The sequence below is a fragment of the Halobacillus aidingensis genome (genome assembly GCF_900104185.1).
GTDB classification, from domain to species: Bacteria; Bacillota; Bacilli; order Bacillales; family Halobacillaceae; genus Halobacillus; species Halobacillus aidingensis.
In genome coordinates, this window is record NZ_FNIZ01000008.1 from 1 (window position 1) to 176,908 (window position 176,908).

The following is a 176,908-nucleotide window of genomic DNA, read 5'->3' on the forward strand; positions in this document are numbered from 1 at the left end:
TGAACCTGTGTACGGAACATGTATTTGGGGCTTTGTGTAATATCAAATCCTTTCAATATATTCATTAATAAGGGTTTTTAGAATGTGTGTTATTCATTTTATTTCACTTCTTATCTTATTAATGTGGGTGAGGTGTGGGTGATTTTGTGGGTGTGTATTCCCCGCCATCGATCTGTATAGCGGAAGTACAGTGCCTGCAAACCATAAGGATTGTTGTATTGTTATTCGTTAAGTCATGAACTCTCTTTTGTTTCAACAAACTACCGCAACACTTTAAATCATTAAAGATATTCGTCATCAATAAACACCTTCCTTATGTAATGCTTAAGTTATATAATAATGAATGAATCACATTATTGGAGGTACAACATGGCACTCCGAAAAGGGAGATGCCGTTTACCAGACCTATTAAATATGAACCAAGCAGAGTTCGCATCTAAAATGGGTGTACAAGAATCAACTGTCTCACGCTGGATTAGGAATGAGCGAGAAATGAGCTTCAATAAAGCAGTTGAAGCATCTCGTCTCCTTAATTGTCACGCTGAGGATTTGTATGATTGGATTAAGGTCGATTAAGTAAACGGTTCTGGTGGTTGGTTCGCCACCATCTCCTGGGGGCGACTTGCCTGTTGGGCAAGAAGTGCTATGTCTATTATCGTAAAATATTCTAAAAATTTCAAAGGTAAGATTTTCCTTGATAGTAATTCTTCTCCAAACCTGATTAAAAAAACAGACATCTCGTTTTAAGATGTCTGTTTTTTGTATTGGTAGAAGCTTTTTAAATGCCTGACTTCTTGGTCAATTCTCTGTTCGTGAAGAGTATTAATGATTTCTCCAATCCCAATAAAGAATACTCCCATAAGAGTTCCTCCCGCAAAATAGCCTAAGAACAATGATATTGAGAAATAGGTTTCTTCAAGAATAGGGTCGCTTATTCTAGCTAAGGAAATACCTGCTATTAGACCTAAAATAATACAAATTACACCGGACAACTTAAGATATCCTGCAACTTTGTTACTTTCATACTCATACTTGAATTCATCCGGATCATGCTTAGTGATTGTAATTAACCTTTTATCTTTTGAAGACCTCACCTTATACACCCCTCAAGTTTGTCTTTACTTATTACTTACGAACAAGTATATCGAAAGTTCCAAATTTTTGTAAGAGGTAAATCACATCGTTAGACTTAGCCTGCAGCATTGCGCTTATCTTTTTTCATATACTTGCTTATGAATGTAGATACGGTGTCACTTTGATAAACCCTTAATGGGTCCCACTCCAAACCTTTATATTTAGTTTCGCTAACTATCCAAAGGAAAGGAAAGTAATCACTGTGCTCTTTCCAAGCCTGACTATAGAAGTATGAGGTGTATTTCTCTTTTTTAGCGTCCATAACCTTCTTCGTGTAATGGTTTCTTTGAATTTCTACGAAGAAGGGAGCTCCGTTCCAGATCATAAATATGTCAGGCTCGATTGACCCCTTGCTCCCGGTTTTCCACTCCACCTCAAATTTTGAGGGTGTAGCGTATTTACATAGTTGCACATAAAAGTCTGCAATAGCTAAAAAGTGAGGAACCTTAGTTGAATTTGGACGGATGTTGCTTTTCTGAGGATAGTAAGAATATGGCCTGGTTGACCTGTGCACCTTCACCTTATCGTCCCGTTCTAACCTTTTCATTACACGGTTACAAGCATTTACGGTTCCTGTTAATTCCTTAAAGAACATGCTAATAAGATGGTTGCGATCCAGCACACGAAATTTTTCAAGAGCTTCCAATATATCTTTATCACGCTTATTCATCGTCTCCACACTCCAAAAAAGGAAGTTCCATAAACGCTTCTCTCGACTCTCTTTCCAAATCCTCATTGACTTCTTTTGCATTCACCGTTTTTTTATAGGGTTCAAGTAACTTTCTTGCCACTTTTAACTCAAGTAAAGGAGCTTGGAGTGTTTGTGTGGTATCCCCTCTAAAAATAAATCGGCCCTTTTCGCTGTTGGAAATCGTGGATGCATCATGAGGAGTACCACGACCCAAAGTTATATCGGAATTGATTTTGTCAGAATGCCTGAACGCATACCTAACGGTTAGGTTATTTTTAAGCTGCCCTTCTAATACTTTCGCATCTGGACGCTGCATGGACAGAATGAGGTAGACCCCAAGCGCTCGACCGATACACGATATCTCCTCAACAATACTCATCATGTCTTTTTCTTTTTTCAAGAGAGCAACCTCGTCAATAGCGAGTAGGATGTACTTTTCAAAAGTGACACCTTCAAGCTTGTTATACTCATCAATATGCTCCACTTCCCAAGCATCCAAGAGATCCCCTCGTCTCTCCATTTCTCCCTTCAACCAGGTTAAACATTTAAGCAAATCGGACTTCTTAGTCATAACAGCTTTGACCCCCTCTACATTACGAAAGAGGTGGAATTCGCTGCGTTTCATATCTCCTAAGTAAAGGTCCACACGGGTGCGCATATGGAGAAGGATAGACGTGATAATCGCACGAACTGTCACACTCTTCCCACTCCCCGTCTCTCCAGCGATAAGCAGGTGCGGATTAGTAACCATATCGTAGACATGCACTTTACCAAGAGCATCTTTACCCGCAAGTATAGGGAAGGACGCGTTGGATAAATAAGGTCCAATGTCTTTCCACTCGAAGTCGAAAGTCTGATCGATATCATTAACAAATACTCTGAGAACGTAAACCAATCCATCCCCTTCCAAGGTGTACTTTTGCCCGAACACCTGACGGAAAACATACTCCTTTTTCATCAATTCTTCTGGGTTCAACCCCTGTGGCAATTTAAATACATATTCAATTGCCTCTTTACGTTCACGATAATCCACAATATAAGGGTAACTTTTGAAGGTCTTACTGCCTTTTTTCCTCTTGTAAGAGATATCACCTATACGGAAAGCATTTTTTAATCGATTCTTTTTGATGTACTCACTGAACATTTCAACCCTCCTACACTCCGAACTTTTTAAACGTTTCCCAGAACACCCACAAGATACCTCCATAAGCTGTCACTTGGATAATAATTTTATTTGCCGCATTCACTAATTCCGCCTCTACATGTCTGCCTGATTTCTCTAAACGGTTTTCCACCGCACACACACCGACTACAGTTGCACCTAAAACACCAATTGTCAGGATCATAAAATAATCTCCCCTTTTTTGAATTTGGGTGTATAGAAATTTGGAAATAGGGCACCCGTGCTTTCACCCCTTCTCTCCGTTTCGGGATCCGCACTAAACAAATGTGTTGATTCTAGAGCTATCAACCTTCTTTGCTTGTATTAATCATGTAGCACTACTGGATTAGATACATGAAAGGCTGGTTAGGTAGATCTTTAATTTCTACCTGATTAGGATTTTGGTTCCGTAACTAATAGCTACATGACCAGAAAAAGAAAATCTAATCATGTAACACCTTATGAAGATGATCGCTAAATGTTTCGTCTATAACGTTAATTTTTTTCGTCTATTTTGTTAGTTAAGATTTAAAGGGATATGCATTCTGTTGACGAATACACATAGTAAGTTGGTTTAAGAAGGAGTGGATTTATGAAACCTAAGATAGGTGAATTGAGGAAAAGCAAAGGGCTGACTCAAAAATATGTAGCACAGCAAGTGGAGATTAGTTACCAGCGCTTGAGTGAAATTGAACGGGGAGTTATTTATCCCAGGGTGGATTTACTTAAGAAAATCGGTGATGCGATCGGAGAGAACTGGTGTGATCTATATGAAGACAAATAAAAAAGACCCACCCTTCGGAGAAAAGGTGGGTCCTGCTCTGTAAGAACATTGTTCGTGGATTTGATTAATTTAAAACAGAGCACTTGTATAGTAACATTTATTCTTCAGGAATTTCCACTCCTGCAGCTTCCAACGTTTCATGAAGACGCTGGATCTCCTCTTCATTTTTCTTAATCAACTCCAAGAAATTATTGCGGAGACGATTCACCACAATTGACGTTTCTTCACGAGTAATTTCTGCCCCTGGACGTTTACCGTCAAAATAACCATTCTCTGTAGCTTCTTCCCAGTTTTCTTTCGCCCATTCGCTTACCTTATTAATGTCTCTTACCACTTCAGTTTCCTCCTCTTCTTTATTTGCCACAGCTGCATAGCGTTTCAGAGCGTCTTTCAAAGTCTTTTGGGTGTTTGGTCCATACAATCCATCCACTGTTAAATGATGCGCTTTCTGGAAACCTTTAAGTGCTTTTTCAGTTTCTGAACCAAATAATCCATCAACATTTAAAGAATATCCTAGTTCCTTCAAAGATTGTTGTAGCTCCTTAACAGACTCACCTTTATTTCCAATCTCAAGCCAACCTTTAGATAATGGATCCAGACTTAAACCTTTGTATTTCACATTAAAATACTCACAAATCCCTTGTGCATGTTCAATTGCAACTTCCATTTGAAAGTCTTCATTCAGCATAAGGAGGGCCTCTTTCCGATCATCCATAAACCCATTCTCTGTGAGGATAGCTGGCATATTTGTTTCCCGCAGAACATGGAAGTTGTCTTCTTTAAACCCACGCCAATCCTGATTGGTTCCCTGTCTCAAATACTTCCCTACTGCCCGTGCCAACTTACCGGAATCGTATTTCATATTACCCAAGTACACATGTACACTAATGCCGTCAGCGCTGGAATAATCAAAATCGAAGCTCATAGCGTTAAAATGAACAGAAACATAGATATCAGCCTTGTGTTGATTGGCAGCATTCGTCCTATAGCTCAATGGGGTATCTGTATCTGTAGGTGCGACTAGGAGAACTCTAAATCCATGAGCTAATAAAATATCCGCGAGGAACCCAACCACCTTTCGGTTGAATTCATTCTCGCGGATTTCTCTTCCTAACTCAGGAATATAAGGCGTGCGTTTACCTGGGGTTTGCATTCCATGTCCGTCATCTAAAGCCACCAACTTACCATTCCATGGCCCTTTTGGTTTTAATAGCTTAGCCATATTATTACGCTCCCCTATCATGTTTTTGAGAATTGTCTTTAAATGCTTCGATAGCTTTACGAAGTGGCGTCGGCACCGGCATGCCCATTTTCCCTAGATTTTCAGTAATGCTAATGAATTCATTCACCAAGTAATAAAGAATAGTGGCAGCCATTACGCTAACTTGGAACTCCCCGATAGCTAAAGGCTCCCCGATCTGTTCCAGGTAAACTTTATCAATAACGTGGGCAATCGCCACCATTCCAAATATCAAAATCTTTTTCGGAATCCCCCAAAAGCCAACGCGCGCATTCAGCTTTCCTTCATATCCAGCTGCAATAACACCTGTCACATAGTCAAAAGTCACAAAAAAGATGAGCGCCCCCAGAAGCACAGACCACTCACCGAATAGATATGAAAAGACTAACGACAGACCTAATGTTAGACTCTTAGCTGAATTGATGATCATCTCCATTATTGACCCCCTAGTGTAAATGTTTTGTAAAATAAACAAAAAGCAGTGGCAAGAATTAATTACCTACTGCATAATCAGATTAGCTCACCCCCATAACAAACTTTCTCGTATGTGTGAGCTCTTTGATGGAGTGGCCAGGTCGAGTTGGTCACTTCTTTTTTTCCATAAAAAATACGCCTTACTTGGCGTTTTTCTTTCCTTTCAACTCATCAAGTTCTTTTTTGTAACTAACTGCCAGAGCATAGTTTGCTGCACTTTCTTGAGAAAGCTTTGCTATTTTCTGCGTTAAATGTTGAACCATAAGTTCAGCGTTTACCGGATTGTTCTGTTTACTCATCATCCACCCTCCTTACTTACAAAATCTTCTCTCACAGTGCGAATGAGAAGACGAACATAGTACCTCTGCACCTCTTCTTCTAATGGCAAATCTCCGCTCTCAAATGGCTCATCTTCTGCATCTAGAGGTAAGTTCAAGTTATAAAACATAATCCTGGGGCAGCCTTCTGTTTGACATTTAACACGATATCCTTTCCAAAATCCGAATTCGTCTTTCCCTACAACGTCATTAGAAATATCAGTGGTGGTCTCATTCCCACACTTAGAACACAACGAAGTCATGATATTCCCTTCAATACTAGTCAACGGCATCCCGATACCCAATAGATCACCCCCTTATTCAACACGTATAAGTACCTCTCCAATACTTGTGATCATTGGTTGTGTCTGTGTTTTGGATATAAAACCAAAAACCTTTAGAGTTTAAAGCAGTATAATGTTCAGTAGCACCATAGGAACCATCAACATCAAAACTCACACCGGATGGAGTGTAGTCTTTTTCAATGTTGAAGTTTACAGCATTTCCGCCAATGTTCTTTCCGGTTGAGCTATAAGGGTTGTATCCATATGCCCCACACATCCCCGTTTCACTAACAGTTCGGTAGAATTGCCCATCATTTGCATCGAAGTATATCTTTGCAGAGGTGCTGGAACCGCCAAAATACACATCGTCTCCAAGCTGAATGTAGTCAGCAGATAATTGCATTCCAGCTGCAATGGGACCAACGCCTCCATTTATCCGGGCTAAATTATTAAAAAAAATGGACTTCATGCTGCTACCGAAGTATTCGCCTAAATAGAGATTGTCTCCTATATTTGCGTCTGTAGCGACATCTATGGTTGACCCCGATGTAATGCTCGCCCCAATTAACTCACCTGTAAACGTTCCATCTACTGACGATAGCGTTCCAGTGATGGTCGCATTTTGAATGTCAGCATCAATAGCAATCATGCTTTCTGTTGTGAGGCTTATTATTATCGCATCGTTAGCTGTCAAGGTACCTGTTAAAATGGCGTTTTCGGCTATGATTTCATTCGTGATTAAAGTTCCATCTAAAACAGTTACCCCATCTTTATCACTGGTCACTGCATCAATAAGATCTTGTGCATCAGATATATCCGTTTTTGCACCTTCCAGATCAAGTAAAGCTGCGTCTATGCGGTCATTTGCGTCGCTGATTTCTTGTTGAGCTGCATCCAAAGCTGATTGAGCTGCTGTTTCCGCTTTTTCCTGGGCCCCTTCAGGCGTTTCTTTTTTATCCCAATTCCCACGGTCTCTTTCAACAACCTTTTCCACATTACGGACACGGCTTGCTGTTTCGAAACTATTACGGAAGTTTCCGAGAGTGACCTCGTCCAGATTGCTGTCATTTAAGTTCTGCTTGTAAATGATGATTGATGCTTCTATTTCGATGTTCGGCTGAACTTCTCGATCGAATCCATAAACTGTGTCCCCCAGGCGTGTTCTTAGATGTTCATATCCTTTTTTGTTCTGAAAGAGAACAACCTGAAAATCGTAAGTCCTCACCGCGTCCTTTTTAGTTTGGAGATCCTGCCAAGTATTGAATAGGAGTATGCCGGGATCCTCTTCCTGACCACTATACTCTCCGAAACGATGTCGTCGCCCCTGATCATACCCCCATTCTTGAAGAGCATCGGGATCACCCACCCAAGTTTGCCCCAAGGGTTTATCTACAGGGTCACCATTCGCCACAGACCATTCTACATCTGCAAAAGTAATACGTGGGCCGTCGTTTTCTTGTGAAGCTCCATAACCGTACAAAGCTGTTTTCACGCCTGTTGAATCCACAACACGACTAGTACTCATGGTGTTCCGACCATGCTCAAAAGTCTGACCGTTGTCAAATCCTCTGCGCTTCAATACATCAATGTATCGTTTTGTTATGTTGGGGCCGTCTGCATCTACCCTCAAACGTCTTTCTCCCCCAAACAGTTTGATTAGCTCATAAACAGCATTTTTTACGCTGGTGCTTCCTATATTTACACTCTGGGTTCCGAAATCATCCACTTCTCCTACGGACACCCTTGTACCTGAAAGAACTGCTTTAAGAGCCGTTTCCAAGGTGACGTTATCTGCCTTGTATCCTCCAATCCACTCATCAATTAGCTCGTAGTCTCCGCCCTCAGCAAAGACTTCCTTTTCAGGTCCTTCCGTACCGTTACGGTCACGCGGTTCGCGGATGATGAACTCAACTAAATGACCATCCCTGTCTACAATGACAGCGCGGCCTTCGTTCTGTATCCATGAAACCTCCGGGTTCCCAGCAGGGACTGTGAATTCTAAAGAGACCTCACCATTTAATTCTTCCGTGTACCAACTATTGTAGTGAGGGATCTTCGCGGATTCTGCTCTTCCTTTTTCGCTCAGGTAGTGGTGACCAATTACACCGCCCGCTGAATGGACGTAATTCGCAGTACCTTTTCGCCCAAGAGGTGGAGGATGTCCTTTTGGGCCCAGGACTAAACGGAGTTGTTCATCTTTATCGTAAATCCAAATTAGGGTAGACGTCCGAAATGGAATTTTATCTTGTGGTCCATAATGTTGACCCATAAATTGACCTCCTGACTCAATGTAGTTAGGCAATCGATATCACCACCAATAAAAAAGAGCCCTATCCAGGACTCTAAAAGTACTTTTTATACAATTGCCTTCTGCGCTCACCAGACAGCTGCGCATATAAGTATGTCGTCTTGATGTTGCTATGCCCTAAAAAAGATTGGATGACTTCCATAGGAGCATCGTTATTCAATAAGTGTGTGGCATAAGAGTGACGAAGTTTATGCGGATACACGTTTTCGATACCGGCACGCCTCGCAATACGTTTGATAACCCAGCGCAACTGAGGGATTGACATCTTCCGTGGTTGACCGCCTTCTGACTTATATCTCCTCTCAGTAACAAACAAGCTAGTGTTCATATCATCCCTCGAGTTCAGATACTTTTTCAGCCAGATGCCACATTTAATGGAGAAGTACACCTCTCGCTCTTTGTCTCCTTTACCGATGACTACTATGGACCGGTCTTCCCAGTTGATAGCGTTCCGGTTAAGCTTTGCAATCTCACCGATACGACAACCGGTTGTAAAGAAGGCTTCAATGATTGCGTGCTCCAGTGGAGTCTCACACGCTTCACGCAAGTTTTCAATTTCTTCTTCCCTCATCGCTTTCGGGATCCTTGGTCCTTGCTTTGGTTCCCGCAACTTAGCAGCAGGGTTTCCGACAATCAGCCCCTCGTTAACTGCCCACTTAAAAAGAGCTTTAAAATACTTCATGCGGTTTGCGATCGACGAGGGCTTCAAACGCTTTGCATCCTTGGCGAGGTATGCTTTTATCATTTTGAAGTCCACTTCTTCCAGCTCAAGATCTCCCGCATGTTCAATAAATAATCTGGATTGCAGCTTGTAAGACTTTAACGTATAAGGCGAATACCCCTCGAGTTGCCTGTCCAATTCGTATTGTTCCCACGCTTCTGAAAGTTTCATGGTTTCCCTCTCCTTTAAGTTATATAACTTGTATAACTATAATATAAATAAAAGAAGAGAGGTTGTCAATATAAGTTATATAACTTATACTGAGAAACGAGGTGATTAACCATGGCAGTTGATAAAAATAAGAACGAGCAAATCCTTGTAACCTTCCCTAAAGAAATGGTTAAGGCAATCGAAGACCATTGGCACGAAAATAGGCTAAAGAACAGAAGTGAGGCTATCCGAGACTTAGTGAACAAAGGTCTGAAAAACTCTAATTAAATACACCTGAAAAAGGAGCCTTCCTAATTGGAAGAGCTCCTTCTTTTTATTTCAAGTCTTCAAACTCCGTTTCAAAATCTAAATATCGAATAAGTTTCATTAGCATAAGAGCTTCTCCATTTTCAGAAGTTAGCTCAGACTCTATTTGATCGTAGCTGGTACTTCCCGGAGACTCATTATTCCTTTGTTCCAACAAATCAAACACTTGCTTGTTGTTTCTTTGAAGTATAGTAAGTAGGTGATTTTTATCCAAAGTTCTCGGGGTCCCTGTTCCTTCTCTAACGAGTCTTTCATTCATTCGATCACCCTCCAATTTTAATTTTTCATACTCAAGTGACGACATCCGTTAGTGCTACATTTCCATCAACCCATTAATCCAGATATTTGCACCTGAATTAACTACATCGTTTGCATCCGCTTTACAATGTCCTCGTTTTATTAATATTTCATTTGCTGCTTGCATAGGGGATTTATATCTAATGTTAGGGCGTGAAAAGTAGAATCTCATATTTGAATCTGGTGTTGTGATCAAATTCCCTGCATCGTCATAAAACTTCACTTTAAACGAATTAGTCAATGGAACAGATAATTTCGGAGTGTAGTAACCGTCCCGACCTGTAATGGAAATGCTATACACATCATTACCTGTTATGTTCGCATGAGCAACTGTCAATTCTCCTGTTACATTATCAAAGCTAAAAGAGAAGTCATCGATGTTAGAGCCAATATATTTGAAAGATGAAGAGGTTGAGTCATAGTAAATATGACCCGACATGTTCTTTAGTAATGTAACAATAACTTGAGTGTCCGTGTAACTAACTGAATAATCAGCGTTCTCACGGTTGTTTGTCGGACTGATAACTTGCGGAATATCAGACGCACTAACTGGTGGATGGTCAATAACAACCTGTGATTTATCTGAACTTAGATAACCTGTCACAGATGACGAAAAATACGATGGCAAGGTCAAGTTCCCATTACCATCTATTGCAACGTTCAAAGGGAAATGCAAGTGTATATACGAGTTTGTCGTGCCTACACTTGCCCCGCAAATAAGCCCGTCATTTGCGTATGTTTCATCTGGTGTGGCTATCAAAGTACCCACTTTTAAAGCGTTGGGAGTATGGTGAACATTAATTGAACCATTATATAAACTTATAGCATCCATATTTACAGGAGCATGACCTATATCATCAATATAACCCCATCCCGTACCTGTGTTTCTTATTACACCTGCGAATGTTTGAACGGACTTCCCAACTTGCCCTTTTACTCTCTCTTGGATGCGGCTATCTACTTCCCCGGTCACATCTACATTTATAATCTTATTGCTTTTACTACCATAACCCATCAAGCATACCTCCCAATAATGTAAGAGGTTGAACCACTCACACTCACTTCATTAGAAGGTGTCCCTCCTACGGTAGCTTGAAAAGAATCATCAGCAGGGACAGTGATGTCAATATTATTCACTGTGAATACCCCGTCTGCGGTGTCACGGTTGTAAATTTCAATAGCTTGGATATTTTCCGCGAAGCTTACAACTCCACTCGCAGCATCCACTTCTGTTTTCTGTTCTTGAAGTTTACTCCCCGTTAGTTGAGTATCTAAGGTTTGATTCAGGCGATCGTTTGTTGCTGTGATCAGTGTCTTCAAATCGTTCAATTGAGACTGCATTTGAACCGCCTGGATGGGTAGTGGATTTGCTTCTCCTGTTTCAGGATAAGTTCCATCAGTCTTCTTCCACGAACCCGTAAATCCAGGCTTTTCTCCAGGTAATGGATTGGACTCTCTAGGTAAACGTCCTTGTTCAGCCATTGTTACCCACTCCTTCAATAATTCTTATTGGTATGAAACCTTCGCCAGGGAAACTCAACACGCGGCCATCTTCATAGGTCACTTTGAATTCTCCTTGGAAATAACCCAGTTCATTAAAAAAAGTATCCTCAATGGGATACATCACTTTACCATTCTCGGGATCTATGACTTGAGCATACCCTTCGATACCGTTACTCATATAAAATCGAACCGTTTTTCCGGTTAAATTCTCTTCTTTTCCCTTTCGACTTAACACAGCCACGATGCCTTCACCTGTATCCCCTTTTTTAATCACCAGCGTTCTCATTGATTGGTTCCGCCCTTTCATAAGAGGTCTGCCCTGCCAAGCCCATCTGGACTGTCTCCACACGGACACGCCCTACTTTCACCGTTCGTTCATCCCTTATAATTTCAGCTTTTGTCATGATTACACCCTCTTACTTATAGGTATTGGTATAACTGACTGAAGCATTTACGGATCCATTACTTGCAACCACTAGTTGATTGTATCCAGGCGCCAAAGGAAACATCTGCGTCCTGACATCTGCCAACGTAAGCTGCGGCTCTCCGTTTTTCGCAATCAAACCTGTCCTAGTATCGATTGTGATTTTATCTCCAGCTTCAGCCATAATCGGTACTTCAGATTCGCCCTGCGGCTGGTTGATCTTATATAATTTGATGTCTTTAATTTTCATATCTGTTGATGAAGTCAGTGGCCAAATGCGCATGGCTACTTGAACATCTGTAATTGGTGCCATATATTGACCCGCATTATCAGTATAACGAAGAGTGGAGTACACCCAGTTATGGACCCCATTCTCAATCTTAGCAAAGTACCAACGCCATATATCGCCTTCACGGACAATCCGGATAACCCCGTCGAAGTCGTTCCATCCATATGGATATTTCGCAAAGGCATAAACCTTGTGGCCAGTATTGTAATCTCCAACTTGACCAAAACCAAAGTTCTGATCCTGACCTTCCCAGGCATCCCCAAAACCGACTTTGCCCATGGTGTTTCCATTTGCATCACGAAGATACACATCCATGAGACCTGTTTCAAAATTAATGTTAGGGCTTTGAATAAGAATATCCGCCCGGAAATCTTGAAGAGATTGCCCAATCCCTTTGATTAGCGAAGGACCTTGCCATTTATGAGGAAGAATTTCTTCTCCAACCAATTCTGCGTAAAAACCATCGCTATCGGCGCCCATTTCCCCACTGATATATCCATTATCAACTTCTTGGGCAGTAGTCCATGAACTGGTACTTGTCATAGTGTCATGAAAGACCAGTTCTTCTTTCTGGAAAGCCGTTTCTGTTCTTGCTTTGTTCCGCCCAAGGATGATGGACGGGGACCCACCAGCTTGATTTTCTAGAGATAAATTAGTGATTTCGAGTCTTGTAATGGATTGAATTACATCGATCTCGAAAACAGGATAGGCTTCTGCAGTACCTTCATTAAACAACGTAGTATGAGAACCAAGGCTTTGCGGAGGAACATCCGCTCCATAACCATTAGGGTCTAGACAGAGAAACTGAATTGTACCACTTCTCTTGTCCACAAAACGCGTCAAATCTTCAATTGTATTTGTTACAACCGCATAATAGTAACGTCCCGGTTCATCATCAAATTGAAGCACCGCTTTTTCCTCAGTAAACAGCCAATCGGCCAATTCGTCCTTTATTTGCAATGCATGGGCATCATCTAATACTTTAAACCCTACAGGCTGCTGAATTAAAAGGGGTCCTCTCCGTGTAGATTGGAGGAATGACCCATCCGTACCCGGAATATCAATTGTCGTTCTATTAATGGGAGCAAAAGGCGGTTTGGATCTCCCCTCCAATAAGTGAATCCATGGTTTCCTTGTTGAATTAAAGGTTAGGTTCAAATCTGTTCCCCCCTCGCTCTCATTCGTCCTCTTGTGTGATTATCATCAATTTCTTTATAAAACTTATATGTCCCTTTCGCGAGCTGAAGTCCATCAAGTTCACTAATGAATGTAGCTTCTAAGTTAACTTCAATCGGCTGATTATTGTTCCCTTGTAACCTTCGTTCAATTTGTGCAGCAGATCCAGGAGTACTAATGCCTTCCGCATAAGCCGGCGTGCTGTTTAGAGATCGAAGGATTCTTTTGGATTCTTCGTGAGTAAAGACTTGAGAACCTACCGGAAGGTCAGCTATCCCAAAATTAAGCATTGACCACTTATTTCCGAGTTTGGCTAACTCGAATCCTTCTTCACCAACTAACGCTGGACCGCCTGGATGATAATTCGTTCCATCAGCATAAGATAATCCTTTATGCATCTTTTCGTAAATATTTACATACTTGGATACTGGCGTAGATAACTTAGAATCAAGCGTGGCCCAGTAATTTGCAGGTCTTTCTTTTAAATAGATGTCTTTGTTAATATCCTCTCTAGCACGTTGGTTTATTTGATCTAGTTCACCTTTAGCAGATTGCAGTTTACTAATTTGCTCGTTTAGCTCTGCATTTCTTTCTTGATGAATAGTTGTATTTATTTGTCCTTTCCTTAACAAATCATCATTTTGCGACTTTTGAGTTTCTAATTTAGATATTTCATTATCTAATTGTGTTAACCCTTGCCCCTTTTTCGCATTTAAACCAACTTGTTTTAGAATAATTTCCTCATACTTAAAGACGATGTTTTCAGCTTCCTTCAGTTTCTCTCGAGTTGTCTTTAAGTCTTCTTGGTTTACCATTAATTCTTTACCATACTTGTCCCTTAATCTGTCGTGAGTATCAAGTTGGTTTAACAATTCTTCTTTCTTATCAATTTCAATTAGCAGCTGGTCTTCTAGTCTTTTCTTTTGAAGACCGGTGGAACTTTCAATTTCTTTCTCCAAGTCTTTAATTAACTGCCTTTGCCCTTTTAATTCTCCCTCCGTTTCTAACCGTGCATTTGCATTTTTTTGAATATCCTTTTGAGTGTCTTCCTGATCCTTCATAAGCCGCGCCTTATCTTCTTCAAGGCCTTTCATAGTTTCTAAGGTATCTACAAGTTCCTTCCTTGTTTCCTCCTTAAGGATTCTTCTTTGCTCATCGTTGTACTCCTTAACTGCATTGGTGTTTTCTGACCATGCATTTCCTTGGTTACTAATAACCTTTTCTGTTTCAGGAGCTATTTCAATAATGTCATTATTTAAACCAATGAACTCGGACATCTCTTCGTTCGTCAACCCGCTTTTTTCTAGCAGCTTACCTTGTTCATCTTTCAATTTTTCAATGATAGTAGGTGCATTTGTTTCTGCAAGTTCTGATTGAATATCCATAAAACGAAGCATCTCTGAATTTGATAATTCGTTCTTTGTTTTCAACTCATTAAAACGATTAATTAATTCATCCGTTTGCTTTATTTCTTTCTGCATGGCTTCAATTTTTTCGACATTAGCAGAACTATAATCATCAGAAGCTTTCACAGCTTCATAAATTGCTATACCGAGACCACCAAACCCTGCTATTGCTAAACCTACCGGTCCACCCTTACTAACTATCCGCATCAAAGCGCCGCCGGCTCCCTTAGTTCCGCTCTTTCCACCTAAAGCAGTAGTGAGAAAACCTAATCCTTTAGTTAACCCTCCAACCGCTCCACTGGCAGTACCTATCATGTACGCGGCGGGTCCGACAGCAGCTGCAATTCCTGCCCAAGTAATGATGTTTTTCTGGGTTTTTTCATCAAGATCTCCGAACCATCGAGCTAAATCGGTAAGCTTTTCTACACCATCTGTAAGCACAGGAAGCAAATGAGTAGAAAACTGTATGGACAATTCTTCAAAGGCTGACTTTAAAGCCGCAACATTTCCTGCTGCATTGTCCTGCATCGTGTCTGCCATTTCATTCAAGGCATTATCTGAATCTGCCACACTATACTTAAGATCTTTGTATTCTTTATCCAGACCATCTAATAAGCCTTGGAAAGACTTCAGGTGCTCTTTACCGGCAATCATGGAAATGTATTGAGCCTTTTGCTCGTCGGTCATGTTTTTGGTTCGATCTCTAACAAGTTCTAGAGTCTCTTCCAAGCCAATAAAATTACCTTCTGTGTCAAAGGCTGAAATGCCTAACTCTTCCATCGCTTCACCGGCTTGTCCAGCCCCACTTGTGAGGTTAACTAAGATGGCATTCATCGCTCGCCCTGCTTCACTACCTTTAAGACCCCTGTTTGCTAATAATCCGAGTGACGCAATGGACTCAGACAAAGGCACATTGAACTGAGCAAAGTTACCACCTGCAATAAGGAAGGCATCCATAAGCTGATCCATGCTTGTATTCGATGTACGAGAAGCTTCTGCAACCATATCAAGGTATTGAGGTAAATCACTTACTTCAAGCTGCAAAGCAGACAATGAATCCGTAACTAAATCACTCGCGCGGCCCAAGTCAATGTTTGCCGCTTCAGATAAGCGAAGGATAGGTTCTAATCCACCAAGCATTTCTTGGGTATCCCAACCGGCTAAAGCCATATAGTTTAGACCGTCCGCCGCTTCACTTGCTGATTTAGTCGTGCTTGCACCCATCTCCCGCGCTTTTTCTTCCAGCAATGCCAGGTCATCACCAGTTGCTCCAGAAGTAGCCTGAACTTGTGACATTGACTTTTCAAAGTCCATTCCTGTTCTAACCATCAACGCTCCGAATCCTAAGATTGGAGTGGACACGCCCATGGTCCAATTCCGACCGAAATCTCGAGCTCCTCGTCCGAACTGTTGCATCTTATCCCCGGCCGTATCCAATTGCGTACCTATGCGCTTCCATGGATTCACTTGGCGCTCTAACTGTTCATTCACTCTCTTAAGTTGAGTCTCAGTTTTATTCAAAGAGCTTACTGCATTGTTATATTGTGCAGATAAGTTCTTGGTTTGTTGAGCATCTTCACCCTTCACCCGCTTTGATTCTTCATATCTACGACGAAGCTCACTAACTCGGGCCTCTTGGGTCTTGTACTTTCTAGAAAGGATGTCAGATTGCCTGGATAAACCTTCAGTGCTTCGCTGGTACTCCTTACTAGTAGACTTTAAAACATTCATCTCCGAGCGAAGACCTTTTAAGTCAGATCGTACAGAGGTGAGGTTGAAGTTTTTATCATCCAAGCTTAGTTTTGTTTGTAAATTACCGAGTTCTTTTGTAGCCATACTCCTGCCTCCTTACCATACATCCGCTAAATAAACGTCTTCGCTTGGAGACGCTGTTTCATCCTGAAAAAGACTATAAAAAAAGTGGACGTCCATCTCATCGATCTGAGACATCGTCCACTTTGGTGCATAAGGTTCTTTGGGGAACATTAGCTGCTTATATAGGTCCTTAATGTTTTGATATTCTTTCTGTTGGGCTTCTTGAAGGGAAGAGAGCGTTTCTTCTAACGTTCTTCCCTCGTCACGTTTCCCTGATCATCATCCGTTCCTTCAGATGATTTAAAACCGTACACCGCTTCAAATGTTTTCTTGACCATTTGCTCATACGGAATCCCCCAGTAAAGCTCCTCGAGGGTGAATTGTTCCCTAAAAACAATTTTCTGAATGACAGTAGCAATCTCATCGAATTGTTCAGGAGTAGGGTTGTCCAGATCAAGACTTTCATCCGCTTCAAACTCTAACCATTTACGTTTAGCTAACATTGGCACGAAGGGAGCTGTGAATATTTTTTTCTTCCCATCAATCAGCAATTCAATTTGCAACTATAACCCTCCTTAGACTTGCGCTACCCAGTCTTTATTAATAACTGAATCGAACCATTCGTCAAAAATAGCCGTGTCTGTAATAGATTCATCTTCACTCCATGCACGGATTTTCTCTTCTCCGTCATCCAAACGAGGAATAGCTTCACCTGCAAGGTTTCGCGTTTGATACGTTGGCGTTTCTTCTTTAGTGTTCATGTTTTCCTCTGCAGGTGCGAATTGAATGCGATAAATCCAGAAGTAGTCGTATCCACCGCGAGCATTTTCAGCCCGGCCGCCTACAGCTACATAAGGAGCTTTATCACTCGCATTGTCTGAAATCGTTCCATTCGAGTTAACTGTTTTTCCAAGCAGATCCGCTTCTACTTCTTTTTCCAAATAAGCTGTATTCAAAGTGACCGCTGTTGGACCTTTGTTGGAATCAGAAAATAGAACCTTGTCATCAGCACGTAAGTTGGCACGGTTAACGGCCGGCTGCAAGTTGAACGCAATCGCAGGCCCTAATGGTTTTGGTGTATCGTATGTTGTGGATTCATCACTTTCAGTCTGGATCACCGCGTAATGCAAATCTTTTAGACCTTTTAAAGCCATAATTCAACACTCCTCAATTTTGTGTAGTTTTCGCTTGATAATTGAATCTCATAATTTTTCTGTAAAGCTGCAGATCTTCCACATAATCTTCGTTTTCAAAGACCTTCATAAACCCAGCATTTTTCATCAATTCTCGCGCATTGTCCGCAAGGGTTTCTGGGTTTCCTTTGGTGAATACATCTATTTGGATGGTGTATTCAGTTTCAATTTCTACATCATCAGCGTGAGCATAAGGAACTTCCCAGTATGAAAATACGATGTAGGGGCTTTCTCCACCTAAATATCGCAATTTAGCAATCGGAACATTTAAAGGCGACAATGTGGACTTAACCAAATTATTCATAATTTCATCACCTTCTTCAGCTCCGTCTCATACGCATCTAAAATACCAGGCCTACTCAACTCCATAGCAATGGAAGCAAAAGGACGTGGTGGAATGAAGCGTTTAGCTCGCACGTTGTAATATCCCATTTCATGAAAGTACAAATAAAACCCGGGAGCCGCTACGCCCCCGGGGGTTCCTACATATATAGAATCATCTTTCACTTTAGACATGACAATGGACTCTCTTGCTTCCCCTGATCTTTCAACTAACCCATGGGAGTACACTTCTTCTTTCATGCGGTCGCGCAACACTTCCGCTGCTTTACGAAGGGCCTTGTTTTTCACCCTTTTGACATTGACCTCGAGTTTTTCCAACTCAGAAATCAATTCGTCAATCCCTTCAAATTGCACTTCCATGTTCATCATCCTTACGCATACAAACTAACTCAATTTTTTCTCCTTTTTCGTATGTGCGTTTAATGACATACTCAACGTCTTCGCCTTTTTCTTCATAAAGCAATTTCGTTTCGTTGTCATAATCAACCAAACGCACCTCGAACATTTTGCTGAGAGAGAAACCATTTAATCGAGCTTGGTAAAACTCATTACTGTGTACACTTTTCCGGTTTGCAAAGACTTCCCTGATATCTCCCGGTGTCTGGACAGGGTACCCATCTTCATCATACTCACCTTGAGTAGTATTAGGTACTAACTTAACGATTTCACTCCACCTGGCCATTGTAATCACCCGCCAACGCTAAATGACTCTTTAGCATTTCATAAGACTTCGTGAATCGTTCTGCTTCATCGTTGTCATAACCGAAGTTAGCTTTGCAATAAACGATGATGGCTCTTTCAATAAGAGGATCAGTTTGATTTTCTTGATCAACAATGCTTTTGTCTACTCCAGATTGAACCAAATCAGCCTTTGCCGCTGCAATAAGACCTGTTACTTCAATGTCGAAGGCTGTATTTTTCAATCTTAGAGCCGTTTTAACCTTACTCTCCAGCATCTAGATCACTTTGCGCTTTTTGAGCTTCTTCTTTCCCCTTCACTTTTTCACCATTGGACAATTCATAGTACCCACCGCCGCTGTGCTTCGGAAATTCATTCTCTTCATTACCTTCTTCACCCTTATCCTCTGGAGGGTGTTTACTTTCTTCGAGATAACCTTTCTCCTGAAGGTAAGAAATACGATCAGGAGATTCTGTTTCATATGTGGATCCAACTTCATGCTTCTCTTTCGTGTCTTTATCGATAAAGGTACTAGCCACAACAGCTTTTAATTTTTCACTCATTAGAATTCCTCCTTTTTATTTACTCTTAAACCGTAGGTGCTTTTTGCAATAGTAGAACGTTTTGAGCATCAGCAAGTTTACCGTCAGCGATTAGGGTAGTCTTATGAACATACTCATCTGTATCTTCATCGAAGTACTTCTTGTAACGGTATTGCATGTTTGAGTTCAAGAGGTAGTCCTTCAAGTTAGCAAAAAAGGCAAAAGTAGCATCATCAGCTGCACCTGTGAATGTTGGCAAGTACTCTTCTACCGCAATAACTTCATAACCCAAGAATCGACGTTGCGGGCGACCGTCCACTCCATAGTTAACTCGAGCGACTGGCTGTCCGTTAGAATCCGTCATACCTAGAATGTACTTGTCAAAGTCAACCTTTGTCATAACGAGAGCAACCTTACCTTCAGCAGAGAGTGGAAGTTTAGAAACGTGTTCTGCCCACTTTTCATAAGACTTCAGATCCGCTTCCGCTACTGAAGAGGTATTTGTTACTCGAGTATCATTAACGATACCAAGAGGTTGCTTTGTACCAGTACCCGCTACAATACCTTCTTCCAATGCCACAATCATAGCTTCATAGACATTATCTACAATCGTTGTTTCAAAGATATCCATAGAAACTGTATCTGCTTCTAGGGTAACGGCCACGCGACATTGTAGCTTGTGGTAAGCAAACGTGACTTCTCCGGTTGTTTTCTTTTGTTTAGCAGAAGTCATACCCTCGTCTGTCCAAGTTGCTACTGGCTTAACGTTAGAAGTCGGGACCGTCACACCGCCTTTGACATTGGACTGCGTAACGCGAGAAAAGATCATGCCATAAGCTCTCATCTTTTCAACGATACGATTGATGACCGTTTGCGGAATTACTGTCCCTACATCCCCAGTAGCTGTTGTCGCTCGTTTTTCTAGGACTTCAGACTTTTCACCACGAAGAACAAAGTTCATGAAGGCTTCACGGTATTCTTCAGAAGCTGTTCCTCTTTCTTCGCGTTTTTCTGGTTTTTGACTGCCGCCGTTGAAAGTTTCAATGGTACGATACTCTCCGCTTCCACCTTCAATTTCTTGCACACCAGCCATCAAACGTTCACGCTGTTCAATCTTCTCTTCTTCTTCTTTCAATTCACGAAGTTCTGTTTCCAGCTTATCCAAATCTACATCTTCTTCTTTTTCAAGAGAAGTACGGATTTCAGCCTTACGATCCTTAATCTCTTTCAGACGCTCTTGCTTTTTACCGTTGAAAAACTGAAGATCACCCAGTTTCAAAAAGTTAAGGCGTTGTACGGCTTTGAACAATTCTTTTGATTTCGTCATTTTGCATTCCCCTTTACAAATAAGTTTCTAAAATTAATTTCTTGCGTTTTTCTATAGCTGCTGATTTCTCCATCCGCTCTTTAACCGGATCGTGCCCCCTGGCACTTACTTCCGAATCAGGGTAAGCAGGAAAGGCCACAGCACTAACCTCAAACAATCTTGCTTCAGAAATGGTCCTCACAATGTTATCTTCATCGGATTCATCCCACTCTTGTTTCTTCATTCTGAAACCAAAGCTCACGCCATCTACATCCCCACGTTTAATGGATTCATAAGTGTCTTTTCCAAGTGTTGTATTCGGAAGATCCAATTCAAAACGAAGACCTACATTGTCTTCCGTCAAACGAAGTGTCTTGTTTTTAGTTCGACCAAGCACTTGGGAAACGTCATGAGACCATAAAAAACGCTGATCATCATTTTTAAGGGAGTCAGCGAAAGCACCTTTTTTAAATTGTTCTCTAAAGCGACGGAAAAAGCCTAACACTTCGGATTTCTTTTCCCATTTAACAGCATAACCGGAGACGGTTTTTGTTCCATCATCCTTCTCCCTGACTTCCACCGCTTCCGTTGTTAGCTCCCTTTGCTCCACCTTTTCTTCGTCCACTCTTCTCACCCCCTTTAGATTTAGCATCAACTTCTTCAGTGTCCAAACGCATGATCAACTTGTCTCCTCCATCAACCGGAGGCAAGTTCAATACTCGTCTCCATTCATTAGGAGTCATAGCAGCACGATCGACAAGCTGAACGAGATTCAACTTCGTCTCCATAGATGCATATTGAAGATTGGATGATTCAAAAATGATTTTGTTTCCATGTGATCGCTCTGTACGGGAAAATATCTTCCTGGTGTATTCCCCTGCCAACTGCATGGCCACAGGTTCAATGGATGATTCATAAAAGGCATTCCATTGATCTTCTGTGTATTTACTCTGGACAATATCTTCATTGGTATTGAAAAAATTATAGATACGCCTTGTTTGCTCAATCATTTGTTTAGAATCCGGGACAAAGTTATGCGGTGTAACTTGTTCTGCGTTATATCTTCCATCTGCACCCGCAGCTCCCCCGGTACCTTCAATGTCCAAGTAATTCTTGGTGAAGTCATCCACTGCTTTTTTAACGTCTTCAGGCTTTAATACTTGATCAAATTTAAGTATCCACTTAACAACCGCGCTATTTTTGATCGCCTGCTTAATACCTTGATCGATTGTGTTCACGACTTCCATCAGTTCACCAAGAGCATCCCCCGGATTGTCACCGAAAAGGTCATGATTGTTGAAATCTTGGCGAAGATGAATGATATCTACATATGGTGCAATTAGTTGTTTTCCGTTTCTGAAATAGAATCTAAGATATATATCTCCTAATGGACCTTCCAACATTTCTACAGACGTTGCAGGTACTGGGTACACTTCTATAGGATCAAAAGTTTCTTCATCACGTTTAATCAGAGCAAATGCGTTATTGTTCAGCTCTAATTGAACAGCCATTTTCTCCTGAAAGACTTGTCCAGTCATTAAGGGGTTGGGTTCCTCGAGCAAGAATCTTATATTTCTGTTAGGGTTTGTTTGAAACCCTTGGTCATTGTCTCTGATATGTTTTGCTAGTAACTTCCCTATTGCCTTTGCTTTCGGTCGGATACATGCTCTGACGATGTCACTTTTGTATAGGTCGCCGTTCCAGTCATAAAACCCTTCTCCAACATCGGTAATCATTTTGTATGTGGATTTTGTTTGGGGATTGGTTAGCTTTTTACCAAACATCCATTCCATTAATCCCAGTTTACTCACCCCCTTAAATCATGATCGCGGTGAATTATTTTAACTTTTTGTATACGTCAGCGATTCGATCCAAACGTTCCAATCTTTGATTCTGATTTTTAATTCGTTTTGCTTCGTTTATCTCTTTCTTCAAGACTTTCTTCATACTCCGCTTCATAATCGCCTGCCTCCTTATATCATGTTCAGATAGTCATTCATTTTGTCTTGCAGAACAACATAAGAGTCAAGCATGGCTGCTGTTCCATCAATACGCTTTCGTTGGTTCTTTCCTTTAGAAGGTTGAATGTTGTCATTTTTGTCCACTTCAACAGAAGTGTTAGATAAACACCATTTTGTAATAGGGTTGTTCCCATAATTCAGGCGCTTACTCTCAAGATCCGCTCCCATAGTCTTCATTGGTCCAGATAATGTCTTTTTACCTTGAATGACCGGTACAAGAGCACTCTTTCCGAAGTACCCCTGCATTTCTTCAACCCAGTATTGAGCTGACCAGCTATCATACCCAATCCATGGAATATAAATGTCATATTCGTCACGCATTTCCAGGAACCACTCTGTTACAAACTTGTGGTGAACTTTGTTTCCTGGAGTTGTTCGAAGCAAACCTCTTTGTTCCCATATGTCATATGGAACTTTATCCTCCGCTGCCCTCTTCTCCAGTAGATCTTCAGGCAGCCAATACATGGCCTTCGTATAAATCTTTGGATCATCCGGTAACATGAAAGTCAGACATGCAGCTGTCAGGTCGGTTGTACTTGCTAAGTCAGCCCCACCGATCCCATAGCTTGGTTTCAATTCAGTCACATCAAATGTTTCTGTATTATCCAACTGTTCGAATGTAAGCCAAGCTTCGCTCGCCGTTTCGCGTATATTAAAATCCTTTGTCAGTAAGTTTTTCACCAACAAAGGATTTGCTTTAGCTTTATTTACTTTTCGTTCCAGTTCATCTTTGCTTTTGATTGTCCCTAATCCAGGATTAGCCTTCTGCCATTGGATAGGATCCGTCCACTCTTTACGATCGTCGAGCTCATACACAATTGGAAGGACGTTTTCGTCTTTATATCCTTCTGGATCATCATATCCGTTTATAATCAACTCAAGTTCTTCGTATTTCAAATCGAATATGCCGTCCCGGACGGTCCCCGCAGTCGTAGTAATGATGGACAATGGCTGTTTCCTTGCACTCATACCATCAACAATAACGTCATACAGGTTTTTATCTTCAATGGCATGTAATTCATCGATCAAAGAACAGTGGATATTCAAACCGTCCAATGTGTTCGAGTCGCTGGACAACGGCCGGAAGGATCCGTCATTGAAATCAGATAGCAATTCAGCAACCAATGACTTGATTCGCTTTCGAAGCACCGGTGATTTCTTTACCATCCGCTTCGATTCCAACCAGATGATTTTAGACTGATCTTTCTTGGTGGCAGCACTGACAACCTCGGGGCCACCTTCACCATCCGCAACCATCATATATAACGCTATTGCAGATCCCCAGGCAGATTTACCATTCTTCCTGGCTACGACGAATATAAGTTCCCGATATTTTCTGGTTTCTTCAATTTTATGAACAAAACCGAACAACGCAGCAGTCATAGCCTTTTGCCATAGTTCTAATATAAAAGGCTCTCCAGCTTTTTCACCTTTAGAGTGTTTACAAAAGTTTTCAACAAACTCTATAGCATGATTCGCACGTTTCGAGTTGTATTCATAAACTGAATCTTGATCATGAATATCCTCTACCAACTTCTGATAAACTCGTTTGATTTTATTACCTACAACCACTTCACCAGAGTTGATCTTGTTCCAGTATTCAATGATTGGATTATAGGATAATGGATACTGTTTCATCGTTTAGCCACAAATGAATCAAATCCATCTGAATCCTTTGGATCAGGATCATCTTTCGGCAACAGACTGAACAATTTATCGTAAGCAGCCGTGTACCTATTGATCATGGCATTGTAAGATTTCTGGGCGGGGTTTTCCACCAGCATCTTCTGGGAGCCTTGAGTGAAGTTGTAAGTAGGACCCTTCGCCTTGATCGTGTCTTCTAATATCTGAAGAGTAATCGTCATAAAGGCAATTCGCTCGATTAACCTTTGTGCGATTTTCCGCTTATCTTCAGGAAGTTCTGCGAAGTTACTGTTAATTTTTTCTATTTCTTCTTGGATAAGTTCATCTTGTAATTTTTGGGATTTTTTTCTCGCCATCCGCTGGACCCCCCCTCATGTGGAATGACCTGTGTGTTACGCGAAGCTGCCCCAACGGTCCTGTAACCATACCCCTCCCCTCGGTTAAGAGGGGGGAGTCAGGTCTTCAGCTCTGTTCGTTAGTACAACAGAAGAGCGACGCGCTTCATTCCAATTAAATACAATTAATTAAAAATAAAATTATAAAATGATTCGCAATAAATTATGAATAAGTTTGTTAGCAACGGAGCGGAAGTTGTTAAGATGAATTGATTAATATGATTCAAGAATAAAAGAAACAGAGCATGATGAATGTATGACTCAATCCACCATGCTCTGTGTCCCTTATCCCCTGCACCCTACCATCATCCCTACTCCCTCACCAGTTCCCCATCCCCATTGAATGCCAGGCCTTCCCTTACTGTATCCTCACCTGATCCATGGTGCTCCCTGTTGTGACAGGTCTGGCAAAGGTACTCAAGGTTCTCATGGTTCAGTGTAATGTTTGGGTCATGTATGTTACCCGGTGTGATGTACTCCTTGTGGTGTACTATATCACCAGGAGCTCCACACCTCTCACACATGCCATACACCTGCTTGATGTATGATGCCCTACACTTCTGCCATGCTGTACTCTTATAGAACCTCCTAGCGTACGGCTTCACCTTGCGCCATACTCTTCTCTCAGGCTGGCCATGATCGCCTGTAGGTTATCAGTGTAGAGCCTTAGCTTCCGTTCCTCTTTATCGCTTAGCTTACTCTTAGATCTAAGCTTATTCACTTGGGTACGTATCTCCCTGGCCTGACTGTTGGTATAGAATGAATCGTACTCTTGTCCGCAAGCAGGACAACGGAAGAACGTCCGCTCCACATCATCATTGATGTAGGATGATATCAGGTTGGGAATATTAAACTCTTTCTTGCACCCATCATCACATGTTACTTTCATGGGTTTCGCCCCCTCTATATATAGGTGGCAAAGGTATGACAAAAATAACTGTTTCTGAATTGTTCATGTTTCTTTATCGTTAAGCATCTACAATTGGGAAATGTATGCCGTTTACTACAAACGACCCTATTGAATAGTAATAACCTCCATTACCTGCATTTGCTGTCATTTCGGCCAAAGCAATCGGGTTTTGGTTGTGGAACAATGTCACTTTAACTTCATTTACAATAGTATCCTCGTCTGGAACATTGTGTTTCTCCCCAACTTCTACGTCTGTAATTACCGCATCCAATTCGACATTACTAAAAGTCCCTCCTGCATAAGCGCAACAATCGTTTTCACTCATTTCAAGCGTAAGAACTGTTCCATCATTTAATACAAGTTTATCTTTATTCCACTCCACAATCCGCTTGTAAAGTAAATACTTATTCAATTGCTTTGAATCTCCATAGTTCATAGTAGTTCCTCCTCTAACCATCACTTACACAAAACAAACTGGACTCTGTCTGTTCCACCATCTTCTTTTCCGCTCGTTGGATGTATGTCTGTACAGTGGACTTATGAACGCCCAGCATCTCAGCTATACGCTCGTATGATATTTGCTCCACTTTGTTCATGAGATAGATATCCTTCTCTTTCTTGTTAAGCGCGGATAGTGCATCCTCCAGCCGCTCCCGATCAAACTGATTCAACTCAGGTGATGGTTCATGGTCATTCAGTGGCCGCCCCAGTACAGACATAGACTCTTCATCCATGAACACTAACCTACGATATACTTCCCTCCGGTCTATCCCTCGCCTGGAGTATGGCTGCCTTCCCCTCTCTATCCATTCAATGATGTACTGAAGATCGCTGATCATGTGATTGTATTGGTCAAGATCTTCTTCGTCTTTAGGTGTCTGTTTGGATTCATTCAACTGATCACGCAGCTTCTTGGTTTGACGAAGCGTTTGCTTGTATTCGTACAGTAGCTCAATCATCACGATCAGCTCCCCCTCTATTACCCCTGTCTACTTCCATCTGCAATTTCCTGTCTGACCTGATATTTCAAGGCATTAATTTCTTCTTTCAGTGTATCCTTGGCATTATTCCATCGCTGCCAGTTTCCGTAGTCCTTAGCTTCCTGTTTTCTCCACTGAAAGACTGCCTTCTCCGCTTCTTCTTTCTTATACTTATCTGCCGCAAAGAACGCTTCAGTGTACACTTGCTTCCGTGTGGCATATGTCATCTTACTGATCTCTGCAAACTCAGCCGCTAACTTTCCTACAAACACTAACTGCTTTGACTTTAGTTCTATAAGCTTCACCCGCATTTCAGGGTGACATCTTTCAATCCTTTGCTGGTATCTAAGCACCTCGTCCAGATATGCCTGTAGGTAATCCGCTTCTGGACGAGTGTTTGAATTCATATCATCCATTTATCCGCTCATTGTAGGCAATGAGTTCTTCATCTGACATTCGTTCAAATGCTTCTGGAAGCCATCCTTTCTGCCAAGCTAATAGTGCAATCAGTTCATTCCGTTCATGGTCTGTCATTGGTACCCCTCCTAAATGAGTTTTCTTCCTGACGTTGCGTATCCATGGTTATTCATGTACTTCTTGAATGTTTTACCATGGCTCATACCAGCCGCTTTTTTTATTTCATCCGGATCTACTCCACTATCGAAACAGAAGCGGATGTCTGAAAAAGTCATGTCCTTCCCCTTAGCCATTACGCGCTCAACTTTATTGAGTTCAAGCTGGCTCCCTAGACTTAGAAGCTCCTGACCAATTGGACACGCCTTGCATGTACGCGTCAATGCTGTGGAATCTTTCCCCTTCTTCTTCTCGCAATTCTTGCAATGGTTCTTCTCTAGATGAGTTATTCTCTTCAAAACTTTTTGATTAAGCAACATTTCCACTCCTTTAAAAACTCTTCATCTGCTTCCTCCAGTGGATCACCACGGTCATACTTGCATATGCCTTTTATCCGGTAGCGGTATGGATATGGTAGTCCACACCGCTCTTTCCATAGTTCTTTCATTTGTTCGACATGCTGCTCTTTTCTTATGAACCGTTCTATTTGATAAAGAGATAGTTGCTTCTTAGTTTCATTGTTTATGACCCTCATCCTTTGCTCCGCTTCTTCTTCGCGCTATGCCGTAAGCGGATTGTTCTTGTACTCTGGATTCTCATACATGTTGCCGATAACTTCCATGTATTTAGCATTAGAGTAGAATGAAGGATAAGAGATTGCAGGACTTGCTGGTGTATTTCTGAATGCCCATCCTCCGTATTCAAAGGTTACAGTCCATGTTGAATACATTTCCGCTCCATCCTCTGCTGTGATAGGAATATCATCAACTCGTTTAACAATGTCACCCTGGTAGATTTCATTTCCGTGTTTGTCTTCATATCCGGTGTACTGCCCCATTGATCCCAACTCGCAATCAACAGGAGAGGATTCCGTATAAAGCATAGCTTGGTCGCCTATGTTTTTCTCCTGTTTGTATTCTTCCGTCCAGTCGATCTTGAACCATCCGTGACCGTAAAACCATTTACCGTGCTCCATACTGAAACCTTTAAATTTTGGTTGTTTCATCATCTCCACTCCTCTGCTTTAAAACCACTTATTACTGTCGCATGTCACATCCACTTCAGAAGCTCTTGCAATAGCCAACTTTCTGACCAGCTCATGATATTCCAGTCCATCGGTGTCTTTGATTCCTAATTGATGCAGCTGATCGATCACATGTTTTCGTTTGTATTCAATCTCTGCCACCTTCACGTCTTGGCCCCTTCCTATTATCGAGCAGGTTTACTGCCTTTCCTTGTGGTTCATCCACGATTTGTAGAGGACTGAAAAACCTTAGAGTCGATTGAAGCATGTAATGTTGTTCTTCTGTCAGAGCAACCGGATACAATTCGCCGTTCTTTACGTACATCAAAACCGCTTGGTCCTTCATGCGTTCACCTCTTTTCGCACCAGAGAAGAATCAACCATCCCATTGAGACGAAACATACAAGCGATCAAGTCAGTCACGCTTTGCCACATCCCGTTCTTCTTTGACTTGTTCAGCAATGGCCACCGCTACCGCTGCCACATGAATCAATTCCGTGTACAGATCATCCGCATCCGAGTTCTTGTAGGAGACGCTCCCTTTTTGCATAGCTTGGGCAACCTCTCCATGTTCTTCCGCGAGAATAGTGAGCCAGTATGGATATGAATGCCTCTGAAGGCCCCACTTCGCATCCTGACGTTCCCGCTCCGCTTCTACATCACTGATCACTGCCGGCATGTATCTCCTTAACATGAAGCGGGATCCTCTTGGCCAATCCATTCTTGAATGTCTTCCACCGATGCTCTGCGAATGTAAAACGGTTGTCCCTCAACGAAGATGATGTCAGATACGTCATCGTCCATGGCTTTAATATACTCGATCACATCCGCTTCAGGAGAATCCCCTTTCGTCACCCTTAACGTTCTTGGTGAACATTCATCCTTTTCCAAATATCCCTTTTCCACTAGGTTGCTCAGGTGTCTATGAACAGTGGAGCTTGAGGATAAGCCAGCATAAATGCCGACCTCCCTGACCGTTGGTGATATACCCCGCTCTTCTATTGATTTTTTCACGTACAGAAGAATACGTTTTTGTTTTACAGTAAGATCTTCCATCTGTATCCGCTCCTCACTTATCTAAAAAGATAATGTAATCGTATTTATGTGGTTTGCTTTCATAAGTCCGAACAACAATCATTTCCTCACCTTCAGAGTCCCGCTCCACCGTTTCTCTTACGTAAATTTTCATGAGCCTTCCGCTCCTCCAATTCCATAAAGTCTTCAAAGGCTTTGTCTGTAGGCTCATCGATCAGTGCTTCAAAGAAGCAATCATATTTGTCGTAGTAGTAATAAGGTCCAAAGTGGTCAGCTGCTTCCGTGCGCAAGTCTTCGGCCGTTTCATGGTGAGCATGTACGAATGCATGACACTCATGGCAAAGCGGTGCCCCGTTCCTTGGATTGTTTCGTCCACTCCCGGAGCGGAACTTTCTGTGATGGATCTGGGTATGGGGATTCATGCATATCTGGCAGTAATCCCCGTAGATCCGCTTCACTTCTTTTCTTTGCTTAGTGGTAAACTCTGACCTCTTAGCCTTAGAAGGTAAGCGGTCAGCCAGAAGTTGTTGTTCTTTGCTGTATGGATGAATCATGATGGCATAACTCTTTGTGTATATGCTGCAAGTGCTTCGTGAGTTTTCTCAGCCTCTCTATAACGTTGCTGGAATCGTTCGTTGTTGTTGGTGAGGATTTGATTTTGGTTCATAAGCATCTGTTTTTCACGTTGCAAGTCCTCAACCTTAAGCTTGGTCACTTGGTGAGCTTCTCTTTCCTCATTCAATTGTTTCTCAATGAGAATCACTGTTTGCTTTGGAGAGTAGTCTTGGTCTTGCAAAGCATCAAACTGTTCTTCGAGCTCTTTGTATTTAAGTTGGAGTGATTCGTACTCTTGGGTGATCTGTTGGAGTTTTAAGGAATTCAGTTTTACCTTTTCCTGCTCTTCTTCCAGATCCGCTTCTTTTCTCTCAAAGTCTTTATAAAGCGTTGAGTATTTCTTCCGTTCATCCCTTAAATCTCCCTTCAGATCATCATTTACTGAATTGAGCCGCTGCACTTCCCCGTTAGCTTCCTTCAGTTCTTTCTCCAAGTCAGAATCCTGATTTTCTTTCACTGATTCTTTTTCTTGTACTTCTTCTTTGATCTGATCTTGCATAGAGTGAGATTGTGCCTTTTCCCTCTGTGCTTTGCTTGTTTTCTTTTTTGCGATCTTTTTCATTTCATCAAGGGATTTTCCGATGAATCCCCAGTTGTCTTTCTTTTTGCTCAACTCAGGCTGATGGATCCCCCATTGTTTCGCAATGGCAGCGTCCGTCAGCTCTTTTTCTTTTAGTTCGATGTAGTTTAATGGATTAATGGCCATCTTCTTCTTTCTCTCAGCTTCATCCATCTGGTATGTTTTCACGCCGTTATCATAAGATTTATTCATTACTTCACTCTCCTCTATAAAGTCCTAGGCTGAAGGGACGTGTGTTTCGTTATATCTCCTGTCTAAATCCACGAATTTCCCGTACTCTTTGATAAACGCTAATTCCACTGTCCCGGTCGGTCCGTTCCGCTGCTTCTTCAAGATAATTTCAATGATGTTTTGGTTCTCTGAATCGTCATTGTAATAATCATCTCGGTATAGGAAACCAACCACATCAGCGTCCTGCTCGATGTTTCCAGACTCTCTAAGGTCGGACATCATTGGCCGCTTATCTTGCCGGGACTCTACACCTCGAGACAATTGAGAAAGAAGGATGATCGGTATATTCAACTCTCGAGCAAGGAGCTTCAATTCACGAGTGATTGAGCCAACCTCTAAGTCTCTTCTGTCGTACGAGTCAACAACACTCATTAGCTGCAAGTAATCAATAACCACCATGTGGTTTTCTCTGTTCAATTCTTTAACTGAACGCCTGATGATTGCCCTCATTTCCGCTACAGTTGTTGCTTTCTCATGGATGTCCACGTCCCAGTTAGTCATTTCACCGATGGCATTGATTCCTTTGTTGTAATCCGACTCTGAGAAAGACATTGTTCGCCATTTCTGAGCGTCGATGTTCCCCTGAGCGCTGATCATTCTTTGGAGGAGTTGCTTTGCTCCCATTTCTAAACTGAATACATCAACAGAACCGCCATTCTTGCAATGGCCTGATGCCATGTTTAAAGCGAATGCTGTTTTCCCCATGGAAGGACGAGCAGCTACTATGAACAAGTCTCCTCTTTGAGGGCCGCCCCCGGTCATTTTGTCAAAGTCATGAAAGCCTACTGGAAATCCGTGCGCAGATTGATCAGGCGGAGACACCATGTCGTTCGCGATTTCAGCAAGGTGATCATACGTTGTTTTCTCCTCGACCTGTACTCCAACTCCCCTAAGATCCGTAAGAGACTTGATAAGTTTATCGAGTGCATCATCCCCGTGCTGTTCTGAATAGGTGAGGGACAGTTCTCTTTTTCTCCTGTTTCGGTAGGCGTCGTATATTAATTGTTGAAAGTGCATGACCGGTTCTGTACTTGGAACTGCGTCCGCCAACTGAATAAGGTAATTGATTCCCCCGCACTTTTTCATGTCTTCACCAAGCTCCGTAGAAACTGTGACGGTGTTCACTTCTTCGCTCCGACTCGACACTGTTTTCATAGCCTCATAGATTTTTTGATGAGGTGCCTTGTGAAAGTGATCCGGTTCAAGAGTTAATTTGCCGATGATTGAACCTTCCAGAAGGACTGAACCTAATACTGCCTGCTCCGCTTCGTTGTTACTTATCATTGACTTTCGCCTCCATCAGCTTATTTAATTCAGCCAGGAAGCGGTCCTTAGTTTCTTGAGGAACTTCTGCTGCTTCACGTTCCCATTGCTCCATCTTTTTCAGGCTTTCGTTTTCCTTGGGTGCATAGGCTGATATTTCCGCAATTGAAGGTGGGAACTTGTTGGAGACTGTATGTTCTTCGACCTTCTTCATCACACGCTTGAAATCCATATCGCGCATCATTCTCGTCCAAGTGTCTAACTTCTCCTGAGCATCCTCGGTGTTATCAGGCATGAAGCGGGGATAAGCATTTTGCAAAACTTTAAATACTTTCAGCACTTGTGCCTTATCCACTAACGTCCAGCTCCTCCCAGTTAACTTTCCGCTTCTCTTGTTTTGGTTTAATACCAGGATCCAGGTTATCCAACTGTCCTTTGGTTGTGATCCCCTGTTTTCTCCAAAGTACTAATTTGCGATATGTGAATTTCCACGTCTTACCGTTTCCTCTCACAGCATCCTTGATGGCCTCTAAAATCATCTCCTCTGGATCTTCAAATCCAAAGTTATCTAAGACATCATTCAAATCATCAAGAAGGGTCGCTGTCAGTCCGCCAGGAGTTACGAGGTGATTATCAATCAACGATTGAATGATTTGATTTACCCCGCGTGCGGGTTCCTCCTCTTTTAATTCTTCTTGTTCTTCTTCTTCTTCTTTTTCTTGCCCCCTTATCGTTGACGTATCGTGGTACGTATCGTACAACTCCTTTATTGGAGCGTTTTTCACGTTATCTCCCACAAAATGGATAAGGGTTTGATCTTTTACTTCACCCAATTCTTTCCTAACGCAATCTAACATGGGCTTCCCGCCACGATTGAGGTTATATTTGCCCCAATTCCTAATAGCAATTTCTCGTGTTTCGGGGTTGTATCGGATTAATTTGTGATAATTTTCAAAACGATCGAATAAGCTATTAACAGATTCAATTGAGTGTCCAAGCTCAAACGCAGCTTTCTTTTTAGTGATTTGATAGATTCCTGTTTGAGTAGTGTTTGGATTGGTTAATAAATAAAGGTAAAATAGTTTATCTTCAGGGGTCATTTCTTCTGTAACTTTCGCGTCGTCCCAAAACTCTGTGTACACTTGCCTAAATTTTGCCATCTAGTAACCCTCCTGGATGTGTGATATAATGCATTCAGGTATTTAGGAAGGGGCTGATGTTCCAGCATCAACCCGCTTCAATTTAATAGTTTTAGAAACGGAAGCCTCTATTCGTTGTCGGGTCTTCCGTTTTTTCTTGCCAAAAATAGTAACGATTCAGCAAATGACTCTGCTTCTTCGTGGTTTAGATATACCTGTGTAACGCTGATATCTTCCAGGTACTCTACAGTGTCACTTGATTTCTCCTCGTTCAGATCTAACTCTCTAACCGTCAATGCCACAGTATCCATCTCGGGTGTACTTTCTACTTCAAGCACCGCCCGGGATTCTTCAAAACGTAGCTCTAATTTCATATTCTGCATTTCTATTTACCTCCCTCAATAAGTTCCAATTTCATTTGCTCCATGGTGGGCAGAATCCCTTTTGTTTTCAGTAATTCGTAAATAAAGAGACGCCCTTTTTGTGTCCATTTCGACTGCACTCTTGCAGCTGGAGTACCGTCAGTTTTGTTGAAGGTGTGCGTTTCGGATTTGGTGTACCCATTGCCTTTGTGCTTGGAATAAAGGAGCCACTGGCCGTTCTTCTTATATTGAACACCGTGCTTCTTCAAAAGCTGATTAAACCCTTGAGCCGACATTCCGTAATCTTCTGCGATCTGCGAAGTGATCATTAGGTCAGTAGATTTCAGCACCTCATCAACGTACTCGACTTTCGGTCTGTTTGAAGCAATTTCATTTTGATATGCCCGGTTTTCAAGTTGAAGCATTTCTTTCTCTTCGACCTCTTTCACTAGTTGTAGAAGTGCTTCTTTATAATTTCCAGGCAATTGCTGAGCACTTTGCTTCTGAAGTTCTTTCTGCATCTCTTCAAATCGAGTGACATACTCAGCAGTAAATAACACGCCTTTCTCGCCAGTCATCTTATTGGCTACCATATCGCATCCTTTTTTCGTTAAAAGGAAACACGGTCGCTGCTCTTTCTTGGCATCTTGATAATAAGAAGGAATAAAGAAATCTGACGGGTGCAATTCTGCACTGGTTAAAATTCCTACGTACTGCCGGATGGATCTCATCAACATATTGTGTTCTTTGCCAATCATTTCTGCTACGTCGCGACTATGAGCAAGTGGTTGTCCATCTTTCTTAATCAATGTGAGTTGTTTCACTGTTGATCACTCCTCAAGAAGTGGTTGAAAGGGCGATATGGGCCGCCCGCTCCCTTTTACGAAATGATGTGAATCCGGTTTGCCTGAGCCTCAAGTGAAGACTCTAAGTAATCAGCAATGTTCTCCATTGCTTCAAGTTCCCAAGCTCCACCATCCGCTTCAAACAGCGCACATTTAGGCCCCTGTCTCATACGGAATACAAAATCACTCTCGGGTTGTTCAACCTCTACAAATGTTCTGCGCGGCGCTAACTCCACTGGATTAGGGACTTTAACGTTTCCAACCGTTGCAACTCCAGTACGGGCAGTTACGGCTTGAGAAATCCCATCATCCCCTACTTCTTGGACGCCTTCTTCTTTGATACTGCCTACGACTTTCAACATGATGTCTCGGTCTTCATTCTTAACGAAGCATGATTGAAGCTTAATGTTGAAGGCCTCTGTATCATAGAATTGATCAAATCTGAATTCAGGGATCATAGCATCGGCCACAATCACATGGTCACGCTCTTCATCTACGTTTGTTTGGGAGAAGACTTTAACACGGGTCGGGCTTTCCACATGAATCATAAGAGGAATCGATCCATCAAATTCAGATTGTATATAATCAACCAGTCCAGACAAACTCCTTACACCAATAGTTGAAGGTGTTGGTTTCTTTAGTAGTTGAAGCGGTTGTGTTGAATATTGTTGTTCATTTACAGTGAGCACATCTGGAGTTCCAAGCTTCACAAGATACTGAGCAAATTCTTTTAACAAAATTGCCACTCCTTACTTTTCTGTAGATTTTTTAAATTCGTAAATTTTCTCTCCGTCATCCTGTTTGACACTATCCTCTTCAAAATACGTTTGTCCACGGATGCCGGAACGCAACTCTTTGCCTACAACTTGTCCGTTACCATCCGCTCCAATCATAAGGCTGGTAGGAACACTGTCAGCCGGAGCAAGCTTCGATTTCACGTTGAGAGTCATATTCGCAAGTTCTCGCTGTTCGTTAGGAACATACTCCAGTTCAATTGTGATTTTCCGCTTCGCTTTCGCTTTAGTATTACGATCGAACATGTTATCAACCACACGCTGATGCTCAACATCAAACTGCTCCTGAAGTGCTCCGTCAGCTATTTCGCTCAATTTCATTTGGTATTCACTCATATGTAACACCTCCTCTCTGATGCCAGCGCATCGTTGAGACCAGGAACGGAAGGAGGGGGAAGGTTGTCCATTGAATAAAACGGATGAAACCCGCTCCCGGTCTCAACGACAGGCTGACCTGCCGCCCTCTATACCTTGCTCTGCGACTAACATGCATGGTAAAGTAGGAGTAACTCGTTTAATGCTTCATTTACCTAGTCATCTGGACCGCCATCCAGGTGGCTTTTTTCATGGACTCATTGTTTTGTAGAGTTCATTTTGAATTTGTTCCAGTTGCTCTTTTTGCGCCGCTCCAGCTTTTAGTTTCAGACCATCGCAAAATTTCATGAGCTTGTTGATTTTGTCTCGTTGTTCTTTTGTATCCTCCGAGGTTACATACTTTTTCAAGATAACCTTGTCATCATCCACGAAGATTTCCACTGGATCTCTCTCTCTAATCCCTAATGTTCTTCGCAATTCAATTGGTACGACCACTCGACCTAACTCATCCACTTTTCTTACAATGCCTGTTGATTTCACTTAAATGACCTCCTCATTGAATTTTCTTGCGGCTGATACTTCCCGGTAAAACTCCAGTACGTCAGAGTGTTTCTTTTCAAACGCTTCAAGTCTCTTGCCAGCAATAGCAGGGATGCTGAACACTTTCTCCATATCAGTCATTAGAATCGCAAGGCGTAGATCTTTATCGCCATCTTCAGCTTTTGAATCAACGATCTCTTCAAAGCGCTTTTTCATTTCCTTCATGCTTGTTTCTTTATTCATTCGATCACTCCATTTGATGTTTTTATAAAGCCCATACCATAATCAGATATGCCACAATAGTTAAGACTGGGTATATGAGATCAAGAGAGTCTCTTATTTTCATGTCGCTCCCCTTTGTTCTTTCAGCCACTCAATCAAGAAAACTTTTGTTTGCTCAGCTGGGAACATCCACTTTGAACCGATTTTGTGTTTTGGGAAACGACTGTCATAAAAGAACTCTTTTAAAATTGTATTCCAGGATAAACAAGTGCGTCGCATGAGTTCCTTTCTGTCCCAGAAGACTAGTTCATTATCGATTTCATCTAACTTCTCTTGAATCTTTTCGAGATATATTTGCCTGATTTCCGCTTCATCAACTTGAACTTGAATCATCAGACTCACTCTCCTTAATCAGCAATTCTTGTAATATCTCTCGGAATAGCCTCGTCTTTAATTCCTTTTTTTCATCTTCTGAACAACTATCTGTTGCTTTCATGTTGTGACCCTCCCCCGAAAAATCGCCTATATGTTGACTGGTTACTCAAAAAAAATAGTCCAATCCACTTCCATAACCTCAGATAATTGTTTAGCTAATGAAACAGACGGCTTCTTTTTGTTGTTTTCAATTGAATTGTAATATTGTCTGGTGATCCCCGTTTTCCTTGCGATTTCTTCTTGTGTGTATTTAAGTTCTTTCCTTTTCTTCTCGATCTCACCCATCTTGATCCTCCCTCCACTTGTCGCCTGTCTGTTGACTCAATATTAAATCAACAAATAGGCGACTGTCAACAAAATTTTTACAACAATCCCAACGATTTCAGGTATATTTGTCAACAATTTGTTGACAATGACAATAAAGAACCTTATTATAAGTACTAGTCAGGAGTGATTAAAATGTTTGGAGAAAAATTAAAAAAATTAAGGAAATTAGAGGGCTGGACCCAAGAATATGTAGCTAAAAAATTAGGTGTATCTAAACAAACTTATAGTCATTACGAAAGAGAAAATAGGACACCAAGTTTAAAGACAATACAAAAATTAGCTAAAATTTATGATGTTGATATGGATGAAATTTTTGGATTAAAAGAGGATGAATCAGTAAAGGAAAACCAATCCGTATATGAGGTTCCTCAGCTAGCGAAGATTCCTATAGTTGGACAAATTTCATGTGGTAATGGAGAACTTGCATATGAAGAAATTGAAGGTTACGAAGAAACACCACAGTCTTGGCTGAATGGTGGAGAGTATTTTTATTTAAGGACCAAGGGAGATAGCATGAGCGGCGCTCGGATCAATGAGGGCGACCTAGTATTGATCAGACAGCAACCAGATGTAGAGGATGGAGAAATTGCAGCAGTACTACTTGATGATGAGGCTGTTCTTAAACGTGTTTATAAAAGAGAAAATACTTATATACTTCAATCTGAAAACCCTGCATATCCACCCAGGTTTATATCAAAAGACTTAAAAATTTTAGGTAAATTAAAGAAGATAGTTATCAATGTATAGGAGGTAATTTAAATGCCTATAAACTACAGAAAGCATGGGAATGGTAATTGGGAATATAGAATTAAGTATGTCGATCCGTTCACTGGAAAAAGAAGAGAAAAATCAAAAAGAGGATTTAATTCAAAATCAGAAGCTCGTTTCGCGGCACAAGAAATGGAACATAAACTACTTACAAATTATGAAATGACTAATCACAACCTACTTTTAAAAGATTTCTTGGATGAATGGCTAAGTGAATACAAAAAAGATTCTGTTAGAAAAAATACTTTTGAATTACACAAAAGAAATATCAAAAAACACATAATTCCGTATTTCCAAAACCTAAAGCTGAAAGAACTAAAACCGATTATTTATCAAAAGTTTCTCAATCATTTATATGATCAAGGTTACAGTAAAAGAACTAGGGAGATTGTTCATGGAACTTTATTCGGAGCAATGGATAAAGCGTACCACTTGGAAAAGATAGAAAGAAACCCTTGTCAAGGTGCAGTAATTAAAGGCGAAAACAAAAGAAAAGATATAAAATTCATCGAATCTGCTGACATACCTACATTTTTGGAACAAGCATATAAGTATGGTTACATGCACTGGATATTCTTTAAAGTAATGATTGAAACCGGTATGAGAAAAGGTGAAGCTGCAGCCTTGCAATGGAAAGATGTTGATTTAAAAGAAAAGACGATAAGCATCAATAAAACTTTGGATTTTCAGGCCGAATCCAAAGAACAATTGTTTGGAGATACAAAAACATACAACTCCAAAAGAGTAATTACAATTCGCCAGTCACTCGCAAACGACCTCACATTTCATTTGCGACAACAAAACCAAAACAAGACTGCCCTTAACCAATTATACCATCATGATCTAGATTTAGTACTCTGTAGAAAAGATGGAAACTTCATTCCGAAATCAACCTTATTCAATTCATTCTCTAGAATCCTAAAAAGATCAAACTTGCCTCAATTGCCAGTTCACTCTCTTAGGCATACTCACGCTGTGTTGCTTTTAGAAGCTGGAAATGACATGAAGTACATTCAGGAAAGACTGGGTCATGGCAGCATGCAAATAACATCAGATGTATACTCACATATTTCCAAGCGTATTGAAAAAGAAAGCATCGATCGCTTTGATGATCATATGAATAAGATCTCCACCTGATTTTTGTGGGTGAAATGGGGGTGGAAAATTGCGTTTATAATTTCAACTCATCCACCCACACTAATAAAAACCCCTGAGGCTTAGGGCCCCAAGGGTTTGGTAAATTAGTAAGTCTGCAAATATTGTTCGCGTTCCCACGGGTGAACCTGTGTACGGAACATATCCCATTCAATTTCTTTCGCTTCGATGAAATGTTCAAATAGGTGTTCGCCGAGAGCTTCTACCATGATTGGATCTTGATGCAGCTCTTCCAATGCATCATACAAAGTAGCAGGTAGGTCTTTAACTCCGTGTGCTTCACGCTCTTTCTTATCCATCACGTAAATGTTCCGATCGACAGGAGCAGGTGCTTCCAGTTTATTTTCCACACCATCAAGTCCAGCAGCAAGAAGGACTGCCATCGCCATGTATGGGTTCGCTGATGGATCCACACTCCGAACTTCGATTCTTGTGCTCAAACCACGGGATGTTGGAACACGTACGAGCGGACTACGGTTCTGACCGGACCATGCTACATAACATGGAGCCTCATACCCTGGTACAAGACGCTTGTAAGAGTTGACAGTAGGGTTTGTCACGGCTGTGAAGTTCGTTGCATGCTTGATGATGCCTGCTGTAAACTGGTAAGCCACTTCTGACAGTTGTTCCTTCCCTTTCTCATCAAAGAAAGCATTACCCTTTTCGTTGAAAAGAGACATGTTCGCGTGCATACCAGATCCATTCACGCCAAACAACGGCTTAGGCATGAACGTTGCATGCAAGCCATGTTGACGTGCTATGGTTTTGACGACAAGTTTGAATGTTTGAATATCATCACAGTGCTTGACGGCATCCGCATATTTAAAGTCGATTTCGTGCTGACCTGGAGCGACTTCATGGTGAGAGGCTTCAATTTCAAAGCCCATTTCCTCAAGCTCAAGGACGATGTCACGACGGCAGTTTTCACCAAGATCGGTCGGTGCCAAGTCGAAATAGCCGCCTTTATCATTCAATTCCATCGTCGGTTCGCCTTTTTCATCTAATTTGAATAGGAAAAATTCAGGTTCTGTACCAATGTTGAAAGCAGAAAATCCGAGTTTCTCCATTTTTTTGATGTTACGCTTTAAGTTATAGCGTGGGCATCCTTCAAAAGGAGTTTGGTCTGGGTTGTAGATGTCACAGATGAATCGTGCGACCTTCCCTTTTTCTGAAGTCCAAGGGAAAACGACGAAGGTATCCAGGTCTGGAACCAAATACATGTCCGACTCCTCGATACGAACGAATCCTTCAATGGAGGACCCGTCAAACATCATCATGCCATCAATAGCTTTATCCAACTGGCTTAGTGGAATTTCCACGTTTTTGATCGTACCAAGCATATCCGTGAACTGAAGACGGATAAACTTGACGTTTTCCTCATCGATTTTTTTGTAGATTTCTTCTTTTGTTAAACCCATTGAATTTCTCCTCTCAACACAAAATTAATGGAAGAACCTTGACATTTCTCCCTGTCTGATTGCTAATTTACCTTGTCTTCCCGCTGTGAATAGTTCTCGTTGCAGCATACGACGTAGTTCTTTTTCGGTAAGTTCATTATGAACTTCCTTCACTTGATCCTCGTCATATACTTCATTATCTGGCTGATCGTTCAGCTTCAGAACTTTCTTGATTCCGGCCATGTTCACACCTTGATCGATCAAGTCTTTGATTTCAAGCAGCCGATCAACATCATTAAATGAGAACATGCGACGGTTCCCTTCTGAACGGGCCGGCTGAACCAGCTCGTGCTGTTCGTAGTACCGGATCTGCCGTGCAGTAAGGTCTGTCAATGATTGAACAATCCCCATCGGGAATAACGGCATAGAACGACGAATTTCATCACTCATCGATGTGCCACCTCCCCATAAGAATGATACTTTAATTATACGTCACGCAAGGGATATGTCAACATATGTGAGGAATGTTCACACAATTTGGGGCTATTTTTTGAAAGGGTTATCATTCCCTCCGCTTCAAAGTTTAACCATACCCTCTTCGATCAACTGCTCTACCGCTTGTACGACAGCGATCTTTACATGCGCGTAGGTCAATCCACCTTGAACGAATGCCGTATATGGGGGACGAATAGGACCATCGGCCGTCAATTCAAGACTCGCGCCTTGAATGAAAGTACCCGCAGCCATAATCACTTCATCCTCGTATCCAGGCATGGCGCTGGGTTCTGGTTTGAAATGAGAATTTACAGGAGATGCCTGCTGAATGGATTGACAGAACCTGATCATTTGTTCAGCCGTATTGAAATTTACGGATTGAATCAAATCCGTCCGCTTCACATCATAAGCCGGAGATGTGTCGAAGCCCCATTCACTTAAATATTTAGAAGTGAAAATAGCTCCTTTCAAAGCTTCTCCTACAACATGTGGTGCGAGGAAAATCCCTTGATACATCTCTTGCAGGCTGTTTAAACTCGGCCCTGTTTCTTTCCCTAACCCAGGAGCCGTCAGTCGATAGCTGCATTTTTCAATCAGGTGTTCATGTCCCGCAATATAACCCCCGACTCTGGCAATCCCGCCTCCCGGGTTTTTTATTAATGAGCCAGCAATCATGTCAGCACCTACTTCAAGCGGTTCTTTCATTTCTACGAATTCACCATAACAATTGTCAACAAAAATTATCACATCGTCTTTTGTGTCACGAACGAACTGAATGATGGATTGTAACTCGCCAATAGTAAATGAAGGACGATCCTCGTATCCTTTGGACCTTTGGATGGCTACGACCTTCGTTTTTTCATGTATAGCTGCTCGGATTCTATCATGAGAAAAAGCCCCACTTCCTTCTAAAGGAACGGTTTGATAGCTGATACCAAAATCACTTAAAGAACCTGTATCCTTATTGTCTTCAGAACCAATGACATCTCTTAGGGTGTCATAAGGATCTCCAGATATGTAAAGCAGTTCATCCCCCGGGCGCAGGACACCGAATAAGGCGGTCGTGATCGCATGCGTTCCGGAGATGAGCTGAGGTCTGACAAGGGCATCTTCCGCTTTGAATATTTCTGCATACAATGCCTCTAGTGTGTCTCGCCCAAAGTCATCATAGCCATAACCTGTCGTCGGATTAAAGTGAGAATCGCTGACCCTCAGTTTATGGAATGCCTTTAATACCTTTTCTTGATTGTACTCGACAATCTCATCAACCATCTCGTGTTGGTTCTTGATCTCTTTTTCTACATGGTGTTTCAATTCTTGAATGTTCATGATGAGTCCTCTTCCTATCTTGCATAATTTCGTTGAATCAACGTTTTGTTCAAATTTATAATATTTGATGTTTCAATGGGTGCTCAGGATGGATGAAACCATGAAGAGCATAGCCTTCTTTTTCCTCATAAAAATGGATGCTCGTGATCATACTGTAGGCCTTGAATTGCTGCAATCGTTTCCCTTCAGAAGCTGGCACGAAAACGTCATACTCATACCACTCATCCTTTAAAACCTCTTCGATTTTATGAAGAATACGTTTACGGTCAATCGGATCATGAACGCTCACTGTCAACGATGGGAAGGAGTGTGGAATGAAATCCTCCTGCAGTAGATCTTTTTTATTGTAAACGGTCAGGATCGGCAGTTGACCAGCTCCAAGTTCGTCCAACAATCTCAATACTGTCTTTTCCTGCTGCATGTGATCAGGGTGTGAAGCATCCACCATATGAACGATAAAGTCCGCTTCTGTTACTTCCTCTAACGTCGATCGGAAAGCCGCGATGAGCGTCGTTGGCAAGTCCTGAATAAATCCTACCGTATCAGAAAGGAGAGCCAAAAAACCAGAAGGAAGGCTCATTTGCCTTGTCAATGGATCGAGTGTAGCAAACAATAAATCCTCTTCAAAGGACTGGCTGTCGGTCACTCTATTGAAGAACGTTGATTTACCAGCATTCGTATAACCGACGATTGCGACTTGAAAGGCACGGTTTTCTTTTCTCCGTTTTCGATACTGCTCCCGTTGTTTTACGACCGTATCCAACCGCTTCTTGATATCATCAATTCTACGTTGGATATGACGACGGTCGGTTTCCAGTTTGGTTTCACCAGGACCACGGGTACCAATCCCTCCACCTAACCGGGATAACGCTGTCCCTTGTCCGGATAGCCGTGGAAGTAAATATTGCAGTTGAGCAAGTTCCACCTGCAATTTCCCTTCCTTTGTACGCGCCCGTCCTGCGAAAATGTCCAGGATCAGCTGACTTCTGTCAATGACACGCACGCCGACCCTGTCCGCTATATTTCTAAGCTGGCCAGGTGATAACTCATCATTGAATATCACGAGTTCAGCTTCAGATTCCTCTGCTGCTTCTTTTATTTCTTCCAGTTTGCCCTCACCTAAATATGTAGCCGGGTGAACCCGGTCACGCTTCTGAGTAATAATTTTGCACACTTCTCCATCAGCGGTTTCCGTCAGTGATTGAAGTTCTTCCAAAGAGGACTGAAACCGTTCTTCTTGTTCGAATGGATCTTTTCGCGCAACTAACACGACCAATTCTTTTGACATCTGTCTCTTCACCTACTCTTCCGTCTACCTGTATCTTTCTCATCATAACAGAAAAATGTTTCCTATGAATGTACGACCGTTTAGATCAAGTCTGTTTCTTGTAAAGGAACATCAAAATCTTCCGCCTGAAGGGTCATCAGTGTTTTTTTCTTCGGATTCGGGGTGCTGATCACTCTCCAAGCATGTTTTCGAATCGCTTCTTCAATGAGGTTCCTTACATAGCGGGCATTTGAAAAGTTCTCTTCACGTCTGGTGTACACGTGGGCCAGATGCTGAAAAAGTTTTCGCTCCGCTTCTTTTGTTAAACAATATTCCCTTTCTTCAATCATTCCAAAAGCAATTTGCGTAAGTTCTTTCGCAGAATAATCCTTGAAAGAAAGCTGGATGGGGAACCGGGAAGCAAGGCCTGGATTTAAGGTCAGAAAATCCTCCATCTCATCCGGATATCCAGCAAGGATGATAATGCATTCATTATGATGATCTTCCATGCATTTAACCAATGTATCAATCGCTTCTTTTCCGAAATCTTTTTCTCCACCTCTTGCTAATGAATAAGCTTCATCAATAAAAAGGACGCCCCCCAATGCTTTATGGATCAGGTCCTTCGTCTTTTGAGCCGTATGACCGATATACTCTCCTACAAGATCACTCCGATCGGCTTCGATGAATTGGCCCTTATCAAGCACCCCGACATCGCGGAATAAAGCAGCAACCATCCGCGCGATGGTCGTTTTTCCCGTGCCGGGGTTTCCATGAAAAACCATGTGCAGAACTTGCGCATTCGACTTCAATCCTGCTTCTTCTCTTTTCTTAGAAACGAGCACCTGTGCATAGATTTCTTTTACCCTGGTCTTTAAATCCTCCATCCCAATGATGGAATTGAAAAATTCCTCGATTTTCAGAAAAGGGGCGCCTGTCTGCTTGAGGGCGGCTGCTTTCCGTTCAGGAATCGCTTTTTCTTTAGAATCATTCAACACAATATTGATTGTGCTGTTTGGTCTCACCGTTTTAGCCTGGGGTTGCACATCGATCCCTCCTCATTCTTCTTCATCATACGCATAGGTGGGGTTACCTGTGACAAACGCCCAAGGATGATTATGCAAATCATTTCCTCCATCCATGAAAGAAGCGGATGCCTTTAAAGGCACCCGCTTCTTTGCTTCCATTTACACTATTCTTTATCCAATGAAACATTTTTTACAGGAGCAAATGTTGAAATTGCATGTTTGAAGATCAATTGTTGCTTTCCTTCCGTCTCCAACAAGACAGTAAAATTGTCGAAGGCTTTGACGATGCCTCTCAATTGAAAGCCATTGAGTAGAAAGACAGTCACCTGCATGCGTTCTTTCCTTAATTGATTCAAATAATTGTCTTGGATATTAACCGATTGGGCCATGGATCTTCCTCCTCTTTTCTATCTGTAATAATACGATTCTACGCATTAGTCTATCTTTCCTGCTAAATCGCCTAAAATTGTTTCAAATTTCTCCTCATAGTTCGAAGGAGATACTTCATACCAGTTGATATCCATTTTGTTCTTGAAGTACGTGTACTGACGTTTGGCATAGCGCCTGGAATTACGTTTCAGCAATTCAATGGCTTCCCCCAGGGTACATGAACCTTCGAAGTAAGGAATCAATTCCTTATACCCAATCGCCTGCATTGATTGAGAGTCCTTCAATCCTTGTTCATAGAGATTTTGAACTTCTTCTAACAAACCCTGTTCAATCATTTGATCGACCCTGCGATTGATACGATCGTACAGTAATTCCCGGTCCATCTCCAGCCCGATTAACAGTGGGTTAAAAGGAGATTCTTTCTGCTGCTGATGATGGCGCTCACTCATCACCTGGCCTGTCGTTTCATAAACCTCAAGGGCTCTCAGTACACGTCTTTCATTATTCGGATGAATTTTTTCTGCTTGTTCGGGGTCAATTTCAACAAGGCGTTTGTACATATAATCTCTGCCATTTTCCTTCCATTCTTTTTCAAGCTTCTCCATGATGGAAGGATCCTTTTTTTGTTCTGAAAAATGGAAGTTAAAAAGTGTTGCTTGTATGTATAAGCCTGTCCCCCCTACCAAAACCGGAAGCTTCCCCCGCTCATGAATTTCCCAGATTAACGTTTGCACATTCTCCTGGAACTCAGCAACTGAAAAGTGCTCCGCAGGATCTTTAAAGTCAATCATATGATGCGGGATGCCTTGCATCTCCCCTTTGGTCACCTTCGCTGTTCCGATATCCATCGTCCGGTAAATCTGCATAGAGTCTCCACTAATCACTTCTCCATTAAAACACTGAGCGATTCGGATCCCCAGATTCGATTTTCCGACTGCTGTAGGACCGACCACTGAGATCACCAATGGTTTCACACTCCCACCTCCTTCACACGTCTCTATTATACATGAATGGCTCTACAATCATACCTCAGCTCATAAACTAACGCAATCCGTTACCAATACTAACGAGTTCCGTTACAAATATTCAAAATATTCGTTAGTCGCACTATCGCATTTCGTTAGTCTGTGTTATAGTATAGAAAAGGAGGCGTCTTAAAGTGGTTCATGAAAGAATTCGTTCACTTAGAAAAGAAAGACGTTTAACACAATCGATGTTAGCTGAAAAAGTCGGTGTGTCCCCACAAGTCGTGTCGAATTGGGAACGGAGTTACACTTCACCAGATCTTGAAGATCTCACGAAGATCGCTCACGCTCTCCATACCACCGCAGATTATCTCCTCGGGTTAAGTGATGAACAAGAGGATGAAATGCGCGAGATTAAGCAGCTCCTGGAAACGAAGGGATACACAAAACCTGTTTTTTTTGACAAGAAAGCATGGTTTGGAATTCAGCCGGAGGATATTAAACAAATCGATAACTATTTTCGTTTTCTTCTCCAGCAGAAGAACATCTCCTAATCCCCTACTCTGTCATTCGTACTTATATATAAGTTGATTATAAAAACATTATGTAAACAAAATAGCAAACAAAAAAGAGAGACTCCCGCTTCGGAGTCTCTCTTTTAATTACATCACACGTTTGAACATTTTTTCCATCTCATACTCTGAAAAGAAAACGATGATTGGACGTCCATGAGGACAAGTAAAAGGATCGGTCGACTTTCTCAAATCTTCTAAAAGATGAAACATATCGGTTTGGTTCAAATAATGGTTCGCTTTGATCGATCGCTTACACGACATGAGTATCGCCGCTTCTTCTCTTAGTTTAAGAATATCAATCCGATCTTCTTCCATCAGCTGCTGAATCATTTCATCAATAACTTCCTCTTCAAATCCTTTCGGGAACCACTGGGGGTGACTGCGCACGATATAGGTCGTGTCTCCAAATGGTTCAAAAAACAATCCCACTTTTTCCAGTTCGCCTTTGTACTCTTCCATCCTTAACGATTCAGCCTTCGAAAATTCAAAAGTCATCGGTACAAGGAGTTCCTGTACTTCATGGTCCACTTCCGAGAGTTTGTCTCTGAAGAATTCGTATTTGATCCTTTCTTGAGCCGCATGCTGATCGACGATATACATACCTTCCTCATTTTGAGCAAGGATGTATGTTCCATGCAGCTGACCAATCGGATGCATGGTCGGGACTCTTTTCTGTTCACGAGGAGGTCCTTCTTTTTCGACTTTATCTTCGGACTGTACGCTCTCTATTGAAGCAGAGGTATCTGTGTCGAATGTCGGGTTCATCTCTTTGATTAACTCTTCCTGTTTTTTTTGGAAACCGTCGTCTTGGAGTAGTCCTTGCTCACTTTTCACTAAATGGTCCACCGTGGATTCCCGCTCGCGATGAGCATCCTCCTCCCTCGTATGGTAGAGGTTAAAGGATTCCTGTGTCGTTTTTTCTTTTGCAGGCTTAGATGCCGGCTGTGACACATCAGGAATGAGTGTTTGTTTGCGAAAGGCCTGCCGAACGGTCTCTTCTAATAAATCATACAATTCCTTTTCTTTACTAAAACGCACTTCCATTTTAGATGGATGAACATTGACGTCGACTAGGATTGGATCCATGTCTATATTTAAAACGACAATCGGACTTTTTCCGATCGGCAACAGGGTATGATAGCCTTGCAAAACAGCTTTATTTAAAGGAATGCTCCGAATGAAACGACCGTTGATAATCGTTGACATATAATTTCTTGATGCACGGTAAACTTCGGGTTTCGCAATATATCCATCCACCTTAAAGTCCGCGGTTTCCATCTCTATCGGGATCATTTTTTTAGCGACATTCATTCCATAAATGTTCGCTATGACTTGGAGGAGATCTCCACGTCCATTCGTCTTAAAGATCTGCTTTTCATTATGAGTACAAAGGAACTGCACTTCCGGATGGGCTAAGGCCGTACGATTTAAAACATCCGTCACATGACCTAGCTCGGTATGAATGGTTTTCATATATTTCAACCGGGCCGGCGTATTGAAAAACAATTCCTCAACCGTAATGTCTGTTCCTTTTCTCGCATCACTTTTTCCTCTGGAGACGAGATGTCCTCCTTCAAGATTCATTTTCGTCCCAGCACTGTTTCCAGTAGAGGTTTGGATACTCAAGCGGCTCACTGCAGCGATACTTGCTAATGCCTCTCCCCGAAAACCGAGGGACCGGACATGGAAAAGGTCATTTTCATCAAGAATTTTACTCGTTGCATGGCGATGAAAAGCAATTTCACAGTCCTCTTCATCCATTCCCGCACCATCATCGGTAATCCGGATGCGCTGCAATCCGGCTTCCATTAAATCAATCTTCACCCATGTGGCACCTGCATCAATACTGTTCTCTACCAGTTCTTTGACGACAGAGGCTGGGCGTTCAACAACTTCTCCGGCCGCTATTTTGTTGGCTAGGTGGTCTGGCATCAGTCGGATCCGCGCCATCTCTGTTCCTCCTTTACGATTTCAAACGTTTTTGCAATTGGTACAATTCATTCATAGCGTCCATCGGAGTCATTTCCATTAGATCTAATGACTGTAGACGCTTTTCTATATGAGAAGCCTGCGGTTCCATTGTCCGCTTTTTCTCCGGCTTCGATTCTTCAACAAACAAACTTAGCTGCTCCTCTTCTTCTGGGGAGGTTGAGGCTTCATTTTTGACGGGCCCATTTTCAAGCTGATCCAGAAGGGCGGTTGCTCTGTTGATCAGCGGATCAGGCAAGTGTGCAAGCTTCGCTACATGAATACCGTAACTTTCATCCGCAGGTCCATCTTTAATCTGGTGAAGAAAGACAACATTGCCTTCATACTCTTCCGCTCGGACATGAACATTTTTTAAACGCTCAAGCTGTTCATCCAATGAGGTCAATTCATGATAATGGGTAGAGAATAGCGTTTTCGCTTTAATCTCCCCATGAATATATTCCACAATAGCCTGAGCCAGAGCCATGCCATCATACGTACTTGTCCCTCTTCCTATCTCATCAAGAAGGATCAAGCTGTTTTCCGTCGCATGCGTCAATGCATGGTTTGCTTCCAGCATTTCGACCATGAATGTACTATGACCAGAAACAAGATCATCGGCCGCACCAATTCTTGTAAATATCTGATCAAAGACTGGTAAACTCGCAGACTGGCACGGTACAAAAGAGCCCATTTGACCAAGAATTGCCGTCAATGCAAGCTGACGCATGTACGTACTTTTACCGGACATGTTTGGTCCTGTAATCAGTAACACATCAGTCTCTTCATTCATGTAAATATCATTCGGTACAAACGTTCCTTCCTGCATCACTTTCTCTACAACAGGGTGACGACCTTGACGGATGTCCACCACACGTTGCTCCCGATATTCCGGTCGTACATATTGATAGGATTCTGCTACTTGAGCAAAACCTTGGAGAACATCAATGCGGCTGATTTGGTCTGCCAGCTGTTGAAGTCTTTTGACGTACGCCTTCACCTTTTCACGGACTTCGAGAAACAGTTCATACTCAAGCTCCACACTTTTCTCCTGGGCTTCGAGGATCATCGTTTCTCTTTCTTTCAGCTCTGGAGTAATGAAACGTTCGGCATTTGTAAGGGTCTGCTTCCTCTCATACCTTCCTTCAGGTAGATGCCTCAAGTTCGCTTTTGTCACTTCGATATAATAGCCGAACACACGATTATAGCCGACTTTCAAGGATTTGATTCCTGTTTCCGTTCGTTCCCTTTGTTCAAGCTCTGCAATCCACTGCTTTCCATTCTTGGAAGCATATCTATAGTCATCCAACTGTTCGTGGAAGCCGTCCCGAATCAAGCCCCCCTCTTTTACAGAGATCGGAGGGTCATCGGCGATGCTTTCTTGAAGAAGTTCTTTTAAATCATGAAGCGGATCAACATTGTCATATAGCTTTCCTATGGAAGGATGGTCGAATTTTGAAAGCGTCATTAAGATATCCGGAATATGACTTAATGAATTTCTCAACTGGATCATATCCCTGGCATTCACATTGCCAAAGGCAACTCTTCCAGCTAAACGTTCCAAGTCGTAAACATTCGATAGCTCATCTCTCAAGGTCTCTCTCTCAAAAAACTGATCAAGAAATCCTTCGACCTGGTCATGCCTCATCGCAATAGCATCCGCTGATAACAACGGACGCTCCATCCACTTTTTAAGCATACGCGCGCCCATGGAAGTGATGGTTTTATCGATGACAGAAAGAAGGCTTCCCGCTTTTCCTTTCTTTCTAAGAGTTTCCAACAATTCTAAGTTTCTTTTGGAATACATATCGAGGGTCATAAATTGCTTCAATTCAATCACTTTCACAGGCTGCAGATGATCGAGTGACCTTTTTTGCGTATGCTGGATATAATTGAGAAGCCTCCCGAAGCCGACTAAAAGCTTATCCTGATGAACCTCCTCAACAAGAGGTTGAAATTCAGGAGCAATCTCCGTCACGTCCTGATGAGAAACCGTGTAATCCAAACGATCGATCAACATCTGTTTATACTCGACATCAAAATCATTGGATACCACCACTTCTTTGACCGGCCGGCTGTACAATTCACTCATAGCCGCGTCAAAACCTCCCGGAATAAGAGCTACACTGTTTTCTCCGGTCGTGAGATCATTGTAACTGACAACGTATGAGCCATCTTCAAATGCACTCAGTGAAGCCAAGTAGTTGTTTTCCTTTTCATCGAGCATGCTGCCTTCCATGACCGTACCTGGAGTGATCAGTTGGACAACTTCCCGTTTCACAACCCCTTTCGTCGTTTTCGGATCCTCGACCTGCTCACAAATAGCAACCTTGTACCCTTTTTCAATCAACTGCTTTATGTAATTGTCTGCGGAGTGATAAGGGACACCGCACATGGGGATTCTTCCGTTTGAACCTCCGTCCCTGCTCGTCAATGTAATTTCAAGTTCCTGGGATGCTTTCGTTGCATCCTCAAAGAACAATTCATAAAAATCGCCTAACCGGAAAAACAGAAAGGCATCTTTTTGGTCTGCTTTAATTTTTAAATACTGCTGCATCATGGGTGTGTATTGTGCCATAAGGTTAAACCTCCAAAACGTGCATAAGATTCTCCACCCATTATAGCATACGAGGCAAATAATCTTACACGGAAGAGCATGACATTATTAAAGTATACGTCAGGATGCTTGAAGACTCAGTTTCGAGATGTTTCTTGAGTGGATGGGGATCCGGGGAATAACTCGCTTTCCGCGGGAGCGCGGTGAGCCTGAAAGGGAGCTATTATATAATTATCATAAAATATTTGAAAGCAAAAAAAGAAATCCTCGCTGTAGCAGCAAGGATTTCATCATTAATCGTGACTATCGTGATCTCTGTCTGAAGAAGATGGAAGGAAGTCCGTTTCGATGGCTGAAAAATCATCGGAAGACAAATCATAATCGTAATCATCATCATGGCCGCAACCATGAGGATCCACTTTCACACACAATTTTGTTTCACCTATGACATCTACAACAAACTCTCTCTCTACTTCCACAACGATCTTTTGCCCATTTCCTGAGATGTTCGCTTCTAAACAGTTCGGTTGCTGTACGACCTTAGCGATTACCTCAAAGTCATCATGTACACAATTATCATCTTTCACTGCCAACTTGACGTGATCACAATAACTGACACGCTCTGTAACGACTTCTGTTTTTGTATTGTCGTTATACGAATACCAGACGTTTACATCGTAACTGCCAGAGATTTCAACGTGATCTCCTTTCTTTTTGGCATTGTAGATGTGATTGATGACCCAACAACCTAGGATACTTGTCGGACGGTGCGAAGGGCTGATGGTGTGTGTGGATTCTGTAAACTTTTTACCTTTAGCGATTACAGCTTTTGTAATGATCTCTCTGTAATCTCGTTCAAAAAAAGACATAGGGTTTCACTCCTCCTTATTCTACCACCCATCCTATGTTTGGTTGGGCGAATGGTGACTAACGGGAAAATGGCCTAAGGACGTGTTTAATTCATTCTATGCAATAGCCTATAAAATTGTACAAAAAAAACCGCCAGAGAGGGAAAACCCTCTGACGGAAGTGTATGCATCAATGGCTGCAACCATGACTTGATTTATTTGAACCTGTTTCTCCTTGCAGGATATCCCCGCCCGTAGAACGGATAACCTCATTTGTAACTTCACGTGAAATCGTGTTCGAAACCATTTGAAGGATATCATTAATAATGGTTTGTGAATCTTTGAATTCTGCAACGACCGGAATCTCATCGAGCTCATCTTGAAGACGATCGATTTCTTTTTCAATCTTCTGAAGAGCTTCCGTTTTCCCGTAAGCTTGAAAGTTAACCGCCTGCTTTTGCAAAGCTTTGATTTTCTTAATATGAGATTGAACCTTTTGATTGTCATTTAATTTCGCTTCCAATTGCTTGAAACGATCGATTTCTTCAATATCAGCCATCATTTTAGCCAATTTTTTTGCTTCTTCTACAACTTGTTGTCTCGTATACTGTGCCATTTATTTCACCTCTGCGTTGATTTCTACTAACTCTCCATCAAGGGACCAAGTTTTCGCTTTGGTCACTCTTACTGGTACAATTTGCCCGATTGTAGACTCAGGTGCACGGAAGTTGACCAACTTGTTCCGCTTCGTGTACCCGGCTAGCACATCCGGATTATTCTTACTTTCTCCTTCTACAAGGACATCTACAATTTCACCTTCGTATGCTTTCATGGCGTCTGCAGATTGCTGGTTGACGATTTTATTCAACCGCTGCAAACGGTCCTTCTTCTCTTCCATTGAAACGTTATCTTTCATCTTAGCTGCGGGTGTATTTTCTCTTGGAGAATAGATAAACGTATAGGCAGCTTCAAAGCCGACTTCTTCCACAAGGGATAACGTATCCTGAAACTGTTCTTCGGTTTCGTTCGGAAACCCGACGATGATATCCGTCGTAAGGGTTGCATCTGGCATTGCTACACGAATTTTGCGAACAAGTTCAAGGTACTCTTCCCTCGAGTATTTACGGCCCATGATCTTCAAAATATCGCTATTTCCTGACTGGACCGGTAGATGGATATGGTCAAGCATATTACCACCTTTAGCAAGCACTTCAATTAAACGATCGTCAAAGTCTCTTGGGTGGGAAGTTGTAAAGCGAACCCGTGGAATATCAATACTCCGCAGTTCATCCATTAAGTCACCGAGCCCATAGGCCATATCCAAGTCTTTTCCATACGCATTGACGTTTTGGCCAAGGAGGGTAATTTCTTTATACCCTTGAGCCGCCAAATGCCTTACTTCCTGAATGATGTCTTGCGGTAAACGGCTTCTTTCTTTTCCTCTTGTATATGGAACAATACAATAAGTGCAGAATTTGTCACAGCCATACATAATGTTTACCCAAGCCTTGATTTTTCCTTTTCGTGATCTTGGAAGGTTTTCAATAATGTCCCCTTCTTTCGACCACACATCAATTACCATTTCTTTCCCGAACATCGCTTCTTTTACCAGCTGCGGGATTCTATGAATATTATGTGTACCGAAAATAAGATCGATAAATGGGTGTTTTTTCAGAATCCGGTTTACGACAGACTCTTCCTGTGACATACATCCACAGATTCCGATAATCAAATTCGGATTTTCCATTTTCAAAGGCTTCAAGTGTCCGATTTCACCGAACACCTTATTTTCTGCATTTTCACGGATGGCACAGGTATTCAATAGAATGATGTCCGCTTCTTTTGTATCCTTTGTGGGTTCATAACCCATTTCTTCAAAAATCCCTGCCATGACTTCAGTATCATGTTCGTTCATCTGGCATCCGTATGTACGGATCAAATATTTTTTACCCTTGCCTGCTTGATCCATATCTTCAGGAATTTCAAAATCATAATGTACATCTGTTTCTTTCCGCTTCCGGCGTTGTGCATCCCTCATGTTCGGAGGTTGGTATGTCGTTTCAAAATATTTAACAAAATCTTCACTAGTTTTTTGTTTCAGTCGATTTAAGTTATCTTGTTCTGCTTTAGCATCAGCCGTGGAAGACTGACGAATTTGTGACATTTCCTTACGTTGCTGTTCGTTCATAATGATCTCCTTTCAAGCCGAACCTTCTAACTGTACCATTATATCAAGTTTTACATGATAAATTAAGCGTAAACATGAATTCCACCTTTTTTCATCCATTTTCCAAGTAGTTATTCAACAATATGGCAGGATTGTGGAAGACTCGATTTCGAGACTTTTCGGGGTTCGTTTGCCATGTTGAGCGTCAGGGGTGGCTGGGAAGCTACTCGCTTTCCTGTGGGGGAGTGGCAAGCTTCCTCGAACTTCGTCCTGCGGGATCTCGCCTATCTCCTTTCTCCCCCGGGAGTCTCCCAGCTTCCCAACCACCCCATTCCATGAAGGGGAGAAACGAACCCATTTACTGTGGGAGGGCGCCTTCCACTATCCTGTTATTATAAGCATAAAGCGCTCTATAACAAGCTTTTCGCATGCAGAATAGTGTGCTTAGGAGTTCATTCCCATCCAATAACCATGTGCATAAAAGCAGCTAATTCCGAAAGTGGTTTCGAGATACTTAAATGGCAAAGGGGTGGAGGGGAATGAGGTGACTCCTGCGGGAAAAAAGTGCTTGGTGAGACCCCACAGGACGCAGTCCGAGGAGGCTCACCGCGCTCCCGCGGAAAGGGAGCCATTCCCCGCAGCCCCCATCCTCTCAACAAAAGTCTCGAAACTGAGTCTTCCAGAAAAGGGAGCGTTTGTTTAATAGGGGAAGTGCTGTTTTTATCAATTAAAAGAAGCCAGCTATGGGATTTCATAGCTGGCTTCTTCACTATTACAAGATCCCTAATTTCTTACCGACTTTTTCGAAGGCATCGAGAGCTTCTTGTAGTTCTTCTTTTGAATGTTCTGCTGTAACGATTGTTCGGACGCGTCCCTTTCCGCGCTGGACTGTCGGGAAGACGATTCCTTGTGCGAATACTCCTTCTTCGAACAGTTCATCGGAGAATTTGTGTGTCAAGGCATCATCCCCAACCATGACAGGAGTTACCGGTGTTTCACTGATTCCCGTGTCAAATCCAAGAGCGTTCAGACCATCTTTGAAGAATTTTGTATTGTCCCAAAGTTTTTCGATCAGTTCTGGCTCTTCTAACAATACATCAATCGCTGCATCATTCGCAGCCGTTACTGCTGGCGGGTGGGATGTACTGAACAAGAACGGACGTCCTTTATGAATTAAGTAATCTCGAAGGGTCTTTGTACTTGCCACATACCCTCCAAGTACTCCAATCGCTTTACTAAGTGTTCCCACTTGAATGTGGACGCGGCCATCCAGGTTGAAATGGTTGACTGTTCCACGTCCGTTGTCACCAAGAACCCCACTCGCATGAGCATCATCCACCATAACGAGAGCATCATACTTTTCAGCGAGTTCTACGATTTCCGGTAGAGGAGCAATATTTCCATCCATGGAGAAAACGCCATCAGTAACGATTAATCTTGTACGATAATCGCCACTTTCTTTCAACGCTGATTCTAATGACTCCATGTCGACGTGCTTATAAATTTTACGATCCGCTTTTGTTAAACGAATCCCGTCGATGATTGAGGCGTGATTCAACTCATCAGAGATGACTACATCTTCTTTACCTAGAATAGAAGATAAGACACCCTGGTTCGTTGTGAAGCCGGATTGGAATACTAACGCAGCTTCTGTATGTTTGAATTTCGCTAACTTTTCTTCAAAATCTTCATGCATTTTCAATGTACCTGCAATCGTACGAACAGAACCTGTTCCGACGCCATATTCTTCATTAGCTTTTTCCGCTGCTTCTTTCATCTTCGGGTGTGAGGTAAGCCCTAGATAATTATTGGAAGAAAGTTGAATCACTTCTTTTCCTTTGATTGTCACTTTGGAACCTTGTGCAGATTCCAGAGGGATCAACGTACGGAACGTCCCTTCTTCCTGCATCTCGTTTAGTTCTTTTTGCAAGTATTCGAAGCCTTTCATAAAACATCCTCCTTACAATTATGGGTGTAAAACTACTTTTCCACATTGGCCCTGATTCATCAAGTCAAAGCCCTTCTCAAATTCTTCAAGCTTTAAATGGTGAGTAATCAGTGGAGTGACATCCACCTGTTGAGATTGAAGAAGCCTGGAAACCTGCTGCCACGTTTCGTACATTTTTCTTCCAGTAATCCCTTGAACCTCTACGCCTTTGAATACGATGTCATTCGTCACATCGAGGCTTACCCTCTTCGTAGGTAAACTTAGAATGGAAACACGGCCGCCATTGGTAATCATTTTAAATCCTTGGTCCATTGCTACAGGATGTCCACTCATTTCACAAACGACGTCTACCCCATGGCCATCTGTTAACTCTTTAGCTTTTTCAACAGGATCGATTTCTCCAGAATGAATCACGGTTGTAGCTCCCATTTTCTCAGCAAGTTCAAGACGATATGGATTCAAATCAAAAGCAAGTACTTGAGATGCCCCAGCTGCCTTGGCTACGCCTACAGCCATCAAACCAATAGGTCCACAACCGATGATGGCTACTGTTTTCCCTGCTACATCGCCATTTAGAACCGTATGTACAGCATTCCCCATCGGCTCTTGAATAGAAGCGATGTCTGTTGGCATTTCATCAGGGTTCCTCCATAGGTTATCTGCTGGAAGCGCTACATATTCTGCAAAACACCCCTGCGTATCCACACCAATAATTTTAGTATTTTCACAAATATGGAATTTACCCGTCAAGCATTGCGGACAGTGTCCACAAATAAGGTGAGTCTCTGCACTCACATAATCTCCTGCTTGGAAATTATGAACCTTACTTCCTACTTCCACAATCTCTCCTGAAAATTCATGACCGAAAACGTAAGGTGGTTTGACGCGGCTTTCAGACCACTCATCCCAATTATATATATGGACATCCGTCCCACAAATCGATGTCGCTTTCACACGAATCAATACTTCATCATCACGGATTTCCGGAATCGCAACTTCTTGCATTTGCGCTCCTGGAGCTCGGTGATGCTTAACGATCGCTTTCATCGTTCCATTCACAGTGAACACTCCCAACCTCTATAAATCATTATTAAACCTCTTATACAAACAATATTAACATGGATTGAGGAAAACGCAAACTCATCTGTCCACTGTGAAAATACAATCGCTCATATCATTCCACGTTCTATTAACCTCTATTAAATATCCATTTCCACTGCATACAAGCTCCCTATTCTTTCAGACCTGAATGGAGAGATGTTTGATGAATAGACCGGCTCAGTCGGCGCGGAATAGCACACTCTCAAACCACCACTGCATCTTAATATGGTAATAAACACCCGTTAGCTTAAAGATGAGCCTCACATAAGCTGCTATATTGTTGAATATCTTTCTTTTGAAAAACCATTTATACTAAAAAACGATCTCTATTAAAAAAGGGCGCACTCGATTGTGAGTACACCCTTTTCTTTCCATTCTATTTTTCTTTCATCCATAAAGACAAGGTATTCGCTAGCAAACATCGTAAGTACGCGAAACTTATAAAAACGCTTGTTTTTTTACGCTCATCGAGGTTCGACGATCAACTTAATCGCTGTTCGTTCCTCCTCGTCGATCATGATATCTGTAAATGCCGGAATGCAAATCAAGTCCATGCCACTCGGGGCAACAAACCCTCTTGCGATGGCAACGGCTTTAACTGCCTGATTCAATGCTCCGGCTCCGATCGCTTGAATTTCGGCCGTTCCGCGCTCTCGTACTACGTTGGCCAAGGCTCCTGCTACTGAATTAGGTACGGATTTGGCTGATACTTTTAAGACTTCCATTACTAGCTCCTCCTTCAATCACTATAGTTGTTCCATAACTACTATATTCTTGGAGATGTAGGATATTACCTTTTCATTATGAATGAATTTGTCGCAAAATTCAAATAATCAATGAAAGAATGGATGGTCATCGTTAATTAAAATACGCTGGACTTTTGTAGATTTTCCTGTCTTATCATCTACATCCACCAAGAAAGCACTCAGTTGTGCTCTTCCCTTTTTTGGCACTTCAAAACGTACAGGTAAGTTTGTAAGAAAACGCTTTAAAACCGCTTCACGTTCCATTCCCAGAATTCCGTCATAAGGCCCTGTCATACCTACGTCAGAAATATAGCCCGTTCCTCCTGGCAGGATTCTTTCATCTGCTGTCTGTATATGGGTGTGTGTCCCTACATTCACACTCACTCTGCCATCTACATACCAGCCCATTGCCTGCTTTTCACTTGTTGCTTCTGCATGAAAATCCAGAAAGATGATAGACGTGCGTTTTTTTGCTTCTTCTATCAGCTCATCGATTTTTCTGAATGGATCATCATTTGGAGACAAGAACGTACGCCCTTGCAAGTTAATAACGGCGACCTCACCCTTAGGGGTTTTGACAAAAGTAATCCCCTTACCAGGCGTGCCTTCAGGATAATTGGCAGGGCGGACAAGGTATTCCGCATCATCGATAAATTCAAAAATCTCCTTTTTATCCCACGCATGGTTGCCAAGTGTTACGGCCTGGGCACCTTTTTCAAGGAAGCGACGGTAAATTTTTTCGGTAATGCCTTTCCCTGACGCTGCATTTTCCCCGTTCACAATCGTCACAGCAGGCTGATATTTCTGCTTCAGTTTCGGTAAGTATTCGTCAACCATTTCCCGTCCTGGTGAACCCACGACATCACCTATAAATAAAATTCTCATAAAACAAAACCCTTCCTTCCGCAATTGTTTCTTTATTGTACCCGTAAAAACAGAAATGAAGCGACCAAGAAGGCCGCTTCATTCATTTTATTTCGCATACTCCACAGAACGTGTTTCACGAATAACGGTAACTTTAATATGACCTGGATAATCGAGTTCTCCCTCGATGCGATTTCGAATATCTCGTGCTAATCTTGTTGCTTCAAGATCATCAATTTCATCAGGACGAACCATGATACGAACTTCGCGTCCAGCTTGAATCGCGAATGACTTCTCTACGCCATCATAAGACTCTGAAATCTCTTCCAGCTTTTCAAGACGTTTGATGTAATTCTCTAAGGTTTCACTTCTGGCTCCAGGACGTGCCGCAGATAGAGCATCGGCAGCAGCAACAAGTACAGAAATGATTGAAGTCGGCTCTTCATCACCATGGTGCGATGCCACAGCATTGATGACCGTTTCATTCTCTTTGTACTTCATAGCCAGTTCTTTACCGATTTCCACGTGGCTTCCTTCTACTTCATGGTCAATGGCTTTACCAATATCATGAAGCAGTCCTGCACGACGGGCCAGGGTTTCATCTTCTCCAAGTTCAGCAGCTAACAAACCGGAAAGGTATGCGACTTCCATTGAGTGTTTCAAGACGTTTTGCCCGTAACTAGTACGGTACTTCAGACGTCCTAAAATCTTAATCAGATCTGGGTGGAGACCATGAACACCTACTTCAAAAGTCGTCTGTTCACCAACTTCTCTGATGTAATCATCAACTTCTCGTCTGGACTTGTCCACCATCTCTTCAATACGAGCTGGGTGAATTCGTCCATCCTGCACTAACTTCTCAAGGGCCATTCTTGCTGTTTCTCGTCGAATTGGATCAAAGCCTGAAAGGATGACAGCCTCAGGAGTATCGTCAATGATTAAGTCAATGCCTGTCAGTGTCTCTAATGTACGAATGTTCCGGCCTTCACGTCCGATGATGCGGCCTTTCATTTCGTCATTAGGAAGGTTGACAACAGAAACGGTCGTTTCAGCCACATGATCGGCTGCACAACGCTGAAGGGCAAGAGAAAGAATGCTTTTCGCTTTCTTATCCGCTTCTTCCTTCGCGCGGTTTTCCGCTTCTTTGATCATAAGGGCTGACTCATGCGATACCTCTTGTTCGACGCGTTCTAAAATCATCTGCTTCGCCTGGTCTGATGTTAAGCTTGAAATGCGTTCAAGCTCTGTTTGTTGTTCTTGAAGCATAGCTTTCACTTTGCTTTCCATTTCTTCAATTTGTTGTTGTCTCTCGGCAAGAGTCCCTTCTTTCTTTTCGAGTGAAAGATCACGTTGGTCAAGCGTTCCACTCTTACGATCAAGATTCTCTTCTTTCTGAGTTAAACGATTTTCAGTTTTCTGCAGTTCCATGCGGCGCTCGCGGATCTCGTTCTCCGCTTCCTGGCGAAATTTCTGGTTCTCTTCTTTTGCTTCAAGAAGAGCTTCCTTCTTGGCTGATTCAGCATTGCGATGACCTTCTTCCACAATCTGTTTCGCAAGGTCCTCAGCACTGGAAATTTTCGCTTCCGCAATCGATTTCCGAATAAGATAACCAACAACAGAACCGATGATAAGGGCAAGCAAAATGAAGATGAGCGAGGATATTATATCCATAATTTCACCTCCTCTTGCTATGAACTTGGTCCGTTTGTCGGCAATTACAAACGTTTCATTTTCAGTTTCATTTGTTTAAGATAAGGGTATAAAGATGAAAATGATACACATTCATTTTATGCTTGACTATACGGAATGTCAAGGAAACGCCCTATGTATCTGCTAACATATTCAAATATTTAAAAATGTCAGTCTATTAATTTTACATTTCGAGACCGGAGCGCTTTTAAAAAAGCCCTGAATAACCCTAAAAATAGTTCTTGATATTGACTTCGAAAAATCAAACATATTAAAAAATCGAGGATGAAACAATTGTTTCATCCTCGATTTTTATACTAAAACGATTAAACGTCCAACGTTTCCTGACTTTCTTTATTATCGGCATCTGCAGTTTCTGGATCTGCTTCCATGCCATAATGGTCTCGAATCAATTTTTTCACTTCTTCGTAGACCTCTACATTTTCTTTCAGGAATTGTTTCGCATTCTCACGGCCCTGGCCAAGTCTATCATCCTTATATGAATACCAGGAACCACTCTTCTGGATGAGATCGAGGTCTGTTCCGATATCAAGCAGTTCCCCTTCTCGAGAAATTCCTTCTCCGTACATAATATCTACTTCCGCCTGTCTGAAAGGAGGGGCCACTTTGTTTTTGACTACTTTCAAGCGGGTTTTATTTCCGACCATTTCGTTTCCTTGTTTCAAAGTCTCCGCACGACGTACTTCCAAACGAACAGAAGAATAGAATTTCAGCGCACGGCCACCAGGGGTTGTTTCAGGGTTACCGAACATAACTCCTACTTTTTCACGAATCTGGTTAATGAAGATGGCCGTCGTTTTCGATTTATTTATGGCTCCAGAAAGCTTACGAAGCGCCTGGGACATTAAACGGGCTTGCAAACCAACGTGTGCATCACCCATTTCCCCTTCAATCTCAGCTTTCGGTACAAGTGCTGCTACAGAGTCGATGACAACCATATCAACGGCCCCACTACGGACAAGAGCCTCCGCGATTTCTAAAGCCTGCTCTCCTGTATCCGGTTGAGATAGTAGAAGTTCTTCAATGTCTACACCCAATGCTCTTGCATAGACAGGATCAAGGGCATGCTCTGCATCGATGAAAGCTGCCTGACCGCCTTTTCTTTGAGCTTCTGCAATAGCGTGAAGCGCAACAGTCGTTTTACCTGAAGATTCTGGTCCATAAATTTCTACAATTCTTCCACGCGGGTAGCCGCCGACTCCAAGGGCCACGTCAAGAGCGAGTGATCCACTCGGAACCGTGTTCACTTTCTGCTCAGCGCTTTCCCCCAGCTTCATAATGGAGCCTTTTCCGAATTGCTTTTCTATTTGACGTAATGCCATATCTAATGCTTGTTTACGATCGCTCATTATATACCGCCTTTCAATATTTCTATCCCTATCATAACTTGTTTTTGATCGTTTGCCAACTAAAAAGCGAATAAATGTTCCCGTTTTTTAAAAGAATAAAAGGTGCAATTTTTTTATTTCCTCTACGTGAAATTATCAAAATTGCACCTTTTCAGCAATGAAAATTAATTTTTTAATCTATGGAAAATCATTTCGTACGCCTTTTTCACAGCTCTCACTCTCACCTGTTCCCGTCCTCCATCGAAATGAAATTTATGAACTTCAGGTTTTCTCTCCCCTATTTGAAGACCGATAAAGACGGTACCTGGTTCATGTCCTTCGCTGGCATCCGGACCTGCCACACCTGTGAAACTGACAACAACATCGACGTCTAAGTTCGCTTGTGCATTTAAAGCCATCATTTCCGCACATTCATGGCTGATGGTTCCGTATTTCTTTATTAGAAATTTGGGTACTTGAAGAATTCTCTCTTTCATCTCAGGAGTATAAACGGTATATCCGCCTTGACAGACGGATGAAGCACCGGGCAGTGCAATCAGACGCTCAAGAAACCTCCCACCGGTAAAGCTTTCTGCTGAGCCGATTTTGAGACTCTTTTCTTTAAGAAGATCTCGTACTTTCTCTTCAATGGTAATCGCATCACTGCCGTAATAATACTTTCCGACATGGGTTAGGATTTCAGTTTTGAGCGAGAGAATTTTTTCCTTCGCCTGTTCTGTGGATTCCCCTGTGGCTGTCAACCTTAAACCCACTTCCCCTTCAGAAGCGAGCGGGGCAATGGTTGGATTGGTTTGAGATTTAATCAAAGACTGCAGTTTTGTTTCCAAATCCGATTCACCGATCCCGATGAAACGCATCATTTCTGAAACGATTTGGGATTCAATGTGGTAATTATTCTGTAAATACGGAATGATATACTCATCCATAATATACTTCATTTCTCTAGGGACCCCTGGAAGGAAGACCCACAGGGTATCCTCATGCTTTACCAGTTGACCAGGCGCCATCCCTTCTAAATTTTGAAAAACGGAGGCATTCTCAAAAACACGCGCCTGTTTACGGTTGTTCTCTGACATAAACTTTTGGTTTCTTTGATAATAGCTCTTGATCTTTTCCATGGAATCTTCATGTTCGACCAATTCCTGATCAAAAACGAGCTGAGCGGCATCCAGTGTCAAGTCATCTTCTGTAGGACCGAGACCACCTGTGACAATAACAAGATCAGCCCTCGACTCGGCCAATGCAAAAGAATCTGTCACTCTTTTCAAGTTATCTCCGACAACGGTGTGGTGATAAACCGAATGTCCGAGGGTAGCAAGCCGACTTGAGATCCACTGAGCATTTGTATTCGCAATTTGACCTAATAGTAATTCCGTACCGACACCTATAATTTCTGCTCTCATTTAGAATCCCTCATTACATGCCAATTTTTTTTGAAGTAATCATAACCAGAGTACACGGTAATCAATAACGCCAAATATAGCGCAATCATTCCCAGAGGGAAACCGATGAAAGCGAATGGCCAATTATGCAAGAGCAGAAGAGAAATGGCGATGATTTGGATCCATGTCTTCAGTTTCCCCATTTGGCTTGCAGCAAGGACACTTCCTTCTCCAGCGGCCACTAATCGAAGTCCCGTCACAGCGAATTCTCGGCTGATGATCAATATGACGATCCATGCTGGTGCAAGACCGATCTCGACTAGTAAGATGAGGGCTGCACTGACTAAAAGCTTATCAGCCAAAGGATCGAGAAACTTCCCTAAGTTGGTGACAAGGTTATATTTCCTTGCAATATACCCGTCGATCCAGTCAGTTGTAGAGGCTATAATAAACAGTAAAGCACCTGCTAAGTGGGCGACAGGTAATTCGCGTTCTTCCATTTGAAAAGTCCCCCAATCAAATGGAACACTCATAAGGATGATGAAAATCGGAATAAGAAAAATTCTGGATAATGTAATTTTATTTGGTAAGTTCATAAGCTCACTCTCCTAACATTCATTTCAATACATGAAAGGCTGCCCGTCCACGAAGAGTGGCTTTGCACTCTTCCAATGAAACGCTTTGGCAGCCTAGTCATGATTATATTCAGTTTCTTAGTTGAATTGCAACAATAACTTTTGTGTGGATACTTCTGGGTTAGGATAAGGAACTTTCTTCCCATCAATCGTAACGGTTGTCCCCGGTGCATTCCCAGTCTTAATATACAATTCAGCTTTGTCTCCTAAATCAAAGGAGATAGGCGAATCCTCCGCGGTATATTCCTTCGCTGTCACAAGGTCTTCACCACTCTTAGGAGCTTGCACTTCCATGTAGGCTCTCCCTGTCAACTCGATGGTAACGGAACGTTCAGTTGTTCCACTGACATCATAGGTGTGCTCTGGAAAAGAACCTGTCCCTTCCTGAACCAGTTGAATGGCTACTTCTTCTTCATCCTCCGCAGGGGTTTCTTCTTCCTCTGGATCTGGTTCTTCTTCTGAAGCTGGTTCTTCAGATTCACTTCCATCTTCATTACCTTCCGCTTCTTGCTGATCTTCGGAAGTTTCACTTTGAGAATCCTCAGGGACACTGATTTCATTGTTGGAACCATTGTCTGTTGCTGTACTGCCATCCTCTGCCCCGCTCATATTCTGCCATACGAGCCAAATAACAAATATTAAGCCAATGATCAATCCAACGGTTAAGATCGTCGGCAGCACCCGGGAAGATGGGCCGCTTTTCTGTGTCGCTTCCTTCTTTGTCCTCTGGACACGGCTGTATTGTACCGTACTTTCCTCATCAAAAGTCGGAAGCTCCCCTTTATGTTCTTCCATGACTACTTCAGGGTCTAATCCGACAGCAGAGGCATATTCCCTGATAAACGCTCGGGTGTAGAATTTTCCAGGCAGCACTTGAAACTCATTCTTTTCAATCGCCTGAAGATAGCGTTTTTGTATTTTTGTTGTCTCTTGCAACGATTCTAAAGAAAGCCCCTTTGATTCCCGGGCTTCCCTCAGTCTTTCTCCAATCTCCATGTTAACACCATCCAATTTCTAAAAATCGAACATGGAAAAACCTTCATTCATTGACATTTCTTGTTTTTCCACAGGTTCATAAGTAATTTCTTCATCTTCGTTATTCCGAAGTTCAATAATATAATCAAAGTCATCCATTGTATATTCCGTTTCCTGAACGAAAATGTCTGGGTGTTCAATAACTTTCGTAGCAGGAAGTCTCATGATTTCACGTACAAGCTGCCAGTGCTTTTCATTCGCTCGTTTAGCAGACACAATCCCATCTATGATGTAAAGATTGTCTTCATTATATTCTTCATCGATCAGCTGGTTTCGTACCGTCTGCTTTAAAAGTGTACTGGATACAAATAGCCATCTCTTGTTTGCACATACACTCGCTGCTACGACAGACTCTGTTTTTCCTACTCGTGGCATCCCGCGAATCCCAATCAATTTATGCCCATCCTTCATGAAGAGCTCAGCCATAAAATCAACTAGTAATCCCAAGTCCTCCCGATTGAAACGGAAAGTTTTACGATCATCCACATCACTATGTATATATCGTCCATGCCTTACTGCCAAACGATCTCTTAATTTAGGACGGCGCAGTTTAGTCACTTTTATTGTATCCATTGTATTTAAAATCGATCTCAACCGAGTGATTTGTTCTTCATCTTTACATAAAAGCAGCATTCCACGGTGTGAATTTTCCACACCATTGATGGTGACGATGTTAATCGCCATCATCCCGAGCAGTGAGGAGATGTCCCCAAGCAATCCTGGGCGGTTATATTGGATTTCATATTCTAAGTACCATTCTTTTTTTTCCATAATACAACTCCTCTGAAAAATTGTCGTTATTTGTCAAAGTCGAGTGATTTATGGAATTTTTCACTCTCTATCTATCATAAAGGATTTTATCTAAATAGGAAAGGTTCGATCCTACATAAACATACAAAAATTGAAAAAGCTTGGTTTTATCAGAAAAAAATCCGCACAGACGTCTGTGCGGATTGATGACGAGGTTAAGATTGTGTTCCTTCGTTTTGAACCATCTTCACCATCATATTGGCAATGGCGTGTTGTTCTTTTTCATCTGCTACATTCCAAAGATCACGCAAGACAGCTTCCTGCTCGTTCTTCGCATCAACAGAGTTTGCTAAATAACCACCAATTTCATAAGCAAGCTCAGAAACCGCTTGTTCTTGCATACCTTGACCTTTCGCCTGATGTAAGCGATCACCCAAGAAATCTTTCCAAGAATCGAAATTATCGAGAACAGACATGATGTAACCTCCTCTGAATTTTTTCATGCTTAGTATGAGAAGGAAAGGCCGATTTTATGCAACAGAATTAAGACCAACCACCATCGACTTGGATCACTTGTCCCGTTATATAGCTTGATTTGTCACTCAACAAAAAGTCGGCCATGTGTGCGACTTCCTCAGGCGTCCCAGACCGTCCAAGAGGAATATCGTCCTCAAGGAAGTCCAGTTCTTCCTGAACCAGATGGGCGTTCATCTTTGTCGCAATTAAGCCTGGGGCAATACAGTTGACTCTTATTCCACTTGGAGCGACTTCTTTCGCAAGCCCTTTGACAAAGCTGTTTTGTGCGCCTTTCACAGAGCTGTACACAACCTCCATACTCGCACCTTCAAGTCCGAAAATAGAACTGATAACAAGAATATTGCCTCTTTTCTTTCGGATCATATAGGGAAGCACCTTCTGGGTGATCATCCACAAAGATTTGACGTGAACCAAATACAGTTCGTCTACCTCATTCTCTTTCATATCCTGGAATAAACCGCTATACATATGCCCGCCAGCAAAGATCACAGCATCCCATTCTTCATTGATTTGACCTAAAAATGAATGGATGCCATCCAACGTGGAAAGATCAGCTTGATATACTCCAGCCCATTGAGAATCAGGGATCTTTTTACTCATTTCTTGAATGATTTGCTCACTTTGATTGTAATGCAGGCCAACGGAAAACCCTTGATCGACAACACGTTGAACGATTGCCTGACCAATTCCTCCGCTGGCCCCAATGATCAAGCACTTTTTATGCATTGGCTTGTGGTTTGACTTGGAAGACGGTGATCGCGTCTTCTTTCAACCAGTGTTGCAAGTATTCTTCCGCATCATCCGCGGTCAAGGATTCAATGATTGGCAGCACTTCAAATAAGTCTGTACCGAGCGTGTGGTAATGGGTGAATTGATTGGCGATAAACTCCAAGGAGTTCATCGCTCTCATAAATTGACCGATTTTCTTCCTCTTCATCCTTGTGAAGTCTTCATCAGATATACGTTGCTCTTTTAACTCATGCAACATCTCCTTAATACGAGATGCCATTTCATCAGGCTTTCTAGAGTCTCCGCCAAGAATAGTGAACCCAAACTGACGATCGAGTTCCGTTTCAAATTGGAAGCTGTCATCGATGAGATCGTTTTTGTAAAGCTCCTCATAGAAAACGCCGCTTCTTGAGAAATAATAATCAAGAATCATCCCTGATAGAAGTTCTCCACGAACCAATTCTTCGCCTGTTAAGCCATCGACGTTTTCCTTGACCCCGACCATCGCTTTCGCTGTTGTCACAGGCATCGTGATTGAATGTTCTTTTTTAGCAGCAGAAGCTGGTTCTTCAGGATAGGAACGGTTGATTTCCGGCGCATCAGGAAATTCTTTCTTCACTTGATTGTCCCTGATCATTGTCATCATGGACTCAGGTTCGATATTTCCAGCAACGAATAAGACCATGTTCGAAGGGTGATAAAACGTCTCGTAACAGGTGTAGAGGTCATCTTTCGTGATTTTCTGTATGCTGTCTACGGTCCCAGCGATGTCCACCTTCACAGGATGGTCGTGGTATAAACTTTGGATCGTTCCAAAAAAGGAACGCCAATCAGGCTGATCATCGTACATGCGGATTTCCTGAGCGATGATTCCCTTTTCTTTTTCCACAGACTCCTCTGAGAAATAAGGGTCCTGTACGAAATCAAGCAGTGTCTGTACATTTTTATCAATTTGACTAGTTGCAGAAAATAGATAAGCCGTTTTCGTAAAGGATGTAAAGGCATTCGCTGATGCGCCGAGTCTCGTGAAATCCTGGAACACATCACGATCTTCTTTTTCAAACAGTTTGTGTTCAAGAAAGTGTGCAATCCCTTCTGGTACCGTCACTTTCTCACTTTTCCCGATCGGTGTGAACGTTTGATCAATCGATCCATAATTCGTTGTAAAGATACCAAATGTCTTGGCCATTTCAGGCTTTGAAAGTAAAAACACTTTCAACCCATTATCCAATGTTTCCTGATAAACCGTTTCGTTCAGCTGAGTATAAACCAGTTCTTCCATTAAGATTCCCCTCCTTCTTTACTCGTCAAAAAGTAAATCGTGTCCAATTCAATCTTTTTGGCCATTTGGACGACTTGTTCTTTCGTAACTTTTCGGATATTATCGATTAACTCATTCGCAGGCATTTCAGCACCTGATAACATTTGATGATAAAGAACTTCGATCATCCCGTTCGCATTGTCCATCGTTTCTTGAAGTTGATGAATGACCTGTTCTTTCGTCTCTTCAACTTGATCCTCTGTGAAATCCCCATTCTTCATTGCGTCCATCTGCTCCAATATGATCGATTTCGCTTGATCAAAATCTTTAGGATCTACGCCACTGAAAACAAGCAGAAGGCCTTTATGACTCTCAAACCTTGAAGCAGCATAATAAGCTAAGCTGTGTTTCTCACGTACGTTCATAAACAGCTTGGAACTTGGGAACCCTCCGAATATGCCGTTGAAGATCTGCAAGGCATAGTAATCATCGTCACCGAACTTCGTATAAGTCCTGTAGCCAAGGTGAAGTTTGCCTTGGTTCACTTCTTCCCTTTCGATAACTTCCCTTGCTTCCTTAACTTCTTTCGTGACAGATACTTGGTCGTCATCGGCATTAGTACTTCCTTTTCTAGAGAAATACTGATCTGTAAGCTTTTCAATCGCTTTTTGATCCATATCACCAATTACATACACATCAAGCATGTCTTTTGCGATCATTTCTTTATAATAAGCGTAGAGCTTTTCAGATGTAATCGTTTCGAGGTCTTCTAAGTATCCATGCACATGCAAAGCGTATGGTTCGTCTTTGCACATATGATCCATGAGCCTCATATTGGCATAACTCATTTTGTCATCTTTGATGCTGGTGATTTTTTGCTCAAGGGTCTGTTTTTCACGATCGACGATTGAGGAATCAAATCCTTCCCCTTCCGTCTTCGGATCAAACAAGACTTCATTAAACAACTGGACCGCTTCCTCGAGAATCGGTTCCTGATCATTCAAGTACGCTTCATTGACGACTTCCATACGGAAGCTGATGACATGGTTCTCCCCCTTTTTAGAGCCGTCGCTTGAAAGAGCGGTTCCGTAAAGGTTTTCAAACGCAGATTGTAGTGATCGCACATTCGGGTGATTGTTCGTCGCTTTTTGCAGGACATGTGGTAAAAGCGCACGTTCAGTGATTCCTTCTCTTTTCAAAGGGGCTTTGAATTTTGCAACAATTGTAATGGTTTTGTATTTTTTGCTTGGTAAAATATGTAGACGATACCCTTCTTTTTCGAGTAGCGTTTCTTCAGTTATTTTCATATTCATCCTCCTTGTCAGTCTCTTCTATTATAGACCTACATGTCCATATTCATCCATTCTAACTAAGTCTTATGCTAAGGTATATGTGTGAAAAAGTAAAAAAATTAAGTCCGGCACTTGCGTACCGGACTTGAAAGCCTTTATCGATTTCCTTTTACATAAGCTTCTCCCAATGACTTTGGTGCTTCCGCTCTTCCGATAAACCCTGCCAGAGCAAGGATCGTCAGTACATAAGGAGCGATGAGCATAAAGACAGAAGGGACATTTTCCAAAAGGGCAATATCTGATGAAACAATACTTAAACTCTGAGCAAATCCGAAGAAAATAGCTGCGCCGAGCGCTCCAAGCGGGTGCCATTTCCCGAAGATGACCGCAGCCAGCGCAATAAACCCTTGCCCCACGATTGTACCATGAGAAAAGTTATGGGTTACTGTCAAGGCGTACACAGCGCCACCAAGACCACCGAAGGCACCAGAAAGCATAACTCCGATGTATCTCATTTTGTAGACATTGATTCCGTTTGTATCTGCAGCCATAGGATGTTCACCTACAGAGCGAAGACGAAGTCCAAATGGTGTTTTAAAAATAATGAACCAAACAAGGAATGCCATGGCAATAGCTAAGTAAGAAGTCCAGTACCACCCGGTGAAAAACATGTCCCCTAGAATAGGGATTTTATTAAGTAGAGGAACATTTGAAGAATAGATCGGACTTTCAATGAAATCCGTCTGTCCTTTGTCATACCATTGCTTGGTAAGGAATAACCCAATTCCTAAAGCCAGGAAGTTTATAGCCACCCCACTCACGACTTGATCCGCCCGGAAAGTAATCGAGGCAACGGCGTGGACAAGTGCAAAAATAGCGGATACGATCATCGCAATGATTAGGGATACGACAGGAGTCGCTGCGCCGAAAACACTATGGAAAGTCAAGTTGGAAACGATCGCTACGAAAGCTCCCATAATCATTAAGCCTTCGAGACCAATGTTGATGACCCCGGATCGTTCACTGAACACTCCCCCTAAAGCGGTAAAAATAAGAGGGGTTGCGAATACGACAGATGCACCGAGAATACGGCTGATCAGTTCAATAATCTCCATTTATTTCCCCTCCTTTTTAAACCAAAGAATGACCCAGCGGATCATGTAGCTTGAAGCTACGAAGAATATGATTAAAGCAATAATGATTTCTACAAGCTCTGTCGGGACACCTGCAGCTGTCGGCATATTCAATGCGCCGATTTTCAGGACGCCGAAGAGGAAGGCGGCGAGAATAACACCAAATGCTGTATTCGCACCAAGTAAGGCGACAGCGATCCCGTCGAAACCGATGTTTGTAAAACCTGCTTTAATGGACATGAAGCCGAACGTACCGAGTCCTTCCATAGCCCCGGCAAGTCCTGCGAATGCACCGGAAATGACCATAGCAAGCACAATATTTTTACTTACGTTCATACCTGCATATTTTGATGCATGCTGGTTGAAACCTACAGATCTTAACTCAAACCCGGTCGTTGTCCGGTTGATAATGAACCACATGACAAACGCCATAAGGATGGCGACAATAAAACCATAGTGGATCCTCGAGTAAAATGTCATTTCTGCAAGCCAGTTGGATTGTAACGATGCTGTTTCTGCTACTTTCTCTGTTCTGTCAGCCCCGTCACTCAATAGATTACGAACGATGGAGTTACTCAAATACAAAGCAATGTAGTTCATCATGATGGTGACAATAACTTCATGAACACCCAGTTTCGCTTTTAGAAGACCGGGGATAAAGCCCCAGAAAGCTCCAGCAACAGCTGCAGCCAAAATCGCCAGCGGCAAGTGGACAATCATTGGAAGGTCGAAAGAAATCCCAATCCAGACCGAAGCGATCCATCCCATGAACACCTGACCTTCAACACCAATGTTCAACAGACCTGATCTTAAAGCAAATGCGACCGCAAGCCCTGAGAGGATGTAAGGCGTCACTTGCCTGATCGTCTCTCCGAAAAAGTAAGCATCTCCAAAGGCTCCATTCCATAGTGCAGCAAAACCTGCAATCGGATTATAACCGAAGATCAGCATGATGATGGCACCAGAAATCAGGCCGAGCAAAACAGAAATAATCGGTACCAATATATTGAATAGGCGATTCGAAAACATTATTGCTCACCTGCTTTCTCTGTTGAATTACCAGCCATGAGCAACCCGAGCTTCTGCTCATTCGTTTCTTCTGGCTGGACATCAGCAATGATCTGTCCATCAAACATGACGGCAATCCGATCACTCAAGTTCATGATTTCATCTAGTTCAAATGATAGAAGAAGAACGGCGCGACCTTTGTCTCTCTCTTCAATTAATTTTTTATGGATGAATTCAATAGCTCCTACATCCAGGCCACGTGTGGGTTGTGCTGCAATAATCAAGTCCGGGGACCTGTCCACTTCACGACCGATGATCGCTTTTTGCTGGTTCCCGCCTGAAAGCGCTCTTGCCAGCGTATATACATCCGGCGTGCGGACATCATACTCGGCAATCAAATCTTTTGCTTTTTGATAAATGTTCTTAAAATTCATGACGCCCTTTTTCGAATAAGGTTTCTGGTGATAACTTTGCAGTACCATATTTTCACCAATGGGAAAATCGAGTACAAGACCGAATTTATGACGATCCTGCGGGATATGAGAAACTCCTGATTGCGTTACTTTACGAGGTGTTAAATTTGTAATTTCCTTATCATGTAGGCGGATGGTACCGGATTCACTTCTTCTTAAGCCTGTAATCGCTTCAATCAATTCGGATTGGCCATTGCCATCAACCCCAGCAATTCCGACAATCTCTCCTGCACGGACTTCCAAGTTTAATCCTTTGACCATTTCTACACCGCGGACATCTTTCACGCGTAAATCCTTGATAGAAAGGTAAGCTTCTTTTGGATCTGCCTTAGTTTTCTCAGTCGAAAAGCTGACATCACGACCTACCATCAAAGAAGCAAGCTCTGTTGGGTTGGTTTCAGAGACATTAACCGTCCCGATTCCCTGCCCTTTTCGTATAACGGTGCACCGATCACAGACCTCCATAATTTCCTTCAACTTATGGGTGATCAGGATGATTGATTTCCCTTCTTTCACAAGGCTATGCATAATATCAATCAACTCTTTGATTTCCTGAGGAGTAAGAACCGCTGTAGGTTCGTCAAAAATTAAAATTTCCGCTCCTCTATAAAGCGTTTTCAATATCTCGACACGCTGTTGCATCCCTACGGATATATCACGGATCTTCGCTTTTGGATCGACATTTAGACCGTATCTCTCCGAAAGTTCTCTCACTTGTTCTTCCGCATGTTTTAAGTTCACCGTTCCTGCTTTCTTCGGTTCGCTACCTAGAACAATATTTTCAGTGACTGTAAACGTGTCCACGAGCATAAAGTGCTGGTGAACCATCCCGATTCCTTGTGCGTTCGCTACGTTGGGATCTGTGATGTTGACTTTCTCTCCACGAACTCTGATTTCTCCTCTTTCCGGCTGATAGAGGCCGAACAGGACGTTCATCAGTGTAGATTTACCCGCTCCATTTTCCCCAAGAAGAGCATGGATTTCACCTTTTTTCACTTGCAAATTAATATTGTCATTCGCTACAATACCCGGGAATTCTTTTCTAATGTTCAACATTTCAATTACATAGTCCATTCGTCTCTCTCCCCTCCCCCGTTCACCTTAAAAAATCACCAAAGGAAAAGGGCCGGAACAATCTTTTCATTTGATGATTTTCTTTTACAGAAGAAAAGGCCGGCTCTCACCAGCCCTTTCTGACAGTTGTTACATGGAATCTAAGAATGTTTGTAAATCTTCACGTGTGCTTGGCACTTCCACTTCGCCGTTGACGATTTTCTCTTTCCACTCTTCAACAGCAGAAACGATTTCTTCTGTCATCGCTTCCTCGTTTGTGCGAGCAATGCTGATCGCATCATCAGCAAGTCCAAACTCAAGGACTTCCCCACCAGGAAACTCTCCGTCCATCGCTTGGTTTGCTACTTCTTGAACAGCTATGTCTACACGTTTAACCATGGAAGTAAGTGTGACGTTGGAGTCACCGATCTGACCTTCTTCGTGTTGGTCACGGTCGACACCAATGACCCATACCTCTTCATCAGGATTACTGTTCTTGATGTCTTTCGCCTGAGCAAATACACCGTTACCTGTACCACCAGAAGCATGGTAAATGACATCGATATCTTTGGAATACATGTTGGATGCAATCGCTTGTCCCTTTTGAGAATCGTTGAAGCTTTCTGCATACTCTACTTCTACTTCGATTTCAGGGTTCACAGATTTAACACCAGCGACGAATCCTGCTTCGAACTTGTTGATCAAGCTTCCATCAACACCACCGATGAAACCGATTTTATCCGTGTTCGTCTTGTTTGCAGCAGCTACACCTGCAAGGAAAGAACCTTGGTGCTCTTTAAACATGATGCTTACTACGTTATCTCCTTCTTGAACGGCGTCAACAAGGGCGAAGTTCGTATCCGGATATTGCTCAGCAACTTCTGCGATGGCCGGTTGAAGAAGGTACCCGATCCCATAAATCAAATTATAGTCCTGACGTACAAGACGGTTCAGGTTTGTTGCGTAATCAGCATCACTCTCAGATTGAGCGTAATCGATTCCCTCACCTTTGCTCATGCCATTTTCTTCACCAAAAGCCTGTAAGCCTTCCCATGCGGATTGGTTGAATGACTTATCATCAACCCCGCCCACATCGGTAACCATAGCTACAGAGAAATCGCTGTTTTCTTCTCCGGAAGATTCCTCACTGCCAGAATCATCACTGCTGCTTCCACTCGTTTCTTCCTCTCCTCCAGAAGAACCACAAGCAGCTAAAAACACACCAAAAGTTAATAAAAATACTAGAACCATAAGAAAACGACTTTTAAACAAAAAAATTACCCCCTAATTTTTTAGTATGACGTTAATCAAAATCCAGCAGATTTCAAGTATCTATAACCAGCCTCACCTCCCTAAAATGAATCTGACACATTTTTGTAAGCCCTTACACTCTTTTTCTTAAGACATGGAAGCTGAACTTGTCAGCCCGGAAGTAATTGGAGGAAAGCAGCATCGGAACATCATCCTGGGAGTAATGCATTTGTCTCAAAAGTAAGAGAGCTTGGTCAGGTTCACAATTCAAAATCGGAGAAATTCTTTCATGAAATCCGATCGGTTCAATATGAGTTACTGCATAGCCAATCGTTTTCCCTGTATATCGTTCTAAAACATTAAATAAAGAATCCGCTTCTCTAATCTGATCGATCGGGAGTAAGCCTTCTGGGATTTTATCTGTACAATAAACCACTGGCTGGTCGTCGGCTGTTCGTACACGTTCGACCTTTGCAATGCTATGTACCTCCAGTGGAGAGAATCGTTTTCGATCTTCTTCTGTAGGTTCGATAAGCTCCGCAGATAGATACTGAGACCCAGGGGTCATTCCTGATTTCGCAATCATCCCTGTGACACTGTCTAATTCCTCGATCCCTGATGTGAACAAGGGTTTTGGATTAACAAAAGTACCCACCCCATGCCTTCGGGTAACCACACCTTCTTCTTCTAAAATTCTCAACGCTTCCCTCAGCGTCGCTCTTGAAACCCCAAGGGATTTGGAAAGCTGGAATTCGGATGGTAGTTTTTGCTTTTCTAAAAAGATACCGTTTTCAATATCGCGTTTAATCTGCTCGATCACCTGTAAATAAAGATGTCGAGTATCTTGTCTGATGGACATCACTTTCACCCCAAGTCTATTGAACTATCTGTCTAGAGATCTGACCTCTGACGTTCGACACATCACATTTTGACAATAATATAACACTATTCGATAAATAAATAAATAGAATTAGGACATTTTTATGAATTTTGACTCATTTCCATGGAAACGTTTGATAGATTTCGATAAGCACTCCATCCATGCAAAATTTCTAAATTTATTTCAGAAAAGCTCCCGTTTGCGGAAGACTCAGTTTCGAGACTTTTGATGAAGTGGATGGGGCTGCGGGGAATAGCTCGCTTTCCGCGGGAGCGCGGTGAGCCTCCTCGGACTGTGTCCTGTGGGGTCTCACCAAGCACTTTTTTCCCGCAGGAGTCTCGCCATTCCCCTCCGCCCACTTGCCGGAAGAGATTCTCGAAACTACCTTCCAGTAATAGGAGCATTTATGGTTAAGAACCCAATATCGACGCGGGTTAAGGAGGATTTTACAACAGAACTAGGCAGGGTACTTTAAGAGCGATTTCGAGAACCTCATATGGTAAAGGGGCGGAGGGAAACGGTGAGCCTCCTGCGGGAAGTGCGTGGTAGATGAGACCCCGCAGAGCGTTAGCTCGAGGAGGCTCATCACTCGCCCACGGAAAGCGAACCTTTTCCCGGAGCCCGTCAACTCCCACAAAAATTCTCGAAATCAAGTCTTCCACAATCCTGCCATTTTGTTTAATAAGTAAATATGAAAGCTTAATCATGCCCAATCAGAAAAAAGGATCCACCTGGTTAGGTTGGATCCTTTTTGGATTTATGAAGTATGTTGTTCTTCAGCTTGCTGTGAAACAAGGACAGCACGTGGTTTACTACCTTCATAAGGCCCGACGATGCCATTGTCTTCCATGGCATCGATCAAGCGGGCTGCTCTCGTATACCCTACGCGAAAACGTCTTTGAATCATAGAAACACTGGCACTTTGCATTTCGATGACCATTTGGACTGCTTCAGGATAAAGGTCATCATCCACTTCCTGCTTCACTTCGCTTTCCTCTTCAGGAATCATCTCTTCTTGGTACTGCGCTTTTTGCTGCTCCACACAGAAGTTGACAATCCTTTCCACTTCCTCATCGGATAAGAAAGCGCCTTGCACCCTTGTCGGCTTGTTGGATCCGACTGGCGTAAACAGCATGTCCCCTCTTCCAAGGAGCTTTTCTGCTCCTCCAGAGTCCAAGATCGTTCTCGAATCGGTCTGAGAAGATACACTGAAAGCAATTCTTGAAGGAATGTTTGCCTTGATCACACCTGTAATGACATCCACAGAAGGACGCTGGGTGGCGATAATTAAGTGGATGCCGGCTGCGCGGGCCATTTGCGCAAGACGGGTAATGGCATCTTCCACTTCGTTTGAAGCAACCATCATTAAGTCTGCAAGTTCATCTACAAGGACAACGATGTAAGGAAGCTGAGGCTGCTCGTCTTCATTTTCCTGATTATGTTTTTTAATATATTCATTGTAGCTTTCGATATTTCTTGTTCCTGTATCTGAAAAGAGGTCATATCTTCGTTCCATTTCGGATACTACTTTCTTCAATGCACGTGAAGCTTTCTTAGGATCTGTAACAACCGGAGCTAAAAGATGTGGAATTCCATTATAGACATTCAATTCAACCTTTTTCGGATCGATCATCATCATTTTCACTTCATGGGGCTTTGCTCTCATCAAAATACTCGTAATGATCCCGTTAATACAAACACTTTTACCACTTCCGGTAGCACCTGCGACAAGCAAGTGAGGCATTTTATTCAATTCTGACATGACTGCCTCACCTGAGATGTCTCTTCCTAAGGCAAAGCTTAACTTGGCTTCCGGTTTTGATTTGCCCGTTTCTAATACTTCACGTAAAGAAACCATAGAGACTTCTTGGTTTGGTACTTCGATTCCGACCGCTGATTTGCCTGGTATCGGGGCTTCAATCCGGATATCTTTTGCCGCTAAGGCTAAGGCAAGATCATCATTCAAGTTTACGATTTTGCTGACCTTCACCCCTACGTCAGGGTACACTTCATACTTCGTTACCGACGGACCAACATGGACTTTAGTCACTTTCGCTTTCACACCAAAACTTTGGAAAGTCTTTTCAAGCTTCCTAACGGTTGCCTGAATGTGAGAACGCCCCTGACTTTGCGGGGTTGATGTAGGTTCATCCAACAATTCCAGGCTCGGTAACTGGTAATCCATATTTTCAAGTTCAGCTGTCGGCATCGACTTTTCAATATTTACCTCGTCGACATCCTGCTGTTCTTCCGTGCCACCTTCTGCCGGCTTATTCGTGTTCCCAGCAGCATAAGCGGTATCTGTAAAGTCTTGTATGATCGGCTCTTGGTCCTGCTCTTCTTCCTGATCATTAGACGTATCATTCAATTCATAAACCACTGTATCTTCTTCCTGCTCTTCCAATGCCTGCTTTTTCTTCTCTGCTTTTTGCTCTTTCTGATCCTTCATCTTTTGCACTTGCTCTGTGCTCATCTCTTTCACTTTACGCCCAAGCTTAGCAAAGAGCTCACCTATTGATTTCTCACTGACGAAGATGACACCGATAATAAATAGGAAAAAAGATAAAATAGCTGCTCCAGCTTTTGCAAAAAGGTAATAGCTGATGGAAAGAAGGATGGCACCCGTTAAACCTCCGCCAATGCTGTAAAACGGAAGTTCTCCTCTCATCATTCCTGTGATTCTGTCCCAAGTCATTGCAAAAATAGAACCTTCGCCAGTCCCGAGCTCAGCAGAAAGTGTTTCAAGGTGTGTGAACAAGAGTAAAGCCGTAACTATGGTGTACACGCCCAACAGACGTTTATGTAAAAAAGTAGGCCATTTTCTTTTTACCATCAAATACACCCCAACAATTAAAAAGAACAGGGAGGCGATAAAGTACCAAACACCAAATAAGAACTGCCAGAACCTCTCCAAACCTCCTGGAACCGCTCCATCACTAATAGCAGAAGCCCCGCTCCCAATGACAGCAATGAAGAGGAAGAACAGCCCTAAAAGTTCAAATTTCAAATGGCTTTTCATATTCGATTGCTTTTTCTTCTTTTTTCTTTTCCTAGCCATGGTCTTTCCTCCCCTATATGTAAAACTTAACGAGAAAAATGCCGATGGTTCCTTCAATATTCATGAAGAAATACAGCACCGGCATCCAGTCACTCATTTATTCTATTATACCATAGCCATCTACAATGTTACGAGTCCAACCATTGTCCTGGTTGAAGATCTGGATCCATGTAATGGGATGGGTCTGTCGATAGGACTTGCATGATCTGTTTTTTACCATCTTCTGATTTGCGACACATTAACGGACAATTGTTATGCTCATGATACACGACAGACATTTCTTCTTCCATTGGAAAAATGTCATGTTCACTTAAAGGAGTGTATAGTATGGTCATTGAACCACCTGCTGATCAGAACCTTTTGTCTGCTCAATAAGTTCATTCAATTTAGACATCGCTTCTTTTACTCCGCCTACAGCATCAATAAGACCATGATCCACCGCCTGCTGACCGACCACATTTGTACCAATATCACGAGTCAAATTCCCCTTATCAAACATGAGCTCCTTGAATTTTTCTTCTGCAACATTGGAATGCCTCGTTACAAAGCTGATGACACGGTCCTGCATTTTATCCATGTACTCAAACGTTTGAGGGACACCGATGACAAGACCGGTCATTCGGATCGGGTGAATCGTCATCGTCGCGGTTTCGACGATAAACGAATAGTCTGCAGAGACAGCGATCGGAACGCCGATGGAATGTCCCCCTCCTAACACGATGGATACGGTTGGTTTGGATAGGGAAGAAATCATTTCAGAGATGGCAAGACCAGCTTCCACATCTCCTCCAACTGTATTTAATAGAACGACCAAGCCTTCAATTTTAGGGTTCTGTTCAATCGCAATCAATTGAGGGATCAAATGCTCATACTTCGTTGTCTTATTTTGTGATGGCAACTGAACATGCCCTTCCACCTGCCCGATGATTGGCAGCACATGGATATTGGAATCAGCCGGCTGAGGTACACTGCTTTGTCCCAGCTGCTGAATTTTGTCAACGAGAGAGGATTGCGATTTGGATTGATCTTTTTCTTTGGAATCGTCTTTCATGGATCGATCTCCTTTCGCTCTTTTCCCGTAGTATGACTCAAACCATGTGAAACATACTAAAACATGACGCTCATGTTTACATTCTTCACAATTCCCTCATTAAATTTGTTTTAAAGTATATGCTCAGTTTCGAGATGTTTCTGGGTTCGTTCTACGCGCTGAGTGTCAGGGGTGGTCGGGAAGCTACTCGCTTTCCTGTGGGGGAGCGCCGGGCTTCCTCGGGCGGGCTGCCGCACTAAAGGGATCTCGCCTATCTCCTTCTCCCACGGGAGTCTCGCAGCTTCCCAACCACCCCATTCGATGGAGAAGAGAAACGAACACCTTCACTATGGGAGTGTGCCTTCAACTATCCTGTGTTATAAGCATAAAGTGCTCTATAACATGCTTTGCGCATGCAGAATAGCGCATTTCGGAGTTCATTATCCTCCAATTACCATTTGTATAAAAGCAGCTTATTCCGAAAGTGGTTTCGAGATAGTTATATGGTAAAGGGGCGGAGGGGAATGGCGAGACTCCTGCGGGAAAAAAGTGCATAGTGAGACCCCACAGGACGCAGTGAGGCCACTGAAAAACTGTAGTGTATTCTATGATTCAAGAAAAAACAGCGATTTTCGGAGGGTTCGTTTCCGAAAATCGCTGTTTTTTCAAAAGGAGAGAGGAGCTTGTCCCTCTTATTTCTCCATCAGTTTCAATATTCTCTTTATATTGACGGTGAATATCGCCATTGCGGCTTGTAATTCCATGCCTTTGAGGCCCGAAGATGACGCAATGTCATACCCGTGCCGGTGCTTCAATTCACTATTCTTCGCTTCAATTTTGTACCTCTGTCTGGCCTGTTCTTTAAATGCCTCCGTTTCTTGAAATTCGGCCTGTTCCTGGTGTTGGTGGGATTGAATCGTAACTGTATAGGTTTTGCTCTTCGCGCCGTCCTGGTAACACCCTTCTCTTAAAGGGCAGGTTTTACATTGATCGATGTCAAAGAAATACCGAATACGTTCACTTTTATTTCCGCTCGCTTTTCGGCTGTCTTTTCGTTTGTGGGTCGCCATATGGCCAGCTGGACAAACATACATCCCGGCATCCTTATTGAATTCGAACGTTTGGTCTTTCTTCCGTGTTCCGTGCGTAATGGAAGAGTTCAGTCTAGAAATTAAAGTAACCTCATGGTCGTTCGCATAGATCAAATTCTTCTTCTCTGAATAAGCGGCATCCCCGATGACTGTGTCCACGTCCATCCCTGATTTTTTACTCTTTTCAATTAGAGATTGAAGGTATTTCCCATCACTCTTTTCACCGGTTGTTGTCGTTGCGGCTGTGATAATTCTTTCTTCACTCATGCCTAGGTGTGTCTTATACCCAAAAAATGAGGAGTCGGCCGATTTGTGACCAACTTTGGCATCTGGATCTTGGGATAATTGAAGGTGTTCGAGATCATCTTCAACGGTTTCTTTCAATAAATTGAGAGACTCTTGGACTTTTGGATAAGAACTTAATGATGATTGACTTTCAACGACCTCCATCACCTTTTGGGTGTATTCGATTTCTGCCTCTACCGTATCCTCTTTGGGCTTGGATGGCATTTTCTTTTTCATGGATTCATCATGGGCATAGACAGCTTTGCGCAGGTTCTTGGAACGGGAACGTAATACTTCCTGCGGGGTCACATGATTATATTTGGACTTCGTATGAGTAGAATCCACGATAAGTGTGGAGGACTGAAGAACCTTATTTTCATAGGCAACCTGGACTGTTTTATCTATAAGAAAATCCAGGAAGTCGTCATCATTCACCCGCTGTTTTCTGAAGTGAGCCAATGTGCTGGAGTCAATGACGTCATCCTCAGGAGCGAGTTCAAGGAAGTATTTAAATGACATATCAACACGGGCACGGGCCACCAGATCTTTGTCAGATAACTGATAGGTCGTTTTGAGGAACAAATATTTGAACATGCGAATCGGATGAACGGCATTGCGTCCGTTATCATGACAGTATTTATCTTTTAAATTCTCATAGATGAAAGTGAAATCCATAAGTCCATTAACCTGACGAAGGAAATGATCTTCAGGAACAATCAAATCATATAAATTCGAATATCCACTCACGTTCATCGTCATCTGGCGTTCAAGCAATATAAATCCCTCACTTTTATGTAGTGTCTTCTGTCTTCAGTGTACAAAAAATATGGAAACATTTCTCCCATTCGGACGAAACGTTTCCATATCTCTATAAAAAAGGACTTTTTCAGTGGCCTCGACGCAGTCCGAGGAGGCTCACCGCGCTCCCGCGGAAAGCGAGCTATTCCCCGTAGCCCCCATCCACTCAACAAAAATCTCGAAACTGCGTCTTCAATAAAAGGAAGCTTATCTTTAATAAGCCAATACAAAAACCAGGGTGACCCACCCTGGTTTAAGTAAGTTGCTGCAAGCAGTTTGCAACGGCTGCTTCTTCGTTTTTTGTTAAGGGAACCAATGGGAGTCTTACACCACCGGTTTCAAGACCCTGGATTTTCAAAGCTGCTTTTACAGGAGCTGGGGAAGGAGCGCTGAACATTCCATTGAACACTGGTAACAACTTTCTATGGAGATCTCCTGCTTCTCTCCATTTACCTTCTTCAAAGAGAGAGAGCATCGCTTGCATCTGATTTCCTATGACATGCGAGGAAACCGATATAATGCCGTTTGCACCGACAGCGTAGGCTGGAAGGGTCAAATGATCATCTCCACTGTAAATGGAAAAGTGTTCATCAGTGAATGCACGAATTTTGGCCATTCCTTCTAGATCTCCGGTCGCTTCTTTTAAAGATACAATGTTTTCGATCTTGGAAAGTTCCATGATGGTTTCTGGTTGGATTCGTACAACCGATCTTCCCGGAACATTATAAATCATCACAGGGAGTTTCACGGATCCTGCAATGGTTTTGAAATGTTGATAGAGACCGTCTTGATTCGGTTTATTGTAGTATGGGGCGACCAGCATGATGGCATCTACACCTGTGGCTTCAGCTCTTTTGGATAATTTTATGGAGGATTCTGTGCTGTTGCTTCCTGTTCCTGCGATGACTGGTACACGCCCAGCGACTGTTTTCACGACATGACTCCATAAGCTTACTTTTTCATCCGCTGTCAACGTCGGAGATTCCCCCGTCGTTCCAGCAATGACAAGTCCGTCAGATCCATTGTTTAATAAATATTCCACCAGCTCGGTCGTTTTATTGAAATCAATCTCACCATGCCGATCGAACGGTGTCACCATGGCTGTCAAAACCTTTCCGAAATTCATGTCAGTTTTTCCCCTTTCTTAGGTGCTTTGCTCAATCGGAAAGTTTTATGGAGAGCGTTGACCGCTTCTATAAGATCATCTTCTTTCACCAGTACCCAGATCGTCGTATGAGAATCAGCGGATTGGAGAATCTGAATTCCCCGATCAGTCAATGTTTGAACGATTTGTGCTGTTACCCCGGGAATGCCTGTAATACCAGCCCCGACTGTGGAAACTTTTGCACAGCCTTCTCTCACTTCTGGTTCATAACCGAGTTCTTCAAGAATTTGGATGGCTTTGTCAGTAAAGATGTGGTTAATGGTGTAAAGGACACCGCTAGGAGATATATTGATGAAGTCTACGGAAATATTGGCGGAAGCCATGGATTTGAATACATCGGATTGTAGTTTGGAAGGGTCTTCTTTCGATTGAACTTTGATTTGCGTGAGGCCATCCATATGAGCGATCCCAGTTACGGTGCGTTCTGATATGTCTCTTCCTGTTCGATCTTCTTTTGTTCCCGTCACAAGCGTCCCGGGAAGGTCAGAGTATGTGGAGCGTACACGGATGGGGACCTTCGCATACATAGCAATTTCTACAGCCCTTGGATGGATGACTTTTGCTCCTTGGTAGGCCAAGTTGCATATCTCATTGTAGGTAATGGTGTTCAGAGGTCTCGCTTCTTGAACCAGTCTTGGATCGGCGGTCATGATGCCTTCTACATCTGTGAAAATATCGATAAAATCTGAATGCAGTGCCGCTCCTAAAGCAGCAGCCGTAGTATCACTGCCTCCACGGCCAATCGTTGTGACTTCTCCGTGAATGGTTTGACCTTGGAATCCTGCAACGACAACGACTTCATGTTTCTTCAGTTCTTCTAAGATCCTGCCAGGGTTTACTTGAGTAATTTTAGCTTTTGTAAAATCCCCATTTGTCATAATTCCTGCTTGGGCTCCTGTTAACGAGACGGCGTTTACACCAGCCTGATTCAACTCATGAGCAAAAACAATCGAAGAAATCGTCTCTCCGCATGACATCATCAAATCCTGCTCTCTTGGCGAAACATTTGTTTTAGGGAAGTCAATTAACCCGAGCAGTGTATCTGTGGCATATGGACTTCCTTTTCTCCCCATAGCTGAAACGGTAACAACGACTTTAAATCCTTCTTTCAAGCCGTTTTTCACATGGTGGATGGCCCGGGACCGACTCTCCTGGTCCCGGACGGACGTTCCACCGAACTTTTGCACAAGTAGCTTCATTTGGCCACCTCAACTCAATAAAAGTTTACAGCCACTTATTCGCAACCAAGCGTTCTGCAATTTGCACGGAATTCCATGCTGCACCTTTTAACAAGTTATCTGATACAACCCATAAATGGAATCCTTTTTCATCATCGAGATCTTTTCTGATTCTGCCGACAAAAACATCTCGCTTTTCTGCCGCACTCAATGGTGTCGGGTATGTTTGGGTAGAAGGATCGTCTTCGAGAACGATTCCAGGCGCTTCATTCATCAACTGTTTCACTTCTTCAACCGTAACCCCTTCTTTTTCTACTTCAATATATACACTCTCCGCATGAGATGTGAAGAAAGGAAGGCGTACACAAGTAGCTGCCACAGAAAGATCAGGTGCATGCATGATCTTTTTCGTTTCATTGATCATTTTCATTTCCTCGAATGTATAACCATTATCCTGAAAGACATCAATTTGAGGCAGGGCGTTAAATGCGATCGGATAATGCTTTTTATCTCCTTTGACAGGAAGTAGGTTGGCTTCAAGCTCTTCCCCATTCAAGAAAGATTGAGATTGTTCTCTTAATTCATCAGCTGCTTCATTTCCAGCGCCGGAAACGGCTTGGTAGGTTGAAACAATGACACGGTTCATGCCATAAGCTTTACGGACCGGCTCAAGAGCAGCAACCATTTGAATGGTCGAACAGTTTGGATTGGCAATGATTCCTTTATGTTCCTTGATATCTGCTTCGTTCACTTCAGGTACCACAAGAGGTACACCTTCCGCCATACGGAAAGCGCTCGTATTATCGATGACGACAGCACCGTGTTTAACAGCTTCAGGAGCCAGTTTCTTAGATACAGAACCTCCAGCAGAAAACAAAGCAATGTCCACACCTTTGAAGCTTTCAGGCGTCGCTTCTTCAAGCGTGTATTCTTCACCATTGAACACCATTTTCGATCCTGCTGATCGACTTGATGAGAGAAGCTTTAAGTTTTCAACAGGAAACTTTCGATCTTCCAAAGTTTCCAACATCTTTTGTCCTACGGCTCCAGTCGCCCCGACGACCGCTACATTATATTTTTTCGTTTCACTCATATTAGGCATCCTCTCTTGTATATCATTTGTAAGAATAGTAAGACATGTCACTATTTTTGTTATTTTATCATATTTACAAGAACACCTGGTATGAAAAAAAGAATTAATTCGGATACCTTTCAATTAAAACGGGTTGTCGCTGCTTTCCTTCGAGCGCTGCTTCAATCGTTTCTGGGATTAAAGTCATATCCGCTACCAATGAATTGGGCTTTTTGAAAGGATGATCCTGACCTAGAGGTACAAAGTAAATATTTTTTGTTGCCATAAGACGCATAATGTTCACACCATTCAATCCAAGAGCATCATTTGTTGAAACGGCCACGACAACAGGACTTTCGTTCCTCAATGTTGCCTTAGCAGCCATCAACACAGGGGAGTCCGTCAATGCATTTGCAAATTTACTAGTCGAATTCCCCGTAAGAGGTGCAATCAGCATGCAGTCCAAAGGACGTTTAGGTCCGAGGGGTTCTGCATCAGGAATCGTCAAAATCGGTTCTTCACCTGTGATTTCTTTTATTTTTTCTAAATGATCGGAAGCATCACCAAAGCGGGTATCCGTATTTTGTACAGTGTAAGATAAAACAGGGACTACGGTGGCTCCGAGATCGACGAGCTCCTGCATGACAGGAAAAACCTCATGGTACGTACAATGGGATCCAGTTAACCCGAATCCAATCACTTTCCCTTTTAACTTAGACATTATTCATTCTCCTTTCGTGAACCTTCCTGAACAATTCGTGACACAACATCTGCTATGATTCTCCCAGCCGTTTTTGGAGCTACGATTCCCGGCAGACCTGGTGCGAGTAATGCTTTAATTCCTCGTTTATCTGCATAACGGAAATCGGTTCCTCCCGGTTTGGATGCGAGATCCAAAATCATCGCATGAGAAGGCAACTGTTTAATGACCGAAGCATCTACGACCAGATGTGGAACGGTATTCAGCAAGATGTCACATGACATATCTGCATTCTCTATGTCATTCATATCAATCGTGTCCAGCCCCATTTCATAAACTCTTGCCGCTGCTTTTGAAGAACGTACTCCAACAGATACTTTGGCACCGAGGTGGTCAAACGTGCGTGCAAGACTCATTCCTACCCTTCCAAGACCGAGTACTATGACTTTAGATCCGTGAATCGTAAAATCCGTATGTTGAATGATCAACATGAGCGTCCCTTCTACGGTAGGAATAGAATTATAAATGGCAACATCATCCCGATCCATTAAGGGGATGAGTGTACGATTGGTTTTAGCTGCTAAATCTTTTAAATGATCATTGGCAATTCCAGAAAACACTTGGCAATGGTCGGGTGTCCTTTTCAACCATTCTTCTGACAAATGGATCAGCTGGTTGGAGAATATCCCTTCAATCTTTCCGTCCGAATCCGTCCCCGGTACAGGAAGGATGATGGCATCCAATTTTTCCACCTGCTCGCTGTCGAAGTCAAGGTCAATGGCTTCTCTAAAGCTTTCATTCAGTTGGTCGAACCCAGCCAAATAGACGGTGGCATCCCACTCATTCAACCTTCGAATAAGTTCGATCTGCCGGGCATCGCCCCCTATGACTGCTACATGATATCCTGTTAGCATCCCGGATGTCTCCTTTATCTAGTATCTTATCTCCTTGTATCCTATGCCGGAATGCGGAGTTAGTGATTTCGATTAATAAACAAAAAACACTGCAGCACAGGCTGCAGTGTTCATCGTTTTTTTAAGAGGATCGTTTCCTCACCAATGGTCTCAATTTGACTCCAATCGATCGTCATTGCTTTTTTTGAAGATCCAAACCCAATGAATCCTTGATTCATAATGACCAATGACTTGATCACTCCCGAATCGGGATCAATGATTAAGTCCGCTTTTCCTAGAATTCCTAATTTCTCCCCATTCTCTACATCAATCACTTGTTTTTGGGCTAGAGATTTCATTCTCACTTGGGCTACTCTCCTTCTTCTCTATCTCTCTTCACTCAATAATTTTTGCAGTGAAGCCAGTTTATACCCTTTATCTTTAATTCGTTCAATTAGTATTGGAAGGCTTTCCACCGTCACCTCGGTCGGATGCATAAGGATGGTAGCACCATTATGGACCTTGCCCATGACCCTTGTGATCAGTACATCTGAAGTTGGCTTTTTCCAATCGATCGTATCCACGGTCCACAAGATGGTTTCCATGCCCATTTCATCTGCCGCTTCAACGGTAGCGGTATTAAAGCTTCCAGATGGAGGAGCGAAATACTTCACTTTTTCCTTTGTTAGGGCGAATAAAAGCTCATCCGCTTGTTCTAAATTCGCTTTCGCTTGTTCTTTCGTCATTCTTCCCATGTCCTTATGTCTATACCCATGACTTCCGATCGTATGCCCTTCTTCTTCAATCATCTGCACGAGGTGTGTAAAATCGTTCGCAAAGGCTCCATCAATGAAAAAAGTAGCTTTCACTTGGTGCTCATTTAAAATTTCCACCATATCTGGAATGTATTCTTCCCCCCAGGAGACGTTAATAAGAAAAGAAACGGCTTCTTTATCCGGATGACCTCTATAGATCGGAGAAGCGGGTAAATCCTCCAGAGAAACCTCAGGCTTGATCAATTTATAGACATACAATTCAGGTTTGTACTTGCCGTATTTTTGCATTTTCTTATAAGAGGCTTCGACATCTACTTTCCGGCCAACAATCCCGGGTGTCTTTTTCCATACAGAATCGATCTTCGCATCCTGTGCTTCCCATTCAAATTCTTCTTTTTCGGCCTGGATTTTTTGGTAGATGGTATCTTCTTTATTGACGGTCACGACATGGTCTGCAGTCAAAAAAGCCATGCCAAACCCTATAAAAAAACAGAGATTGACGCTGAATAATACGATTAATCTGAAGCTCATGGACCATCACCCCTATCTCCATTCTATGGGGCATGTCCCCTTTCTAGACCAATTTTACTTACCATTAGCCATTCCTCCTGCGCACCGATCGCATCAAAAGATCTTCAAAATGGATTTTAGGCATAAAAAAAAGAGACTGGCAAGCCAGTATCTCTTCTTTACGTAACCATATTAGGATTGTTCAACGTTTTCTTGCTTTTTCTTCTCATCGAGAAGGATTGCTTTTCTAGAAAGATTGATTCTTCCCTGGTTATCGATTTCTTTGACCTTCACTTTAATTGTATCACCAAGGGATACGATGTCTTCCACTTTTCCAATACGCTCTTCAGCCATTTCAGAAATGTGGACAAGCCCTTCTTTTCCTTTGAATAGCTCCACGAAAGCACCGAACTTCTCGATACGTTTCACTTTACCATCGTAAATTTCGCCGACTTCTACTTCACGTACGATATCCTCGATGATTTTCTGAGCTGTTGCATTCATGCTTGCATCTGTAGAAGAAATGAACACCGTTCCATCCTGTTCAATATCGATCTTCACACCAGTATCATCAATGATTTGGTTGATTTGTTTCCCGCTCGGTCCAATAACATCACGAATTTTGTCTGGGTTGATTTTCATCGTCATGATCTTCGGAGCATGTGCTGAAAGTTCTTTGCGTGTTTCAGGAATCGTCTCAAGCATGTGTCCAAGGATTTCCATGCGGCCTTTTTTCGCTTGAGCCAATGCTTCTTCCAAAATTTCTCTGGAAAGACCTTCAATCTTGATATCCATTTGAAGGGCTGTTACTCCTGTTTCAGTTCCTGCAACTTTGAAGTCCATGTCTCCAAGCGCATCTTCCATGCCTTGAATATCTGTAAGGATGGTATAATCATCGCCTGATTTCACAAGACCCATCGCAATACCAGCCACTGGTGCTTTAATTGGAACACCAGCATCCATCATAGCAAGCGTACTTGCGCAAATACTCGCTTGAGAAGTAGAGCCGTTTGATTCTAGAACCTCAGAAACCAGTCGGATAGTGTAAGGAAATTCATTCTCAGAAGGAATGACGACCTCAAGTGCACGTTCACCAAGAGCACCGTGCCCGATTTCACGACGACCAGGTCCACGGATCGGACCTGTTTCTCCGACAGAGAATTTAGGGAAGTTGTAATGGTGCATGAAACGCTTGGACTCTTCAAGATCGAGACCATCGAGGATCTGTACATCTCCAAGAGCTCCAAGGGTACATACACTCAGGGCCTGGGTTTGACCACGTGTAAACAAACCGGAACCATGTGTACGTGGTAGCAATCCTACACGGGAAGTCAGTGGACGGATAACGTCGACACCACGGCCATCCGGACGAATTTTATCTTTCGTAATGAGACGGCGCACTTCCGTTTTCACCATATCTTCTAATATGGATCCTACTTGTTTGATTGTCTCTTCATCTGCTTCCTGCTCTTCATAAGAAGCGATAACGTCAGCTTTCACTTGTGCAATGGCTTCTTCACGAGCTTTCTTTTCTTCTGTTTTGATGGCCTGAACAATAGCTTCTGTTGCTTCTGCTTCTACTTTCTCTTTCAGTTCAGCATCCAGGTCGAACAATTGAACTTCCATCTTTTCACGACCTACAGCTTCAACGATTTCTTCTTGGAAAGCAACTAAACGCTTAATTTCTTCATGTCCAAACATGATAGCTTCAAGCATGTCCTCTTCAGAAACCTCATTGGCACCCGCTTCAACCATATTGATGGCATCCTTCGTACCCGCTACTGTAAGGTCAATATCGCTTTTCTCTTGTTGTTCAACGGTAGGATTGATGACAAATTCACCATCTACTCGTCCAACGATCACCCCTGCAATCGGTCCTTCAAAAGGAATATCAGACACGCCTAAAGAAATGGAAGACCCTAGCATTGCAGCCATTTCTGAAGAACAATCCTGATCCACACTCATTACGGAGCTGATCACTTGTACATCGTTACGGTACCCATCAGGGAATAGTGGACGAATCGGACGGTCAATCAAACGGGAAGCAAGGACAGCCTTGTCACTTGGACGACCTTCACGTTTGATGAATCCTCCTGGGATTTTACCTACTGCGTAAAGACGCTCCTCATAATTTACTGTCAATGGGAAAAACGGCAGGTCCTTCGGCTCTTTACTGCCGGTAGCTGTGGATAGGACTGTCGTATCTCCGTAATGAATGAGTGCTGCACCATTCGCTTGTTTCGCCAACTCGCCAATTTCTACAGAAAAAGTACGACCGGCAACATCAATGGAAAACACTTGTTTTTCTTCTGCCATAAAGAACTTAACTCCTCTCGATAACTCTTCTTATTTCATTATAAGGGTTTATTGTCAGTTTACACCCTTCTGTATGTAAACATACAGAAAAAGCGGGAATAACTCCCGCTTTTCCCCATACATTAGCGACGCAAGCCAAGGCTCTTGATTAGCTCACGGTAACGTGTAATGTCCTTATTACGAAGGTAGTTCAATAGGTTACGACGCTTACCTACCATTTTAAGCAATCCACGACGAGAGTGGTGGTCCTGCTTGTGTGTACGCAGGTGCTCGTTCAAAGTAGTGATCTGCTCAGTTAGTACAGCGATTTGTACTTCTGGAGAACCTGTGTCGTTGTCATGAGTTTTGTACTCATTGATTAGTTCTTGTTTACGTTCTTGTGTGATAGCCATTATAGCTACACCTCCTGGAAAAATTTAGAATTCCCTTTCCCCGAGCGGACGTCGGAGTTACGTTCCGCCAAGCGAAGGTTCCATATTAAAGGGTACATTTTTTTTGGATGAAATGCAAGGAAAACCAACAAACTCTGATAAAAAACTATGGCTATGTCCCCTAAAGAGGTCCATCTAAAAGTGAAAGCGTTAAAATACACGTACCGGCTTTATGAGACCGGTTTTTCGTGGATGCTGCTGGTAAATCGCCAAGACCTCACCAGCGTTCATCACAGTAAATTGCTCTTGATGGATATGAGTAGGTTTTTCAAATACTTGACCGTGTTTGATTTTTTCGATCTGTTCATCATCCACCTCCCAGGAGGCCATATGGGCGAGACCCCTGGATAAAGGAAGGAGTAATTGTTCTCCAGAGCTTTTATCTACGACCTGCTGGATTTCATCGAAAGAATAGCAGTCTTCCTTTGTAATGTCTGCGGTCTCAGTCCGTACCAAACAGGACATGTGAGCGGCATATCCAAGGGCTTTTCCAATGTCTACACATAGCGTTCGCACGTAGGTGCCTTTTGAACAGATCACTCGGAACGAAAAAGTAAAGGTGTCTCCCTCTTGTTTCGGTTCAGGTGAAATCAGTCCGATGTGCTTAATGTGCACCTCTCTTGATGGCCTCTCCACTTCCATCCCTTCCCGGGCATATTCATAAAGCTTCTTCCCGTTAACTTTTACAGCAGAGTACATGGGCGGTGTCTGAGTAATCCAGCCTTTAAAAGTTCCAAGTACGCTTTTGATCTTTTCTATGGAAATGAATTCATTTACCGGGGTCGTTTCAACCGTCGCACCTGTTGCATCCTCGGTGTCTGTCGCATACCCGAGTGTTACAGTAGCTTCATACACTTTATCTGTCTCCGTTAAAAAAGGAACGATTTTCGTAGCCTTTCCTACGCAAAGGGGCAATACCCCTTCCACTTCTGGGTCAAGGGTCCCTGTATGACCGACCTTTTTCGTTTTCAACATTCCACGGGCCTTACTGACACAGTCATGGGATGTAAAACCCTTTGGCTTCCATAATGGAAGAATCCCATCCATATACCTCTCACCTCGAAACTTTTTTATCCTATATAAAATCCGTGCTGAACCAGCACGGATTTTTCTGTCAATCTTCCGTATCGTTTAAATCACGAAGAATCGTTTCAATACGATTTCCTCTTTCGATCGCTTCATCAAACTCAAACATGATTTCCGGTGTCTTACGAAGACGGATTCTCTGGCCGATTTCAGACCGGATGAACCCTTTCGCTTTTGCAAGACCTACGAGGGTATCATGTTTCTGTTTATCATCACCCAATACAGAAATATAAACTTTCGCTTGTTGTAAATCTCCTGTCACTTTCACTTCTGTGACGGTGACGAACCCTACGCGTGGATCCTTGATTTTTTTACTGATGATGTCACTCATCTCTTTTTTCATCTGTTCTCCAACGCGGTTCGCTCTTAAATCGTTCATGTTTTATTCACCTCTTCTAACCAGACATCATAGCCATTCCTGGTGGGTTTCTGTCCGTTCAAATTCAGGAAATGAATCGATGAAAGCCAAAGCTTGCTGCATCGTTTGTTCCGCAATCACTTTATCACTAGCGATCGTGACGAGGCCGATCCGAGTTCTTTGCCACAAGTCTTGATATTCAAGTTCACTTACAGCTATGTTGAATTCGTTTCTGAGCCTTGTCATGATGCGTTTCAAAACCGCACGCTTGTTTTTCAGTGATTGCGCATCATAAATGATACCATCCACTTCTGCGCTTACAATCATTTACGCTCGATTTCCTGCATTTCAAATGGTTCAATGATGTCGCCCACTTTAATGTCGTTGAAGTTCTTGATAGTAATTCCACATTCGTATCCTTTTTGAACTTCTTTTGCATCATCTTTATAACGTTTCAGTGCATCGATTTCACCTTCGTAAATGACGACACCATCGCGGATGACACGGATACCGGAATTTCTGCCGATTTTACCATCCGTAACGAAAGATCCAGCAATCGTACCAATCTTAGATACTTTGAAGATTTCACGCACTTCCACCTGACCGATGATTTTCTCTTCATATTCTGGATCGAGCATCCCTTTCATAGCTGCTTCGATCTCTTCCATCACCTTGTAAATGATGTTATGAAGGCGGATTTCTACATCTTCCGCTTCAGCTGCTTTTCTAGCATTCCCGTCTGGACGGACGTTAAAACCAATCACGATGGCATTGGAAGCAGAAGCGAGTGTAATGTCAGATTCTGTAATGGCCCCGACACCTGTGTGAATGATTTTAACTTTCACACCTTCCACTTCAATCTTCTCAAGAGATCCGGCAAGAGCTTCTACAGATCCCTGCACGTCCCCTTTAACAATCAGGTTAATTTCTTTAACTTCGCCTTGTTTAATTTGATCAAACAAGTCGTCAAGGCTCACTTTTGCTGTAGAGCCGCGGTTTTCTTCCAATTGTTTTTGAGCACGAGCTTCACCGACAGAGCGCGCTTTCTTCTCGTCATCAAAGACTAAGAAACGATCGCCTGCCTGCGGAACATTGTTCAATCCGGTAATTTCCACTGGTGTAGATGGCCCGGCAACTTGTACGCGACGACCAATATCGTTCACCATGGCACGTACACGTCCCCAAGTATTTCCTACTACAATGGCATCACTGACATTCAAAGTACCGTTCTGGACCAGCAATGTAGCAACAGGACCGCGTCCTTTATCCAACTCAGCTTCAATAACCGTACCATAAGCAGCACGTTCAGGGTTGGCTTTCAATTCTTCCATCTCAGATACAAGGCCGATCATTTCAACAAGATCGTCGATTCCTTCACCATTGACCGCTGACATTTTGACAAAGATCGTTTCTCCACCAAAGTCTTCAGCAATCAGCTCATATTCCATAAGCTCCTGCATAACACGGTCCGGGTTCGCGCCTTCTTTATCCATCTTATTGACAGCAACAATAATTGGTACTTCTGCAGCTTTCGCGTGACTGATCGCTTCTTTCGTCTGCGGCATTACACCATCGTCAGCAGCAACGACAAGAATGGCGATGTCTGTCACTTGAGCACCACGGGAACGCATGCTAGTGAATGCCGCGTGACCAGGCGTGTCAAGGAAAGTGATTTTCTTGCCTTTATCTTCAATTTGGTATGCACCAATATGCTGAGTAATTCCACCCGCTTCGCCTTCTGTCACCTTTGTGTTACGGATCTGGTCAAGAAGCGTCGTTTTTCCGTGGTCTACGTGTCCCATGATGGTAACGACAGCAGGACGGTCCTTCAAATCTTCCGGTGCGTCATCGAACGTCAGGTTCTCAATGTCTGTCTCGTCAACAATGACCTCTTCTTCTACTTCTACTCCGAACTCTTCACAAATCAATTCGATCGAATCAGCATCCAGTTCCTGGTTGATGGTAGCCATTGTGCCTAAGAACATAAGCTTTTTGATGATTTCTGAAGAATCCTTGTTTAGCTTTTCTGCAAGCTCACCAACCGTCAGGCTGCCTGAATAAGTGATCTTTTCAGGTGTCTGCTTTTTAGACTTTTTAGGTGCTTGCTGCTGGGAAGGCTTTTGGTTCTTCTGGTTGTTGTTTCTTTGCTTTTTGTTGGCTGGTTTTTTGTTGTTGTTCGGTTTTTGAGACTTCGATTTATTCTGGTTTTGACCTTTGGATGCTTGCCCTTTTCCAAATGCTTGATCCAGCTTCTTCGCTGCATCCTCCTCCAAAGTGGACATATGGTTGTTCACTTCGATATTCAGATTTTGCAGTTTTTGAATGACTTGTTTACTAGATAGTTCATTTTTCTTTGCATATTCATATACGCGCATTTTACTCATAAAATCTTCACCCCCGAATAGATTCATCGAGTAGCGATTGCAACTTTTTCGCAAATCCTTGGTCAAGAACTGCGATCGCGACTCTCCCTGCCTTTCCGATAGCCTGTGATAATGTCTCTCGATCATCGACTTCATAGCAAGGTATTTCATAGAAACTGCATTTATCTGTCAGCTTCTTCTTTGTTTGTTTCCCTGTATCATTGGCAATGAGAACGAGCTTAGCTTTTCGCTTTTGGATGTCTCGTACGATCGATTCTTCACCGAGCGTACACTTGCCGGCTCTTAAAGCCAGACCCAACAGGTTCAAGTAGCTGCCCTTCATGATGGGTCAGCCTTTACTTTTGCTCTCAATTCCTCATAAATGCTGTCATCCACCTTCGTTTTAAGGTGACGGTTCAGCACCTGCTGCTTTTCAGCCTGTTCAATGACTTGAAGGTCTTTCATGAGATAGGCTCCACGCCCATTCTTTTTTCCTGTGTCGTCCACAAAAACCTCTCCCTCTTTATTGCGTACAACACGGATCAATTGCTGTTTAGGAACCATATCCTGTGTGACGACACATTTTCTTAATGGTTGTTTTTTGGAACGGGTCATCGTTCTCCCCCTCCTTAATCTTCAGACAATTCTTCGTCAAAAACGTCTTCATCTTCTATATCGGTTTCTTCTGTAGAAAGAAGACCTTGTTCACGTGCTTCACTTTCACTCTTAATGTCAATCTTCCAGCCTGTCAACTTAGCCGCAAGACGAGCGTTTTGACCGCGTTTACCGATCGCAAGGGACAGTTGATAATCAGGAACGATCACTGTTGTCGCCTTATCCTCTTCATCTACAAGCACTTCCACGACCTTTGAAGGGCTTAAGGCATTCGAAACATATTCAACGGGATCCTCTGACCATTGAACAATGTCGATTTTTTCACCCTTCAGTTCATTAACAATGGCTTGTACACGCTGGCCTCTTTGACCTACACAAGAGCCGACCGGATCGATTTCTTGATCTTCTGCGTAAACCGAGATTTTAGAACGGTCCCCTGCTTCCCGGGCTACAGACATGACTTCGACAGTACCGTCATAGATCTCAGGTACTTCCATCTCAAACAAACGCTTCAAGAGACCCGGGTGTGTACGGGAAACATAGATGTGTGGACCTTTGTTGCTGTTTTCCACCTTTGTCACAAATACTTTGAGGCGATCGTGAACTTCATAGGTCTCTGTCGGCATCTGCTCTCCTTCTGGAAGACGTGCTTCAATTTTACCTAGATTCACATAGACGAAGCGAGGATCTTTTCTTTGGATGATCCCTGTCATGACATCCTCTTCACGATCGACATACTCACCGTAAATGATGCCTCGCTCTGCTTCACGGACACGCTGCGTAACGACTTGCTTAGCCGCTTGGGCTGCGATACGGCCGAAGTCCATAGGTGTTACTTCCACCTCGATGACATCTTCAACCCCATAGTTCGGATCGATGTCTTTCGCTTCTTCTAAAGAAATCTCCTGCTGCGGATCCATGACTTCTTCTACGATTTCTTTTCGCGCAAGGACTTTCATGGCACTTTCTTCTTCATTAATATCCACGCGTACGTTCGTCGCGGAATTGAAGTTTTTCTTATAAGCAGAAATCAATGCTGCTTCAAGTGCTTCCAATAAAAGATTTTTGTCGATGCCTTTTTCCTTCTCTAAATAATTCATGGCATCAAATAGTTCACTACTCAACAGTTTTCTCCCCCTTAATTAAATGTGACAGCTAAATTGGCTTTAGCTATTTTTTGGTATGGTACTTCCAGTTGTTTCTTACGTGTCTTAATACGAATCTCTACGGTTGCCACGGAATTTTCAAAGGACTTCAGTGTCCCTTCGAACTCCTTCTCCCCATCAATCGGTTCGTAGAGTTTCATGTACACATATTCACCGACAAACTTTTCAAAGTCTGCTTCTGTCTTTAGAGGACGTTCCGCCCCAGGTGATGCAACTTCCAGGAAATACGCAATTTCAATGGGATCTTCTTCATCTAATTTTTCACTCAGCTGTTCAGATACTTGTCCGCATTCTTCTATGTCCACACCGCCTTCTTTATCGATAAAGACGCGAAGGTACCAGTTCTGACCTTCTTTCTTGTACTCGATATCCACAAGTTCGAGGTTCATCTCCTCAAGGATCGGCTGGACAAGACGTTCTGCAACGGATGTAACATGATTGCTCATGCTCTTCCCTCCTTCGAACACAATGTAATGGTTAGTATTTATTATTATGGGATGTATTCGCTCATTTCATTTAAGTAACAGGGGCCAGAATTGCAAGTACCATGAGAAACCGCTATGACATAGATCATAGCGGTTCGTCTCGCGGGTACTAAAAACCCCTCATGCATCGAAGTTTCTCCACAAGCAAGAGGCTGGAATATGACGAAAGAGTGGGTTGCCCCACTCTTTCGTCGTTCGTATCACTCTTCTCACCATAAAAAATATATCATAGATGCGTATTCTATGCAACAAAGGAAGAAATCAACAGCTTCCCTCCGCCTCTCAAACTAAGTTGTCTCCCTAAAGCTCCCGCTTGTGCAAGTCTCCGTTTCGGGACTTTTGTAGAGTGAATGGGGCTGCGGGGAATAACTCGCTTTCCGCGGGAGCGCGGTGAGCCTCCTCGGACTGCGTCCTGTGGGGTCTCACCATGCACTTTTTTCCCGCAGGAGTCTCGCCATTCCCCTCCGCCCCTTTGCCATATTAGTATCTCGAAACCACTTCTGGAATAAGCTGCTTTTATGCACATGTTAATTGGAGGGGAATCAACTCACAAGGACGCCATTTTACATGCGGAAAGCTTTTTATAGAAGGCTTTATGCTTATAAAACCAGGATAGTGGAAGGGCACCTTCCCAGAGTGAAGGGGGGCGTTTCTCACATACACTGAATGGGGTGGTTGGGAAGCTGCGAGACTCCCGCGGGAATGGATTGGCTGGCGAGACCCCACAGTGCGAAGCACGAGGAGGCTTGCCGTCATCCCCGCAGGAAAGCGAGCTGCTTCCCAGCCACCCCTAACGCTCAATACGGAAAACGAACCCCGATACATCTCGAAATCGAGTCTTCAAGAATCCTGCCATATACTTTAACAGTGAATCGGCAGTTTTATCTGTCGTTGAGCTGAGAAATTAGAAAAGGGACAGTTGGTTTTCATCCGGCATTCCCTCTAAGCATCCGAAGTTATCCAGGTATTCAAGTACCGTTTTGGAAATACGGCTGCGTTCTCTCAAGTCCTGCTTGGATAGGAATTCGCCTTCTTTTCTTGCATTAACGATATTGATAGCTGCGTTTGTTCCTAAACCATCGACTGCGTTGAATGGAGGAATCAACTCATTCCCTTCAACGAGAAAGTCTGTGGCACTGGAACGGTATAGATCCACGTTCTTAAATCCATATCCTCTTTCGCACATTTCAAGGGATAGTTCGAGGACGGTCATCAAACTTTTTTCTTTTGGAGTGGCATCGAAGCCTTTTTCCTGAATCTCTTTCATGCGCTTACGAATAGCTTCGGAACCTTTCATCATCGTTTCCAGTTCAAAATCACTCGCTCTCACCGTGAAATAGGCAGCATAGAAATAAATCGGATAGTGGACTTTGAAATACGCAATTCTTACCGCCATCAATACATAGGCGGCGGCGTGTGCTTTCGGGAACATGTATTTGATCTTCTTACAAGAATCAATGTACCAGTCCGGCACGCCGTGTTTTTTCATTTCTTCGATCCACTCATCTTGAAGGCCTCGGCCTTTACGAACGAATTCCATAATCTTAAAGGCAAGGGAAGGATCGAGACCTTTATGCATGAGATACACCATGATATCGTCACGGCAGCCAATGACTTCTGGAAGAGTACAGATACCATCATTTATCAGCTGTTCGGCATTTCCAAGCCATACGTCCGTTCCATGTGATAGGCCGGAAATGATGACGAGTTCTGCAAATGTTTTCGGCTTTGTATCTTCAAGCATCTGCCTTACAAAGCGTGTACCAAACTCAGGTACGCCGAGGGTCCCTGTTTTACACATAATTTGATCCGCCGTCACTCCGAGCGCTTCAGGACCGCTGAAAATCTTCATCACTTCAGGATCATCAACCGGGATTTCCTTCTGATCGATTCCACTGAGGTCCTGCAGCATACGAATGACGGTCGGGTCATCGTGTCCAAGTATATCCAGTTTCAAAAGATTATCGTGAATGGAGTGGAAGTCAAAGTGAGTGGTCTTCCACTCTGATTTCGTATCATCTGCTGGAAATTGGATAGGAGAAAAATCATAAATCTCCATATCATCAGGGACAACGATGATCCCCCCTGGGTGTTGTCCGCTTGTCCTTTTCACACCTGTACAACCATGAACAAGACGATCGATTTCAGCATTTTTATAAAGCAGCTGATGATCTCCGGCGTAACCCTTCACATAGCCATAAGCGGTTTTCTCCGCTATCGTACCGATCGTCCCGGCACGGAACACACTATCTTCACCGAATAACTCTTTCGTATAGTTGTGCGCATGGGGCTGATATTCCCCTGAGAAGTTCAAGTCGATATCCGGGACCTTATCCCCTTTAAAGCCTAGGAACGTTTCAAATGGAATGTCCTGCCCGTCTTTTGTTAAAGAAGTGCCACATTCCGGGCAATCTTTTTCTTCGAGGTCAAATCCGCTTCCGACCGATCCGTCTGTGAAAAATTCATTATATTGACAAGACGGACACACGTAATGCGGCGGAAGAGGATTCACCTCTGTAATATCCGTCATCGTGGCAACAAAGGATGAACCGACAGAACCACGTGATCCAACAAGGTACCCATCTTCTAAAGACTTGGTTACAAGTTTTTGTGAAATGAGATAGATTACTGCAAATCCATTTCCGATGATACTATCTAGCTCTTTTTCCAAACGTTTAACGATCAAATCAGGGATAGGCTCTCCATAAATGCTTCGTGCTTTATTGTAGGACATTTCACGGATTTCCTGGTCTGCCCCTTCAATATTAGGCGTGTACAAGTCATCTTTAACGGGTGAAACTTCACCGACCTGCTCGGCTATTTTATGGGTGTTTGTTACGACTAACTCTGTGGCTTTTTCTTTTCCTAAGAAATCAAGCTCATCGATCATTTCATTCGTTGTTTTAAAGTGAACCTCCGGCAGTGTCTGCCTGTTAAGCGGGTTCCCGTTTTGGGACGAAATGAGAATCTGCCGATACTGCTTTTCATGAGGCTCTACGTAGTGAGTGTTACCAGTAGCAACAATTGTTTTACCCATTCGATCCGCCATAGCGACAAGCCTTTTCAAAATATCGAGGATTTGCGCTTCCGTCTGGACAAGATCTTTTTCCAGCAGGTGATAATAGTTTCCTGGTGGTTGAATTTCGATGTAATCATAAAATTCAGCCACCTTCTCTGCCTCTTCCTCGGATTTCTGCATCATCGTTTCAAAAACTTCCCCTTTGTCACACCCGGAACCTACGAGGATTCCCTCCCGGTTTTTGGCCAAAAGGGAGCGTGGGACGCGTGGAACACGGTAGAAATAATTCACATGCGCTTCTGATACGAGACGGTAAATGTTTTTTAATCCTGTGCTGTTTGTGGCAAGCAGCGTACAATGAGAAGGTCTGGAACGTTGGTACGCTTTTCCCTCACCCATATAATCATTCAAATTTTTATGGTTCGTAATCTCTTTTTCCATGGCTCGCTTCACGAGTTTCCATAATAAATAACCCGTTGCTTCTGCGTCATAAATCGCCCGGTGGTGCTGGGTCAACTCAATATCGAATTTCTTACAAAGCGTATTTAAACGGTGGTTCTTTAATTCAGGCACTAGGAAACGAGCAAGCTCTAACGTATCGATGACTGGATTCGTAGACTTTTCCAGGCCGATGTTTTGATAACCGGCATTTAAAAAGCCCATATCGAAACTGGCGTTGTGAGCAACGAGGATGTCTTCTCCCGTCCATTCGTGGAAGTCCTTGAGGACCTGTTCGATTTCCGGGGCATCCTTTACCATGTCATCCGTGATTCCTGTAAGGTCGATTGTTGTTTGGGACAACGGTTGATGGGGGTTGGCGAAGGATTCAAATCGATCGATGATTTCCCCACCCTGCACTTTGACGGCCGCTAGTTCGATGATTTTATCGTACACTGCAGAAAGACCGGTCGTCTCCACGTCAAAAACCACGTAGACGGCGTCCTCAAGCTCCCTGTCCTGTTCCTCGTAAGCAATGGGGACTCCATCATCCACCAAGTTGGCTTCCACACCATAAATGATTTTCACACCATTTTTCTGGCCTGCGGCATGGGCATCCGGATAGGCTTGAACGACCGCATGGTCTGTGATGGCAATAGCTTCGTGTCCCCAATCTGCTGCTTGTTTGATCAGACGTGACGGGGAAACAGGCGCATCCATCGCACTCATCGTGGTATGGGCATGCAATTCAATCCTCTTCTCCCCTTCAGGCGCTTTATCTTCTCGCAATTTCGGTTTCACTTCATTGATGTCATTGGCCATCATCGTTAATTCGTTCGTGAAATTATCTGTCTGGATGCCACCACGCGCTTTGATCCACATGCCCTCTTTCACGTGCTTGAACAGTTCAGCATGATCGTCTCCGCGTGAGAACATTTTGATCGAAAAGGAATCCGTATAATCCGTCACTTTTAAGAGTAATAAATGACGTCCGGAGCGAAGTTCTTTGATTTCGACATCGAAAATATATCCCTGGACAGCAATCTTCTTCTCTTCTTCCTGGATTTCCTCCATTGGGATGATGTCATCTTGAATCTTGTAACCAATCTCAAGCGGCCCTTTTGGTTTGGAGTCGTCTTTATCTTTGGCTCTCTCTTCTTGTTCTTTCACCGCTTGCTGGACAAGTATTTTATCCTCTTTTTGACGTTCTTCCTGGAAACGTTTAATTTGTTCCGTTTCTTCTTTCACTCGTGTTGAAAGCATGAACGAAGGAAGGCCGCATTTGAGACAAAAACTTTTCAAAGGTTCTTCTAACTTTTTCTGTATGGCATGACTTTCGGCTAAGTTCCTGCAAGTTAACATAACCTTATTCCCGTTCACCTCAGGCTGCTGCTCCATCAATAAATCTTTATAGCTTGGTGTTAGGTTCGTTAATGTTTTGATGAAGCTCTGCCAGTATTCAAGCACATCATTAACTGAAAGTTCTTTTTCAGATGTCTCGATCGTCCAGGTCACATCAGCAATCGAACGGAAAGTCGCTACAAGTTTACTTGTAAATAAATCATAAACAGAAGGGGGCAGCGGTTTTGGCATAAGAAAGTGAAAATGCCACAATTTTTGTTCGCGATAGACCACCAGCTTCTGCATGCTGCTGTCTTTAAAGTGAGGCTCTATTAGATCATGCGGGAACTGAATCTGCTCCAGCAAATAGTGCATTTTTTCTTTATTGCTGACACTCAAACGGAATTCCTCCTCTTTCCTAACCCAACACCTGACATGGAAAAACCCTTGCTCTTTCCTTTAGCAAGGGTATAGTTTTCCAAAGAAGTATTAGGCTTTGTACCAGTTCTTAATATATTCTAAGACTTCACTAGTCTCTAATTCATTTTGATCGCCAGTTGCGCGTTCCTTCACTTCAACAACGCCTTCACCGGCACGCTTTCCTACCGTGATCCTTACAGGTACACCGAAAAGGTCGCTGTCGGCAAATTTTACGCCGGCACGTTCTTTACGATCATCATATAAGACTTCGATCCCTGCATCAAGCAGTGTGTCATATAATTGATCTGCCAATTCTTTCTGTTCTTCTTTTTTAGGATTCAATGAAAGCAAATGGACTTGATATGGGGCAATATTCTTCGGCCACGTGATCCCTCTTTCATCGTGGTATTGTTCTACGATTGCTGCAAGTGTACGGGATACACCAATACCGTACGAGCCCATGATCATCGTTTTCGCTTTTCCTTGATCATTAAGGAAGGTCGCATTCATCCGTTCAGAATAAAATTCACCCAGCTTGAAGACATGTCCCACTTCAATGCCCCTGGCAAACTTAATGATGCCCTCTCCATCCGGTGATGGATCTCCTTCTTCGATAAACCGTAAATCGGCATAAGTTTTGACAGCAAAGTCTCTTTCTGGTGTTGCATTCTTAAAATGATAGCCCTCTTCATTCGCTCCACAAGATACGTTCACCATGGCTTGTACAGCATGATCAGCGACAACTTCCACTTCTTCAGTTACTCCAATCGGTCCAAGAGAACCGAACCCTGAACCAAGCAGTCGTTTAGTATCTTCTTCAGAAGCAAGTTCAACTATATCCGCATCATAAAGATTTTTCAATTTAACATCATTTACTTCATGATCTCCTCGGGTAAGCGCAAGAACAAATCTCTCATCTACTTGGAAAAGGATCGACTTGATGCCTTCCTGTAAATCATGACCCAGGAATTCAGCAACATCCTTCATCGTCTTTTGACCTGGTGTTTCTACTTTTTCCATCGTTTGAGGAGTCGCTGTAGACTTTTCATACGCCGCCACGACCGGAGCCATTTCAATATTCGCCGCATAGCGAGAAGTATCTGAATAGGCAATGACATCCTCGCCTACTTCAGATAATACCATGAACTCATGGGTATCTTTCCCGCCCATGGCTCCGGAGTCTGCGATGACAGCACGGAAGTTCAACCCGCAGCGTCTGAATACATTCGAGTAGGCTTCGAACATTTTGTCATAGGTTTCATCAAGGCTTTCGTAGGATTCATTGAAAGAGTAGGCATCCTTCATCAAAAACTCTCTTCCACGTAGAAGACCGAAACGAGGACGGGCTTCATCACGGAATTTATTTTGAATTTGGAAAACCGTCAAAGGAAGTTGCTTATAACTTTTCACTTCATGACGCACGAGGCTTGTGATGACTTCCTCATGGGTGGCACCAAGGGCAAACTCCCGATTGTGTCGGTCGTTCAAGCGCATCAGCTCGGAACCGAACGTGGTCCAACGTCCCGTTTCCTTCCAAAGTTCTGAAGGCTCAAGGGCAGGCATCGCCATTTCATGAGCCCCGATTTTCTCCATCTCTTCCCGAACAATATTCTCAACCTTGCTTAATACTCGGCGGCCGATCGGCAGGAAGCTGTAGATGCCTGATGCAATCTGGCGTATGTAACCAGCACGAACGAGGAGCTGATGGCTCTTGATTTCAGCATCAGCAGGGTTTTCTTTAAGGGTAGGTATTAACATATGACTTTGTCTCATAACATGCACCTCAGTTCTATTTAATTGAAGTTTATTAAAGGAGGAAATCACTAGTCTCAAAGATTCCACTTCTTTATTTGACGTTAATAAAAAGAAGCCAGAAGCCTAGGAATCACCGATCACCTCAGGACTTCCAGCTATAAAAAATCACAAGAATAAACGTTGGATATCGTTCCATGTGACGACGAGCATCAATAACATAAGTAAAGCGAATCCGATGAAGTGAACGATCCCTTCTTTTTGAGGATCGATCGGTTTCCCTCTGAGCCCTTCAAGCCCTACGAATAAGAGACGTCCTCCATCTAAAGCAGGGAGAGGCAGCAAGTTTACAATTCCAAGGTTGATACTCAAGATGGATGTCCACATGACGAAATTCGTGAATCCTGTGCGGACGACCTGGTCTGTGGCATCATAAATTCCGACAGGCCCTGAAAGCATATCTAATGAAAATTGTCCGGTCACTAATTTACCTAGATTCGTTAATATCAATGCTGACCACTCATAGGTCTGCGTAAACCCGAACGTTAATTTCTTTGCAAAAGACTCTTCAAAAGCACGGGCGACACCCACTTGGCCGATGGTCGTTTCTCTACTTTCAACGGCGGCAGGAGTGATGTTCAACTGCTGAGTGGCACCCTCACGATTGATCGTCAATGTCACTTCTTCGTCAGGATGAGCTCGAATGATGGTGGTGAACTCTTCCCATGTACTGACAGATTCGCCGTCCACAGCAACGACTTCATCACCAGCCTGTAGATCAGCCTGTGAGGCCGGGGAGTTCTCCTGGATCTCTCCGAGTTTTGCTTCGTTCGAAGGGACCCCTTGAATGAAGCCAAGAATCATGAACAAAACAATCGCTAAGACGAAGTTCATCATTGGTCCTGCGAAAAGCTGCATCGCACGCTGCGGAACAGATTTTGATGCAAATTGACGGTTGTAAGGAGCAATTTGTGTTTCTTTTTCATCCATGACGAACATCGCTTTCGGGTCGACTTCAAAGAAGAGCTTTTCATCTTCATCGATTTCGTAACCTTCAATGACAAGGCGATGATCTAAGTCCGCGCGTTCGACTTCAATGACTCGCGCATGTGGATGCTTGTCTTTATTGTTTACGATAATTTTATTTACTTTTCCAGCTTCATTGAATTCAAGACCGATATGGTGGCCTGCTTTCAATTCAACGATTTCTGGATCTTCGCCAGCAACTCGAACATAGCCGCCAATGGGAAGAAGACGAATCGTATAAAGAGTTTCATTTCGAGTGAATGCAAAAATCTTAGGTCCAAATCCTATCGCAAATTCCCTTGCGAGCATTCCCGATCGTTTGGCAAATATGAGATGCCCCCACTCATGCACGAACACCAAAAGTCCGAACATAAGAATAAATGCAACCACTGTAGTCAAATGAAGCACCTTCCTTTTTCAGCTCTAATCGTTCTACAGGATGTGTATAGCGGAAGTGAACCATCATCGTTAGACGGTCGCATGAACTTCTCCAACAACCAGAGCTCTTAATTTATTTGGAAACGAACTCTTTCCCTCGTTTCCTTATCAATAGAAATTATGGTAGACAAGTCAGGGTTATGAATCCTGTCATGGTTTTCTAATGCTTGTTCGATGTATTTTTCAATATCAAGAAAAGAAATTTTGCCTTCTAGGAACTGCTGGACAGCTTCTTCGTTTGCCGCATTCAAGACCGTCGGCATCGAGCCCCCTGCTCTCCCTGCTTCAAATGCCATCCTTAAACAAGGAAAACGATCCATGTCCATCTTTTGAAAATTCAAAGTAGCGATCTCTTCCAAGTTCAAGTTTTTCGTGATTGGAAGCTCTTTTCGTTCAGGGTAAGTCAATGCGTATTGTATAGGCACTTTCATATCCGGCGTTCCCAGCTGGGCAATGACATTACGATCCACATATTCAACCATGGAATGGATGACACTTTCTCTATGAAGAATAACATGAATCTGGTCATAAGGTACATCGAAAAGCCAATGCGCCTCAATAACTTCTAATCCTTTGTTCATCATCGAGGCAGAATCAATGGTGATTTTCGCTCCCATCTTCCAATTCGGATGGTTCAATGCATCATCCACCGTGACTCCAGCTAATTCTTCCCTTGTTTGATCACGGAAGCTTCCACCAGATGCAGTAATGATGAGTTTATTGATGTCTCTCCTCTGTTCCCCATTCAGAGCCTGAAAAATAGCCGAATGCTCACTGTCTACAGGGAGGAGGTTAACATCATGTTTTTTAGCTTCTTCCATGACTAGATGGCCAGCCGTCACGAGCGTTTCCTTATTCGCAATTGCGATTTGTTTCTTTGATTGAATCGCTTTTAAAGTAGCAGGTAAGCCGATACTCCCCATGACTGCATTAACAACCACATCTACAGGTTCGGCTACACTTGCCTCAATTAAACCCTCCCCACCACAAAGAATCTGTGGATGGGCGACCTCTTTTTCCAGCTTTCTCTTCGTTTCTTCATCTTGAACGACGATCATGGAAGGTTCGAACTCTCGGATCAGAGGAAGAGCTTTTTCGACGTTTCTGCCAAACCCCATGGCATATAAAGAAAATTGATCTGGGTGCAAGCGAAGAACATCAAGGGTTTGAATACCAATCGAACCCGTTGCCCCAAGTAATGATACTTGCTTCATTGTTCCACGGCCCCTCTCTCCTATGAAATAAAGTTAATCAAATGCAGGATCGGTAAAATGAAGATCAAACTGTCGAACCGATCCAACACACCCCCGTGCCCGGGCAGGATTTTTCCGGAATCTTTGACTGCATAGTGACGCTTGAATGCAGATTCCACGAGGTCACCGATCTGACCTGCAATCGATACAAGTACAGTGACGAGTAACACGATAATCAAGGAATGCTCAAGAGGATGAACCAACTGGAAAATTAAAGCGACGACACAGGCAAGGATGATTCCTCCGACTGAACCCTCAATTGTTTTCTTCGGACTGATTTGCGGCCAAAGCTTGTGTTTGCCTAAAGCACGGCCGAACAAGTAGGCGCCTGTGTCTGTCGCCCACACGACAAATAATGCAAAGAAGATATATTCCAGCCCTTCTTCTCGTGTTTCCATTAGATAATTGAATCCCATTCCAATGTAGATCGCTGATAATAAAAGAAATCCAGCATCATCAAAAGTGAAACGGTTTTTGACGAGCACTGTGTAACTCAAAAGTACAAGTACCGCCAGCAATGTAATCTCGGATTTTGTAATGATGTCCCCAGAAGTAATGGATTCATCGAACACTTCATATGGAAACATCAGGGCCCACATGAGAAGCAAGCCGAGTCCAGAAGCTACCGAATAGCGGGCAATCTTTTTCATACGTACGAGCTCAAGTAGGGCGATGCTTGCAATGATATACACAAAAGCCTTAAAAGGCCATCCTCCCAACATGACGATCGGAAGGAAAATGAGTGCTGCAACGATGGCTGTAATTGTTCTTTGTTTCATAAGTCTTTTTCACACCTTATACTCCGCCGAAACGACGTTTACGATTTTGGAAGTCATAAAGAGCTTTTTCAAAATGACTTTCATCAAAGTCCGGCCAATAAACTTCTGTAAACCAGAATTCAGCATAGGCCAGCTGCCATAATAAGAAGTTTGACAACCTTTGTTCTCCACTTGTCCGGATAAGCAGATCAGGTTCAATCAACTCTGACGTGTACAATTCCTTAGAGAACATGGATTCATCGATATCGGATATGTCCACTTCTCCGTCTTGTACTTTAGAAGCAATTTGCTTGACTGCATGCACCATCTCATAACGACTTCCATAGTTAAGCGCAAAATTGAGGATCAGCCCATCATTGTCCTTCGTTTTTTCCATCGCTTCTTTGACAGCCTTTTGAGTATGTTCAGGAAGGACGTCAAAATCGCCGATGGTCCGGACTTGGACATTTCTCTCGATCAGTTCAGGCAAATATGTACTTAGAAAATCGACAGGGAGCTTCATAAGGAAGTCTACCTCATTTTTCGGGCGTTTCCAATTTTCCGTAGAAAAAGCATAAAGGGTAAGAACCTTCACACCGATATCTGAAGCATATCGAACGATTCTCTTCACAACACCCATGCCCTCTTTATGACCGGCAATCCGAGGCATTCCTCTATTCTTCGCCCATCGTCCATTTCCGTCCATAATGATCGCCACATGTTTTGGAATATGGTTTTCTTCAAGGCCTAATGGCTCGGTAGTGGGCTGCTTTTTATCTTTTTTGAATGGAAACTTGATAGGCATGTTCAATCCTCCAGTCCAATTGTTCCATCTATTTATTATATACTAAATCCAATAAAAATGCCGATATCCTATAAAGTGAGTGTATAAAACAAAGGCTCAAGATACGCACTAGACAACATGGAACGCATAATTAAAAGGCCCTTGGGAAGAGCTCTTCTCTTCCACTAGACAGGTGGGTAATGTCGAGGGTGTCTGTGCTCTCTTAGCGGATGCCTTCTTATAGGACAATGAATGTTTAATTCCCTAAACTAAAATAAAAGCCGCGCTGCCAAACATCTACAGCGCGGCTTGATACACCTTAAGGCATATAGAATTGGAGAATCAAACTTCCATGATTTCCTCTTCTTTTGTTTTTGCAAGTTGATCGATTTTCTCAACGTGCTGGTCTGTGACCTTCTGAACGTCATCCTGATAAGAACGAAGATCATCTTCCGTTAGCTCACCATCTTTTTCAAGCTTTTTCAGACGGTCGTTGGAATCACGACGAATGTTACGGATTTGTACCTTCGCTTCTTCTGAATATTTCCCTACAACTTTGGCAAGGTCCTTACGACGTTCTTCTGTCAGCGCAGGAATGTTGATTCGTACAACATTACCATCACTAGAAGGAGACAAGCCAAGATCCGCTTTCTGGATCGCTTTTTCAATTTCTGCAATTGCACTCTTGTCATAAGGTGTAATGACAAGCAGACGTGGTTCTGGTGCAGAGACTTGTGCTAGTTGATTAAGTGGAGTCGCCGCTCCATAGTAATCCACATACACGTTATCAAGGATTGAAGGATTCGCACGACCCGCGCGGACCGTTGCAAGCTGACGAGAGAAAGCTTGTGTGGCTTGTTCCATTTGTTGCTTCGTTTCATTAATTACAGCATCAGACATGATTATTTCCCCCTCACAATTGTTCCAATATTTTCGCCCATTACGGCTTTCTTGATGTTTCCGTCTTCTGTTATTGAGAATACCAATAAATCGATATCGTTGTCCATACATAATGATGAAGCTGTAGAATCCATAACCCCAAGACCTTCGTTCAAAACGTCCATGTAAGAGAGCTGATCGTACTTCACAGCATCTTCATTGGTTTTAGGGTCATCTGTATAAACACCGTCTACATTGTTCTTCGCCATTAAGATTACATCCGCTTCCACTTCTGCGGCTCTTAGAGCAGCTGTCGTGTCTGTAGAGAAGTATGGGTTCCCTGTCCCAGCCGCAAAAATGACGACGCGTTTCTTTTCTAGATGACGAATCGCTTTCCTGCGGATGTAAGGTTCCGCTACTTGTCTCATTTCAATGGAGGTTTGGACACGGGTCGGAATCCCTAAGTTTTCCAGACTATCCTGAAGGGCAAGTGAGTTCATGACCGTTGCCAGCATCCCCATATAATCAGCGTTTGCGCGATCCATTCCCATCTCGGCTCCTACTTTACCGCGCCAGATGTTTCCACCTCCGACGACGACAGCGACTTCCACACCGAGTTCAGCCACTTCTTTGACCTGACGGGAGACTGATTTAATGATGCTGGGTTCTAGTCCAAACCCTGCTTCTCCACTTAAAGCCTCTCCACTTAGTTTTAATACGATACGACGATAGCGAGCAGTAGTCATAGTTACCTCCCGTGTTTTAACTGTATTCCACTACATTTTCTTGCATATGGATCTGCAATTATGTAGCATGTTTGAAAATAGGGAACACCGGCAGTGTCCCCTATTTTTCATGTTCATTATTTTTTAACTTGGTTCATAACTTCATCAGCAAAGTTTTCTTCGCGTTTTTCCATACCTTCACCAACTTCGAAGCGATCGAAACCAGTGATTTGACCACCAGTAGAGGCTACGAATTGTTTTACTTTCTGGTCTGGATCTTTAACGAAGCTTTGGTCAAGCAGGCAGATTTCTTCGAAGAACTTGTTCAAACGGCCTTCGACCATTTTCTCAACGATGTTTTCAGGCTTGCCTTCGTTCATCGCTTGAGTCTTAAGCATTTCACGTTCTTTATCTGCTTCTTCTTGTGGAATTTCGTCACGGGAGACGTAACGAGGGTTTACAGCGGCTACATGCATCGCAACGTCTTTCGCTGCAGACTCATCTGTAGAGCCTTCAAGGACAGTCAACACACCGATGTTTCCGCCCATGTGAAGGTAAGCACCAAATGCATCGTTATCGGTCTTTTCTTTAATTACGAAACGACGAAGGGAAATCTTTTCACCGATTTTCGCTACGCGTTCAGTAATATAGCTGCTAAGTACTTCTCCATCACCGTGAAGCTTCTGCTCTAGAGCTTCTTCAACTGTTGCAGGCTTCTGAGAAAGCAAGTGCTGACCAAGATCTTTAAGCAAATCTTTGAACTGATCGTTCTTCGTAACGAAGTCTGTTTCACAGTTCACTTCGAAAAGTACAGCCGTGTTACCGGAAATTTCGATTGCAGCAGAACCTTCTGCAGCAATACGGTCAGCTTTCTTAGCTGCCTTGGAAATTCCCTTCTCACGCAACCATTCCATTGCTTTGTCCATGTCACCATCTGTTTCAGTGAGTGCTTTCTTACAGTCCATCATTCCAGCACCCGTTTTTTCACGAAGTTCTTTTACCATTTTAGCATTTACAGCCATTGTAAAGCCTCCTTATTAGTTGCATATAAGTATAGCTCTTGCGTTTCAGGACGCTTGAGCTGTTACGGATTCTTTAAAAAAGGTGATAAAGGTATACCCCCTTATCACCTTTTGACCCTTCTTACTCTTGAGCAGCTTCTACAGCAGCTTCAGTTTCTTCCGTTGTTTCTGTTTCTTCCCCTTGTTTCGCTTCAAGGACAGCGTCTGCCATCTTAGAAGTCAACAATTTAACGGCACGGATTGCATCATCGTTCGCAGGGATGACATAATCGATTTCGTCTGGGTCACAGTTTGTATCAACGATACCTACAACTGGAATATTCAATTTGTGAGCTTCAGCAATCGCGATGCGCTCTTTACGAGGATCGATAACGAACATTGCGTCCGGAATGCTCTTCATTTCTTTAATACCGCCCAGGAATTTAACAAGACGATCTTTTTCTTTAAGCATATCGACCACTTCTTTTTTAGGAAGTACATCGAAAGTACCGTCTTCTTCCATGCGCTCAATGTCTTTAAGACGGTTGATACGCTTACGGATCGTTTCAAAGTTTGTCAGGGTACCACCCAACCAACGTTGGTTGATGTAATACATGCCACAACGAGTCGCCTCGTCACGAACTGTATCCTGAGCTTGTTTTTTAGTACCTACAAAAAGAATGTTACCGCCGTCAGCAGCGACCTCTTTTACATAGTTGAATGCTTCATCAACTTTCTTGACCGTTTTTTGTAGGTCGATGATGTAGATCCCGTTACGCTCCGTGAAGATGTACTTTTTCATCTTTGGATTCCAGCGACGGGTTTGGTGTCCAAAATGAACACCAGCTTCAAGTAGCTGTTTCATAGAAATTACAGACATGATAGTTCCTCCTGTTTTGGTTTTTTTAGTATCCTCCGCCTCTTTCATCTTCTCTAGTGAACTCTAAAAAAGAGCAACCTCACTTGAGAATCCAAAGGCGTGCGTATTGACACCGTCAGTAAATATATCATAACACACGGGGCCATTCAAGTTTTTTTCGTAGGTTTTTGATGAAATTTGAATAGTAATTCGATTTCTGTCTTCCCTTTATCCAATTTTCTCGCAATTTCTTCATTACTATAACCTTTTTCTTTCAATTCAAATACCTGCGAATGAAAAGATGGCTGATAGCTTTCCTTTTCATTCAGCTCAGGCAGGGTGTAGCTGGGGGAAGCTTCTTTGTCCGCGATAACTTTCTTTTCTGAGTGACTGTTAACTTTATCATTTCTGTTTTCATTTTGAGTGTTTTGAGAATCAGAAGGGGCACTTTTTTTCCTGACGAGGCTTTCCATTCGTTTATTTTCTTCTTTGATTTCCATTAAATACGAGGTGAAAAGATCCTCAATTTCTGATGCCACTTGTTTTTGTCTAAGTTCAAGTTCTTCAGTCTTGCGTACCTTTTTCATCATGATAAACAGTGCAAACAGTAGTACACCGTCAATGATAAAGCTGAAAATCAATAAAAACACTGTCATGTCTATCCTCACCATTCATTTCTGATCCTATTTCTTCTCATTTTCCATAACTCTCACTACTGCAGAACATCATTTCACCCTGCTCTAAAAACAACATTCACATCACGGTAACCTTTACTGGTCCGTATGTGATACTTGCCGAATCCGATATCTAAAAATAATTGCTGCGTCACTTTTATGTAGGTGTTTCTTGAAGCTACACAATCGCTGTGAAGGATCGAATTCTCAATGAATAGATCTTGTCCAGCTTCCATTGAAGCCTGGTTGACAGATCCTACTCTTCCATCCTGGGCTGTTTTTATGAGAGCTTTCCCCATCCACCATACCATAAATCGTAATTTTTTCGTGAAAAACAGATAGTTTCGCTTCCTTCAGCTTCATACCCTGACCTGCCTAAACGGTTACAATTTCTTGCAGCGCACCTTTCAGCTTATAGATCGCTTTCGCATGGATTTGGGAGATCCGGGAGGTGGTCAATTCTAAAACCTGACCGATCTCTGTTAAAGTAAGCTCTTCATGATAGAAAAGACTGATGACGAGTTGCTCCTTCTCGTTTAATCGGTCGATCTCTCTCGCTAATTCTTCATAGTTTTCCTTTTTGATCACTGATTCCGATGGAGTGAATGTTCGATCATCCGGAATGGAATATCCGATCCCTTCTTTTTGATCCTCTCTTCCATCATTCGGTTTTTCTTCCATAGAAAGCACATTTGCAAAAAGAGAATCCTTGACTGTCTCCTCCACTTCTTCTGGAGATATGTTCAGAGATTCAGCAATTTCATTGGATGTTACCGGACGTTGCAATTCCTGCTCCAGCTTTTCTGTCATCTGTTCGATTTTTTTTGATCGGTCTCTTACTGATCTCGGAAGCCAGTCTTCTTTTCGTAAACCATCCATGATCGACCCTCTGATACGGAAGGATGCATACGTATCAAATTTCAGATCTCTTGTTCGATCAAATTTTTTCAGTGCATCATAAAGCCCTAACATTCCTAAACTTCTCACATCATCTTTGCTTACGCTCTTAGGTAAATGAGCGGAGATCCGCTGGACATGGTAGCTCACTAAATAGTCGTACTGCTGTACCAATTGATTTGCGGCCTCTCCATCCTGTTCATGTGTCCATAGATTCCACCACTGTTGTTCTTGAGGAGATAAACAGCTGGCCATTCCAATCCTCCCCGTCCTTTAGTTGGTTATTATTACTAAGCTCTTTACGAGTCTTCATTCAATAATTCACGCACCATTTTCGATGTTTCCTCTGCATCCATTTCCGTGGATGATGCTGTTTGAGCCGAGTCTTGACTGTTTTCTGTTGTTTCGTTAGGTGCAGTGACGAGACTCCAAAATGATCGAAACACGTAAGATAGTACAAAAAAACTAAAAAAACCTATGGTTCCTCTGTAGATCGCTGTATCAAAAGTTGTCACTTTAGCGCTGATTGTACATACGAATAGAAAACCAAAAACAGCCGCCCATAAATTCCACAGAAGTGTCCCTTTCATCAAATCACACTTTCCCCTTGATTCACTTTCCTTATATGCAGGTCCGTTGTTTCAGGATTGAATTCAATCGTGCGCCCGCATCCCCCGCCGACGTCTTCAGCCAAAATCGGTATATGAAGGGATTGAAGATTCCCTTTCACCGCTTCCACGTTTCTCGGGCCTATGCGCATCATGTCACTGGAAGAGGTGAATTGGAACATTTGTGCCCCACCTGCCAGTTTCGCTTTTAAACGGTAGGATGAAGCTCCAGCACCTTTGAGGGCTGCCATCAAATCTTCGATGGCTGTATCTGCGTATTTCGCCCTTTTCAGCCCCTGCTTTTTCGCAAGGGAAGACTCAGGCAGCATAATATGAGCCATCCCCGCCAATTTTTTCACTTCGTCATAAAGGACGATACCAACACAAGACCCAAGCCCTGATGTACGGATCAAATCTGGAGAATGAACAATTCCCATATCTCCGATACCAATTCTTACAATCTGTCCTTCCTTAATCATCTTCACGCACTCCTAAGGAAGAAAAAATCTTCTGATAGGAGGAAGGATCGGGAAAAAGGAAGAAATGACCTTCCAGGAATTCACCTTCCCCTCCTTCTCCATCCGTTAGAGAAGTCTTGATGACAATGGCTGCATCACTCACTTGGGAGAGTTCAATTAACCCCATACTTAAAATAGCCCCCACCATATCTTGAGAAATCGATGGAACCGTTGATTGAATATCCAATTCTGTGAAATCGCAAAGCGCGGTAAGGTATGCACCTGATAGGATATTCCCTAATTCCTGGAGAGCAGACAAAGCCATTTCAGAACCCCCATCAAAACCCACGGAGGCGTTGGTCATAAGCTCTACAAAGTGACGGGCTTGGAAAGGAGCCATGATAAAGAACATGGTGCCCGGAGCCTCCCCTTCCATCCTTTGAAAAATGCTGACCACTTCTTTATCTGCTCCACCAGCAAGATCCATCACTTGATCAAAGTCCACCACTTCTACCCCTGGGACATGCATCTCTATTTTCTTATGAAGCAGTTTGGACAGAGATGTAGCCGCATGACCTGAGCCTATATTGCCGATTTCTTTCAAGACGTCCAATTGAATCGGACCAAATCGTTCAGTGAAATTCTTTGAATTAGACATAAAGCTCATTCAACTCATGAACGTCATCTTTGGCAAGAACTTTTTCTAAATTCAACAAAATGAACAGCCGCTGATCCATTTTGGATACCCCTTGGATATACGCTACCTCAACCGTGCCTACCACTTCTGGCGGAGGCTCGATGCTTTCTTCATCAAGATCCAAAACATCGTTTGCCGCATCCACGATCAAACCGACATTCATATCATGTATTTTCACGGTGATGATCCTTGTCGCATCAGTATCGTTTACTTCTTCGATCCCGAACCTCTCTCTCAAGTCGATGACTGGTGTAACAACCCCCCTGAGGTTCAATACCCCTTTTACAAATGATTTTGTGCCTGGGACACGGGTGATTGGCATCATCCGCTCGATGGAACCCACCAGATCAACCGGTACGGTGTATTCCTCATCATTGATTTGAAATACGATCACTTTCAGTTTTTTGTTTTCTTCTGTCACTTTCTGTTCCCTCCTTTGTTACTTGATTAAAGCATTGCTATCCAGAATTAATGCCACTTGTCCGTCTCCTAGAATGGTCGCTCCTGAAATGGCGAAAGCGCCAGATAAGTAATCACCAAGAGACTTCAAGACGACTTCTTGCTGTCCAATGAAAGAATTGACGACGAGAGCGGCCATCTTTTCTCCTTTTCTAACGATAACCACGGAGTAGTAGTCCTCTTCTTCCAATTCTTCCGGTACATCCAGTACATCTTTTAAAAAGAGGAGAGGAACGACTTTTCCTCGGAAGTCGATGACTTTTTTGTTATGGGCGTGCATGATCTCTTCTTTTTTCACAATGGCCGTTTCAATAATCGATGAAAGAGGAACAGCATATTTTTCTTTTTGCACTTCTACAAGCATGACGGAAATGATTGAAAGGGTGAGGGGCAACTGGATAGAGAATACACTCCCCTCATCCGGCACTGAATCAACAGAAATATTACCGCCAAGAGACTCAATCGTGCTTTTCACAACATCAAGCCCTACTCCTCTACCGGACACATCAGAAATCGTGTCAGCAGTGGAAAAACCGCTTTCCATGATTAAATCGTACACTTGAGAGTCTGTCATTGTCGCTGCCTGTTCTTCTGTGACCACATGATTGCTTACCGCTTTTCGGACGACTTTGTCCCGTGCTATGCCGCCGCCATCATCAGAGATTTCAATGAAAACATGATTTCCACTATGATAAGCTTTCAGTTCTAGCTTTCCTGTGGCAGACTTGCCTTTGGCTTCTCTTTCTCCCGGACCCTCAATACCGTGATCGATCGCGTTCCGAATGAGGTGGACGAGTGGATCACCAATTTCATCGATGACGGTCCGATCCAGTTCTGTTTCTGCCCCGACCACACTCAAATCGATTTTCTTATTCAAATCCTTAGAGAGCTGGCGGACCATTCTAGGAAATCGATTAAACACTTGCTCGACCGGGACCATACGCATGTTCAGGATAATGCTTTGCAAGTCCCCGGAAATCCTTGTCATTCTTTCGACCGTTTCACGCAGTTCGATGTGCTTCAGATCATCAGATATTTGTTCAAGGCGTCCCCGGTCAATGACAAGCTCCTCAAACAAATTCATAAGAGCATCCAGTCGATCAATGTTGATGCGAATCGTTTTGTTCCCTACCTGCTTTCCATCTTTCTCTTCTTTTTGAGCAGTCGGCTTTTCTTGTGCCGCCATTTCTTTTTGTGAGGGCTTCGATTCATCTTTCGTTTCTTCAGAAATTTGATAGACAGTAACATAAACATTTTCAATTTCGGATACTTTTTTAATTTTACTCTCTATGTCCTCTGCTGCATCTTCTGTAACAAGTAAAACGTGAAAGGTGGTTTCAAATTCTTCGTTTTCCAATGCTTCTACAGAAGGGGAAGACTTGATGACATCTCCTGCTTGCTCCAATATTTCAAAGACCATATAGACACGTGCGGCCTTTAAAAGACAATCCTCCCTTAATGCCACTTCAATCTGGTAATTGTTTTTTCCTAGTTCACTAGATTGTTCCAAGGCTGCTTTTGTATATTCATCAATCGAAAGCGTGGGGATGGTTTCATCCTGCTGTGGTGCGACTGCCACCGAAGCGACGGCTGAACCTCCGCTCCCGTTTTCAATATTCTTCAAAAGCTCGACGACCCTCTCGACATTTCTTTCTCCTGATCCGCCTTTTGAAATATCGATGACCATCGCTTCCAAATCATCGACAGAATCAAAAACGACATCCAAAATGCCTTCGTCCACCGTCACTTTCTCATTCCGGACCGCATCGAGGACATTTTCCATTTTGTGTGTCAAATTAGAAAGGTCTTGGTAACCCATCGTTGCCGACATGCCTTTTAATGTATGAGCAGACCTGAAGATTTCATTGACAATGGAAAGGTCCTGAGGGTTCTTTTCCAAATGTAACAGTTGGTCGTTGATGGATTGCAAGTGCTCTTTACTTTCATCAATAAAAACTTCCAAGTACTGATTGGTTTCCATAGGACTACCTCCTTTTATTTTGAAGAGATTCTACAATACTGCGACTAATTTCATTTAATTTCTGGACGTCATCGGCAAGACCTGATTTCACAATCGCTTTTGGCATGCCGTACACGACGCAAGTGCTTTCATCTTCTGCGATTGTGCAAACCGCTCTTCCTTGTTCCTTCATTGCGAGGATGCCTTCTAAACCATCAGCCCCCATCCCTGTCATGATGACAGCGGTGGTGGAGATCCCTGGCAGTTTTGCAATGGAAGAAAACATCACATTCACCGAAGGTCTATGACCATTCAGGGGTCTGGATTCATTTAAATGAATGACGAGGCGCTGGTTATGCTTTACAACTTCCATGTGATAGCCACCGGGTGCGATATAGGCAACACCGTTATGTATTTCCTCCCTATGTTCGGCTTCCTTCACTGAAATTTCAGACAGTCGATTGAGACGAGAAGCCAAGGATTTCGTAAATCCTTTCGGCATATGTTGAACAACTAAGATCGGTGCAGGAACGCTTCCGGGAAGAGATGTCAAAACTTCCTGCAAAGCTCTTGGTCCCCCGGTGGAGGTGCCGATGGCAATGACATGGCCTTCCTCTTTCATATCGTCAGGGACACGAACTTTTTCACTAGAGCTTTCGGATGGTGGATTCACCTTGGCCTCCCCTGCAATAAGAACCTTGCGGACGACATCTTTGTCTACCTTTTCCATATCAAGAGAAATGGACCCGGATGGCTTTTGTATGAAGTCCACTGCTCCAAGACTCATGGCTTTCATCGTGCTTTCCGCCCCCTCTTGCGTCAAACTGGACACCATCACTACAGGAAGGGGGGAACTTTCCATGATCTTTTTTAATGCTTCTAATCCGTCCATCACCGGCATTTCAATATCCATCGTTACGACATCAGGACGTAAGACATCCAACTTTTTCAGACAATCTTTACCGTTCCTCGCCGTCCCAACTACATGAATCCGGTGGTCTTTTTTTAAAATTTCCGTCAAAACACGCCTCATGAAGGCGGAATCATCGACGATTAATACCCTAATCTGCTTCATCTCTCTACCTCTCAAAAACAAATCTCTTTAATTTATCTACGAACGAAAGAGGGGACTCATGAGAGTGGCTTTCGTTCAAATAATCACGCACCAACTCCTCAAGGGATCGGCTTACTTTGCTTTTAGGCCTGTCGATCACAAATGGCTGCTGTTTATTGACCGCTTCAAGTACAGACCTGTCATCAGGTAAAACACCTAACAAAGCCACTTCCGCTTCTAAGAATCTCTCGACCACAAGGGATAGTCGATCGAAAGTATTCCTGCCATTTTTCTCGTTAAGCGAACGGTTCACAAGGATTTTTATCGGCAGACTTTTGTCTTTATGTACAAGATGCTTAATCATCGCGTAACCGTCCGTTAACGAAGTGGGTTCAGGAGTAGTAACAACGATCGCCTCATGGGCCGAGCTGATAAAATGCAGGCTGTCCTGAGTTGCTCCAGCTCCCATGTCGAAGAGGATATAGTCGAAAGACTTGGTCAGCTCTTCGAATTCGCTTTGAAAATAGGCGAATTTTGTTTGATCAAGTTCAAAAATGTGAGAGAGCCCCGAACCGCCAGCAATATAAGATAAGGATTCTGGCCCTAGTTCGATAATATCACGAATCGACATTTCTTCCCGAAACAAGTCGACAAATGTACGTCTTGGTGATTTCCCCATCAAAATATCTATGTTACCCATGCCGATATCCAGATCAAAGATCAAAACCTTCTTGTCATTTCTCATGAGCTGCAACGCAAAGTTGATGCAAAAATTCGACTTCCCCACACCGCCTTTCCCACTAGCAATGGCAATGGTTTTAGCTTGTTTTTCTCCTTCCATTTCTTGTATTCGCCTTCGAAGGACTTCAGCTTGATCTTTCATTTGCAAACCCCTCCATAATCTCTCTTGCAAGACCCATGGCCGAGGCTGTCTTAATGTCATCCGGTACATTTTGACCATCTGTCAAATAAGCGACTCCTACATCATGAGTAAGGACCATGTTTACGGCATTGCCCTTCCGTGCGGTTTCATCCGCTTTCGTGAAAATCAACTGATGGATCGGAATATCGTTGAATTGTTCGAGAATCTCGCTCATGTCGGCGAATTTACTCGTCAATCCTAAGACAAGGAAATTATCCGATTCCTCGTCAAAATCGATCATCTTCTGAAGTTCATGGATGAAGGATGAATCTCTGAAGTTTCTTCCTGCCGTATCGACAAGGACGAGGTCAAAATCCTGAAAACGTTCTTTTGCCTTCTTATAGTCCTCCATGCTATAAGCAACTTCTAGTGGAATATCCAAAATTTTTGCATATGTCTTCAACTGATCGATGGCAGCAATGCGATAAGTATCTGTTGTAATGAAACCTACCTTTAGTTGGTGGTTTAAAGCTGCATCCGCTGCAAGTTTCGCTAAAGTCGTTGTCTTCCCAACACCCGTCGGTCCAACTAAATGGATGAACTTCTTATCATAAGCAGGCTTTCCAAACTTCTTTTGCTTCATAGATTCATACAGTTCCAGTCTCAGGAGATTTTCAACCTCGGCTAAATCGTCAAGGCTGGCTCCCTTTTCTAATAGACGTTCAATCATATTTCCCGCCACATCTTCAGAGATTTCCTGTCCTAAAAGGAACTGATAGGCCATTTCTAGCTTTTCAGGATAGGCTTCTTTACGATTTTGAATTAAAGACCTTAGATTTTTCAATTCTTCCATGATTTCAAGGTTCGGGTTGAAAGGCGACACCGGTTCTTCATTTCTCTCGACCGGCTTTGTCTCATGCTTCGTTTGGTGCTCATCAGACGGATCAATGGCAGCAATGACTTCTGTAATATCTTTTTTGAACAGGCCTAAAAACCCACCCGACTTCTTCACTTTGGAATTTAGGATCACTGCATCTGTCCCCAATTCGGTTCTCACTTTTTTCATGGCTTCCGGCATTGTCGCAGCTTGAAATTTTTTTACTCTCACGCTACATTCACCACCCCTACACTCTGGACTTCTACCGTTGGTTCTAATTCGTTATAAGATAAAACAACGACTTGTGGTAAGAAACGATCAAGAAGTTGCTTCACATACATCCGTACCGCTGGTGAGCATAGAAGAATGGCTGTTTCTTCCTGTAAGGACATTTGTTCCACCTGTTCCGCTATCGCTGTAATAATGGTTTGCTGACTCTCAGGATCAAGGGCTAGATAACTTCCATGCTCTGTCTGCTGAATATGATCGGCAATGATCTTTTCCACTTTTCCAGAAACGGTAATGACTTTCACTAATTGATCGTCTTTTTTATACTGGTTCGTAATTTGCGCAGATAAAGATTGTCTCGCATATTCAGCTAACAGCTCTGTATCATTGGTCATTTTGGCAAAATCAGCGAGCGTTTCAAAAATGACAGGCAAGTTTTTCACAGAGACATTTTCTCGTAATAATTTCGCCAGGACTTTTTGTACATCTCCGACACGAAGCGGTTCTGGCGTTACTTCTTCAACGAGTATCGGATAGGATTCTTTCAAATGATCGATCAACTGCTGTGTTTCCTGTCTTCCGAGCAGCGCATGAGCCTGCTGTTTAATGACTTCAGTAATATGTGTCGATACGACAGATGGCGGATCCACAACCGTATAACCAGATAATTCCGCTTCATCTTTCTGGTCTTCTGTAATCCATTTTGCCGGAAGACCAAACGCAGGCTCTTGGGTGTCAATGCCATCGATGCCATCATCATCTCCTGGACTCATCGCTAAGTAATGGTCCAATAAAAGCTCACCTTGAGCTACTTCGTTCCCTTTCACTTTCAGGCGGTACTCATTCGGATTCAGCTGAATATTATCTCTGATCCTTACTACCGGGATGACTATTCCTAGTTCGATTGCCAACTGTCTTCGTATCATGACGATCCGGTCAAGGAGATCCCCTCCCTGGTTCGTATCCGCAATCGGGATCAAGGCATATCCGAATTCAAACTCAATCGGATCCATGCTGATCAAGTTCACAACGCTTTCTGGTGATTTCATTTGATCGCTCTCCGATTCATCCATCTCTTCAGGCTCTTCGAATTCCGGCTCTTTTTCCTGTCGGGATAACCAATACCCCCCAAAAGCGAGAACAGCAGCAATCAAAGTTGTCAGGAAGATTGGAATCGGTGTCAAACCAAGAAGGAAGATGGTTACAGCAGCAATGTAAAGCAACTTCGGATACCGAAGCAGCTGACTCGTGACATCTGTACTCAAATTACCTTCAGAGGCCACCCTCGTTACAACAATACCCGTCGCTGTCGAGATGAGAAGGGCAGGAATTTGACTGACGAGACCGTCCCCTACCGTGAGACGCATGTATGTATCAATCGCTTCACTGAAAGACATCCCCATCTGCACCATACCGATGATCAGCCCGAAGATGATGTTGATCAAAACGATGATGATTCCAGCGATGGCATCCCCTTTAACGAATTTACTCGCCCCGTCCATCGCTCCATAGAAGTCGGCTTCATTTTCAATTTTTTCCCTGCGTTCTTTTGCCTGGTGTTCGTTGATCATTCCTGCATTAAGGTCTGCATCTATACTCATCTGTTTTCCCGGCATCGCGTCCAATGTGAATCGAGCCGCAACCTCAGATACCCTTTCGGCACCTTTCGTGATGACGAGAAATTGGATGATGACCAAAATGACAAAAACAACAAACCCGACTAGTGGGTTACCACCAATGACGAACGTTCCAAATGTCGCAATGACTCCACCCGCTTCTGCTTCTGAGAGAATGGAACGAGTGGTTGAAACATTCAATCCCAAGCGGAATAAAGTTAGTAATAATAACAAAGTTGGGAAGACGGCAAACTGCAGAGCTTCATCCATGTTCATAGACACAAGGATGACAATCAGGGCTAGGGTAATATTGATTAGGATAAAAAAGCTAAGGAGCCAACCCGGCAATGGTATGACAAGCATGACGATAATTAAGATCACGCCGATAAGTACAGATAAATCTCTTGCTGACATAAGGGTTTACTCCTTTCTTACATTTTTCTTTCTAATTGATAGACATAAGCCAGCACTTCAGCAACAGCTTTATAAAACTGTTCATTAATCGGCTGGTCAATTTCTGAATGCTGGTACAAAGCTCTCGCCAACGGTCTATTTTCCACGGTGACCACGTCATTCGATTTCGCCACTTCTTTGATTTTTAGAGCGATAAAATCTACGCCCATAGCGACAACATATGGAGCATCTGACTTCGCTTCATCATACTTGATGGCGATCGCATAGTGAGTGGGATTGGTAATGACAACATCGGCATCCGGCACCTCACTCATCATCCTCGCAGCAGACATCTGCCGCTGCTTTTCCTTGATTTTAGCTTTGATTTGAGGATCACCTTCAATGTTCTTATGCTCATCCTTGATGTCTTTTTTGGACATGCGGATATTTTTTTCATGGTCGTATTTCTGATAGGTATAATCAAGGACGGATAAGATCAACAAGGCTAAGGCAGATGCCAGTCCCATGATAGTCGTAATCGTTCCGAAAAATGCCAGTGCGTCTTCCACCGATTTTTGTGACATCATCATCATTTGATCTTTGTTAACCCAAATGATGGCAAAGGTGATGACGCCGACCATACTGATTTTCAAGAGCGATTTCAGGAGCTCGACCAATGCCCTTGCTGAAAAAATCCTTTTCGCACCTTTGATGGGATCCAATTTTTTTAAATCCATTTTCAAGGGTTCTCCTGTAAACATGATCCCCACCTGAAGTAGATTCGAAGCAATCCCAGCAACGAGCGCTACACCCATAATCGGCGCGATGATTTTTGATATTTCCACGGTCATTTCTACAAACATGGCATGGGTCTGTTCTTGAGAAAGATCTTTATGTATGTACTCATTAAAGGCCACTTTGTACATGCCTTTCAGTGTCCCTTCCATATAACCACCGAGTAGGAAAAGCGTTCCGAATATAAGGAGCAGCAAAAAGCCCGTATTCACATCCTGACTTTTCGGGACCTGCCCTTTTTTTCTCGTATCTTCACGCTTCTTTGGTGTCGCTTTCTCTGTCTTTTCATCCGCAGCAAAATACTGGAGATCAAGCTTTAACCAAACCATTATTCTCAACCTCCAAATACTTGCATAAGATCACGCATCGTCGTCAGCATCGTTTCAAATAAATTCCTTATGAGCATCACATAAAAAGTCATCGCAATGACAAGCACAGAGAGTGCAACAAAAATTTTCAAAGGTAAGCCAACGACAAAGACATTCAACTGTGGGACGGTTCTCGCGATGATGCCGAGAGCGATATCCACTAAAAACAGACACCCTACGATCGGTATGGCCATGAGAAAGGCGATGACGAACATTTGGTTGAAAGATTGAATGACGAAAAGGATCCAACCTTCTTCCCTTAAAGGCAAAAATTGATCAATAGCAATCACTTCATAGCTGTAGAACACACCATCAATCATCAAATGATGACCATCAACTGCTAATATAAATAAAAGGGTAATGATATATAAATACTGCCCAATCAATGGACTTTGAGCCCCGGTTTGCGGGTCAATCACGTTAGCAATGGCAAAGCCCATCTGAAAATCGATGAAACCTCCAGCGATTTGTATCGCGGAAAGGATGATGTAGGCTAAGAGGCCGACACCGATCCCTACAGCCATCTCTTTGAACAATAAGAGAAAATACTCCCCGTCAATGATCAGTTCAGGTGCAGGAACCGTGAAGTACATGATCGCAGCCAAGAAAAAGCTGAACGCGACTTTATGTCTTGTCGGAACTGTCCGATATGAAAAAAGAGGAAGCGTGACGAAAAAAGACGTCACCCTGACTAATATAAGCAAAAACGCTGGCACATTGGCCAAATCTATCGTATCCAGCATGTTATCCCACCAGGATATTCAAGTTGTTAAAGATATTGGCGGTGAATTCAACCATATTGGTCAGCATCCACGGCCCAAAGACAATGAGACCGATCATAACCGCTACGATTTTTGGTATAAACGCAAGCGTCTGTTCTTGAATTTGCGTCGTTGCCTGAAAAATACTTACAAGCAATCCGATGGCAAGTGCCAAAATCAATAAGGGGCCAGATATAAGGAGGACGGTATAAATGCCTTCTTTCGCAAACGATATCACCATATTACTGTTCATTCTCTAAACCTCCGATCTTAAAAGCCTTCCAATAATGATTTTGATATTAAATACCAACCATCCACTAAAACAAAGAGTAGAATTTTAAATGGTAAAGAGATCATGACTGGTGGAAGCATCATCATTCCCATGGACATAAGGACACTAGCGACCGCCATATCTATGACGAGAAATGGAACAAAGATCATGAATCCCATTTGAAATGCCGTTTTCAATTCACTGATGGCAAATGCGGGAACAAGAGTCGTCAACGGGACGTCCTGTATGCTTTCAGGTGCTTCCAAGCCTGAATAATTCATAAACAAAGCCAGATCCTTTTGTCTCGTATGTTTTCCCATGAATTCTTTCATAGGTTCACTCGCTTCCTCATAGGCTTCATCCAACGTAATCTCTTCATTAAAGAGCGGCGTCAATGCTTGTTCATTCACTTCCTGAAACGTAGGAGCCATAATGAAGAATGTTAGGAATAATGCGATACCGATGAGGACTTGATTGGGGGGCATGGATTGAGTAGCCAATGAAGTCCTGACAAAAGACAAGACGATCAAAATCCTTGTAAAGCTTGTCATTAATATTAAAATTCCCGGCGCCAAGGATAGGACCGTCAGCAATAGAAGCAATTTGACAGAAGTTGCCACGCTCTCCGGGTCGGAGCTTGAGAAGATATCAATGAATTCATTCATAATCAGAATCCCTCCTCTTCTCATCCATGACTTTTTTCCTTTTATCTTTCATATCGTTCAATTGATTTTCAAACAGCTGCTGAAATTGTATAGAAGAATGGCTTTCTGATTCTTTCCTGTCTTTCCATTTGTCTGTCCATTTTTTTATGTTCAATTGAGGGGAGTGACCACCATTCAGATCTTGATTTATCAACGTCTGTTTCGTCTCTTCTTCAGTAATTTCTGTAATGATCTGTACCGTTTCCCCTACTCCTAGAATAAAGACCTGCCCTCCAATGCGGACAGCCTGGATGGAGCGGTTCGGACCCAGGTTCATCCCACCGAGATTTTCCATCGTGCGGTTTTGATTGAACATTTTATTTTTTTGATTAAAGAACTTAAGCAATCCATATAGGAGAGCCACCACAAAAATCAATGCAAAGATGAGCTTAACCACTTTCCACACAAGACTGCCCCCGGTATCCATTTCAACAGGGGAATCTGATGTTTGCTGATCTTCCTCCTGCCCACCTTCAGACGAAGGACAACCCTCGAGTTGAGGGTTCTCCAAACATTCAAAGGCCGTGGGCTGTGCAAGTCCTTGTCCAGGAAACACACCCATCATCAGGATGAACAGAATAGCTGCAACTGTCACTCTTGATGTATAAACCATGTGCATTCCTTCTTAACTCAACGCTTTTTGGATAGCCTCGATCACTCGATCAGCCTGGAATGGTTTTACGATAAAATCTTTCGCTCCAGCTTGAATGGCATCCACAACCATGGCTTGCTGTCCCATAGCCGAACACATAATGACTTTGGCATCCGGGTATTGGCCTTTGATTTCTTTCAATGCCGTGATTCCATCCATCTCCGGCATCGTAATATCCATCGTGACCAAATCCGGTTGCTCCTCTTTATATAGCTCGACTGCTTTCTTACCGTCTTCCGCTTCTCCAGCAATTTCATAGCCATTTTTCGTTAAAATATCTTTCACCATCATTCTCATAAATGCCGCATCGTCTACGATTAATATTCTTTCTGCCATGTTAAATCCTCCCTAGTAATCCATTGTTTATCGTAATTTTGTCAAACGTTCTTTCGGACTCAAAATATCCGTCACCCGTACGCCGAAGTTCTCATCAATGACGACAACTTCTCCTTTGGCCATCAGTTTCTCATTGACATGGATGTCCACGGGCTCTCCAGCTAATTTATCAAGTTCGAGCACGGAACCTGATGATAATTCCAATATTTCTCTTACGGAACGCTTTGTACGTCCAAGCTCTACCGTTACCTTCAATGGAATGTCCATCAACATATCCAAGTTCTTTTGCTCGGACCCATTCAATTGAACAGGACTGAAACTTTGAAATTCTGCCGTTTGGACATTTGCATCTTGTGCTGTTTGGCCGGCTGGTCCTCCTACATATTGCGGGGAATGAGGAGCCTCCTTTGTAGTAGAAGATTCATAGAATGTGTTGTCAGGCATGCTTCGCCTCTGTTCTTCTTGCTTCTGTGAAGAAGGCTGTTCTTGCACCTGTTCAGGTTCACTCTTTGAAGATGGTTCTTCTGAAGCCCTGAAGCTCTCTCCAACCGTGGGTTCTTCCTGCTGTGGATTCATTAATTCTTCTACAAGCTCTTTCGCAAAGCTCACAGGGATGAGCTGCATGATATTTGAATCAATTAAATTTCCTACTTGAAGCTGGAAGGACACTTTTACAAGCACTTCCTCATCAGGAATCTTATGCGTTCCTTCATCCTCCTCCAAATCCAGCACATCGATGGCCGGCGGAGATATGTCTACTTTTTTGTTGAAAATCGTGGACATACTTGTAGCCGCAGATCCCATCATCTGATTCATCGCTTCCTGTACGGCGCTCAATGCAATTTCATTCAAATGTTCATCTGGATCTGTACCGTCACCGCCCAACATCAAATCAGCAATAATTGCGGCATCCTTCGTTCGAATGACGAGTACATTTTCCCCTGAAAAACCATGGGTATAGGTAACGCCGATCGCTACGTGCGGCTTCGGAAATTCATCAGGTAGATCTTTCCTTTCCAACACCGTAATCTGCGGCGTCGTAATATCAACCTTTTGATTCAATAGCGAAGAAAGTGCAGTCGCTGAACTTCCGAATGAAATGTTGCCGATCTCACCTAAAGCGTCTTCCTCCAGCGGCGAAATCGTTTCTTCCTCTGCTAAACTCGAGGGTCCCTCTTCGTTGTCCGTGTCACCCCCGCCGTTCAATAGCGCATCAATTTCATCTTGGGATAACATATCATCACTCATTTTCTCCGGCACCCCCTTGATATTCCTCTAACACTTGCACAGCCAGCTTATTTTTGGATTTCCCTGGCTGTATGTAAAATTTCACTTCATCATCAACTTTCATTTTCAGCGGTTGGTCGATCGGCTGGTCGAGTCGAATGACATCTTCTTTACCTAAGCCCAAAAATTGCTCTATGCTCATGTCGGCCTCTCCCAATACCGCCCGAACATCCAACTCCGCTTCCTTAATCGTATGGCTGATCGCTTGCACTTCCTCTGGATCGCGATTTTTCGGCTTTTCTTTTTGCATCCAATAGTGAACGGATAACCTCGGGATAATCGGTTCTAATACGACATGCGGTATACATATATTGATCATTCCGCTAGTCTCGCCTATGGTCGTGTTCAATGACACGACGACTACGGTTTCATTTGGTGAAACCATCTGCAAAAATTGCGGATTCACTTCAAATTCTTCCAGTAAAGGATCGATATCGACAATCGAGCCCCATGCTTCTTGATAATTTTCCAAGGACCTTTCAAAAAGATGGGACATGATCGTTGTTTCAATTTCGGTCAGATTCTCCACTTTGTTGACGCTGCTTCCTTTACCTCCAAGCACACGATCCATCATGGCATAAGAAACGTTTGGGTTTGCTTCTAACAAAATCCGTCCTTCAAGGGGAGGCACGCTGAAAATATTCAGGATCGTCATCGTAGGAATCGATCGGATAAATTCTTCATAAGGCAACTGATCCACCGATGCCACTTCAATGTTCACATAAGTTCTCAGCTGAGCTGAAAAATAGGTCGTCAACAATCTGGAAAAATTTTCATGTATTCGTGTTAAGCTTCTGATCTGATCTTTAGAAAAGCGGAGCGCTCTCTTAAAATCATAAACCCTTACCTTCTTTTCCTTTTTTTCTTTCTTTAGCTCTTCTGCATCCATCTCTCCAGTAGACAGGGCTGAAAGCAATGAATCGATTTCATTCTGCGAGAGAACCTCTTCTGCCAAAACCTCACCCCCCTTTCTTTTTCTCTATTATTGAAGGACTTTGTTTACCGTGTAGACGTCTGTGACTTCTCCTTCAGACATGAATTCATTCAGTTTCAATTTCACCTTCGCTTCAAGGTCTGATAATCCGGACTGAAACGTCTCTGAATCCATGGTCGATAATTCTTTCAGCAAAACATTCTGCATTTGAAAATCTCTCTTTTTTAATTCTTCCATAGACTCTTTGCTGTCCGTCACGACACGGAAGCTGATGCGGACATAATCTCCGTTTTGCAAGTCCGTGGTAATCTCTTCTGTTAAAAAAGAGGCTTCACGAATATCATCGATCGATCGATCTCCACTCGCTTCGCTTTCCCCATTAAAATTGAGCACAAGCACAAGCGCTACGACACCGATGACAGTCAAAGTACTTAGCGTAATCACCATCACTTTAAATCCATTCATTTGCCTTCACCTGCCTTGTCTGACGCCCTGACCAGACCGATTTCTTTGTAAAACCTAGTGACCTGCTCAACCACCTGTCCTTCACTCTCTTTCACAAGGAACGTCCGGCCGGTGGTTGTTATCACTGTCGTATCAGGGTTCGATTGGATCTGCTCTATGTAGATTGCGTTGAAAGTAAAAGGCTGACCATTTAATTTAGTTAAAGTAATCATCGTTATATAGAGAGGGGCGTTTATTCAGGCCCCTCTATCCCCTTTTATCGTTTCAAGTTGACGAGCTCTTGTAAGATTTCATCCGATGTCGTGATGATTCTTGTGTTGGCCTGGAACCCACGTTGAGCGGTGATCATTTCCGTGAAAGATTCAGCAAGATCGACGTTGGACATCTCCAGGGCCCCGGATACCATCTGCCCCGTTCCGTTTTGTCCAGCAACAAGAAGGTCATCAAACCCAGCGATAGGCTCTCCAGCATTTTGTGTATATTGGAAGGTATTTCCACCTAGTTTTTCTAGTCCGCTTGGGTTAGGGAAGTTCGCCAATAGTACCCGGCCGGCAACTTGTGGGTTCCCATTTTCATCAACATAATTAACCGTACCATCTGTTTGAATGCTGAAACTTTGAGCATTCTCAGGAATCGTGATAATTCCTGCGGCTTCTTCATTTGCAGCGTTTAATATGGGTTGTGAACTAGGAGTATCATTATCATCTGTAATAGATTCATAAGGCTGCCCGATCAGATACTTCCCTTCGTTACTTACGATCGCTCCATCAGAATCAAGGTAGAAATTACCTGCCCGTGTAAAACTCTGATTTACACTTCCAAGGTCAATTGTTTTAACACTTGGATCAATAAAGTCGCCCCCCGCTTCAGCGAGTACGAACATTCCATCACCCTCAAGAGAAAGGTCTAGTGGACGGTTCGTTGTTTGTCGGTTTCCTTGGGTGTGTATCGTATCGACCGAACCGACCTGTGAACCCAGCCCGACTTGTGAAGGGTTGAGCCCACCTCTTACATTTCCATCATCTCCAGCAATCGGCCCTTGAGCTGCAGACATCGTCTGACTCATCATATCCTGAAAAGTGACCCTTCCTTTTTTGAAACCATAAGTATTGACGTTAGCGATGTTGTTTCCAATCGTATCGAGCTTTGTCTGAAAACCTTTCATACCAGAAATCCCTGAATACATTGAACGTAGCATTTTGACGACATTCCTTTCCTTCGGTAGATTCATCTGCATCGATCGGTCAGCAGATGGGCAAGGCCTCCCGTTCAGGGTCCAGCCTATTCGTTTACAAAAATCGTTCCATTAATGTTCGTGAAAATTTGAGATTGCGTTTCACTGCGGTCCATAGCTGTCACGACCGTTCGATTCTTTGAGCTGACCACAAGTGTTGCTTCGTTGAGCACAACTAATGATTGGTCCACACCTTTTTTATTAGCTTCAGTCATTTTCTCTCCGATTTTTGACCAGGCTTGTTCACTGATCTCAATCTTACGGTCTCTGATCCGCTCCATCGCATGTTTACTCACTTTGATCTCTTTCGCTTCTTGAAGAAACTGTTGAAAGGGAACGTTAGGTTTCTGATTCAGCGGTTCCTTTTTCGGTATGGGTAACGGTCGATGTAATGATTGAATGCGCGGGTCCATGTTATTCCTCTTCGACTGGGGTCTCAGAATTACCGTTCACTTCACCGACTTTAGTAATGTATTCTACTGAGATTTTCTCCCCTGATTTAAGTTCTAAGTACGTTTCTGCCCCATTCTGATTGACTGCTTGAACAACATCTGTTTCTGTGCGATCCAATAATCCTGTTTCCTGATCATAAACAGGATAAGAGACTTCTTTTCCAATCAATCCACTATATTGAATAAGCGGAGGGAGATTCTGATTGTCCATGAATCTTTGAAAAGACTGCGACATATTGGTCATCTGTTCCAAGCTTGAGAACTCTGTCATTTGAGAAATGAACTCTTTGTCTTTCATAGGGTCCAACGGATTTTGGTTTTTAATTTGGGCCATGAGGATTTTCAAGAAGTCATCCTTACCGAGCGTACTGCTTCCAGAACTAAGAACCTGCTGGCTTTTCAAATATAGAGAAGGATCAATACTTGTCATACCATCACCTATACTTTCTCATTCATTAATATTTCGTGGAAAGAGAGTTCTTCGTCATTTGAATCTTCCACGTGGTCCTGTTCAAAATCATGCTTTTGTTCCCGCTGCTGATCCTGGTCTTTTTTGCCGCTATCCAACTGCTCATGCATCTGTTGGTGCAAAGCGGAGGCTTCCACTTTCTCTATCACCACTTGCTGCGGGGAAAACATATGTCTCAACTGCGATTTGTTTCCTTCCAGCATCTCTTTGGCTGCTTGACTCGTTACGAGTATTTTCACAGCCAATTCTCCATTGATTTGAGCAAATCTTACACTAAGATCCCCGAGGTTTCCTGGTTTCAACTTAATCAGCATTTCCATGTTGCCTTTGGGATTTGCAAACATGCGACTGGATTGAATGATTCTCTCCATCTCACTGATCAACTGTTTTTGAGAAGATGAGCCGTCTTGAGTCTGATTCATATGGATGACATGCTGTTCCACTTTTGTCATGGGTATTGTTGAAACATTAGATAATGGCTGATGCTTGGATGCTTGAAGGTTAGAATCTTGCTGAACTTCCTCTCCCAAAGCTTGCTTCACCCATTTGACGATGTCCTTACCTGTCACCGGTGTTTGTTGATGATAGGATTTAGGCACATCCATTCGGTTTTGATACATATGGACCAGCTTATAGAACACCTGTCGTTCTTGAATAGAAGCTTCTTTGGAAACCCGTTCCAGTACACCCTGTCCTAGTCCTTTTTCTTTGCTCGGTAAAGACTCGACGAGTTGCATGAATTTCTGCATCAACTCTTTCATTTCTTTACCTGCTTTATGAGGAACCTGAGACGAAGAATGATCTTCAGTAAAGGTCTGAATGATTTTTCTCATCTCCTGCCATGTCTTATGTATGTCTTTTTCTGTGTTGACAGGATTTGAATTGGATGGGATTTCTTTTCCAGTGAATGATGATGAAACAAGGTTGAACATTGAGCTTTCACCGTTCTCATTGACTGCCTTCATCAGGGATGTCAGTTCCTTGAATGTCAGGGCTAGTTCTTGATTCTCAACGGATAAGTCGGAAAAAGTTGCTTCAGGTATGAACTGTTGTTCCAACTCTTTCATGGATGAAACCACCTTCGAGAATAGTCCTCCGGAAGCCGCTTCTTTAGCTCTTCGGATGGTTTCTTTCCAATCCATCCCTTCGCCATCAGGCCCTTCCCCTTGTTTAACCAAGTTTGAAATCATCGCCTCGATTTTTTCGATCAGCTTTAGAAAATTCTCTTCCATTTCTTCTGCATGGATTTCTTTCTCATCCGTCATTGCGGACATCCCTTGGAGTTCGATGAGAAGAGATCCAAAAAGTGCTTTTTCCGGCTTTCCCTCGACATTTTCTTTCGTATTAGGATTCATTACCATTTTTTGAGAATTCCCTATCATTGTCATCATAGCTGTATTCATTTTTTACACCCCCTTTCAAGGAAGAATTATTCTTCGATAAGCATACTCGCGATGTTTGCTGCAGCTTCAGGATCCATCTGACCTAGGATTTCTCCTCTTTCTTCACTAGCTACATCATTCAAGACTTGCACCGCTAAATTTTGGTTCATATTTTCAAGAATAGGAGCCGCTTCTTCTGGATCCATTACCTGAAAAGATTGAGCCATTTCTGCCGCTTTTGAATTTTCGTTGTTCCCATCTTCTGATCTTGCCTCTTCCAAATCGGCTCTCAACTGCACTACCTGTTGTTCCAACTCATTGATTTGATTTTGCTTACTGTCAGCTTCTGATTGCAGTTCTTCCATCTCAGCTTCTTTGTTGGCAATGACGGCCTGTAATCGGTCCATTTCGCTGGCCTCTGAATTTTGACCTTCGGATGAAGCTGGAGTGGATAGACCTGGAATACGACTGGCATACTTCTCAGCTTCTTCAAAAACATTCACACCACTTAACGTAAGAACAATCAATAACAGCGTAATTAGGAAAATCAAGGGAAAGAAAATGGCAGCGATGATTTTAGAAAAAGATTTCTTGTTTTTTTGCGTATAGGCACTCTTTGCCATTCCATCACCTATTCTGAAAATTTAAGTATTGTTGCATAGATAATTCATCCATCTGTTTATTTTCTTCGTTTTTCATAAGATGCCATTGCTCGTCCCGCTTATGCTCTACAATTTTTTCAAACTTTTTCACCTCTATATGAGCAGCCGAAAGTTTGACTTGTTTTTGCTGCATATTCACTCTGGCTTTCTGGACAGCGGGCTGAAGGTGATCGATCGTCTCTTGTAAACCTTGTATGTATCGTTGATGTCGGACGATGGCCTCCGCTCTCACGGTATGGTTTTTCATCTCTTCCTCAAAGCTTTTTTCCGCTACTTCTTTCTTCTTAAGACATTCATAAAGTTTTTCTGCCTGTTTTTCGAAATTGTTGACAGCATCCTGATATATCTTCTGAGTCTTCTGCTTCTCTCTATCTCTCAGATCTCTGATTCTTTGGAATGTTTGAATATCAGCCATGTTTGCAGCCTCCTATACGAACAGATTTCTCAAATCTTCCACTGACTTCTCAAAACTTGCCGGTTCGTGAATCCCTTGTCTTAAAAATTCAATGATCGCAGAGTGATAGGAGATCGCTTGGTCGATTTCCATACTCGACCCTTTTTTATAAGCTCCAATTTGGATCAATTCACTATTCTCTTCGTAGGTAGCTAAAAGAGCCCGAAGCTTCTCAGCAGATTCTTTATGTTCAGGAGAAGCAATCTGCTTCATCACACGGCTGATGGATCTTAAAATATTGATGGCTGGAAAATGTCCTTGTTCTGCAAGTTTACGATCGAGAACAAAGTGACCATCGAGAATTCCCCTTACAGTATCGGAAATCGGCTCATTCAAATCATCGCCGTCAACTAAAACCGTATAAAAAGCAGTAATCGTTCCGTTCGTACTTGACCCTGTTCGTTCTAATAATTTTGGTAAGAGGGCAAAAACGGAAGGGGTATAACCTTTTGTCGTAGGTGGCTCGCCGGTAGCGAGACCAATTTCACGCTGCGCCATAGCGAAACGCGTAACAGAGTCCATCATTAAATTGACGTTATACCCTTGGTCGCGAAAGTATTCACTAATGGCTGTCGCGGTATAAGCTCCTTTCACTCTCATCAAGGCAGGCTGATCGGAGGTGGCCACGACGAGGATCGAATTTTTCAATCCATCCTCTCCCAGGTCATTCTCAATGAACTCTCTCACTTCTCGCCCTCTTTCACCGATCAGAGCGATCACATTCAAATCAGCTGAGCTGTTTCTAGCGATCATTCCCATCAAGGTACTCTTACCAACCCCACTTCCTGCGAAGATGCCGACTCTCTGTCCTTTACCGACAGTCAACAAGGTATCAACAGCTCTTACGCCGACTTGAATCGGTTCATGAATCGGTGGGCGCATGAGAGGGTTTGGAGGATTTTGATCTGTCGGATACCCCTTTAAACCAAGTGGCATTGCCGCTCCATCTAACGGGTATCCCGTAGCATCCAGGATCTTACCGACAAGTCCCATCCCTACTTTGACTCGCATGGGTTCACCGGTTGCTTCGACAATGCTGCCAGGTCGTACTTCTTTCACTTCACGAAAAGGCATTAAGAGGATGTTTTCATTGTTGAAACCGACAACCTCGGCCGCGATCTTTTCTTTTTGCTCAGACGTATGTATATAACACAAATCACCGACAGAGGCTTCCGGTCCTTTTGATTCAATCATGAGTCCGACAACTCTATGAATTTTCCCGTACCTTTTCATAGATTCTGCACTTGCGATCGCATCAAAGTAACGCTGACTATTCATTTCCCATCTCCTCATTCGCAACCGAGAGCAGTTGCTGTCTGAGTTCTGATAACTGTGTATCAATACTTCCATCAAGCCTTCCAAACTGTGACTCCACGATACAGGCGTCAGGGTCTAACTCTTCTTCTGCGTAAATGCTCAAATGCGAAGATGGAGTGATCAACCGTTCAAGTTCGTCAGACTGTTTATGGACAAAATCGTATTTTTCTGGATGGACATACAAAGCGACTTCGGGTTGCCCTTTGACCTCTTCAATCACTTTTTTAACCACTGGCAAAAACAATGTCGGGTCTTCTTCGAGTTTCACGTTGAGAATTTTCTCGGCTGTTTTCATAGCCACTTCTACGATCGACCTTTCACTATTTGTAACCATACGGTCATGCGAAGCTTTCGCTTGCTGGATGATTTCATTAGCCTGGGATAGTTTGTTTTGTAAGGCGTCGTATCCTTCCTTATGACCTTGCCTGAAACCCTGGTCCATCCCTTTTTGATAGGCTTCATTTTCTATCACTTTTTTCTCTTCTTGCCAAGTGGCTTTCAGAGACTCTATTTCTTCTTCCGTTGATCGAATCAACTGTTCTCTTTGATTCCTTGCTGCCGCTAAATCTTTTTGCGCCTGTTCTAACTCTTGATTGATTTGGAGACTTTTTTGCTCCTGTTCATTTTCCTGGACGTACGGTTCTTGAATATGAACGGGTCTTAAGCCAATGACTCGGCTATTTAGTGAAGGTCCATCCTTAGACAATGATGTCATCTCCTCCACCTCTTGCTATCACGATTTCACCAACATCTTCTAAACGGCGAATCGTAGAAACCACTCTCGTTTGGGCCTCTTCCACATCCCGAAGCCTGACGGGTCCCATGAACTCCATCTCTTCTTTGAAAGTAGTCGCCATCCGTTCAGACATGTTACTGAATACGATGTCTTTGACTTCTTCACTCGACACTTTAAGCGACAGACGCAGATCATCATTTTCAACATCACGGATGATTCTCTGAATTGCCCGGTTATCAAGAGCAACGATATCTTCAAAAACGAACATCCGTTTCTTAATTTCTTCCGCCAATTCCGGATCCTGTATTTCAAGAGAGTCAAGAATCGTTCTTTCTGTACTACGATCAACACCATTCAAAACTTCCACGACGGCTTGTATCCCACCTGTTTCTGTATAATCCTGGGTCACCGTTGTCGATAACTTTTTCTCGAGGATTTGTTCAACCTGACTAATCACTTCAGGGGAGGTGGAATCCATTGTCGCAATTCTGCGGGCCACGTCTGCCTGAAGTTCTTGTGGAAGTTCTGATAAGATCTGTCCTGACTGTTCAGGGTCAAGGTAGGACAAAACGAGCGCAATCGTTTGTGGATGCTCGTTTTGAATGAAATTAAGAATCTGATGAGCATCTGCCTTTCTTGCAAAATCAAACGGTTTCACTTGCAAAGAAGAAGTGAGGCGTCCGATGATATTAGAGGCTTCATCTGAACCTAGCGCTTTCTCAAGAATTGTTTTTGCATACCCGATTCCACCCTGCGAAATATAATCCTGTGCTAAAGCAATTTGATGGAACTGGTCTAGAATTTCTTCCTTTTCTTTACTATCTACTTTTTGAACAGAAGAGATTTCCAATGTCAATTGTTCGATCTCTTCTTCATCTAAGTGTTTGTACACCTGGGCAGCAACATCAGGCCCAAGGGAAATCAACAGGACAGCGGCTTTTTGCTTGCCTGTCAACTCTGACTTTCTCAAGGCCATACAAAGACCTCCTTAATCTTCCGCAATCCATGATCGCAATAATTTCGCAAAATCTTCCGGTTTTTCTTTGGCCATTTTTTCCAACTGTTTACGTTTACGCGTCCCATCATCTTCTCGTTCTTCTATGGAAGGGACTTCCCGAGGCTTAGATTCTTGTACCTCTTCTTCAAACATCATGTACTCTTCTTCTTCATCTTCCTTTGCCCTCTTCTTGCGGGTAAGGACAATGAGAAGTACGATAATCGTAAATAGGAGCAGACCTCCTATAATGTAAGCCCAAAGAGGAATGCCTTCACCTGATTCAGGGAATTCTGGTTCTCCGTTGAACTCCTGGAATACGATCGATACTTTTTCTTGTGTATCCACTTCTCCGTACTCGCCATTAATTGATGTTGTAATCATCGAATCCACAATGGACTGGACGCTCTCTTGTACGGTTTGTTGCTCTGCGGCGGTCAGGTATTCGATCTCACCCTCCGGTCCGACGCCTTTGGTATTATCGATTGCTACTTGAATGCCTAAGTCCCTTACCTTATACGGGCTTTCTTCAATATTCTTCTTAATTCTGTTGAACTCGTTATTAATGGTTTCCCGGTTCATCTCGTAATCGCCGCCAGCGCCTTCTGCGCCAGCAGGATATTCCGGAATGTCCCCTTCTTCCGTACCTACAGGTCCACCTTCAGGCCCACCGCCTTCGTAAGTCTCTTCGATTCTTTCTACACTTACAGGCAGCCCTTCCATCGTTTCAGGATCTACCGGCTCTACCAGTTCCTCTACGCGATTTTCTTTAGTGAAATCGATGTCTGCGGTTACGGTAGCAATCACTTTCTGCTGACCGATCATCATTCCGAGCATGCGTTGCAAACGTTGCTTAATGTCTCTTTCAATGTCTTTTTTTACATTTTGTTGATATGTATAAGCATTTTCAGAGCCACCCATCGGTGAATCATTTATGTCAAAATAGTTAAAATTTTGATCCATAATGACGATATTATCTTTAGGCAGGTTCGGTACTGACTTTGAAGCTAAATTATAAAGAGCTTCGATTTGTCCATTTTCTATTTGATATCCAGGCTGGACATTGAGCACAATCGAGGCGGAGGCCGGTTGCCCAGATTCAGAAACAAAAATCTGCTCTTCCGGCATGTTGATCATGACTTGAGCATCCTGAATGCCTGTGATGCCTTTCATTAAATTTGCAAGTTCGGTCTGCATCGCATCCAGTTTGATGACATCAAACTCATTATCCGTCATCCCCCAGGAAATATTTCCACTGAAGAAACCATAATCGATTGTTCCACTATTGGGCAGTCCAGCGGCTGCGAGGTCCACGAGCAACCCTTCTGCCTGTGTGTCTGGAACAAGGATGGTAGATCCTCCTTGATCAAGCTCATATGTAACCCCTCTGGTTTCAAGTTCCGTCTTAATTTGTCCAATTTCCTGTAAAGTCAAATCTCTGTATAAGGGAACCATTTTCGTACTTGAGGCGAAAACACTTGTTAGGACAAGGAGGATAATGATGGCAGCCATTCCGCCGATCATCCACCCCTTTTGTGATTTTTTTCGCTCTTTCCAAAAGGTTGTCATTCTTTCTTGATATTTTTTTATTTTTTCTTTCATAGTTGCCCCCAAAAAAAGCACGACCTAAGCGAATGGTTTAGTGCGAATTAAATATAGTAGCGTCACACCTGCATACGCATGACTTCTTTATATGCTTCTACGACTTTACTTTGCATTTCTACAGCAGTTTTCATAGTGATACTTGCCTTTTGTGAAGTGATCATTACATCATGCAAATCATTGATTTCTCCTTGAGCAAGAGCCTTTGTCTTATCATTAGACAAAATTTGAGCTTCATTAACCCCTGCAATTGCACTTTTTAACTGATTGGCAAATGTAGCATGAGCTTCGCCAGGAGAAACATTTTTCTTCCATTGTGTTTGAGAAGGTTGGCTTAAGGGGATAGTGTTCACTAGATGGTTTGACATTTTGGATTCTCCTTACCTTATCTTCCGATTTCTAAAGCTTTCATTAGCATACTTTTCGATGCATTGACGGCCGTAACATTCGCCTCATAAGAACGCGTGGCGCTCATCATATCGACCATTTCCTTTAAAGGATCGACATTAGGCAGTTCTACATAACCATCCTCATTGGCATCCGGATGATTCGGATTATAAACGAGTTTAAATGGCTCATCATCTTCCATGATTTCTGTTGCTTTCACACCACTTCCTTGCGAGGAATCCGTGGCTGCTTTATGTAAAAAACTTTTGAAGTTGTTTTCAGTCGGCTCAAAGACGACCATTTTGCGCCTATATGGCTGCCAATCCCCATTCTCATCAATTTTGGCTCTTGTGGTGTTTGCATTCGCCATATTCGATGAAGCCACATCCATTCGTAAGCGCTGAGCTGTAAGTGCGCTTGCGCTATTATTCATAGCATGAAAGATACTCATCCGTTAATTCCCTCCCCTGATTACGGATTCCAGGCTTCGGAACTTACCGCTCATTCGGTCAACCAAGGCCTGATATTGGATTTGATTTTGTGCCAGTTCATTCATTTCCTTATCAATGTCCACATTATTTCCATTATGATTGTATACCGTATTCGTTTTAGTAAACGTCCGATATGGTTCACCAGCATCGTTCGTAAAGGGTAAATGCCTATCATTCGTTTTCTTAGCTTGAATAAATGAATGTTCTTGATCCAAAACATCCTTAAAAGCGACACCTTTAGCTTTGTACCCCGGTGTATCCACATTGGCAATATTGTTTGAGATCGCTCTGTTTTTAGCTGAAGAGTAGTCCAAAGCATTCTCTAAACTTGTAAAAGTGCTACTGAAAAGAGTCATAACTCCACCTCTATTCGACATTTTTCCATACTCACAGACACAATTGTAAAAAAATTCACGTACTTGTGTCTATACAAAAAGCTACTTTTTTACGAGAGTATTACAAACACTCCAAAAGAATCAGGGATATTTTACTACCATTTGGCTTTTGTTTCCATGTGTCGAAATCTTTCCCATAATGAACATTATTACATAACTTTTTGTCGAATAGTGAATATATTATGGATATTTTTAAAACATGACAGAAGATAGTGAAAATAGGTTAAATCTGTTAAAAAAATCACTTTGTTACTTTAAGGTGCTACTTATTAGTTAATAAAGGAAATGGCTGTATTATGGAAGACTCAATTTCAAGAATTACTGTGAGGGGCTGCGTGAAAAGTTTCGCTTTCCATGGGTCAGTCGCTCAGCCTCCTCTCTTTTGCCATATAATGTTCTCGAAATCCCCTTCTTCAAAGGAAACTGTCGAGTTTGACTGGCAATCATATAAACAATTTGTAGGTCTTTTCATAAGATCTCTTCTTATCAGGAGAACTTTTCGAGAATCTTTTTATAACAAGGGGCGTTGGGCGATGGGGAGACTCCTATAAGTGTGAAGGTCCACGAACCGGATAAATAGTAGGAATAGAGTGCTTGGTGAGACCCCCGCAGTACGGCAGTCCGAGGACGATCCATGCGCTCCCTCGGAAAGAGAGTCACCTCCCGACGGCCCACCTCACTTACATCTAGAAACTGAGTCCTCCACAATCTGGAGCAATAATTTAAATAACAATTAACCTGGAACTACTAAAAGCACAAACATCCCCAATGAAATTAAATTTACGCATAAAAAAACCGCCACTTTGTACAAAGTGGCGGTTTGATTTTTATTAATTGGTACGGAGTTTTTGAAGCTCCAGTAAGAAATTATTATTCAATACTTTGATATACGTTCCCTTCATTCCTAATGAACGGGATTCGATCACACCTGCACTTTCCAGCTTTCTCAGTGCATTAACGATGACTGATCTTGTGATGCCTACACGATCGGCGATTTTACTTGCTACAAGCAATCCTTCATTACCTTCCAGTTCTTCGAAAATGTGCTCGATAGCTTCGAGTTCACTGTAGGATAAGGAACTGATCGCCATTTGAACTACAGCTTTACTACGAGCTTCCTGTTCGATTTCTTCAGTTTTCTCGTGAAGAATTTCCATACCTACAACGGTAGCACCGTATTCAGCAAGTAGTAGATCATCTTCATTAAAGTTGCTGTTCAGACGGCTCAAAATAAGCGTACCTAGACGCTGGCCACCACCGATGATCGGAACAATTGTAGTCAGACCATTTTCAAACAGTTCACGGTTTTCAACAGGGAATGCTGTGTATTCACTATTGATATCAATATCTGGTGTTGTTTCTTCAATGTTGAAAAGGTTTTGTGTGTACTCTTCTGGGAATTGACGCTCAGAAAGCATCGCCTTCATTCGCTCATTCTCAATCTCTTGATTAATAGCAAAGCCCAAAAGCTTTCCTCGACGGCTTAAGACGAATGTATTCGCCTCAATCACATCTCGCATCGTTGCGGACATATCGTTGAAGTCCACGGATTTGCCTGTTGTCTTTTGCAGCATTGCATTGATTTTACGTGCACGGTCTAGTAGTTTCATGTTCATTTCCTCCTTGTTGTTCACCCTATAGAATAAATCGACTCAAATCTTTGTTTTTTACGATCGATGATAGTTTGCTGTCTACATACTGTGGTGTGATCTCAATGGTTTCCATCGTTACGTCAGGAGCTTCAAAGGATAAATCCTCAAGCAGTTTCTCTAAAATCGTATGCAACCTCCGCGCCCCGATGTTATCTGTTTCCTGATTTACTTCATGAGCGATTTCTGCGAGTCTAGTAATAGCATCGTCAGAAAATTCAACCTTTATACCTTCAATTTCAAGTAATGCCTTATATTGTTTCAAAAGAGCATTTGAAGGCTCTGTTAAAATGTTCTTGAAGTCTGAAACACTGAGCTTATTCAACTCTACGCGGATTGGAAACCTTCCTTGCAGTTCTGGAATCAAATCGGAAGGCTTCGCCATATGAAAAGCTCCGGCAGCAACGAATAGAATATGATCAGTCGCTACAGGTCCGTATTTTGTGACGACCGTCGAGCCTTCGACGATCGGAAGGATGTCTCTTTGGACACCTTCACGGGATACATTCGCCTGGTTGTCACCCTTCGCCGCCACTTTATCAATTTCATCAATAAAGATCATACCGGCCTGTTCCACTTTAGCTACGGCATCCTGTCCGACTTCGTCCATATCCACTAATTTACCTGCTTCTTCCTGTGTTAGTACTTTTCGCGCTTCTGAAACAGGAAGTTTTCGTTTCTTTTTCTTCTTCGGCATGAATTGACTGAATGCATCCTGCATGTTCATGCCCATTTGCTCCATACCGGATCCTTGCATCATATCAAACATGGAAGATTGAGATTCTTCCACTTCTATGGTTACCATCCGGTCTTCCAACTCACCAAGATCCAATTGATGACGAATACGGCTTCTTTTTGTCTCTATTTCCGCTTCTTCACTCTTTTCATCAGTATCCACTTCCTGCTGAGTGCCCTGATTAAAGATCATCTCAAATGGGTTTTTGAAGTTATTGGACTGTTTTTTCTTAGAAGGAACAAGCAGTTTTACGAGTCGTTTGTTTGCTTGCTCTTCTGCCCTGTCTTTCACAGCCTCCATTTTCTCTTCCTTCACCATACGCACGGCCATTTCCACTAAGTCGCGAACCATGGATTCAACATCACGACCAACGTAACCGACTTCAGTGAATTTCGTGGCTTCCACTTTAACAAAAGGAGCCCCGACTAATTTTGCTAAACGACGGGCAATTTCTGTTTTCCCTACCCCTGTAGGTCCCATCATCAAAATGTTTTTCGGTACGATTTCATCTTTCAGATCATCCGTCAGCTGCATGCGACGATATCTGTTACGAAGAGCAATGGCTACAGATCGCTTAGCGCTTTCCTGGCCAATGATATATTGATCGAGCTTTTCAACAATTTGTCTAGGAGTCAAGTTTAATGACATTCATGGTCCCCCTTAATCGAGAACTTCCAGGATTATTTGATCATTTGTAAACACGCAGATCTCCCCTGCAACCTCAAGCGCTGCTCTAGCAATTTGAGAAGCAGATTGTTCCGGTGAATAACGTTTCAAAGCTCGCCCTGCACTTAAAGCGAAGTTTCCACCTGAACCGATGGCAATAATACCATCGTCCGGTTCTATTACTTCCCCAGTACCCGATACAAGAAACATATTTTCTTTATCCATGACAATCAACATTGCTTCTAACTTCCTTAGAACACGATCACTGCGCCACTCTTTGGCAAGTTCTACGGAAGCTCTTGCCAAGTTGCCGTCATAGCTTTCCAATTTTCCTTCAAACTTCTCAAAAAGAGTAAAAGCATCGGCAACAGAACCAGCGAAACCTGCTAATACTTGATCATTGAATAGTCGGCGAACTTTCTTTGCCTTATGTTTCATAACCACTTGATTGCCTAAAGTTACCTGCCCATCTCCGCTCATCGCACACTCTCCATTGTGCTGGACGGCAAAGATCGTTGTTGCATGAAATTGCTGTTCCATCACTTTCACCTCTTATTCGCTCGGGGATGACTGTTCATATATACATTTTTCAACCGATCTTTTGATACGTGCGTATAAATCTGAGTTGATGACAATCGTTCATGTCCTAATAATTCTTGTACTGAGCGCAAATCTGCTCCTTCATTCAGCAGGTGGGTAGCAAACGAATGTCTCAATTTATGGGGATGAATATCCACCGTCATCGCTGCTTTTTCCACCATATTTTTCAAAATAAGCCTGATTCCATCAGCTGTCAGCGGCCCACCTTTAGCATTTAAGAACAATCGTTTACTCGAATCATCCTTCTTAGAAGCCAATTGCTTTCTGCCATCATTTATATATGTCTGAAGTGCTTTTGCAGCAAACTGCCCGTAAGGAACATAGCGGTCTTTACTCCCTTTTCCATGAACAAGAGCTGTGTTCAATGAAAAATCCAGATCTGGGAGTTCCATTTTCACACATTCACTGACACGTACACCCGTTCCATAGAGAAGTTCGATAAGAGCCTGGTTTCTCTGTCCTAAGGGCGTATGCAAATCACTTACTGTGAAAAGTTTCTCTAACTCTTCTTCATAAAAGAAGTTGGGAATGGGGCTTTCCTTCTTTGGCAATACCACATTCAAAAATGGATTCTGACCTACAATTTCCTCTCGTTCTAAAAAACGGAAATAGCTTCTCAAACTTGATATTTTCCTGGAAACTGTCCTTCTTGAGTACTGCGCTTCATATTGCCTTGATAAAAAGATGCGGATCACAGGGTATTCACATTCATGAATCGTCAATCCCTCTGATTTGAGAAAGGACTCAAACTCATCTAAATCCCTTCCGTAATGCTTTAATGTAAGAGGTGAAGCGTTTTTTTCAATTTGAAGGTATTCCATAAAAAGCTCTTTGTAAGACTGCATAATTCCTTCCACCTCTCAAAGGCGTCTAAATTTTATCACAACACTTATTGACATAACAATGCATTTAATAAAAATGTAACAAAATTCTGAATTGTTTCCAACTCTAATGTATCAAGTATTTAAAGAAATCGTACTTTAGGGTGAATATGTGTCAAGTATGTATACTTACCAAAGCGTAATTATAGCGCCCCACATAATCACTGTCAATCAAAAAATAATGTTTCATTAAAACTCATCGTCCATTTTCACAAACGTTCCCTATTCTTGAAGACTCGGTTTTGAGACTTTTGTTAAGTGGATAGGGGCTGCGGGGAATAGCTCGCTTTCCGCGGGAGCGCGGTGAGCCTCCTCAAGCTTCGCTTTGCGGGGTCTCACCAAGCACTTTTTTCCCGCAGGAGTCTCGCCATTCCCCTTCGCCCCTTGCCATAAGAGATTCTCGAAACCACCTTCCAGTAACAGGAGTTTTATAGTTAAAAATCGTATATCTACGCGGTTTAGACAGGACTTCACAGCGTAATTAGGCAGGATACTTTAAGAGGGATTTCGAGAACCTCATATAGTAAAGGGGCGGAGGGAAACGGTGAGACTCCTATGGGGTGTGCGGGACAGCTGAGACCCCGGAAGGCGTAGCCTGAGGAGGCTCAGCGCCCGCCCCATGGAAAGCGAACCTTTTCCCGCAGCCCCTAGAACCCCCCACAAACATCTCGAAATTGAGGCTTCAACAATCCTGCCATATACTTTAATAACTAATGATCATTCCAACATTGAATAAAGCCAATAAGAAAAAGAGTCTACAACTAAAAGGATAGTCATAGACTCTTGGTTTTATAACTAGATCATGATTGAGGTTCTTCTTTATAGTCACATTCGGTACACTGAATCTGTGTCCCCTTCTTCGACTTCTTCTCAACAAGCAGAGATTCACATTTCGGACAAGGTCTGTTGATCGGCTTATCCCAGGATATGAAGTCACACTCTGGGTAGTTTTCACAACCAAAGAACTTGCGGTTTTTCTTACTTTTCCGTTCGACGACTTCTCCATCTTTACATTTCGGACAAGTGACTCCGACTTTCTTAAGAATTGGTTTTGTATTACGACAGTCAGGGAAATTTGAGCAGGCAAGGAACTTTCCGTATCTACCCATCTTATATACCATTTCATGCCCACACTTCTCGCAGTCAATCCCTGCAGGTTCATCTTTAATTTCAATTTCTTCCATTTCTTTTTCTGCTTTCTCTAAGCGAGGCTGAAAACCCTCATAGAAATGGCTGATGATGTTCACCCAGTCCTCTTTTCCATCCTCAATGGCATCAAGGTCATCTTCCATGCCCTTCGTAAAGTCGACATCGATGATTTCCGGGAAGTACTCTCTCAGTTGTTCAAGGACGATTTCTCCAAGCTCCGTTGGAATAAAACGCTTATTATCCAAGGAGACATAACCACGGCGCTGAATGGTATCAAGGGTTGGTGCGTAAGTGGAAGGACGTCCGATCCCGAGCTCCTCAAGTGTCTTAACAAGACGGGCTTCCGTGTAGCGTGGAGGAGGCTGTGTAAAGTGCTGATTCGGTTTGATTTCTTCCGCTTTTACGGTCATGCCTTCTTCAAGGTGTGGCAGAAGTTTGTCTTTCTCTTTTTTGTTATCATCCCGACCTTCTATATATACTTTCATAAACCCTTTGAATTTCACTTCAGAACCTGTAGCTCTGAATTCTACTCCTTCATTGTAAAGGTGGACGGTCATCGTATCCAAAACTGCTGGAGCCATTTGGCTTGCAATGAACCTGTCCCAAATCAACTTATAGAGACGATACTGATCACGGGATAAAATGCTCTTCATTGCTTTTGGATCACGGTCTGCCCCTGTAGGCCTGATCGCCTCGTGGGCGTCTTGTGCCCCTTCTTGCTTTTTGGATCCTTTACTTTGTCCAAGAAACTCTTTACCGAAATTACCTTCGATGTATTGCTTGGCATCCTCTTTTGCCGAATTCGACAGCCTTGTGGAATCCGTACGCATGTACGTAATTAAACCAGTGGTCCCTTGCTTTCCGCCAAGGTCAATCCCTTCGTAAAGCTGTTGAGCAATCATCATCGTTTTTTTCGCACGGAAGTTCAATTTACGTGCAGCTTCCTGTTGAAGTGAGGAAGTGGTGAAAGGAAGAGAAGGATTCCTTTTTCTTTCTCTTTTGTTAACTTTATCTACAGAGAAATCTTTCCCTTTCATCCGCTTTTGGATTTGATCGACATCGTCCTGGTTTTTCAAATCCTTCTTCTTGCCATCAACACCATAAAAGGAACCTTCAAAAGCCTCTTTATCTTTTAAGAAATCTGCTTCAATCGTCCAATATTCTTCGGGTTGGAATTTTTTGATCTCATTTTCACGATCGATGATGATTTTGACGGCAACCGATTGAACCCGGCCTGCACTCAATCCTTTTTTGACTTTCTTCCAAAGGATCGGGCTGATGTTATATCCGACAAGTCGGTCAAGAATACGGCGAGCCTGTTGAGCATCCACCAGGTCTGAATCAATCGATCTCGGTTGTTTAAATGAATCCTTAATTGCTTCTTTGGTAATTTCATTGAAAACAACTCTACAATCTGAAGTATCATCAATTTCCAAACTGTGCGCCAAATGCCAGGCAATTGCTTCCCCTTCACGATCGGGGTCGGCTGCGAGATAAACTTTCTTGGCCTTTTTGGCGGCTGTTTTTAGTTCTTTCAAGACAGGGCCTTTTCCCCGGATGGTTATATATTTGGGGTTGAAATCATTTTCAACATCCACGCCCATTTGACTCTTAGGCAAGTCGCGCACATGTCCAAGGGATGCTTTCACTTTGTATTTTTTTCCAAGGTATCGTTCAATTGTTTTTGCTTTTGCAGGTGATTCTACTATTACCAGATAATCTGCCATATATGTTCCTCCCATAGAGGTGTTTTCTCTTTTGTATTTCATACACTCTTTTTATATTCTCGTTTTTTGATTTACCTTTTGCTGTAAAACTAAATCTAATGGAAAAGGAGGTTTAACCGTCCTGTCCAAGGAGAAAAAGTCGTTCTAACGTTGTTATATTTCCATGTTTTTGGTTGAATCAGCTTTTTATAAAATAAATCTTCCCTATTATTAAATACAATGAAACCGTTTGTCAAACATATATTTTTCAAAAAAGTCTCAAATTGGTCCAATCTCACCCTTGAATGTAACACCTTTGTAACGGATTATTCAAATTTTTCTAACCAATCTTCCAGAATGTCATGATACGTATGAACTAATTTTGCGCCTTCATTGATCATTTTATGACATCCTTCACTCGTTACCCTCCCCGCAGGTCCCGGGAGTGCATAAACATCTTTGCCTTGCTCTAAGGCCTGATCTACTGTGATCAATGTTCCGCTTTTCAGTCGAGCTTCGATGACAAAAGTACTTGGAGTTAATCCCGCAATCAGTCGATTACGCTCAGGGAAATGATATTTTTTCGGGGGACAGTCCGGAGGATACTCACTTACCACCAAATGGTTTTCGGTTAATGAGCGGTATAGTAAAGGGTTGTTCTTAGGATAAATATGCTGAAATCCCGAACCGAGAACAGCAATCGTTTTTCCATTATATTCAGCTGCCAATGTGTGAGCAAGCTGATCAATACCCTGAGCCATACCACTGACAATAGTAAACCCTGACTGGATGAGTGGGATAAGAACAGATTTCATAGCAGGAAATGCATAAGAGGATGGTCTGCGAGTGCCGATCACACTGATGGAAAGCGGTGAATGGAACAAAGATACATCCCCTTCCGTGTAAAGGACATAAGGAGGGTCTGGAATCGTTTTTAAATTCTCGGGGTATATGTGATCAAACAGGGTGATGATTGTATATTTCTGATCATATTTGTCGAGTTTCTTCATTATATTAGGGTCTGTTATATGTCGGAGGATGGATTGAGCTCTTGAAAGTGGGATGGAAACATCTTTAGAAAGCTGTGCAGGTGTACATGAAAAGGGGTGCAATAAAGAAGGGTCGTTCTGAAGTAATTTTCTAAGCAGAGGCCTCGTCATATGAGAGGAATCGTGAAGGAGGAGTAAACGGGTTCTCCGGTCTTTCATTAGGCACCTCGTTTCCATAGTTTAGAGGCCGTACCTGTGCATCGATACGGCCTCTTTCTTCATTTAATTAGTGTGTTTTACACTTTTCAAAAAGATCCTGGTCTTTCAAAACCTGAATCAATGTTTCACCCATAACTGATGGTGTTTCAGCGACTTGGATTCCACATTCGTTCATCACACGGATTTTTTCGTCAGCAGTACCTTTACCACCGGAAATAATCGCACCAGCATGGCCCATGCGTTTTCCTGGAGGGGCTGTACGGCCGCCAATAAAGCCTACAACTGGTTTGCTCATATTCGCTTTCACCCATTCAGCTGCTTCCTCCTCGGCTGTTCCGCCGATTTCACCAATCATGATGACAGCTTCTGTGTCAGGGTCCTCATTGAAAGCTTTCAATGCATCGATGAAATCGGTCCCATTTACAGGATCTCCCCCAATTCCGACCGCTGTGGATTGACCGATTCCAGCTTCAGAAAGCTGATGAACAGCTTCATAAGTCAGCGTACCAGAACGGGAAACGACGCCCACATGGCCTTTTTTATGGATGTAGCCAGGCATGATACCGATTTTACACTCATCAGGAGTAATGACTCCAGGACAGTTTGGTCCGACAAGGCGTGTTTTCTTTCCTTCCATATAACGTTTAACTTTAATCATATCCAAAACAGGAATATGCTCAGTGATGCAAATGGCAAGATCCATGTCAGAATCTGTAGCTTCCATGATGGCATCCGCTGCAAACGGTGCAGGGACATAAATGACGGAAGCATTCGCTCCTGTTTTTTCTACAGCTTCTGCAACTGTATTAAATACAGGAATTCCTTCCACTTCGGTGCCGCCTTTACCCGGCGTGACACCACCCACGATTTGTGTTCCATACTCAACCATCTGTTTTGTATGGAAAAGTGCTGTCGAACCTGTAATACCTTGAACAATGACTTTTGTGTTCTTATCAATATATACACTCATCTGATTCCCCGCCTTTCTTACTTGACTAGTTCAACGATTTTTTGTGCGCCTTCTGCCATAGAATCTGCAGAGGTAATGTTCAAGCCTGATTCATCAAGAATCTTCTTCCCAGCGTCGACGTTCGTACCTTCTAAACGAACAACGAGCGGCAGTGTAAGTCCGATTTGTTTTGTCGCTTCGACCACACCTTCAGCGATGACATCACACTTCATAATGCCACCGAAAATGTTAACGAAGATCCCTTTGACATTTTCATCAGAAAGGATGATTTTGAAAGCTTCGGTTACTTTTTCCGTTGTAGCGCCGCCACCGACATCCAGGAAGTTGGCAGGATCGCCGCTGTAGTGTTTAATTGTATCCATTGTAGCCATCGCAAGTCCGGCACCATTGACCATACAGCCGATGTTACCATCAAGTGCGATGTAACTAAGATCGTATTTGGATGCTTCTACTTCTTTTGGATCTTCTTCTTCAAGATCACGAAGTTCAGCAATGTCTTTTTGACGGAAAAGGGCATTATCGTCAAAGTTCAGCTTAGAGTCAAGCGCAAGTACCTCTCCGTCACCTGTTGTAACGAGTGGATTGATTTCTGCAACAGAGCAATCCTTTTGTACAAAAACGTCATAAAGACCAAGCATAAACTTAACCGCTTTTCCTAAAGATTCTTTCGGAATATTAATATTAAATGCAAGTCGACGCGCCTGGAATGGTGTGAGACCTGTTACAGGATCGATGACTTCTTTGAAGATTTTCTCAGGAGTCTTTTCAGCAACTTCCTCAATCTCCGTACCACCTTCTTCAGATGCCATCATCGTCACACGGCTTGTCGCGCGATCGAGAACAAGACCGACATAGTATTCGCTCTTAATATCGCAACCTTCTTCGATAAGTAAGCGCTTTACTTCCTTGCCTTCTGGTCCAGTCTGATGGGTTACAAGTGTTTTTCCTAGTATTTCGTCAGCGTATGTACGCACCTCGTCAAGATTTTTAGCAATTTTGACTCCGCCTGCTTTCCCGCGGCCACCTGCGTGGATCTGCGCCTTGACAACTGTGACATCGCTACCTAATTTCTTCGCTGCTTCGACAGCTTCATCTACGGTATATGCGACGTGTCCATTTGGCACCGATACGCCAAAATCACGCATGATTTCTTTTCCTTGATACTCGTGAATGTTCATGTTTCATCCTCCCATCAAATTTCACTGCATGTTCATTGTATAAAAAAACGCTATCAATTGTCCATACTAAGCTAGATATCTGTCGAAAAATTCACTAGATTACCAGGTATATTATTATGTAAACCAGAGTTGGAATGTCGAATTTCCTCTACTCCATTCCTCCACAAACGTTCCCGATTGTGGAAGACTCAGTTTCGAGACGTTTGTTGTGTGGATAGGGGCTGCCTTGCCTAGTTGAAATAATGAATGACAATTCCTGGCCATGGATACGGGGTCAGGGAAACGACGATTTGCAGTGTTTTGGATCAGTCAGTAGAAAAAAACACACACGTTCGTTTCTCCATTCGCTTTTCATGCGGACGTTTCCCAGACCCTGTTCCCATACCTTATTCGTGCAGTATCTATGGTTGAAACGACTCTATAACCCCACAAACATCTCGAAATAAGTCTTACACAAGACTGCCATATACTTCAATAACCATCATTTATTGATAAACAGGAATACTTGGTGAATTCCTGTTCAACACACTATTTCTTTTGTTGTGGTCAACGTTGTAAATGAAGGCGAAAACTTCAGCGACGACGTGGTAAAGATCTTCCGGGATTTGTTCGTTGATGTTCAGCTCTGAGAGCAGTTCGACGAGGGTGGCGTCTTCTTGTACGGGTATTTGGTGCTCCTCTGCGGCTTTTAGAATATTTTCAGCTATGACCCCCTGCCCTTTCGCCACTACCTCTGGAGCAGCTGCTTTTTCGGATTGATAGGTCAAAGCAATGGCTTCTTTTCTTTTTTCATTCATATCCTGATATCCACCCCTTCTTCCGCCTCCTCTTGTTTGTTAGAGTCAGTGCTTTTTGAAACTTCACTCGTGACGCGTGCCCTAAGAGAGTTCAATTCATATCCAGCAATTTCTAAACCCTCTTCTAATTTCTTTTGATACGGTTTGAAAAGCTTTTCAAGCTCTGGGTTTTCATTATATACGACGACCGATACACGTCGCTCAACAATATTGAGGTCTATAATGGTTTCCTCAAGCTGAGAAAGGTGTAAGTAGAACATTACATGACAGTAGTCAGAGTCAATTTGGCCATCGTCATTTTTTCGCCCTTCCATGTTCATATGTACATCCTTCAAAGCTCCAATGAAATCACCAGGAAATTGAAGTGTTATTTGCAGGGTTTGGGGGTTATCCGAGTACGAAGCGAGTTGTGTCCCGTTAATCAGGTTTATCAGCCGATTTGCCGTTTCTGCTTTTACTTCTGAACCTTCATTTAACCCTTTTAATAGCAACGTTTTTAATGAACTTTCTGTCTGTACAGGTGCCTCTGTCTGTTTAAAGGCTTTGGCAAGGACATGTTCATCATTGAATCCTATTCGACTCATCATCGCTTTCATTTGGAGCCACATCCTATCTTTGTCAGAGAGCGTGATGTTTTGACTCAATGACTGCAGCGAATGTACGAGGAGCTTTTGTTGGTCAATTGAAACCTGCTTGCCTATCAAATTTTGCATATCAGACAGAAAAGACCTGAATTCAGTTCTTGAAAAAGAATTTCTTTCACCCCTATCATGGCCTAAAAGAGTGACGGCTTTATCAATAAATAACTTTGTAGATTCCTGTAAGTGTGGCGTTAAACGTCTCATTACATTTTGGGCCACTACGTTTCTAAAAGTCTCAGTCCATTGTCTGCGTGTTTGTTGAGACACCATGTGGAAATCAGTATTCGAAGGTTGTTGAGCCCAGACAGAAAGGAGTTTTTCTGATGTATGTACCCACTGTTTGATCGTTTGATTTTCTGATGGAGATAACGGAAGTTGATTTTGTAACAGCTGTTGTAAGGAACTAGCTACTCGTTCTTTAGTGAAAGGTAAACGATCCATCCCGGGATTCTGATGAGACCAATTTTGCTGGAACGATGATAAGGTATGCTTAGCATCTATAATTCCCGCTTTCTTCAATAGCTCAAAAGTAGAGCTAGATCCATTCATTAACTCGTATTTTAATTTGTTAAGAGTCGCACTTTCAGATTTTGGAATTTGTTCTGCTCGCAATGTTTGGACCATAGATTTAATTTTCTCATCAGAAGCAGAAAGTGATTTCTTTCCCAATTGTTGCTCAACATCTGACAAAACTTGAGAATATTCTTCCGTATATTTCGCTGAAAGTGCCGAATACACGGAAGATTGAATGGGCATTTTCCTGCTTATTATATGTAGCAATAATTCGCGTGCGAGTGGTTGATTAGCAGACGACTGAATCAATTTGAACGCTTGTGCTAAATCTTTCTTATGTAATGGCACCTTCAAATCAACAATCGCCTTCATCAATGAGAGGTTGTCTTTGTTTTCCTTTACTCCTATCTGCTTTATAAGCGACGCGAGATCCAATTGGCCTGGACGCGCTTCAGAAAGCGATACAGTCCGTAATACGAGAGCAGGTTCAACTTGTTCTACTTGGAATAAGTAAGATGAACCTTTGATCAACGGTTGATTTACTATGGCTTCCACACTTTTCTTACCCATATTCACCACAACTTTGTTATCTTGTAGAGATTGAATAACTTTCCCTTTTACCAGTTGGCCTGATTTGGGTTCAACAGGCAGGGCTGCATGTGTTGATAGACGTGTAAGACTGTTGATCAAATGGTCCATTTTGATTCCATCCCTTTCTTATAGCAAATCTTTCACAGGAGCAAATGTTTTTCTATGAACCGGGGAAGGCCCGTGAGTTTTTAATGCTTCTACGTGTGGCTTTGTTCCATATCCCTGATTGCTGCGGAATTCATACATCGGATACTGTTCATCTAGTTCAGCCATCATTCGGTCCCTTGTCACTTTGGCAATGACACTCGCAGCAGCGATCGAAACACTTCTCTCATCCCCTTTAATAAGTTTTGTTTGGGAAGTTGGAATCGCGTCCAATTCCATCGCATCAATCAGTAAATGTTCTGGTTGGCCGGAAAGACCTTCGACGGCTCTCTTCATGGCAAGTTTTGTTGCTTGATAGATGTTGATTTGATCGATCTCTTCATTTGTGACAATTCCTACACCCCAATCAGCATCTGCCTTGATCCGACCAAAGTAGGCCTCACGACTTTTTAAAGAAAGTTTCTTCGAGTCATTCAGGCCTTCTAAGTAATAATCACGTGGTAAAACGACAGCACCTGCAACGACTGGACCGGCAATCGGCCCTCGCCCTGCTTCGTCGATTCCTGCTACTTGGGTAAAACCACGGTGGAAGAGATTTTCTTCAAACGTCATCATCATCTCATACTGCTTTTTCAGCTCTTGCTTTTGCTGGATCTCCTTATCATAGCGCTTCATGAGTTGTTGCACACCTTTCCTCGAATCTTCTTTAAACACAGCTAACTCATGAGCGGTCAATTTCTCGTCATTCAGTCTTTCTTTAACCTGTGATACAGTCAATTGGGTCATAAAAGTTAAACCCTCCATTTCTTATCATATCGGACGTTTTTCATCATTATAAAATCAAATGTTTAATGGTTTTATCTATCTATAACTTTTTTTATCTGAAAGGTGTTTCCATTGTATAGATGAGGGGCTGAGAACAGTCTGTTGTTTCTGACACATACATGCCCCCGTTATGATGATCTGCAGTTACATTTCAGAAATAACTTCATAAAGAAAGCGCAAGGGGCTAGGGCCTCTTTGCGCTTTGGTTTATGAATCAGGACGTTCAAGGGTAATCATTCCGAGCTTTCCTGTCCGTAAGTCTTGCAAGATAATGTCAGAGACTTTTTCGAAATTAATGCGGCCTCCACTTTCAAGACAACCACGCTTTTTCCCGATGGACTCAAAAGCCTCCATCATGTCATCCACATTCTCAAGACCAAATCTCTCTTCAAGGCGATCTGGGTAGAATTGATGAAGGAAGTGAAGGACATAAGCAGCTACATCTTCTTTCGGAAGGATTTGATCTTTAATCGTGCCGATCGCAGCTAGGCGATAGCCAACTTCCTCTTCTTCGAATTTAGGCCATAGAATTCCAGGAGTATCAAGCAATTCGAATTCTTTCTTCACTTTGATCCATTGTTGCTTCGTTGTGACACCAGGTTTATCTCCTGTTTTAGCCATTTTCTTGTTGGCCAGTCTATTTATTAACGTAGATTTACCTACATTAGGAATGCCTATGATCATTGCCCGTGAAGCTCTGGGACGAATGCCTTTCGCTTTGAGCTTGTCCATTTTTTCTTTCCCTAACTCTTTCGCTTGCTGGACAACTTTTTGCACATCCTGTTTTTGATTAGCTTCAATCGCAACAGCTGGGATTCCTTTTTCTTTAAAGTGTTCAATCCACTCACTGGTAATTTTTGTATCAGCGAGATCTTTTTTCATCAGCACCATCATTTTGGGCTTTTCTTGTAATGTGTTATGCAGCATAGGGTTTTGAGAAGAAAGTGGTGCACGTGCATCCACAAGTTCGATGACGAAATCCACGAGTTTAAGCTTCTCTGCAACTTCCCTTTTTGCTTTGGCCATGTGGCCTGGAAACCATTGAATGGTCATGTAGATCCTCCTAATTGACAAGCTGGATGCGATTTAATGGCCAGTAGGAAACAACCGCTTCCCCTACCATCTGGTCTTGATCAATCACACCAAGCATCCGGCTGTCTGTCGAGTTGTTACGGTTATCACCAAGTACGAACAAATGGCCTTCGGGCACCTCTTCATATTCGCCTGGTAAATTCTCCATCGTGAAGTCATCAGTCAGGGGCCGACTGCCGCTTAATTGCTGTTTCCGTTCATTAAGAAATGGCTCGTCCACGGGTTCTCCATTCACATAGAGTTGATCATCTTCATAGGCAATGTGATCACCAGGGAGGCCAATCACCCGTTTGATATAGTCTTTACGTTCTGTTGCATGAAATACAACAACATCAAAACGATCCGGCGATCCAATTTTATAATTGAGCTTACTTACAATCAAATGATCCCCGCTATGTAAGGTGGTCAACATGGAAGGGCCTTCGACTACGACCGGCGCAAACAAAAACACTCTTACGATCACAGCCAATACGCCGGCGATAAGAAAAGCTTTCAACCAGTCCAACCATTGTTGTTTCATCATTATCCCCTCTTCCTTGTATGAAGGAGTCTGGAGCGGCAAAACCATACTATAACCGGCTGTAGATACAACCATTCCATAACATATGGTGTAATTGCTGCTGAACGGCTCACTTGTTTTACATTTTACCTGTGTCTTACAAATCATATCATGAAATTCTTAACCCCAGCCTCTATTCCGTAAAGCTCACTTTAGTGAAAGACTCAGTTTCGAGATAACCGGAGTTCGTTTGCCTGGTTGAGCGTAAGGGGTGGTTGGGAAGCTACTCGTCTAGCTCCATCGCCCAGACACTCGCGTCATAAGCAGAACAGCAAAGGAATGAAAAACACATTCCGTTGCTGTTCTGCTTATGCCAGTCGTGTCTACCAGGGCGATTCCGCATTTGAACACTTTCCTGTGGGGGAGCGCCGAGCTTCCTCGGACTGCGTCCTGCGGGATCTCGCCTATCTCCTTCTCCCACGGGAGTCTCGCAGCTTCCCAACAACCCCATTCCATGTAAGGAAGAAACGAACCCCTATACCGAGAAGGAGTTTCTCCCACTCTTCTCTCCTAAGCATGCATAAAGCGCTCTGTATCAAGCTTTTACGTTGTGAATGCCAGCTGTGGAGGGGGTTATATTATCCACTTCCCTCAATCATACAAGCTGATTTTTCCAGAAGTGGTTTCGAGAATCTTCCATGGCAAAGGGGCGGTGGGGGATGGGGAGACTCCTGCGGGAAAAAAGTGCTTGGTGAGACCCCACAGAGCGAAGCTCGAGGAGGCTCACCGCGCTCCCGCGGAAAGCGAGTCATTCCCCGCAGCCCCATCCACTCAAAAAACATCTCGAAACTGAGTCTTCAAGAATCCTGCCATATACTTTTTAATAACTTGCCTATATAGATCAACTCAAGCGTGCTAAAGAGCTAAATCTAAGTAGAAAAAAGGAGCTTGGCATCGCAAGCTCCTTTTTACTGAAATTAGATAATTTCTTTAATACGTGCAGCTTTACCGCGTAGGTTACGCAAGTAGTAAAGTTTCGCACGACGTACTTTACCACGACGAGTACGCTCAATCTTAGCGATACGTGGAGAATGAACTGGGAATGTACGCTCAACACCTGTACCGTAAGTAATCTTACGTACAGTGAATGTTTCGCTGATTCCGCCGTTCTGACGCTTGATGACAACACCTTCGAATACCTGGATACGTTCACGTGTGCCTTCGACAACTTTCACGTGTACTTTTACAGTATCACCAGGACGGAAATCTGGGTGATCCGTACGAAGTTGTTCTTTTGTAATGTCATGAATCAATTGTTGCATGATTTTCACTCCTTTTTAACTAATGCTCTTGTCTTCTAAGAGGCAGCGGAACATCGTTTTCCACTTAAACCGTACGTTTAAGCACAAAATTTAATATACCATATCTAGAGACAAACATCAACAGCACTCAGCTATTTTTCCACTCATCCAACCACGATTGTTCTTTAGCAGATAATTCCCTTCCCTCAAGCAAATCCGGCCTTCTTTCGAATGTACGTTTCAATGACTGGTAATGACGCCATTCATCGATTTTGGCATGGTTTCCTGATAGAAGGACATCCGGCACTTTATGACCTCGAAAATCGGCTGGTCTCGTATAATGCGGATGTTCAAGCAAGCCGCTTGAGAATGAGTCCATAGGAGCTGACTGTTCATTTCCTAGAACTCCTGGTAGAAGTCGAACAACAGAATCGATGACGACCATCGCACCCAGCTCTCCACCAGTAAGGACATAATCACCGATGGATATTTCATCGGTCACCAATTCCTGCCTGATTCTTTCATCATATCCCTCGTAATGGCCACAAATGAAGACCAGATGATCCTCTTCTGAAAGTTCTTCCGCTTTTTGCTGGGAGTAGGGTTCTCCCTGCGGGCAAAGCAGCACAACACGTGGAGGTTTTTCCGCAGAATCTTTGATGGACTGAATGCTATCAAAAATGGGTTGTGGGGATAGAACAAGACCCGCTCCTCCCCCGTAAGGGTAATCATCGACTTTGTTGTGTTTATTTTCAGTGTAATCACGGAAATTCACATATTGATGTGAAAATGCGCCTTGTTCCTGAGCACGCTTCATGATGGAATTCTGCAATACACCATCAAACATTTCGGGAAAAAGTGTCAAAATATCGATATGCATTAGTCTAGCAGCCCCTCTATTGGATCGATGATGATTGTTTTCGACTCCGTATCCACTTCTTTAACGACAGGTTCGATATACGGAATGAGAACATCCGGCTGATTCTTCCGCTTCACAACCCAAACGTCATTCGCGCCAGGGGTAAGAATTTCTTTAATTTCTCCTAGTTCTTCACCTGACTCTAAAAATACGGTACACCCGATGATTTCATAAAAATAGAATTCATGGTCATCAAGCTCTACTTGATCGTCTTCTGAAACCATCAGCTTTCCATTCTTGTAGCCTTCGACATCATTAATCGTAGGATGATCCTCGAAGCTTACAAGTTCGAAACCTTTATGAACCCGGTGTGTTCGAATTACCAGTGGTTTCGGCTCGTTGTTATCACTTACCCAATACAAAAGCTGACCTGGTTCGAATCGTTCATCAAAATCTGTGACGCGATGAACTTTGACTTCTCCTTTGATGCCATGTGTGTTTATTATTTTTCCAACATTGAATAACTGTTTTTCCATGAGTGCAATTACCTCGCTCGTATGACTTTTCCGTCTTCCACGACGATTTGACGATCCTGGATGACCTCTTCCCATTGATCGCCTTCTTTAACTTCAATCAGTGCCTGTACTTCGTCTGTTTCAAGCTCACTTCCATCAGGCAGGATATCCAATTGTTTGCGCTGATATTCAAGCCACTTCAGTTGATCTTTTCTTCGTCCGATTTCCTTTGAAAAACGGCGCTCCACTTCTTGTCTTGACACCCCGGGCTTGCGTTCTAATTTTTTCTGTTCAAATGAAAGCTGCCTGCATTCACGGTCCAGACGTTGATATCTTTCGTCGAACTTTTCCTTAATTTGCGCACGACTCGTCTCTGTCAAAATCTGTTTGACAGGTACTGTTCGGATGATCTGCATCTTTCGCCCGCCCCTCTGCCGTTCCATGAGAATAGTAAAAAAGGGAAAAGGTTTCCCTTCTCCCTTCTTACACCAATAAAATTAGTTCTCTTACATGATATCCAAATAGATTCGTTTTTCAGAATCTGAACCTGCCGCATAGACGACAGTCCGAATCGCTTTCGCAATCCGCCCGTTCTTACCGATTACTTTCCCTACATCATCCGGGTGGACCGTAAGATGATAAACCACTTTATGATTTTCCTCTTTCTCATCCACCACGATGTCATCAGGATGATCGACAAGCGGAGTTACGATCGTTTCGATCAAGGTTTTCATGGGATCACCACTACTTTATGATTTATTGGTTTTTCTTATCGTGGAACTGCTTCATGATGCCTTCGTTAGAGAATAAGTTACGAACCGTGTCACTTGGCTTCGCGCCGTTTGACATCCAGTCGATTGCTTTCTCAGCATCAAGTTTAACCTCTACAGGGTTAGCAACTGGGTTATATGTTCCGATTTGCTCGATGATACGTCCATCACGAGGAGAACGAGAATCAGCAACTACTACACGATAAAATGGGTTACGTTTAGATCCCATACGTTTTAGGCGAATTTTTACTGCCATTTTTAACAACCTCCAAATTTCTTTAATGTTTCACACAGATTTAGATTTTAGCAGAACTTCAAGGGTGTGTAAAGGTTTTTTCCATTACATAAAAGGAAATTTCATTCCTTTGCCTTTTTTCCCTTTTGTATTGCTCATTTGTTTCATCATTTTCTTCATTTCTTCAAACTGTTTCAACAGTCTGTTGACCTCTGACACAGACGTCCCGGACCCTTTGGCAATCCGCTTTTTACGGCTTGCATTCATCACAGAAGGGTCCTGTCGTTCATTTTTAGTCATCGATTGGATGATGGCTTCAACATGAGCGATCTGCTTGTCGTCGAACGACACGTTCTGAAGACCTTTCATTTTGTTCGCACCAGGAATCATATTTAAAATTTCATCCAGTGGTCCCATGTTCTTCACTTGCTCCATCTGCTCAAGGAAGTCCTCAAATGTAAAGGACGCATTACGCATTTTCGACTCCAGCTCTTTCGCTTGCTTTTCATCGACTTGCGTTTGTGCTTTTTCAATTAATGTAAGCATGTCGCCCATTCCAAGGATCCTTGACGCCATACGCTCAGGGTGGAAGGTCTCAAGCTGGTCAAGCTTCTCCCCCATACCCGCGAATTTGATCGGTTTACCTGTCACGGCTTTGATGGATAACGCGGCACCACCACGGGTGTCTCCATCAAGTTTCGTGAGCAGCACACCGGTGACGTCGAGCTGCTCATCAAAGCTTTCTGCAACATTCACAGCATCCTGACCTGTCATGGCATCGACTACAAGGAAAATTTCATCAGGATTGACAGCTTCCTTGATTTCTTGCAGTTCACCCATCAAATCACCATCAATATGCAAACGACCAGCGGTATCGATGAGCACATAATCGTGGTGCTCCTCTTTGGCTTTGGTTATCGCATTTTTGGCGATGTCGACAGGGTTTGCTTCGGTGCCTTCCTCATGGACAGGCATATCCAGCTGTTTTCCGAGTGTCTGTAATTGCTGGATGGCAGCTGGTCGGTAAACGTCGGCTCCTACGAGTAACGGCTTCCTGTTGTAGCTTTTACGCAACAGGTTCGCAAGCTTCCCGGTTGTCGTCGTTTTACCTGCACCCTGCAGACCGACCATCATGATGACCGTTGGAGGACGCTTGGCAACAGCGATTTTACTTTCGTCGCCACCCATCAATTCTGTGAGCTCTTCTTTAACAACTTTGATGACTTGCTGTCCAGGGGTCAGGCTTTCCATGACCTCCTGACCGACGGCGCGTTCACGTACACGCTTCACAAAATCTTTAACGACTTTAAAGTTTACATCGGCCTCGAGGAGGGCGAGACGGACCTCCCTGGTCATCTCTTTTACGTCTTGTTCGTTTACCTTCCCTTTGCCTTTGATTTTCTTGATCGTTTCCTGCAAACGGTCGGATAAACCCTCAAATGCCATCGAAGATCCCCTCCTATTCTAATTCTTGTAATTCGTGCAGCCATGATTCATAAGGGGCTGGAAGCTCGTCTTTTTTAAACTGTGCTTCCATTTCTTTGATCACTTTCTGCCGTTTTTCAAACTTCTCATATAGATGAAGCTTTTTTTCATATTCTTCAAGCATTGTCTCTGTTCTGCGAATATTATCATACACCGCTTGACGTGAGACATCAAAGGTTTCTGATATTTCACCAAGAGAGTAATCCTCGAGATAATACAACTCCATATAGTTTCTCTGTTTAGGAGTCAACAACGATTGATAGAAATCAAAAAGATAATTAATCCGTGTCGTTTTTTCAAGCATGCTTGAAGCACTCCTTGTTAAGTGAAATGCCTTTACACATAAATACTAAAGGAACATGTACCTTCATGTCAAGGCTTAGGATAGTTCTTCTTCCTCATATTCTTCGATCATATCTGCAAACAGTCCATAAACGAAGGCATGGGCATCAAATGTTTCAAGGTCGGTCACTTTTTCTCCAAGGCCCACGAGTTTAACGGGAATTTCCAATTCATTTCGAATCGCAAGAACAATTCCGCCTTTCGCTGTTCCATCCAGTTTCGATAGCACAATACCGGATACATCCGTCGCTTCGGAGAAAGTTTTCGCCTGGCTCATGGCATTTTGTCCTGTCGTAGCATCGAGTACAAGCAGTACTTCATGAGGAGCTCCAGGAACTTCACGCTCAATGACGCGTTTCACTTTGGAAAGTTCATTCATCAAGTTCACTTTATTTTGCAGACGGCCGGCAGTATCGCAAATGAGGACATCGGCATTCTTCGATTTTGCAGACTGGATACCATCGTAAATGACAGCAGCTGGGTCGCTGCCTTCACTATGCTTCGTGACATTCACTCCTACACGTTTGCCCCACTCTTCGAGTTGCTCAATGGCACCTGCACGGAATGTATCTCCTGCAGCAAGTGTCACGTTCTTCCCTTCACTTTTCAGTCGGTGGGCAAGTTTGCCGATGGTCGTTGTTTTTCCTACCCCATTCACACCGACAAACAGATAAATCGTCAAGCCGTCCGGGTTTTCATTCAACCCTTCAATTTCTTCAGCGCGATCATCACCATAGTAGATTTCAACCAGCTTTTCAGAAATGATTTCCTTCACTTTTTGAGGGTCCTGAACGTTCCTACGCTTCACTTCCATCTCAAGCTCTTCAATCATTTCCATGACGGTCGTAACCCCGACATCTGCAGAAATCAACACTTCCTCAAGTTCTTCAAAGAAATCTTCATCGACGGTACGGTAACGTGCGACGAGATCATTAATTTTAGTCGAGAATGAATTTCTTGTTTTAGCCAGTCCCATTTTAAACTTGGAAGCAATCGAAGCTTTTTCATCCTCTTCCAGGCTCTCTGCAGCATCATCTTCTGGCAATGATTCTTCAACGCCCTGCTCGTCTTTTTCATCCAGCGTTGATTCGACTGGCTCTTCTTCATCTGCTTCTGCTGCGTATTCTTCCCCATCCTCTGCAGGGGCCTCGGTTTCAGGTGTTTCTGTTTCTCCCTGAAGGTCTGTAACGTCCTGCTCATGGGTGTCTGCGGGGTCTACATCCGTTTCCAGAGGATGTTCCTGGTCATCGGAATCCTCTGTTTCATGGACCTGCTGTTCCTCTTTTTCTTCTTCCGACTCAGGACCTTTTACGAATTTTTCTTTCAGTTTCTTAAAAAAACTCATCGACTCATCCTTCCTATGCTTCCAGTAATTCCGGTGTTTCTTCTAGTCTGACGGATACGAGTTTAGATACGCCTGACTCTTGCATGGTCACCCCATAAAGAACATCCGATTCTTCCATCGTCCCTTTTCTGTGGGTGATGACAATGAATTGTGTCTTCTCACTGAATTCTTTCAAAAATTTAGCAAAACGATCCACGTTCGCTTCATCCAATGCCGCTTCCACCTCGTCAAGGACACAGAAGGGCACAGGACGGACGCGTAGAATTGAGAATAACAGAGCGATAGCCGTCAGAGCACGTTCTCCGCCCGATAACAAACTCATATTTTGCAGTTTCTTACCCGGGGGCTGGGCCACAATATCGACCCCTGTTTCTAACATGTCGTTAGGGTCAGTCAGTTGCAGATCGGCACGTCCTCCACCGAACAGAGTACGAAAGACTTCACCGAATTCCGCACGGATTTTTGTAAAGGTGTCTTCAAACTTCCGCTTCATTTCACCATCCATTTCATTGATAACCGTGTGAAGGGTCTGTTTTGCTTCAAGTAAATCATCTTGCTGTCCCTTCAAGAATTCATAGCGTTCTTTAATACGGTCATACTCATCGATGGCTCCTAAATTCACGGTTCCAAGCTCTTCGATGGCCCGTTTGATCAGCTTGACCTTCGTTGATGCTTCGTCAATATCGTCTACACCTGGGTAGTCCCTCTTCGCTTTCTCAAACGTCATCACATACTCTTCCTGCAAGTATTGAAGCATATTCTCAAGCTCTACGTCCAGCCGGTTGGCTTTGACTTCCTTTTGCTGCAAGTCTTGAATAAAGTTTTGATGTCTCCGCTTCAATTCCTTTAGCATCGCTTCAGCTTGCTGAATGTCCGCAGCAAGCTCTTGGCGCTCTTTTCTCTTCATCTCGATGGACGAAGTCGTTTCTTCCTTGTCTGTTCTCGTGCTTTCAATTTGAGCCTGAATCTCATCTTCAGTCTGATTGGAATCCTTGACCTCCATCAGTTGTTGATAAGAGACACGATTGCCTCGTAATTCCTGCTGTATCAAATCTTTCTCCTGCTGATAACGATCCGCTTTTTCTTTTTGGTTGTTTACCGCTGATTCTTGTTCGGCTAGTTGTATTTGAAGCTTCTGCCTGCGTTCCTGCAAGTTAGCCTCGTCTTCTTTCTGACGTTCTTTTGTTGTCGTCAACTCTTCGATCTTTGTATTAATCGATACCAGTTGTTCTTCTAAAGTCCGTAAGGTTTCGTCAAGGTCGGTCAACTGCTGATCAGCGTGATGAGAGTCTTGATCGTACTGGGCCTGATCTTGATCGAACAATTGAAGTTGATCATTCAAATGGTCGAGTTTCAGCTGCATTTCCCTTTGATCGGACTGCTTTTCATACTCTTCTTTCTTTAATTCAGAAAGTTTCACATTCCACTGTTCTTTTTCCTCTTCTTGCTCTGCTAAGGTCGTCTTCAACTTTTCCACTTTACTCTCAACATCCAACGCCTTTGCATCATAAGCGACGATTTTCTCACTAAGTTCCTGCAATTCCTTTTCTCTTGTGAACAAGGATTGTTTGGATTGTTTTTTCGCCCCTCCTGACATGGAACCACCAGGATTGACAACATCTCCATCAAGCGTCACAACCCGGTACTTTCGATTCAATACGCGAGCTATTTGGTTTGCATCCTCTAACCCTTCGGCAATGACGATATGACCAAGGAGGTGCTGGATCGCTTTTGAATGAGCTGTATCATATTGGATAAGATCGGCAGCAACTCCTACATACCCTGCTTGTTGTGAAAGCGATGCAGCGCCATGGACAGAACGAGGCTGAATGGAGGTCAGAGGCAGGAATGTAGCTCTTCCTTTATTGTTCGTTTTCAACCAGTGGATCGCCTGTCTTCCGGTTTGTTCGTCCTCCACGACAATATGTTGGGCCTGCGCACCAAGCGCTGTCTCAATCGCTGTCAAAAGATGGGATGGAATATCAATCAGTTCGAGCACAGCTCCATGAATCCCCTGCAGCTGGCCTTTTTGAGAAGCCTTTAAAACTTCACGGACGCCGTGGAAATAACCTGAGAAGTCTTCTTTCATCTCTTCAAGCATTTCCTTCTTAGATCGCATATTTTCCAAATATTGATAGCCCTTATAAAGCTTCTCCTGCCATTCCTGATACGTCTGTTTATTCTTTTCGTATCTCTCGTTCAACTCTTGGACTTGAGATTCTAGCTCTTCCCGCTGTGTGGTCAGGGTTTCCAACTCGGCTGTCATGGAAGTCAACTTTTCTTCAAGCTTTGCGCGTTCACTTCTGAGATCTTTGAATTTATCGATCTGACTTCCTTTTTTGGAGTGAATTTGGTCCAGCTGTTTTTCTAAGAGTTGTTTCTCGTTTCGTTTGGCTGCCTGCTTATTCAGCAATTCGATATATTCACTCTTCAAGTCTTCAATCTCATCTTCTATTAGATGGAGATCCTGTTTTAACGCTTGGGTCGTTTGATTTAACTCTTGCTTCGTATTTTCTCTTTTTTCTTTGATCTGTTTTAACTTTTTAGCTTCTTCTTCGGCAATCGCCTTTAAATTCACCAGTTTGTCAGAGAGATCCTCATAGGCCTCTTCCAATTTGGATTTGTTTTCTTCAAAATGCTTATGACGCTCTTTCATTAGTTGCTTTTTCCCCTCAAGATTTTCGAGGTCTCTCGTTAGTTCAAGCAACTTCGCCTGCATGTTTTCTATAGAAGCATCGAGGCTTTCCACATGATCCCTTTGATCTTTTAGTGAAGCTTCATTCGCCTCGATTTTTTCACTCAACTCGTTTTCCTGGCCTCTGACTTCTTCCAGTTCTTTGAGAATTCTTTCCCATTCTCCGTGAACCTGCTGTATTTGAGTGATCAATAAAGAGATTTCAACATTCTTCAGCTCGTCTTTTTTCTCTAAGTAATCTTTCGCGACAGCCGCTTGTTCTTTTAACGGTTCAAGCTGACCATCAATCTCCCATATGATATCTTCCACACGGTTCAGATTTTCTTGTGTTTCCGACAACTTATATTCTGCTTTTTTCTTTCGCTGTTTGTACTTCAGAACTCCTGCCGCTTCTTCAAAAATGGAACGGCGGTCTTCTGCTTTGGAACTAAGAATCTCTTCCACTTTTCCTTGGCTGATAATAGAGAAAGCTTCCCTGCCAAGCCCGGAATCCATGAATAGATCGACAATATCTTTCAAACGGCATGTCTGATTATTTATATAGAACTCACTTTCACCGGAGCGGTAAACGCGTCTCGTCACACTCACTTCCTGGTAATCCAAAGGCAGTGCCTGATCCGTATTATCAAGGGTCAAAGTCACTTCTGCCATATTCAATGGAGCTCTAGTTTCACTACCAGCAAAGATGATGTCTTCCATTTTACTACCGCGGAGCGAACGGGCTGACTGTTCGCCTAATACCCATCGAATCGCATCCGTTATATTACTTTTTCCACTACCATTCGGTCCGACGACAGATGTGACTCCAGAAACGAAATCGACGGTCACTCGTTCGGCAAATGATTTAAAACCTATCGTATCTAATTGTTTGAGGAACATATTCATCCTCCTGTATTTTCACAAATCTTTCATTCACTCAACTTATATATTTTATCATAAAGAACGGCCCTACGGTAGGAACCGAAAGCTACTTTTATTACACCTAGTAAAATCTCATTATTCAACATAAGCTCCCTATACTTGAAGACTCTAGTTCGAGATAACCGGGGTTCGTTTGCTTTTTTAGCGTTAGGGGTGGCTGGGAAGCTACTCGCTTTCCTGTGGGGGAGTGGCGAGCTTCCTCAGGCTATCGCCTTGCGGGACCTCGCCTATCTCCTTTCTCCCACGGGAGTCTCGCAGCTTCCCAACCACCCCATTCCGTGCAGGAGAGAAACGAACCCCTATACCAAAATGGGACCTCTTCCATACCCACTAAGAAACAGGCGAAAAACGCTATATATCAAGACTTCACGCTCGTAATGACCGCTGGGGGGGAGTTTTTTGTGATCCAATTCTTTTGAACATACAAGCAGAGTTTCCGAGAAGTGGTTTCGAGACACTCACATGATAAAGGGGCGGAGGGGAATGGGGAGACTCCTGCGGGAAAAAAGTGCTTGGTGAGACCCCACAGGACGCAGTCCGAGGAGGCTCACCGCGCTCCCACGGAAAGCGAGCTATTCCCCGCAGCCCCATCCACTCCATAAAAGTCTCGAAACTTAGTCTTACACAATCCTGCCATTTACTTTAATAAGTTATAATATTAATGAAGGGTTTCAAAATTCGGCAAAGTCCTTTATCATATGTAATAGCCTAGAAAACGAGCCTTGAAGGAGGATTCATTTTTGAGTTTACAAGAACCGAACCAAGAAAACCTAGAAGTCATCATCAATGACATGGCAGAAAAACTGCAGGTCGTGAACCGTTCCCTTATGGACCCAGAGGATTACGATCTCAATAAATACGAAGAAATCAAATCCCTTCACGATATTATTGAAATGAAAGGGCAATTGAGTGTTTCTGAAATCCAGGCATTTGTGCAGGAACTTGGTCAATACAGAAAATAACCAACCGCCACTAAAAAAAGACCGTTTTTCGAAGGTTCTCTCCGGAAAACGGTCTCTTTTTGATCACTTTTAAAGACGGATTATAAATGGGCTCCTTGATTTTCCAATGCTTGCTGAGCCGCTTTTTGTTCCGCTTCTTTCTTCGTACGGCCTACACCAATCCCACCGATGTCATCCTGGATCAGTACGTGAGCGATAAACTCCCGGCTGTGTGCAGGTCCTCTCTCTTCAACGATTTCATATTCGATTTTACTGTTTTTATCCCGTTGAATAAATTCTTGTAGCTGACTTTTGAAATCCATCGCATGAGAAAAAGCACCTTTTTTCACTTTTGGATACACATACGTTCTTAAGAACTGTATGACTGCATCGTAACCCTGGTCTAAATAAAGAGCTCCGATGAACGCTTCAAAGACATCAGCAAGCAATGCTGGTCGATTGCGCCCTCCTGTCAACTCTTCTCCTTTACCAAGTAAAATCAGGTCTTGGAAATTCAGCTCATTTGCAAATTCTACTAATGAGACTTCACACACAATCGAGGCTCTGAACTTAGTAAGCTCTCCTTCAGCCATATCCGGGAACTCCCGGTACAAATACTGAGAGACTCCTAGTTCAAGAACGGCATCTCCCAAGAATTCCAGCCGTTCATTATCCTCCCGATCGGTTTTCCGATGCTCATTCACATATGATGAATGTGTAAAAGCCTGTTCCAGTAACGAGATATCATTGAATTGTAAATTTATCTTTTTCTGGAAACTGGAAAAATCATCCATAAATCACCTTGTCCTTTGCTATGAATTTCTTGAAAAATATAGGAAAGGCTGCCCGAAAAACGGACAGCGATCCTATTACGACTGGCTGCTTATGTAATTCACAGCGTCGCCTACTGTATTGATTTTTTCAGCTTCTTCATCAGAAATTTCCATATCAAACTCGTCTTCAAGCTCCATTACAAGCTCAACGACATCAAGAGAGTCTGCTTCTAGATCTTCTTTGAAGGAAGCTTCCATAGTCACTTTAGACTCATCAACATCAAGACGATCGACGATGATTTGTTTTACACGATCAAATGTTTCTGCCATTGGAACCTCACCTCCCTTCAGTAATTATAGTAATGTGTGCCCAAAAGCGCAAGAGGTTGTTTTACCCCGACTTTCAGAAGGAATCACAATCTCTTTGTTTAAAATAAATGGGCGCTTAATAAGACCCACGCTTTTACATGACCATGCCGCCATCGACATGCAGTGTTTGACCTGTCATGTACGCTGCATCTTTAGAAGCGAGGAATCGGACAACACGTGCCACATCTTCCCCTTCACCTAAACGCTTCAGCGGAATCATGGCCAGCATTTGCTCACGTTGCTCGTCTGTAAGGGCATCTGTCATATCTGTTGCGATGTAGCCCGGTGCTACGGCGTTCACCTGGATGTTTCTAGCTGCCAATTCTTTGGCGTTCGATTTGGTCATTCCGATCACACCGGCTTTAGCAGCAACATAATTCGCTTGTCCAGGGTTTCCGGAAACACCTACGATTGAAGCGACGTTGATGATTCGGCCATACTTCTGCTTCATCATCTGACGTGTCACCCCTTTTGTACAAAGGAAAACGCCTTTCAAGTTCGTATCGATCACTGAATCAAACTCTTCTTCTTTCATTCTCATTAAGAGATTGTCTTTCGTAATCCCTGCATTGTTAACAAGGATATCCAGACGGCCGAATTCATCTACGACTGTTTTCACCATTCGTTTGACATCTTCATCATTGGATACGTTGGCCTGTATTTTGATGGCCACGCCGCCTAGTTCATGGATTTCCTGAACAACAGCCTCTGCCTTATCTTCGCTTCCTGCATAATTGACGGCCACTTTCGCCCCTTGATGAGCAAGTTCAAGTGCAATAGCCTTTCCGATTCCGCGGGATGCCCCTGTGACAAGAGCCACCTGGTCTTGTAACATTACGATTCCTCCTTATACCAATCGATGAACGCTTGCAGTGAGTCTGGATCCTGCACACTGAACGTTTTCATTCGACGTTTCACTTTACGAACAAGACCACTCAACACTTTCCCTTGCCCCACTTCTACAATAGCATCGACATCTTCTTCGACGAATGCCTCAAGAATCTGTTGGAACCTTACAGGTGAGTAGAGTTGTTCAATGAGAAGCTTCTCTATTTCTTCCGCATTTGTCACCGGTGCAGCAGTTACGTTCGCGTACACAGGGACGTTCGCATCATGGATTTTCGTTTCAGATAAATGATCAGCAAAATCATCACTAGCTGACTTCATGAGACGGGAGTGGAATGGTCCACTGACATTGAGAGGAAGCACCCGCTTCGCTCCCGCTTCTGACAATTGTTCAGAGGCTTTGTCCACGCCTTCTTTTGTTCCAGAAATGACAATTTGACCTGGACAATTGATATTCGCAAGATCCACAGCTAGATCTCCATCAAAGTCACGCAAGACTTCTTCAATTTCTTCTTGTGATAGACCAAGTACAGCCGCCATTGTTCCCATACCTGTTGGGTAAGCTTCTTCCATCAGCTTTCCACGGACATGAACTAGTTGAACGGCTTCCATTGGTTCCAGCGCTCCCGCTGCAACCAAGGCACTGTATTCTCCAAGGCTGTGACCTGCCGTCATACCAGGAGCCACCCCTTCTTGCTGGAGTACTCGCTGGATGGCTATACTATTCAAAAGCAATGCCGGTTGAGCATTTTCTGTTTTCGTCAATTCTTCAGAAGGCCCTTCGAACATTAAACGAGTCAACGAATAACCAAGGGCTTCATCCGCTTCATCAAACAATTGTTTCACAGCAGGATAAGCCTCATACATCGCCTTCCCCATTCCTACTTCCTGGGACCCTTGCCCAGGAAAAACACATGCGATTCGTTTCATGATTCATCCTCCTCTTTGTGCATTTCAGAAAGTGTTGCGGAAATTGTGTTCGTTACATCAAGCTCAATCATGTGGCAGGCCTGTCGGATCGCATTTAAAACAGCTCGATCATTAGAAGAACCATGCGCTTTGATGACAGGTGCGGCCAAACCAAACAGACCCGCTCCTCCATATTCGCTATAATCAAGCTGAGCTTTTAACTTCCGCAGATCATTCTTTGCTAACCCAGCAGCAATTTTAGTTTTAAAGTTACTCATAAATGTTTGCTTCATCATCGAAAACATCGTCATGGCCGTTCCTTCGATCGTCTTCAATGTAACATTACCTGTGAATCCATCAGTCACGACTACGTCTGCTACGCCTTCAAGTAAGTCACGCGCCTCGACGTTTCCAACAAAATTGATGGGAGCTTCTTTCATCAGGTCAAACGCCTTTTTGGTCAAGTCACTTCCTTTGCCATCTTCCGTACCGACATTCAACAGACCAACCCTCGGCTGTTTAATATTGCGCACGTTTTCAGCATAAATACTCCCAATCACTGCATATTGCAACAAATGGTCAGGCTTCGCATCCACGTTCGCTCCGACATCCAGCATGAGAAAACCTTTGCCGTCTGACGTTGGAAGTGTCGGACTGAGCGCTGGCCTGTCCACACCTTTCATTCGACCGACGACAAACAATCCCGCACTCATCAATGCCCCTGTGTTCCCGGCAGATATGCAACCATCCGCACGTCCTTCCTTCACTTCAGTGGCTGTCAGAACCATAGAAGATTGCTTCTTTCTCCTAACAGCCCTTACCGGTTCATCATCTGCTGTAATGACTTCTGTTGTATGTAATATAGACACATTGGACTGTCCTGTTAAAAAAGGCTTGATTTGAGCTTCATCACCTACAAGAGTGATTTCCAAGCCGTCAATTGTGTCTGCGGCCTGTACCGCCCCTTTCACAATCGCTTCAGGAGCGTTGTCACCGCCCATAGCATCAATGGCTAGCTTCATTCTCGATCCATCTCCTTCTGTTGGTTCGAACGATACATCTCAAACGTTCCCGCAAATACTTCTTCGTTACCTACGTAACTATGCACATTCACAAGTGTTCGTCCTTTTTCATCGTCCCCCTTGACAGTCGCCTTAGCCACCACACGTTCACCAAGTTTCACCGGGCGTGTGAATGCAATCTCCGACTGCGCAGTAAGTGCCAGTTCATCATTGATTAAGGCGACGGCCAGGGAGTTGGCCTGTGCAAACAAGTAGTGCCCTCTAGCGATATGGTTTCTGGAAAAGACATGTTCCGGGCGGATGTCCAAGATCGAAATGGCACGGTCGTCCAATTCCAGGTCGACCACTTCCCCGATGATTTCTTCCACCGGCAAAGCTTTCACCGTTTCATTCCATTCTTGTGTGGCGACCGACTTGATGCGTTCCCGCAATTCCGGAATTCCGAGTTCCATTCGATCCAGCCTTATCGTCTGGATGCTGACCCCGAATGTTTTTGCTAGTTCTTCGTCTGTAATGAAGGGGGTATGGTCTATTTTCGTTTTCAATTCTTCCTGACGTACTTTTTTAGACTTCTTCATACATATTCCACCGTTCATTTAGCCATAATTTTTCACCTTATGACTAGGTACTAATAGTAATATATAATACCAAGTTCAATTACGCAAGGATTTGCTTATGATTCCCTATTTTCATCTCCATAGTATTTCGACACTCAATTAAGTGACACACAACACTTCCTTAAACAATATGGCAGGATTGCGGAAGACTTGATTTCGAGGCTTTTATTGAGTGGATGGGACTGCGGGGAATAGCTCGCTTTCCGCGGGGCCCCACACGAAGTGGGGTCGTTCAATGTTGGCACAGGACGTGCCGAACTTAATCGAACTTCCTCTATTCTCTTGAGCCTCCTCTGACTGCGTCCTGTGGGGTCTCACCAAGCACTTTTCCCCACAGGAGTCTCCCCATTCCCCTCCGCCCCTTTGTTATATGAGGTTCTCGAAATCCCTATAACAGTAACCCACTGAGTTCGATAATGAAGCCCTGATTAACAACGTAGTTATAGTCGTTTTAACCATAGATACTGCACGAATATGGTAAAAGAACAGGGTCTGGGAAACGCCCGCATGAAAAGCTCAAGAAGACAAAAACGTGTGTGTTTTTCTACGAACGGATTCAAAACACCGCAAATCGTCGTTTCCCTGACCCCGTATCCATGGCCAGGATTTGTCATTCATTATTTCAACTAGGCAAGGCTCCCTTTAAGGATGCGCGGTATGTGCTCCTTGCGCTCCCATGGAAAGCGAGTAATCCCCCTCAGCACCATTCATAAAACTAAAGTCTCGAAACTGAGTCTTCAAGAAAAGGGAGCTATACTTGAAAGGGGTCGTTTCGGAAATGGAAAACACTCGGCTTTTTGGCCGAGTGTTTGGTTAGTTAGTCCAACACATTACCGAGAAGGTGTTGGTCACTATAAACGTGCTCTTTTAGAGTTTTGTATCGTTCGTCATTATCAAGCATATTTTCCATAATCATTTCAGCGGCATCTTTTCTTGCGGTTTCGAGTGCGCGGTAATCGTGGACCATGTCTCCGACCTTGAATTCAGGAAGACCGCTTTGCTTTTTGCCGAAAAAGTCGCCGGGACCACGCAGCTTCAAATCCTGCTCAGATAATTCGAAGCCATCATTCGTCTCGGTCATAATTCTCATTCGTTCTTTCCCTACGTCTCCTTTGGGATCACCAAGAAGAATACAGTAACTTTGATCGGCTCCACGCCCTACACGTCCTCTCAACTGGTGAAGCTGGGAAAGACCGAACCTTTGTGCATCATAAATGACCATGACAGTTGCATTCGGTACGTTCACGCCTACCTCTACGACCGTTGTGGAGACGAGGATCTTCAGCTCGTTCGCTGCAAATTGCTGCATAACGCTCTCTTTTTCTTCGTTATGGAGACGACCATGCATCAATCCGACGGATGTAGACGGCTCAAAAACAGCGCTTAGCTGATCGTAGAGGTCAATGGCATTTTGAATATCAAGCTGGTCCGATTCTTCGATCAAAGGACAAATGACGTAGGCCTGGTGCCCCTGGTCAATCTCTTTCTGTATAAAGCTCAAGACACGGTTGGTCATTTCTCCTTTGACCCAATACGTATCCACAGGTTTCCGTCCTGCCGGCATTTCGTCAATCACACTGACATCCATATCTCCGAATGCCGTAATCGCAAGCGTCCTTGGAATAGGCGTTGCTGTCATGAATAGGACATCAGGAGAAAGACCCTTATCTCTTAGTGCCCGCCGCTGCTCTACTCCAAAACGGTGCTGCTCATCGACGATCACAAATCCAAGGTTTTTGAAGACGACCTCATCCTGTATGAGCGCATGGGTACCAACGAGGATATCGATTTCATTCTGCTCCACGGCTTCCAGGATTTCTCGTCTCCGCTTTCCTTTGATAGATCCGGTCAGTAAAGCTACCTTCGCACGCCCTTCAAACATTTGTTGCAAAGAATGGTAATGTTGTTCTGCCAGAATTTCCGTCGGAACCATGAGAGCCCCCTGTTGACCAGCTGTAATTGATGCGTAAAGAGCAATCGCGGCAACAGCTGTCTTTCCTGAGCCGACGTCCCCTTGAAGGAGACGATTCATTCTGTGCGGACTTTTCATGTCGTTTAAAATTTCTGCGAGAGACCGTTTCTGCGCAGAAGTCAATTCGAATGGCAGGGATTGAACAAATGCCGTCAACTGATCGTTGTCATACGTTTGAACAATTCCTGATGTCGATTCACGGTTATGCTTTCTTAACAGCTGCATTTTTAATTGAAATACAAGAAACTCTTCGTATATAAAACGACGTTTTGCATGCTTCAGCATCACCCTTGTTTCCGGATAATGCATTTGATTCAAAGCTGAAGGGCGGTCTGGAAGTTTATAAGCAAGAGCCAGATCTTCAGGAAGAATGTCAGGAAGATCCACACTATAATCATCAAGGGCGTTTTTGATCACTTTCCTCAATGTGTTGAGGTTAACCCCTTCTTTCAACGTGTACACAGGCTGGATGGGTTCCTGACTTTTGGACTCTCCTTTTTTAAACTGGCTGACCGTTATTTGGAGTCTCTGTTGATCCCACTTCCCTGTCACCGTAACCGTGTCCCCTTGATTCAATTGTTTCTTTGCAAAAGCACGATTGAACATGACAGCTTTTACCGCAAACTGATCGACTTGAAGGGTAAAAGTCAGCCGTGATTTCTTCCTGCCATAAAAACTTAATGCAGGTTCAGAGACGATTTCACCTTCGATGGTCGCCTTCTCATTGTGCGTCAATTCGGTAAGAGGCTTCACTTCATAAGAATCATAGCGATGCGGAAAGTAGAATAATAGATCTTCCACTGTAAAGAGTCCAAGCTCATTTAATTGTAATCGTAGTTTATCTCCTACTCCTTTAACTTCACTGATCGATTGGTGCAACACGTCATTCACTCTTTCTTCAACGATATTCCGTACACTTTGGCTTCTAATTCACGCCCCGTAGGTGTAGCAGCAAGTCCACCTTGAGCTGTTTCCCTGAATGCTGAAGGCATGCGCTGCCCTACTTTGTACATCGCATCAATAACCTCATCACAAGGAATTCGACTCGTCACTCCTGCAAGAGCCATATCCGCAGCAACAACCGCGTTGGATGAACCCATGGCATTTCTTTTCACACAAGGGACTTCTACTAGACCCGCAACAGGATCACAAATGAGGCCGAGCATATTTTTCAAAGTAATCGCCATTGCTTCAGCAGATTGTGAAGGCGTACCCCCGGCCATTTCTACAATCGCAGCAGCAGCCATCCCTGCAGCTGATCCCACTTCAGCCTGGCAGCCTCCTGCGGCACCGGAAATAGAAGCATTATTAGCAACCACAAATCCGAAGGCCCCGGAAGTAAACAGGTAACGAACCATTTGTTCACGCGTCGGATTCAATTGATTTTTCACAGCAAAAAGCGTCCCCGGCACACAACCGGCACTTCCTGCGGTAGGTGTAGCACAGATGGTCCCCATGGCCGCATTCACTTCATTTGTTGCGACAGCTTTACTAACGGCATCCATAAGAAGGTTTCCGGATAGCGGGGTGTGATTTTTCATATAGTTTTGAATGAGGACTGCATCTCCTCCAGTCAATCCACTGTGAGATTTGACACCTTTCAAACCATCTTCAATCGCTTTTTCCATAACATCGAGATTTCTTTCCATTTGAGAGAACACTTGCTCCCTCGTTAGTTGTTTCACTTCCATCTCCTGACGAATCATAACTTCAGAGATTTGTATATTTTCACTTTCTGCTAATTCTACGAGTTCAGCTACATTTCGAAACATGTGAGCTCTCCTTTCTTTATTTAATCTGATATCTTAGCTACTTGTGTAATGTGATCCGCTCGTTCTAGTTCATCAAGGATCGAATCATCAATGTTCTGATCCACTTCAATGACCATCAAGGCTTGTTCTCCTTGTGCTTTACGGGACACTTCCATGCGTCCGATATTGATTTCATTTTTAGCTAAAATGGCCGTAGCCGAGGCAATCGCTCCATAACGATCATTGTGAATAAGCAGAATCGCCGGGTGACTTCCAGATAAGCGAAGTTCAAAACCATTCAGTTCCGTAATTTCCGCTTTTCCTCCCCCGATGGAGATCCCGACTAACTCGAGCTCACCATCATCATCACCGATTTTAACTCTTGCCGTGTTGGGATGATCGGTATGAGCATCCTCTTCATGAAATCTTATCTTCATTCCATTTTTCCGCGCCGTAACGAGTGATTGACTGATTCGTTCATCATACGTATCGTAGTCGAGCAATCCACCAATGATGGCTACATCTGTGCCATGACCTTTATAGGTTTTCGCAAATGATCCATACAAATGGATATGGGCATATTTTGGCTCCCTACCAAATAAATGGCGTGCTGCACGGCCGATTCTGGCCGCCCCTGCGGTGTGTGAACTGGATGGTCCAATCATGACGGGACCGATAATATCGAATACTGAACGAAATTTCATGAAAATCACCTTCCCTTTTCATCTATATATAAAGAAAGAAAACGCTTTCTAATATATTATAATCCTTTTACATCTTAACACAAACTGTTGTTCTACACCTCATTTTTTACAAAAAGCGAACAAATCAGGTTGATAGATTGTTCTTTTACGAGTAAAATAAACGTTTGTGGGTTACTCGGTAACCGGGCGGGAGAGGGATAAATTTCATAGAGGAGATTCAAATGCTCAATCAGCATCATCAAAAAGTGAGCTGGAAGAAAGAAGGGTTGGCTGGATTGATCGGTTATTTCACGACCGTCTACATTGTGGCCGTGAACAGCCAAATCCTTCACAGTGCAGGTTTGCCGCTTGAAAGCGGAATGATTGCAACGATTCTTGCCAGCGCACTCGGCTGTTTGATCATGGCTATATACGCTAATGCGCCTATGGTTCTCATTCCAGGAATGGGTGTTAACGCTTTGTTTGCCTACTCCATCGTTGAAGGTACGGGATTGACGTTTCAAGAAGGGCTGGCTGTTGTATTCGTAGCTTCGTTGATCTTTCTAATCACGGCTTTCACAAAACTTGGAGACTGGTTGAAACACGCGATTCCGGATTCTTTGAAGCATGCAATCACGGTTGGTCTTGGACTGTTTTTGACGTTGATCGGATTAGAAAAAGGAGGCCTTGTCGTCAGAGGGGAACACTCTTTGATCACACTCGGCAACCCTTCGTCTGCAATTGTCATCACAAGTATCCTTACATTGTTTATCGGGATTTTCCTTTTCACAAAAAATGTCCCTGGTAACTTCTTAGTGACGATGATTGCAGGTACCATCATCGCTCATTTTACAGGAGTATTGGGAGAAAGAGGAGATTCTCTCGCACTCAGCGAACAATCATGGATCTTCATGCCGGACTTCGCAAGCGTGACAGAGTTCGGATTCTGGATGGCCGTTTTCCCCCTTGCGATCGTTCTCATTTTTGAGAATATGGGTCTCATTCACGGACAATTGGATATGCTTGATCAACAAAGCAAATTCAAAAGGTCCTACCAGGCCTCTGCCTTTTCAGCATTAAGTACTGGATTCCTCGGTACATCACCGACGGTTTCTTCAGCTGAGAGTGCCGCTGTCATTGCATCCGGAGGTAAATCAGGAAGAGCAGCACTCACAATGGCTGTCTTATTTATCGGCACCATCTTTTTGATCCCTTGGATTTCCATGGTACCATCCACCGCTATCGCACCAATTCTCATCATTGTCGGAGCGCTGATGGTACAAAACATTAAGGAAATTCCCCTGGATCAGTTATCTGAAGCGATGCCAGCCTTCCTGATTATCGTGATGATTCCCTTCACCTACTCCATCGCTGATGGAATGGCTTTTGGATTTATCGCTTATCCGATCGTAAAATTCGCCATCGGAAAACAAAGAGAACTAACTACGCCAGTCGTACTCATCGCCATGGTCTTTCTCATTGAATTTATCATGCGCTCGCTTGGTCATTAATTTAGCTGCAGCGCAACTATGCTGTATTTCTTAAATGAATACAAAAAACAATAAAGAGGCTGGGACAAAACTCAGCCTCTGAAACAAAAAGGAGCCCTGCGAACCAATTTGGTTCGCAGGGCTCCTCAATTTATGTTGTCTTTTTTCATTTCAATTAAAAATAAGAGCACACTCTGATAAAATTAAAGTTCCTACACAATAACCTCGGAGGTGCTCTTATGTTTAAAAATTATAACATGAATCAAGTGGTTTTGCCCATGGACGTTGAAATGAAACTTCAGGAAAATGACATCGCCTATTCGGTCCATGAATTGGTGGAAAGTATTCCGGATGAGGATTTCTCATGTTTCATGCGTGATACGGGATGCCCCGCTTATCAT

At 43.1% G+C, this 176,908-nt stretch carries 194 protein-coding genes and 1 pseudogene; 9 read left to right on the forward strand and 186 right to left on the reverse strand.

What is annotated here, in order from left to right; genetic code table 11:
• Positions 1-414: 414 nt before the first annotated feature.
• The gene (locus BLS23_RS22260; RefSeq protein ID WP_425250619.1) at positions 415-576 is read left to right on the forward strand and encodes a helix-turn-helix domain-containing protein; all 162 of its coding nucleotides are present in this window, start codon (positions 415-417) and stop codon (positions 574-576) included.
• A 167-nt stretch (positions 577-743) separates the two neighbouring features.
• Here BLS23_RS22260 and BLS23_RS09300 read toward each other — a convergent pair whose 3' ends face one another.
• The 4 genes from BLS23_RS09300 to BLS23_RS09315 form a co-directional block, all read right to left on the reverse strand.
• Complete coding sequence (locus BLS23_RS09300; RefSeq protein WP_089652282.1) at positions 744-1,094, reverse strand: hypothetical protein; 351 nt, start codon at positions 1,092-1,094, stop codon at positions 744-746.
• A gap of 95 nt (positions 1,095-1,189) precedes the next feature.
• A complete protein-coding gene (locus BLS23_RS09305; protein ID WP_167356056.1) occupies positions 1,190-1,804 on the reverse strand; it encodes a replication-relaxation family protein in 615 nt (204 codons plus the stop codon).
• Entirely contained in the window at positions 1,797-2,969 is a 1,173-nt protein-coding gene (locus tag BLS23_RS09310) for an FtsK/SpoIIIE domain-containing protein (RefSeq protein WP_167356057.1), read from the reverse strand. Before BLS23_RS09310 ends, BLS23_RS09305 begins: the two co-directional genes overlap by 8 nt.
• Positions 2,970-2,979: 10 nt before the next feature.
• Positions 2,980-3,171 (reverse strand): hypothetical protein, encoded by a 192-nt coding sequence (locus BLS23_RS09315; protein WP_089652285.1) that lies wholly within the window; start codon positions 3,169-3,171, stop codon positions 2,980-2,982.
• 408 nt (positions 3,172-3,579) lie between these two features.
• Between BLS23_RS09315 and BLS23_RS09320 the strand changes: the two genes are divergently transcribed.
• The gene (locus tag BLS23_RS09320; protein WP_089652286.1) at positions 3,580-3,771 is read left to right on the forward strand and encodes a helix-turn-helix transcriptional regulator; all 192 of its coding nucleotides are present in this window, start codon (positions 3,580-3,582) and stop codon (positions 3,769-3,771) included.
• A gap of 97 nt (positions 3,772-3,868) precedes the next feature.
• Here the strand turns inward: BLS23_RS09320 and BLS23_RS09325 are convergent, their stop codons facing one another.
• The 6 genes from BLS23_RS09325 to BLS23_RS09345 all read right to left on the reverse strand — a co-directional run bounded on the left by BLS23_RS09325 (position 3,869) and on the right by BLS23_RS09345 (position 9,286).
• Positions 3,869-4,993, reverse strand: a complete 1,125-nt coding sequence (locus tag BLS23_RS09325) for an N-acetylmuramoyl-L-alanine amidase (protein ID WP_089652287.1) — start codon at positions 4,991-4,993, stop codon at positions 3,869-3,871.
• 4 nt (positions 4,994-4,997) lie between these two features.
• The gene (locus BLS23_RS09330) at positions 4,998-5,447 is read right to left on the reverse strand and encodes a phage holin family protein (RefSeq protein WP_089652288.1); all 450 of its coding nucleotides are present in this window, start codon (positions 5,445-5,447) and stop codon (positions 4,998-5,000) included.
• Between the two features lie 178 nt (positions 5,448-5,625).
• On the reverse strand, positions 5,626-5,784 hold the full coding sequence (locus BLS23_RS21370; RefSeq protein ID WP_143015249.1) for a zinc ABC transporter substrate-binding protein: 159 nt from the start codon (positions 5,782-5,784) through the stop codon (positions 5,626-5,628).
• Positions 5,784-6,107 (reverse strand): hypothetical protein, encoded by a 324-nt coding sequence (locus tag BLS23_RS09335; protein ID WP_089652289.1) that lies wholly within the window; start codon positions 6,105-6,107, stop codon positions 5,784-5,786. Before BLS23_RS09335 ends, BLS23_RS21370 begins: the two co-directional genes overlap by 1 nt.
• A 16-nt stretch (positions 6,108-6,123) precedes the next feature.
• Positions 6,124-8,355 carry a phage tail spike protein gene (locus BLS23_RS09340; RefSeq protein ID WP_089652290.1) on the reverse strand — a complete coding sequence of 744 codons (2,232 nt, stop codon included), beginning with the start codon at positions 8,353-8,355 and terminating at the stop codon, positions 6,124-6,126.
• Between the two features lie 73 nt (positions 8,356-8,428).
• Entirely contained in the window at positions 8,429-9,286 is an 858-nt protein-coding gene (locus BLS23_RS09345; protein ID WP_089652291.1) for a tyrosine-type recombinase/integrase, read from the reverse strand.
• Between the two features lie 111 nt (positions 9,287-9,397).
• Here BLS23_RS09345 and BLS23_RS21740 point away from each other — a divergent pair, with 111 nt between their 5' ends.
• Positions 9,398-9,553 carry a ribbon-helix-helix domain-containing protein gene (locus BLS23_RS21740; protein ID WP_167356058.1) on the forward strand — a complete coding sequence of 52 codons (156 nt, stop codon included), beginning with the start codon at positions 9,398-9,400 and terminating at the stop codon, positions 9,551-9,553.
• A gap of 46 nt (positions 9,554-9,599) precedes the next feature.
• Here BLS23_RS21740 and BLS23_RS09350 read toward each other — a convergent pair whose 3' ends face one another.
• From BLS23_RS09350 to BLS23_RS09555, 46 genes are all read right to left on the reverse strand, one after another.
• Complete coding sequence (locus tag BLS23_RS09350; protein WP_089652292.1) at positions 9,600-9,851, reverse strand: hypothetical protein; 252 nt, start codon at positions 9,849-9,851, stop codon at positions 9,600-9,602.
• 54 nt (positions 9,852-9,905) lie between these two features.
• Positions 9,906-10,904, reverse strand: coding sequence for a hypothetical protein (locus BLS23_RS09355; RefSeq protein WP_089652293.1), 999 nt, complete (start codon positions 10,902-10,904; stop codon positions 9,906-9,908).
• Positions 10,904-11,371, reverse strand: a complete 468-nt coding sequence (locus BLS23_RS09360; RefSeq protein ID WP_089652294.1) for a hypothetical protein — start codon at positions 11,369-11,371, stop codon at positions 10,904-10,906. Before BLS23_RS09360 ends, BLS23_RS09355 begins: the two co-directional genes overlap by 1 nt.
• A complete protein-coding gene (locus BLS23_RS09365; protein ID WP_167356059.1) occupies positions 11,364-11,666 on the reverse strand; it encodes a BppU family phage baseplate upper protein in 303 nt (100 codons plus the stop codon). The genes BLS23_RS09360 and BLS23_RS09365 overlap by 8 nt, the downstream gene beginning before the upstream one ends.
• Positions 11,659-11,796: a hypothetical protein gene (locus BLS23_RS21745; protein ID WP_167356060.1), complete on the reverse strand. Its 138-nt coding sequence runs from the start codon at positions 11,794-11,796 to the stop codon at positions 11,659-11,661. Before BLS23_RS21745 ends, BLS23_RS09365 begins: the two co-directional genes overlap by 8 nt.
• A 12-nt stretch (positions 11,797-11,808) precedes the next feature.
• The gene (locus tag BLS23_RS09370) at positions 11,809-13,263 is read right to left on the reverse strand and encodes a distal tail protein Dit (RefSeq protein ID WP_089652296.1); all 1,455 of its coding nucleotides are present in this window, start codon (positions 13,261-13,263) and stop codon (positions 11,809-11,811) included.
• On the reverse strand, positions 13,260-16,523 hold the full coding sequence (locus tag BLS23_RS09375; RefSeq protein WP_089652297.1) for a phage tail tape measure protein: 3,264 nt from the start codon (positions 16,521-16,523) through the stop codon (positions 13,260-13,262). Before BLS23_RS09375 ends, BLS23_RS09370 begins: the two co-directional genes overlap by 4 nt.
• 224 nt (positions 16,524-16,747) lie before the next feature.
• A complete protein-coding gene (gpG, locus tag BLS23_RS09380) occupies positions 16,748-17,065 on the reverse strand; it encodes a phage tail assembly chaperone G (RefSeq protein ID WP_089652298.1) in 318 nt (105 codons plus the stop codon).
• Between the two features lie 12 nt (positions 17,066-17,077).
• Complete coding sequence (locus BLS23_RS09385) at positions 17,078-17,656, reverse strand: major tail protein (protein WP_089652299.1); 579 nt, start codon at positions 17,654-17,656, stop codon at positions 17,078-17,080.
• Positions 17,657-17,669: 13 nt separating this feature from the next.
• The gene (locus BLS23_RS09390; RefSeq protein ID WP_089652300.1) at positions 17,670-17,999 is read right to left on the reverse strand and encodes a hypothetical protein; all 330 of its coding nucleotides are present in this window, start codon (positions 17,997-17,999) and stop codon (positions 17,670-17,672) included.
• On the reverse strand, positions 17,996-18,397 hold the full coding sequence (locus BLS23_RS09395; RefSeq protein ID WP_167356061.1) for an HK97-gp10 family putative phage morphogenesis protein: 402 nt from the start codon (positions 18,395-18,397) through the stop codon (positions 17,996-17,998). The genes BLS23_RS09390 and BLS23_RS09395 overlap by 4 nt, the downstream gene beginning before the upstream one ends.
• The gene (locus tag BLS23_RS09400) at positions 18,381-18,719 is read right to left on the reverse strand and encodes a hypothetical protein (protein ID WP_089652302.1); all 339 of its coding nucleotides are present in this window, start codon (positions 18,717-18,719) and stop codon (positions 18,381-18,383) included. Before BLS23_RS09400 ends, BLS23_RS09395 begins: the two co-directional genes overlap by 17 nt.
• Complete coding sequence (locus tag BLS23_RS09405) at positions 18,703-18,993, reverse strand: head-tail connector protein (RefSeq protein ID WP_089652303.1); 291 nt, start codon at positions 18,991-18,993, stop codon at positions 18,703-18,705. Before BLS23_RS09405 ends, BLS23_RS09400 begins: the two co-directional genes overlap by 17 nt.
• On the reverse strand, positions 18,980-19,279 hold the full coding sequence (locus tag BLS23_RS09410; RefSeq protein WP_089652304.1) for a hypothetical protein: 300 nt from the start codon (positions 19,277-19,279) through the stop codon (positions 18,980-18,982). Before BLS23_RS09410 ends, BLS23_RS09405 begins: the two co-directional genes overlap by 14 nt.
• Before the next feature lie 25 nt (positions 19,280-19,304).
• Positions 19,305-20,585 carry a phage major capsid protein gene (locus tag BLS23_RS09415; RefSeq protein WP_089652305.1) on the reverse strand — a complete coding sequence of 427 codons (1,281 nt, stop codon included), beginning with the start codon at positions 20,583-20,585 and terminating at the stop codon, positions 19,305-19,307.
• Between the two features lie 13 nt (positions 20,586-20,598).
• Positions 20,599-21,189, reverse strand: a complete 591-nt coding sequence (locus BLS23_RS09420; RefSeq protein ID WP_425250618.1) for an HK97 family phage prohead protease — start codon at positions 21,187-21,189, stop codon at positions 20,599-20,601.
• Entirely contained in the window at positions 21,122-22,366 is a 1,245-nt protein-coding gene (locus tag BLS23_RS09425) for a phage portal protein (RefSeq protein ID WP_089652457.1), read from the reverse strand. Before BLS23_RS09425 ends, BLS23_RS09420 begins: the two co-directional genes overlap by 68 nt.
• A 34-nt stretch (positions 22,367-22,400) precedes the next feature.
• Positions 22,401-22,523, reverse strand: a complete 123-nt coding sequence (locus BLS23_RS22130) for a hypothetical protein (RefSeq protein ID WP_279615121.1) — start codon at positions 22,521-22,523, stop codon at positions 22,401-22,403.
• 14 nt (positions 22,524-22,537) lie between these two features.
• Positions 22,538-24,223, reverse strand: coding sequence for a terminase large subunit (locus BLS23_RS09430; RefSeq protein ID WP_089652306.1), 1,686 nt, complete (start codon positions 24,221-24,223; stop codon positions 22,538-22,540).
• Positions 24,220-24,585 carry a hypothetical protein gene (locus BLS23_RS09435; protein ID WP_089652307.1) on the reverse strand — a complete coding sequence of 122 codons (366 nt, stop codon included), beginning with the start codon at positions 24,583-24,585 and terminating at the stop codon, positions 24,220-24,222. The genes BLS23_RS09430 and BLS23_RS09435 overlap by 4 nt, the downstream gene beginning before the upstream one ends.
• Before the next feature lie 350 nt (positions 24,586-24,935).
• Positions 24,936-25,229, reverse strand: a complete 294-nt coding sequence (locus BLS23_RS09440) for an HNH endonuclease (protein WP_244157162.1) — start codon at positions 25,227-25,229, stop codon at positions 24,936-24,938.
• Positions 25,226-25,513: a hypothetical protein gene (locus BLS23_RS09445; protein WP_089652308.1), complete on the reverse strand. Its 288-nt coding sequence runs from the start codon at positions 25,511-25,513 to the stop codon at positions 25,226-25,228. The genes BLS23_RS09440 and BLS23_RS09445 overlap by 4 nt, the downstream gene beginning before the upstream one ends.
• Positions 25,514-25,592: 79 nt before the next feature.
• The gene (locus BLS23_RS09450) at positions 25,593-25,970 is read right to left on the reverse strand and encodes a DUF7448 domain-containing protein (RefSeq protein ID WP_089652309.1); all 378 of its coding nucleotides are present in this window, start codon (positions 25,968-25,970) and stop codon (positions 25,593-25,595) included.
• A gap of 13 nt (positions 25,971-25,983) precedes the next feature.
• Complete coding sequence (locus BLS23_RS09455) at positions 25,984-26,493, reverse strand: sigma factor-like helix-turn-helix DNA-binding protein (RefSeq protein ID WP_244157170.1); 510 nt, start codon at positions 26,491-26,493, stop codon at positions 25,984-25,986.
• 20 nt (positions 26,494-26,513) lie between these two features.
• A complete protein-coding gene (locus BLS23_RS09460) occupies positions 26,514-26,930 on the reverse strand; it encodes a hypothetical protein (RefSeq protein ID WP_089652311.1) in 417 nt (138 codons plus the stop codon).
• On the reverse strand, positions 26,923-27,048 hold the full coding sequence (locus BLS23_RS22135; RefSeq protein WP_279615122.1) for a hypothetical protein: 126 nt from the start codon (positions 27,046-27,048) through the stop codon (positions 26,923-26,925). Before BLS23_RS22135 ends, BLS23_RS09460 begins: the two co-directional genes overlap by 8 nt.
• 11 nt (positions 27,049-27,059) lie before the next feature.
• Entirely contained in the window at positions 27,060-27,404 is a 345-nt protein-coding gene (locus tag BLS23_RS09465) for a zinc-finger domain-containing protein (RefSeq protein ID WP_167356063.1), read from the reverse strand.
• A 242-nt stretch (positions 27,405-27,646) separates the two neighbouring features.
• Complete coding sequence (locus BLS23_RS09475) at positions 27,647-28,093, reverse strand: YopX family protein (protein WP_089652314.1); 447 nt, start codon at positions 28,091-28,093, stop codon at positions 27,647-27,649.
• 18 nt (positions 28,094-28,111) lie between these two features.
• Positions 28,112-28,279, reverse strand: coding sequence for a hypothetical protein (locus tag BLS23_RS21750; RefSeq protein WP_167356064.1), 168 nt, complete (start codon positions 28,277-28,279; stop codon positions 28,112-28,114).
• Positions 28,260-28,457: a hypothetical protein gene (locus tag BLS23_RS09480; protein WP_089652315.1), complete on the reverse strand. Its 198-nt coding sequence runs from the start codon at positions 28,455-28,457 to the stop codon at positions 28,260-28,262. The genes BLS23_RS21750 and BLS23_RS09480 overlap by 20 nt, the downstream gene beginning before the upstream one ends.
• Before the next feature lie 69 nt (positions 28,458-28,526).
• Complete coding sequence (locus tag BLS23_RS09485; protein ID WP_208599175.1) at positions 28,527-28,805, reverse strand: MazG-like family protein; 279 nt, start codon at positions 28,803-28,805, stop codon at positions 28,527-28,529.
• The gene (locus BLS23_RS09490) at positions 28,799-29,167 is read right to left on the reverse strand and encodes a LexA family protein (protein WP_089652316.1); all 369 of its coding nucleotides are present in this window, start codon (positions 29,165-29,167) and stop codon (positions 28,799-28,801) included. Before BLS23_RS09490 ends, BLS23_RS09485 begins: the two co-directional genes overlap by 7 nt.
• 92 nt (positions 29,168-29,259) lie before the next feature.
• Positions 29,260-29,700: an HNH endonuclease gene (locus BLS23_RS09495; protein WP_089652317.1), complete on the reverse strand. Its 441-nt coding sequence runs from the start codon at positions 29,698-29,700 to the stop codon at positions 29,260-29,262.
• The gene (locus BLS23_RS09500) at positions 29,697-30,533 is read right to left on the reverse strand and encodes a hypothetical protein (RefSeq protein ID WP_089652318.1); all 837 of its coding nucleotides are present in this window, start codon (positions 30,531-30,533) and stop codon (positions 29,697-29,699) included. The genes BLS23_RS09495 and BLS23_RS09500 overlap by 4 nt, the downstream gene beginning before the upstream one ends.
• A gap of 24 nt (positions 30,534-30,557) precedes the next feature.
• The gene (dnaB, locus tag BLS23_RS09505) at positions 30,558-31,856 is read right to left on the reverse strand and encodes a replicative DNA helicase (protein ID WP_089652319.1); all 1,299 of its coding nucleotides are present in this window, start codon (positions 31,854-31,856) and stop codon (positions 30,558-30,560) included.
• Entirely contained in the window at positions 31,846-32,190 is a 345-nt protein-coding gene (locus BLS23_RS09510; protein WP_167356065.1) for a replicative helicase loader/inhibitor, read from the reverse strand. The genes dnaB and BLS23_RS09510 overlap by 11 nt, the downstream gene beginning before the upstream one ends.
• Positions 32,183-32,995 carry a DnaD domain protein gene (locus tag BLS23_RS09515; protein ID WP_089652321.1) on the reverse strand — a complete coding sequence of 271 codons (813 nt, stop codon included), beginning with the start codon at positions 32,993-32,995 and terminating at the stop codon, positions 32,183-32,185. Before BLS23_RS09515 ends, BLS23_RS09510 begins: the two co-directional genes overlap by 8 nt.
• A gap of 107 nt (positions 32,996-33,102) precedes the next feature.
• Positions 33,103-33,357, reverse strand: coding sequence for a hypothetical protein (locus BLS23_RS09520; protein ID WP_089652322.1), 255 nt, complete (start codon positions 33,355-33,357; stop codon positions 33,103-33,105).
• Positions 33,358-33,359: 2 nt separating this feature from the next.
• On the reverse strand, positions 33,360-34,160 hold the full coding sequence (locus tag BLS23_RS09525) for a phage antirepressor KilAC domain-containing protein (protein WP_244157165.1): 801 nt from the start codon (positions 34,158-34,160) through the stop codon (positions 33,360-33,362).
• 56 nt (positions 34,161-34,216) lie between these two features.
• Complete coding sequence (locus tag BLS23_RS09530) at positions 34,217-34,918, reverse strand: hypothetical protein (protein ID WP_089652323.1); 702 nt, start codon at positions 34,916-34,918, stop codon at positions 34,217-34,219.
• 12 nt (positions 34,919-34,930) lie between these two features.
• The gene (locus BLS23_RS09535; protein WP_089652324.1) at positions 34,931-35,311 is read right to left on the reverse strand and encodes a hypothetical protein; all 381 of its coding nucleotides are present in this window, start codon (positions 35,309-35,311) and stop codon (positions 34,931-34,933) included.
• Positions 35,312-35,539: 228 nt separating this feature from the next.
• The gene (locus BLS23_RS22265) at positions 35,540-35,830 is read right to left on the reverse strand and encodes an AbrB/MazE/SpoVT family DNA-binding domain-containing protein (protein WP_089652325.1); all 291 of its coding nucleotides are present in this window, start codon (positions 35,828-35,830) and stop codon (positions 35,540-35,542) included.
• Positions 35,831-36,073: a hypothetical protein gene (locus BLS23_RS09545; protein WP_089652326.1), complete on the reverse strand. Its 243-nt coding sequence runs from the start codon at positions 36,071-36,073 to the stop codon at positions 35,831-35,833.
• A gap of 99 nt (positions 36,074-36,172) precedes the next feature.
• The gene (locus tag BLS23_RS09550; protein ID WP_089652327.1) at positions 36,173-36,445 is read right to left on the reverse strand and encodes a group-specific protein; all 273 of its coding nucleotides are present in this window, start codon (positions 36,443-36,445) and stop codon (positions 36,173-36,175) included.
• Positions 36,426-36,548, reverse strand: coding sequence for a hypothetical protein (locus BLS23_RS22140; protein ID WP_279615123.1), 123 nt, complete (start codon positions 36,546-36,548; stop codon positions 36,426-36,428). The genes BLS23_RS09550 and BLS23_RS22140 overlap by 20 nt, the downstream gene beginning before the upstream one ends.
• 41 nt (positions 36,549-36,589) lie before the next feature.
• On the reverse strand, positions 36,590-36,772 hold the full coding sequence (locus BLS23_RS09555) for a helix-turn-helix transcriptional regulator (RefSeq protein WP_089652328.1): 183 nt from the start codon (positions 36,770-36,772) through the stop codon (positions 36,590-36,592).
• Between the two features lie 174 nt (positions 36,773-36,946).
• Here BLS23_RS09555 and BLS23_RS09560 point away from each other — a divergent pair, with 174 nt between their 5' ends.
• Entirely contained in the window at positions 36,947-37,561 is a 615-nt protein-coding gene (locus BLS23_RS09560; RefSeq protein WP_089652329.1) for a LexA family protein, read from the forward strand.
• A 12-nt stretch (positions 37,562-37,573) separates the two neighbouring features.
• The gene (locus tag BLS23_RS09565) at positions 37,574-38,719 is read left to right on the forward strand and encodes a site-specific integrase (protein ID WP_089652330.1); all 1,146 of its coding nucleotides are present in this window, start codon (positions 37,574-37,576) and stop codon (positions 38,717-38,719) included.
• Positions 38,720-38,823: 104 nt separating this feature from the next.
• Here the strand turns inward: BLS23_RS09565 and glnA are convergent, their stop codons facing one another.
• From glnA to miaA, 8 genes are all read right to left on the reverse strand, one after another.
• Positions 38,824-40,155 carry a type I glutamate--ammonia ligase gene (glnA, locus tag BLS23_RS09570; protein ID WP_089652331.1) on the reverse strand — a complete coding sequence of 444 codons (1,332 nt, stop codon included), beginning with the start codon at positions 40,153-40,155 and terminating at the stop codon, positions 38,824-38,826.
• 24 nt (positions 40,156-40,179) lie between these two features.
• The gene (locus BLS23_RS09575; RefSeq protein WP_089652332.1) at positions 40,180-40,584 is read right to left on the reverse strand and encodes a MerR family transcriptional regulator; all 405 of its coding nucleotides are present in this window, start codon (positions 40,582-40,584) and stop codon (positions 40,180-40,182) included.
• 126 nt (positions 40,585-40,710) lie between these two features.
• Positions 40,711-41,958, reverse strand: a complete 1,248-nt coding sequence (locus BLS23_RS09580; RefSeq protein ID WP_089652333.1) for a methionine gamma-lyase family protein — start codon at positions 41,956-41,958, stop codon at positions 40,711-40,713.
• A gap of 55 nt (positions 41,959-42,013) precedes the next feature.
• On the reverse strand, positions 42,014-43,246 hold the full coding sequence (gene hflX, locus BLS23_RS09585) for a GTPase HflX (protein WP_089652334.1): 1,233 nt from the start codon (positions 43,244-43,246) through the stop codon (positions 42,014-42,016).
• An 80-nt stretch (positions 43,247-43,326) separates the two neighbouring features.
• Entirely contained in the window at positions 43,327-44,271 is a 945-nt protein-coding gene (locus BLS23_RS09590; RefSeq protein ID WP_089652335.1) for an AAA family ATPase, read from the reverse strand.
• A 12-nt stretch (positions 44,272-44,283) separates the two neighbouring features.
• Complete coding sequence (locus tag BLS23_RS22145; RefSeq protein ID WP_258871568.1) at positions 44,284-44,412, reverse strand: hypothetical protein; 129 nt, start codon at positions 44,410-44,412, stop codon at positions 44,284-44,286.
• Between the two features lie 5 nt (positions 44,413-44,417).
• The gene (hfq, locus tag BLS23_RS09595) at positions 44,418-44,642 is read right to left on the reverse strand and encodes an RNA chaperone Hfq (RefSeq protein WP_089652336.1); all 225 of its coding nucleotides are present in this window, start codon (positions 44,640-44,642) and stop codon (positions 44,418-44,420) included.
• A gap of 45 nt (positions 44,643-44,687) precedes the next feature.
• Entirely contained in the window at positions 44,688-45,617 is a 930-nt protein-coding gene (gene miaA / locus BLS23_RS09600; protein WP_089652337.1) for a tRNA (adenosine(37)-N6)-dimethylallyltransferase MiaA, read from the reverse strand.
• 185 nt (positions 45,618-45,802) lie between these two features.
• Between miaA and BLS23_RS09605 the strand changes: the two genes are divergently transcribed.
• Positions 45,803-46,162: a helix-turn-helix domain-containing protein gene (locus BLS23_RS09605; RefSeq protein ID WP_089652338.1), complete on the forward strand. Its 360-nt coding sequence runs from the start codon at positions 45,803-45,805 to the stop codon at positions 46,160-46,162.
• Positions 46,163-46,270: 108 nt separating this feature from the next.
• Here BLS23_RS09605 and mutL read toward each other — a convergent pair whose 3' ends face one another.
• The 113 genes from mutL to smc form a co-directional block, all read right to left on the reverse strand.
• Positions 46,271-48,133: a DNA mismatch repair endonuclease MutL gene (mutL, locus tag BLS23_RS09610; RefSeq protein WP_089652339.1), complete on the reverse strand. Its 1,863-nt coding sequence runs from the start codon at positions 48,131-48,133 to the stop codon at positions 46,271-46,273.
• 13 nt (positions 48,134-48,146) lie between these two features.
• Entirely contained in the window at positions 48,147-50,729 is a 2,583-nt protein-coding gene (gene mutS / locus BLS23_RS09615; protein WP_089652340.1) for a DNA mismatch repair protein MutS, read from the reverse strand.
• A 272-nt stretch (positions 50,730-51,001) separates the two neighbouring features.
• The gene (gene cotE, locus BLS23_RS09620; RefSeq protein WP_089652341.1) at positions 51,002-51,577 is read right to left on the reverse strand and encodes an outer spore coat protein CotE; all 576 of its coding nucleotides are present in this window, start codon (positions 51,575-51,577) and stop codon (positions 51,002-51,004) included.
• Positions 51,578-51,746: 169 nt separating this feature from the next.
• Positions 51,747-52,172: a YlbF/YmcA family competence regulator gene (locus tag BLS23_RS09625; RefSeq protein ID WP_089652342.1), complete on the reverse strand. Its 426-nt coding sequence runs from the start codon at positions 52,170-52,172 to the stop codon at positions 51,747-51,749.
• Positions 52,173-53,744, reverse strand: coding sequence for a tRNA (N6-isopentenyl adenosine(37)-C2)-methylthiotransferase MiaB (gene miaB, locus BLS23_RS09630; RefSeq protein WP_089652343.1), 1,572 nt, complete (start codon positions 53,742-53,744; stop codon positions 52,173-52,175).
• 751 nt (positions 53,745-54,495) lie between these two features.
• Entirely contained in the window at positions 54,496-55,671 is a 1,176-nt protein-coding gene (locus BLS23_RS09635) for a glycine C-acetyltransferase (protein ID WP_089652344.1), read from the reverse strand.
• A gap of 18 nt (positions 55,672-55,689) precedes the next feature.
• Positions 55,690-56,730: an L-threonine 3-dehydrogenase gene (tdh, locus tag BLS23_RS09640; RefSeq protein WP_181898509.1), complete on the reverse strand. Its 1,041-nt coding sequence runs from the start codon at positions 56,728-56,730 to the stop codon at positions 55,690-55,692.
• 506 nt (positions 56,731-57,236) lie between these two features.
• Positions 57,237-57,497: a stage V sporulation protein S gene (locus BLS23_RS09645; protein ID WP_008640081.1), complete on the reverse strand. Its 261-nt coding sequence runs from the start codon at positions 57,495-57,497 to the stop codon at positions 57,237-57,239.
• A gap of 108 nt (positions 57,498-57,605) precedes the next feature.
• On the reverse strand, positions 57,606-58,403 hold the full coding sequence (locus tag BLS23_RS09650; RefSeq protein WP_089652345.1) for a TIGR00282 family metallophosphoesterase: 798 nt from the start codon (positions 58,401-58,403) through the stop codon (positions 57,606-57,608).
• An 87-nt stretch (positions 58,404-58,490) separates the two neighbouring features.
• Positions 58,491-60,053, reverse strand: a complete 1,563-nt coding sequence (rny, locus tag BLS23_RS09655; RefSeq protein WP_089652346.1) for a ribonuclease Y — start codon at positions 60,051-60,053, stop codon at positions 58,491-58,493.
• 344 nt (positions 60,054-60,397) lie between these two features.
• Positions 60,398-61,441, reverse strand: a complete 1,044-nt coding sequence (gene recA, locus BLS23_RS09660; protein ID WP_089652347.1) for a recombinase RecA — start codon at positions 61,439-61,441, stop codon at positions 60,398-60,400.
• Positions 61,442-61,605: 164 nt separating this feature from the next.
• Positions 61,606-62,844: a competence/damage-inducible protein A gene (locus tag BLS23_RS09665; protein ID WP_089652348.1), complete on the reverse strand. Its 1,239-nt coding sequence runs from the start codon at positions 62,842-62,844 to the stop codon at positions 61,606-61,608.
• Entirely contained in the window at positions 62,841-63,419 is a 579-nt protein-coding gene (gene pgsA / locus BLS23_RS09670) for a CDP-diacylglycerol--glycerol-3-phosphate 3-phosphatidyltransferase (protein ID WP_089652349.1), read from the reverse strand. The genes BLS23_RS09665 and pgsA overlap by 4 nt, the downstream gene beginning before the upstream one ends.
• Positions 63,420-63,536: 117 nt before the next feature.
• A complete protein-coding gene (locus BLS23_RS09675) occupies positions 63,537-64,454 on the reverse strand; it encodes a helix-turn-helix domain-containing protein (RefSeq protein WP_089652350.1) in 918 nt (305 codons plus the stop codon).
• Between the two features lie 18 nt (positions 64,455-64,472).
• A complete protein-coding gene (locus BLS23_RS09680) occupies positions 64,473-65,264 on the reverse strand; it encodes a DUF3388 domain-containing protein (RefSeq protein ID WP_089652351.1) in 792 nt (263 codons plus the stop codon).
• Between the two features lie 194 nt (positions 65,265-65,458).
• On the reverse strand, positions 65,459-65,719 hold the full coding sequence (locus BLS23_RS09685; RefSeq protein WP_075037603.1) for a DUF3243 domain-containing protein: 261 nt from the start codon (positions 65,717-65,719) through the stop codon (positions 65,459-65,461).
• 67 nt (positions 65,720-65,786) lie between these two features.
• Positions 65,787-66,506: an elongation factor P 5-aminopentanone reductase gene (gene ymfI, locus BLS23_RS09690; RefSeq protein ID WP_089652352.1), complete on the reverse strand. Its 720-nt coding sequence runs from the start codon at positions 66,504-66,506 to the stop codon at positions 65,787-65,789.
• Entirely contained in the window at positions 66,499-67,791 is a 1,293-nt protein-coding gene (yfmH, locus tag BLS23_RS09695; protein WP_089652353.1) for an EF-P 5-aminopentanol modification-associated protein YfmH, read from the reverse strand. The genes ymfI and yfmH overlap by 8 nt, the downstream gene beginning before the upstream one ends.
• Positions 67,791-69,077 carry an EF-P 5-aminopentanol modification-associated protein YfmF gene (yfmF, locus tag BLS23_RS09700; RefSeq protein ID WP_089652354.1) on the reverse strand — a complete coding sequence of 429 codons (1,287 nt, stop codon included), beginning with the start codon at positions 69,075-69,077 and terminating at the stop codon, positions 67,791-67,793. Before yfmF ends, yfmH begins: the two co-directional genes overlap by 1 nt.
• 140 nt (positions 69,078-69,217) lie before the next feature.
• Positions 69,218-70,177, reverse strand: a complete 960-nt coding sequence (locus tag BLS23_RS09705) for an ABC transporter permease (protein WP_181898510.1) — start codon at positions 70,175-70,177, stop codon at positions 69,218-69,220.
• Positions 70,178-71,224, reverse strand: coding sequence for an ABC transporter permease (locus BLS23_RS09710; RefSeq protein WP_089652355.1), 1,047 nt, complete (start codon positions 71,222-71,224; stop codon positions 70,178-70,180).
• Positions 71,224-72,750: an ABC transporter ATP-binding protein gene (locus tag BLS23_RS09715; RefSeq protein WP_089652356.1), complete on the reverse strand. Its 1,527-nt coding sequence runs from the start codon at positions 72,748-72,750 to the stop codon at positions 71,224-71,226. Before BLS23_RS09715 ends, BLS23_RS09710 begins: the two co-directional genes overlap by 1 nt.
• Positions 72,751-72,879: 129 nt before the next feature.
• Positions 72,880-74,001, reverse strand: a complete 1,122-nt coding sequence (locus BLS23_RS09720; protein WP_279615125.1) for a BMP family lipoprotein — start codon at positions 73,999-74,001, stop codon at positions 72,880-72,882.
• A 112-nt stretch (positions 74,002-74,113) separates the two neighbouring features.
• Positions 74,114-74,839, reverse strand: a complete 726-nt coding sequence (locus BLS23_RS09725) for a GntR family transcriptional regulator (RefSeq protein ID WP_089652357.1) — start codon at positions 74,837-74,839, stop codon at positions 74,114-74,116.
• A 778-nt stretch (positions 74,840-75,617) separates the two neighbouring features.
• The gene (locus BLS23_RS09735) at positions 75,618-77,918 is read right to left on the reverse strand and encodes a DNA translocase FtsK (RefSeq protein WP_089652359.1); all 2,301 of its coding nucleotides are present in this window, start codon (positions 77,916-77,918) and stop codon (positions 75,618-75,620) included.
• 128 nt (positions 77,919-78,046) lie between these two features.
• On the reverse strand, positions 78,047-78,253 hold the full coding sequence (locus tag BLS23_RS09740) for a YlzJ-like family protein (protein WP_089652360.1): 207 nt from the start codon (positions 78,251-78,253) through the stop codon (positions 78,047-78,049).
• A complete protein-coding gene (locus tag BLS23_RS09745; protein WP_089652361.1) occupies positions 78,250-78,969 on the reverse strand; it encodes a ClpP family protease in 720 nt (239 codons plus the stop codon). The genes BLS23_RS09740 and BLS23_RS09745 overlap by 4 nt, the downstream gene beginning before the upstream one ends.
• Positions 78,970-79,640: 671 nt before the next feature.
• Positions 79,641-81,098, reverse strand: coding sequence for an IS1182 family transposase (locus tag BLS23_RS09750; RefSeq protein WP_143015251.1), 1,458 nt, complete (start codon positions 81,096-81,098; stop codon positions 79,641-79,643).
• A gap of 277 nt (positions 81,099-81,375) precedes the next feature.
• A complete protein-coding gene (dapA, locus tag BLS23_RS09755; RefSeq protein ID WP_089652362.1) occupies positions 81,376-82,248 on the reverse strand; it encodes a 4-hydroxy-tetrahydrodipicolinate synthase in 873 nt (290 codons plus the stop codon).
• A complete protein-coding gene (dapG, locus tag BLS23_RS09760) occupies positions 82,245-83,486 on the reverse strand; it encodes an aspartate kinase (RefSeq protein ID WP_089652363.1) in 1,242 nt (413 codons plus the stop codon). Before dapG ends, dapA begins: the two co-directional genes overlap by 4 nt.
• Positions 83,487-83,511: 25 nt before the next feature.
• A complete protein-coding gene (asd, locus tag BLS23_RS09765) occupies positions 83,512-84,558 on the reverse strand; it encodes an aspartate-semialdehyde dehydrogenase (RefSeq protein WP_089652364.1) in 1,047 nt (348 codons plus the stop codon).
• Positions 84,559-84,661: 103 nt separating this feature from the next.
• On the reverse strand, positions 84,662-85,258 hold the full coding sequence (locus BLS23_RS09770) for a dipicolinate synthase subunit B (protein ID WP_089652365.1): 597 nt from the start codon (positions 85,256-85,258) through the stop codon (positions 84,662-84,664).
• On the reverse strand, positions 85,258-86,151 hold the full coding sequence (gene dpaA / locus BLS23_RS09775; protein ID WP_089652366.1) for a dipicolinic acid synthetase subunit A: 894 nt from the start codon (positions 86,149-86,151) through the stop codon (positions 85,258-85,260). The genes BLS23_RS09770 and dpaA overlap by 1 nt, the downstream gene beginning before the upstream one ends.
• A gap of 110 nt (positions 86,152-86,261) precedes the next feature.
• Positions 86,262-86,489 (reverse strand): YlmC/YmxH family sporulation protein, encoded by a 228-nt coding sequence (locus BLS23_RS09780; protein WP_244157172.1) that lies wholly within the window; start codon positions 86,487-86,489, stop codon positions 86,262-86,264.
• A gap of 27 nt (positions 86,490-86,516) precedes the next feature.
• On the reverse strand, positions 86,517-87,437 hold the full coding sequence (locus BLS23_RS09785) for a polysaccharide deacetylase family protein (RefSeq protein WP_089652368.1): 921 nt from the start codon (positions 87,435-87,437) through the stop codon (positions 86,517-86,519).
• Between the two features lie 171 nt (positions 87,438-87,608).
• On the reverse strand, positions 87,609-89,732 hold the full coding sequence (pnp, locus tag BLS23_RS09790; RefSeq protein WP_089652369.1) for a polyribonucleotide nucleotidyltransferase: 2,124 nt from the start codon (positions 89,730-89,732) through the stop codon (positions 87,609-87,611).
• Between the two features lie 122 nt (positions 89,733-89,854).
• Entirely contained in the window at positions 89,855-90,124 is a 270-nt protein-coding gene (gene rpsO / locus BLS23_RS09795; protein ID WP_089652370.1) for a 30S ribosomal protein S15, read from the reverse strand.
• A gap of 189 nt (positions 90,125-90,313) precedes the next feature.
• Entirely contained in the window at positions 90,314-91,210 is an 897-nt protein-coding gene (gene truB, locus BLS23_RS09800; protein ID WP_089652371.1) for a tRNA pseudouridine(55) synthase TruB, read from the reverse strand.
• 67 nt (positions 91,211-91,277) lie between these two features.
• Complete coding sequence (gene rbfA, locus BLS23_RS09805) at positions 91,278-91,628, reverse strand: 30S ribosome-binding factor RbfA (RefSeq protein WP_089652372.1); 351 nt, start codon at positions 91,626-91,628, stop codon at positions 91,278-91,280.
• A gap of 27 nt (positions 91,629-91,655) precedes the next feature.
• On the reverse strand, positions 91,656-91,934 hold the full coding sequence (locus BLS23_RS09810; RefSeq protein WP_089652373.1) for a DUF503 domain-containing protein: 279 nt from the start codon (positions 91,932-91,934) through the stop codon (positions 91,656-91,658).
• Positions 91,931-93,991, reverse strand: a complete 2,061-nt coding sequence (gene infB, locus BLS23_RS09815) for a translation initiation factor IF-2 (protein WP_089652374.1) — start codon at positions 93,989-93,991, stop codon at positions 91,931-91,933. Before infB ends, BLS23_RS09810 begins: the two co-directional genes overlap by 4 nt.
• Before the next feature lie 7 nt (positions 93,992-93,998).
• Positions 93,999-94,313, reverse strand: a complete 315-nt coding sequence (locus BLS23_RS09820; protein WP_089652375.1) for a YlxQ family RNA-binding protein — start codon at positions 94,311-94,313, stop codon at positions 93,999-94,001.
• Positions 94,310-94,585 (reverse strand): RNase P modulator RnpM, encoded by a 276-nt coding sequence (rnpM, locus tag BLS23_RS09825; protein WP_089652376.1) that lies wholly within the window; start codon positions 94,583-94,585, stop codon positions 94,310-94,312. Before rnpM ends, BLS23_RS09820 begins: the two co-directional genes overlap by 4 nt.
• Before the next feature lie 14 nt (positions 94,586-94,599).
• The gene (nusA, locus tag BLS23_RS09830) at positions 94,600-95,709 is read right to left on the reverse strand and encodes a transcription termination factor NusA (protein WP_089652377.1); all 1,110 of its coding nucleotides are present in this window, start codon (positions 95,707-95,709) and stop codon (positions 94,600-94,602) included.
• 14 nt (positions 95,710-95,723) lie between these two features.
• Positions 95,724-96,197: a ribosome maturation factor RimP gene (gene rimP / locus BLS23_RS09835; RefSeq protein ID WP_089652378.1), complete on the reverse strand. Its 474-nt coding sequence runs from the start codon at positions 96,195-96,197 to the stop codon at positions 95,724-95,726.
• 943 nt (positions 96,198-97,140) lie between these two features.
• Complete coding sequence (locus BLS23_RS09840; RefSeq protein ID WP_089652379.1) at positions 97,141-101,433, reverse strand: PolC-type DNA polymerase III; 4,293 nt, start codon at positions 101,431-101,433, stop codon at positions 97,141-97,143.
• A 90-nt stretch (positions 101,434-101,523) separates the two neighbouring features.
• Positions 101,524-103,227: a proline--tRNA ligase gene (locus tag BLS23_RS09845; RefSeq protein WP_089652380.1), complete on the reverse strand. Its 1,704-nt coding sequence runs from the start codon at positions 103,225-103,227 to the stop codon at positions 101,524-101,526.
• A gap of 147 nt (positions 103,228-103,374) precedes the next feature.
• On the reverse strand, positions 103,375-104,631 hold the full coding sequence (gene rseP / locus BLS23_RS09850; protein WP_089652381.1) for an RIP metalloprotease RseP: 1,257 nt from the start codon (positions 104,629-104,631) through the stop codon (positions 103,375-103,377).
• Between the two features lie 107 nt (positions 104,632-104,738).
• Positions 104,739-105,884, reverse strand: a complete 1,146-nt coding sequence (gene dxr / locus BLS23_RS09855) for a 1-deoxy-D-xylulose-5-phosphate reductoisomerase (protein ID WP_089652382.1) — start codon at positions 105,882-105,884, stop codon at positions 104,739-104,741.
• A 20-nt stretch (positions 105,885-105,904) separates the two neighbouring features.
• On the reverse strand, positions 105,905-106,702 hold the full coding sequence (locus BLS23_RS09860; RefSeq protein ID WP_089652383.1) for a phosphatidate cytidylyltransferase: 798 nt from the start codon (positions 106,700-106,702) through the stop codon (positions 105,905-105,907).
• A 16-nt stretch (positions 106,703-106,718) separates the two neighbouring features.
• Positions 106,719-107,486, reverse strand: a complete 768-nt coding sequence (locus BLS23_RS09865) for an isoprenyl transferase (protein WP_089652384.1) — start codon at positions 107,484-107,486, stop codon at positions 106,719-106,721.
• Positions 107,487-107,807: 321 nt separating this feature from the next.
• On the reverse strand, positions 107,808-108,365 hold the full coding sequence (frr, locus tag BLS23_RS09870) for a ribosome recycling factor (protein WP_089652385.1): 558 nt from the start codon (positions 108,363-108,365) through the stop codon (positions 107,808-107,810).
• A gap of 2 nt (positions 108,366-108,367) precedes the next feature.
• Positions 108,368-109,090 carry a UMP kinase gene (gene pyrH / locus BLS23_RS09875; RefSeq protein ID WP_089652386.1) on the reverse strand — a complete coding sequence of 241 codons (723 nt, stop codon included), beginning with the start codon at positions 109,088-109,090 and terminating at the stop codon, positions 108,368-108,370.
• A gap of 116 nt (positions 109,091-109,206) precedes the next feature.
• Positions 109,207-110,091 (reverse strand): translation elongation factor Ts, encoded by an 885-nt coding sequence (gene tsf, locus BLS23_RS09880; protein ID WP_089652387.1) that lies wholly within the window; start codon positions 110,089-110,091, stop codon positions 109,207-109,209.
• A 121-nt stretch (positions 110,092-110,212) separates the two neighbouring features.
• On the reverse strand, positions 110,213-110,950 hold the full coding sequence (gene rpsB, locus BLS23_RS09885) for a 30S ribosomal protein S2 (RefSeq protein ID WP_089652388.1): 738 nt from the start codon (positions 110,948-110,950) through the stop codon (positions 110,213-110,215).
• Positions 110,951-111,096: 146 nt separating this feature from the next.
• The gene (locus BLS23_RS09890; RefSeq protein WP_089652389.1) at positions 111,097-111,585 is read right to left on the reverse strand and encodes a DUF6115 domain-containing protein; all 489 of its coding nucleotides are present in this window, start codon (positions 111,583-111,585) and stop codon (positions 111,097-111,099) included.
• 74 nt (positions 111,586-111,659) lie between these two features.
• Positions 111,660-111,902 carry a hypothetical protein gene (locus tag BLS23_RS09895; RefSeq protein WP_089652390.1) on the reverse strand — a complete coding sequence of 81 codons (243 nt, stop codon included), beginning with the start codon at positions 111,900-111,902 and terminating at the stop codon, positions 111,660-111,662.
• Between the two features lie 76 nt (positions 111,903-111,978).
• Positions 111,979-112,755: a FliA/WhiG family RNA polymerase sigma factor gene (locus tag BLS23_RS09900; protein WP_089652391.1), complete on the reverse strand. Its 777-nt coding sequence runs from the start codon at positions 112,753-112,755 to the stop codon at positions 111,979-111,981.
• Positions 112,756-112,799: 44 nt separating this feature from the next.
• Entirely contained in the window at positions 112,800-113,093 is a 294-nt protein-coding gene (locus BLS23_RS09905) for a hypothetical protein (RefSeq protein WP_089652392.1), read from the reverse strand.
• Complete coding sequence (locus tag BLS23_RS09910; RefSeq protein WP_089652393.1) at positions 113,090-113,587, reverse strand: chemotaxis protein CheD; 498 nt, start codon at positions 113,585-113,587, stop codon at positions 113,090-113,092. Before BLS23_RS09910 ends, BLS23_RS09905 begins: the two co-directional genes overlap by 4 nt.
• Positions 113,580-114,224 carry a chemotaxis protein CheC gene (locus BLS23_RS09915; RefSeq protein ID WP_089652394.1) on the reverse strand — a complete coding sequence of 215 codons (645 nt, stop codon included), beginning with the start codon at positions 114,222-114,224 and terminating at the stop codon, positions 113,580-113,582. Before BLS23_RS09915 ends, BLS23_RS09910 begins: the two co-directional genes overlap by 8 nt.
• A complete protein-coding gene (locus tag BLS23_RS09920; RefSeq protein WP_089652395.1) occupies positions 114,217-114,684 on the reverse strand; it encodes a chemotaxis protein CheW in 468 nt (155 codons plus the stop codon). Before BLS23_RS09920 ends, BLS23_RS09915 begins: the two co-directional genes overlap by 8 nt.
• A gap of 18 nt (positions 114,685-114,702) precedes the next feature.
• Positions 114,703-116,703, reverse strand: a complete 2,001-nt coding sequence (locus BLS23_RS09925) for a chemotaxis protein CheA (protein WP_089652396.1) — start codon at positions 116,701-116,703, stop codon at positions 114,703-114,705.
• 4 nt (positions 116,704-116,707) lie between these two features.
• Complete coding sequence (locus tag BLS23_RS09930) at positions 116,708-117,757, reverse strand: protein-glutamate methylesterase/protein-glutamine glutaminase (protein WP_089652397.1); 1,050 nt, start codon at positions 117,755-117,757, stop codon at positions 116,708-116,710.
• Between the two features lie 4 nt (positions 117,758-117,761).
• Positions 117,762-118,619 (reverse strand): MinD/ParA family protein, encoded by an 858-nt coding sequence (locus tag BLS23_RS09935; RefSeq protein ID WP_089652398.1) that lies wholly within the window; start codon positions 118,617-118,619, stop codon positions 117,762-117,764.
• On the reverse strand, positions 118,603-119,706 hold the full coding sequence (gene flhF, locus BLS23_RS09940) for a flagellar biosynthesis GTPase FlhF (RefSeq protein WP_089652399.1): 1,104 nt from the start codon (positions 119,704-119,706) through the stop codon (positions 118,603-118,605). Before flhF ends, BLS23_RS09935 begins: the two co-directional genes overlap by 17 nt.
• A complete protein-coding gene (gene flhA / locus BLS23_RS09945) occupies positions 119,703-121,733 on the reverse strand; it encodes a flagellar biosynthesis protein FlhA (RefSeq protein ID WP_089652400.1) in 2,031 nt (676 codons plus the stop codon). The genes flhF and flhA overlap by 4 nt, the downstream gene beginning before the upstream one ends.
• 17 nt (positions 121,734-121,750) lie before the next feature.
• Positions 121,751-122,836, reverse strand: coding sequence for a flagellar biosynthesis protein FlhB (flhB, locus tag BLS23_RS09950; protein WP_089652401.1), 1,086 nt, complete (start codon positions 122,834-122,836; stop codon positions 121,751-121,753).
• Between the two features lie 5 nt (positions 122,837-122,841).
• Positions 122,842-123,618: a flagellar biosynthetic protein FliR gene (gene fliR, locus BLS23_RS09955; protein ID WP_089652402.1), complete on the reverse strand. Its 777-nt coding sequence runs from the start codon at positions 123,616-123,618 to the stop codon at positions 122,842-122,844.
• A 1-nt stretch (position 123,619) separates the two neighbouring features.
• A complete protein-coding gene (gene fliQ / locus BLS23_RS09960) occupies positions 123,620-123,889 on the reverse strand; it encodes a flagellar biosynthesis protein FliQ (RefSeq protein WP_089652403.1) in 270 nt (89 codons plus the stop codon).
• A 17-nt stretch (positions 123,890-123,906) separates the two neighbouring features.
• Entirely contained in the window at positions 123,907-124,572 is a 666-nt protein-coding gene (gene fliP / locus BLS23_RS09965) for a flagellar type III secretion system pore protein FliP (RefSeq protein WP_089652404.1), read from the reverse strand.
• Complete coding sequence (locus tag BLS23_RS09970) at positions 124,565-125,224, reverse strand: flagellar biosynthetic protein FliO (RefSeq protein WP_167356066.1); 660 nt, start codon at positions 125,222-125,224, stop codon at positions 124,565-124,567. The genes fliP and BLS23_RS09970 overlap by 8 nt, the downstream gene beginning before the upstream one ends.
• A 12-nt stretch (positions 125,225-125,236) precedes the next feature.
• A complete protein-coding gene (locus tag BLS23_RS09975; protein ID WP_089652406.1) occupies positions 125,237-125,599 on the reverse strand; it encodes a response regulator in 363 nt (120 codons plus the stop codon).
• Positions 125,600-125,626: 27 nt separating this feature from the next.
• Positions 125,627-126,847 carry a flagellar motor switch phosphatase FliY gene (gene fliY, locus BLS23_RS09980; protein ID WP_089652407.1) on the reverse strand — a complete coding sequence of 407 codons (1,221 nt, stop codon included), beginning with the start codon at positions 126,845-126,847 and terminating at the stop codon, positions 125,627-125,629.
• A complete protein-coding gene (gene fliM / locus BLS23_RS09985; RefSeq protein WP_089652408.1) occupies positions 126,840-127,841 on the reverse strand; it encodes a flagellar motor switch protein FliM in 1,002 nt (333 codons plus the stop codon). Before fliM ends, fliY begins: the two co-directional genes overlap by 8 nt.
• A gap of 27 nt (positions 127,842-127,868) precedes the next feature.
• Complete coding sequence (gene fliL, locus BLS23_RS09990; RefSeq protein ID WP_089652409.1) at positions 127,869-128,285, reverse strand: flagellar basal body-associated protein FliL; 417 nt, start codon at positions 128,283-128,285, stop codon at positions 127,869-127,871.
• The gene (locus tag BLS23_RS09995) at positions 128,282-128,497 is read right to left on the reverse strand and encodes a flagellar FlbD family protein (protein ID WP_089652410.1); all 216 of its coding nucleotides are present in this window, start codon (positions 128,495-128,497) and stop codon (positions 128,282-128,284) included. Before BLS23_RS09995 ends, fliL begins: the two co-directional genes overlap by 4 nt.
• Positions 128,498-128,541: 44 nt before the next feature.
• Complete coding sequence (gene flgG, locus BLS23_RS10000; RefSeq protein WP_089652464.1) at positions 128,542-129,483, reverse strand: flagellar basal body rod protein FlgG; 942 nt, start codon at positions 129,481-129,483, stop codon at positions 128,542-128,544.
• Positions 129,484-129,566: 83 nt separating this feature from the next.
• Complete coding sequence (locus BLS23_RS10005; RefSeq protein WP_089652411.1) at positions 129,567-129,932, reverse strand: TIGR02530 family flagellar biosynthesis protein; 366 nt, start codon at positions 129,930-129,932, stop codon at positions 129,567-129,569.
• A gap of 1 nt (position 129,933) precedes the next feature.
• Positions 129,934-130,401: a flagellar hook assembly protein FlgD gene (flgD, locus tag BLS23_RS10010; RefSeq protein WP_089652412.1), complete on the reverse strand. Its 468-nt coding sequence runs from the start codon at positions 130,399-130,401 to the stop codon at positions 129,934-129,936.
• Positions 130,402-130,409: 8 nt separating this feature from the next.
• Positions 130,410-131,843 carry a flagellar hook-length control protein FliK gene (locus tag BLS23_RS10015; protein WP_089652413.1) on the reverse strand — a complete coding sequence of 478 codons (1,434 nt, stop codon included), beginning with the start codon at positions 131,841-131,843 and terminating at the stop codon, positions 130,410-130,412.
• Between the two features lie 26 nt (positions 131,844-131,869).
• Entirely contained in the window at positions 131,870-132,445 is a 576-nt protein-coding gene (locus tag BLS23_RS10020; RefSeq protein WP_089652414.1) for a MotE family protein, read from the reverse strand.
• A gap of 4 nt (positions 132,446-132,449) precedes the next feature.
• Positions 132,450-132,899, reverse strand: a complete 450-nt coding sequence (fliJ, locus tag BLS23_RS10025; protein ID WP_089652415.1) for a flagellar export protein FliJ — start codon at positions 132,897-132,899, stop codon at positions 132,450-132,452.
• Positions 132,900-132,911: 12 nt separating this feature from the next.
• Complete coding sequence (fliI, locus tag BLS23_RS10030; protein ID WP_089652416.1) at positions 132,912-134,216, reverse strand: flagellar protein export ATPase FliI; 1,305 nt, start codon at positions 134,214-134,216, stop codon at positions 132,912-132,914.
• Positions 134,209-134,970: a flagellar assembly protein FliH gene (gene fliH / locus BLS23_RS10035; RefSeq protein ID WP_089652417.1), complete on the reverse strand. Its 762-nt coding sequence runs from the start codon at positions 134,968-134,970 to the stop codon at positions 134,209-134,211. The genes fliI and fliH overlap by 8 nt, the downstream gene beginning before the upstream one ends.
• Complete coding sequence (gene fliG, locus BLS23_RS10040) at positions 134,954-135,967, reverse strand: flagellar motor switch protein FliG (protein ID WP_089652418.1); 1,014 nt, start codon at positions 135,965-135,967, stop codon at positions 134,954-134,956. The genes fliH and fliG overlap by 17 nt, the downstream gene beginning before the upstream one ends.
• A 12-nt stretch (positions 135,968-135,979) precedes the next feature.
• On the reverse strand, positions 135,980-137,587 hold the full coding sequence (fliF, locus tag BLS23_RS10045; RefSeq protein ID WP_089652419.1) for a flagellar basal-body MS-ring/collar protein FliF: 1,608 nt from the start codon (positions 137,585-137,587) through the stop codon (positions 135,980-135,982).
• A 62-nt stretch (positions 137,588-137,649) separates the two neighbouring features.
• Complete coding sequence (fliE, locus tag BLS23_RS10050; protein ID WP_089652420.1) at positions 137,650-137,955, reverse strand: flagellar hook-basal body complex protein FliE; 306 nt, start codon at positions 137,953-137,955, stop codon at positions 137,650-137,652.
• Positions 137,956-137,972: 17 nt separating this feature from the next.
• Positions 137,973-138,425 carry a flagellar basal body rod protein FlgC gene (gene flgC / locus BLS23_RS10055; RefSeq protein ID WP_089652421.1) on the reverse strand — a complete coding sequence of 151 codons (453 nt, stop codon included), beginning with the start codon at positions 138,423-138,425 and terminating at the stop codon, positions 137,973-137,975.
• Between the two features lie 3 nt (positions 138,426-138,428).
• Positions 138,429-138,821 carry a flagellar basal body rod protein FlgB gene (flgB, locus tag BLS23_RS10060; protein ID WP_089652422.1) on the reverse strand — a complete coding sequence of 131 codons (393 nt, stop codon included), beginning with the start codon at positions 138,819-138,821 and terminating at the stop codon, positions 138,429-138,431.
• Between the two features lie 869 nt (positions 138,822-139,690).
• Positions 139,691-140,470, reverse strand: coding sequence for a GTP-sensing pleiotropic transcriptional regulator CodY (codY, locus tag BLS23_RS10065; RefSeq protein WP_089652423.1), 780 nt, complete (start codon positions 140,468-140,470; stop codon positions 139,691-139,693).
• A 25-nt stretch (positions 140,471-140,495) separates the two neighbouring features.
• On the reverse strand, positions 140,496-141,893 hold the full coding sequence (hslU, locus tag BLS23_RS10070; protein ID WP_089652424.1) for an HslU--HslV peptidase ATPase subunit: 1,398 nt from the start codon (positions 141,891-141,893) through the stop codon (positions 140,496-140,498).
• A 12-nt stretch (positions 141,894-141,905) separates the two neighbouring features.
• Positions 141,906-142,451 carry an ATP-dependent protease subunit HslV gene (gene hslV / locus BLS23_RS10075; RefSeq protein WP_089652425.1) on the reverse strand — a complete coding sequence of 182 codons (546 nt, stop codon included), beginning with the start codon at positions 142,449-142,451 and terminating at the stop codon, positions 141,906-141,908.
• 5 nt (positions 142,452-142,456) lie between these two features.
• The gene (xerC, locus tag BLS23_RS10080; RefSeq protein ID WP_089652426.1) at positions 142,457-143,356 is read right to left on the reverse strand and encodes a tyrosine recombinase XerC; all 900 of its coding nucleotides are present in this window, start codon (positions 143,354-143,356) and stop codon (positions 142,457-142,459) included.
• 836 nt (positions 143,357-144,192) lie between these two features.
• Complete coding sequence (gene topA / locus BLS23_RS10085; protein WP_089652427.1) at positions 144,193-146,268, reverse strand: type I DNA topoisomerase; 2,076 nt, start codon at positions 146,266-146,268, stop codon at positions 144,193-144,195.
• Positions 146,269-146,573: 305 nt separating this feature from the next.
• Positions 146,574-147,257: a DNA-processing protein DprA gene (gene dprA / locus BLS23_RS10090; protein WP_244157168.1), complete on the reverse strand. Its 684-nt coding sequence runs from the start codon at positions 147,255-147,257 to the stop codon at positions 146,574-146,576.
• Between the two features lie 265 nt (positions 147,258-147,522).
• Positions 147,523-148,425 (reverse strand): succinate--CoA ligase subunit alpha, encoded by a 903-nt coding sequence (gene sucD, locus BLS23_RS10095; protein WP_089652429.1) that lies wholly within the window; start codon positions 148,423-148,425, stop codon positions 147,523-147,525.
• Between the two features lie 17 nt (positions 148,426-148,442).
• Positions 148,443-149,603: an ADP-forming succinate--CoA ligase subunit beta gene (gene sucC / locus BLS23_RS10100; protein ID WP_089652430.1), complete on the reverse strand. Its 1,161-nt coding sequence runs from the start codon at positions 149,601-149,603 to the stop codon at positions 148,443-148,445.
• A gap of 485 nt (positions 149,604-150,088) precedes the next feature.
• Positions 150,089-150,400 carry an EscU/YscU/HrcU family type III secretion system export apparatus switch protein gene (locus tag BLS23_RS10105; protein WP_089652431.1) on the reverse strand — a complete coding sequence of 104 codons (312 nt, stop codon included), beginning with the start codon at positions 150,398-150,400 and terminating at the stop codon, positions 150,089-150,091.
• A complete protein-coding gene (locus tag BLS23_RS10110; protein ID WP_089652432.1) occupies positions 150,397-152,253 on the reverse strand; it encodes a hypothetical protein in 1,857 nt (618 codons plus the stop codon). The genes BLS23_RS10105 and BLS23_RS10110 overlap by 4 nt, the downstream gene beginning before the upstream one ends.
• An 18-nt stretch (positions 152,254-152,271) precedes the next feature.
• The gene (locus BLS23_RS10115) at positions 152,272-153,036 is read right to left on the reverse strand and encodes a ribonuclease HII (RefSeq protein ID WP_089652433.1); all 765 of its coding nucleotides are present in this window, start codon (positions 153,034-153,036) and stop codon (positions 152,272-152,274) included.
• A 246-nt stretch (positions 153,037-153,282) separates the two neighbouring features.
• On the reverse strand, positions 153,283-154,128 hold the full coding sequence (gene ylqF / locus BLS23_RS10120; protein ID WP_089652434.1) for a ribosome biogenesis GTPase YlqF: 846 nt from the start codon (positions 154,126-154,128) through the stop codon (positions 153,283-153,285).
• Positions 154,129-154,138: 10 nt separating this feature from the next.
• Complete coding sequence (gene lepB, locus BLS23_RS10125) at positions 154,139-154,687, reverse strand: signal peptidase I (RefSeq protein ID WP_089652465.1); 549 nt, start codon at positions 154,685-154,687, stop codon at positions 154,139-154,141.
• A 956-nt stretch (positions 154,688-155,643) separates the two neighbouring features.
• Positions 155,644-155,988, reverse strand: a complete 345-nt coding sequence (rplS, locus tag BLS23_RS10135) for a 50S ribosomal protein L19 (protein WP_089652436.1) — start codon at positions 155,986-155,988, stop codon at positions 155,644-155,646.
• Between the two features lie 127 nt (positions 155,989-156,115).
• Entirely contained in the window at positions 156,116-156,847 is a 732-nt protein-coding gene (gene trmD, locus BLS23_RS10140) for a tRNA (guanosine(37)-N1)-methyltransferase TrmD (protein WP_089652437.1), read from the reverse strand.
• Positions 156,847-157,362 (reverse strand): ribosome maturation factor RimM, encoded by a 516-nt coding sequence (rimM, locus tag BLS23_RS10145; protein WP_089652438.1) that lies wholly within the window; start codon positions 157,360-157,362, stop codon positions 156,847-156,849. Before rimM ends, trmD begins: the two co-directional genes overlap by 1 nt.
• An 8-nt stretch (positions 157,363-157,370) precedes the next feature.
• Entirely contained in the window at positions 157,371-157,757 is a 387-nt protein-coding gene (locus BLS23_RS10150; RefSeq protein WP_089652439.1) for a YlqD family protein, read from the reverse strand.
• A gap of 90 nt (positions 157,758-157,847) precedes the next feature.
• Positions 157,848-158,075 (reverse strand): KH domain-containing protein, encoded by a 228-nt coding sequence (locus BLS23_RS10155; protein WP_089652440.1) that lies wholly within the window; start codon positions 158,073-158,075, stop codon positions 157,848-157,850.
• A gap of 22 nt (positions 158,076-158,097) precedes the next feature.
• Positions 158,098-158,367 (reverse strand): 30S ribosomal protein S16, encoded by a 270-nt coding sequence (gene rpsP, locus BLS23_RS10160; RefSeq protein ID WP_089652441.1) that lies wholly within the window; start codon positions 158,365-158,367, stop codon positions 158,098-158,100.
• A gap of 84 nt (positions 158,368-158,451) precedes the next feature.
• Positions 158,452-159,792: a signal recognition particle protein gene (gene ffh / locus BLS23_RS10165; protein ID WP_089652442.1), complete on the reverse strand. Its 1,341-nt coding sequence runs from the start codon at positions 159,790-159,792 to the stop codon at positions 158,452-158,454.
• Between the two features lie 13 nt (positions 159,793-159,805).
• Entirely contained in the window at positions 159,806-160,135 is a 330-nt protein-coding gene (locus tag BLS23_RS10170) for a putative DNA-binding protein (protein WP_089652443.1), read from the reverse strand.
• A gap of 75 nt (positions 160,136-160,210) precedes the next feature.
• Entirely contained in the window at positions 160,211-161,518 is a 1,308-nt protein-coding gene (gene ftsY / locus BLS23_RS10175; protein WP_089652444.1) for a signal recognition particle-docking protein FtsY, read from the reverse strand.
• 13 nt (positions 161,519-161,531) lie between these two features.
• Positions 161,532-165,092, reverse strand: coding sequence for a chromosome segregation protein SMC (gene smc, locus BLS23_RS10180; RefSeq protein WP_089652445.1), 3,561 nt, complete (start codon positions 165,090-165,092; stop codon positions 161,532-161,534).
• A 782-nt stretch (positions 165,093-165,874) separates the two neighbouring features.
• On the opposite strand from smc, the gene BLS23_RS10185 reads away from it, so the two are divergent.
• Positions 165,875-166,096, forward strand: a complete 222-nt coding sequence (locus tag BLS23_RS10185; RefSeq protein ID WP_089652446.1) for a DUF1128 domain-containing protein — start codon at positions 165,875-165,877, stop codon at positions 166,094-166,096.
• A gap of 80 nt (positions 166,097-166,176) precedes the next feature.
• Here the strand turns inward: BLS23_RS10185 and rnc are convergent, their stop codons facing one another.
• From rnc to sdaAB, 9 genes are all read right to left on the reverse strand, one after another.
• On the reverse strand, positions 166,177-166,869 hold the full coding sequence (gene rnc, locus BLS23_RS10190) for a ribonuclease III (protein WP_089652447.1): 693 nt from the start codon (positions 166,867-166,869) through the stop codon (positions 166,177-166,179).
• 75 nt (positions 166,870-166,944) lie between these two features.
• Positions 166,945-167,178 (reverse strand): acyl carrier protein, encoded by a 234-nt coding sequence (acpP, locus tag BLS23_RS10195; RefSeq protein WP_035505393.1) that lies wholly within the window; start codon positions 167,176-167,178, stop codon positions 166,945-166,947.
• Between the two features lie 133 nt (positions 167,179-167,311).
• Positions 167,312-168,052, reverse strand: a complete 741-nt coding sequence (gene fabG / locus BLS23_RS10200; protein ID WP_089652448.1) for a 3-oxoacyl-[acyl-carrier-protein] reductase — start codon at positions 168,050-168,052, stop codon at positions 167,312-167,314.
• Positions 168,052-168,993, reverse strand: coding sequence for an ACP S-malonyltransferase (gene fabD, locus BLS23_RS10205; RefSeq protein WP_089652449.1), 942 nt, complete (start codon positions 168,991-168,993; stop codon positions 168,052-168,054). The genes fabG and fabD overlap by 1 nt, the downstream gene beginning before the upstream one ends.
• On the reverse strand, positions 168,990-169,994 hold the full coding sequence (gene plsX, locus BLS23_RS10210; protein WP_089652450.1) for a phosphate acyltransferase PlsX: 1,005 nt from the start codon (positions 169,992-169,994) through the stop codon (positions 168,990-168,992). The genes fabD and plsX overlap by 4 nt, the downstream gene beginning before the upstream one ends.
• On the reverse strand, positions 169,991-170,572 hold the full coding sequence (fapR, locus tag BLS23_RS10215; RefSeq protein ID WP_089652451.1) for a transcription factor FapR: 582 nt from the start codon (positions 170,570-170,572) through the stop codon (positions 169,991-169,993). Before fapR ends, plsX begins: the two co-directional genes overlap by 4 nt.
• An 856-nt stretch (positions 170,573-171,428) precedes the next feature.
• Complete coding sequence (recG, locus tag BLS23_RS10220; RefSeq protein ID WP_089652452.1) at positions 171,429-173,465, reverse strand: ATP-dependent DNA helicase RecG; 2,037 nt, start codon at positions 173,463-173,465, stop codon at positions 171,429-171,431.
• 5 nt (positions 173,466-173,470) lie between these two features.
• Positions 173,471-174,355 (reverse strand): L-serine ammonia-lyase, iron-sulfur-dependent, subunit alpha, encoded by an 885-nt coding sequence (sdaAA, locus tag BLS23_RS10225; protein WP_089652453.1) that lies wholly within the window; start codon positions 174,353-174,355, stop codon positions 173,471-173,473.
• A 20-nt stretch (positions 174,356-174,375) separates the two neighbouring features.
• Entirely contained in the window at positions 174,376-175,038 is a 663-nt protein-coding gene (sdaAB, locus tag BLS23_RS10230) for an L-serine ammonia-lyase, iron-sulfur-dependent subunit beta (protein ID WP_089652454.1), read from the reverse strand.
• 221 nt (positions 175,039-175,259) lie between these two features.
• Here sdaAB and BLS23_RS10235 point away from each other — a divergent pair, with 221 nt between their 5' ends.
• Both BLS23_RS10235 and BLS23_RS22035 read left to right on the forward strand, forming a co-directional pair.
• On the forward strand, positions 175,260-176,528 hold the full coding sequence (locus BLS23_RS10235; protein WP_089652455.1) for an NCS2 family permease: 1,269 nt from the start codon (positions 175,260-175,262) through the stop codon (positions 176,526-176,528).
• Between the two features lie 218 nt (positions 176,529-176,746).
• Positions 176,747-176,908, forward strand: a pseudogene (locus BLS23_RS22035) (IS5/IS1182 family transposase); the annotation flags it as partial.

Coding starts and splice junctions, on each gene's coding strand:
- BLS23_RS09715 (WP_089652356.1), bottom strand. CDS start 72,750: ATGGACTATGTAATTGAAATGTTGAACATTAGAAAAGAATTCCCGGGT.
- pyrH (WP_089652386.1), bottom strand. CDS start 109,090: ATGACTACTGCTCGCTATCGTCGTATCGTATTAAAACTAAGTGGAGAG.
- BLS23_RS09430 (WP_089652306.1), bottom strand. CDS start 24,223: ATGAAACAGTATCCATTATCCTATAATCCAATCATTGAATACTGGAAC.
- BLS23_RS09395 (WP_167356061.1), bottom strand. CDS start 18,397: ATGGAAGTGCAATTTGAAGGGATTGACGAATTGATTTCTGAGTTGGAA.
- BLS23_RS10015 (WP_089652413.1), bottom strand. CDS start 131,843: ATGAATACAGCTATGATGACAATGATAGGGAATTCTCAAAAAATGGTA.
- BLS23_RS09820 (WP_089652375.1), bottom strand. CDS start 94,313: ATGAAGGGCAGCTACTTGAACCTGTTGGGTCTGGCTTTAAGAGCCGGC.
- fapR (WP_089652451.1), bottom strand. CDS start 170,572: ATGAAGAAGTCTAAAAAAGTACGTCAGGAAGAATTGAAAACGAAAATA.
- flgB (WP_089652422.1), bottom strand. CDS start 138,821: ATGACTCTTTTCAGTAGCACTTTTACAAGTTTAGAGAATGCTTTGGAC.
- BLS23_RS09480 (WP_089652315.1), bottom strand. CDS start 28,457: ATGAAGGACCAAGCGGTTTTGATGTACGTAAAGAACGGCGAATTGTAT.
- BLS23_RS09745 (WP_089652361.1), bottom strand. CDS start 78,969: ATGAAAGACGATTCCAAAGAAAAAGATCAATCCAAATCGCAATCCTCT.
- BLS23_RS09490 (WP_089652316.1), bottom strand. CDS start 29,167: ATGGAAGATCTTACTGTAAAACAAAAACGTATTCTTCTGTACGTGAAA.
- BLS23_RS09305 (WP_167356056.1), bottom strand. CDS start 1,804: ATGAATAAGCGTGATAAAGATATATTGGAAGCTCTTGAAAAATTTCGT.
- BLS23_RS09475 (WP_089652314.1), bottom strand. CDS start 28,093: ATGAAACAACCAAAATTTAAAGGTTTCAGTATGGAGCACGGTAAATGG.
- ftsY (WP_089652444.1), bottom strand. CDS start 161,518: ATGAGTTTTTTTAAGAAACTGAAAGAAAAATTCGTAAAAGGTCCTGAG.
- fliL (WP_089652409.1), bottom strand. CDS start 128,285: ATGAATGGATTTAAAGTGATGGTGATTACGCTAAGTACTTTGACTGTC.
- BLS23_RS09435 (WP_089652307.1), bottom strand. CDS start 24,585: ATGGCGAGAAAAAAATCCCAAAAATTACAAGATGAACTTATCCAAGAA.
- flhB (WP_089652401.1), bottom strand. CDS start 122,836: ATGGTTTGGTTAAAGCTTGATCTCCAGTATTTTGCTGCGGATGAAAAG.
- dprA (WP_244157168.1), bottom strand. CDS start 147,257: ATGAAGAAACTCGACAAATATGATCAGAAATATACAATCATCACCCTG.
- BLS23_RS09520 (WP_089652322.1), bottom strand. CDS start 33,357: ATGCAGAATATGAAATTAGAGCTACGTTTTGAAGAATCCCGGGCGGTG.
- BLS23_RS10235 (WP_089652455.1), top strand. CDS start 175,260: ATGCTCAATCAGCATCATCAAAAAGTGAGCTGGAAGAAAGAAGGGTTG.
- flgG (WP_089652464.1), bottom strand. CDS start 129,483: ATGCTACGTTCAATGTATTCAGGGATTTCTGGTATGAAAGGTTTTCAG.
- BLS23_RS09535 (WP_089652324.1), bottom strand. CDS start 35,311: ATGAGTGAATACCAAATGAAATTGAGCGAAATAGCTGACGGAGCACTT.
- BLS23_RS09405 (WP_089652303.1), bottom strand. CDS start 18,993: ATGCTGGAGAGTAAGGTTAAAACGGCTCTAAGATTGAAAAATACAGCC.
- fliH (WP_089652417.1), bottom strand. CDS start 134,970: ATGACATCATTGTCTAAGGATGGACCTTCACTAAATAGCCGAGTCATT.
- fliR (WP_089652402.1), bottom strand. CDS start 123,618: ATGCTGGATACGATAGATTTGGCCAATGTGCCAGCGTTTTTGCTTATA.
- BLS23_RS09975 (WP_089652406.1), bottom strand. CDS start 125,599: ATGGCAGAAAGAATATTAATCGTAGACGATGCGGCATTTATGAGAATG.
- BLS23_RS09970 (WP_167356066.1), bottom strand. CDS start 125,224: ATGGTTTATACATCAAGAGTGACAGTTGCAGCTATTCTGTTCATCCTG.
- ylqF (WP_089652434.1), bottom strand. CDS start 154,128: ATGACCATTCAATGGTTTCCAGGCCACATGGCCAAAGCAAAAAGGGAA.
- BLS23_RS09685 (WP_075037603.1), bottom strand. CDS start 65,719: ATGTCTGTTCTCGATAATTTCGATTCTTGGAAAGATTTCTTGGGTGAT.
- rnpM (WP_089652376.1), bottom strand. CDS start 94,585: ATGACCCGTTCCAAAAAACAACCATTAAGAAAATGTGTCGTCACACAG.
- BLS23_RS09895 (WP_089652390.1), bottom strand. CDS start 111,902: ATGGGGAAAGCTCTCATAAAAACAGCCCAGGATGGAAGAGTAGGATCT.
- rbfA (WP_089652372.1), bottom strand. CDS start 91,628: ATGAACGATTTAAGAGCGAACCGCGTTGGAGAACAGATGAAAAAAGAG.
- rny (WP_089652346.1), bottom strand. CDS start 60,053: ATGGATATAATATCCTCGCTCATCTTCATTTTGCTTGCCCTTATCATC.
- recA (WP_089652347.1), bottom strand. CDS start 61,441: ATGAGCGATCGTAAACAAGCATTAGATATGGCATTACGTCAAATAGAA.
- BLS23_RS09330 (WP_089652288.1), bottom strand. CDS start 5,447: ATGGAGATGATCATCAATTCAGCTAAGAGTCTAACATTAGGTCTGTCG.
- sucD (WP_089652429.1), bottom strand. CDS start 148,425: ATGAGTGTATATATTGATAAGAACACAAAAGTCATTGTTCAAGGTATT.
- flhA (WP_089652400.1), bottom strand. CDS start 121,733: ATGTCAGCAAGAGATTTATCTGTACTTATCGGCGTGATCTTAATTATC.
- BLS23_RS09390 (WP_089652300.1), bottom strand. CDS start 17,999: ATGAATAATTTGGTTAAGTCCACATTGTCGCCTTTAAATGTTCCGATT.
- BLS23_RS09350 (WP_089652292.1), bottom strand. CDS start 9,851: ATGAATGAAAGACTCGTTAGAGAAGGAACAGGGACCCCGAGAACTTTG.
- BLS23_RS09565 (WP_089652330.1), top strand. CDS start 37,574: ATGCCTATAAACTACAGAAAGCATGGGAATGGTAATTGGGAATATAGA.
- rnc (WP_089652447.1), bottom strand. CDS start 166,869: ATGGATGATTTTTCCAGTTTCCAGAAAAAGATAAATTTACAATTCAAT.
- BLS23_RS10115 (WP_089652433.1), bottom strand. CDS start 153,036: ATGACCCAATTGACTGTATCACAGGTTAAAGAAAGACTGAATGACGAG.
- BLS23_RS09485 (WP_208599175.1), bottom strand. CDS start 28,805: ATGTTAAGGAGATACATGCCGGCAGTGATCAGTGATGTAGAAGCGGAG.
- yfmH (WP_089652353.1), bottom strand. CDS start 67,791: ATGGAAGAACTGGTTTATACTCAGCTGAACGAAACGGTTTATCAGGAA.
- BLS23_RS22140 (WP_279615123.1), bottom strand. CDS start 36,548: ATGAAAGCAACAGATAGTTGTTCAGAAGATGAAAAAAAGGAATTAAAG.
- smc (WP_089652445.1), bottom strand. CDS start 165,092: ATGTTCCTCAAACAATTAGATACGATAGGTTTTAAATCATTTGCCGAA.
- rplS (WP_089652436.1), bottom strand. CDS start 155,988: ATGCAACAATTGATTCATGACATTACAAAAGAACAACTTCGTACGGAT.
- BLS23_RS09340 (WP_089652290.1), bottom strand. CDS start 8,355: ATGGGTCAACATTATGGACCACAAGATAAAATTCCATTTCGGACGTCT.
- BLS23_RS09650 (WP_089652345.1), bottom strand. CDS start 58,403: ATGAGAATTTTATTTATAGGTGATGTCGTGGGTTCACCAGGACGGGAA.
- BLS23_RS09725 (WP_089652357.1), bottom strand. CDS start 74,839: ATGTCCATCAGACAAGATACTCGACATCTTTATTTACAGGTGATCGAG.
- BLS23_RS09345 (WP_089652291.1), bottom strand. CDS start 9,286: ATGAAACTTTCAGAAGCGTGGGAACAATACGAATTGGACAGGCAACTC.
- pnp (WP_089652369.1), bottom strand. CDS start 89,732: ATGGCAGAAGAAAAACAAGTGTTTTCCATTGATGTTGCCGGTCGTACT.
- truB (WP_089652371.1), bottom strand. CDS start 91,210: ATGGATGGGATTCTTCCATTATGGAAGCCAAAGGGTTTTACATCCCAT.
- cotE (WP_089652341.1), bottom strand. CDS start 51,577: ATGTCTTTTTTTGAACGAGATTACAGAGAGATCATTACAAAAGCTGTA.
- BLS23_RS09865 (WP_089652384.1), bottom strand. CDS start 107,486: ATGCCTATCAAGTTTCCATTCAAAAAAGATAAAAAGCAGCCCACTACC.
- flgC (WP_089652421.1), bottom strand. CDS start 138,425: ATGAGTATCTTTCATGCTATGAATAATAGCGCAAGCGCACTTACAGCT.
- BLS23_RS09550 (WP_089652327.1), bottom strand. CDS start 36,445: ATGATTCAAGTTCAAGTTGATGAAGCGGAAATCAGGCAAATATATCTC.
- ffh (WP_089652442.1), bottom strand. CDS start 159,792: ATGGCATTTGAGGGTTTATCCGACCGTTTGCAGGAAACGATCAAGAAA.
- mutS (WP_089652340.1), bottom strand. CDS start 50,729: ATGGCACAATACACACCCATGATGCAGCAGTATTTAAAAATTAAAGCA.
- hfq (WP_089652336.1), bottom strand. CDS start 44,642: ATGGCCCAATCGGTTAATATCCAAGACAATTATTTGAATCAATTAAGG.
- fliQ (WP_089652403.1), bottom strand. CDS start 123,889: ATGAACAGTAATATGGTGATATCGTTTGCGAAAGAAGGCATTTATACC.
- fliP (WP_089652404.1), bottom strand. CDS start 124,572: ATGAATGAATTCATTGATATCTTCTCAAGCTCCGACCCGGAGAGCGTG.
- sdaAB (WP_089652454.1), bottom strand. CDS start 175,038: ATGAAATTTCGTTCAGTATTCGATATTATCGGTCCCGTCATGATTGGA.
- fliI (WP_089652416.1), bottom strand. CDS start 134,216: ATGAATAGTCAGCGTTACTTTGATGCGATCGCAAGTGCAGAATCTATG.
- ymfI (WP_089652352.1), bottom strand. CDS start 66,506: ATGCATAAAAAGTGCTTGATCATTGGGGCCAGCGGAGGAATTGGTCAG.
- hslU (WP_089652424.1), bottom strand. CDS start 141,893: ATGTCATTAAACTTGACTCCTAGACAAATTGTTGAAAAGCTCGATCAA.
- BLS23_RS09385 (WP_089652299.1), bottom strand. CDS start 17,656: ATGGCTTTAAAAGGTCTAAAAGATTTGCATTACGCGGTGATCCAGACT.
- pgsA (WP_089652349.1), bottom strand. CDS start 63,419: ATGAACTTACCAAATAAAATTACATTATCCAGAATTTTTCTTATTCCG.
- BLS23_RS09735 (WP_089652359.1), bottom strand. CDS start 77,918: ATGGCTAGGAAAAGAAAAAAGAAGAAAAAGCAATCGAATATGAAAAGC.
- BLS23_RS10110 (WP_089652432.1), bottom strand. CDS start 152,253: ATGGACCATTTGATCAACAGTCTTACACGTCTATCAACACATGCAGCC.
- trmD (WP_089652437.1), bottom strand. CDS start 156,847: ATGCATATCGATATTTTGACACTTTTTCCCGAAATGTTTGATGGTGTA.
- fabD (WP_089652449.1), bottom strand. CDS start 168,993: ATGAAACGAATCGCATGTGTTTTTCCTGGGCAAGGGTCCCAGGAAGTA.
- fabG (WP_089652448.1), bottom strand. CDS start 168,052: ATGTTACAAGACCAGGTGGCTCTTGTCACAGGGGCATCCCGCGGAATC.
- BLS23_RS09415 (WP_089652305.1), bottom strand. CDS start 20,585: ATGACGAAATCAAAAGAATTGTTCAAAGCCGTACAACGCCTTAACTTT.
- dxr (WP_089652382.1), bottom strand. CDS start 105,884: ATGAAGCAAGTATCATTACTTGGGGCAACGGGTTCGATTGGTATTCAA.
- flgD (WP_089652412.1), bottom strand. CDS start 130,401: ATGACAAGTATTGATCCTTCTCTATATTTGAAAAGCCAGCAGGTTCTT.
- tsf (WP_089652387.1), bottom strand. CDS start 110,091: ATGGCTGTAAATGCTAAAATGGTAAAAGAACTTCGTGAAAAAACGGGT.
- BLS23_RS09355 (WP_089652293.1), bottom strand. CDS start 10,904: ATGGGTTATGGTAGTAAAAGCAATAAGATTATAAATGTAGATGTGACC.
- dnaB (WP_089652319.1), bottom strand. CDS start 31,856: ATGATAAGTAACAACGAAGCGGAGCAGGCAGTATTAGGTTCAGTCCTT.
- BLS23_RS10105 (WP_089652431.1), bottom strand. CDS start 150,400: ATGAATGAAAAAAGAAAAGAAGCCATTGCTTTGACCTATCAATCCGAA.
- BLS23_RS22130 (WP_279615121.1), bottom strand. CDS start 22,523: ATGAAGCGGAGTATGAAGAAAGTCTTGAAGAAAGAGATAAACGAAGCA.
- BLS23_RS10170 (WP_089652443.1), bottom strand. CDS start 160,135: ATGCTTGAAAAAACGACACGGATTAATTATCTTTTTGATTTCTATCAA.
- BLS23_RS09515 (WP_089652321.1), bottom strand. CDS start 32,995: ATGGCAAAATTTAGGCAAGTGTACACAGAGTTTTGGGACGACGCGAAA.
- BLS23_RS22135 (WP_279615122.1), bottom strand. CDS start 27,048: ATGACAGACCATGAACGGAATGAACTGATTGCACTATTAGCTTGGCAG.
- BLS23_RS09890 (WP_089652389.1), bottom strand. CDS start 111,585: ATGACAGTGTTTTTATTGATTTTCAGCTTTATCATTGACGGTGTACTA.
- rpsB (WP_089652388.1), bottom strand. CDS start 110,950: ATGTCTGTAATTTCTATGAAACAGCTACTTGAAGCTGGTGTTCATTTT.
- BLS23_RS09925 (WP_089652396.1), bottom strand. CDS start 116,703: ATGGAAACCAATCAGTACTTGGAAGTTTTTATTGATGAAAGTAAAGAG.
- topA (WP_089652427.1), bottom strand. CDS start 146,268: ATGGCAGATTATCTGGTAATAGTAGAATCACCTGCAAAAGCAAAAACA.
- BLS23_RS09455 (WP_244157170.1), bottom strand. CDS start 26,493: ATGATTGAGCTACTGTACGAATACAAGCAAACGCTTCGTCAAACCAAG.
- acpP (WP_035505393.1), bottom strand. CDS start 167,178: ATGGCAGAAACATTTGATCGTGTAAAACAAATCATCGTCGATCGTCTT.
- BLS23_RS09780 (WP_244157172.1), bottom strand. CDS start 86,489: ATGAAATCTCTAGCCCAAAAACAAGTGATTGATGTAGAGAATGGGGAG.
- lepB (WP_089652465.1), bottom strand. CDS start 154,687: ATGAAACAACAATGGTTGGACTGGTTGAAAGCTTTTCTTATCGCCGGC.
- BLS23_RS09810 (WP_089652373.1), bottom strand. CDS start 91,934: ATGATTGTAAGCGCAGAAGTGGATGGTATCATTTATGATGCGCAATCA.
- BLS23_RS09915 (WP_089652394.1), bottom strand. CDS start 114,224: ATGTCTAATTCAAAGAATTTCACTGAACGATTTGGTCCGATTCAATTG.
- BLS23_RS09785 (WP_089652368.1), bottom strand. CDS start 87,437: ATGAGCTTCAGATTAATCGTATTATTCAGCGTCAATCTCTGTTTTTTT.
- mutL (WP_089652339.1), bottom strand. CDS start 48,133: ATGGCGCGGATCCGACTGATGCCAGACCACCTAGCCAACAAAATAGCG.
- fliG (WP_089652418.1), bottom strand. CDS start 135,967: ATGGCCTTGAGAAAGTCAGAGTTGACAGGCAAGCAAAAAGCCGCTGTC.
- BLS23_RS10005 (WP_089652411.1), bottom strand. CDS start 129,932: ATGGACCCGCGCATTCAATCATTACATCGACCGTTACCCATACCGAAA.
- rpsP (WP_089652441.1), bottom strand. CDS start 158,367: ATGGCAGTAAAAATTCGCCTAAAACGTATGGGATCTAAACGTAACCCA.
- BLS23_RS09360 (WP_089652294.1), bottom strand. CDS start 11,371: ATGGCTGAACAAGGACGTTTACCTAGAGAGTCCAATCCATTACCTGGA.
- BLS23_RS21370 (WP_143015249.1), bottom strand. CDS start 5,784: ATGAGTAAACAGAACAATCCGGTAAACGCTGAACTTATGGTTCAACAT.
- dapA (WP_089652362.1), bottom strand. CDS start 82,248: ATGAATTTCGGAAAGGTTTTGACAGCCATGGTGACACCGTTCGATCGG.
- dapG (WP_089652363.1), bottom strand. CDS start 83,486: ATGAAGCTACTTGTGCAAAAGTTCGGTGGAACGTCCGTCCGGGACCAG.
- BLS23_RS09635 (WP_089652344.1), bottom strand. CDS start 55,671: ATGAAAGGCTTCGAATACTTGCAAAAAGAACTAAACGAGATGCAGGAA.
- fliJ (WP_089652415.1), bottom strand. CDS start 132,899: ATGGCTGATATTCAAACATTCCAAAGAATCAGAGATCTGAGAGATAGA.
- glnA (WP_089652331.1), bottom strand. CDS start 40,155: ATGGGTTTAACAAAAGAAGAAATCTACAAAAAAATCGATGAGGAAAAC.
- BLS23_RS10150 (WP_089652439.1), bottom strand. CDS start 157,757: ATGCAGATCATCCGAACAGTACCTGTCAAACAGATTTTGACAGAGACG.
- miaB (WP_089652343.1), bottom strand. CDS start 53,744: ATGAACGAACAGCAACGTAAGGAAATGTCACAAATTCGTCAGTCTTCC.
- BLS23_RS09680 (WP_089652351.1), bottom strand. CDS start 65,264: ATGGAAAAAAAAGAATGGTACTTAGAATATGAAATCCAATATAACCGC.
- codY (WP_089652423.1), bottom strand. CDS start 140,470: ATGAAACTACTAGACCGTGCACGTAAAATCAATGCAATGCTGCAAAAG.
- BLS23_RS09555 (WP_089652328.1), bottom strand. CDS start 36,772: ATGGGTGAGATCGAGAAGAAAAGGAAAGAACTTAAATACACACAAGAA.
- BLS23_RS09315 (WP_089652285.1), bottom strand. CDS start 3,171: ATGATCCTGACAATTGGTGTTTTAGGTGCAACTGTAGTCGGTGTGTGT.
- BLS23_RS09675 (WP_089652350.1), bottom strand. CDS start 64,454: ATGGAGATTGGAGAAAGACTGAGGGAAGCCCGGGAATCAAAGGGGCTT.
- BLS23_RS09910 (WP_089652393.1), bottom strand. CDS start 113,587: ATGATTAAGGAAGGACAGATTGTAAGAATTGGTATCGGAGATATGGGA.
- dpaA (WP_089652366.1), bottom strand. CDS start 86,151: ATGCTAACAGGATATCATGTAGCAGTCATAGGGGGCGATGCCCGGCAG.
- xerC (WP_089652426.1), bottom strand. CDS start 143,356: ATGCAGTCTTACAAAGAGCTTTTTATGGAATACCTTCAAATTGAAAAA.
- BLS23_RS09500 (WP_089652318.1), bottom strand. CDS start 30,533: ATGAATAAATCTTATGATAACGGCGTGAAAACATACCAGATGGATGAA.
- BLS23_RS09410 (WP_089652304.1), bottom strand. CDS start 19,279: ATGAGTGAAAAATTAAAAGCTGTTGTGGCTAGTACCTTTATCGATAAA.
- BLS23_RS10020 (WP_089652414.1), bottom strand. CDS start 132,445: ATGGCAAAGAGTGCCTATACGCAAAAAAACAAGAAATCTTTTTCTAAA.
- BLS23_RS09325 (WP_089652287.1), bottom strand. CDS start 4,993: ATGGCTAAGCTATTAAAACCAAAAGGGCCATGGAATGGTAAGTTGGTG.
- BLS23_RS09560 (WP_089652329.1), top strand. CDS start 36,947: ATGTTTGGAGAAAAATTAAAAAAATTAAGGAAATTAGAGGGCTGGACC.
- BLS23_RS09320 (WP_089652286.1), top strand. CDS start 3,580: ATGAAACCTAAGATAGGTGAATTGAGGAAAAGCAAAGGGCTGACTCAA.
- frr (WP_089652385.1), bottom strand. CDS start 108,365: ATGTCTGATGCTGTAATTAATGAAACGAAGCAACAAATGGAACAAGCC.
- BLS23_RS09545 (WP_089652326.1), bottom strand. CDS start 36,073: ATGAATAAAGAAACAAGCATGAAGGAAATGAAAAAGCGCTTTGAAGAG.
- plsX (WP_089652450.1), bottom strand. CDS start 169,994: ATGAAGCTAGCCATTGATGCTATGGGCGGTGACAACGCTCCTGAAGCG.
- BLS23_RS21745 (WP_167356060.1), bottom strand. CDS start 11,796: ATGACAAAAGCTGAAATTATAAGGGATGAACGAACGGTGAAAGTAGGG.
- sdaAA (WP_089652453.1), bottom strand. CDS start 174,355: ATGTTTCGAAATGTAGCTGAACTCGTAGAATTAGCAGAAAGTGAAAAT.
- BLS23_RS09310 (WP_167356057.1), bottom strand. CDS start 2,969: ATGTTCAGTGAGTACATCAAAAAGAATCGATTAAAAAATGCTTTCCGT.
- BLS23_RS10155 (WP_089652440.1), bottom strand. CDS start 158,075: ATGAAAACCTTGATCGAAACGATCGTAACTCCGCTTGTCGATCATCCT.
- rimP (WP_089652378.1), bottom strand. CDS start 96,197: ATGAGCAATCATGTTACATCCGTTGCAGAACGTCTTGTCCAGCCGATC.
- BLS23_RS09665 (WP_089652348.1), bottom strand. CDS start 62,844: ATGAGAGCAGAAATTATAGGTGTCGGTACGGAATTACTATTAGGTCAA.
- BLS23_RS09770 (WP_089652365.1), bottom strand. CDS start 85,258: ATGTCTAAGTTAAAAGGGAAAGTGATTGGATTCGGGTTAACTGGATCC.
- fliF (WP_089652419.1), bottom strand. CDS start 137,587: ATGAAAGAAAAAATAAAAAAATATCAAGAAAGAATGACAACCTTTTGG.
- fliY (WP_089652407.1), bottom strand. CDS start 126,847: ATGAGTGATGATATGTTATCCCAAGATGAAATTGATGCGCTATTGAAC.
- rimM (WP_089652438.1), bottom strand. CDS start 157,362: ATGGAAAAACAGTTATTCAATGTTGGAAAAATAATAAACACACATGGC.
- BLS23_RS09445 (WP_089652308.1), bottom strand. CDS start 25,513: ATGAAAGTAACATGTGATGATGGGTGCAAGAAAGAGTTTAATATTCCC.
- BLS23_RS09900 (WP_089652391.1), bottom strand. CDS start 112,755: ATGGCCAGCTGTTTATCTCCTCAAGAACAACAGTGGTGGAATCTATGG.
- BLS23_RS21740 (WP_167356058.1), top strand. CDS start 9,398: ATGGCAGTTGATAAAAATAAGAACGAGCAAATCCTTGTAACCTTCCCT.
- BLS23_RS09375 (WP_089652297.1), bottom strand. CDS start 16,523: ATGGCTACAAAAGAACTCGGTAATTTACAAACAAAACTAAGCTTGGAT.
- BLS23_RS09575 (WP_089652332.1), bottom strand. CDS start 40,584: ATGAGTGATGAAATTCGTCGTTCTATGCCGTTATTCCCGATGGGGATT.
- sucC (WP_089652430.1), bottom strand. CDS start 149,603: ATGAACATTCACGAGTATCAAGGAAAAGAAATCATGCGTGATTTTGGC.
- BLS23_RS09460 (WP_089652311.1), bottom strand. CDS start 26,930: ATGGATGATATGAATTCAAACACTCGTCCAGAAGCGGATTACCTACAG.
- BLS23_RS22260 (WP_425250619.1), top strand. CDS start 415: ATGAACCAAGCAGAGTTCGCATCTAAAATGGGTGTACAAGAATCAACT.
- BLS23_RS09400 (WP_089652302.1), bottom strand. CDS start 18,719: ATGGCCAGGTGGAGTGAAATCGTTAAGTTAGTACCTAATACTACTCAA.
- yfmF (WP_089652354.1), bottom strand. CDS start 69,077: ATGAAAATAACTGAAGAAACGCTACTCGAAAAAGAAGGGTATCGTCTA.
- BLS23_RS09860 (WP_089652383.1), bottom strand. CDS start 106,702: ATGAAACAAAGAACAATTACAGCCATCGTTGCAGCACTCATTTTCCTT.
- BLS23_RS09935 (WP_089652398.1), bottom strand. CDS start 118,619: ATGAAAGATCAAGCTGAAGTCCTTCGAAGGCGAATACAAGAAATGGAA.
- BLS23_RS09645 (WP_008640081.1), bottom strand. CDS start 57,497: ATGGAAGTCTTAAAAGTATCAGCCAAATCCGTACCTAATTCAGTAGCA.
- BLS23_RS09580 (WP_089652333.1), bottom strand. CDS start 41,958: ATGAACATTCAAGAATTGAAACACCATGTAGAAAAAGAGATCAAGAAC.
- rpsO (WP_089652370.1), bottom strand. CDS start 90,124: ATGGCTATCACACAAGAACGTAAACAAGAACTAATCAATGAGTACAAA.
- BLS23_RS09995 (WP_089652410.1), bottom strand. CDS start 128,497: ATGATTACTTTAACTAAATTAAATGGTCAGCCTTTTACTTTCAACGCA.
- BLS23_RS09710 (WP_089652355.1), bottom strand. CDS start 71,224: ATGTTTTCGAATCGCCTATTCAATATATTGGTACCGATTATTTCTGTT.
- BLS23_RS09705 (WP_181898510.1), bottom strand. CDS start 70,177: ATGGAGATTATTGAACTGATCAGCCGTATTCTCGGTGCATCTGTCGTA.
- BLS23_RS09495 (WP_089652317.1), bottom strand. CDS start 29,700: ATGATTCATCCATACAGCAAAGAACAACAACTTCTGGCTGACCGCTTA.
- BLS23_RS09625 (WP_089652342.1), bottom strand. CDS start 52,172: ATGGCACAGTATACGAGACAACAAGTTGTAGAAGAAGCAAAAAAATTG.
- asd (WP_089652364.1), bottom strand. CDS start 84,558: ATGAGTGAAACGAAAAAATATAATGTAGCGGTCGTCGGGGCGACTGGA.
- infB (WP_089652374.1), bottom strand. CDS start 93,991: ATGAGTAAAATGCGCGTATATGAATATGCAAAGAAAAATGAACTATCT.
- BLS23_RS09845 (WP_089652380.1), bottom strand. CDS start 103,227: ATGAGACAAAGTCATATGTTAATACCTACCCTTAAAGAAAACCCTGCT.
- BLS23_RS09930 (WP_089652397.1), bottom strand. CDS start 117,757: ATGAAGCAGATTAGGGTATTAATCGTCGATGATTCCGCCTTCATGAGG.
- BLS23_RS09450 (WP_089652309.1), bottom strand. CDS start 25,970: ATGAACTATGGAGATTCAAAGCAATTGAATAAGTATTTACTTTACAAG.
- BLS23_RS09740 (WP_089652360.1), bottom strand. CDS start 78,253: ATGACCATACTATACACTCCTTTAAGTGAACATGACATTTTTCCAATG.
- BLS23_RS22145 (WP_258871568.1), bottom strand. CDS start 44,412: ATGGAAGCAAAGAAGCGGGTGCCTTTAAAGGCATCCGCTTCTTTCATG.
- fliE (WP_089652420.1), bottom strand. CDS start 137,955: ATGTCAAACCATCTAGTGAACACTATCCCCTTAAGCCAACCTTCTCAA.
- hflX (WP_089652334.1), bottom strand. CDS start 43,246: ATGTCAAAAGAATTGGTCGTGTTAGTTGCGCGAAAAGATCCATTCGAA.
- hslV (WP_089652425.1), bottom strand. CDS start 142,451: ATGGAACAGCAATTTCATGCAACAACGATCTTTGCCGTCCAGCACAAT.